The organism is Mycobacteroides chelonae, from assembly GCF_016767715.1.
In the GTDB taxonomy this organism is placed as follows: domain Bacteria; phylum Actinomycetota; class Actinomycetes; order Mycobacteriales; family Mycobacteriaceae; genus Mycobacterium; species Mycobacterium gwanakae.
The window spans coordinates 285005-515690 of record NZ_CP050145.1 but is presented as its reverse complement, the minus strand read 5'-3'; the positions used below and the strand labels follow the sequence as shown (position 1 = coordinate 515690).

Here is a 230686-nt window from a genome sequence, read left to right as displayed (position 1 = left end):
CTTTGCCGACGATCGTGACCTGCAACGGCAACTGCACGAGATGGAAGTGATCCACTCCCGGCGCTAGCCGGTTACCCGGCCGCGACTGCTGCGATGAACTCGCACACCGCCGACCGATAGCGCTCTGGCGCGTCGTCGTGAATCAGATGCCCGGCCCCCTCAACCTTCACATAGGTTGATTTCCAACCTATTTCGGCCATCTTGGTCATCTGTCCGGGTGGCGCCACGGTCGCCGACGCCTCCATCAGTAGCGACGGACAACGCACCTGCCGCCACTGATCCCAGAAGTCGCGCACTCCCCATTCCGCAGCCGTAGCTATCCATTTGTCAATGGGGCCGTGCAAGCGCCAGCCGCCGGGCACCCGGTCAAATGCCTCCAGGAAATACTGTCCCGCAACGGGTCCGAACCTTTCGGTGACGTCGGCGGCTGATGTGAAGACTTCCGGCCAGGAGTACAGCCAGGGTTCCCATGGCCCCGTGGTACCGCCGACGAAATCCGGAGCCATGTCCTCCACGACCAACCCCGACACCAGCTCCGGATACTCCGCGGCCAGGCACCACGAATGCAACCCACCCATGGAGTGCCCAACGAGCAGAACCGGACCGTCCAGCTCGCGCACCGCCTTCGCGAGTGCCTCGACATAACGCTCGGTCGAAATCGGTTGGGCATCAATGACGTCTTGCCCTCGATGCCACGGGGCGTCATAGGTGTACACCCGACCCAGCTCACGCAGCCAGGGCAACTGGCGCGACCAGGTGCTCCCCCGCCCCATCAGACCGTGCACGAGCACGATCGACGGCACCCCCGCAGCTCTCGACAGACCGCCTTGGTCGAACAGGCGGTCGTGGTCCATGTCTCTCATCATTGCCCTGTCAACATAAGCCCCGCTGCCGGGTAGCCTGAACCCATGTCCGTGGTGAAGATCAACGCAATCGAGATCCCCGAGGGTGCAGGTCCGGAGCTGGAAAAGCGGTTCGCTCACCGCGCCGGAGCAGTGGAGAACCAGCCAGGATTCCTGGGCTTTCAGCTGCTGCGCCCCGTGAAGGGCGAGGACCGCTACTTCGTGGTCACCCAGTGGGAATCCGAGGAGGCCTTCCAGGCCTGGGCCACCGGTCCGGCGGTCGAAGCACATGCCGGCCAGCAGGCCAAGCCCGTGGCTAAGGGCGCCCACCTGTTGGAGTTCGAGGTTGTGCTCGACGTGACCGGGGCCGCCGCCAAGGCGTGAACGGGGGTTTGCTGCGCGCGCGCATGACGCGCGCCGTTTCAGTGTGCACGGTGGCCGTGGTGGCCTTGTCGGTGGGCAGCACAGCGGGGTGTGGCATCAAACTGCGGCAGGTGCCGCACGGTGATGTCGATACAAGCACGCCTCCGGGCCTGCGCTCGCAACAGCTCATCGACATGCTGAATTCGAACTGGCCGATCGGCAAGCAAGGCGTGGCGACATTGGCCGCCGCCAATAAGGTCGATGACTACACCGAGATCATGACCAAGCTGTGGGTGGACCGGCCGTACAAGGTGAGCTCGGTGGATCTCGCCGCGAACAGCTCCACTGTCCACCTGATCGCTCCCTACGGCGCCAATGTGGACATCGGACTGCGCACTAATGACAAGGGAGATGTCGACAGGCTGGTCCCGTACCAGCAGCCCCCGACGATCGCCGACTGGTCCGATATCGACACCGCGCTGTCGGCATCCGGCGGCCGGTACTCCTACCGGGCCTCCAAGATCGTCAACGGACAGTGCGAGCAGATCGCCGGAACCAACACCTCCGAATCCATGCCGTTGGCTTCGGTTTTCAAGCTCTACGTACTGTTGGCCACCGGTACCGCGATCAACGCGGGCACCCTCAAGTGGGATGACCAACTCACCGTCACCGATCGCGGCAAGGCGCTCGGAAGCTCGATGGACAAGCTGCCGACGGGCTCAACCGTCTCGGTGCGCACCGCCGCTCAGAAAATGATCTCGGTGAGCGACAACATGGGCACCGACATGCTGATCAACCGCCTGGGTCGCCAGGCGATCGAAAAGGCCCTCGCAGACGGCGGGCACCATGACCCGGCATCGATGACCCCTTTCCCCACCATGCACGAGCTGTTCAACATCGGCTGGGGCATACCGGATGTCCGCCAGCAATGGAAGGACGCCACCACACCCGCACAGCGTGGTCAGATGCTCGCCGAGGCGGACACCCACGACTACAAGCTGGATCCGGAGCGGACCACCACGCCCGCATCGAAATTCGGCATCGAGTGGTACGGCAACGCCGAGGACATCTGCCGCGTGCACGCGGCACTGCAGAAGGTCGCCGTAGGTGCGGCCGCCCCGGTCCGCGACATTCTGTCCGCGGAACCCGGTATCGACCTACACAGCGAGAACTGGCGCTACATCGCTGCCAAGGGTGGCAATCTGCCCGGTGACCTGACGTTCAGCTGGTACGCCGAGGATCGCCACCATCAGCCGTATGTGGTGAGCTTCCAACTCAATTGGGACCGCGCATTCGGCCCTGGCGCGGCCGGGTGGGTGATCGGCCTGGCCAAGGGCGTCTTCAAGAAGCTGGGATGAGCGCTGGCTAGCCGGTGACGGCGGCCTCGGAGTTGACGGGCTTACGCCCGATCACCGTGGCGAATCCGATACCGATCGTCGCCCACATGATGGCCTGCGTCGTGAACGAGTACAGCCGGAACAGATACAGGTCATGCGCCGGGAACCCCGGATAGACGATCTTCCCGTCCGCATCGAGCAGCGGTTGCGGCGCCTCGACAAATCCGGGCGTGACCGCGATGACGAGCCCCACCAGCACGACGAACACCGCGGCGGCCGCGAGCGTGGCCGTCCAGGTGTCCACGCGCTGGGATAGCTTTCGGCCCACCCACAGCGCGACCGCGAGTGCGATCGCCGCGACCAGAATCATCAGCACGAAGTACCCGGTGCGCTCCTTTATGGTGCCCTCGGCGCTTGCTGCCGGCGGATTGGCCGGGAACTTCAGGAACGGCACCACATACAGCACCAGGAACAGACCACCGGCGACCGCCAGAGCCTGTGCGCGCGGACTGAGATTGCCGACCCGTCCGATCGCCACCACGTACGCCACCGCGAAGAGTGCGCCCATCGCGATTCCGAATCCGATGACACCGAGCGCCAAACCCGCATTTGCCTGCGCGAAACGGCTGAACAGTTCCGCGCCCTCATGATGGGCGTGAACGCCGGCCGCCTCATCGAGCGCGGCTTGCGCCTCACCCCGGCCCTCCTCGTAGGAGATGGCCCTGTTGATGACGGGCTCGACGAAGATCCATCCGAAGATGAAGGACAGCAAGCCACCCAATGCGCCGAAGCCCAAGCCGCGCAAAATTATTGACTTTTCCATGTATTCGGTCCGCTGCTAGTGGCAGGGGAAACCGAGCAGATGGCGGGCGTCATGCACGAACTCATGAACGTGCATATCGCTACCGAAGATCGACACCGCACCCTGGTCGATGCCGATGAAGTAATAGGCGAGCAGCCCAAAGAGGGTAGTCACGCTCAACCACAGCGCAGCCTGGGGAATCGACACCGCAACCGGATGGCTGGCGGACGTTGTGTGTGCCATATTGCTCCTTTTCGGGATACCGCGTCCCGGGTCCGATCGTCGTCTTCTGGAATCGACAGGTCGGGGTCTGACTTTTACAGTGGCGCGACCGTCCTGGGATCACACCAGGTTCCCGTCCTGTCGAAGGACGAACTGAGCTTAGTCGACGCGGCTGGTCTGCGCCTTCGAGTGATAGTTTTGGCCTCGCATTGGTTTCTCCATGAGCACCAAGAAGCGCTCCTGGAGATCGCAAGAGGGAATCCGGTGTGAGTCCGGAACTGCCCCGCAGCGGTATGTGGAAACGACAGCGGCACTAGAAGCACTGGGTCAAGTACCCGGGAAGCGGCCGCCGGTAGGTGAGGCTCGTAGATGAGCCTCGAGTCCACGAGTCCGAAGACCTGCCAACGCGGCCGCACCTCCTGGTGCGGTCATTCGCCAGTGCCGAGGGCCCGCCTGGTGGGTAGTGCCTATGCGGCGTATCCGTCATGCCCGAAGTGTCGGCGACCCGACGACGCAGGAAGATCGATGCTCGCAGCACAGCACGGACGGCCGGTGTTCCTGGCAGCGGTCGGCGGTCTGGCAGCACTACTGCTGCTGTCGGTGACGGCACTCGCCTTCGGCACCGCCGACGTGCCATGGCGCGACTGTCTGCATTTCCTCTGGGCAGGCGCGACCGGCGGCTCGGTGCCGGCCACCGACGCGGCGAATTACCGCATCGTTGTCGAGTCCCGGCTGCCGCGGGTGATTCTCGCGATCCTCGTCGGTGCGGGGCTGGCGGTGGTGGGTGTGCTCGTACAGGCCATGGTCCGCAACGCACTTGCCGATCCGTACGTTCTGGGCATCTCCTCGGGCGCCTCGGTAGGCGCCACCGCGGTCGTGGTCTACGGGGTACTTGGCACCCTCGGGGTGTACGCACTCTCCCTTTCGGCCTCATTGGGGGCGCTTGCAGCAACCGCACTTGTCTACCAAATCGCCCGTACCCCACAAGGTCTGATACCTCTGCGGCTGGTGCTGGTGGGCACTGCGGTGGGGTACGGCCTGTCCGCGGTGACAACAGTGCTGGTGTTCTTGGCGCCGAACGGCGAAGCGGCGCGCAGTGTGATGTTCTGGCTGCTCGGCAGCTTGGGGGCGTCGTCATGGGACAAGGTGCCGGTGGCGCTGGCGGCGACCGTGATCGGCTTCCTATGCGTTGCGGGGCTCGCGCGCCAGCTCAACGCCCTCGCCATGGGTGACGAGGTGAGCGCGTCGCTGGGTTTACATGCCGGCCGCTTCAGGGTGTCACTGTTCGTGTTGTCCGCCGCCATGACGGGATGTTTTGTATCCATCTGCGGAGCAATCGGATTCGTGGGGCTGGTCATTCCACACGCGGCACGGCTGCTGGTCGGGGCGGACCATCGCCGGGTCCTGATCGTGGCTCCGGTGCTGGGCGCGTGCTTCCTTGTGGCCGCCGACCTCATCGCGCGGACCGCGATTCCGCCGCAAGAACTGCCCCTGGGCGCGATCACGGCCGCAGTCGGGGTGCCCGTCTTCGTCGGGTTGATGCGTCGCCGCGCGATGTCCGCGGGAGCGGTGGGCTGATGGACGTCACCTACCGGAATGTGTCGGTCGATATCGGGGGTACTCGGATCGTTTCCGGCATTGACCTCGAGGTCGGGGCCGGTGGGTTCGTCGGCATCGTCGGCCCTAACGGCAGTGGTAAGTCGACGACCCTGCGCTGCCTCTATCGCGCACTTGCTCCAGCCACCGGTGACGTCACAGTCGGTGGCGTATCGGTGCGGGCAATCAGCATGCGGGAGAACGCTCGTCAGGTGGCGGCACTCACCCAGGACATGTCCTTGGACTTCGATTTCACGTCTGCCGAAGTCATCGCCACCGGTCGGTTACCGCACGGCACGTCCCTGCGCGGCACCTCCGAACTGGACCGACGCATCTGCACGGAGGCCACCGAGACGGCGGACGTGACCGCACTCGCCCACCGCAAGTTCAGTTCCCTCTCCGGCGGGGAACGTCAGCGAGTTCTCATAGCCCGCGCTCTCGCGCAACAGCCGCACGTCCTGGTGCTGGACGAGCCGACGAATCATCTGGATGTGCGCCATCAATACTCGATACTCAGTTCGGCTCGGACACTGGGCATTACCGTCATCGCCGCACTACACGATCTCAATCTCGCGGCACAGTACTGCGACACGATCCATGTCATGTCCGAGGGACATGTGGTGCTGTCGGGATCACCCGACCAGGTCATTACCACCGAGTCCATCGGCCGCTGGTTCGGCATCGGTTGCCACGTCATCGCCCATCCACGAAGCGGCGTCCCACAGATCATCTTCGATGCTCAGCCAGAGAGGCAGGATAAGGAATGAAGGCACTCACCGGTTTGGCGCTCGCACTGTCGCTACTATCGGCCAGCTGCGCGACCATCGAGGCGCAAAGCCCCGGAACAACACGGGTTTCTGTCGAAAATTGCGGTGCACCACTGGATGTTTCGGTGCCAGTCACCCGAGCCGTCAGTAATGACACCGGGGTTACCGAACTCCTGTTCGCACTCGGCCTGCAGGACCGGATGGCTGGCTACTTCATCGACGCCGGACAGGATCGCGACGTCGAAAGCTCGCCGTGGAAGGCACAGTTCGGATCCACCACCAACCTGGGCCAGGGATTCACCCGTGAAGCCGTGCAAGCCGCGCGCCCCGACCTCGTGTTCGCCGGGTGGAGCTACGGATTCAACGAAACCTCCGGGCTCACCCCCGATTGGGTGCGTTCCATCGGGTCGGTGCCCTATCAGTTGACCGAGGCATGCCGTCAGCCCGGAACCGTGCGGCGCGGTATCAAGCCGCCCCTCGATGCCCTCTATGAGGACCTGACCAATCTCGGAGCCATTTTCGGGGTACAGGACCGTGCGGCATCACTGATCGCCAACTACCGCAAGACGATCGACGACGTGCAGTCACGTGTTCCGCACGGCCAGCCACCCGCACGCGTCTTTCTGTATGACAGCGGTGAGGCCGAACCATTCACCTCCGGCAAGAAAGCCGCACCACAACAGATCATCGAGAAGGCCGGTGGCCAAAATGTCTTCGCAGATCTCGATGACAGCTGGACTACCTCCGCGTGGGAGACCGCCGCCCAGCGCGATCCGCAGGTGATCATCATCTGCGATTACGGGGTGGGCCCTAACAACACCGCGAACGCAAAGATCAACCTACTCAAGGCGCAGCCCCTCATGAAGCACACCCAAGCGGTCCGCGACGGAAACTTCCTCGTGCTGCCGTACGCCGCGCTGGTCGAGGGACCGCGCAACCCGGACGCCATCGTCACTCTTGCGAACTATCTGCGAGACAAGGGATTCTGAAGACTGGCGACTTCTACGGCTAGGGTGACTTCATGAGCTCGCTCACCTCCCTAGGCTTGATGGTGCCGCCATCGCTCCCACCAGAGCGACTCCCTGACATCGCGCGTGCAGCCGATGCCGCCGGGCTGGACCAGCTGTGGGTCTGCGAGGACTGCTTCGCCACCACATCAATCGCGTACGCCGCCCTGGCGCTGGCGGTCACCGATCGAATAAGTGTGGGGACCGGTTTCCTTTCGGCACCGGTGCGCAACGTTGTGACGGCGGCGATGGACTACAGCATCCTGGCCCGCAACTTCCCCGGCAGGGTGATACCGGGGATCGGGCACGGCTGGCAGCCACATATGGCACAGATTGGCGCAAAGGTCGACTCGCCCCTGACCTTGCTCGAGGAGTATGTGGTCGCATTGCGGGATCTTTTGGCAGGCAAGGAGGTCAACTCCTCCGGACGGTACGTGCGGCTGAATCAGGTCCAGCTGGACTGGCCGCCCGCGGAATCATTACCCATCATGATCGGCGCGAACGGCCCCCGCTCTCTACAGCTGGCCGGCCGTCTGGGCGATGGCACATTGTTGACCAGTATGGTTCCCACCGAGACCATCGCCGCGCACCGCGCTCTCATCAATCCCGGCCCAGAACACCGAATCTTTCTGAGCCGCACCATCAGTGTCGGCCCCGTAGCTGCCCAGCTCATCGCCAGCGACCCCGGCCACTATCCCGGGATATCCATTGACGCCGGGGCCAGTATCGGCGGCGACGCCGCCGAGGTCGCGGGACAGCTGCTCGCGTTACGCGACCTAGGGGTCACAGACTTCATCGCATCCCCGACCGGGAACGAGCCCGATCTTGTCGGATACATCCACAACCTCGGCGAGGAAGTCAGGCCGCTGCTGCTGTGAAACGCCGAACGCCCGGCCGCCGCGTTACGCGGCAACCGGGCGTTCGAACAGAACTGCCTACTCCGAGGCGGAGGCTGCCAGGTCGGCAGCGGGCTCCTCGCCGGTGACCAGTGCGGGCTTCGGACGTCCGACGAACGTGAACTTCGCGTCCTCGCCGGTGCCTTCGCCATCCCAACCCTCGACGTCGACGGTGACCAGCTCGCCCGGCCCCACCTCGTTGAAGAGAATCTTCTCCGAAAGCGCGTCCTCGATCTCTCGCTGGATGGTCCGGCGCAACGGCCGCGCACCCAACACCGGATCGAATCCGCGCTTGGCAAGAAGCGCCTTGGCCTGGTCGGTGAGTTCCATGGCCATGTCCTTGGTCTTGAGCTGCTTGCCCACCCGTCCGATCATCAGGTCGACCATCTCGATGATCTGTTCCTGCGTCAGCTGCTCGAAGACGATGATGTCGTCGATGCGGTTGAGGAACTCAGGCCGGAAGTGCTTCTTCAGCTCGTCGTGAACCTTCTGCTTCATCCGCTCGTAGTTCGAGCCGCTGCCGCCCTCGGAGAACCCGAGGCCCACAGCCTTCGAGATGTCCGAAGTGCCCAGGTTTGAGGTGAAGATCAGCACAGTGTTCTTGAAATCGACTGTGCGACCCTGGCCGTCGGTGAGACGTCCGTCCTCTAGAACCTGCAACAGGGTGTTGTAGATCTCCTGGTGCGCCTTCTCGATCTCGTCGAACAGCACAACGCTGAACGGCTTGCGACGCACCTTCTCGGTGAGCTGTCCACCCTCTTCGTATCCGACGTATCCCGGAGGAGCACCGAAAAGCCTTGAAGCGGTGAAGCGGTCGTGGAACTCGCCCATGTCGATCTGGATGAGCGCGTCGTCGTCGCCGAACAGGAAGTTGGCCAGCGCCTTGGACAGTTCGGTCTTGCCGACACCGGACGGGCCGGCGAAGATGAACGAACCCGAGGGGCGCCGCGGATCCTTCAGACCGGCACGCGTACGGCGGATCGCCTTCGAGACGGCCTTGACGGCATCTTCCTGGCCGATGATCCGCTTGTGCAGTTCCTCCTCCATGCGCAGCAGCCGAGTGGTTTCCTCCTCGGTCAGCTTGAACACGGGGATACCGGTCCAGTTACCCAGCACCTCGGCGATCTGCTCGTCATCGACCTCGGCCACAACATCCAGATCACCTGAACGCCACTGCTTTTCGCGATCTGCCCGCTGCGCGACCAATTGCTTCTCGGAGTCGCGCAGGCGAGCGGCCTTCTCGAAGTCCTGGGCGTCGATGGCCGACTCCTTCTCCCGGCGCGCATCGGCGATCTTCTCGTCGAACTCGCGCAGGTCTGGTGGAGCAGTCATCCGGCGGATGCGCATGCGGGCTCCGGCCTCGTCGATCAGGTCGATCGCCTTGTCCGGCAAGAACCGGTCGTTGATGTACCGATCGGCCAGAGTGGCCGCCGCGACCAGCGCGCCGTCGGTGATGGAGACCCGGTGGTGCGCCTCGTAACGGTCGCGCAGGCCCTTGAGGATCTCGATGGTGTGCTCAACAGTCGGCTCGCCCACCTGCACCGGCTGGAACCGGCGCTCCAGGGCGGCGTCCTTCTCGATGTACTTGCGGTACTCGTCGAGGGTGGTCGCGCCGATCGTCTGCAGCTCACCGCGAGCAAGCTTGGGCTTCAGGATCGAGGCCGCGTCGATCGCACCCTCGGCCGCGCCCGCACCGACCAGGGTGTGCAGCTCGTCGATGAACAGGATGATGTCGCCGCGGGTGTTGATCTCCTTGAGCACCTTCTTGAGGCGCTCTTCGAAGTCACCGCGGTAGCGGCTGCCGGCCACCAGGGACCCGAGGTCCAGGGTGTACAGCTGCTTGTTCTTCAGTGTCTCGGGCACCTCGCCATGCACGATGGCCTGCGCCAGGCCCTCGACGACGGCGGTCTTACCGACGCCGGGCTCACCGATCAGCACCGGGTTGTTCTTGGTGCGACGGCTCAGCACCTGCATGACCCGCTCGATTTCCTTCTCACGGCCAATGACCGGATCGAGCTTGCCCTCCATGGCGGCGGCAGTCAGGTTGCGGCCGAACTGGTCAAGAACCAGCGAGGTCGACGGAGTTCCAGCCTCGCCACCGCGGCCACCGGTACCGGATTCGGTGGTCTCCTTGCCCTGGTAACCGCTCAGCAACTGGATGACCTGCTGACGGACCCGGGTCAGCTCGGCACCCAGCTTGACGAGCACCTGAGCCGCGACGCCTTCACCTTCACGGATGAGGCCCAGCAGGATGTGCTCGGTGCCGATGTAGTTATGGCCGAGCTGCAGCGCCTCGCGCAGGCTCAGTTCCAGCACCTTCTTGGCGCGCGGCGTGAAGGGAATGTGCCCGGACGGTGCCTGCTGCCCCTGGCCGATGATTTCCTCGACCTGGCTGCGCACCCCCTCCAGGGAAATACCCAGCGACTCCAGCGACTTGGCGGCGACGCCCTCGCCCTCGTGAATCAGACCCAGCAGGATGTGCTCGGTGCCGATGTAGTTGTGATTGAGCATGCGGGCCTCTTCTTGGGCCAGCACGACCACCCGCCTTGCGCGGTCAGTGAATCTCTCGAACATCGGTCTCCCTCGCTTCCTCGTCCGGCCTTTGCGCAAGCGGTTCATCGTGCCGCTCGGGGTTCCCCCCAAACGGCTCATCCCCGCTGGCACTAGGACCTAATCGCCACTCTAGTGGTCGGCCGTAGTCGGCGCGGTGCTCGCATACCTGGAGATGGCTCCTGAGTGCTCAGCGGAGCCCATCGGAACCCGGTGGAACCGTCCCCAAAAATACGAATCACCGCACCCGGCGGTGCTTGTTAGGCAACCGAACAACGCCAGATGCGGTGAAAACGTTTCCGATTTTGATCCGACTTCGCCGTAAGCGAAATTCCCGGGGGACCCGCAAGTCGACGGGTTTTAGGAGGCGGTCTTAGTTGGCAGTCTTAGTTGGCGGCGTTGAACGCGTCGACAACTTCGGCGGGAATGCGGCCACGCGAGGACACATTGTGACCGTTCTTGCGTGCCCACTCGCGGATCGCGGCGCTCTGCTCACGATCGATGCTCGCGCGCCCGCGACCCGACCCTGAACTCCCCCGGCCACGACGGCGCCCACTGACGCGACGAGCATGCTCGACCCATGTAGTGAGCTGATTACGCAGCTTCTCCGCATTCTTAGAAGAAAGGTCGATCTCGTAAGTCACGCCGTCAATACCGAATTCAACGGTCTCGTCGGCTGGCGCCTCGCCATCGACGTCATCGACAAGCGTAACCGTGACCTTCTTAGCCATTCCCTTTGTCCTTCCAAAAGCGGAACCCCCGTTGGTCCACTTCAAACATGCCACGGATTGCCGCAAAGTTCAACATACGCGCAAGGCTGCGCGTGTTCCACTCAAGGCAAGCGATTCACTACGCGCATAGTTGACTCATAGTTGAAAAGCGAGACAAAAATTCGGACGCGTAGATCAAAGCGTAGGCCGGACGATCGGAAACAGGATCGTCTCGCGAATTCCCAGTCCGGTAAGCGCCATCAACAACCGGTCGATACCCATGCCGGTTCCCGCCGCTGGCGGCATTGCGTGTTCCATCGCACTGAGGAAATCCTCATCGAGGCTCATCGCCTCATCATCACCAGCCGCGGCCAAACGAGCCTGGTCAACGAACCTTTCACGCTGAATCACCGGATCGATCAACTCCGAGTATCCCGTTGCCAATTCGAAGCCCCGAACATACAAATCCCACTTCTCGGTCACGCCGGAGATGCTTCGGTGCTGACGAGTCAGTGGAGACGTCTCAACTGGGAAATCTCTGACAAACGTCGGCGCGTACATTTTGTCACCGACCTGGTGCTCCCACAGTTCTTCGATGAGTTTTCCGTGCCCGTAGCCGCGGTCGGTGGGAATCTCTGCGCCCACTCGCTCGGCGATCTTCCATAGCGTGGCAATCGGTGTATCAGGCGTGATCTCCTCGCCAAGAGCTTCCGACAACGACGGATACATTTCCATCGTCGTCCACTCACCGTCCAAGTCGTAGGTCGACCCGTCGGGCAACGCCACCTGCCTAGTTCCCATTGCGTCGTCCGCTACCTCCTGTATGAGCTCGCGGATCATTGTTGCAGCGGTGTCGTATGTGCCGTACGTCTCATATGTTTCCAGCATCACGAATTCGGGAGAATGCGTCGAATCTGACCCTTCATTTCGAAAAACTCTGTTGAGCTCAAAAATCTTGTCGAAACCGCCGACGAGCGCCCTTTTCAGGAAAAGTTCCGGCGCAATACGCAGATACAGGTCGATATCGAGTGCGTTGGAATGCGTAATGAACGGCCGGGCCGCAGCACCTCCGGCGAGGGTCTGCAGGATCGGTGTCTCCAACTCCAGGAATCCCCGTCGGTGCAGAGCATCACGAACGGCGCGCATCACCGCGACACGCTGCCGGGCAATCTGGCGCGCCTCGGGTCGCACGATGAGATCCACATATCGCTGGCGCACTCTGGTCTCTTCGGACATCTCCTTGTGAGCAACGGGAAGCGGGCGCAATGACTTGGAAGCCATCTGCCAGCTGTCTGCCAGGACGCTCAGTTCGCCTCGGCGTGAGCTGATGACCTCGCCCTGTACGAACACAATGTCGCCGAGGTCCACATCGGTTTTCCAGTCCGCCAGGGACTGCTCGCCGACACCGGCAAGGCTGATCATCACCTGTAATGAGGTGCCGTCGCCCTCCTGGAGCGTCGCAAAACACAGCTTGCCGGTATTCCGGGAGAAGATGACGCGACCTGACACACCCACCTGATCACCCGTGCTGGTGTCCGTCTCCAGGTCCACGTACGCATCACGAACCTGCTTGAGGCTGTGGGTTCGGGGTACCTCCACCGGATACGGTTCAATACCCTCGGCGAGCAGCTTTTCGCGCTTGGCCTGCCGGATGCGAAATTGTTCCGGCAAGCTGGTCTGCGCGTCAGGATCAGTCACGTCTCGGCAGCTTAGCGGTAGTGCTTCTCCGGGACTGTTTCGCCGATTCCGGCGTCCGAAAATTCTATTTCGCCGAGCGGGGCTTACCGCGCTGGTCGGCCCGGTTGCGCTCGTACACCAATCGCAAACCGTCGAGGGTGAGGTGCGCCTCGTAGCGGTCCACCGTGTGCGTCTCGGGAAGGATCAATGGGGCCGTGTGTCCGGTGGCCACCACCGTGGCACCGGCGCCGCCAAAGCCTTCGATATCCCGGCGCACCCGCTCGACAAGCCCGTCCACCAGCCCGGCGAATCCGAAGACCGCCCCCGCTTGCATGCACTCGACGGTGTTCTTGCCGACGACGGAACGCGGCCGCGTCAGCTCCACCCGTCGCAGGGCGGCACTGCGGGCGGCTGCGGCATCAGAGGACACCTGCACACCCGGCGCGATGGCCCCTCCCAGGAATTCACCCTTGGCCGACACCACGTCCACACAGATCGAGGATCCAAAGTCGACCACGATGCACGCCGAACCAAATCTATGGTGCGCGGCAAGGCAATTCACGATTCGGTCGGCGCCGACCTCTTTCGGGTTGTCGACGAGCAGCGGCAAGCCCGTACGCACGCCCGGCTCGATGAGGACCTGCGGAACAGCCGACCAGTACTGATCGAACATTCCCCGCATTTCGTGCAGCACCGAGGGCACGGTGGACAGTGCCGCGACACCGGTCAGTGTCTCGCTGTCATCGCCGATCAGTCCGTCGATGGTGAGGGCCAGCTCATCGGCGGTGATCTCGGGTTCCGTGCGAATCCGCCAGTGCTGAACAACCTTGGCATGCTCGCCGGTGCCCGATACCAGTCCGAGGACGGTGTGGGTGTTACGTACGTCGATGGCCAGCAGCACGGCTACACCAGACCGCGGGGCGATACCAGACCGAAGTTCTCGGGCACGTAGGCCGGATCGCCAGAGTGCTCACCCAGCTCAACCTGCTTGTTGTCCGAGTCGACGAACACCACACGCGGCGTGAAGGCGCGTGCCTCCGCATCACTCATCACACCGTAGGCGATGATGATCACCAGGTCCCCAGGATGTACCAGATGTGCTGCGGCACCGTTGATCCCGATGACACCGCTGCCACGAGTACCGGTGATCGCATACGTCTCCAGCCGAGCACCATTGTCGATGTCGACAATGGTGACCTGCTCGCCCTCCAGCAAGTCGGCGGCCTCCATGAGGTCTGGATCGATGGTGACCGAGCCGACGTAATGCAGATCGGCATGCGTCACGGTGGCGCGATGGATCTTCGATTTCATCATCGTGCGGAACATCATTGTCCTCCAGTCAGTTTCGCCAGGGCAGTGCGTGATCGGGGTCCGCGGGTCCGGAAGAGCCGATTCCGCCGCCCAATTCCAGGGGAACGTTGTCCAGTAGCCGGGTAGTACCCAGCTTGGCGGCCACCAGCATGCGGCCGGGTCCTTGTGCGGGTGCGGGGCCCAGATCGGCGCCGCGAACCTCCAGGTAGTCCACCTCGATCGCGGGCACCTCGTCGAGTACCGCGCGGGCCGCGTCCAGTGCCGATTCCGTGCCGGCCGAAGCCGAGTAAATTCCGGCAAGTAGCGCGGCCGACAGTGCACCGGCCTGCTCGCGGTGTTCCTCGCTCAGGTAGACATTCCGCGAGGACATCGCCAGCCCGTCCGCCTCACGGACAATCGGTATCGGAACGATGCGCGTCTTGAGGTTGAGATCGGCGACCATCTGCCTGATGAGCACCAGCTGCTGGTAGTCCTTCTCGCCGAAGTATGCCTGGTCGGGAGCCACGATCTGCAGCAGCTTCAGCACAACTGTCAGCATGCCGGCGAAATGCGTTGGACGCGAGGCACCCTCAAGTTCGGCACCAAGCGGTCCCGGCTGGACGGTGGTGCGTTGCCCATGGGGATACATCGCCTCCGCATTCGGAGCGAACACCAGCTCGACACCCTCGCCACGGAGCTTTTCGACATCCGATTCCAGGGTGCGCGGGTACGCATCGAGATCCTCGCCGACGCCGAACTGTAAGGGATTGACGAAGATCGACACCACGACCACCGCGCCGGGCACCTTCCGGGCATGCCGGACTAGCGTCAGATGGCCCTCATGCAGCGCACCCATGGTCGGTACCAACATGATCCGGCGTCCGGTGTGCCGCAATGCCTTCGACACGTCGTACATCGTGTCGGGATCATGGTGAACGGTCAGTTCTCCACTGAGGTAGCCCTTCGGCCCATACAAACTCGTCATCAAGCAGCCCTACCTAGTCCGGGGTTCCAGTGCGGCGAAAACCGATTGGGGTGCGTGCGCCCGCTGCGCAGTACGTCGAGCATCGGCGCGGTATGCCTCGGCCAGCGCCGGATCCGCCTCGGTCAGTGCATCCAGGTGGCGCCCGATGGCCGCGCCGTCTCCCCGCGCCACCGGACCTGTCAGAGCTGACTGCCCACGGTCCAGCGCATTGGTGACGGCGGCACGAATCAACGGCGCCAGCATCCGTTCGGGCAACCCGCCCGGTCCATCACCGATGGTCTCCTGCCCCAACAGTTCCTGACCCCATAGCGCCGATCGCAGCGCCTCAACCGCATCTAGTACCAGCGTCACCACGTGGTTGCTTCCGTGCGCCAGGGCGGCGTGATAGAGAGTGCGGGCGTCCTCGCGCACTCGTACCGGCTCGCCGCCTATCTCCAGCACCAGCGCCGTACCGATCGCGTAACCGATCTCGTCGGCCGCGGTAATTCCAAAGCAGGCATTGGGAAGTCGCTCAATATCCTCATCCCCGCCTACGAACGTCATGGCCGGATGGATGGCCAGCGGCACGCACCCGAGGGCAGTCAACGGCTCCAGGATCGTGATGCCGTTGGCGCCCGACGTGTGCACCACGATGGTTCCGGGCCGTACCGAACCGGTAGTGGCAAGCCCCGAGACCAAGGCCCCCAGCTCGTGATCCGGTACTGCAAGGATCAGTAGCTCGGCACGCGGAGCGACCTCCTGGGCGGACAGGACCTGACTTTCCGGCAGTCGTTCCTCGGCACGCCGACGCGAGGCATCAGATACCGCGCTGCATGCGACAACGAAATGGCCCGCCGCCTCCAGCGCGACGCCCATGGCAGTACCCACTCGGCCGGCCGAGATAATCCCGACAGCCAGACGCGCGGGCCGCAAGCCATCAAGTGGCCCATCGGCTTGGCTATCGACATTGAAAGCCTCAGACATGCTGAACGAGACACCTCGCAGACTAGATACGTTCCAGTCCTGCCTGGCAGGTACCGGACGGTCATCAGCAGGCTAATCCCACCGGGGCGCTACCGGCAGTGCCCTGAGCCGTTAGATTGCTCACTTTCGCGCACGGTGACGAAATCCGCAGAAAGTCAGTCCTCGCGGCGCCGGCGGCGGCCGCCACCGGACTCCGAGGACTCTGAAGGATCTCCCTGGAGACGTCCCAGCAGGTCGGCGACCGAGAAGCCACCCGTTTCCTCAACATGGCGGCGACCGCGCGACTCCTCGGATTCTTCGGGTTCCGGAGCCCGCCGACGACCACGTGGCTCTTCGGATTCCTCGGGTTCGGGGGCCCGTCGGCGTCCGCGCTTCTCCTCAGGTTCCGGCGCCCGGTGTCCCCCGGAGCTCTCCGGATAGCTCTGTTGTTCCGGGGCCGGCGGTGGCGGCGGGTAAGAAGGCTCGGGCGCCCAGTGCCCACCGCCGGCATTCTCGGGCCCGGCCGGGGCCTGGTGCCGTGACGGCGATCCGGAATGACGACCGACGACTGGCTCTGCCTGATACGGACTTGGAGCAGGTGCGGGTTCGTTGGATGCCCAGTTGCTTCCGCTGGTGCCGGGAGGCAACCACTGGCCTTCGGCGGGGGCCGGAGACCACACGCTCGGAGGCGGCGGGGGCGGAGCGTTCCACTCCGGGGCGGGCTCGTTCCACACGGGCTGGGGGACAACCTGCTCCGGAGGCGCGATGGGCTGGGGTGTCGGATCCCAGTCCTCGCCGTCGGCGGCGGCATCCCAATCCTCTTGTCTGGCAGCCCAATACGCTTGCTGCACAGGCTCCGCAGCGGGCGGTGCCGCCGGAACCGCGGGCTCCGGCTGCGGCACCGGGGACTGGGCCACATGCGGCTCCGGCTGCGGGCGCCAATGTGTACCGGATGAGACCGGCTGTTGGTACGGCTCCGGCTCGTGAGGTTGCGCGGCACCGTAGTACGGAGGCGCCGGATACGGCGGCGTGGGAGGCGCCTCCGCCTCATCGACATGATGGGGATCTTCGGCGACATCGATGATCGGGTACTCCGATGTCCGGTTGTCCTCCTCGACCGCGGTCACGTCCTGGTACTCGGCGGCCGGCGCGGGTTGGGGCTCGCGGACGGAGTGGGTGAATGCGGCAGCAGGTGCGCCCACGTTCGGTGCGGGCTCGGGCTCGGCTCCCGGCCAGGGCCCCAACGCGCGAATCGGGTCATGCTCGATCGCCGGACGCTCACTGAGCTCGGTGTTGAAGAGAATCTCCAGATTGGTGCGCAACGCGGCAAGCTCGGCACGCAGAGTCGCGATCTCATCGGCGGCCTGCGCCTCGATCTCCCCAGCCAGCTGTTGGCGCAATCTGCTCTCGACCGTCAGCTCGTACTCGCGGCGCGCCGAAATCTCCCGCTCCAACTGCAGGTCGTAAACCAGCTTCTGGTCGCGCACCTTCGCCTGGTCGGTATCGCTCTGCCGGCGGTAGGTCAGCGCGGCGAATGACGCGATGACCGCGGCCCATAACGCCAGCAACAAGCCGACGCGTAGATAGATGGCCTTATCGGTGAAAACCAGGGCGATCCCGGAACCGATCGCCAGCACCAGCAACGCGGTCAGCAACGCCCACCCGGGGCGACGGCTGCCACGCCGAGGCTTCGCCGCTCGGGTCGGAATCGTCATGGGGGTGACTGTACCCGGACAGTGCAGTGTGCTGGCCGACCTCGAATCGGCGATTCGACATGGGCGGGTGCTACCGGGCGGGGGTCGCGGGCGGGTCGGGTGGCGACTTACAGCAATGCTGTAGCCACAGCCCGGCGACCACGAGCGCCAATGCACAACCGGTGGCGATCACTACGCCGAATGTGTCCGCTGCCGCCGCGGCCAGCTGCGCGCGCCGCGGCAGGATGTAGACCAGCATCGCCAGCCACCATCCCGTCATCAGCGTGCCGAGCCATGCCGAGGCCTTCGCGACCACCACCGAACGTGCCACCACAAGCGCCGGCAAACGTCCCGTGCCAACCCCGATCTCACCGTCAGTGACCTTGTTGCGGATGTAGAACGCCCAGCCACCCTCGGCGATCGCCAGCGCCAACAGCGAAACACCCCCGAGCAGCGGGATCGGCGGCAGGGAACCGTAAGCCACTGAGACAAAGAAGAAGCCGAGGATCGCCGTGACGGCACCCCCCAGCAGCAGTTCACGGATCCGAGTGGGCCCCATTACGCCGCCGGACCAGTCAGAGTGTCATCCACACGGCGGACGTCGGCACGTTCGGCTTCGGACAGACCTGCCACCAGCTCGGCAACTGGACGGAGCCGCCCCTCGACCGTCAGTGCGGCCTCCGGATCGAGCGCCAGCCACGGCACCAATACAAAGGCGCGCTCGTGCGCGCGGGGATGCGGCAGTGTCAGCTCCACGTCCTCGGAGAGGATCTCGCTAGCCACTACGGTGTCGTCGGCATCCTGTCTGCAGCTGATCACATCAACGTCGAGAGTCCGCGGGCCCCAGCGTTCCGCGCGTACTCGCTGCGCAGACTGCTCTAGGCGATGCGCCACCTCGAGCCATTCCCGCGGTTCACGCCCCTGCGCGATGACCACGGCATTCAAGTAGTCAGACTGCGGAACCGGTCCCCACGGTGCGGTTTGATACACCGGTGAAACGCCGATCACATCCGCGCCCAGCGCGTCGACGACCAATTGCAGGTGCGCGAGCCTGTCACCGAGATTGGATCCGATAGACAGCACCGCGCGGGTCACTGCGGTGATCCCCCGGGCCGCGATCTCCGGGAACGGCGGGCCACTACCGCAACATCGCTGAACGTCAACGGAATTGGCGCGTCGGGCTTGTGTACCACCGCCTCCACTGCGTGAACCCTGGCATCGGTCATCACATCGTCGGCGATCGCACCGGCAACCGATTCGATGAGATTGCGCGGTGGACCGGACACGATCGCGGCCGCCCGCTGAGCCAGTTCCCCGTAGTCGAGGGTGTCGGTCAGCTGATCCGTGGCCGCCGCGGTATCAAGGTCCAGCCAGACGGTGACGTCTACCGAGAACTCCTGGCCGTCGCGACGCTCATGCTCGAAAACTCCGTGATAACCAAAAACTTTCAGGCCGCGCAACTCGATGCGGTCGGTCATTTCGCGCCGCCCTTGGTGCCGCGCTGGGCAACCTCACGACGCCACTTCCCCCCTGCGGTCTTACTGGGTTCGGGTCGAGCGGTCCGCACGGTCACCTCCATGGTCACCTCGTCCTGAGCGATTTCGGCGGCGGGCGTGGGTTCGGGCTCGGTCTGCTGTTCCGGGAGGTGCTCGCGCCCCTCTTCCTCGTCCTCTTCGATGGTCTCGACACCGCCAGTCTCCCAGGCCCGCACCACCTTCAGCGCGTCCATGGATGCCGTGACGTCGTGAACCCGCACACCCCATACCTCATGAAGCGCGCCGAGCGCGGTGATGACGGCCGTTGCGGTTTCACGCCCGTCGGCCGGACGCTCCACGCCCTTGAGGTCGGTAAGTAGCGAACCCAGGAATCGTTTCCGGGAGGCGCCGATGAGAATCGGGTAACCCAGCTCCTGTAGGTCCGGAATCGCTTGGAGTAAAAGCCAATTGTGACGGGCAGTCTTGGCGAAGCCAAGACCCGGGTCAAGGATCAGCTTGTCCTGAGAAACCCCGGCCTTGAGCGCGACCTCTACCGACTCCATGAGCTCGCGCGAGACATCGGCAACCACGTCACCGTAGTTCTTAGCACTCGATGTGTGTATGAAATCCTTTGAGCGCCAATGCATCAGAATCCACGGCAACCCCAGACTCGCCATCAGCGGGGCCATCTCCGGGTCTGCCCGGCCGCCCGAGACATCGTTGACCATGTTCGCACCCGCCTCCACCGCAGCGGCCGCGACCTCGGCGCGCATGGTGTCAACACTGACGTTGATCCCATGGCTGGCAAGCTCTTTGATCACCGGAATGACCCGCTGCATTTCAATCTTCTGCCTGATCGGCGTCGCGCCCGGCCGCGTCGACTGCCCGCCGACATCGATGATGTCGGCGCCCGCAGAGGCAAGCGCCAGCCCGTGCGCCACCGCATCCGATTGCTTGATAAATTGCCCACCGTCAGAGAAGGAGTCGTCGGTGACGTTGACGACTCCCAGAATATGGGTCAATGCGGGGGTATCCGTCACGCCGGCGATCATGCCCTCATCATCAGGTCGAGAACCTCGGCCCGCGAGGCGGCGTCACTCTTGAACTGGCCACGCACCGCGGAGGTGGTTGTTGTCGCTCCGGGCTTGCGCACACCGCGCATGGCCATACACAAATGCTCGGCTTCGACCACGACGATTACGCCGCGCGGCTCCAACTTGCGCACCAACGCGTCGGCGATCTGTGCCGTCAACCGCTCCTGCACTTGAGGCCGTTTTGCGTAAAGGTCAACCAGCCGAGCGATTTTCGATAGTCCGGTAACCCGGCCGTGCTTACCGGGGATGTACCCCACATGTGCCACACCGTGAAACGACACCAAGTGATGTTCACATGTCGAGTACATCGGTATCGATTTCACCAGCACCAACTCGTCGTGCTGTTCGTCAAAGGTGGTGTTCAACACCGTATCCGGGTCGGTGTAGAGACCGGCAAATATCTCCTTGTACGCGCGCGCCACGCGGGCGGGCGTGTCCACCAGCCCATGCCGGTCCGGGTCCTCACCAACCGCTAAGAGCAGTTCACGGACCGCAGCCTCGGCACGTGCCTGGTCGAAGACGTGACCAGCCGGCTGGCCGTTGCGCTCGGCCGTCTCGGGCGAGTTCATATCAGCTCTTGCTCTCGCTGCCCTCATCCGGAGCCGGCTGCTGATGCGGAGTCGGCACGGGATACGGGTAGGGCTGCGGGACATGCGGTGGGTACGGAGTATGTCCCTGCGGCGGATAACCCGGCTGCGGGTACGGAGGCTGCCCCTGGGGCGGCCAGCCGGGTGCATACCAGCCCGCAGGTGCACCATAGTTGGCGCCCGACGGCTGACCCGGATGACTTCCTGGCGGAACCGGTTGACCGCCTTGACCATTCGGCGCAGACTGCGCCCCATTCGCGGGCACCGCAGCGGCCGCCTGTTCGGCGATGGCCTTCTTGAACGCGGGCTCGGGGACCGGAGGAGGCCAGGGTTCACCGCGTTCGATGGCGAGCTCCCCCGGGGTCTTGATGGGGGGCTTATCGGACGGGATCCGGCCTCCGAAGTCGTCGAACATGGTCAATCGCGGACGACGCTGCACGTCCTTGAAGATCTCCTCGAGATCCTTGCGGACCACCGTTTCCTTCTCCAGCAGCTCGCCGGCCAACGTGTCCAGCACATCTCGGTACTCAGTGAGGATGGCCCACGCCTCGGTATGCGCGGCTTCGATGAGATTACGTACCTCCTCATCGATTTCGCGAGCGACCTCGTGGGAGTAGTCCGGCTGCGTGCCCATGGTGCGTCCCAGGAACGGGTCGCCGTGTTCGGTGCCGTAGCGCACGGCGCCGAGCTTGGCGCTCATGCCGAACTCGGTGACCATGGCGCGAGCCTTCTTGGTGGCCTGCTCGATATCGGACACCGCGCCGGTGGTCGGCTCGCGGAACACGAGCTCCTCGGCGGCACGGCCGCCCATGGCGAACACCAGCTGCGCAATCATCTCGGATCTGGTGGCCAGACCCTTGTCGTCCTCGGGTACCGCGATGGCATGCCCGCCGGTACGCCCGCGCGCCAGGATGGTGACCTTGTAGACCCGCTCGATATCTGGCATCGCCCACGCCGCCAGGGTGTGCCCGGCCTCGTGATAAGCGGTGATCTTCTTTTCGTGCTCACTGATGATGCGGCCCTTGCGGCGCGGACCGCCCACAACCCGGTCGACGGACTCCTCCAGCGCCGCGGCCGTGATGACGGTGCCGTTCTCACGTGCGGTGAGCAGGGCGGCCTCGTTGATGACATTGGCCAGGTCAGCACCAGACATACCCACGGTGCGCTTGGCCAGCCCGTCGAAATCTACGTCGGGGCCGAACGGCTTGCCCGCCGAGTGGACCTTGAGCACGGCCTTGCGGCCGGCCAGATCGGGGCTCGACACCGGGATCTGCCGGTCGAAACGACCGGGGCGCAGCAGCGCCGGATCGAGGATGTCGGGACGGTTGGTCGCGGCGATGAGGATGACGCCCTGCCGGTCGCCGAAGCCGTCCATCTCGACCAGTAGCTGGTTGAGGGTCTGCTCGCGCTCGTCGTGACCGCCGCCCAGACCCGCACCGCGCTGGCGGCCCACGGCGTCGATCTCGTCGACGAAGATGATGCAGGGGCTGTTCTGCTTGGCCTGCTCAAACAGGTCGCGAACACGCGAAGCACCAACGCCCACAAACATTTCCACGAAATCGGACCCGGAGATAGTGAAGAACGGCACTCCCGCCTCGCCAGCGACCGCACGCGCCAGCAGCGTCTTACCGGTACCCGGCGGGCCGTAGAGCAGCACACCGCGCGGGATCTTCGCCCCAAGCGCCTGATACCGCGACGGGTTCTGCAGGAAATCCTTGATCTCGTAGAGCTCTTCCACGGCCTCGTCGACCCCGGCCACGTCGGCAAAGGTGGTCTTCGGCATGTCCTTGGACAGCTGCTTGGCCCGTGACTTACCGAAACCGAAGCCCATGCCGCGACCACCGGACTGCATGCGGCTGAACGCGAAGAACAACACCACCAGCAAGATCACCGGCAGCAAGTACAGCAGCAGCGATCCCAGGATGCTGCCCTGGTTCACCGTTGTACTGACGGCCGCACCCTTGCCGTTCAGCTTCTCCAGCAGCGGCACCCCATACCCGGTCGGGTACTTGGTAATGACCTTGTCCTTGCCCTCGGTATCACCGTTGCCGGCCTTGAGGTCCAGCCGCAGCTGCTGCTCACGGTCGTCAATACGAGCGCTCTTGACGTTGTCGGTGTCGATCTGCTTGATCGCGACCGTGGTGTCCACGGGTTTGTAACCGCGGGTGTCGTCGCCGAAGTAGAAGAACGACCACCCCAGCAGCAGCACCACCACGATGACGCCCAGGGTGCGAAACACGTTTGTCCGGTTCATACAGCGTCGGCCGCGGTCAGCGGCCCGGTCCTTCCGTCGTCATGGGGCAGGCCATAGGCATACGTAATGAACTCTCAGGCTACCTCACCTGCATGTTCGCATCTGTGGTGCGCACTACGCCGAGGGAGAAAACGGAGGTAGTCCCCAGGCTCAATACGGGGCTAGGTGTTGAACAGGCTGATATGCAGGTAGACCTCATCGGGTGACCTGACATCTTGGACGATGGTGCGATAAACCCATGGCTTCTCCACATGGTCTTGGGCCTCTTTGACGTTCGTGGCGCCCGACAACGGCGGACCTGCGATCACCGTGAGGGTCGCGGGGTTCTGCACCGGGCGGAACAGCCCGGTGAACTTCGAATTCCGCAACATCATGTCCACATCCCGTGCCGTGGCCCGCAGCACCACCGCATAGAGCGTGTCCTGGAAGTGCGTTCGCCTCACTTTCAGGACCGCGACACCGTCCGGGACGTCAATCCGCCCGAACGCCTCGGCCTCGGCGAGCGGAACCTCGACCGGGTCATCACCGAATGTGAATACCGAGCAGCCAGCTAACAGGGCGCAGAACATCACCCCCACCAATACCCGCATGTTCCCCCTTTCACACCCCTCAAGTGCCTGCTCAGGCCGCCAGAGCGTGATCTTGTTCACGGTACTATCCCCCGAGCCTCACGACGCGGGCACCAGGTCTGCGTGCGGCCGAGAACGAAGAGGTCCAGTCATGCCTGGTCGCCACAGTGAACGCAATCGCAGAAGACAACAGTCTGGCCGCACGAGTCTGCCCAAGTGGATCGCACTGGCGGTAGTCGCCATCCTGCTCGGCGGGCTCGGGTTCTTCGCATACAAGAAATTCTCCGGACGATGCGCAGACGTCACCCCCTTCACGGTGGCCACCGACCCGGCCATCGCGGCGGCCGTCTCGAAGGCAATTGGCGGCGCGAGCGCCAAAGAAATCGGCTGCACAAAACTCACCGTGGAGGCGAAACCGTCCGCGGCAACAGCAGCGGCGCTCGGCAAGCCCGGAGGTGCGCCCGCATTGTGGCTCCCCGATTCGTCCATTTGGCTGGCAAGGCAGATGCGCGCCACCGGGTCCCCCTTGGATTCGGCGAGTCAGTCGGTGGCCCGAACCCCCGTTGTGGTGGCCGCCAAGCAGGGCGAAACGCCGACATTCGACTCCTGGCTGAGCGTGTTGAAGCAGCCCGCGCTGCGGATCGGTAATCCACTCGACGACACGGTGGCCGCCGGCCCGGTGGTGGGCGCACTCGCCGAGGCCGAACAGGGAAAGAGCGATCCCAACGCCATCACCGCGGCACTCGTTCCTATCGCGCAGTCGCAGCTGACCAACACCAGGCAGAGCAGCGCCGAAGAACGCCTGGCCGAGGTGGCCAAGACGGGCGGCCTGGCAGTTTCCACCGAGCAACAGCTCATCGACTTCAACGCCAAACATCCGGACACAAAGCTCACCGCCGTCGTTCCCGCGACGGGCGCTCCGGCCCTCAACTATCCGATAGCGGTGACCGAAGCCGCCAATGATCGACATGCCAAGGCCAAGCAAGCAGGGGAAGCCCTTGCGGAGCGCCTGACCAGCGGCAACGGCGCAGATGCCTTGACGGGTGCGGGATTCCGTGGACCGGACTTCGCGCCACTGGCGGGCAAGGGGGTGGGCGCGATCGAGACACTCACCGTGAATGACCTGACCGCGTTCGACACCGCGATGCGCCGATACGCGGTGCTGGCCTTGCCTTCTCGAATGCTTGCCGTTCTCGATGTCTCGGGCTCGATGAAGTTCTCCGCGGGGCAGACCACCCGTGTCGGTCTGTTGAGCCAGGCTATCGACAACGGGCTTCCGCTGTTCCCCGAGAACGCACAGATTGGCCTGTGGGCCTTCTCGATCGACAAGGGCGGGCCGGGGCAGGACTGGAAGGACCTGCTGCCCATCCGCACGCTCGGCGAGAAGGTGGGCGATAGGACTCAACGTCAGCTTCTGGCGGATGAGGGCCACGGCCTGGACGCCCTAGTCGGCGGTGGAACCGGTTTGTACGACACCACACTCGCGGCATTCCGCAAGGTGCAGTCGACATACGACCCGCACTACGTCAACAGCGTGGTGATCATCACCGACGGCGCAAATGAGGATCCGAACGGCATCTCCTTGGACCAACTGCTCGCAACATTGAAGAAAGAGCAAGACCCCGCACGGCCCGTTGTGCTCATCACCCTCGGCATCACGGAAGACGCCGATGCCGCTGTCCTCAAACAGATTTCGGACGCCACCCCGGGAGGGGGCAGCCGCGTCGCACGCAACGCCGACGAGATCCCCAATATCGTCATCGACCTGATCAGGGCCCGAACCTCGGCGCGCTAAATGAAGACCGCCTCGGGTTCCGGCGGGTTGGCAAGCAGCGTGGGCAACACGAATACCCTGACGTAGCGCCGAACCTGCTCGGGGTTGTCGGCCCCGGGGATCAGCCCGAGCAGCAGGGAAAGCGCAACAGACAGCACATACCGCGCCGCGTCTTCGGGTCGCACGCCCTGACGCACCTCGGCCATCCGAGTGCTGAAGACACCCGCATACATGGATGTCAACAGTTCAATAAGATTGGGCGAGTTGATAATCAGCGATGCAACCGTGCCACGGTCATCGCGGTCGGCGAGCACGTGAAGTAACGGATTAGCGCCGACTTCCGTCGAGACGATCACCATCGACTCCGGAATGATCTCGGACAGATCCTTGAGCACGATCAGGCGACCGATCATCTTGGCGATCTCGCTCATCGTCGCGCGGACCACCAACGCGTCCATCAGATCGTCGCGGTTCCGGAAATGCCGATACACAACCGCCCGACTGTATCCGGCTTCCCGCGCGATGGCATCCATCGTTGACGCACCGTAGCCGCGCGCGACGAACAACCGCTCTGCCGCATCAAGAAGTTGCGTTTGCGCTTGTTGTGCAGTATTTCCGCCACCGGATGGCCTGCCACGACCGCGCGGCGCATCCGCCTGCCCTTCGCCCTTACGAGCCATCGGACGTGATTTCTCTCGACATCAATATATTGACACCACCTTTTATATGTATATTATTAATCTGCGCGCACATCCCCAACACCAACTGGGAAGGGCCAAGTTTATATGTCCATTTCACCTGCTGAGCTGCCTGAATACTCAAATGCCGACGGGATCGTGCCCGACCGAGCTACTTGGACCCCCTGGCTCAGAGCATGGCGGATACTCTTTGACTCCAAGTACCACGGCGATCTCTACGAGGCGTTCCTTGGTATGGAAGTGCCCATTTTCGCGCGCGCCTACTACCAGGTTCGGTCACACCCGAATGGTCGAAAACTGTTCAAACACAAGCCGAATCTGCTCAACGTTCTGAACAACAAAGAGTACCTGGCCTCGCTGCCATTCGGCAGCCTCGGTCACGCGTATCTGTCATTCCTGGAAACCAACAAGCTCGACGCTGGAGTCTTCGGGGAAGCGGACATCATCAGACCCATCGCGGAGAAGAACAACTGGGACGAGGACTTCTATTACATGGCCGTACGGGGCACTGCCCTGCACGATATGTTTCACACCATCGGCGGATACGGTCCAGATGTCGCGGGCGAGATAGCCAACATCGGATTCCATTGCGGGCAAATGGAACCCGCAGGGCCTTTAAAGAAACTCGGAATGTTCGGCGCCCTCACCTTGCCCGGAGCAACAGTCCAGTTCAAACTCCGCTATTACCGCCAAGCGGTGGAACGTGGGCAACGGGCAGACCTACTCATGGCCGCACCCTGGGAGGAATTGCTCGAGAAACCCTATCTCGATGCGCAAGAGATCTTGGGGGTCAGCCCCGCCCAGACAGCCCACCCACAAGGTAGATGGACTACCGATTGGACTCCCCCTTCCCTCAAATCCCCGACGCCGTGGGACTACGAGCGCATTCTCGCCTCAGGGCCTGTTGCGGCATAACAACTGCCACTATCCCGTTCACGAAAACTCCTACACCTCAACAAATCCGGAACGGTTGGCTCTCGCTCGAACCACCTAGGGAAGGCCCGCTAGATGACAGTCACCATGCCCCCTGGTGCCTATACAACTCTCGCCCCCCTCGGGAGGGGCAGTCAGCTTGCCGCGTGCGATCGCCACATCGACAACACCCAAGCCCCCGATAAGGACTGCTCCTCCTCATTGCGCTTTGGCCAGGCTGCGCGATGACCATGAGCGTATTGGCAATAGTGGCTGGAATGTTCTGGTGCACTGTGTGCGGCGCGTCCATGAACTACTACCAAAATGAGACGCGACGGGCCGCCCGTGAGCAATCCCGGCGTGTACGGATATGCCGCCGCCAGCCACGAGAACAGAGCTCGACCTGACATTGCTTGTACGCCATCGCCGCAAACGTATCCGGCCATCCAGCACACTGCCAGCAACAGGTTTGTCAAATACCTGCCATTTTGGTGACTGGCGTGCACAAAATAGTCGGACGTGGTGTGCCACCCCTCGACATCTCAACTGCACACCGCGTTAACCGGGTGTACTCGTCCCCCTGAGCACACCCGGTGCAGAGCGCCACCGCCGCCACGGACGGTGGCGCTCTGTTCGTCGACTAGGCATAACGGGCGCGGCCAATCCCACCGGACGACAACCGGATCCATCGCGGTCCTGGTCGACAATGGTGCGTTGTGGTTTAGTGGCAATCACGCGCTGATGAGCCTGTCGCGCGAAGAAGCGACAACAATGCTGTTGGCCCGCAGAAGGTGAGAATGCGCCCATGACCGATGCCGCTGTGGATATCCGGGAACGTGACATCGCCACGAACGGCGTGCACCTGCGCATCGTCGAGGCGGGTGAGCAGGGCCAGCCCGTAGTCGTTCTGGCCCATGGCTTCCCTGAGTTGGCCTACTCCTGGCGCCACCAGATTCCGGCACTCGCCGCCGCCGGATATCACGTGATCGCCCCCGACCAGCGGGGTTATGGCAGGTCGAGTTCACCGGCGCACATCGACGACTACAACATCGAAGCGCTGTCCGATGACCTGCTGGGCATCCTGGACGAGGTGGGCGCCGGCAAGGCGACCTTCATCGGGCACGACTGGGGCGCCGTCGTCACCTGGCATACCGCACTCGCCGTCCCCGAACGCGTCGAAGGTGTCGCCGGGCTGTCGGTCCCCTTCACCCGGCGTAGCCAGGTGGCTCCCACCCAGGCATGGAAAAAGCTGTTCGGCGACAACTTCTTCTACATCCTGTACTTCCAGGAGCCGGGGGTCGCAGACGCCGATCTCAGCCGTGATCCCACCGCCACGATGCGCCGCATGCTGATAGGCATGGCCCACGCCGACGGCGCCACGATGATCGCACCCGGCCCGGCCGGATTCATCGAGCGCATGTCCGATCCCGGCGAGCTTCCCGGATGGCTGAGCCAGACCGAACTGGACCATTACGTCGCGGAATTCACCCGCACGGGGTTCACTGGAGGGCTGAACTGGTACCGGAATTTCGATCGCAACTGGGCGCTGACCGAGCGCCTGGCCGGAGCCAATGTCGTTGTGCCCTCTTTATTCATCGCGGGCGCAGCCGACCCTGTTCTCGGTTTCACCGACCATGCGGGGAGTCTGAAATACCGCACCGATAACCGGGGTGACATCCTGATCGATGGCGCTGGACACTGGATTCAGCAGGAGCGGCCCGACGAGGTCAATGCCGCGCTCCTGGAATTCCTGCAACAGGTTGCGCGATGAGCACCCCACTGCGATTCGGCGCCTTCATCACCCCGTTTCATCCTGTCGGCCAAAACCCCACCACCGCACTGGAGTACGACCTAGAGCGGGTGGTTGCCCTGGATCGGCTGGGTTATGACGAGGCCTGGTTTGGCGAGCATCACTCCGGCGGCTACGAGTTGATCTCCTGCCCCGAAGTCTTCATTGCCGCTGCGGCCGAGCGCACCAAACACATCAGGCTGGGCACCGGGGTGGTATCACTGCCCTACCACCATCCATTGATGGTGGTGGATCGCTGGATTCTGCTGGACCACATCACCCGGGGCCGCGTCATATTCGGTACCGGACCCGGTGCGCTGCCGACGGACGCGTACATGATGGGCATCGACCCGCTCGATCAGCGCCAGATGCAGGAGGAGTCGCTGGAGGCGATCCTGGCGCTGCTGCGCGCGGCACCGGATGAGCGCATCAGCCGCGAAACATCCTGGTTCACTTTGCGGGATGCACAGCTGCAGCTGCGCCCCTACACCCACCCCTATCCGGAAATCCTTACCGCGGCGATGTTTTCCCCTTCGGGTCCGCGGCTCGCCGGAAAGCTCGGCGCAGGCCTGCTGTCCTTGTCGGCATCGATCCCGGGTGGATTCGCGGCATTGGAGAACGCCTGGGAAGTGGTGCGTGAACAGGCGGCCGCCCACGACCATCCCGAACCAGATCGGTCCAGCTGGCGGGTGCTCGGCATCATGCATCTCGCCGAAACACGTGAACAGGCCATCGAGGACTGTACGTACGGTCTGCCGGACTACGCACACTACTTCGGTGCCGTCGGGGTGCTGCCGCTCGCGAATGAAGTAGACGGCGTGCAGGCTGACCCACGCGAGTTCGTCAAGGCCTATGTGGACGAAGGGAACTGCTGCATCGGGACTCCCGACGATGCCATCGACTACGTCCAGGGCCTGCTCGACAAGTCGGGCGGCTTCGGTACATTCCTGATGCTGGGGCACGATTGGGCTTCACCGGAGGCCACGTTCAAATCCTATGAACTGTTCGCCCGTAAGGTGATTCCGCATTTTACGGGACAGCTCACCGCCGCCAGGATCTCGCACGACTGGGCGCAGGCCAAGCGCGGCGAGCTCCTGGGCCGTGCCGGCGAGGCCGTCGCCAAGGCCATCGTCGAACATCAGAACGACCACGCGAAGAAAGGGCATGCGTGATGCGAGCATCGGTGCTGCGCAACGGCGCGATGGTCTATCGAGACGATGTGGCCGACCCGGTGCCCGGAGAAGGACAGGTACTCGTCAAGGTCACCGCATGCGGAATCTGCGGATCCGACCTTCATTTCGCAAAGCACGGTGCGCAAGCGATCGAACTGTCCAAACAGATGGCCGGCATGCCCAGTCTTACCGACGGCGTCGACCTGGAAGCCGACGTCTTCATGGGACATGAGTTCGCCGCAGAAGTGATCGAGGCCGGACCGGGGACGCAGGCCCCCGAGCCAGGGACCCCTGTGACGTCAATTCCAATCTTGCTATCTGCCAAGGGAATCGAACCTATCGTCTATAGCAACAGCACACTCGGCGGCTACGCCGAGCAGATGCTGTTGAGCGCTCCGCTACTGCTGCCCATCCCCAACGGTCTCGACCCGCGGTACGCGGCGCTCACCGAGCCGATGGCGGTCGGTCTGCATGCCGTCAACAAATCGGGTATCCAACCCGGTACTGGAGCGATCGTCATCGGGTGTGGCCCGGTCGGCATAGCGGTTATCGCGGCCCTGCATAACCTCGGCATCGAGCCGATTGTCGCCGCGGACTACTCCCCCGCGCGGCGTGATCTGGCCCAGCGCATGGGAGCGCACGAGATCGTCGACCCCGGCGTCGAGCCCACCTTCGAGGCCTGGTCCCGAGCCGGGAAGGGCGCGCCGGTGATCTTCGAGGCCGTCGGGGTGCCGGGCATCCTCAACAATGTGTTGAGGGATGCGCCGCACAGCTCGCGGGTGGTGGTTGTGGGCGTCTGCATGGAGCCCGATGCCATCACCCCCTACTTCGGGATCGCCAAGGAAGTTGCGCTTCAATTCGTGCTCGCCTACGACCCGACAGAGTTCTCCGAGACGCTGCGGCGAATCGCGCACGGCGAGATCGATGTTGCGCACCTCGTCACAGGTGAGGTAGGTCTGGAAGATGTCGGATCGGCATTTGCCGATCTCGGCGATCCGGGGCACCACTGCAAGATTTTGGTGGTGCCGTAAAGGTTGGGGAGGACAGGAAGTGACATGCGGGTACAAAGACGGACAGCGCTGACCCGGACGGCCGCGGTGGCTGCCACCGCAGCGATGGCGGTGCTCCTGGCCGGCTGCGGTGATGATTCCACCGGCAGCCCGGAGTCCACGCGGAATGTGACGGTCGTCGGCAAGGGCGAGGTCAAGGGCGCACCCGATGTCCTGCGCGCCGATGTGGGCGTATCGGTGAGCGCCAAGGATGTCTCCGGGGCACTGTCTCAGGCCAGCGAGAAGGCTCAGGCCGTCATCGACGCCGTGGTCGGCGCCGGGGTGGCCCGCGAGGACGTCCAGACCAACGAGCTGTCCATCCAGCCCGAACAGACCTACCCGCAGGGCGGTCCCGCGCGTATCACCGGGTACAACGCCACCAACTCGGTGCGTATCAACGTCCGTGATCTCAAGAAGGCATCCGAAGTCCTGGACAAGGCAGTGCAGGCCGGCGGCGACGCGGCGCGGCTGTCCGGCGTCAGCTTCGATCTCGACAACGACGCCGACCTGCTGAAGGGTGCGCGGGAGCGCGCCTTCAACGACGCCAAGGCCCGCGCCGAGCAGTACGCCGGCCTATCGGGCTCCAAACTGGGCAAGGTGCTGCGCATCGACGAATCCCACGGATCGGTGCCTCCCCCCGCGCCGATGATGGGGAAGCGGGCACCCATGCAAGCCGACGCGTCGTTCGCGCCACCGCTGGAGCCCGGACAGCAGACGGTGACATTCGAGGTAAGCGTCATCTGGGAGCTGACCTAAGCGATGGGTGACATCACGGTTGTCGGCCACGGCGAGGCCAGCGGTAGTCCCGACGTGTTCATGGCCACGGTCGGTGTGTCAGTCCGCTCACGGCGTATCGCCGGGGTGATGGCCGACGTGAAGGCCAAGGCCCGTGCGGTGATCGATGCGGTACTCGACTCGGGCGTGGCCGCTGAGGACGTGAGAACCGCATGGATGTCTGTGCACCCGCAATTCGACGGCAACAAGATCACCGGGTACTCGGCCGACAACTCGGTGCGGATCACCGTCCGCGACCTGTCGAAGGTCTCCGACGTGCTGGATAAGGCCGTCACCGCGGGAGGTGAGGCCGCACAGCTGTCCGGGGTCAGCTTTGATCTGCAGGACAGCACCGATCTCGCGACCCAGGCACGTGAACGGGCATTCGCCGATGCCAGGGCCCGGGCCGAGCAGTACGCAACCCTGTCCGGGGGGACGCTGGGCAAGGTGCTGCGCATCGACGAGACCGGGAGCCATTCGAGCCCATCCCCACGCGCAGAGTTCGCGATGCTGCGTGCAGCGAGCGGGCCACCGGTGGAGGCGGGTCAGCAGACCGTCAGCGCCGACATCACCGTGACGTGGGAGCTGACATGAGCACTCACGCGAAGACCGTCAAAGACAGTTAGTCGGTATAGACGCGCGGGTGCAGCGTTCCGATGAAAGGCAGATCGCGGTAGCGCTCGCCGTAGTCGAGCCCGTAACCGACCACGAATTCATTGGGGATCTCGAAGCCGACGAGAGCCACGTCGACGTCGACCTTCTTAGCCTCGGGCTTGCGCAGCAGCGACACCACATTCAGCGACCGTGGGCCGCGCGAGGCGAGGTTCCGCATGAGCCAGCTCAGGGTCAGCCCGGAATCGATGATGTCCTCGACGATCAGGACGTCGAGGTTCTGGATATCCCTATCCAGATCCTTGAGGATGCGCACCACACCGGAGGACGAGGTTGCCGAGCCATACGAGCTGACCGCCATGAACTCCATCTGGGTCGGGATGGGGATGGCCCTGGCCAAATCCGAGACAAACATGACGGCACCCTTGAGCACGGTCACCAGCAGCAGGTCGCCCTCGATATCGCGATACTTTTCGCCGATGGCGGCGCCAAGCTCCTGAGTCCGGGCACGAATCTGCTCCTCGGTGAGGAGCACCGATTTCACGTCGCCGCTGTATTGCTCGCCGCATGACTGTTGCTGTTCGCAGGTCACGACGGACAGCGTGCCATGGAGAACGCAAGCTCACCAAGCCGGTGACATTGGCTAGTGACTTTGTTTACGAAATAGGCCACTATGGAAACGTGAGCAATGGCGCTTACGGAGCAGGCGACGAGCTGCCGTCCCGCGATATCCGCGTGGTGGTAATCGGGGCCGGCATGTCCGGTCTGTGTATGGCCTCCACCCTCCGGCACCGGGGCATCACCAACTTCACCGTCTACGAGAAGGCCGACGAGGTCGGCGGAACCTGGCGGGACAACACCTACCCAGGTCTGCAGTGCGACGTGCCGTCGCGCTACTACTCCTACTCCTTCGCCCCGAATCCCGGTTGGAGCAAAGGCTTCTCACCAGGTCCAGAGATCCACCAGTACTTCGTGAGATTCGCCGACGAGCAGGGTCTGCGCCGGAACATCCGCTTCGGCGCAGCCGTCACCCGGGCCGAATGGGTAGATGGGCCGGGCCAGCCCCACTGGGAGTTGGAGATTTCCGACGGCAGCCGTGACACCGCTGATGTCGTGGTCAGTGCCACCGGAGTGCTGCACCTTCCCCGCCTTCCTGATATCGACGGGCTGCGAACATTCGCCGGCCCGTGCTTTCACTCGGCGCGATGGGATCACTCGGTGCAGTGCGCGGGGAAACGAGTCGGGCTTATCGGCACCGGGTCCTCGGGGGTCCAGATCATCGGTGCACTCGCCACCGAGGTGCGGAGCCTCTCGGTGTTCCAGCGCTCGGCACAGTGGGTCGCACCAGTGCCCAACTTCACCTACTCGTCCATGTCGAAATCGATGTGGTCCCGGGTACCGATACTGAACAGGTTCTCTTATCGCTTGTGGCGCTTCTACTTCGAACGGGGCGTGGGTGGATCAGTGGTCAATCCCGGTGTACGGCGCCGACTCATCCAGGGGTTCGTGCGGGCGTCGCATCGGCTGCTCATCCGCGATCGCGCGCTGCGCGAGAAGCTGCATCCCGATTACGAGCCGCTGTGCCGGCGACTGGTCATGTCGGTGCCGTTCTTCAAAGCGGTACAACGCCCCAACGTCGCGGTGCTCACCGACGGTATCGAACGCATCGTGCCACAGGGCGTCATCACAAACGACGGAGTTCTGCATGAGCTGGATATCCTGGTGTGTGCCACGGGTTTTGATGCTCATTCCTATTTGCGTCCGATGGAGGTGATCGGCCGCGCCGGGGTGAAGCTCAGCGAGGTGTGGAGTGACGGGCCGCGCGCATACCGCGCCGTGGGCCTGGCCGGATTCCCGAACTTCTTTCTCCTGATCGGGCCGAACAGTCCGATCGGAAACAATTCGCTGATCTCTATCGCCGAGACGCAGGTGAAGTTCGCGATGCATTGGATCGACGAGATACGTTATGGCCGAGTTCAATCGGTGGCACCGACCGCGCAAGCCGCAGATGCCTTCAACGCCGAGGTGCGCCGGGCCATGCCCAAAACCGTGTGGTCCTCGGGATGTGACAGCTGGTATCTGGGAGCCGACGGCGTACCGGAGCTGTGGCCCTGGCCTCCCGTCGACTACCGTCGCACGCTCACCTCGCCGAATCGCGAGGACTTCGCAATCACTTAGACGTCGTGGATCGACAGCACCAGCCGGTCACCTGATCTCGAGGCCACCAGGCGCTGGTACGGCAAATCTGCGCCCACCGCGACCCCGCCCTGCCCATGCCATTGCGCAACGAGCCCATCCACCGCGCGAATCTGGTTGTCGTTCAGATCCTGTGCGCCACCAGCCAACAGCCAAAGCCTGATCACCCTTCTCCGTACGGCGGGCGCCAAATTGCGCAGACCCGAAACCTCCAGAGAACCCGTACCGGCGAAGGCTGCCCGCGCCTGCTCGTCGAGCGCATCCCCGTCCTCGCGTAGCGAGGCCGCGGTTCGGGCAAGGGCCTCGGCCACGCCGCCTCCGAGAACCTGCTCCAGTAACGGCAGCACCTCGTGACGCAGGCGCACCCGGACGAAGCGCGGATCGACATTGTGCGGGTCCTCCCATGGAGTGAGCCCCCATTCGGTGCAGGCTGCACGCGTCTCGGTGCGGCGAACATCCAGGAACGGGCGCCCCCAGGGGGCATCCCACGGGCGCATTCCGGCGATGGAACGTGCCCCCGATCCTCGCCCGAGTCCCAGCAGCACCGTCTCAGCCTGATCGTCGAGAGTATGGGCAAGAAGCACGGGCAGCCCGTCACTGGCCTTGCGCAGCGCGGCATACCGGGCAGTCCTGGCAGCCGCTTCCAGACCACCCGGGCCGTCAACGGCCACCGAAAGAACCAATGCGTCACGACATCCCAGGGCCAGCGCCTGATTCCGCGCCTGGGCCGCGACCTCGGCTGAGCCCTGCTGCAGCCCGTGGTCGACGATCAGCGCGGTCACCGCCCAGCCCTGCCCGACGGCAGCCGCCGCGAGCGCCAGCGAGTCAGCGCCACCCGAGAGCGCCACGGTGACAGCTGCGACATTCGGGAGGTGCTGCACACCAAAGGCTTTGACAGCCCGTCGCAGCGCTAGAGAACTCGGGCGATCCATAGATCCGGGTCCTCGATTTCGGCTGGCTTGGGCAACGTCTCGGGGTCTTGCCAGATGGTGTTGAAGCGCTCCATCCCCACCGTTCCCACCACATGGTCGACAAATCTCTTGCCACGGGTGTACTGACGCATCTTGGCATCCATGCCGATGAGCGCACGGATGACCCGTTGCAGCGGTGGCTGCTTGCGTGAACGCCGCGCCTCGAAGCGCGACCTTATGGATGCCACCGAGGGGACCACGGCGGGGCCAACCGCATCCATGACATGGTCGGCATGTCCTTCGAGAAGGGTGCCCAGCACCAGCAGACGATCCAGTGCATCCCTGCCGCTGTCGGATTGCATAGCGCGCAGCAAGTCGACAATCCCGTTCTCGCCCTGCCCCTTCGGGGATCGGACAAACTCGGCCAGCCTGCCGAGCATCCCGGCCACATCTTCTTCCTGTTCATGTGCGAGTGTCGCCAACGTGCCCGACATGTAGTCCGCCAGCCATGGATTGGCCGAGAACTGCACACGGTGCGTCACCTCATGCAGACACACCCACATCCGGAAATCGCTTGGCCTCACCCGAAGCTGACGTTCCACCGCGATGATGTTCGGATACACCAGCAGTAACGCGCCCGCCCCTTCCGCCGTGAACGGGTCGTACTGTCCAAGAATGCCCGACGAGACGAAGGCCAGCACGGCGCCGGTTTGCGCCCCGGTGACGCGGCCGGACAAAAACCCCGAGGCGCCGCCGTCACCGCCGGCCATCACCCGCATGGACTCGGCTGCCGCCGTAATCCAGCTGGGGCGGTCAATGATCCGCGCCTCCGGAACCACCAGCCCATCGGCCAAGCCGGTGAGCTCACGCACCGGAGCTTCCGCACGCCGCGCCGCATCCGAGAGCTCGGCGATGGCCTGCTGGCGGGTGTACTCGGTGGTGGGCGGCGCGGGTCGTGCCAACTTGGCGCCCACGGTGGCCGCGAACTCCCAGTTGACCATGCGGCCAACCGTCAACTCGGGACGCTCGGTTCCGGCTCCGCGCTTCGCGACGCGATCCGGCGTGGTCATCAGCTACATCCGCATGACCGCAGCACCGCCGCGGTGTTATCCACCGCGTTGCGCGCGGTGGGGGCGGTGGCCTGGTTCTGCATCAACGTGAAGGTGAGCACCCGGCCGCTGATGTCGGTGACCACACCTGCCAGTGTGTTCACCCCGGTGAGCGACCCGGTTTTGGCGCGCAACCAGCCCGCCGAGGTTTGGTTTTGGAGGACGAAGCGTTCCGAGAGTGTGCCGCTGCCGCCGGCGATGGGCAGCACGTCCAGCAGCGGTCGCAGCTTCGGCTGATCGGGGCCAGCGGCCGCTCCGATGACCTCGTCGAGGGTGCGTGCCGTCACCCTGTCGTCCACCGACAACCCACTGGAATCACGCAGTGTCAGGCCCGTGAGATCGATTCCTGCGCTGCGTAACTGGCTCGTGACGGCATCGACGGTTCCGGAGAAGGTCTGCGGTCGGCCCGATGCCAGCGCCACCTCGCGCCCGATTGTCTCTGCCATGACATTGTCGGAGGCATTCATCATCTCCCGCAGCCGCTCCATCAGCGGCGCCGACTGCACGGAAGCAATGGGTTTCGCTGTCGAGGGCGCAGCATCCAATCGCACCGTATCCGGGTCAGCCCCCAGCGCGGTGGCGAGTGCACGCCCCGCGTCCAATGCGGGAGTGGTGGAACGGCGTGAGTCATAGTCGGTCGGCTGTGTGCGGCCGGCATCGAGCATCACGGCCTGGATCGGCGCGACGTCACCGCCGTCGATATCTGCCGGGTCCCACCCGGGTGCCATCGACGGTCCGCCAAATCGGCTGATATCCACGGTGATTGAGGTGACGGTGACGCCCGACTTGCGCACCTGATCGGCAAGATCGCTGATACGGGCGGCATCGCGGTACCACGTGTCGGTGCCCGCCGGCGCCGCGCTGAGGATCGGGTCTCCGCCACCGACCAGTGTCACCAATCCGCGCTGCCCCGCGGTATCAGCGACTACCGAAGTGGTGAGTTTGGCGTCGCGCTCGAGGGTGATCAGCGCCGCCGCCGCGGTCAGCACCTTGTTGGTGGACGCCGGCACCATCGGCACGGTCGAACCCTGTTGCCACAACTCGCGGCCCGTCAGCGCATCGGTGACCCGGCCGGTGAACATCGCGAGCGCCGGATCGGCCAGCGCCTTGTCCAGCGCCTGCGCCAGGCCGTCCACCGTCGGAACCGGCGCGGAATCGGAAACCGGAACAACGCCGGGCTTGGGGCTGACGAGCACCGGCTCCGGATCGGCGCCCTGCAATTGATGGGAGGTGGCGGCTCCGGTGGTCAGCGAGGCCACAAGTACCAACGCGGCAATCGCCAGTACGACGGCGACGGCGAGCAGGACATGGGTAGAGCGCCGCCAGCGACGCGGATCAAGTGCCCTGGCGGTGACCATGCTCTGCAGGGTATCGCTATCCTGGTGCCCGCTGGACGAGCGCTTGCGCGAAGACTGACAGGCAGACTTGACAGGCTAAGTACCACCGACATTCAAGGAGCGGGTGTGGAGTTCGACGTCACCATCGAGATCCCCAAGGGTCAGCGCAACAAGTACGAGGTCGATCACGTGACCGGCCGGGTGCGTCTGGACCGCTACCTCTACACGCCGATGGCCTACCCCACCGATTACGGCTTCATCGAGAACACCCTCGGTGAGGACGGCGATCCGCTGGACGCCCTCCTGCTCCTGCCCGAGCCCGTCTTCCCGGGCGTGATCGTCGAGGCACGGCCCGTCGGCATGTTCAAGATGGTCGACGACGGCGGCGGCGACGACAAGGTGCTGTGTGTGCCCGCGGGCGATCCGCGCTGGGATCACATCCAGGACATCGGTGACGTGTCGAGCTTCGAGCTGGATGCCATTAAGCACTTTTTCGTGCACTACAAGGACCTCGAGCCCGGCAAGTTCGTCGAGGCCGCCGACTGGGTAGGCCGCGCCGAGGCCGAAGCCGAGGTCACCGCGTCGTTCGAGCGCCTCAAGACCCAGGGACACTAGCCCGGCATGGGCGCCTGGCACACGACGGCGAACACGTCGGTGCTGCTTTGGGCGACGGTCACTCCGTCAACGGTGATAGAACAGCTGATGGTGCCCTCACCGACCATGGTGACATTCATGGTCAGCGGAACGTCCCGACGTCTAATCGTCACCGAGACTGCCCACGGCTGCGAAACATTCGACACACGCACATAGTCGTTGTCCGTCATATAGGCGACATTGACCCCGCCGCCCTGACCACCCACGCTGTAGGTGACGCTCTTGCCGCCGTTCCCCGACCCCCCGGGACCCTGACCCGTAGTGGGCACCGGGGTGGGCGCCTCGGTCGTGGTGGGCACCGGCGGCGCCTCAGTGGTCGTTGGCGTGGTTTCGACACCGGTGCTGGGGTTAGGCGGGGGTGGTGATGGCGGAGGTGGCTCGGTCGTCGTTATCGACGGCAAGGGGACGTCATTGGGCCCCGTCCAGGTCGTCGATGGTGTGACGGTGACCGTCGTCGGTGCGGCCACCTCAGTTCGGCGCGTGATGACCAGAATGGCGGTCAGCGCTATCGCCAGCACCGCCAGGATGCTGACGCCGGCGACTATCCACGGCCACTTCGGCGGTTTCGGATCCTCGGGATAGGGAATCGGTTCGCCGGGTGGCCATGGCTCCTGCGGGTACTCCTGCCAGGCCGGATCCGTCACTGTCCCCCACTCCTTCCCCAGTGCAACTGGGTGCAATGTTACGTCGCGTTAAACTCCTGCAAAATGCGCGGTCCCCCTCTAGCGAACAGCGGCGCCCCGTCGAATCATGGTTCTATGTTGATGCATCAGGGCATCGGCCGCGACACGTTCAACGAGATGCCCGACACCAAAGCGGTCCACGCGCTCTACGAGTGTGGTGGCAGCGTGACCTGGGCGCGGAAGATCGCCGCGGCCCGGCCGTTCGCCGATCACGATGCCCTGTTCCGGTACGCCGACAACGAGCTCTTCGCCCTGTCCGAGGAATCACTGGACGAGGTACTGATCGCCTACCCTCCGCTGGGCAGACGCCCGGGAAGCGCGCGTTCGCATGCCGAGCAGTGCGCGATCCGCGATGAAACCCCGGGAATGATGGCTGCGTTGCGGGCCGCCGCCCACCGGTACGAGCACCACTTCGGCCATCGCTTCGTCATGCACCTGTGCGGACAGGACGGCGCCTCCGTGCTGCGCGCGATCTCCGACCGCATGCACCACGACGTGGACACCGAACGCAAGGTGACCCGCAACGAACTCGCAAAGATCAACCGCACCCGTCTGGAGCGCATGCTCGGCCCCGAGGGCGGTTACGACAACTGGTGAGCTAGCTGCGTGCTACGCCGCCAGCGGTACGCGTTGCGGCAGCAATGCGAACACGCGGCGTGCTGCACAACCGATATCCGTGGTGGGCGACGCCGGGATCAGGGTCACCCCGTCGGCGACACCGGCCAGGTAGATATCGGCGATCAGACCCGCCAGCCCTTCCGGCGTGCCCGCATACGACACCGCCGAGGGAACCCGCAGGCTCGCAAAATGCTTACGCGCGGATCGGGAATCGGCCTCGATGTGCACGTATACATCCAGGATGACTGCAGGTGCGTCCTTGCGCGCGGCGCGCAGCGCATGCCTGGCCCGCTGCGCCTGTTTGAGATCGGCGGCGTTGACGCGTGCGGTAACACCCGTTCCGCTGGTCAGCTCGTGCCAGCCGGCCACGTCGTCAGTGAAGACCCGAAACGTTTGATGTTGTGCTGCCACAGACGCCACGGTACTCACGAGGTCGCGGTAGAGCCATCGTTCAATTCCGGGTGAGCCGATCAGACCCGATCACACCGACGACTGCTCGGAGACCGGCGGCGTCGGTGCGCGTTCGGTCAGGTTGTCGATGACGCGTTGCACCCTCGGCATGAGCGAGTCGATATCCAATCCGAGCCAGTAAGGGATCGGATACATGAAATGTCGATTGAGACCTGGCAGGAGCCTGCTCAAGAAGTAGCCCAACCACGCTTCGGGACGCACCGGAGCCACCGCAAAGTTGTAGCGCGCCGCGCGGACCGTGGCCCGCGCAACCTGCGGCGGACCGATCAATTGATCCAGCACCCGCATCGGGGCGGAGGACTGGAAGGCCCTCATCACGTTATTCAGACGCTCACGTACATCATCGGGAAGATCCACGCCGGCCACGGTGGCGTTTACCCCAATGTTGGTGTTGATGAAGCCGGGACATACCGCGGACACCCCGATTCCCTTGGGGCCCAGTTCCATCCGCATGCACTCGCTCAACATCTTCACCGCCGCCTTGGAGGCAGAGTAGGCGGGAAAGATCGGCGTCGGAGTGATCGCCCCCGCCGAGGCGATGTTGACGATTTGACCGCCACGACCGCGTTCGGCCATCTGCTTGCCAAAGACACGCCCGCCATATGCGACACCGAACACGTTGACCCGGAACTGCTTTTCCCAGTGCTCTTGTTCGAGGTCGAAGAAGCGACCGCCAACCATGATGCCCGCGTTGTTCACCAGCACATCAGGGACCCCGTATTCGGCCCGCACCTGATCGGCGAATCGCTCCCATGCCGATGGATCGGTGACGTCGAGCTGGAAAGCAACGGCACGCAGCCCCTTGTTGTGAATAATCTCCGCCGTTTCCTGGGCGGTGGTCAGATCGAGATCCGACGCCACCACCTCCGCACCGCCCCTGGCGAATTGGATGGCGATGGCCCGCCCGATGCCGCTGCCGGCGCCGGTCACCACAACAAGATCTGGTTTACGTGCGGGGAGCAGCCTCATCCCACGACCTCCTTGTTGCGCTTACGCCGCGATGCCACCTTCACCACGGGCGCCACCGTCTCGCTGCCGTAGCGATAGTTGTCCAACCGGAAGTATTTGTTGTGGAAGTACATCTCGCCGAAACCGCCTGGCCGGAAAGGCGAATCACCGTGATTGTCGATGTAGTAAGTGTTGGCCGTCGAACATGCCGGCGAGAGCCACAGGTGATTCTTGTTGCGCTGGTGCATCTTGCGGAAGTAGGCCTGATGCACGTCCTGCTTGACCTCGGCGGTGGTGGCACCGCGTTTCTTGGCCTCCGCGATAACCCGGGCCGCGTGCGCGGTCGTCGATTCGATCAGCATGTGATACGGCCCGAACACATAGCCGTACGGTCCGAGAACAAGGAAGAAGTTAGGGTACTCGGGAATCGAAACACCCTGGTAAGCCTGATAGCGGCTCTCCTGGAAGAATCGTTTCAAGTCCTTGCCGCCTCGCCCGGCGGTCGGGAAGGCCGGCATGTGATCCCAGATCGCGAATCCCGTGGCACAGATCAATACATCTACTTCATGCTCGACGCCGTCCGCGGTCAGCAGACCCTTCTCGGTCATCCGCTGAATCGGTTCGGTCACCAAGTCCACATTGGGCCGGTTGAACGTCTTGAGGTAGGTGTTAGAGAACGACGGACGCTTACAGCCAAATCCGTAATAGGGCAGCAGCTTCTCGCGGGTCACCGGATCGTCGACCTGTGTACGCATCCAGGAGCGAATCCTGTTGGCCATGGCCATCGATGCCGATTCGACGTATTTGGAGTCGAGGTTGAAAACAGCATCCGGAATGTACGCGGTGCTGAGGTTGATCGCGTGGCGAATCCCCTTGGCGACACCGGGGAATCCGAACAGTGCCCGCCAGAACGCGTTGTACTTCAAGTCAGGTTTGGGCCCCACATAGATGGGCGTGCGCTGAAAGACGGTGAGGTGGCCAACCTCCGGGGCGATCTCGGGAACGAGCTGCAGCGAGGTAGCCCCGGTTCCGATGACCGCCACCCTCTTCCCGGCAAGCTGAACATCCTTATCCCACAGCGCGGTATGCATCAGCACACCCTGATAGGAATCGATACCGTCTATTTCTGGGAGCTTGGGTTGCTCAAGTCCGCCGGTCGCGGCAATCACATGCCGAGCAGTGATGACGGTGTCATCGTCCAGGGTAAGAGCCCAGATATTTTGCGACTCATCAAATTCCTGACGAACGACGCGCGTATTGAACCGGATCTTGCGCCGCAGGTCGTGCTTGTCGACAAGCTCGTTGGCGTACTCCTCGAGTTCATTACCCGGGGTAAAGAACTTCGACCAGGTGGTCTTCTGGTCGTAGGAAAAACTGTAGATAAAGGTCGGGATATCAACGGCCACGCCCGGATACTTGTTCGCGTGCCAGGTGCCGCCGGCGGCCCCCCACTTCTCCAAAATCACGAAATCGTGAACTCCCCTTTTGGTGAGCTCAACACCTGCTCCGATACCGCCGAAACCGGCTCCGATAATCACGACTTCATGGTCGGGAACAACCCGTTCCCGGCCGTTGGCTTCGCTACCCCGCGCACGTGTACTAGTCATTCGACGTCCTTGTCAGTCCGACCCAGTGATGTATCGGACCGAAAGTATCACGTATTACGAGTTACGGATACTGCGATTCGGCGTCACGCCACCAGGAAGTCCGGCAGTGGCCGCGGGTCATCGGCGGGCCCCACCTGTCCGTCCCGCTCGACATAGGTCAGGGTCGGGCCATGGTGGACAAGCTGACCGATCGCATCGACGAGGCGCGCGATGTCACCCGCGGTAGTGCCCAGCCCGACGCTTGCGCGTAGCGCTCCACCCGGAGCGCCCAATCTGGCCAGCAGCGGATGCGCGCAGAACCTGCCGTCGCGCACTCCGACTCCATGTTCGGCCGACAGATACGCGGCGGCCACCGACGGCGTGTATCCGGCGACCGTGAAGGACACAATGCCCAGTACATCTCGGCCACCTTCCCAAATGCGAAGAGTGTCAACGCCTTCGATCGCCTCGAGCCCTTCCCGAAGTTGGGCGGTGAGCGCTTCTTCGAGTTGACTTATCTCTCCCAGCGCGTCCAATGCCTCACATGCTGCCGCCACGGCGGCAACGCCGACCACATTGGGAGTGCCCGCCTCATGCCGCTGCGGTCCGACGAGCCACTCGGCCTCGTCGATACTGACATTGCGCACCGCACCCCCGCCCGCCAGATACGGTCGCGCGGCGTCGAGCCAGTCACTTTGTCCGACAAGGACTCCGGCACCAAATGGGGCGTACAGTTTGTGCCCGGAGAACGCGAGGTAATCGATTCCGGTTGCCGCCAGGTCGATGCGACGATGCGGAACCAACTGCGCACCGTCAACGGCGATCCTCGCGCCGTGCCGGTGGGCAACGGCAGCGAGTTCAGCCAATGGCAGCACCTCGCCGGTGACATTCGATGCGCCGGTAACGGCCAGCAGCGCGGCGGGCTGCCGGGAGAGTTCCTCATCCAGCGCGGCGACGGTGTCCGCGACGGTAGCCCGATGTGCTGCCACTCGAGCGCCATATCGCTGCCAGGTCAGCAGGTTTGCATGATGTTCGATATCAAGCACCACCACATTTGGGTGTCGCCGGCTTTCAGAATCCGCCCCACCCGGCACCGCCGAAGCGAGCAGATTAAGCGAGTCGGTGGTGTTGCGGGTAAAGATCACGTGCTGGCCGGGGGCTGCTCCCACGAAACGTCCCACCGTTTCCCGGGCACCCTCGTACACCGCCGTGCACACGCGCGAGGCATATCCGGCGCCACGGTGCACGCTGGCGTAATACGGCAGCAACTCGTTGACGCGGTCCGCGACATCGCCGAGCGCGGGTGCGCTCGCCGCGTAGTCGAAATTGGCGTACCTGATCCAACCACCTTGAGCCAGAGGCACTTTGACGTCTGCCCCGACGACGCGCGCGGCCGGTCGCTCAGCCCCAGATTGTGCGGACACTGACATGTGACATCCCATCTCACCGGACCCGCCCGGCGAGTCCACGCTTGCCACGCCCGGTTGAGCGCGGCCAGGTCGTCACCTGGAGCACCCCACCGTGGAGGAGGGTTGCCGACCAGCTAGCCAGGGCTTGTCGCTGGTTCTCATGACCTGAGGGCAGTGTGCCCACCGGGCACTGCCATCGTCAAGCGCATTGCGCAGGGTGATTTCAAATGCGCGATGTCACGTCGTTGATCCGGTCCGATTTTCCGATCCCCGCGCCGTAGGGCACACTGACTAGCGGAGGGGAGTATTCCTTCGCTGCGGTGTCGTCATCACATCGGCCATTGTCGGACCGGTCGGTGCCGCGGGCCGGTCACGTATCGGCGGAAGAGACCTCCGGCGTTTTGGCGACCGGAGGTTATTCAATGCAGGTATCCCAGCTCGAGTGGATCATCACGCTGGCCGTCACGGTCGCGATCTTGCTGGTCGATGTCGTGGTGATCGGTAGGCGCCCTCATGAGCCCACCGTCCGCGAGACCGCTACTGCCCTGAGCATCTATATAGGGCTCGCCGTGGCCTTCGGTCTGTGGGTGTGGTTCTTCCACGGCAGCCAGTTCGGGCTGGAGTTCTTCGCAGGCTGGCTCACCGAGTACAGCCTGTCGGTCGACAACCTGTTCATCTTCCTGATCATCATGGCCAGCTTCAAAGTTCCCCGTGTCTATCAGCAGGAAGCGCTGCTGATCGGCATCATTTTGGCGCTGATCTTCCGCGGCATCTTCATCGCGCTGGGTGCGGTGGCCATCGAGCAGTTCTCCTGGATCTTTTATCTTTTCGGCGCGTTCCTGGTGTACACCGCGATCAACCTGGCCCGGGACACCGAGCACGACGACGACGCCGATAACGCCGTGGTGCAGTTCGCCCGCAAGCACCTGCGGACCACCGATAAGTGGGACGGCCTGCGACTGTGGGTCCGGGATAACAGTGCGAACGGCGCCAGACTCATCACGCCGATGTTCCTGGTGATCGTGGCGCTGGGCACCACCGACCTTCTCTTCGCCCTGGACTCGATCCCCGCGATCTACGGGCTCACCAAGGAGCCCTATCTGGTGTTCACGGCCAACGTGTTCGCCCTTATGGGTCTGCGCCAGCTCTACTTCCTACTGGGCGACATGCTCAAGCGTCTGGTGTACCTGTCTCAGGGACTGGCCTTCATCCTGTTCTTCATCGGCGTCAAACTGATCCTGCACGCGCTACACGAGAACGAGTTGCCCTTCATCAACGGCGGCGAGCCGGTGCACGTACCCGAGATCCCCACGCTGGCAAGCCTTGCGGTGATCGTCGTGACGCTGCTGATCACCACCGGCGCCAGCCTGTACAAGACTCGGCGCACTGCCAAAGAGGACTAGTGCCCAGCGCCTGCACGGTGAACGGCGCGGACCTCCGTGGCAAACTTGGCTGCGACGGGCTCACCGTGCCCGCGGGAGCGCCTCCGCGCGGCGGCGAGCCCAGCCGCAGCCGGACCGATAGGCTCGCTGCCGTACCCCTCCAGGCCCATAGATCCGACGCGGAAATTAACGAGGAGCAGCGTGACCGGCCCCGACGAGTCACCCACTAACCGCACGGGCGAAGAGGCTCCCCAGCCCGCCGTTCAGGAAGCCCCGGGCCATCCGGTGCCACCGCAGTACCTGCTCGGCAGGTCGGCCCCTCCGGCCCGGACACTGATCGACATCCTCTACTCAACGGCCGCGGAGCACCCCGATGCGCCCGCCATCGATGACGGCACCATCCAGCTCACGTATTCAGAGCTGATCGTCGACGTCGAGGCAAGCGTCGAGTGGCTCGGGGCACGCGGAATCGGGCGCGGTGATCGCGTTGGTATCCGAATGCCCTCCGGCAGCTACTCGCTCTACGTGGCGATCCTGGCCACCCTGGCCGCTGGAGCCGCGTACGTTCCGGTGGACGCCGACGATCCGGACGAACGTGCCGCGCTGGTTTTCGGCGAGGCACAAGTGGCCGCGGTGATCACCCCCGACGGTCTCGTTCGTGGACCCGGATCCTCGAGGGGCTGGCGCGCCGCCAAACCCACACCACGCGACGACGCCTGGATCATCTTCACCTCGGGTTCCACCGGCACCCCGAAGGGTGTGGCGGTGACACATCGCAACGCGGCGGCCTTCGTCGATGCGGAAGCGCAGATGTTCTTGCCGGACAATCCGATCGGTCCGGATGATCGGGTACTCGCCGGGCTCTCTGTGGCCTTCGACGCCTCCTGCGAGGAAATGTGGCTCGCCTGGCGCTACGGCGCCTGCCTGGTACCCGCGCCGCGTTCCCTGGTACGTAGCGGTATGGATCTGGGTCCGTGGCTGGTGTCCCGCGATGTCACCGTGGTGTCGACGGTGCCCACATTGGCCGCGTTGTGGCCGGCCGAAGCGCTGGAGGCGGTGCGGTTGCTGATCTTCGGCGGCGAAGCCTGCCCACCGGATCTGGCCGAACGACTGGCCACCGGCGAGGACGGTGCCGCACGCGAAGTGTGGAACACCTACGGCCCCACCGAGGCGACCGTGGTGGCCTGCGCCGCGCGGCTCGACGGAGTGAGCCCCGTCAGCATCGGGTTGCCCCTTCCGGGCTGGGATTTGGCTGTTGTGGATCCGCAAGGCAACCAAGTCGGCTACGGCGAGGTCGGTGAGCTCGTCATCGGCGGCGTCGGACTGGCCAAATACCTCGATCCCGAAAAGGACGCCGAAAAGTACGCTCCGCTGCAGACTCTGGGTTGGTCGCGGGCCTATCGCAGCGGTGATCTGGTGCGCTTGGAGCCCGACGGTCTGTACTTCCAGGGCCGTGCCGACGACCAGGTGAAGGTCGGTGGCCGCCGCATCGAACTCGGTGAGGTGGATGCGGCACTGGTCAATCTGCCCGGTGTGAGTGGTGGCGCGGCCGCGGTGCGCAAGACCGCCAGTGGCACCCCGCTGTTGGTCGGCTACATCGCCAGCGCCGATCCCAACTTCGATATCGCCGCGGCCCGCGCCAGCCTGGCCGAATCGCTTCCCGCCGCGCTGGTGCCGCGACTGGTCAAACTTGACGAGCTGCCCACGCGCACATCGGGAAAGGTCGATCGCAACGCACTGCCCTGGCCACCGCCGGGCGCGGATACCGACGACGACGCAACCGAATTGGGCGGCACCATGGGCTGGCTTGCCGGACTGTGGCGCGACATCCTGGCTGCCTCGATCGACGGACCCGAAGCCGACTTCTTCGCTCTCGGCGGCGGATCGTTGTCCGCCGCACAACTGGTCGCGGCGTTGCGGCAACGCTATCCGCAGGTGACCGTCGCGAACCTGTACGACCAGCCGCGGCTCGGATCGCTGGCCACTTATCTGGATGAGCTCGCCCCTCCCGTCGAGGTCGAACCCCGGATCGTGAAACCGGTGCCCCGGCTCACCGAGTTGGCGCAGTTGGTGGCGACCATCCCACTGACCACCCTCACCGGCCTGCAATGGGCCACATGGCTGGCCCTGGCCAACAACGTGTTCGCAGCATTCAGCAATGTGCCCTGGCTGGTCACGGTCAACTGGTGGGTGCTACTGGCAGCGTTCCTGCTCTTCATCACTCCCCTGGGTCGCATGAGTATCACCGTCATCGGGGCGCGACTGCTGCTCTCCGGGGTCAAGCCGGGGACGTACGAGCGCGGCGGAAGCGTGCACCTGCGCGTGTGGATCGCCGATCGCCTCGCCACCGCGAGCGGTGCCGAAAACCTCTCCGGCGCACCGTGGATGGTGTATTACGCCCGCGCACTAGGCGCCCGGGTAGGCAATGGGGTCGACCTGCATTCGTCACCACCGGTGACGGGCTGGCTGGAACTCGGCGACCGCAGTTCCGTTGAACCCGAGGTCGACTTGTCCGGGCATTGGGTTGACGGCGACAAGTTCCATGTCGGCCCGATCGTCATCGGCGAGGACGCCACTGTCGGGGCCCGCACCACCCTGTTGCCGGGAGCGGTCATCGGTAAGAACGCCGATGTGGCACCGGCTTCCGGTGTCGTCGGACGAGTCAAGAACGGTCAGTACTGGAAGGGCTCACCGGCCGTGAAGTCGGGCAAGGCCCGCCATCCCTGGCCTGATTACCGTCCGCCCCGCGCCGGGCAATGGGTACCGATCTATGGGGTGACGTCAATTCTGCTGGGCGGACTGCCCCTGCTTGCGCTGGCCGCCGGGCTAGGCGTGGTGGCCTTCGGCATCAGGAATACGGCAACGATCTGCCAGGCCGTGGTGCCCGCGCTCATCTGGACGCCGGGGGCGGCGCTGGTCAGCGTGGTCGTGTATGCCGCCATCACCGTTGTGCTGGTGCGGCTGCTGTCGATCGGCGTGCACGAGGGTTATCACCCCGTCCGCAGCCGGCAGGGCTGGCAACTGTGGGCCACCGAGCGCCTCATGGATGCGGCCCGGAACTACCTGTTCCCCATCTATGCCAGCCAACTGACCCCATGGTGGCTGCGCATCCTGGGGGCGAAGATCGGCAAGGACACCGAGATTTCGACGGCCCTGCTGGTGCCAAAGTTCACCGAGGTCGACGACGGTGCGTTTCTGGCCGACGACACTATGGTCGCGTCGTACGAGTTGGGCGGCGGCTGGATCCACATCGCCAAGGCCAGAATCGGCAAGCGCGCATTCCTGGGAAACTCGGGGATCACCCAACCGGGACGCAAGGTTCCCAATGACGCGCTGGTCGCCGTCCTGTCCGCCACTCCGCATAAGGCGAAGTCGGGCTCGTCGTGGATCGGTAGCCCACCAAAGCGGTTGCGAAGAAAGGCCGATGGTGCTGATTCCGCGCTTACCTTCGAGCCACCGTTCCGCCTTAAGGTGATGCGGGGAATCGTGGAGACCTGCCGCATCATCCCGATCATCGTGACGTTCGGGATCGGTGTCGGGGTGCTGCTGGCTCTGCAGACAATCGCCATCCGGTTCAACTTCTGGGTTGCCGGTGCACTGAGCGGCGTGGTGCTGCTGGTCGCCGGTGCCGTGGCTGGTGTGGTGAGCGTCGTGGCCAAGTGGGTTGTGGTCGGGCGCACCAAGGCCGTGGAAAAACCGCTCTGGTCCTCGTTCGTCTGGCTTAACGAGGTCGCCGACACCTTCGTGGAAACCGTTGCCGCCGTGTGGTTCGCACGTGCCGCGTCGGGGACGGTGATGCAGAACTGGTGGCTACGCGGCCTGGGCGCCAAGATCGGCCGTGGAGTGTGGTGCGAGACGTATTGGCTGCCCGAGGCCGATCTGGTGACCCTGGGCAAGGGAGCGACCGTGAACCGCGGCTGCGTGGTGCAGACGCACCTCTTCCACGACCGGATCATGCGGATGGACACCGTGACCCTCGGTGAGGGCGCCACCCTCGGCCCGCACTGCGTGGCACTTCCCGCCGCCGAGCTGGGTGCCGGCGCCACCGTCGGTCCGGCATCACTGGTCGTCCGCGGTGACGTCGTACCCCCGTCGACCAGGTGGCAGGGCAACCCCATTTCTCCATGGGGCAAACTGGATCCGATGGCACCGAAGAAGCCCAAGGGCGGCAAGGTTTCCCCCGGTAAGAATTCCGGGGCCGCATGACCAAACCAGGCAAGAAGGCGGCCAAGCGGCTACCCCCACGGCCTCCCGTCATCGATCCCTATCTGCCGCAAAACGGCAACTACGGATATCGGGTGTCACGCTATGAGCTGGAGCTGGAGTACAAGGTCGCCATCAACCGGCTGACCGGTACCGCGACGATCACGGCCGTCACCCTTGCCACCCTCAAGGAATTCACCCTTGACCTTGCCGATGCCCTCGGCGTCTCAAAGGTGACCGTGAACGGCAGGCGTCCAGAGCATTTCGGGCACCGCGCCGGAAAGATCACCATCAAGCTGGTGACCGCCATCCCAGCGGGAGCTGCCATGACCATCGTCATTCGGTATGGCGGATCACCTCGGGCCATCAACAGCGTGTGGGGCGACGTCGGATTCGAGGAGCTGTCCAACGGGGTGCTGGTGGCCGGGCAGCCTAACGGCGCGGCATCCTGGTTCCCCTGTGACGACCATCCCAGCTCCAAGGCAAGCTATCGATTCGTCATCAGCAGTGACAGCCCATATTGTGTTGTCTCCAACGGGGAGTTGGTATCCCGTCGAGTCCGGGCCGCGCACACAACCTGGACATACGAACAGCCCGAGCCGATGGCGCCGTATTTGGCGACACTACAGATCGGCGACTACCAGACGATCAAGCTCGCGAAGAACCCGATCTCGATGAATGCCGCGCTGCCCTCACGGCTGCGCGAACGGTTCGAGCATGACTTCGGCAGGCAGCCCCAGATGATGAAGCTATTCATCAAACAGTTCGGCCCTTACCCGTTCGCGGCCGGGTACACCGTGGTGGTCACCGACGATGATCTCGAGATTCCTCTTGAAGCGCAAGGTATTTCAGTGTTCGGGGCAAACCATTGCGACGGGGAGCGACACTCCGAGCGCCTGGTGGCACACGAGTTGGCGCATCAGTGGTTCGGCAACAGCGTCACCGCCCGCCGCTGGCGTGATATCTGGCTCCACGAAGGGTTTGCCTGTTACGCCGAATGGCTCTGGTCTGAAGAGTCCGGGGGGCCGTCCGCCGATGCCCGCGCCCGCCACTATCACCAAAAACTGAAAGATCTCCCCCAAGATTTGATTCTGGCTGATCCCGGCCCACAGCTTATGTTCGATGATCGCGTGTACAAGCGTGGAGCGCTGACGTTGCACGCGTTGCGATTACGACTCGGTGACACAAAATTCTTCGCACTGCTGCAGGACTGGACCACCCGTTACCGGCACAGCACCGTCATCACCGACGACTTCACCGGCCTAGCGGCCGCCTACTCGGACGAATCGCTCCGGCCATTGTGGACAACGTGGCTGTACGAGAAGCAGCTCCCGGCCTTGGACCGGAAGTGACCGACGCCGGCCCCAGCACCCGCTCCAGCGTCGCACGGATCGGCGTGGCCACTGCTATCAGCGCTATCTGCGGGTACACCGTGCTGTACCTTGCCGCGCGCGAACTGGGCCCCTCCTTGTTTTCGGTGTTCGGAGTCTTCTGGGGCGCATTCGGTCTGGTGACTGGCGCCGCAAACGGGCTGCTGCAGGAGACCACTCGCGAAGTGCGGCTATCGCTGGCGCAGCGCGAACGTTCTCCACTGGACACCACCCTGCCGATCAGGATCGCCTTTGCCTTCGCCATCGCGTCCGCCGTAGGGGTCGTCGGCACCGCACCATTGTGGGCATCGCATGTGTTCACCGAGTTCCGTTGGCTCAGTGTGGCATTGCTTGCCGGCGGACTAGCCGGATTCTGCATGCACGCGACAACCCTAGGCGCGCTGGCGGGATCGAGCCGCTGGACTCAGTACGGCGTTCTGATGGTGACCGATGCAGGAATTCGTCTGGTGGTAGCGGTTGTCACGTTCGCGGCCACCCTCGGTCTCGTCGGCTATCTCTGGGCGACGGTGGCCGGATCGATGTCATGGTTACTACTCACCGCGATCTCCAAGCCGACCCGCGAGGCACTCAAGGTACCCGCACTCGTCGACACCATGGAATTCCTGCGCGGGGCCCGGCATTCGATCGCCGCAGCCGCCGCCAGTGCGGTGTTGGTGATGGGTTTCCCCGTGCTATTGCAGTCGACGGCAGGCGATCTGGGCCCCACCGGCGGGGTGGTGATCCTGGCCGTCACGCTGACCCGTGCACCGCTACTGGTGCCGCTGACTGCGCTGCAGGGCAACCTCATCGCCCACTTCGTCGATGCGCGGGACCGCCGCCTCACTGCACTCATCACGCCGGCCATCATCATCATCGGCGTCGGCGCGGTGGGCATTGCACTCGCGGCGTCCGTCGGCCCGTGGCTACTACGGACGGTGTTCGATCCGGCGTATCAGGCGGGCGGCCCGCTCCTGGGCTGGCTCACCGCCGGTGCGGTGATGATCGCGCTGTTGACGTTGACCGGGGCGGCCACCGTGGCACATGCCCGACACCTCGCGTACTCAGCGGGATGGGTTGGTGCGACAGTGGTCTCGGCGCTGCTGTTGCTGTTGCCGCTCGCTTTGGAGGAACGAACGGTCATCGCGTTGATCGGCGGACCCGTCGTCGGGATCGTGGTGCATCTGGCCGCGCTCGCATTCTGGCGGGACCCAGAAACCACCGACGAGATCATCGACTGAACGACCTCTGAACGAGCGCGTCAGATCCCCGCGGCGTGCTCCAGCTCTACCAGCGCGGCCTCGAGGCCGTCGGCCATCTCGTCGATGTCCGCGGCCACCTCCGGTGTGGTGACGAATCCGAAATCCAGATGCTCCAGATAGGAGAAGCAGGTGATGTTGAGGGCCACGTCCATGACGGGCGGGCCCAGCGGAATCAAAGACTCGAGCTTGGCACCGGCCATGTACAGCGGGAACGATGGACCAGGAACGTTGGAGAGCACCAGGTTGATGGGTGCCAGATTCCGGGATAGCCCGCTGGCGGTGTAGGCCCGCGCCGCCAGCTGCAGCAACCCGGGCGGCGTGGTGTCCGTCAATCCCATGATCTGGTGGGCCGACATCGCCCGCGCCATTTCCTTGGCGCCCTGGGTCCCCTCGTAGATGGCCCTGATCCGCTCGGCCGGGTCATCGATATCGGTCGCCAGGGTCACGGTCATCGAACTGACTTGATTGCCCACCACCCCATCGGTTTCCTCGGTGCGCACCGACACCGGAATCTGCACGATCAATGGCTTATCCGGCAGCTCGTCACGCTTGAGCAGGTAGTCGCGGACCACGCCGGCAACGATCGCCAGCACCACGTCGTTGACCTTGACCCCGAACGCATCCTTGAGCGCCTTGACCCGCGCCAATTCGAGGCGCGCCCCGGAGACCCGGCGATGCGGTGACACCGGCGCATTGAATCGGGTGTGCGGCGCCTCGAAGTATCCGGGAGATTTGCGTTCCATACCGAAAACCGCCAGCTGCTGGCGGACCGTCTGCTGGACCAACCGGACCACCCGGTAGGGCGTCTTGACACCCACGTTGACCAGGGCGCTCAGCAAGATGCGCTCACGACTGGGCAGGCCCAGCCCGACCAACGATCCCACGGTGTCGTCCGGCGCCGGGCGCGGCTCCGGGGCGATGTCGAGCAGAATCTCGCCCAAACCCGCGCCCGAGACGCCATCGACGATGGCGTGATGCATCTTGGTCAGCGTGGCAACGCGCCCGCCCTCAACCCCCTCGATGACCCAGAGCTCCCACAGCGGCCGCGACCGGTCGAGCTTGTAGGACATCAGCCTGCCGACCAGTTCTTCGAGTTCCTTGCGGCCGCCGGGGGCGGGGACGCCGATGCGGCGGATGTGGAAATCAGGGTCGAGTTCCTCGTCCTCCACGAACCACGGCCGGTCCAAACCCAGCAGGACATCGGTGACCCGCCATCGCAACTGCGGCATCGACGGCAGCCGCTCCACGATGAGACCGCGCACCCGTTCAAAGCTGTAATCGGGGGCATCGCTGGGGTCGAAGATCGACAGTCCCCCAATGTGCATATGCCAACCCGACGTTTCGGCGTGCCAGAACGCCGCATCTACCCCAGACAGCCGCTGCATGGCCGAAACATTAGTGCCGCCGACCTTCCCTTCTGCCGGAATGGCCGGACTCGTCGGGGCCGGGCGGAGCCGACGTTCACCGGTGGGTTACCGGTGCTACCTTGATCCCAGTGAGCAACACCGGTAACAGCGACGTCTGGCTGGTCATCCCCGCCTACAACGAGGGACCAGTCATCGCCGACGTCATCGCCGCGGCGCTCGGCACCTTCCCCAACATCGTCTGCGTGGACGACGGCAGCGCCGACCGTACCGCCGCACTCGCGCACGGCGCGGGCGCACACGTGGTCCGCCACCCCGTCAATCTCGGCCAGGGCGCGGCGATACAGACCGGGGTCGAATACGCGCGTGCACAGCCCGGGGCTCAGATCTTTGTGACCTTCGACGCCGACGGCCAGCATCAAGTCAAGGACGTGGTGGCCATGGTGGACAGGCTGCGACTGGAACCCCTCGACATCATCGTCGGCACCCGCTTCGGTGCCGGATCGGCACCGGGCCACGTACCCCTCATCAAACGCATCGTGCTGAAAACCGTTGTGCTGCTGAGCCCGCGCACCCGCCGCCTCAACCTGACCGACGCTCACAACGGACTGCGCGTCTTCAACCGGACCGTCGCCAACGGACTCAACATCACCATGAACGGCATGGGCCACGCCAGCGAGTTCATCGCGATGATCGCCGAAAATCATTGGCGGGTGGCCGAACAGCCGGTCGATATTCTGTACACCGAGTATTCGATGGCCAAGGGCCAATCGCTGATCAACGGGGTCAACATCATGTTCGACACCGCGTTCCGCCGGAGGTTGCCGTGATCACCTGGATTCAGCCGCTGCTGATCGTCGCGGTCCTGCTGTTGCTGGTGTATCTCTTGCGTTCGCGCAGCACCGCGCAGGCCAAGGCCTGGGTGAAGCTCGGGTTCGTGGTCTTCGTGGTCGCAGGCATCTATGCCATCCTGCGGCCCAATGACACCACCACGCTGGCGCATTGGCTCGGCTTGGGCCGCGGCACCGACCTGATGCTCTACGCGCTGATCATCGCGTTCGCGTTCACGACACTCAGCACCTACCTGCGTTTCAAGGATTTGGAGCTGCGCTATTCGCGGCTCGCGCGTGCCGTCGCGTTACGCGGCGCCGAGCCCCCGACGGGCGACGTTGCTTCGGAGCTAGCTCCGGAAAAAGTCGACGGTCCTTCCGATTCCGTCCGCTAGCGCCACCTTCGGCTCCCATCCCAGCACGCTCTTGGCCAGGCGGACGTCCAGGCAAGACTGACGCAGATCGCCCAGCCGGGGCGGATGAAACTCCGGATCGTCCGGTGCCCCGGCGGCCGCGGCCACCAGCGAATGCAGCTGCCGGTCGCTGGTTTCGACTCCGGTACCGACATTGAACCGCTGTCCCCCGCCGTCCGGACCGGAGGCGCGCACGAAGGCGTCCACCACGTCGTCGACGAATACGTAGTCCCTGGTGTTTCCGCCGTCCCCGAACACCTTGGTGACGCGACCCGACAGCAGCGCCTGCGCGAAAATGGCGACGACACCCGCCTCGCCGTGCGGATCCTGGCGCGGCCCATAGACATTGGCCGGAGCGATATGTGAGCACTCCAGCCCGTACAGATGCCGGAAGGTGTTGAGGTAGATCTCTCCGGCCACCTTGCCCGCGGCATATGGCGAATGCGGATCGGTGGGGACGGATTCGCCGGTGGGGATCTGCTCGGGAGTGCCGTAGATCGAGCCGCCCGATGAGGTGTGCACGATCTTGCGCACGCCTGCCTTGCGAGCGGCGTCGGCCAGCCGCACCGTACCGACCACATTGACGGAGGAGTCGAACTGCGGATCGGCGACCGAGTGGCGCACATCGATCTGCGCGGCCAGGTGGAAGATCACCTCGGGCGAGAACTCGGCCACAACGGCATCCAGATCTGCCTCAACGATGTCGTCCTTGACGAAGGTGAAGGCGGAATGCGCCTCGGCGGCCTCCAGATTCGACACCTTGCCGGTGGCGAGGTTATCCAGGCCCGTTACCTCGTGCCCGTCCGCCAACAGCCGGTCGACCAGCGTCGATCCGATAAATCCTGCGGCTCCGGTAACCATTGCCCGCACGTGGCGACTCCCTCTTTATTCACATAGCTCGCGGCATTCGGCCCCACCCTACCGACCGTGCCTGATGTTCTTCCCGCAAGCGTTCATCGCTAGTCTCGGGCCCTGATGCCTTTCGCCAGAACCAACCGCGTTGCCGTTGCCGCAGCGGCTCTCATCGTGGTGCACCTCGTGGTGCGCAGCGTGCTGGCGTTCGGCGGAGATTTCTATTGGGATGACCTGATCCTGGTCGGCCGCGCCGGTACACAGGGCCTGTTCTCGCCCTCGTACCTGTTCGATGACCACGATGGACACGTCATGCCCGCAGCGTTCTTGCTGGCCGGCATCCTCACCAAGCTCGCCCCATTAAATTGGTTCTGGCCCGCGCTGAGCCTGGTGATCCTGCAGGCGTTGGCGTCCCTGTCGCTGCTGCGGGCGCTGCGCGTGATCCTGAGCTGGCGGCCCGTGCTACTTGTTCCGCTCACGTTCGCACTGTTCACGCCGCTGGCAATCCCAGGTTTCACCTGGTGGTCGGCCGCGCTGAATTCCCTGCCCATGCTGACCGCGATGTGCTGGTTCGTCGCCGACGCGGTGCTGCTGGATCGCACCGGAAACCGTCGGTACGCCGTGACGGCGATGTGTGCGTTCCTCGGGGGGCTTCTGTTCTTCGAGAAGTCGGTGGTCATTCCCTTCGTCGCGTTCGCGGTGGTGACGCTGCTGGCGTACCTGCGCGGCGACGGCTGGTCGGCGCTGGAGCGGACATGGCGCCGGGGTGCGGTGCTGTGGGTTCCGGCAGGAGCCCTTACCGGGGCATGGATCGCGCTTTACCTGGTGGTGGTGGACCAGAAGCGTTGGAGCACCGATCTGTCGATGACGTGGTCGCTGCTCCAACGCTCATTCACGCACGGGGTGCTTCCCGGATTGGTGGGTGGTCCGTGGCATTGGGATCGTTGGGTGCCCAGCTCCCCGTGGGCCGAGCCCTCGTCATTCGTGATCTGGCTGGGGGCATTGGCGCTCGCCGCAACCGTGGCGCTGACCTGTTTCCGCAAGCAGCGGCTTGGGCTGGTCTGGCTAACCTTGCTGGGGTATCTGGCGGCCAGTGAGGTGCCGATTTATCTCATGCGTTCGTCGGCATTCACGGCGCTGCTGCTCGCGCAGACCTTGCGGTATCTGCCGGATCTGGTGGTCGTCGCGACGCTGCTGGCGGCGGTGGGTCTCACCGCCCCGAACCGGCCGGGCAGTACGAGCCTGGACAGTTCTGCTAGACGCACCGCCGTGGTCGCGCTGACGCTGGCGTTGTTCGTGGGGAGCAGCCTGGTATCCACGGCCAACTACTTACGCAGCTGGCGCAACAATCCCGCCTCGCCGTACATCGCCACTGTGAAGGAGTCCCTGGCGGCGGTCGCGGACGGGCCGGCGGTGCTGGACCAGGAAGTTGATCCGCTGGTGCTGCAGAATGTGGTGCGACCGGAGAACCTGTTGAGTCATATGTTCGCCCTGGTGCGCCCCCGACCAGAGATCGGTTCCACCACAACGCAGTTACGGATGCTCGATCGCTATGGCCACCTACTCGACGCCCAGGTGACGTGGGTGCGGGCCCTCACCGAAGGCCCGGTTCCCGGATGCGGGTACCTGGTGCAGTCCACGCAGACCATGCCGCTGACGGGGCCGCTGCTCCCCGCAGATTGGATCGTGGAATTGAACTACCTGGCCAATACCGAGGGTGCTGTGTGGGCATCGTTCACCAACGGGCCCAGAATCAAGGTTCCCGTTCGGCCGGGACTCAATCGGGTGTTCATCAGACTCCCAGGTTCGGGTAATTCACTTACCCTGCAACCGATTACCCAGTCATTGTCACTGTGCGTCGCCGTCGGGCCGGTAGGGGCGCTCGCTCCCCGGTAGATTGGGCGCCATGCTCGGAGAACTGGCTTTGACCTGGACCGGACGACTCTCTGCACCCGTCCTGGAAAAGCTGCTCGATCTGCCCGAACCCCAGTTCACTCAGATACAGACGCGCCGCGACATCCCGGTGAGGATGCCCGACGGCATCAAGCTCGCTACCGACCACTTCCGCCCGCCGGGGCAGGACCCCTTGCCTGCTGTCATCTTCCGCACCCCGTACGACAAGCAGGGCATCATCAGCCAACTCTGGGCAACGTTATTGGCCCGTCAAGGGTTTCAGGTGGTAGTACAAGACACCCGGGGCCAATTCGGATCCGAAGGCAAATTCGACGCGTTTCGCCAGGAACGGGCGGATGGCCTTGCAACCGCCGCCTGGGTCCGTGAACAGCCGTGGTGCGACGGCACACTCGCTACCGCCGGACCGTCATACCTCGGGCATACGCAATGGGCGGTGGCGCCATACATCGAGCCACCCTTGGCCGCCATGTGCCCGGCAATCACCACCAGCAACTTCACCGAGCTCTTCTATCCGGGCGGGTCGTTCAACCTGCACAATCTGCTGACGTGGTCCGCGGCGGTCGGTTCACCGGAGATCCCGCAGGCGGTCCGCCTGCTGCGGGCGAACGCGCACGGCAAGCGGGTGCGCCGAGCGATGGATCACCTACCTCTCGCCGACGCCGACAATGTCGCGATCGGAAAGCCAGAACCCTTCTGGCGCACGGTGACCGATCACAACGACGACGACTATTGGGACGAGATCAACCACACCGCCCAGCTCGCGACGCTGGGCACACCCGTGAGCATGGTGACCGGCTGGTGGGATCTGCTTCTGGTAGGTCAACTCCGCGATTACGAGGAGCTACAGAAGGCCGACTGCCCCCGGCGTATCACCATCGGCTCGTGGGACCACGCGAAGTCGATCAAGACGGCGATAGCCGACAGCTTTTCTTGGCTGGCAGCACATCTACACGGCGACGCCTCATCAACGCATCGCGCACCGGTACGGGTCTACCTACAGAAGGCCGGTCAATGGCTGGATTTCGATCTTTGGCCGCCGAAGAGTTCGACGCCCACACCGTTGTATCTGCAGGCCGATCACGGGCTTGATTGGCAAGCACCACAAGGTGATAGCGCCGTCGACACCTTCACATACGATCCAAAGAACCCGACCCCGGTGGTGGGCGGGCCGCTGCTTGACGCCAGGGTGTCCGGGCAGCGCGACAACGCGTCCATCGAAAGTCGCTCCGATGTGCTGGTCTTCACCACCGCGCCTCTGACAAAAGACCTTGATCTGGTCGGCCCGGTTTCGGCATCGGTGTACGCGACAACCGACAGTGGTCAGGGCGATTTGTTCGTCAGGCTCTGCGACGTTGATCGGAAGGGAGTTTCCCGCAACGTGACTGACGGAATCGTCAAACTAGACGGTGCCGCGCAGTCACCGGTCCAGGTGACCATGCATCCCACCGGTTATCGTTTCGCGCGGGGACATCGGCTGCGGGTCCAGGTCAGTGGGGGTGCGTTTCCGAACCACGCCCGCAACACCGGGTCCGGTGAGCCGTTGGCGACCGCCAGCCGCATTGTTCCGATCCACTTCGAGATCCGCCATGACGAGGAACATCCCTCGGCCGTGACATTGCCGTTGCTACACGTTTCATGATCGCCAAATACCTTTCCGCTCTTTGCCTTACCGGAATCGTCCTCACCGCATGCGGCGGCGGCGAGGCCTCCGAGAGCCGTCCGACCCTGATCCACGTCGGCCCTACCGGCGGAGGGGCGGAGACCAAGGTGGTCACAGCGGAAGAAGGCAAGCCCGGGGCTCTTGGACAGCAGGTGCGCGATGGCGACCTCGCGTTTGTGGTTACCCGGGTGAGTGATGCCGGGACCGTTGGTGATGTGGCGAATCCTGCTCTGCAGGCGACCGCCACCGGCACCTTCGTCGTGGTCCACGTCGAAGTTCTGAACCTCGGACAGACCACGCACTCCTTCCTCGGCGATGAACAAAAACTCAAGGATGCCACCGGCAAGGAGTACACGCCCGATAGCATGGCAAATATCTTGGCGCGCAACGCCGAACAGCTGGATCCCGGCGCAGAACTGGGACCCGGCGCGCAGAAGCGGTCAGTACTCGTCTACGACGTACCGGCCGGCACGGTACCCAAGGAGATCGACCTGCACACCGACTACCGATCCAAGGGCGCCAAAGTTCTGCTGGGCTAGCCGGTGGGCGGGAACAGCGTGTAGGCGATCTTTGAGGCGATCGTCTTCGGATCGGCATCATGCGAATCAGCCAGTGCCCCAGTGGACCACAGTGAGACAAACCCGTGCACTAAGGACCACGCGGCGCGAGCCGCGGTGACCTTGTCGGCCGAGGTCTGCCGTGGCGTCAACGTCTCGATTCCTGCATTCAGTGCCGCCCCGGCACACTCACGCGCCGCGGTCAATTGCGCGTCGGTGGCATCCAGGAGTGCGGGTTCGAACATCACCGAGTAGTGGCCCGGATGACTCAAGGCGAAGTCCACGTAGGCCAGCGCCGCGGCATGGAAGTCCGGGTGCGCGCCGTCTAGCGCCTCGGCCAGTTTGGTGAATCCGTCGGCGGCCAACGCGGTGAACAGTCCGCGACGATCGCCGAAATGATGGGCGGGTGCGGCGTGGGAGACACCCGCTTCGCGAGCTAGTTCCCGTAGTGACAGCTCGGTGGCGCCGCGTCGGGCCACCATGTCGGCCGCGCTGGCCAGGATCGCCGCCCGCAGATCGCCATGGTGATACGACATCGCCTCAGCATAGCGCGAATCTTGACAGTGACAAGTTTGAAGGTATCGTCTATCTAGTCAATGTCAAGATTGGAGATCTGTCATGGCACCGCTCATTGCCCTCCTCGCCGGGACGCTCCTGGCTCGTTTAGTCGGTACGCAGGGGTTGGCTCTCGCCGGTTCGTGGTCGGCCGCCGTGGCGGTCGGCCTCGCCGCGATGTTCACGCTGACCGGGATCGCGCATTTCGTCCCGAAAATGCGTGCCGCGATGATCGCGATAGTTCCGCCACGGATTCCGACACCCGGGTTCCTGGTGGCGCTCACCGGAGTCCTCGAGTTACTCGGCGCGATCGGTGTCCTGATTCCCTCGACGAGGGCGGTAGCAGCCGGGTGCTTGGGAGTGCTGCTGGTGGTGATGTTTCCGGCCAATGTGTATGCCGCCAGTCAGCGGTCGAATCCGCTGTCCACTCCCCTTGGTTGGCGCACCGCCGAACAGCTGCTGTTTCTCGCGGCGACCGCGCTCGTCGTATGGGGCTAGACGAGGTGCCAGACCAAGACTGCGGCCAGCACTCCCATCCCATTGAGCGACCAATGCAACGCGATCGGCGCCAAGAGGCTGCCACTACGACGCCGCAGCCAGGTGAAGACAAATCCGGCAAGGGCGGTGGCCACCACCGCGCCGGCCACGCCAGCGATCTGTGCCCAAAGGCCCACCCCGAGCAACTTGGTCAGGCCGACATTGCCGGTGGTCAATCCCAAGGACGTGGCGATGTGCCAGAAGCCGAACAACAGCGACCCGACGGCCGCGACTCCGCGAAAGCCCCAGGCTCGAGCCATCGTGCCGTGCAGAACCCCCCGGAAAGCGAGCTCCTCGGGAATCACGGTCTGCAGCGGGATCAGGACGAAGGAGGCGAGCAACGCACCCGAGACGGTCGTGGCGTAACTGCTGTTGAGGAACATCGGCCGGGTGACCGGCAGCAAGAGACCGATGCCGATCACCGCGCCGACGATGACAACCGCGACGGCTGCGTATTTGGCGCCCGAACGCCAGTGGTCCCGGCCCAACCCCAGCTCAGCCCACGAATGGCCGCGGTAGCGGATCAGTGCCAGCAGCCCGATCGCGGCGACCGGCACCACCACGAAATTGGCCCATGGTGTGGTGAAGTGCGCGATCAGATTCGTGGCCACGAGAACGGCGACCACGACGGCGATATCGATATACGTGCGCACGTCCCGCAATCCGTGCAGGGGCGCAACAGCGGCCGAGGTCTGAGTAGGCATCCGGTTCAGAGTACCGGCGGTGACGTTGGCCCAGGTCAGAGTGTGATCCAGTCGTGACTACCGTCCCGGGATCAGCGCACGAGCGACTGTGGCAGTCCCCACAACCTGGCCATGGCCGGAACACGATCCGGCTCACGTAAGTTCTGGAATCGTGCTCACCCTGTTGCTGGCGTTCGCAGGATTCGCCTGCCTGGACGCCCTCAACGTGCTCAACATCGGTGTCGCCACCACCATCGTCTATGTGACCCGGCTGGAACGCCGATCAGCATTTCCCGGCGGCCTCAGCTTCGTCACCGGCCTATTCGTGGCGCTGTTCACCTTTGGGCTGGCGACCGTGCTCGGTGTGCGCTCGCTGACCGATGTCGCCGGCGGCTCGGACATCACCCCGTCCACCCGATACTGGGCGCAACTGATCATCGGCATTCTGTTGATCGCCGTTGCGGCGCTGACCTGGTTCACCGAACCAGTGACGCCTCCATGGATTCGCACTGTTGCGCGACGCCATCCATGGCTTCTCGCGCTTGCGGGTCTCGCATTGGGCTACGCGGAGGCACCCACATCTGTTCCGTATCTGAGCGCGCTGGCGATGCTCGCCTCACGTCACCCGCTGCCGTCGATGTGGCCGCTGCTGTTGGTCGGCTATGGCTTGGTCGCGATTCTTCCCAGTCTGCTGATTCTCGTACTGTCGACGCGACGGTCCCCTCGCGCGCGGCGAGTGCAGCGAGGTCTAGTGCGAACGGTGACGCGGTACGGCCCCACCGCGATTCGGGTCATATTCCTGGGCCTCGGGGGCGTTCTGATTGTCGGCGCGCTGCTGCATCACAGTGCTCTGGGGCTCCGCTGAGCAGCGGCAGGGCTCATACGAAAATCGGCTGACCATTCGCTGTGCTCAACCCCACGATGAGCACAGCGATTGACCAGCCGAGCACGATCGACCTTGATTAGCCGAACGAACACCCCGGACATTACTGTCAGTAAATAGTCCTTGTCAATGACTTACCCTTCCGATAAGTTTCATACCGCTCAGACACCCGCAGACCTACGATGAGCAGCGCGGCATGTGCGTGTATCGTTGGACTGCGAAGTGAAAGTATGTGAGGGGGTGCTGTGCCAGACTTTTCGCAGCGCTTGAGCCATTTGTTTGCCACTGTGCATCCGGCCGGGCGCGGACCTTATTCCCTCAACGAGGTTGTCACCGCGCTGGGCGAGCGCGGGGTCGAGGTGTCCTCGCCCTATCTGTCGCTCCTGCGCAAAGGCGAACGATCGAACCCGGCACCGGAGATCGTCGCGGCACTAGCCGAGTTCTTCCAGGTGAGCCCCGCCTACTTCTATGACGCCGACTACGCCGCGTCGGTGAATCGCGATCTGGATTGGCTTGTGCAGCTGCGTGACTCAAAGGTTCGTGAGATCGCGCAGCGCAGCTATGCACTCTCCGAGAACAGTCGGCAGGCCATCGCCGACATGGTCGATCACTTACGCAAGGTTGAGGGCATACCCGACAAGGAAGCCGGCGCCTCCAAGCCTTCCTGACGTTCCCGGTAGGCGTCGGCGATCTCGAGCACCCAAGGCCCCTCACTCATACCTTCAGGCGGACGCAACCATTCGCAACTGAAGCCTGGAGCGTCTTCACCTACAAGCCAATTCACAACATCCCGAGTCCGCTCTGAGCCACTCTTTGGCAAGGGCAAGTCGGCTACTAGCGGCACCCGTCGACTCTGCGCCAACAGCGTGAGTCCATCCTGGACATGCGTCGTCCATTCGAACACCAAGTCCGACGATCGAATTCGCGATTCCACGGGCGGGAACAGCCCCGGAAACATACCGGCGAGTGCGTCATGGAGCGGGCCTAGCCGCCGCAATTCTCGCCGTGCCTGAACACGCAGCATGATGGGCGGCCACAGAAAGCCCGCGACAATCAAACCCGCTGCGATACACCCCGGCCAGGTCTGCAGCCACCGTCCGACCGCGCCGCCGATGAAGCCCTCGCCCCGACTCAGCGGGCTCCACATCCCGCCACAGATGCTCGCAACCACCTGAAACGCCGATGCAGCCGCTAGCAAGCCCAGACCTACGCCGACGGGAGTTCGATCAGCGTTGCGAGAACCCACCCATGCGAGCTGAAGAGCCACTAACACCATGTACCCACTGCTCACCACAACTGCGACGAGCGCACCGCGATCAGTCCCGGCGTACATGGCATTTGCGGTCGCCAGCACATCATCAGCCCTCGGGACCACCTCGCTGTAACTCATAGCGATGAAGACGACGGTAAGTGCAATCGCCGCTCCTGCCATAGTGATCCATAGCCCACGGCGAACGCGCTCGGGCGACGCATCACCGCTGATACCAACGACGAAAATTTGCAAACACGCCGCGATCGTGATCGCCGGCCAACCCGCCACGCTGACGGCGCGCGCGGAGGCCGGCAATGCGTCCCACACCCAGTCGGTATACACCACGAACCAGATCCACACCGACACCCCGAAGACAGTTACCGCGACAGCGGGGACTGAGGTTGGGTAGCGCACAATCCGCCAGATCCGGTACAGCAGCCCTGGCAGAAAACAGACGAGCATGGCGACGCGCACAATCTGCATCAGGTCCCACGTGGACTGGGTGATCATCCTCTCACCCGTAGACGCTCACGTCGCGCGGTTACCGATAGCATCTGCCCCGCCTGATAAGCGTCGGCGATGGAGAGCACCCAAGCCTGATCGCTCATGCCCGTTGGCGTAAGCAGCCATTCTTGGCTAAGTCCCGAAACTGATTGACCAGAAACCCAATTCGCTACTCCCAAAGCACGATCCATATGATCCGCAGGGATCGGCACACCAGTTCGAACAGGTATCCCGCGCCTCTGCGACAGCAGAGTCAGGCCGTCTTGTACATGCGCCATCCACTCGAATATTAAGTCTGACAACCGTATTTGAGACTCTGCCGGCGGAAACAGTCCCGGAAACATACAGACGAATGCATCGTGGAGGGGCGTTAGTCTCCGCTCATCTCTTCGTGCTTGAACGCGTAAAACCACCGGAGGCCAGACAAAACCAGCGACCATCAGGATCGCAGAAAGACAGCCGGGCCAGGTCTGAAGCCACAACCCATACGCACTCCCCATAAACCCACCGCCGCGCGCCAGTGGAAGCCAGATCCCTCCACAAGTACTTGCAACAACTTGGACTACGGAGGCGGTCGCCATCAATCCAAGACCGACGCCGACCGGCGTGCGATCGGTGTGCCGAAACCCGACCCATGCCAGCTGCACAACCACGAAGATCACATACACATTGCTTATCACCGTTGCCGCGATTGCCGCAGAATCGCCCTCAGTCAAGACGATTTTGGCTGCTGCGTATACATCGTCCGTGCTACCAACCACTCGGCTGTGGCTCGCCAACACCGTGACCACGCTCAATGCAAGGACCGCCACCACCGAGGTGTTTCGCAACCCGCGGCGGATCCGTGCCGAAGAAGCATCGCGTGCAACACCCACGACGAAGACTTGCATACAAGCAGCGATCGTAATGGCTGGCCACCCAGTCATGCTGATAACGCGCACACTCGGTGGCAGTAGTGACCACACCGAGTTGTCGAACATGAGGAGCCATATCCACGCCCACACTCCGAAAGCCAGTGCTGCATAAGCCGGGAGTGATGTGGGGTACCGCGCAACTCTCCAGATTCGGTACAGCAAGATTGGCAGGAAGCAAGCCAAAACCACGAGCCTGATATCCGATAGGCTTTCCCAGGCAGTCGAATCGGTACTCATGTCTTCACCGGCAGACGCTCACGTCCGACTTCCTGAACCTCGGAAGTCTCCATACAGTTGCGGTAAGCGTCGGCGATCGCGAGCACCCACGCCTGGTCGCTCATGCCCATAGGCGGACGCAGCCATTCGCAACTGAATCCCGAAACTGATTGGCCAGAAATCCAATTCGCCACTTCCACAACACGACCTATCTGATCGGCGGGAGGCGCCCAGCCGGTTTCTACAGGTACCTCACGACGCTGCGACAAGATGGTGAGACCGTCCTGCACGTGCGCTACCCATTCAAATACTAAGTCCGACAACCTTATTTGAGATTCTGCCGGCGGGGACAACCCTGGGAACATCCCGACGAGAGCATCATGGAGCGGACGCAGCCGCCGCAGTTCTCGCCGTGCCTGGACACGCAGCATCACAGGCGGCCAGGCGAATCCCACGACCATAAGCGCCGCGCCCGCGCATCCGGGCAAAATCTGAAGTAAGGGAACATATCGACCACCGATTCCCATACCTCCCCCAGTCAGGGGTCGCCAGACTCCGGTGAGTGCGATTGCGGTCAGTTGTAATACCGCTGCCATCGCCAGTAGTCCCAATCCCACTCCAACTGGGGTGCGGTCGGCGTGGCGGAATCCGACCCACGCGAGCTGAACAAGCACCACCGCCAGGAACCCACTACTCACTACTTGGGCAACGGCAGCACCACGATCTCCCCCGTCTAGGAGAGCATTGGTAAGCGCAAGCATGTCGGCAGAAGAAACCAGCACACGGCTCTGACTCACCGCCACCGCAACCACGATGAGGACCAAACCGGTGACGATAAAGGTGGTGCGCAGCCCACGACGAATCCAGACCTGCGAAACGTCACCGTTGATCCCAATCACGAAGATCTGCAGACAGCCGGCCATCCAGACCGGCGCCCAACCGCCCATGCTCACCGCGTGCACGGAGGCAGGCATCGCCGTCCACACCGGCTCGGTGAATATCAACATCCAGAACCACACCCATACCCCGAAGACTGTGGCAGCGATGGCGGGAATCGACGTGGGGTACCGGACCAATCGCCAGATCCGATACAGCACTACCGGCAGAAACACGATCAGTACCGCGACGCGCACAGCCTGCAGGGAATCCCATACCGAGCGAGTCATTACCCCAGCGCGTCGTCGACGTATGGACTCCAGCTCGGGCGGTCTCGTCGGCCGGCCCGCAAGCGGCGCACCAACAATGCCGCAAACCGCTCAGCAGCTAGCTCATCCTGCGGCCAACGGTCATCGCTATGGGTCAATTCATCCGCGCCACAACTGCGTTGCAGCATGCGGGCAACCAGCTCAGGCGGCACCGCGCGGACGTGCTCAGCGGCGAACTCAGCAACCGGAAGCCCTCGATGACCCAACACCATGTGGCCCAATTCATGGGCGATCGTGCGGTCGCGGCCCACGACTCCTTGCCCCACCTGCACGAGTTCCCGGTCGGGGAACGAGATCCACTGGCCAAAAACGCCCGCCGCGAGTGGTGCATCCTCGATATCCACCACGCGGCCGTTCGCGTGCGCCCAGCTATGTGTGACGTCAACTACCGAGCCTTGCCGCCCGGTGGCCGTGGCCAGCACCTGGTCCACCGCAGCAACGACCAAACCGTGACGGCCTGCACCGCGTCCCGCGAACCACATGACCTTTAATCTAGCGGCCTTGCGTTGCGCCCACAGCAGAAGTACCCGGCAGCGAAGTGATTTACGTCAAGTACCGGAGAAAGGCGACGAGCGCAGCATTCGCAGATTCAGGGGCATCCAACGTAACCACGTGACCGGCATCGGGAATGACCACCTCGGCGACGCCGTCCGCGATTGCCCACTGCGGCATTGATGTCGCGATGTTTCCGGTGCGATCCTTTTCGCCACGCATCAGCAGCAGTGGCAACTGTGTGCGGTAATCGCTATCGGGCTCAGCGAACTCGGTGGTCACGCGCCATATCCTGAGAAACTCGGCCTTCGATATCGCCGCAAACGCCCGGCGCAGGTAGGCACGCGCGGGCTCGGTAACCGCCGAGGCATCCGCCATGACACCCGGCAAGGATCGTGCCGGTATGAGCCGCAGCAGCGGAGCAGCGAGCCGCAAAGATGACCTTTCGATCCAAGACAATGGACCGGTGTTCCAGGTCGAGTCGAGGACACCCAGCGCCCGATAGTCATTCGGCGCCTGCCTGACAAGACGCTGCGCGATGTTGCCGCCCAAAGAAAGTCCGATGAGCACCGGCCGGCTCAGGCCCAGGTAGGCGATCAACGCTTCCACGTCTGATACCAGCACGTCCGCTGTGATAGCGGCCGTATTAGGTCTCGAGGCTCCGTGTCCGCGCAAGTCGAAGAGCACAACGCGAAATCCGGCGGCCCGGAGGACATCGCGCTGGGATTCGAACATGGCATGGTCTGCGCCCGCTCCATGGATGAACACGACCGGAATGCCCGAACCAGCAGTATCGGAGTATCTGAGCACACAACCATCGCGACGAAGACTTCCGTCTAATTCCATAGGGGCCCGAACCACGTACTCCGCATGGAGCTGCCCGGGGGAATCGAACCCCCGACCTATTCATTACGAGTGAATTGCTCTACCGACTGAGCTAGGGCAGCACGCCGGGCGAACCCAGCGACCGAGAGTCTACGGCACCCCTGCCACGACGCCCAATCTCATTCCGAGGGACGAAGAGCCTGCCCCGCCGTCGCGACCAGGGCATCGATCGCGAACTTGGGTTTCACATTGACCGCCAGCGCCTCTCGGCACACCAGAACGGCCTCGATGCATTGCAGAAGCTGTTCGGGGGGCACCCGGTCCACCATCGGCCCGAGCCGGTCGGCCATATCGGGGTGATGCAGCGCCACCCGGCCCTCCTCGGCAGCGCCCACCGACAGCACCAGGGCGTCTCGGAAGTAGGTGGCCAAATCGATGAGCGTGCGGTCCAGCGCATCACGCGATGCCCTGGTCTGACGCGATTTTTGTTTGCGCTCCAAGTCCTTCAAGACACCCGCTGCTCCGCGCAGCGCTGTCGCCGCACCCTTGCCGGTGCCCCCGGCCCCCAACGCCGTCCTCAGCTCTTCCTCTTCGGCCTCATTGCGGGCGGCCGTCTGTTCCTTCGCCTCGGTGTCGGCGCTGGTCACCAACTCCTCGGCCGCCGCATACGCCCGCGTCGGGGTCGCAGCCTCCCGGGCCAGCCCCAATGCTCGGAGCCGCCGGGCACGGGCCTGCTCATCAGTGGCGAGCCTGCGCGCGCGGCCGACATGACCACCGCTCACCGATGCGGCCCACTGCGCCTGCTCGGGATCGATCCCGTCGCGGTCCGTCAACACCTGTGCGATAGCAGTCACCGAGGGGGTGACAAGCGCCACATGACGGCAGCGTGATCGCAAGGTGATCGAGATGTCCTCCGGGTCCACCGAGGGGGCGCACAGCAAGAACACCGTTCGCGGCGGTGGCTCCTCCACAACCTTCAACAGCACGTTGCCGGCGCCCTCGGTCAACCGGTCGGCGTCCTCGATCAGCACCACCAGCCAGCGCCCGGTACCCGGACGGCGCCAGGCCGCCTGCACGATCGCGCGCATCTCGTCCACACCGATCGACAATCCCTCGGGAACGACTCTGCGCACGTCAGCATGGGTCCCGGCCATCGTGGTGGTGCAGGCACGGCACTCCCCACAGCCCGCAGCCCCCTCCGATTCACACTGAAGGGCGGCGGCAAAACACAACGCGGCCACCGATCGGCCCGACCCCGGCGGCCCGGTGAACAACCACGCATGGGTCATCCGGCCCACGTCATCCCCACGCGCAGCCAATGCCGCAGATGAGAGCGTCGAAACCACCGCTCCCTGATCCACCAGGCGACCGAAAACCCCGCTCATCGTCACCAACCCTAGCTGCCGGATCAGACTCCCCGAACAGGCCGCATAGGCGTGTGAAACGCTGCCGTCACCGCCGACAGCTACGGTTAACGAGTGACTGGCGCGGAAGGAAGGGCAGACCAGCGCCCACTCGCACGCGCAGCCCGGTATTCACGATGGGTCATGCGCACCCCATGGCCTCTTTTCATCATGGGTATCGCACAGTCGAACCTGGTCGGGGCCCTGTTCGTCTTGGGCTTCCTGCGCTTCGGCCTGCCGCCGAGCGACAGGGTGGAACTGTCAGAGCTTGGCACCGCACGGCTCATCATCCTCGGCGTCTCGCTGTTCATCCTGTTCATTGCCGGCGCCATCGTCAGCACCTACCTGCTGTTACCGGTTCTGCGCTGGCAGTACAGCTCCCCGGACTTCGAATCCGAAGGATCGGAGTCTGTGCGCGTCCGTGCCCTGCAGATGCCCTTCTACCGCACCGTCATCAGCGTCGCGACCTGGCTCGTGGGTGGTGCGATCTTCGTCGCCGTCACCTGGTCATCCACCCATAGCTCGGTACTGGTCGCGGCATTCGCGACCGTGCTGGGCGCCACCACCACCAGCATCATCGGCTACCTGCAGTCCGAGCGCGTCCTGCGCCCGGTAGCGATTCAGGCATTGCGCCGTGGCGTGCCGGAAAATGTCACCGCCCCAGGGGTCATCGTCCGCCAGATACTCACCTGGGCATTGAGCACCGGCGTGCCGATCCTGGCGATCGTGCTCACCGTCGTGGGCCAACGCGCCGGATATCTGAAGTCCAATGCCGACAACCTCACCGGGTCCATCCTGATCCTGGCGATCATCGCGCTGGCGATCGGTTTGATGGGCACGCTGCTGGTGGCCACCTCGATCGCCGACCCGCTGCGCCAATTACGTTGGGCACTCAGCGAAGTGCAGCGCGGCAACTACAACGCCCACGTGCCCATCTATGACGCGAGCGAGCTCGGACTGCTGCAGGCCGGGTTCAACGATATGGTGCGCGATCTCGGTGAACGGCAACGCCTGCGCGACCTCTTCGGCCGCTACGTCGGTGAGGATGTCGCACGCCGGGCACTCGAGTACGGCACCGAACTCGGCGGTCAAGAGCGCAGCGTCGCTGTGCTTTTCGTCGACCTGGTGGGATCTACCCAATTGGCGTCGACACGCGGGCCGGCGGTGGTCGTCAGGGTTCTCAACGAGTTCTTCCGGGTCATCGTCGATACCGTCAACAAGCACGGCGGCTTCGTCAACAAATTCCAGGGTGATGCTGCGCTGGCCATCTTCGGCGCGCCCATCGACCACCCCGATGGCGCCGCAGCGGCGCTGGCAGCCGCCCGCGAGCTGGCCCATGAACTCACCAGCGTGCTGGGCTCCAACGACTTTGGCATCGGAGTCTCGGCGGGACGAGCCATCGCCGGCCACATCGGGGCACAGGCGCGTTTCGAGTACACCGTCATCGGCGATCCCGTGAATGAGGCTGCCCGGCTGACCGAGCTGGCCAAGAACGAACCCGGGAACGTGCTGGCATCCGCCTCCGCGGTCATGGAGGCACGCGACCAAGAGGCTCTGCGCTGGGACGTCGGTGAAACCGTCGAACTGCGCGGCCGCAACGTGTCCACTCAGGTGGCACGCCCGCGCCGCATCTAGGTCGCCTTCTTGGCGGCCTTCTTCGCCGGGGCCTTCTTGGCGGGAGCCTTCTTTGCCGCCTTCGCCGGCGCCTTCTTGACGCGCTTCACCGGACCCCGCGCCCGACGGTCGGCAAGCAGCTCCGAGGCACGCTCATCGGTGATCGACAGCACGTCATCGCCCTTACGCAGGCTGGCGTTGGTCTCACCGTCGGTGACGTACGGGCCGAAGCGGCCGTCCTTGATCACCATCGGTTTGCCGGTCGCCGAATCCGCACCGAGCTCACGCAGCGGAGCCGCCGAAGCCGCCTGACCGCCGCGACGTTTCGGCTCGGAGTAGATCTTCAGCGCCTCGTCGAGGGTGATGGTGAACATCTGATCCTCGGTGGCAAGCGATCGAGAATCGGTGCCGCGCTTGAGGTATGGGCCGTACCGCCCGTTCTGAGCGGTGATCTCCTCGCCGTTGGCGGGATCGACACCGACCACGCGCGGCAAGGACAGCAGCTTGAGCGCGTCCTCGAGCGTCACCGTCTCCAACGTCATGGACTTCAGCAGCGAGCCGGTACGCGGCTTGGGTCCCTCCGCCTTCTTGGCGCCCCGCTTAGGCTTTGCGTCCGCCTCGGCGGCGTCCAGCTGATCTGGCGGTGCGGGCAGCACCTCGGTGACGTAGGGACCGAAACGTCCATCCTTGGCGACGATTTCGTGCCCGGACTCCGGGTCAACACCCAGCGTCCGGCCCTCCTGCGGAATCGCGAACAGCTGCTCTGCCATCTCGACGGTCAGTTCGTCGGGGGTGACGCCATCCTTGACGTTGGCGCGCTGCGGGGTCGGTTCTCCGTCGTCGCCGGTGATCATTCGTTCCAGGTATGGGCCATTCTTTCCGACCCGCACATAGATGGGGCGCCCCTGGTCGTCGTCGAACAGCTTGATCGAGTTGACCTCGCGGGCGTCGATCTCCTCGAGGTTCACACCCACCAGGCGCTTGAGTCCGCCGGCGCGGGCGACCGAACCTTCGACACCGTGCTCGCCACCAAAGTAGAAGGCGTTCAACCAGTTTGTGCGCCGTTCGTTACCGGAGGCGATCTCGTCGAGGTCATCCTCCATCGCCGCGGTGAAGTCATAGTCGACCAGCCTGCCGAAGTGTTGTTCCAGCAGTCCGATCACCGCGAACGCGGTCCATGAGGGCACCAGCGCACTGCCGCGCTTGTGCACGTAGCCGCGGTCCTGGATGGTCCGGATGATCGACGAGTAGGTCGACGGACGCCCAATACCCAACTCTTCCAACGCCTTGATGAGCGAGGCCTCGGTGTAACGAGCGGGCGGATTGGTGGTGTGTCCGTCTGCGGACAGCTCGGCGACCGTGACGGTCTGGCCCTGCTTGAGCTGCGGGAGACGACGTTCCTCGTCGTCTGCCTCGCCGCCGGCCAGCTCATCCACGGTCTCGACGTACGCCGACAAGAAGCCGGGGAAGGTGATGGTGCGGCCACTGGCGGTGAACACCACCTGCTCGCCGGAGGTGGCGGTGCCGGCCAATCGCAGGCTCAGCGTGGTCCCGCGTGCATCGGCCATCTGCGAGGCAACGGTGCGTTGCCAGATCAGCTCGTACAGACGGAATTCGTCATTGTCGATCAGTGAATGCAATTGTCCCGGAGTTTTGAAAGTCTCGCCTGCGGGACGAATAGCCTCGTGCGCTTCCTGCGCATTTTTCACCTTGCGCGTGTATTGCCGCGGCGACGGGTGCACATATTCGCTTCCGTACAACTCCGCTGCTTGACTACGCGCGGCAGTCAATGCCGATTCGGACAGCGTCGTGGAATCGGTACGCATATAAGTGATGTAGCCGTTTTCATACAGCCGCTGCGCAATGCTCATGGTGCGCTCGGAGGAGAACCGCAGCTTGCGCCCGGCTTCCTGCTGCAGCGTCGATGTCATGAACGGCGGGTACGGCTTGCGGGTGTACGGCTTTTCCTCGGCGGAGGCGACCGTCAGGGTGGCCTGAGCCAGTCCGGCGACCAGGGCGTTGGCCCGCACCTCATCGAGAACCAGCACGTCGTCGGCCTTCTTGACCTGGCCCAGCGAGTCGAAGTCACGACCGGAAGCCACGCGCAGCGCGTCAACGCTCAGCAGGCGGGCGTTGAAACGCGGAGGCTTGGCCTCGCTGCCGGCGTCCAGTTCGGCACCCAGATCCCAGTACCCGGCGCTGCGGAACGCCATGCGATCGCGTTCACGCTGAACGATGATCCGGGTGGCCACCGACTGCACGCGCCCGGCGGACAGGTTCCGGCCGACCTTCTTCCACAGCACGGGGCTGACCTCGTAGCCGTAGAGCCGGTCCAGGATGCGGCGGGTCTCCTGTGCGTCGACGAGGTTGTTGTCGAGGTCACGGGGGTCCTGAGCGGCCGCAAGAATGGCTTGTTCGGTGATCTCGTGGAAGACCATGCGCCTGACGGGCACCTTGGGCTTGAGAGTCTCCAGCAGGTGCCAGGCGATGGCCTCACCCTCGCGGTCACCGTCCGTTGCGAGATAGAGCTCGTCAACGTCCTTCAGTAGGCCCTTGAGTTCGGTGACGGTGCCCTTCTTATCGGGGCTGACGATGTAAAGCGGCTCGAAGTCTTCGTCGACGTTCACCCCGAGTCGAGCCCAGGGTTCGGACTTGTACTTGGCCGGAACGTCGGCAGCGGCACGGGGCAGGTCCCGGATGTGGCCACGCGAGGACTCGACGACGTATCCGTCGCCGAGGTAGCCAGCGATCTTGCGGGCCTTCGTCGGTGATTCGACGATGACGAGCCGTCGCACTGCTTCGTCTCCTTACCTGCGCATTCAGCCGCATATGTACGGTGTAGGGGCGGTCCACCGTGGTCACAAGATGACACCCCCGCGCCAATTGCGCAAACCTAGCCTTTCATATCGGCTTCGGTATTCCCGATGTCAGGGTGGCTAAAAGTGTGTCCGTGTCGCCGTTAAACCGCTGATAAAACCCGGTTATACCCTCGGCCAAACACGAAATGCATCGGTATCGCCGGGTGGTTCCCCGATGTTTTCGAGCAGCCGCCCCAGCCGACGTCGCCCACTGATTCGTAACGCGGGATTGGCGCCACGTGTTCCGATCAAGGTTGGGGCAATGCCCACGCGCATCAGCGCGGCCGCCAGCGTCGAATGGGTATCGGGAGCGTGCGGGTCCAGTCCGAGGAGGTACCGATCGGCTTCCGGTGCGCCCGCCGCAAGCACCCAGGCCCGCAATTCACGAGCACCCGGTAACCATTGCGCTGGGACGGTTTTCACCGCGCCCCGAGTCCACTCACGCGCGATCGGGAGCACCGCGGGATCGATGGCGGTACGCACCAGCGGATGGTTCTCGTCGGTGTGACCGACCTCGGCCTGTAAACCGGTTTCGGTGATCATCTCGGCCAGTGCCAGCGCACGCCACGGCTGGTCCACGACCACCGAGATCCGTGCGCCCGCGCCACTGACCACAACCTGGCCCGGTCCGGCCAGCAGCCCCGCCAGATCGGTGACCTCGGGAGGCACCGATTCGGCGGAAAAGAAGGACAGCTGGCTCACAGTCACAGACAGTACTTTCTCCGCGCACCAGTAGGCCCTACCCGCGCGCGGAGAGATTCTTGGAACCAGAAACGCCCCCGGCCATGGCCAGGGGCGTTCCTTCGACGGATGTGGGTCAGACGGCGCGGACGCCGGTAGCCTGGGGGCCCTTGGGGCTCTGGCCTACCTCGAACTCAACCTTCTGGTTCTCTTCCAGGGTACGGAATCCGTTGCCCTGAATCTCCGTGTAGTGGACGAAGACGTCGGCGGAGCCGTCCTCGGGAGCAATGAACCCGAAGCCCTTTTCCGCGTTGAACCACTTCACAGTTCCCTGTGGCATTTCTTGATTTTCCTTCTCTTACACCGGGTGCGACGCGCCGTTCGGTACGTCGGGCCCCGTTCCGACCGCCATACCCCGTGAAGAAGACCCTCGCAGGAACCGCGACCGCAACGTCGATCCTGCGAGTGCAAAACACGAACACAGAAGCTGCGACCGCCCTAAGTAGAGCATGTTTAGAGCGTTGGCGATAGCGGTGAGCCAGATAATTGATAGGAAGTTCGGTGAACAGTGGCGAAACTTCGGCCCCCTTTTGGCCTGCCTTACCCTGGCATTATGGCCAGATGCGGTAGCGAGCTCGACACCGTTTTGGCACAAGTGTGCAGGTCACGAGGGGTTTTGCGGTGACCGTCGGCTATGGCCGTGAACTGCTGGATCTCATCGTGGCCGGTACGCCCAGCGGCGAAACTCCGGTGCGGCATATTTGCGATATTCCTGCTCGAAATGCCGAGGTCGCGGTGTGGCCACAGTGGGTGCACCGCGACGCGATCACTGCTTTTGCCGCCCAAGGAGTGACCGATCCGTGGTCGCACCAGGTCGCCGCCGCCTCGCTGGCATTCGCGGGCCGCCATGTGGTGGTAGCCACCGGCACCGCTTCCGGGAAGTCGGTGGCCTATCAATTGCCGATTCTGACCGCGCTGGCCGCAGAGCCGCGGGCCCGTGCGCTCTATCTCGCACCCACCAAGGCACTCGGCCACGACCAGTTGCGCTCGATACGCGAATTGATCACGGGGATCGACAGTTTCGATCGGGTGTTGCCCTGCGCGTATGACGGCGACAGCTCCAACGAGTTGCGGCGGTTCGCGCGCGAGAGCTCGCGGTGGATCTTCACCAATCCCGACATGATGCACGTGTCACTGCTGCACAACCACACCCGCTGGTCGGCATTCCTGCGCGGATTGCGCTATCTGGTGGTGGACGAATGTCATTACTACCGTGGAGTTTTCGGGTCAAATGTGGCTCTCGTGCTGCAGCGACTGCTGCGCTTGTGCGCGCGCTATGGTTCGCATCCAACAGTGGTGTTCGCCAGCGCCACAACCTCTAATCCGGGCGCCGCGGCGCACGCGTTGATCGGTCAGCCGGTCGAAGAAGTCATCGCAGACGGTTCTCCACACGGGATGCGCACGGTGGCGCTCTGGGAACCGCCGCTGCTTCCGATCACCGGAGAGAACGGGGCACCCGTGCGACGCCCGGTAAGCACCGAGGCATCCCGACTGCTCGCCGATTTGGTCCAGGAGGGCGCGCGGACGTTGACGTTCGTCCGATCGCGGCGCGGCGCGGAGATGACGGCGCTCGGCGCCGCCCATCGGCTCGCGGAGGTCGATCCGGCACTGGCGTCGCAAGTGGCGGCGTACCGGGCGGGCTATCTGCCGGAGGACCGCCGGGCGCTGGAACAGGCGTTGTCGACGGGCACGTTGACCGGTGCGGCGACCACGAACGCTCTTGAGCTGGGCGTCGATATCGCTGGTTTGGATGCCGTTGTGGTGGCTGGTTTTCCGGGCACCGTGGCCTCATTCTGGCAGCAGGCCGGACGCTCCGGGCGCCGGGGACAGGGATCGTTGGTGGTACTGGTCGCTCGCGACGATCCGCTGGACACCTATCTGGTTCACCATCCGGGCGCGCTGTTGGACAAGCCGATTGAGGCGGTGGTGATCGATCCGACCAATCCACATGTGCTGCGCCCCCATCTGCTGTGCGCGGCAACTGAATTACCGCTGACAGAGGACGATGTGCGATCCCTGGATGCTGGAGATGTGGTCGCCCAGCTCGTTGACGACGGGCTACTACGCAAGCGACCCGGCGGATACTTTGCGGCCCCCGGCCTCAATCCGTATGCGGCGGTGGATATCCGTGGATCTATCGGCGGACAGGTGATGATCCTGGAGGCCGATACTGGGCGAGTGTTGGGAACCGTCGATTCCGGGCGGGCCCCCGCGACAGTGCATCCGGGCGCAGTCTATTTGCATTCCGGCGAGACCTATCTGGTCGATTCGCTCGATTTCGGTGATGGAATCGCTTTGGTGCACAACGCCACTCCAGACTATTCGACGTTCGCCCGATCGACCATCGATATCGCGATCACCGGCGAGGGCGAGCGGATCGATCTGGGTGACATCCAGATAGGGCTGGTGCCGGTGGACGTTACCCACCAGGTGATCGGCTATCTACGCAAGCTGGCGACCGGCGAGATCCTGGACTTCGTCGAGCTCGATATGCCCTCATCAACGCTGAGCACCAAGGCGGTGATGTACACCATCACCCCGGAAGCGTTGGCGGGCATCGACATCGAGGCACTGGCCACGCCCGGCGCCCTGCATGCGGCCGAGCATGCCGCGATAGGCCTGCTGCCGCTGGTGGCCAGCTGTGATCGTGGTGACATCGGCGGAGTGTCCACCGCGCTGCAAGCCGAAACCGGCCTACCAACGGTGTTCGTGTACGACGGCCACCCGGGTGGTGCGGGTTTTGCCGCCCGCGGATATCAGCAGCTCGCGATCTGGCTGGGTGCCACGGCTGACGCCATCGAGGCGTGTGAATGCGAGGCCGGGTGCCCTTCCTGTGTGCAATCACCCAAGTGTGGCAACGGAAACTCCCCACTGGACAAGGCCGCGGCCGTCAAGGTGCTGCGGTTGGTGCTGTCTCGACTACCCGGCTAGAAGGCGCGGGCATACTGCTTGGGAACCACCGGGCTCAGCTCGGCGCCCAGCTCCCGAGCGGCGCGCCGTGGCCAATACGGGTCGCGCAATAGTTCGCGGCCCAGCAACACCGCGGAGGCATCACCGGCGGCGAGGATCGATTCGGCCTGGTGTGGCTCGGTGATCATGCCGACCGCGGCTGCGGGAAGCGTTGTTTCGGTCTGGATGCGACGGGCGAATCGCACCTGATATCCGGGCCCCGTGGGAATCCGGACATGTGGCACGTTGCCGCCCGTCGACACGTCGATGAGATCCACCCCACGCGCCTGCAGCAGCCTGGCCAGCTCGACGGTCTGGTCGGGCGTCCAGCTGTCTGCCTCCAGCCCGGGCTCCTCGGACACCCAGTCAGTGGCCGACACCCTGACGAAAAGCGGCAGGTGTTCGGGCCAGACCGTACGTACCGCCGCGACAGTGTCCAGGGTGAGCTTCACCCGGCCGGCGAAAGACCCGCCGTACTCGTCGGTGCGGGTATTGCTTGCCGGAGAGAGGAATTGGTGCTGAATGTAGCCGTGGGCGGCATGCACCTCAAGCACCTGGAAACCCGCCCGCAACGCGCGCTGCGCGGCAACCACGTAGTCATCGGTGATCGCGTTGAGATCAGCGGGCGTGGCCGCCACCGGCGGCTCGAAGTCACCATACGGCGCGTTGGTGGGCCCAATTGTCTCCCAGCTCAATGGATCTGAGGGGTTCAATGAGAGATGCCCGTCCCATGGTGCGACGGTAGACGCCTTACGTCCGGCATGCCCGAGCTGTACCCCGGGAATCGCACCAAACTCCTTGACGGCGCCCACGATGGAGGCCCAGGCCTGCTCTTGGGTGTCGTTCCACAGCCCGGTGTCGTACGGGGAGAGTCGCCCTCGCGCGTTGACGGCGGTTGCCTCGGTGAACACCAGCCCAGCACCACCGACCGCCCGGCTGATCAAGTGCGTGCGGTGCCAATCGTTGGGTGTACCGGTCAAGGGACCGGTGGGGTCGGCCGAGTACTGGCACATCGGCGACAGCCAGATCCTGTTGGGAATGGTGATGTCGCGCAGCCGGTACGGCTCGAACAGCAGGCTCATGGTGCGAAGGCTCCTCGCGTCGGGTCGACGGCCAGCCTGGCTGGCCCGGCACAATCCAACGCAGACAGGCGCGGGATGCTTCCCGCGCCCTATTTAGCCTGCCTGTTCGGTTGCCGGTCCCTGCTCGACCGCGGAGAGCGCCTCCCGCACGAAGTCGGCGGACAGCACGACCGCCTCAGCGGTATCGCGCGAGACCGCGATGGCCGGGAAAGCGTGCAGCTGCCACGAGTAGCTGTGCACCTTGGCAACCACGCCTGCGGTGGTGAGCTTCTCGGCGAGCTCCAGAGCATCCGGCTCCAGGAACTCATCCTGCGCGGTGATGAGCAGCGTAGGCGGAAACGCCTCGACAGGCACCGAAATCACCCGCCGCTCGCCAGTGAATTCCACTGGGCCCCTGTCGAATTTGGGTGCGAGCTTGGCGAGCTTGCCCTTGGGTAAATATGCGTCATGGCGGCTGGTGCTGGCCGGATTGGACGCCAGGTCCAGATCCAGCAGCGGCGAATACCCGACATAGGCAACGGGTTTCGGAAGTCCATGGGCGTGCGCATGCTCAATGACCTTGCCGCTCAGGTACCCGCCGGCCGAGTCACCGACGATCACCACCCGCGCGTAGTCATGCAGCAGCTCGCGATAGGCCTGCACCGCATCCGCCACCGAGGTACCCACCCCGGCCACCGGCAGCTGCCGGTAGTCGAGCACGTAGACCGGGATCTGAAGCTGGCGCGCCAGCAAGCCGGTGATCTTGCGGTGGGTGGCGGGTCCGCACGCGATGAAGGCGCCACCGTGCAGATACAGGATGGCCGTATCGGAATCACTTGCTTGCGTCCCCGCCGGCACCATCAGATCCGTAGGCCGGTCGGCCAGGGCGATCCGCGTCCGCTGAATGCCGGGCGCATCGGGTCCCCGTTGGGCGCCCTGGTCCAGCCATTTGAGCTGGCGAAGACCGGCGTCGAGGATCGGAAACAGGATCAACAGCGGCTTGACGAACAGCAGCACAAACAAAAACGGCAACCGGGCCTTGAGACCCGACTTGGGGTGCAGGGTGACGACCATCCGCTAACGCTACCGCCAGGGGATCGCACACCCGTAACCTCGGTGGGTGCCTGAGACCAAGGGTCGACGTCAAGACCGCCGGACCGCCGTAACGACTGCGGCAATCCTCGACGCGGCCGAAGCACTTTTCGTGGAGCGCGGGTTCCATGCGGTCACCATGGACGCCATCGCCGATACCGCCGATCTCGCGGTTGGTTCGATCTATCACCACTTCAAGAACAAAGAGCGTCTCTATCTCGCACTCGTCGAGCGCGCCTTGCTGGTCAACGAGGAGGCGATGGCAAAGGCCTTCGGCAAGGGGCGCACGCCGATGGAGGAGCTGCGCGCTGCCAGTGATGCCTACTGCGATTTCCATCTGCAGAACCCCGGGTACTTCCGCATGATCGCCCTGCGCACTCTCGACGTTCCCCCCGGAGATATGGCCGACGAAGTCGAACGCCGGATCGCCGACAAGGTCGAGTCGCTGGTCGGCGATATCGCTGATGTACTCCGCCGCGCCGACGCCGCAGGTGAGCTGTACTGCACAGATCCGGTCCGGACATCCATCTTTCTGTGGGGCGCATGGAATGGCGTCTTGTCGCTCAATTTACGTCCTGACAGGCTGCGCCTTGAGCCCGCCGAGATGCAACGCGTCTTGGCCTTGGGGCGCGAAATCATCGAGCGCGGCCTCGCCCGCACCAAAGTCTTGTAGGAGCGTTCAGTTTTGTAGTAGCGTTCGGTTATGGTTCTGGCGGCGGCGATCCAACTCGAAGCAGTCATCGGCGATGTCGCCGCGAACCTGGACAGGTGCTCCACGCTCGCCGATAAAGCCGGCCAATCCGGCGCGCGCATCATCGCGTTACCCGAGTTCTTCACCAGCGGGATCGCCTTCGATCCCTCCTTGAAAAAGGCCACCCTGCCCTTCTCGGGAGAGGCCACCGAACTGCTGTGCTCACTGGCCCGTCGCTACGACGCGCTCGTCGGCGGCTCGTTCCTGTGCCGGGACGGAGACGGGCACGTCCGCAACGCCTACGTCGCAGCGGATGCGACGGGAGTGGTTGGGCGCCACGACAAGGACCTGCCGACCATGTGGGAGAACTCCTTCTACATCGGCGGCCGGGACGACGGGGTGTTCCGTGCGGGCGCGTATGACGTTGGGGCTGCCGTGTGTTGGGAGCTGATGCGCACCCGCACCGCACAACGCATGCGTTCACGGGTCGACTTGGTGATGACCGGTTCTGGCTGGTGGTCCGTACCTCCATGGCATCCACGCTCGACATTCGAGGGGATGGAACGCCGCAACCACGAGACAGCCCGGGCCGCGGCGGGCACCTTCGCCAAATACGTTGGAGCACCGGTTGTTCACGCTGCACACGTCGGCGATTTGCGCTGCGCTATGCCTTGGATTCCCCTCGAGTACCGGGGGCATTTTGAGGGTTCCACCCTCATCACCGATGGTGCCGGGCATATCATCGCCGAACGTCGCCCCGAACAGGGACAGGGCATTCTCCTCGGCGAGATCGACCTCGGACGCCAGGCACCCACGACTGAGATTCCCGACCGCTTCTGGCTGCATCCCCGCGGCGCACTCCCCACCGCCGCATGGCATTACCAACGGTGGCATGGCCGGCGGTGGTATCGCAGAAACATGGTCAGCGCATGAACCTCGTCGTCCGCATCGGCCTACTCGAGCTGGCATTCGGGGCAATGATGGGGTGGGCGGTGGCCGCCAACTTCCTTGCCCCGCAACTGCTCAAGCGCATCGGTGTAACGAACGGCCGCAGGTTTCTCCAGGCCCATCTGGACTACATCATGATGGGAATACTCCTGATCGCGGTGGGGCTCGCCGTGCCGGGAATGCCCGGCTGGCTGGCCGCCGTCGTGGTCTTTGGCGCGCTGCTGAACCCAACCCTGTTTCTGCCGATGGCGTTCAAGGAGAATGTTACGTCCACCGCGGTTTTCAAGGCTGTCACGTTCGCCTCATTCGTGGCAACCAGTGGCGGTCTGGCTTTAGTTGCAGTCCAATAGGATTGGCAGCCGCAGCCCGCTTCAGGCCGTCTTTGTGGCCCTGATCGTGTACGTAAGGGGCATGACACCCGACCGCTCACTCAGCGCCCATTCACCTCCGGGCCGCGGCGCCATATGGCCGGGAAGTGCCTCCCAGGGAACACTATCGTGCTCGATCAGGAGATCGATGCGCAGACCGCTCGTGATCAGAGCCGTCACGATCTCGCCGAGAGAGTGATTCCATTCGTAGGTCGTCGAAGCCTGAATGACCTTATCCGTAGGGACGTATGTTTGACCGTCGTCCCATTCCAACGGTTCGTCATGCTCGAAGTACGGGTATCGCAGACGCAACTCATCGCCAACGGAATCATCTATCGACCACAAGATCGGATGTCCTTCGCGGATGACTAGAGCCCCACCGGGAGCAAGGAGCGCCGAGACCACCTCCGCCCACGCGTCAACGCGAGGAAGCCAGCACAACGCCCCAATTCCGGTGTAGACAAGGTCGAAGCTATTGCACGGCAGCACTTTTGCCGCATCGTGAACGTCTGCCTCTACGAAGGTCACGACATCGCCCGTCTCGGCGGCCAGTGTCCGAGCCTCCCGGATAGCGTCCTGTGAGAAATCCAGGCCCGTCGCGACGGCACCCAAGCGGGCCAACGAAATCGTGTCCGTCCCAATATGGCACTGCAGGTGCACGGTGTTCTTGCCGACGATGTCACCGAGCACCGGCAGGTCGAAACTGACGACATCCGAGAGCAACGAGCCGTTGTCGACGAACTCCTGCACCTGATACCCCGAGCCATCACGAGCCGCGTGAATTGCGGCTCGCTCGTTCCAGTTGGCCCGATTCGCACCCAACCAACCAGCTCTGTCACTCATGGCTGCCATCCTATTGGCGCGTACAACCTATTTAGCTGTACGGACAATGATCAGGTCGGCAATCTATTAAACCGTTGCGCTAGTGGGCTCGTCCGGTTGCGGGCCACGTTCGGGCTCATCTCTAAACGTGGCGCGTTTCCGGGTGGGGAGTTTCTGCGGCCACCAGAACCAGGGCCCCAGGAGCCTGGCCAACGGCATGACCAGGAACAGCCGGACGATCATCATGTCGAAGATCAGGCCGATGCAGATAGTGGACCCCGCCTGGCCGATGTTGACGACATCGCTGGAGAGCATGGCCAGCATGGTGCCGGCGAGCACGAATGCCGCGGTGACGGCGACGTTGCCTGAGCCTGCGATGGTACGAATCAGACCGGTGCGTATTCCGGCAGAGAGCTCTTCGCGGTACCGGGAGAGCAATAGCAGGTTGTAGTCGCAACCCACCCCCACCAGCACGATGAACGCAATAGGCAGGGTCAGCCAATGCAATTCGATACCGATCAAGGTCTCCCAGATGAATGCCGCCAGCCCGAGGGAGCCCAGGAAAGACAGCACCACAGTGATCAGGACGATCACCGAACCGGCCAGGGTACGGGTGATCACCATGACAATCAGGAACACCAGCCCGAACGTGGCCAACATCATCGTCAAGATGTCGTTCATGGAAAATGCCTGCACATCACGGTAATTCGCGGATGCACCGGCTACCAGCAGATCGACATTGGACAGCGATGTCCCCTTGATCGCCTCGTGGGCGGCGGACTCGGCGCGCTGAATCTGATCAATGCCCTGGGGACTCATCGCTTCGCCCTCGTGGTAGATCAGAATCCGTGCACCCTTGCCGTCAGGGGTCATCATGAACTTCAACCCGGTCTGAAAGTCCTTAGTTTTGAACGACTCCGGCGGCATGAAGAAGAAGTCGTCATTCTTGGCGTTGTCGAAGGCCTTACCCATATCGACCATCGGGTCGATCATGGGCTCCAGCTGGGCGATGGTGGCGTGGAAGAGGCTTTGCATCGTCAGGGTCAGCTGCTGCATGACAGCCATGTTCTGCACCATGGCATTGAGCTGCGTGATCATCTGCGGAGTGGCCGCATCAACCATGCTCAGCCCGTCTACCATCGGGCCCAGTTGCGAGGTCGCTTCGTCAATGTTGTCGACCGATTCATTCAACGAGCGCATGGCCCAACAGATCGGAATGTCGAAACAGTGAGGCTCCCAATACAAATAGTTACGTATCGGGCGGAAGAAGTCATCAAAGTTGGACAGGTTGTCACGGGTCTTCTCCATCGCGGCCTTCAGACCCCGGGAAGCCTCCACGGACATCTGCGTACCCGCGGACAGCTGCCCGGTGATGTTCGCCATGTTCTTGCTCAACTCCATCATGTCCCCCATCCGGGCGGCCATGGTGTCGATGTCGGTTACGCGGTCTTTCAGGAACCCCAGATTCTGACCGATCTTGGTGCCCATTGAACCCATCGCATACGGCAGCGAGGCGTGTTCCAGCGGTCGGCCATTGGGCCGGGTAATGCTTTGCACCATCGAAATACCCGGCGTACGAACAATGTTCTTCGCGATCCGGTCCAAACTGATCATGTCGGTGGTGTTGCGCATGTCGTGATCGGCCTTGATGTACAAGGTGTCGATCGAGAGCTGACTCGGCTGGAAATGCCGGTCTGCGGCGTCATAGCCGCGAGACGACTCGACACTCTTGGGAGCGTAATCGCGGTCGTTGTAGCTCACCGTGTAGTTGGCCAGGTTCGCGATACACAATGGAATCACCAGCGCTGCAACCGCAATCATCGCGACAGGCCACTTGGCGATCGCCGTGCCCAGCTTGCGCCAGACCGGGCTGGTCTTGGCCGGCTCGGAGAGCCAGGGGATCTTGCTACCCAGTGTCAATAGGGCCGGCCCCAGCGTGAGCGCCGCGATAACGGCGACGACCATTGCCACAAAACACGGTGGCCCCAACGTCCGGAAGTAGTCGAGGGTCGTCAGGCTCAGGCACAGGCACGCACCCGATATCGCAATGCCCGATCCCAGAACAACGTGGGCCACGCTGCGCACCGAGGTGTAGTAGGCGGACTCCCGGTCCTCCCCCGCGCGCCGGGCCTCCTGAAAACGGCCCAGGTAAAAGATCCCGTAATCGGTGGCGACACCGAGAACCAATGACACGGCCATGTTCATCGCGAACGACGAGATCCCGATGACGTGGTTTTCGACCAGAAGGGAGACCACGCCACGGGCCGTGGCCAGTGTGATCAACACACCGATCAGCGGGATGATCGCCCGAGTGAACGAGCGATAGGCGATGAGCAGCATCGCGATGATCACCACGATGGTGACGATCGTCAGCGTGACCATGCTCTCGTCGGCGGCATTGAGAGTGTCTGAGGCCAGGGGTGCCGGCCCACTCACGTAGACCGTGAGCCCTTCGGGCTTGTCCTTGTCCAGCTTTTCGATGATGCCGCGGATGGCCTTGATCGACCTGTTCGAGTCGGCGTCACCCAGATCTCCGGCAGGACGCACTGTCAGCGTTGCGGCCTGCGCGTCGGCGCTCTGCTGACCTGACCTGGTGACAGGGTCGCCCCACAGATTCATGAGCGATTGCACGTGCTCTTTGTCGTCGAGTAGACGGCGAACCATCTCGTCGTAGTAGCGGTGGTCCTGCTCGCCGAGTGTGCGGCCCTGGGTCTCCAGGACAACTACCGCCATGCTGGTGTAGTCGGACTCTTCGAAGTCCTGCCCCTGCGTGATGGCAGCGGCCGACGAGGGTGCGTCACGGGGAATCATCGCCTTGGCATTGGCCGCGGTCGTTTCTTCCAGGGTGGGCACGAAAATGTTGAGGGCTGCGGCCGCCAGCACCCAGAAGATGACCACCGGAATCGCCAGCACGCGGAGCAATCGCGCAGGCCCAGGGCGCTTCTCGGGTTCCTGTGCCACCGGCGGTGCGGGCGCTACCAGTACCGGACCGGTCGTCGCGTCCTCCGGCGGCTGCTGACCCGACGTCATGCTGCCGTCACCGTGCATGCGACCGCGGCACTGGCATGGTTGACAACCTGTTCCTCGCGGACCTCGCCGTTGACCCGGATGCGGCAGCCCAGCGAGTCCCCGTCCACCTGGGCGACCAGGCTCAGCGACGCGGCCGACGACATCGTGGTTTCAGAGACCGACCACGGCAATGCGGTCAGCACGACGTCGACGGGTTCGCTGTTGAGGTTGGCATAGGACACCTTCCCGCTGGTTCCCAAATTGCCGAACACCTCGTAAGTGACGTTCTTGGGATTGATCTGAACAACCGTGGCCGGAATCGGGCGGGTGGTCGCCGGATGGCTGATTGCCTGCGACTTCTCTCGAATCCGATTGACTCCGAAGCCAACGACCACGATGACGATGAGCGCCACCAAAGGCATCCACAACGTGCCGAGAAGTCGACCGGCACGGCCTCGCGACTGTTTGTGCCGACTCATAGCTGAGTACCCCTGACCTGGACGGGATGGATAGCGGACACGCGATCCTCCTTGCCGCTCGTGTCGTTGTTACCTTCGGTAACATAGCTCTTGTTACCAAAAGTAACAAGTCGGCTAGGCTGTTGAACCATGGAGGCAGCTTTGACGTCCGGCGTGGGCTCGCGTCGTCCGTGGGCAGAGCGCCACGCGCACCTGCTGGACACCGCCGAGCAGTTGTTCTTCGAGCGCGGCTTCGCCGCAGTGTCGTTGAGCGATATCGCCCAGGCCGCAGGCGTCACCAAGCCCATTGCCTACCGTCACTTCACAACCAAAGATGGCGCATATCTGGCGTGCGCGCGGCGCGCACAGGCTGATTTCGCGCAGACGCTGATACAGCGGGTAGATCCCACGCTGACCGTGCGCGACCAGTTCGCCACCGCCGCCGACGTGTTCTTCGAGCTCTTGGAGACTCATCCCGAGCGGTGGGAACTTATTTACGGCAGCGCCGCGGTGTTGCCTGCCGAGTCACGTGAAGAACTCTCCGCCTTGCGGTTGGACAACATCGAGACTACCTACGCGCTGATCACCAAGGACCATCCCGACGTACCTAAGCTTTTCGCCGAAGGACTCTCGCACGCCATGTCCGGTGCAGCCGAACGCCTCGGGCATTGGTGGCAGTCCCGCCCCGACCTGGACCGCCAACACATGATCGACATCTACGTCGAAATCTTCTATGCCGCCGTGGCCCCCAATCTCGATTCACCGCCATCAACAGACAAACGCTGATCAGTACCGCCGTCACCCGTCGCCGGTGACCGGTCCGGCACGGGCCGCCGCCCGGGCCGGACCCACACCGAACCGGCCTAACATCGCCGGAAAACTCACCCCGACAACAACATCGAGGTCCTCAACTACGCAACTGTTGACAGTGGCACCCATCCTCCGGGCAACAACGGCCACCTTGTCGCAGGCCGAAGCCGCGCCGTACAGCGCACGCTGTGCACCAGCCAGCGCAGATAGATCAGCGGCGGCCTGCGCGCGATGCCGCGCCACCACCGCCGAGCCCACCGCAGCGCCTCCTGCGGTCAGCGCCAGCAGCACGACCATCATCGCCACCGCGACGATGGTCGCCGAGCCTTCCTCAGCCCTCGGGTTCCATCGCGGAAACCGATTCGGCGGCAATCGTGATGGCGGGCAACAACCGGCTTCTCGCGGTAACCCGCGCCACCACGTAATCACCGTCGCGCCGAACCTCGACCACTGCGCCGCGAGGAGCAAGGCGGTGTGCGACCCCTCTCCCACCGCCTTCGTCACCGCGGGCGGCCAACCGTGCCGCCTCACGCGAGGCGTCCACACAACGCACCTGCATCGACACCGCTTGAATACCCGCAGAACACAACACGAGTACCGTCACCAATGCTGCGATACCGAACGCGGCTTCGACGGTAACCGCTCCGGTGTCGCCCGCTAGACGGCGGTGTTGAGCGCGCGCGTGATGATGTTGGTAAGCGCACTGACAATCGAGTCCCCGGTGACCACCGTGTAGAGGATCGCTCCGAAGGCCGCCGCCGCGATCGTCCCGATCGCATATTCGACGGTGGACATGCCGTCCTCTGACTCGACGACCACCACCATCCGCCGACGTAGCGTCGTCAAGATGTTGCGTATCAATGGATTCCCTACCTTTCAACCCCGCGGTCGGTCCGCGGGTCACAGCACGCCACTACTGAACACATCCCGCGCCAAACCCATGACGACAGGCACAATGCCCAGACAGACGAAGGCCGGCAGAAAGCACAGACCCAGCGGCGCCCCGATAAGCACACCGGCCCGTTCCGCAGTGGCCACTGCCGAATCCAGCGCATCCCTGCGACACTGAGTGGCCAACGAGGCGATGCCATCAGCCATCACCGCACCGGAGTCGGCTGATCGCCGCGCTAGCCTGGTCAGCGCCTGCCGCTGCTCATATCCCGGATCATCCGAAGCTCCCGGGTCAGCCCAGGCCGCAGACGCCGGTGCCCCCAAGGCGAGCATCTCCCCTGCGCGATTCAGGATGCGGGCCAGTTCCGACGGCGCGGACGACGACACCACTAACACGGCGGTTGCGACCGGCATCCCCGATCGAAGACACACGCTGAGCACATCAAGACTGAATGCCATTCCCAATAAACCCTTTTCAGCCACGCGGCGATCGGCAGAGACAATTGCGTCGGCACGCGACAGCCTGACCCGAGCACGCAACGCTCCCGGCGCGGTCACAATCGCCGCGGCCAGCATCAGCAGCGCTGCGGTCATCGCAATGCCTTCCCCGTAATAGCGTCGGACCACAGCAGACCTGCACACGCCAGAGCCACCCCAACAACGAGCAGCACGCCACCGAACCCACCTGAGCTCAGCACGGCGAGCGGTTTGGCTCCGATCATCTGCCCCAACCCGATTCCCACTGCCGGCAGACCGGTGAGCACTGCCGCGGTCGCGCGAGGCCCGGCGAGCCCGGCGTTAACACGTGAGGTAAATCGTTGCCGCTCTTGCAGGTCCGTCCTACATGCGTCAAGCAGATCGGCAACCGCGAGACCGTGCTGCTGGGCCAGTGCCCAGCCGCTGCCGATCCGATCCCACTGGCCCGCCAATGGCCCCAGTCTCGGCATCGCCGGATCCAGTCTCACCCCGAGACGTGCGCGTGCGGCCATGGCCGCGAACACCTCCCCGACCGTTCCGCCAAGCTCCGCCGCAGTGATTTCGAATGCGTGCACCGGATGCGCACCGACCCTCAGCTCGCCGACGAGGACATCAAGGCCGGACTCCAAAACAGCCAGTTCCTTCGACTGGACCTTCAGCCGGGAGCGGCGACTCCACCACATGCACAAGGTTCCACCCACCACCCCCACCGCGATCACCACCGACAGAGGCAACAACCACAGGGCCGCCAGCACCAGCACTCCCACCGGGGCTGCCGCCAGTTTCCAGTTCCACCGCCGCGAGGAAGACCTCTGCCATAAGCGTGAATGCCTTTGCGGTGCAACAAGTAACGCGACAGAGAGCAGCAGTAGGGCCTGCGGTGTCATGTAACACCCCGTGCGATCAATGCGTCGAACCGCTCCGCGCCGGAACGAGGCCCACCGTCTAGATTCCACGCGGGTATCACTCGCGCTATCCCGTCGTCACCCTTGCACACCACCGCGATCTCAGTCAGTTTCCGAATGTTCCCAAACCGCCTGATGTGACATACGCACTGAATGGCCGCGGCGAACTGCGAGTGGAGCGCGGCACGATCGAGCCCACCCAACGCCCCGAGCGCTTCCAGTCTTGCCGGGACCTCTGCCGGGGCGTTTGCGTGGACAGTTCCCGCACCTCCATCGTGACCGGTGTTCAGTGCGGTCAGTAGCTCAACCACCTCGGCGCCCCGCACCTCTCCCACCACGATGCGATCGGGTCGCATCCGTAACGCCTGCCGCACCAACTGGCGGAGGGTGACCTCTCCCACCCCCTCGACGTTGACGGTGCGTGCAGCCAACGTGACCACATGCGGATGACGCGGCGCGAGCTCGGCGGCGTCCTCGGCGCAGATGATGCGTTCCGATGGATGGACGGCTCCGAGCAGGGCCGATAGCAGCGTCGTCTTACCCGCGCCAGTTCCCCCCGTTACGAGGAAGGCCAACCGGGCCGCCAGCATCCCGCGAAGCAAGACTCCAGCGTCTTCAGCGACGGTGCCATCAGCGATCAGCTGATCCAAACCCTTAGCAGTCGGGCGTAATACGCGCAGCGAGACACATGTTCCGCCCACCGCGATCGGCGCCAGCACAGCATGAAGGCGTACCACTGAACGCGGTGGGCCGATCCCTGTCAGCTGACCGTCGACAAACGGTTGCGCGTCATCGAGACGTCGCCCCACCGCGAGAGCCAGCCGCTGCGCGAGTCGCCGCACGGCGGCCTCGTCGGCGAATCGCACTGCGGTGAGCCGCAATCCTTGACCGTCATCCACCCAGACCCGATCCGGCGCGGTGACCAAGACGTCTGTAACTCCGTCCGCACCTAACAGTGGCTCGAGGATGCCCGCACCGGCCAGCTCACTTTGGAGCTCCTTTATGTTATGCAGCACATCGCTATCACCCAGTACGCCACCGGATTCAGCGCGTATCACCGCCGCTACCGCCGTAGGACGCAGCGTCGCGTTCTCGGTCGCGAGCCGTTCCCGAACGCGATCGATCAGCGATCCGGTCATGCCGCCGCCCCCTTGCCCTCCCGCGAGACCAGCGCCAGCACGGCGTGCGCGGCACCCGTCAACGGTGAACGGCGCGATAATCGCAGACCGCCGTTGTCGAGGCGATTGCCGAGATTCGGTTCCGGCCGCATCGCGGCGATCATTGGGGCCCCCACGATTTCGGCCACCTCGGCCGCCCGCAACCCGCTCGGAGCCGGACCTCGCACCACAACGCCGACGTTCGGATTGATGAGCTGTATCGCGCTGGTCACAAGCGCAGCGGCCGCGCAGGCTCGCACCTCGGCAGGTGTCACCACGACCACCAGATCCGCGCGCTCCAGTGCGGCCACACTTGTCGCACCGAGACGCCGCGGAAGGTCGACGATCACCGGCACGCCAGCGTCGCGTGCACTATCGATGACCCCACCGATCGCCTCCGTGTTGCCTCCGCCACCCGTTCTGTCGCCCGACACCACGACAAGCCCGCGCCGATGCGGCAGCGCACGTCGAAGAGCATCGAAACCCACTCGACCACTGCGCATATCGATGTCCGGCCAGCGCAGGCCCTCGACGTCCTCCCATCCGAGCAGTAGGTCGATTCCGCCTCCGTACGGATCGGCATCCACGATGAGCGCACCGCCCGGCACGCAGAGACCAATCGCCGCACACAGCACCGACGCACCGGCACCACCGCGTCCTCCCACCACCGCAATCACCGGGGCGCGACCCGCCGAGGCGCTGACCGGCATCGCCGCACATGCCTCGATGAGCCTGACTTCGTCCTCGGGCAACGTGAGCACCTGCTCGGCACCCACCGCGACCGCTCTGCGCCACATCTCGCTTGTCGGCTCGTCCCCAGAGATGAGTAACACCCGAGCCCGACGAGGCAGTCTGATCACAGCTTCCAACGACGGGTCGGCTCCATCGAGCAGCACCGCACTCGCGCGGGTCCAGGCCTGTCTGCCGATCGAACCGGCATCGGTAGCGGTGATCAGTGGCCTGCCAGTCGCGGCGACGATCCGCTCGATGTCGTTGCCAAGCCGTCCATCGCCGACTGCCACGACGATCGGCTCCCCCGCATTTGCCTCCACGCGCTCCACCATCAAGGTTGCACGACGTGAACGCCAGCGGCCTCATCGAGATTGGGGATGGATACGAATCTGTGGATAGATCCGGGATGAGCCGCAAAAAATCGGTGACAAACGTCCCCAGAAAAGAGGACGACCCTCGCCAGGGGGGGAGGAGGCGAGGGTCGTCGTGCTTCAGCCCCGGGGGGTCGGGCTGAGACACACTCGGCATAGCCGAGTAACCCCACTATACACACGAACCAGGTAAGGGTGGCAAGACCAATCGGCTGAAAAAAGCCAAAGAAAGGCAACCCTTCTTCTGGCGTAGCCGCGTTACCAGACGACCCCGGCTGAACTGGGACTTTACTGATGGACCCGACGATGTAGTCCGTGAGATCTATCCTCGAGCTGTGACCGACCACGCAACGGCACCCGGATCCTCTCCGTCTGTCGAAGACCGGGATGCCGCGGCCATCAGTGAGCCCACGGACGCCGGCCAAGCCCCCAGAACGGCGGCCTTCTTCGATCTGGATAAGACCGTGATCGCAAAGTCGAGCACCCTCGCCTTTAGCAAGCCGTTCTTCGACCAGGGCCTAATAAATAGACGCGCTGTCTTGAAATCGAGTTATGCGCAGTTCTTCTTCTTGCTGTCGGGTGCCGATCACGACCAGATGGATCGCATGCGCACACACATCACCAACATGTGTACGGGGTGGGATGTCGAACAGGTGAAGGCGATCGTGGCCGAGACACTGCACGACATCGTCGATCCGTTGGTGTTCGCCGAGGCGGCCGATCTGATCGCCGATCACAAACTCTGCGGCCGTGATGTTGTGGTGGTCTCGGCGTCCGGCGAAGAGATCGTGGCCCCCATAGCGCGCGCACTCGGCGCCACCCATGCCATGGCCACGCGCATGGTGGTGGAAGAAGGTAAGTACACCGGAGATGTCGCCTTCTACTGCTACGGGGAAGGCAAGGTGGCCGCGATCCAGGAACTCGCCAAGCGCGAGGGCTACCCACTGGAGCACTGCTACGCCTACTCCGATTCGATCACCGACCTGCCCATGTTGGAGTCTGTCGGTCACCCGACAGCCGTCAACCCGGACCGGGCGCTACGCAAGGAATCCATGGCACGCGGATGGCCAGTGCTGACGTTCTCACGGCCCGTGTCGCTGGGCGACCGGATACCCGTTCCCTCCGGCGCGGCGGCCGCCACTACGGCGGCCGTGGGGCTGAGCGCGATCGCCGCTGGCGCACTTACCTATTCGCTGATTCGCAAGCTACGGCCGTAGTACTAGACACATGTCACTTTCGGCACGCACGTAACAATGCAGTGACCAAACGAATTACCCCTTGATGTGACCGTCGTCTCAGTGTAGAAAGTAGGTACGGAAGCCTGGCAAGGCCAAGGTCGACCCGGAAGAGAAGGATCGATCTCCCGACCTAGGATTCCCAGCACGGACCACGGCACCCACGCGGAGCACGCCGCGACAAGGGCAGAAGCGTTGTGGGCCTGCGTAATCGCGAACAGAGACAATTCATCAGACTTCTTGGGTGAAGTCCGAGTTGGAAGCGTCGTGAAAGCGCCGAGGCCACCCACACAACCCACATTGCACGCTTGGTAACCGGAGGATCCGTGCTAACGGGCGGCGGGCCGATTCATTCGGACCGTCGCCCGTTTTTAATGTTCAGGCCAGTCTCGGTCAGCGCTTAGCGCTATCAGCGATCGATGTCGCCTCTGCCGCACCCGCCGTTAATGCCTGACAGCAGAAGATGATCCAGGCAGCGATGGCTTCGGGTGTACCTGCGGCGAACGCGGACGAAAGCTCACGGTATCTGCCGGACTGCCGCATCCACATCACCTCGGGGACACCAAGCGCGTGCGGATCCAGCCCGCGTGAGACCGTCACCAATCGGGACGCCGCGCGGGCGACCACACCATCGGCAGAACCAAAGGGATTCAGTGCCAACAGTTCCCCGTGCGTGATCGCCGCGAGAATCGGCGCGGACACCGATGTTCCACCCGATGCCAGTTGCGCCAACAACTCCAGCCGATCGGTGTCGACGCCGGGGCGCGGGCGTCCCAGAATGTCCTCGTCCGCCATGCCGGTGGCCGCCAACACATGAAGACGCGCCAATGCCTGCAGTGGAGCACGCGACCACACCGCGGTCAACTGAGTGAGCGCGTCCCCATCGAGCGCCTGACCGACCCGCAGCGCGCCGGCCAGTATCGGGTCCTCCACCGCACCATCGGCGCTCAGCTTCATCGTGCCGCCATCCAGCGCCGACGAAGACCTGGCCGCCCGCACCGCAGCCTCGGCCGCGGTCACCGGCCATCCCCGCAGATTGGCGCGGTGACGGTGCACCTTGCTCAACGCATCACGGGCGGATTCGGCAGCGTCGGATACTCCCGGCAGGGCGGCCAGCGGCGCGAGTGGATCAGTCATGGTCCACTAACGGTACTGAATGACTCGCCGCATACGAGACTCACCGCAGGGCCTTGCGCTCCTCGCGTCGGATTCGCTGCTGCTCAGGGTCGGGTACCGGAACAGCCGCCAGCAGCCGTTTGGTGTAGTCATCGGTGGGCGCGGTCAATACCTGTTTGTCAGAACCGAATTCGGCAAGACGACCGTGGTTGAGCACCGCGATGCGGCTTGCCACCAATTCGACAACTGCCAGGTCGTGGCTGATGAACAAACACGCGAACCCGTGCTCACGTTGCAGCTCGGCAAAGAGTTCGAGCACCCGGGCCTGCACCGAGACATCCAGCGCCGAGGTTGGCTCGTCGGCGATCAGCAGGGTCGGCTCCAGCGCCAGCGCCCGCGCGATGCCCACCCGCTGCCGTTGCCCTCCGGAGAGCTGGTGGGGGAACCGGTTTCGCATGTTCGCGGGCAACTGCACCTGCTCCAACAACGTCTTGACTCTGCTTTCCCGCTGGGAGCGGTCCATATCGGTGTGCAGGGTCAACGGCTCGGCGATCGACTGGCCGATGGGCCATCGCGGATTCAGCGACGATCCCGGATCCTGGAACACCACCCCCACCTTGCTCCGGATATCACGCAGCTGCTTACGGTTGGCAGTCGAAATATCCTGCCCGGCAACACAGATAGTGCCCGAAGCCACCTTGAGTAGGCCCACCGCGGCGCGTCCGATGGTGGATTTCCCGGAACCCGACTCGCCGACGAGGCCCACCACCTCCCCTCTGCCGATCGAGAAGGACACGTCGTCGATGGCCCGGAAGTTGCCACCCTTTCCCGGATACTCGATGACGGCATGTTCCACGCTCAGCGCCAGATCGGTTACCGGTAAAGATGATTCGTCAGCGTCGCCCAATGTCGCACCCAGATGCGGCACCGATGCCAGCAGCTGCTGCGTGTATGGCTGCTGCGCCCGGTGGAAGATGCTGTCGGCATCACCCTCCTCGACAACCTCACCGTCCTTCATCACCATGATGCGATCGGCCATGTCGGCGACGACACCCATATCGTGGGTGATCAGGATGATGCCGGCCTCGATTCGATGCCGTAGATCACGCATGAGATCAAGGATTTCGGCCTGCACGGTCACATCCAGCGCAGTGGTGGGCTCATCGGCGATGAGTAGCCCCGGGTCCAGCGCCAGTGCCTGCGCGATCATCGCGCGCTGACGCTGCCCTCCGGAAAGCTGATGGGGGTAATGCTTGACCCGCCGCTGGGGCTCGGGCATGTCCACCAGCTCCAGCAACTCGATGGCGCGCTCACGCGCCTGCCTGCGCGTGATCTTCTTGTGCGCATGTACGGCCTCGGCAATCTGCCAACCGATGGTGTAGACCGGGTTCAGCGCCGTCATCGGCTCCTGGAAGATGACGGCGACATCCTTGCCGCGGACCTCACGCAGTTCGTCATTGGTGGCCCCCAGCAGCTCGGCACCGTTGAGCTTGATGCTGCCCGCCACCCGCGCGGTGGACGGCAACAATGCCGGAATGGCCATGGCAGTGGTCGATTTCCCCGAGCCGGATTCACCGACGATGGCGAGCACCTCGCCCTTGGCGACCGTCAACGAGACACCCTTGACCGCCGGCACCCATTGTTTGTCTACCTCGAAGTCGACCGAGAGGTCCTCGATCTCAACCACGGAATCTGCGGGCACCGCCTACCTCCTCCGCGGATCGAGAGCATCTCGGAGGGCGTCACCAACCATGATGAAGCCGAGCACGGCGGCCGAGAGGAACAAGGCCGGAACGATGACCAGCCTCGGCGTGGTGGCGAAACGGGATTGTCCATCGTTGATCTGAAGTCCCCACGAAATCTCTGGCAGCTCTAGCCCGATGCCCATATAGGTCAGCGTGGCCTCCGCCGCGATGAAGCTGCCCACCGCGATGGTGGCGTACACCAGCACGGGCGCCAGCGCATTGGGAAGTATGTGCCGCAGTAGGATTCGCCATGTCGGCGCTCCCAGCGCGATGGCGGCCTGAACGTAGTCGCTCTGTTTGATGGTCATCACACTGGATCGCACCAGCCGCATCGAGGTCATCCAGCCGAACACGATCAGCGCGCCCGCGACGCTCCACACCGTCCGATGACCGACGACGGACAGCAGGATCATGCCACCCAAAATCGTTGGGATACCGTAGAAGACATCGGTCAACCGGGACAGCGTGGAGTCGGCGAAACCGCCGAAGTACCCCGCCAGCGCCCCGACGAGGACACCGATGATCAGCACGCCCACCATCGCGATCAGGCCGATCGTCAGCGACACTCGCGCCCCATAGACCACGTTGGCGTAATAGTCGCATCCTTGTAGGTCGGTACCCAGCCAGTGCGCCGCGCTGATCCCCTTGCGCGCCTGATAGAGGTCGCAGGCCCGAGGGTCCTTTCCGAAGGTGAACAACTGCGGGACCAACGCCATCAGGACCAAAATCGTCAGCAGGATCGACCCGGTGATGAAGAAGCCACTGCGCCGCAGGTACTTCCAGGCATTTCCCCAAAGATCCGCCTGCTCCACCAACGACTCGGCGGCGGCATCAGGGCCCGAGACCGGGCCAGGGGCATGGATGGGGTCACTCATAGCGAATCCTCGGATCCAGCAGCGCGTACAAGATGTCGACGACGAGATTGAAGAAGATGTAGAAGAAGACGATCAGCGTCAGGATGCTCACCACGACGGCGCCCTCCTGGTTGCGCACCGCATCGAATGTCGCCCTCCCCAACCCAGGGATGTTGAACACCGACTCGGTGACGACCGCGCCCGCCAGCAGCGCACCCACGTCGGCACCGATGAATGTGACGACGGGAATCAGGCTGTTACGCAGGGTGTGCCGCAACAGAATGCGTGATTCGGAGATGCCCTTGGCACGGGCGGTCCGGACAAAGTCGGCATCCATGGTCTCCAACATCGAGGTTCGGGTGAGCCGAGCCACATAGGCCATGGACAACGAGGCCAGCACCAGCCCCGGCAGCAGGAAGCTGTACCAGCCGTCCCGGATTCCGGCGATCGGGAACCAGCCGAGCTTGAAGCCGAACAGGTACTGCGCCAGGAAGCCCAGCACGAACACGGGCATCGAGACCAGCAGCGTCGTGGTGACAAGAACAAGGTTGTCGTAGAACGATCCCCGGCGCACCGCACACAGCACTCCGGCGGTGATGCCGATGATCGTCTCGAATGCCACGGCCACCACCGTGAGCCTCAACGTCACCGGCAGGCGTTGTGAAACAGTTTGTGCGACAGGGCGTTCCTGGAAATCTGTACCGAAGTCACCATGCAGGAAGCCCACGATGTACTTGCCGTAGCGCACCAGGAACGGATCATTGAGATGAAAGCGCTCCCGTAGTTGAGCCATGACCTCGGGGGTGAACGGACGGTCGCCCGCCAACGCCCGAATGGGATCACCCGGTAGCGCGTACACCAGGGAATAGATGAGCAGCGACGTGCCTATGAGCACCGGAATGGCCAGCAACAGCCGCTTCACCACATAACGAAACAAGCCCGCGTTCCGCCAAAGCCGCCGAACGTCCAGCACATCATCGAGCCACGGAACCGGGAGTGCACGCTCCACTCCCCGCCTATCAACCCTTTCGTTGATCAGCGATCGCGGCCACTTGCGTCCGGTCATTGCACGACCTCCACATCGGCGTACTCGATGCAGTCCTGGATGCTGATCTTGACGTTGCTCACCCGCTTGGAATGCACCGCCTGATTGACCTCATAGAACAGCGGTGCGGCCGGAAGGTCCTTGAACAACAGGTCTTCTGCCTTCTGATACGCCTTGGTGGCCAGCTCCACGGTCGGCTGGTTGTTCCCCTGCCGCAGCAGTTCGTCGAACGCCGGATTGCTGTAGAACACGTAATTGGAACCCGCCGGTGGCAGCGCCACCGTGCCGTACAACGACTCCAGGAAGTTGTAGATCGACGGGTAGTCCATCACCCAGCCGGAACGGAACGGCCCCGTCATCCCCTTGCTGTCCTGCAACGGCAGGAACTGCGACCACGGCAGGCTCTTGAGGATGTAGGGCACTTTCAGGTTGGACTGCAACTGGTTTCCGATGGCCTGCACCCACGACAGCGCTCCGGTGCTCGATGAGCTGTACCACAGCTCAATGGGCTTGCTCCTGTCGAAATGAGCGTCATCGAGCAGTTTGTTGGCCTCATCGACGTGCAACTCGCACAGCTTTCCGCACGCCCCCTTGCGGTACCCATAGACCACCGCCGACGCGTAGGACGTAGCAGGAGTGCGGGTGCCGGAGAAAATTACCTGGGTGATCGCCTCACGGTCGATGGCCATCGAAATCGCCTGGCGCACACGTACATCCTTGTACCGCGGGTCGTACATCGGGAACCCCAGCGAGGTGATGTCCGGGCGGGGCCGCTCCAGGAAGGCTGACCCGAATTCGGCCCGGGCGTTCTCGTAGGCGGAGTCGGGCAGATCGAGCTGAATGTCGAGGGCACCGGCCTGCATATCGGTGTACGCGGTCAGGCCCTCGGTGTAGACCCGCCAGATCAAGCCCTTGGACTTGGCCTTCTTCGGACCGGCGTACTGGTCGTAACGGCTCAGCGTGAACCCGATGCCACGCACCCAGTCGCCGTCGGCCTTGAAGGGGCCATTGCCGATGGGGTGCACGCCGAACTTGGCCGGATCCCGATAAAAGGCCTTAGGCAGCGGCAGGAAAGCGGTGTATCCCAAGGTCATCGGGTAGATGGCGAACGGAGTGTTGAGCCGGACGGTAAATGTCACGTCATCCACGACGTGCAGTCCGCGCATCTGGGTGGCCCGCGGTGGGATCTTGTTCTTCGGATCTCCCTGGAGATCACCGAACCCGTCGACATTGGCTAGGAAACTCGAGGAGCCCTGGGCGTTGGTGCTCAAGGCGGTGTAGTTCCAGGCATCCACGTAGGACTGGGCGGTCACTGGTTCGCCGTTATGGAACGTCCATCCCGGCTTGAGCTTGATCGTCCAATTGACGTTGTCGTGGCTGGTGATCGATTCGGCCACGCCGGTGTATTCCACCTCCGCGGTGTCGTTGTTGAACTCGACTAGCGCGGTAAATAGCGAGCGCAGGATCCGACCACCCTGATTCTCGGTGGTGTTTCCCGGGACCAGGGTGTGCTCGGGTTCGGTGATGTACATGCTGAAGTACCCCGGGGGGGCCGGAGTCACCAGGTCACCGCAGCCGGTGGGCAGCAGCGCGACAATGCCGACGAGCAACGCGACGGCCAGTCGGCGAAACCGCATCCTCACCCTGCCCTTCGGTAGCTGAAATAGGTAGGACGAACCATAGGCGGGTAACACGCCGATGTCTCTTCATCGACACACCGCCACGCCCGGATCTGAACGACGGCCTCAATTACTTCGCGGTAACCGGGGCCGCCCACTAGGCTTTCGGGCGGACCCGTCTAGGGCAGAAAGGCCAGATCAGATGACTGAAATCAGCACCGAGCCGGATCGCTACCCGCCGTCGCCGGAGTTCGTGGCGACTGCGAACGCGACCGCCGACCTCTATCAGGCGGCCGAGGAAGATCGGCTCGGGTTCTGGGCACAGCAGGCTGGTCGGCTGCACTGGAGCGAGCCTTTCGGCGACGTACTCGACTGGTCCGATGCACCGTTCGCGAAGTGGTTCGTCGGCGGCAAGCTCAATGTCGCCTACAACTGCGTCGATCGGCACGTGGAGGCCGGCAATGGTGATCGGGTCGCCATCCACTGGGAGGGCGAGCCCGGCGACACCCGCACCATCACCTACGCCGAGCTGCTGGCTCAGGTCAGCCAGGCGGCCAACTATCTGACCAAGCTCGGCCTGGTTTCTGGTGACCGGGTCGCCATCTACATGCCCATGCTGCCCGAGGCGATCGTGGCGATGCTGGCGTGTGCGCGGCTGGGGCTGATGCATTCGGTGGTGTTCGCGGGATTCTCCGCCGCGGCACTGCGGGCGCGCATCGACGACGCCGAGGCCAAGCTGGTCATCACCTCCGACGGCCAATGGCGGCGCGGCGCCGCGGCCCCACTGAAGGCCGCTGTGGACGAAGCGCTGGGCGGCGAGCCGAGTTCCGTCGAACATGTTCTGGTGGTGCGCCGCACCGAGATTCCCGTCGACTGGACCCAGGAACGCGACCTGTGGTGGCACGAGACGGTCGCTCACGCCGATACCACCCACACGCCCGAATCCTTTGATTCCGAGCATCCGCTGTTCCTGCTGTACACCTCGGGAACGACCGGAAAGCCCAAGGGCATCGTGCACACCTCGGGCGGCTTCCTGACGCAGACCTCGTACACACACTTCAACATCTTCGACCTCAAGCCCGAGACCGACGTGTACTGGTGCACAGCCGATATCGGCTGGGTCACCGGCCACACCTATATCGTCTACGGCCCACTGTCCAACGGCGCCACCCAGGTGGTCTACGAGGGCACACCCACTTCGCCGAACGAGCATCGGCATTTCGAGATCATCGAAAAGTACGGTGTCACTATCTATTACATCGCTCCCACGCTGGTGCGCACGTTCATGAAGTGGGGACGCGACATCCCGTTCGCGCACGACCTGTCCAGCCTGCGACTGCTGGGCAGCGTCGGTGAGCCGATCAACCCGGAGGCATGGCGCTGGTACCGCGAGGTCATCGGCGGCAACCGCACCCCCATCGTGGACACCTGGTGGCAGACAGAGACCGGCTCGGCGATGATCTCCCCGCTGCCCGGTGTCACCGACACCAAGCCTGGTTCGGCGATGCGCGCACTACCCGGTATCTCCGCGAAAATCGTTGATGACGACGGGAATCGACTGGAGCCGGCCAGCGGCGATGAACCGGTCACCGGGTACCTGGTGCTCGATCAGCCGTGGCCGTCCATGCTGCGCGGTATCTGGGGCGACCCAGAGCGGTTCAAGGAGACCTACTGGTCCCGTTATGCCGAGAAGGGCTGGTACTTCGCCGGAGACGGTGCACGCTACGACAGCGACGGCGCCATCTGGGTGTTGGGGCGCATCGATGACGTCATGAACATCTCCGGCCACCGAATCTCGACTGCCGAAGTGGAATCCGCGCTCGTCGGACATGACGGTGTCGCCGAGGCCGCCGTCGTCGGCGCCTCCGACGAGACGACGGGGCAGGCCATCGTGGCGTTCGTGATTCTCAAGGCCAGTCACACCGTCGAGGGCGATGAGCTCGTCTCACACCTGAAAGCTCAGGTGTCCAAGGAGATCTCGCCCATCGCCAAGCCGCGCGAGATTCACGTGGTACCCGAGCTGCCCAAGACCCGCAGCGGCAAGATCATGCGGCGGCTGCTGCGCGATGTGGCCGAGGGACGCGAGCTGGGCGACACCTCGACGCTGGTCGACCCGAGCGTCTTCGAGGCGATCAGAGCCAGCAAGTAGCGCCGTGAGCTAGCCGACCGGGGTGAAACCCACTCCGGCGGTGCGGTTCTTAGCGTTGATATCGGCCAGCACGGTGTTGATCGAGTACGTGGTGGTCGGCGTGTGCAGCGGGATGTACTTGATGACGCACACCGGCAGCTTGGTAGCGGCGCCGTGGATCATCCCCACCAGCTGTCCGTTCACCGTGACCGGCGCACCCGAGTCCCCGGGTTGTCCGCAGACCTGATTGATAAAGGTGCCGGGCTCGGCTCCGGCTCCAAAGGTCACGCCGCACGAGTTACCGGTGGTGCGGCCCAGCTTGCACGCGATGTCACCGGGCTGCGGATCCGGTCCGATTCCGGTGATGGCGAACCCCTTGTAGGTGGACACCGGCTGCACCTTTTCCGGATCGAACTGGATGGTGGCGTAGTCGTACTGCTCGTTACCGTTGACGAACTTTCCGACCACACCCTTCTTGGGAAAGTCCTCGGAGGCCACCTGCGAACCGGCACCACCACAGTGAGCCGAGGTGAAGCCCACCAGATTGCCCTTGTTGTCGTGGCCGATCGTCGTCAGCGTGCAGAGGGTGTCACCGTTGATGATGAGCCCGGACCCGCCGCCCATGGGCACCTTGTCATCGGCTCCGGCGGCGGGAGCCGCGCCAGCCGGAATCGTGGCCACGACGAGGCCAAACAGTGCGATCAGGACCGGCAATCCGTACCGCATATGCCGTCCAAATGACCTCATGTCGCGCAGCCTCTCTCATTCCGGCCGCATCTCTCCCCCGTCGGCCATGCCTGACACCATTCTAAACAAGATTCACACTGGTCACTTCTGTCACAGTGCTATCGATTGGGTAACGACGCCCCAGGCCAGACGCGCCGCAGCCCTGACGCCACCGACGTGGCAACATAGGCCGCACGACATCACACCGGACCCGCAAGGGACACGGAGGGAGCACAGTGAGCAGCCCTGGAAGCCGCAACTACCGCACGGACAGCAATGGTGTTCCGATCACCGTCGCCGCCATTCCGCTGTCCGATCCGAACGCGACCGGCACCGGAGAACCCACCATCGGCAATCTCGTCCGTGATGCCACCACCCAGGTCTCCGCTCTGGTGCGTGCTGAGGTGGAATTGGCCCGCGCCGAGGTCGTCCGGGACGTCAAGAAGGGTGTCGCGGGCAGTATCTTCTTCATCGCGGCTCTCGTCGTCCTGTTCTACTCGACGTTCTTCTTCTTCTTTTTCGCCGCGGAGATCCTCAAGATCTGGCTGCCCGCCTGGGCGGCGTACCTGATCATCTTCGCCGCCATGGTGTTCGTCGCCATCCTCGCGGTACTGATCGGTTTCCTCCAGGTCAGACGAATCCGAGGACCACGCGACACCATCGCCTCCGTCAAGGAAACACGGACCGTGTTCACCTCACGCGACGATGAGGCTCCTGCACTGACCAAGTCGGCTAAGCCCGCAGACCCGTCGGGCTGGTAGCCCACTGAAGTCGGCTCGACACCGACGCATCCATGCTGTTCGACCAGACGGCACGTCACCCCGACCCATCCGTGGTCCGCATCGTCGGCCCGTGGCGCCATTTTGACGTACACGCCAACGGCATTCGGTTCCATGTGGTGGAAGCCGATGCTCCTCACACACCAACCGTGGCCGTCACCAGCAGGCCACTCGTATTGCTGCTGCATGGGTTCGGGTCCTTCTGGTGGTCGTGGCGGCATCAGCTTCGCGAGCTGACAGATGCCCGCGTGGTGGCGGTCGATCTCCGCGGCTACGGGGGCAGCGACAAACCGCCACGCGGGTACGACGGATGGACGCTGGCCGGGGATACCGCCGGGCTGATCCGTGCCCTGGGGCACACGTCGGCCACGCTGGTCGGGCATGCCGAGGGCGGACTGGTCTGCTGGGCCACCGCGAACCTGCATCCACGCCTCGTCGATGCCATCGCGGTGGTGAGCTCGCCGCACCCGATCGCCCTGCGCACCGCCACATTCCGCAGAACCGGGCAGGGAGGCGCGCTATTGCCGTCCCTGATGCGCTACCAGCTGCCCATCCTTCCCGAGCGCACCCTGACACGTCATCGAGGTGCCGAGCTGGAACGTCTGGTGCGCTTGCGGGCGGGCGAGCATTGGACCACCACCGACGATTTCGCCGAGACCATCCAGCAGCTGCGCACCGCGATCGCCATCCCCGGGGTGGCCCATTGCGCGCTGGAGTATCAGCGCTGGGCGGTGCGTAGCCAGTTGCGCAGCGAGGGTTGGCGTTTCATGAGGTCAATGAACCGTGAACTATCCGTCCCGGTACTTCACATGCGCGGCGACAGCGATCCGTATGTGCTCGCCGACCCGGTGCACCGATCACTGTCCTTCGCGCCCCACGGCCAATTCGTCGAGCTGCGCGGGGTAGGACATTACGGCCACGAGGAAGACCCCGGCACCGTCAACGAGCACCTAGGGAGCTTTATTGGGCGCCGGTGACTGCGGTCCGCTGACGGGCTGCGGTGACTTGTTGGCCTCCGGCGCGGAGATGCAACTGCCGGTGGCGACGGGCTCGGAGAGCTCGGCCTTGGCGAGCTGATCTTTGACCTGCTTGGCGGTCAGCGCGAAGCCGGTGTCGTCATCATCGATCGCCGCCCCGAAGACCACACCGAGCACACGCCCCTCCGTGTCGATCAACGGACCACCCGAATTGCCCTGTAGCACCGAGCCCCTGACGGTGTACACCTCGCGTGTGACCGTGGTGGACCGGTAGATGTCCGGGCCGTTCAGCTCGATGATCTCCCGGACCCGCGCCGGTGTCGCCTTGTAGTTCCCGCCACCCGGGTAGCCCAGCACGATGGCGTCGTCCCCGGTCTTGGCCGGTTTGGGCGCGAAGACCAGCGGCGTGGCCGGCATATCCGGAACCGCGAGGATCGAGATATCGGCATTGGGGTCGTAGGCCACCACGGTGGCATCGAACGTCTGCCCGGCCGACTCGACGGTGACGCTGTTCGTGCCGGCCACCACGTGCGCATTCGACATCACCCGGTGCGGGGCGATGACGAATCCGGTTCCCTCAAGCGACTTCTGGCAGCTGCGGGCAATGCCTTTGATCTTCACAACGCTCGGCTCGGCGCCCCGCACCACCGGACCGTCCACCAACGTTGAATCCGGGGCGTCGACGGCCGCGATGGGGGTCTTACCGAACGGCTGCAACACACCGGTCACACCCGAGGTGTCCAGCAGCTTCGACAGGTCGTTGGGTACCTTGCGGAGTTGGTCCGGGGCGTACTTGTCGACCTGGCTGAGAACCCTCGATTCACGAGCTGCCGCAGAGATATTCGGCTGATTGGAGCTCTGCATCGGAATCGACAGCAGCCATGCGGCCACCAGCACGGCGGCCACCTGCAGCACCACTCCCACCACCGAATCGCCGGCGCGCAGCGCCCGATTCTTGATGGCACCACGCATGGCCCGGCCCAGCACCACACCCGCCACCTCGCCGATGACCACCAACACCAGGATCAGCAGCAGCGAGGCGAACAACCGGGTACGTGCCCCGTCCAGGTTGCCCACCACATGCGGGGCCAGCATCACGCCGGCTACCGCGCCCAGGATCACCCCGACGAATGACATCAAGGAACCCAGTGCGCCGGAACGCCATCCGGACACCGCGGCAATGAACGCGACGGCGATGACGCCGATATCGAGCCACTGTGATGGATTCAGATTCATACCGACCCTCCCAGGTGCTCGGCCAGCAGCTCATCAAGATCACGAAGGTTACGAGTGTCCCATGGCTGTGCCCAGCCGGACACCTCCAACATCGCCGAGATGATCTGCCCGGTGAAGCCCCACACCAGCATCCCCGGCAACAAGAAGGCCGGGCCACTGTAACGAATACCAAATGTCTTCTTAGTCACCATGATTCGATTCGCCGGGTCCACCAGGTCACCGATCTTCACCCGTGACACCCCGGCGGTCTCGCCCGGATCGACGGCAAGAACCTGTCCCGGGTCGGGCGAGTAGGCAAGCACCGGAGAGACGTGGAAGCCGGATGGCGGGATGAACAGCGGCTCCATGACCGTCAGCGGCTGCACGCGAACCGGGTCCAGCCCCGTCTCCTCCTGCGCCTCACGCAATGCGGTTCCCACCGGCCCTGCGTCACCGGGATCGGTAGCACCGCCAGGGAAGGACACCTGACCGCTGTGCTGACGCAAGGTCGATGCGCGCACCGTCAGCAACAAATCCGCCTCGGTGGGGTCGGTCACCGCCTGGTCGGCGGACACCAGCACCAGCACCGCCGCCGGGCGCCCGGAAGAGGGCAGCTTGCGCGCCCGCAGTACCGCCTTGATCGCGGGGTGCACGCCACGGCCGTAGATGTCCTTGACACCCGCGGCGTTGTCCACCAGCGGTCGCATCCAGTCTGGAGCGGCACCGGGCGTCAGTGGCGCGGTCGCCAATCCTCTTCGCGTAAGCGGCTCATCGGCAGTCACGACCTAGAACCTCACTCCCAACGCTTGTTCCACCTCGGCACCGATCTCATCCGCCGAAGTGAACGAACGCGGTAGCACTCGGGCAACGCTACCGTCCGCTCGAATCAAAATGGTCGTGGGCATGACATTCGGTGACTTCAGCGCGGCGGCGATACGCCGGGCCCCGTCCTGGATCATCGGCAGCCTGACGTGTAGCTCGGCGAGCTTGGCCAGCCCGGCCGCCTCGTTCTCGTCTTGATGCACCGTGACGACGGTGAGCTTGTTGCCCGCGCGGCGCTGCAGCTCGGCCATCGCCGGCAGCTCATCGGCACAGGGACCGCACCAGTAGGCCCACAGGTTCAGCACCACCTGCCGCCCGGCGAGGACGGGACCGACCGGAACCCTGGACCCGCTGCATTCCAGCGTTATCCCGGCCAGTTCGCGCATCCCCGGCGCACTGCCGGCGTTGGGGCATGGCGGCAGTTGCGCCTGGCTGAACAGTTCCGCGAGAGCTTCCGGGGTGTCGGCGTCCCGGCGTTCGCGGGCGGCGACAGGATCCTGCCCTTGCGGCGCGTGCCGCCGCTGATCGTGTTGCTGCGACAACATGACGGCGATCAGCGCCGCGACCAGCACCATCCCCACGATCGTCCACCGCGCCCCGGTGCTGAGCCGAGACACGTCACAACCCGGCCAAGGCCAGCAGGTGCTCGGTTTCCGGCCCCTTCACCAGCGGCGCGGCCAGCTCGGGATCTGTGGGGCCCAGTCCGTACGACGGGCAGTCCTTGGCCAGTACACAGACACCGCATGCGGGCTTGCGGGCATGACATACGCGCCGACCGTGGAAGATCACCCGGTGGCTGAGCAGGGTCCATTCCTTGCGTTCAATCAGCTCTCCGACGATGTGCTCGACCTTGACCGGATCTTCTTCCTCGGTCCAGCGCCAGCGTCGCACCAGTCGCCCGAAATGCGTGTCGACGGTGATGCCCGGGATGTCAAAGGCGTTGCCCAGGACAACATTCGCCGTCTTGCGACCGATACCGGGGAGGGTGACCAGATCCTTCAGCCGCGGCGGCACCTCACCGCCGTATCGCTCCACCAGCTGGGTGCCCAGCCCGATGATCGAGTTCGCCTTGTTCCGGTAGAAGCCGGTGCTGCGGATCATCTCTTCGAGTTCGGTCCGGTTGGCTCCCGCGTAGTCCTCCGCGGTGCGGTACTTGGCGAACAACGCGGGCGTCACCATGTTGACCCGGACGTCGGTGCATTGCGCCGACAAAATGGTCGCGACCGCCAATTCCAGCGGGTTGGTGAAGTCGAGCTCGCAGTAGACGTGTGGAAATGCTTGCGCCAGAGTGCGATTCATTCGCCGCGCCCGACGGACCAATCCCGTGTGCGTCTCGGGCTTCCAGGTTCGGGCCGGAGCTGGCGTCTTTACCGTCGATTTCGCTCTGGGCTTAGAGGCCGATCCGGTCAGTGACACAAGCCCAGGGTAGCGGGAGCTGAGGACACGGGAGGGGCGAGCGTGCCCACCGATTACACCCCTGCGCAGGACAAACCGGTTGTTTTTCGTGACCTCGTCGAGATCTTGGGCGTGTTTACTTCAGCCCGTGTCGGGCCTATTCGGTTTGTTGGTACCCGGACTTCTCATGCTTGCCAGCCTTGGGCTCGGGAAGCTGGAAGCCGGGTTGATGCGGCATACCTTGCAGCCGAGCGAGGTCGCCGATTTCCTGGACCAAGCCAGTCCTTCGGATATGAATCGCCTCGCGCGCGACGGCATGCCGTCAGCAATCGAGGACTTGCACCGGCGGCAATTGCAGCGCATCGAGCCGTCCTTGGAGGCGGTGTATGAGGCCACCACAAACGGCTACAACCAGCCACGAATCAACGGTTCAACGATGAATCGCCTGCGTGAAGAGGGTGTGTCCTCGATGCGCTCGCGGCATTCGGTGGTGGATTCACTGCGTGCCGGTGGCGCAGCGGTGTAGCTTGGATCACGTTCTTTAGCGACTTGGCCTCTAGACTCATGTCGAGTAGGCCAGCGCAAGCATGACTAACGAATTTGGGTAAGGGGCAAACGTGGACGAGATCCTGGCCAGGGCCGGAATCTTCCAGGGTGTCGAACCGAGTGCCATCTCGGCGCTGACCAAGCAGCTGCAGCCGGTTGACTTTCCGCGCGGGCACACGGTGTTCGCCGAGGGCGAGCCTGGCGACCGTCTGTACATCATCATCACCGGCAAGGTGAAGATCGGACGCCGGTCACCCGACGGCCGTGAGAACCTGCTGACGATCATGGGTCCGTCGGACATGTTCGGTGAGCTGTCGATCTTCGACCCCGGACCCCGGACGTCAAGCGCCACCACCATCACCGAGGTGCGCGCTGTGTCGATGGACCGGGACGCGTTGCGCGCCTGGATCGCCGACCGTCCGGAGATCGCCGAGCAGCTACTGCGCGTGCTGGCTCGCCGCCTGCGCCGCACCAACAACAATCTGGCCGATTTGATCTTCACGGATGTGCCCGGTCGCGTGGCCAAGCAGCTGCTGCAGCTGGCCCAGCGGTTCGGTACCCAGGAGGGCGGCGCGCTGCGCGTGACGCACGACCTGACACAGGAAGAGATCGCTCAGCTGGTGGGTGCATCCCGCGAGACCGTGAACAAGGCGCTGGCCGACTTCGCGCACCGCGGCTGGATCCGGCTGGAGGGCAAGAGCGTCTTGATCTCCGACTCGGAGCGGCTGGCTCGCCGCGCGCGCTAGTTTCTGCGCGCGTCAGCGTGACGCGCTCAACGCCACCACCGCGACGCACACCAGCGTGAGCACCGCGCCGGCTTGTTGAATCCGGCTGAGCCGCTCATGAAGCACCACGCGGGCGATGAGCACCGTCACCACCGGGTACAGCGAGGACAGCACCGCCGCGATGCCGAGGCTTCCGTGCGCTGAGGCGTACGTGAACAACAGAATCGCGGAGGTGTCGAGCACACCGGCGAAGGGCACCGCCCCGAACGGCGGGCGCAGATTGGCCCGCAGGTTCTTCCAGCTGAATGCCCCGAGCACCGCGATCAGCGTTACCTCGGTCGCGCGGGAAACCACGACCGCCTCAACCGGGTGGTACCTGCCGGCCTCGGCCAGCAGGATCATGCAGACACCGAACATCACCATGCAGAAGAACGACCAGATGAGCACCTGTCTGCCCGGGCGTTGCCCGTCCAGCCCCTGTGAAGCGGAGGCCAGCATGACGCCCACAAGGGTGCCCGCCAGCCCCAGATAGGTCAATCCCGACAGCGACTGCCCGATCATGGCGCCCCAGAGGACTGGCACCACCGCACCCACCGCCGCGATGGGCGAGACGACGCCCATCGGTCCGATGGCAAGTGCGCGATACAACGCGTAAAGCGCCGTGAAAGCCGCTGGGCCGGAAAGCATTCCCAGCAGCGTGCGGCCGTCGAAATGCGATGAGGACGTGACCAGCGCAACCAGGCTCACCACGGCAAGGCCGACGGGCCGGCTCAGTGCCAGTACCGCGAGAGTGGAACGTCGCTTGCTCGCGTGCCCGCCGATGAAGTCGCTGATGCCCCAGCTGAGCGAGCCCGTGAGGGCCAATGGGATGGTGTTCACCGCTGGCTAGACGGCGCGCAGGTAGTCCAGCTGCGCCTGCACCGACCATTCCGCGGCGCCCCACAGCGACGGGTCCACATCCGTATAGACGAATTCGACGACCTGCCGAGCCGAGGCATCCTCACCGAGTGCGGCTAGCGCCCCGCGCACCTGGTCGAGGCGCTGCTCGCGGTGTGCCAGATACTCGGCCGATATCGCCGACAAGTCACCCAACTCCGGACCGTGGCCGGGCAGCACGGTGCGCTTGCCCAGGCCCTCAAGACGTTTCAGCGACTCCAGGTAGTCACCGAGGCCTCCGCCGTCCTGCGCGATGACGGTTGTACCCCGCCCGAGGATGGTGTCGGCCGTCAGCACCGCGTCGTCAAGAACGAAGGACACCGAGTCGTCGCTATGCCCGGGTGTTGCGAGCACCGAGATGGACAAGCCCGCGACGTCGATGTGCTCGCCGTCGGTCAGGGCCACCGAAGCGCCGCGCAGCCAGGCCGGGTCCGCCGCGCGCACCGGCGCACCGGTCAGTTCGACCAGCCTGTCGACGCCGCCGGTGTGATCGAAGTGCCGATGGCTCACCAGAATCAGTGCCACCTTGCCGATTTTCGCCAGCTCCTCGACGTGTACGTCGGGGTCACCGGTGGCGACACCCGGGCCAGGGTCGACGATGACGATCTCATCGCTGCTCGGGGCGCGCAGCACCCAGGTGTTGGTGCCTTCCAGCGTCATCATCCCCGGGTTGTTGGCCAGCAGCACCGAAGCGGTTTCGGTGACCGGACGCAGCTGCCCGTAGGCGGGATGGGTCATCAGGCGGATGCTTCCGCTGTGACCTCCACGATGATCTCCACCTCCACCGGGGCGTTGATCGGCAGCTCCGCGACCCCCACAGCCGAGCGCGCGTGCACACCTGCGTCTCCGAACACCTCACCCAGCAGCTCCGATGCCCCGTTCACCACGCCGGGCTGACCGGTGAAACCCGATGCCGATGCGACGAATCCGACGACCTTGACCACCTTCACGACGTTGTCGATCCCGACAAGTGCGTCCACTGCGGCGACGGCGTTGAGAGCAGAGATGCGGGCCAGGGCCTTGGCGTCCTCCGGGGACACCTCGGCGCCGACCTTTCCGGCGGTGACCAGACTGCCGTCCACGATGGGCAGCTGTCCGGAGGTGTAGACGTGGTTGCCGCTGCGCACCGCGGGCTGGTACGCCGCCAGGGGCGCGGCGACGGCGGGCAGCTCGATTCCCAGCTCGGCCAGCCGGGCGCTATGCGTGCTCACTTCGACCTCTTCAGGTAGGCGACATGCTGTTCACCAGTGGGCCCCGGCAGCACACTCACCAGCTCCCAGCCATCGCTTCCCCACTGGTCCAGGATCTGTTTGGTGGCGTGTGTCAACAGCGGGACGGTGGCGTACTCCCATACGGTGCGTTCGGTCATACACGCAACCCTAGACAAGCACAGACGTTCTGACATCGACTCGATCGTGGACAGTTAGCATGCGTGCGTGGTGAACACTTCCCCTGACGACGACGCAGGGACCTCAGCCAACGCCTGGCCCGCGCGAGTCGCGAATGCGCGACTGCACTTTGTGACCGGCAAGGGCGGGACTGGAAAGTCCACCATCGCCGCGGCCCTGGCCCTGGCGCTCGCCGCGGGCGGCCGCAAGGTGCTGCTGGTCGAGGTCGAAAACCGGCAGGGCATCGCCCAGCTTTTCGACGTACCTCCGCTGGCGCCCAAGGAACTCAAGATCGCCACCGCCGAGGGCGGCGGAGCGGTGAACGCGCTCGCTGTGGAGATCGAGACGGCGTTCATGGAGTACCTCGAGATGTTTTACAACCTCGGCCTGGCTGGGCGTGCGATGAAGCGCATCGGCGCCATCGAGTTCGCGACCACGATTGCGCCGGGTCTGCGCGATGTCATCCTCACCGGAAAGATCAAGGAATGCATCGTCCGCGTCGACAAGTCCGGACGGCATGTGTACGACGCCGTCGTGGTCGACGCCCCGCCCACCGGCCGGATCGCCCGCTTCCTCGATGTGACGTCGGCGCTGTCCGATATCGCCAAGGGCGGACCCATTCACTCGCAGTCCGAGGGGGTGCGCAAGCTGCTGCACTCGGATCAGACGGCCATCCACCTGGTGACTCTGCTTGAGGCTCTGCCCATGCAGGAGACCGCCGAGGCCATTGCCGAACTGAGCGGGATGGGCCTACCGATCGGCAGTGTCATCGTCAACCGAACCGTGGTGCCGCATCTGTCGCCGGCAGATCTGGACAAGGCCGCCGAAGGTGTCATTGACGCCGACGCGGTTCGTAAAGCGTTGGCCGATAACAACGTAACCATCTCCGACGCTGACTTCGCCGGTCTGCTCACCGAGACCATCGAGCACGCGACCCGGATGCGGGCACGGGCCGAGAGCGAGGAACTGCTCGGCGAGTTGCAGATACCGCGACTGGAATTGCCCTCCCTGGCCGACGGCGTCGACCTGGGCAGCCTCTACGAATTGGCCGAGAGCCTGGCCGAGCAGGGAGTCCGATGAGCAACACACCTGCCGTCTTGGACATGGCAGCCATCCTCGAAGACCGCAAGAACCGCGTCGTGGTCTGCTGCGGGGCCGGTGGTGTCGGCAAGACCACCACGGCCGCTTCGGTCGCGCTACGGGCCGCGGAGTACGGCCGCACCGTTGTGGTGCTGACCATCGACCCGGCCCGCCGGTTGGCGCAATCGCTGGGCATCGAAGCGCTCGGCAACACCCCGCAGCAGGTACACATCGAGGGCATCAAGGGCGAGCTGTACGCGATGATGCTGGACATGCGTCGCACCTTCGACGAGTTGGTGGTCCAGCACGCGGGATCCGATCGCGCACAATCGATTCTGGACAACAAGTTCTATCAGACCGTCGCCACCTCCATGTCGGGCACACAGGAGTACATGGCTATGGAGAAGCTCGGACAGCTTCTCCATGAAGACAAATGGGATCTGATCGTGGTGGATACCCCGCCGTCACGTAACGCACTGGACTTCCTGGACGCACCAAAGCGGTTGGGCAGCTTCATGGATGGACGTCTCTGGAAGATGCTGCTGGGCTCCAGCCGCGGCTTGGGCCGGATCGTCACGGGAGCCGTCGGACTGGCGATGAAAGCGCTGTCGACGGTCCTCGGATCGCAATTACTTTCCGACGCTTCAATGTTCGTGCAATCTCTCGACTCCACGTTCGGAGGATTCCGCGAGAAGGCTGACCGCACCTATGAGCTGCTGCGCCGACGCAGCACCCAGTTCGTCGTGGTGTCGGCCGCCGAACCCGATGCGTTGCGTGAGGCCACCTTCTTCGTCGAGCGGCTGACCCAGGAGGGCATGCCGCTGGCCGGCCTCATCCTCAACCGCACTCATCCCACGCTGTCGACCCTGACCGTCGAGCGCGCCGTCGATGTCGCGGACAACCTCGAAGAGTCGGGCGAGTACAGCCTGCCGGCGGCGGTGCTGCGGGTTCATGCCGAGCGCGCGGCCACCGCCAAGCGGGAGATCCGGCTGCTGTCGCGGTTTACGAGCGCCAATCCCACGGTTCCGATCGTCGGGGTGCCTTCACTCCCGTTCGACGTGTCCGACGTGGATGCGCTGCGCGCCATCGCCGATCAGATCACCGGCGTCGCCTCTTAACCCCAGATACACGTCGAGTGTCGACTTCTCGGGCGGAAGTTCAGGAGAACAACCCGAGAAGTCGACACTCGACGAAAGAACTAGTTAGACCGCGCTCTTGTGCTTGCGCTGCGCGGCGAAGAAGTCGGCCCAGGAATCCACCTCGGGGTGAGCCTTGAGCATCGCGCGACGCTGCCGTTCGGTCAGTCCGCCCCACACGCCGAACTCCACTCGGTTGTCCAGCGCGTCGGCGCCGCATTCCATCATGACCGGGCAGTGCCGGCAGATCACTGCTGCCTTGCGCTGCGCTGCCCCGCGGACGAACAACTCGTCAGGGTCGCCTTGTCTGCATCTGGCCTGTGAAACCCAGGCAATGCGCGCTTCTCCACCATCGATTGACACCGCCGTATGCAACGCACTCATGGCTGGCCGTGAAGCTGACACTGGCAATCCCTTCTGTAACTAGCGGCCCATAAGAGGCGTGGGCCACACTCCGCTTGGTGTGTAACTTGAATCACACCGTGAGATCAAGTTAGTGGTCAGAGATCTTCAACGCAACACCTGATCCGAATTTTTTGGGACGGTTGTGCCGACAACGTCTTTTTCATCGCCCCGCCGGGGCCCGGCGTTACCGATCAACTACCGGCAGACACCTCTGGAGAGGCCACGTACCCTGTGCCTATGCCAGAACGCCCGCCCGAGTCGGTGACCCTCGCGAAGCTCGCGGGATGCGGGCTTATCGCGGCGGTCATCCTGGCCGGATTGATGTTCCCCCTCGCGGGCGGCTTCGGGTTGGCGTCCAACCGCGCCTCCGATGTGGTGGCCAATGGGTCCACCCAGCTGCTCGAGGGTGAGGTACCCGCGGTCACCACCGTGGAAGACGCCAAGGGCAACAAGATCGCCTACCTCTACACGCAGCGGCGATTCGAGGTGCCCGCCGATCAGATCGCCGACACCATCAAGCTGGCCCTGCTGTCCATCGAGGACAAGCGGTTCACCTCGCACAACGGTGTCGACTGGAAGGGCACGCTCGGCGGCCTGGCCGGATACGCCTCCGGTGACGAGGACACCCGCGGTGGTTCCACCATCGAGCAGCAGTACGTGAAGAACTACCAGCTGCTGGTGGTGGCCAAAACCGACGCCGAACGCAAGGCCGCCATCGAGACCACCCCCGCGCGCAAGCTGCGCGAGATCCGGATGGCGCTGCGGCTAGACCGCACCTTTACCAAGCAGGAGATCCTGACCCGGTACCTGAACCTGGTGTCCTTCGGTAACAACTCGTTCGGGGTGCAGGATGCCGCACAGACCTACTTCGGCGTCGATGCCAAGGACCTGAACTGGCAGCAGGCGGCGCTGCTGGCGGGCATGGTGCAGTCCACCTCCGGACTGAATCCCTACGTCAACCCCGAACGTGCGCTGGCCCGCCGGAACCTGGTGCTCGACACCATGATCGCCAACGCCCCGGAAAAGAAGGCCGAACTGGTGGCGGCCAGGGCACAACCCCTCGGTGTGCTGCCCCAGCCCAATGAGCTGCCGCGCGGATGCATAGCCGCCGGAGACCGTGCGTTCTTCTGTGACTACGTGCTCGACTACCTGGCCAAGTCGGGTATCAGCAAGGACCAGGTGATGAAGGGTGGATATCTCATCCGCACCACCCTGGATCCCGATGTGCAGAACTCGGTGAAGCAGGCGGTCTCCCACGTCGCCGATCCGGGTCTCAACGGTGTCGCCGATGTCATGAGCGTCATCAAGCCGGGACAGACCAGCCACCCCATCATGGCCATGGCATCCAGTCGCACTTATGGACTGGATGGCGCAGCCAACGAGACGATGCAGCCGCAGCCGTTTTCCCTCGTCGGCGACGGCGCCGGATCGATCTTCAAGATCTTCACGGTCGCCGCCGCCATGGATATGGGCATGGGCATCAACACTGTGCTCGATGTGCCGCCCACCTTCTCGGCCAAGGGGCTCGGCAGCAGCGACGGCACCAAGGGCTGTCCCAAGGACACCTGGTGCGTCAAGAACGTCGGTAACTACCGTTCCCCGATGAGCGTCACCGACGCCCTGGCCACTTCGCCGAACACCGCGTTCGCCAAGTTGATTCAGTCGATCGGCGTATCAAAGGCGGTTGACATGGCCGTCAAGTTGGGCATGCGTTCCTACGCGCAGGCGGGCACCGCCAAGCCCTATGACCCCGAGGGCGACGAGAGCCTGGCCGACTACATCAAGAAGTACAACCTGGGCTCGTTCACACTGGGCCCCATCCAGGTGAACGCCCTCGAACTATCCAATGTGGCAGCCACTTTGGCCTCTGGTGGCAAGTGGTGCCCACCCAATCCGATCGACAAGGTCTTCGACCGCCACGGCAAAGAGGTCCCGACCACCACCGAGGCCTGCGAGCAGGCGGTACCCACCGGGCTCGCCAACACCCTCGCGAACGCGCTGAGTAAGGACGATCAGCCCGGCGGCACCGCCGCAGGCTCGGCAGGCTCGGTCGGCTGGAACCTGCCGTTGTCCAGTAAGACGGGAACCACTGAAGCACACCGGTCTTCGGCCTTCCTGGGATTCACCAACAACTTGGCCGCGGCGAGCTACATCTTCGACGACTCGACGTCCCCCGGCGATCTGTGTTCCTTCCCGCTGCGCAAGTGCGGCGACGGAAACCTGTACGGCGGAAATGAGCCCGCCAGGGCCTGGTTCGAAGCCATGAAACCGATCGCCGAGAACTACGGCCCTACGGCCCTGCCGCCCACCGAACCGCGGTACGTCGACGGAGGTCCGGGCTCCAAGGTGCCCAGTATCAACGGACTGCGCGAATCCGAGGCACGTGACGTTCTCAAGAAGGCCGGATTCAAGGTTGCCGACCAAGCCAGTGTGGTGAACAGCACCGCGCCGTTCAACGAGGTCGTCGGCACCAGCCCATCTGGAACGACCATCCCGGGATCGACCGTCACCATCCTGCTGAGTAACGGCATCCCGCCGGCGCCGCCGCCTATCGTCATTCCGGGCCTGGGCGGCCCACCGGGCGAGATGACAACGACGGTCGTCAACATCCCCGGCCTGCCGCCGATCACCGTGCCGGTGCTGGCGCCGCCCCCGTGAGCTAGCTGGCCGTCTTCGCGCACGCCGTTCACGACGAGAAATTCGCCACGTTTTGCGCTGGTGATCAAGGGTCACTCAGCTTTCGGAGTTACTCTCGGATGATGAACACGTCGTTCAACACGGTTATCAAGCGAGCGGCCGCTTATTCGGCAGGTTCGGCCGCGCTTGGCATCGGGTACGCGTCGATCATCGAACGCAACGCGTTCACCGTCCGCGAAGCGACGATGGATGTACTCGACCCTGGAGCCTCCCCGCTACGGGTGCTGCACATCAGTGATATCCACATGCGTCCCGGCCAGCACCTCAAGCAGGCCTGGTTGCGCGAGCTGGCGCAGTGGCAGCCGGACCTGGTGATCAATACCGGCGACAACCTGGCCCACCCCAAGGCGGTGTCTTCTGTCGTGCAGGCCCTGGGGGATTTGCTCTCGGTCCCAGGACTTTTCGTCTTCGGAAGCAACGACTACTTCGGCCCGCGGCTGAAGAACCCGGCCAAATATCTGTACAAGAGCGATGAGCGCAAGCACGGGGAACCGCTGCCGTGGCAGGATCTGCGCGCGGCGTTTACCGAGCGCGGCTGGCACGATATGACCCACACTCGGCACGAGCTGGAGGTCGGCGGGGTGCGGATCGCGGCCGCCGGAGTCGATGACCCGCATCTGCACCGGGACCGCTACGACACCATCGCCGGAATGCCGAATCCGCTGGCCACACTGCGGCTGGGGCTGACCCATTCGCCCGAGCCGCGGGTACTCGACCGCTTCGCCGAGGACGGCTACCAGTTGGTGATGGCCGGTCACACCCATGGCGGGCAGCTGTGCTTGCCGTTCTATGGAGCGATCGTCACCAACTGCGAACTGGATCGTTCCCGGGTGAAGGGTCCGTCGCGCTGGGGTTCGCACATGCAGCTGCACGTGTCGGCGGGTATTGGCACATCGCCATTCGCGCCGATGCGGTTCTTCTGCCGTCCGGAGGCGACGCTGCTGACCCTGGTGCCTGCGCGCATCGACGGCCAAGGGACCGACGCCGAATCCGGCGACCGGCTGCCCAGCGCCACCGCGCAGTGACGTGAGCCGCGCGTGGGCCGATAACGCGGTCCGGCTGATCGAGGCGGACGCCCGTCGCAGTGCCGACACCCATCTGCTGCGGTACCCGCTGCCTGCGGCCTGGGCCGATACCGTGGACGTGCAGCTGTATCTCAAGGACGAGTCCACTCACATCACCGGCAGCCTGAAACATCGTTTGGCGCGTTCACTTTTCCTGTACGCGCTGTGTAACGGGTTCATCCGGGAAGGCACCACGGTCGTGGAGGCCTCGTCCGGTTCGACCGCGGTGTCCGAGGCTTACTTTGCGCAGCTGCTGGGGCTGCCTTTCATCGCGGTGATGACGGCCTCAACTAGTCCCAGCAAGATCGCCCTGATCGAGTCTCAAGGCGGCAGTTGCCATTTCGTCGACCAGGCACAGCAGGTCTATGCCGAGGCACAGCGGCTCGCCGACGAATCCGGTGGACACTATCTGGACCAGTTCACCAACGCCGAACGTGCGACCGACTGGCGTGGCAACAACAACATCGCCGAATCGATCTTTACGCAGATGCACTACGAAAAGCACCCGCTGCCAACGTGGATCGTGGTCGGGGCCGGTACCGGCGGTACCAGCGCAACCATCGGACGGTACATCCGCTATCGCCGCTACCCCACGAAACTGTGTGTGGTGGACCCGGACAACTCGGCGTTCTACCCGTCCTACATCGCCGGACATGATGTGGTGACCGGGATTTCATCGCGTATCGAGGGCATCGGACGTCCTCGCGTCGAGCCTTCATTCCTGCCCACGGTGGTGGACCGTATGGAGCAGATACCCGATGCGGAGTCGGTGGCGCTCACGCGGCATGCCAGCGCCGTGCTGGGCCGTCGGGTGGGTGCGTCAACGGGAACCAACCTGTCCGGCGCGTTCCGGGTGATCTCGGAAATGGTGCGTGACGGTGTCCCCGGGTCGGTGGTGACACTGTTGGCCGACACCGGTGACCGGTATGCCGACACCTACTTCGATGACGCCTGGGTCAGTGAGCAGGGCTTCGACCTGTCGGCCCCCACGGAGCGTCTGGCCGAGTTCGAGAACACCGGTCGGTGGGGTTAGGCCTCGGGACAATAAGGGCACGTCACATCCGGTTCGGGTGCACGCAAGTCAACGCATTCGCGACCGAAGCCCTCGATGCGATACCCTTGCCTGGCTTCAAAGCGGGGTGTGGCGCAGCTTGGTAGCGCGCTTCGTTCGGGACGAAGAGGTCGTGGGTTCGAATCCCGCCACCCCGACTGAGCTGAGAGGTGAGCGAGCGCGCTCGTTCACCCGAGGCGAAGAAAGAGGTAGGAGGCGCATAGCGCCGAATACCCCGACGCTGGAAGTAAGGCCCTGACCAGGAATTCCCCGGTCGGGCCTTTTTTCATCAGCATGGCGGACCGGCTGGGATTCCCGCCGCCGTGACATGGTGGGTGCATGGCCGTCTCTGAACTCGCGTCGAATCCTGTCGCCCTCGCGGCCATCGCTATCGGTGTGCTTATCGTCTGGAAGCTGCGCAAGGCCGTGATGCTGATCGGCCTGCTGGCAGCGGTGGTGCTCCTGGTCGCTATGTACCGGTAACAGCTAAGCGGAAGCACACGACATTTCTTTCGGTAAGGTTTGACAAAACCCGACGAATGGGAGCTTTACATGAAGAATCGCCTTGTGGGCGCCGGTGTGATCGCGCTGGCGGCCGCCCTCAGCGGACCGGCGCTGGCCGCCGCCGCACCCGCCGATGACCAGCAGATCCGGCAGATCATCTCGGGCGAGGCTTCGGCCATCAAGTCGCTCGACAACGCCACCCTCTCGACCTTCTTCTGCGACAAGTACCGGGGCACGATCGCCTCGAAGTCTGCTGATGACCAGATCCCCCCGATCGGTCAGGTCGCTGGGTACGGGCCGAGCATGATCAGCGCCGTGGCGTCGGCAGCCGGGGTCTCCGGGCCGACCACCCAGGCGCTGACCACCGCGATCCAGAACAATGACGACAAGGCCTACCGTTCGTCGTTCCGCGCGGCAGCCAAGGAGGTGCTGTCCGGCGTCACCTACGACGTTCACGACATCAACGTCACCGGACCGACGGCGACCGCTGGGGTCACCGCGCAGGGCCACGACGTGACCGCCAATCAGCAGCGCGAGTTCGTGCTGGAGAACGGCAAGTGGAAGGACTGCACCGACCCCGAGAAGCGGGCCGAGACCTCGGGCAACCCACTGCTGACGTCGTTGATGGGCTAACGTCCTAGAACTGCACACAGATCAGGCCGCCTGTGTCCTTCGGGACGTGGGCGGCCTGATTCTTTGGGCGCACCGCAATATTCGGTGGCACCGCCTCAGCACGGTCTCTAGTCTGGATCCGTTTGTGCCATAACCGATTACCTTCAAGAAGATAGAGCCGATGCCCGACTTCTCCCCCATCATCACGGACTTCTGGCATGGTTACCTTGGCCGGGGCACCGTCCTGCACACCGACGACGATTTCCAACTCGCCGTCTACCCGGATCTCGATGAGGACAGCCGGCTGATGGTGCTCACGACGGTTGACGGCAAGACCAGCGTCGCCCTCGCGCCTGACCTCTGCGCACGTGCGGGAATCGATGGCGTCCAGACAGTTTCGGAATTCTGGGAAAGCCTCGACAAGGCCGATATCACCATGCACGGCGCGGACAACCTGTTCTACTTCAACGACGATGCGCGCGATGCACTCGTGGCCGAGGTACCCACAGGCGATGTCCGTCAGCTCACAGCCGACGACAAGGCAATCTTCTCGGCATTCGAATCGGTTGCCTCGGTGGATGACTTGGACAACGCCCAAGTGGAGCTGGGTCATTGGGCGGTGTTCGGCTCCTTCGACAACGGCCGCCTCGTCGCCGTCTCCAGCATCTATCAGTGGGAGGGCGCGGCGATCATGGACCTCGGAGTGCTGACGCTGCCGATATTCCGCGGCAGAGGCCACGCCCGGCAGCTGGTGCGTGCCGTGTTCCGGTACGCGTGCGCGCGGGGTTACGAGCCGCAGTACCGATGCCAGGTGGACAACTCCGCGTCCAGTGCGCTGGCTCGTGCTGCGGGGCTCACGCTATTTGGCACCTTGGACGTGATCGCCGACTAGCGCGCTCCTATTGCGCGGTCACCGGCATGTCGATGGTCTCGGCCTTACCGTCCCGATCGGTGATGATCAGCTTGGTGAACTGCCACCAGCCGCTGTCATCGGGAAGCGCCTTCGAGTCCTGGAAGGTCAGCGTGACGTCCCGACGGGTTGTCCCGCCCGTCGCGCAGTCGGGGACACAGTCCTTGGTCGCGCGGACTGCCTTCCCGGTGGCCTGCTGCTGCGTCCAGCCGTCCCAGGTGATGTCGACAAGCATGTCTCCGGCGTCGGCGGGGGTCAGCACGATCTGCGTGGGCTTCTCTTCCGGCTGCTGGGTCACCGGATTCCAGTAGACACCGCCCGGCGGCACTACCTTGCGCGAAGGCTCGGGGAGCGATGTCGAGGATGGCGCTGCCGACGTGGACACGGTTTTCTGCTCCGTCGATGGTGAACCACAGCCCGTAAAAGCGAACGCTGCCAAGGCAATTCCGGTCACCCACACGATCTGCGTCATGCCTGGACTCTACTCTCAGAGCCGACGGGTCAGCCGGGTACCGATGAGCGGGGCGATCTTGTCGGCCATGTAGGCGTGCCCGGCATCGTTGGGGTGCACACCGTCCGAGCCGATCAGCTCCGGGCGTCCCACGAACCAGCGTTCGGCCAGCGGATCCACCCACGACGCACCGATCGCATGGGCCTCGCCGTACAGAATGTCGCGCAGCTGCAGCACCACGTCGGGTACGTCGGCCGTCGGCCACGGTGGGCCGATCACGAGCAGCTTGGCCGCCGGCGCCGTGCGCCGTGCCGATGCCAGCGTGCGACGGGTCGCCTCTGCATACACGTCCGGATCGACATCCTGGTCGTTGCGCGAACCGAAGAACACCACCAGCTCGTCGTCGGGACGCACTACCCGGTCGGTGAGGTCGGCGAAGACGCTGCCGTGGTCACCGCGCACGCCGTATCCGGCGCGCCCTTCGGCGGCGACGTCAGCGTTGATGCGGACACCTTCGCGCCCCAAGATCCGCCATGCCAGCGATGTCCACGACTTGGCGCCCAGGCCGCCTTCCTTGGTGCCGGTGGTGTACGAATCGCTGACCACCGCGACATGGTTCAGTCCGGAACCTAAGTAGGCCAGTCGGTAGGGGCGCACCGGCGCGGGCTGCGGGGCAGCCACACCGAAGAGAAACGCGAATGCGATGACAATCGCCGCCAGACGAACCACTGCTACCTCCACTGTCCCCAGCATTTTAGGGGGCCTCAAACCCGGCTGCGGCACAGCGTTATTCGTTTGAAACTATCGACTCGTTACACCGGTCGACACCGGCTCCCGATCGGAGTCCGTCACGTCCGCGGGCACCTGGTGTTTATGGCCATTGTGCGGAACATGGTGATCGGTGATCGCTGGCTTGGTGACGCCGATCATGCGGCGCATCCAGCGCCGTCCGGGTTCCTCCACGCCGTGATACAGCGCCATGGACAGCACTACCGCGAGCGCAATCAGGCCGATCACGATCCAACCGCCGCCGGGGTCGGTCAGTGAGAGTTCGAACTGCTTGGTGGCCCATGTCCAGGAGACGTGCACGAGCTCATGCACCATGTAGAGCCCAAAGGAGATCTGACCGCCGTAGACCATGATGCGCGTGGAGAGCAGTGTGGGTAGCGGTCCGATGCCCACCGCCAGCGCCATCACCAGCGGCACGAACAGCACGTCCACCACTCCGCTGCTGTCGGTGACTCCGGAGATCGGGTGGGCATCCAGGAAGTACAGCGAGCCCACGATCGCCGCGATGATCGCGATCGCCACGTAGCCGGCAACATAGCGGGAACGGTGAGTGAGTCGCAGCCTGCTCACCGCAGCACACGCGAGGGCGCCCGCGGTGAACTGCATAACGATGCGCGGCAACCAGCTCCACGGTGTGTAGAACTGCCCCGTCAGCAGCAGGATGATGACCGGCGGCAGCGAGGCCACCACGGCCAGAACCATCAGGCTGCGGGCGCGGGTCGCGCGCGCCATCCGGAAGACGACAAGGACCAGGCCCCCGAAGAGCAGGTAAGCCAGCCATTCAGCGCTGATCGACCACGCCGGACCGTTCCAGCTGGACAGGTCGAAGTACGGACGGAACCACAGCTGCACCATGAAGAGCTGACGCACGTAGCTCATGGCGTCGTATCCGTTGACGTCCTTGGGCGGTATGTGTCCGACATGCATGGTGAAGATGACCCAGAGCGCGGCTAGATGCATGGTGACCAGGTACACGGGCCACACCCGGGCCAGACGCAGCCACAGGAAGTGCAGCGTCTCGCGGGTTGACCAGCGATCGCCCATTTTGTCGAGATAGTTCCAGGTCAGCACGAACCCACTGAGAATGAAGAAGAGGTCAACACCTTGGGCGCCGCAGTCGAGAACGGGGGTCAGCGCGGACCGAAATCCGGGGACCGCGTCCTCCAGCAGGGGCCGGAAGTGAAAGAGCACAACCCAGAGCGCGGCGATGATGCGAAGCCCTGTGAGGGCCTTGATCTCTCCGCCGCGCACTAATCTCTCCGTCAGCCTCGCTACCAGCTCTTTCGCGCTTCCTTGCGATCGACCGGTCGAGCACGCCTCCCCGCGTCCCCATTCCGGCGTTCTTCGGAGACTAACAGCGCAGCGCGCTGAAGCCTGAATCTCAGACATGCCGGGAAGGCGTGTGGAGAAATGGGACATCACCTCGGCAGGCACGGAAAACGCGTGACAACCACCTCCACTGCGCCCATCCGGCACACTGGCATGGAACGCCATGACCGCAGCCGCGCTAGGACAGATACGCAGATGACGCAACCGCAGTACCCCCACGGCCAGTACCAGCAGCCTCAACAGCAGTTCCCCGGATACCCCCAGCCCGGCCCTATGGCCAGCCTCCCAGCGGCTACGCCCCGCCCCCAAACCTCCCCGGCCGCCACTGCCCCGCAGCAGAAGGCCCTGGCCGTCGTCGGTGGCTCGCTCGGCATCTTCCTGATCGCCCTGCTGGTACTCGGACTCACCACCACCAACTCCAGCACGCAGAGCACCCGCACGTCCGCCAACGACCAGATCGTCGACTCGCCCCGCTCCTCCGGCTCCAACAAGGACGAGGACATCAAGGCGATCAAGCAGACCATCTCCGGAATGGCCGATGCCGCCAAGGCCAACGACTTCAAGAAGATGCTCACCTTCTTCTGTGCCAAGTACCGCGAGGCGTTCAAGGACATCGCCGGAAGCGGGCAAGCTCCTGATCTCAACGCCTTGACCAAGGCCGACAATGGCCCCTCGAAGATCACCGGCCTCGATATCGACGGCGACATCGCCGTCATTCACATCACCGATGCCAAGGGCAAGCACGACATCGAGTTCAAGAAGGAGACCGGCGGCTGGAAGTTCTGCCCGGGGGCCTAGCAGCTCCGCTCATCCGTGAGTGGACTCCACCGTGGCCGTTGGATATACGCCGAACCCTCGGCATCCACCGGCGCGGCTCGACTGATCCCACGTACCGGGTGTCCCCCGGCGGATCCATCACCCGAGGCACCTACACCCCGGATGGCCCTGGGGTACTGACGATCTCACGCGAATACAAGACCGTCGTCGGCCGGGCCTACGGTGACGGTGCCGAGTGGCTGCTCGATCGCCTGCCACGCCTGTTGGGCGCCGACGACGAACCCGAAGCGCTCACACCTAAACACGAGGTTGTCACCCGGCTGATCCAGGGCGCGAAGGGCGTCCGTCTGGGCGCCACCGATCGCGTGTGGGAGGCCCTCGTTCCGGCCGTGCTGGAACAGAAGGTGCCCGGCGCAGAGGCCTGGCGTGCCTGGCGGTATCTCATCAACCGTGTCGGCACCGACATGGGCGGCGCCAAGGCTCCTCCACCCCAACGAGAATGGCTCGACATACCGTCGTGGGAGTGGCACAATTCCGGTGCGGAACCGGTCCGCATGCGCACCGTCCGCATCGCTGCCAACATCGACGTGGAAACCAAGCCAGAGCACCTGACCTCGATCCACGGCATCGGACCGTGGACCGAGGCCGAGGTCCGCAGTCGCGCGCTCGGCGATCCCGACGCCGTGCCCGTCGGGGACTACCACATCGCCGGGCAGGTGGGATTCGCGCTCACCGGCAATAAGACCGACGATGCCGGCATGCTGGAACTTCTAGAACCCTATGCCGGACAACGCTATCGAGTCATTCGACTCATCGAACTCATGGCACCCAAGCCGGAGAGACGCGGATCCCGGATGCCGGTGCGCGACTACCGCAACTTCTGACATTCGACAAGCGGTTCGTCTCACTTGTGGATGGCCATCGTGGTTGTGGATAACCTCGCCCAGCTGTCGGTCGTCATCCATAGCCTTCAGCCATGAGTCCAATCGACGATCTACTGGCGACAGCCACGGCTGTCGTCGAGTCGTCGTGTGATGAGCTCAACAATCCCGAGTTGCTCTCCGCACTAAGGCAACTGGAAATCGCACAGCGCAAGATCACCGCGGCCTCACACGCACTCACGGCCCGGCTGGTGGAACGCGGGTCACCGGTCGCGTTGGGCGGTACGACATTCGCAGAAGTACTGGCACGGCACCTCTCGATAAGTACCGCAACCGCTCGGCGTCGCCTCACCGATGCCGCACATCTCGGCCCGCGGCATTCATTCACCGGCGAGCCCTTACAACCCCTTCTTCCGCGTACTGCCCATGCACTGCGGGAGGGGCGCCTCGGCGACGAGCACGTGCGGATCATCCGCAGGTTCTTCGATGTCTTGCCCGACGCGATCGACGCCGATACCCGTGAGTCTGCCGAGCAGCGATTGGCATCCATGGGAACCGAATTCGGCCCGGAACAACTCCGCGCCGGTGCCGACCGGATCGCGGCTCTGATCAATCCCGACGGCCGATTCTCTGACGTCGACCGTGCCCGCATGCGGGGCATATCGATCGGACGTCAGGGAACCGACGGAATGAGCGCCATCAGCGGCCTGCTGGATCCGGAGACGCGCGCCTACCTCGACGCAGTGCTGAGCAAGCTCGCAGCGCCCGGCATGTGCGATCCTCGTGATGAATCTCCCACGACCGAAGGCGAACCCGACGCGGCAGCCGCCGAGCGCGACACACGAACGACCGCCCAGCGAAACCACGACGGACTACGAGCGTGCCTGCGCAGCACCTTGACCTCGGGCAAGCTGGGCTCACATCATGGATTACCTGTCACCGTCGTGGTGTCCACGACGCTGAGCGAGATGCAGAGCGCAGCCGGTCAGGCGATATCGGGTAGCGGCAACCTGGTGCCCATCCCCGACCTGATCCGGATGGCCGCCCACGCCCTGCATTACCTCGCGATATTCGACGACGATGGCCGGCCGCTCTACCTGGGTCGGTCCAAAAGGATCGCCACCTCCGATCAGCGAATTGTCTTACACGCCAAAGATCGTGGCTGTTCGGCGCCGGGATGCACGGTGCCCGGTTATCTCTGCCAGGTGCATCATGTCGACGATTGGTGCGACGACGGACCGACCGACATCGACAACCTGACCTTCGCCTGCGGCCCGCATCATCGGCTGCTCCAACAGGGCTGGACCACCCGAAAACGCCGCAGTAACGGGATCACCGAATGGATTCCGCCGCCGCATCTCGATACCGGCCAGTCCCGCACCAACGACTACCACCACCCCGAGCGGTTCATCCTGGACTTCTAGCCCGCCAGGTGCGCCGAAAGTAGCCACGCCGGCACCGATGACCGGCCATCGGGCTCGACCTGGTGCCGTGCGAACCCCTGCGCCACACCCGGTTCAAATCCGTTGAAGTTCGCGTAGATCTTGGCGGGGCGGATCTCATCGATGGCCCAGTAGTTCGAAACCGCATCCCGCAGTTCGTTTTCGGTGACGGCATTGACGGGTGATTCGGCCGGGAACGCGGCGCGATCGAAGACCAATACGTAGTAGCGTGCGCCCGGCGCCGCGGCACGGACAATCGAACGCTGATAGCCATCGCGCAGCTCGACAGGCATCGAGTGGAACAACGTCGAATCGATGATGGTGTCGAACCGTCCGTCATATCCCGTGAAGGCCGAGATGTCGGCGACCGCGAAGCTGGCATTGGTCAGGCCGCGTTCGGCCGCATAGCCTTTCGCTAGTTCGATGGCCTTGGGCGCGGAGTCCAGACCTACGGTGGTGTGCCCCACCTCGGCGAGATACAGCGCGGTCGCCGCCTCGCCGCAACCGGCGTCAAGCACCTCCCCGCGCACTTTGCCCTCGGCGATCAGCGTCGCGATCTCGGGCTGTGGTTCACCAATGCTCCACGGCGGTCGGACGCCCAAACCGTGGGGACGCTCGCCGCGGTACGCGGCCTCAAACGCGAGATCGAATTCCTGTGTGGCGCTCTTCTCAGTCATACCTCCAGAATGTCAACTCGCCTGACATATGTCAAGGGTGTTGACATTAAAATGGAGAGGCAATTGCCAGGAACGCCCTCAGCCGCCAAAATGGAGCAATGAGCAACGACGAGGGGGGCGTCACTCCGTCTCCGCTACCCCCGGGACCCCCACCCGCCTACCCTCCTGCTGCGCCTGGCTATCCACCCGCCCCGGCCTACGGATATCCACCCCCGGGATTCGGATACCAGCCGCCACCTCCTGGGTATCAACCACCACCGCCCGGATACCAGCCGCCACCGCCTGGATATCAGGGGCCGCCACAGGTTCCCTACTGGGTGACACCTGCGCCACCGGCACTGAAACCCGGCATCATCCCGCTGCGCCCGCTGGATCTGTCCGCGCTGTACAACGGGGCCGTCGCCGCCATTCGCGCTAACCCCAAGGCAACGATCGGTCTCACCGCCGTGGTCGTGGTCATCAGCCAGCTGCTCACCTTCGCATTGCAAGCCGGACCCATCCTGGGACTGCTCAGCGGTGTCGGGGGCTTCGACGCGAACAGTGACGACGCGTTCGCCGCCGCATTCGGGATCGGATACTTCGGCGGCGCGGCCATCGGCTACGTGATCACCATGCTGGTCACCATCGTCCTGAGCGGCATGCTGACAGTCACCGTCGGACGCTCCGTATTCGGTGAACACACCACGCCCTCGGCGGCCTGGCAGCGTGCCAAACCCCGCATCTGGGCGCTCATCGGATTGGCGTTCCTCTCCGCTCTACTGCTGACCCTGCCTCTGGCGATCGGTATCGCCGGAGTGGTCGGGCTTGCCCTCACCGTCGGCCCGTGGGGCGCGGTACCGGCGGGCTTCGCGCTCGGGTTCGGCTTCCTGGCGCTGTACTTCTATCTCATTCCCGTCTTCGCCCTGGCGTCCCCAGTTTTGATCCTGGAGCGCCAGACTGTCTTCGGCGCAATCGGCCGATCAATATCTTTGGTACGCAAGGGCTATTGGCGCCTCCTTGGCATCCTGCTGCTCACATCCATCATCGTCGGCATCGTGGCCGGCATCCTGGGAATGCCCTTCAGCCTCGGCGGACAGATCGGCATGGGCCTGGGCTCATCGAATACCAGCAGCACGACAATGCTCCTGGGTCTGGCGCTCACCAGTGTCGGTGTCATCGTCGCCCAGATCATCACGCTGCCGTTCAACGCCGCGGTGAACGTGCTGCTCTACACCGACCAGCGAATGCGCACCGAGGCATTCGATCTCGTGTTGCAAACCGAAACCAGAACGCGCGAGCGCCTCGGACAACCCGGCATCGACCCTGATGCGTTGTGGCTGCCCGCGTATCCCCCGGTTCAGGTGTAATGCCGACCGTCGACATCGACCGCGAATCAGCGGCCGAGGCGGCCCAACACGAACTCGCCAAACCGATCTACGAGCACCCCTCACCACTGGACCGTCTGGTCAACTGGATCATCGAACACCTGAACTACCTGGAGTTCCGGGCCAGCGAGGTTCCCGGCGGCTGGTTCACCATCGTCGTCACCGCGCTCATCCTCATCGCCGTCGTGGTGCTGTTGGTGCGCATTGCACGCCGCGCCGTCCGGACCAAGGGCGGCGCGGATTTCGGGCTCTTCGAATCAGCCGAGCTCACCGCGGCGGAGCATCGAGCGGCCGCGGAACTTGCCGCATCCCAGGGTGACTGGGCCTCGGCAATCCGGCACCGGCTGCGCGCCGTGGCACGCCAACTCGAAGAACGCACGATCCTCACCCCGGTGCCGGGGCGTACCGCCAACGAGCTGGCTGCCGACGCATCACGCGAATTACCCTCACTGGCACCAGAATTCCGATCGAGTGCGGAAATCTTCAATGACGTGAGCTACGGCGAACGCCCCGGTACCGAACAGTCCTATCGCAAGATCGCCGACTTGGACGACCATATCCGCGATGCCGCGGTTCTGTTGACATCCACAGAACCGGGCGCGATGACAGGCTGGGAGGCGGTGCGGTGACCACCAGCACCAGCACCGCCACCTCTCCCCGCCTCCGGGACCGTTGGCGCACCTGGGCATGGATCCTGACCGCACTGGCCGCCATCGTCGTCACGGGTCTACTGGTCACCAAATCGCCTCGGCCCGAGGGCTATCTCGACCCCGAAGCCGTGACCCAGCGGGGCGGGCACGCTCTCGCGCAACTGCTGCGCGACCGCGGTGTCACTGTCACACGCGCCACCACCATCGCCGAGGTCCGTGCCGCGATGCGACCCGACAGCCAGCTCATGGTGCTGGACAATGGGAATCTCACCGACGAGATACTGGACTCTCTGATTGAGATTCCCGGGGATCGCCTCCTGCTGGCGCCGTACTCCGCGACCCGTGAGCGGCTGGCCTCGCAGGCACGCATCACCTCATACCAAAGCGATGAGATCGTCGAACCCAACTGCGATCTCCGGGAAGCTCAGCGGGCCGGCACCATTCAGACATACATTGGCCCCACCTACACATTCACCAATCCAGGTCCTGGCCAAATTAGCTGCTACGGCGGCACTCTGCTGCGTTATCCCGAGGGCGCCCGCACCATCACCGTGCTGGGCGATGACACCCTGCTATCCAACCTGCAACTGGCCAAGCAGGGCAATGCGGCATTGGCCATGAATCTGGCCGGCCGCTCCTCGCACCTGGTTTGGTACGTCCCCGAACGGCCGAAGGTGGGCACCAGCGCCCAACCGAAATCGATGGGCGATCTGATCCCTGACCAAGTGAGCATGGCTATTTGGCAGCTCTGCATCGTCGTACTGCTGCTCGCTCTCTGGCGGGGCCGCCGCCTGGGGCCCGTAGTCGCCGAAAAGCTTCCGGTGATCGTGCGCGCTTCGGAAACCACCGAGGGGCGCGGGCGCCTCTACCGGTCGCGCCGTGCCCGCGATCTCGCCGCCGCATCGTTGCGTGAGGCTGCCACCTACCGGATCGTGCGTCGGCTCGGCCTCCCGGTCGACGAGACGCCGCAGGTCGTCACCACCACCGCCGCTTCGCGAATAGGCCGTAACCCCATCGAGATTCACCATGTGCTGTTCGGCCCCGTCCCGTCGGACGACCAACAGCTCACCAATCTGACTCGACAACTGGATCTTCTGGAAAGGCAGGTACGCGAATCGTGACACAGGCAACCACCACCGGGAACTCTGAGGACGCCGCGCGCAATGCCCTGGCCGCGTTACGCGAACAAATCGCCACCGTGGTCGTGGGGCAGGATTCCGTGGTCAGCGGACTGGTCGTCGCGCTCCTGTGCCGCGGGCACGTCCTGTTGGAAGGCGTCCCCGGAGTCGCGAAAACCCTTCTGGTGCGTACGCTCTCGGCGGCGCTGTCCCTGGAGTTCAAGCGGGTGCAGTTCACTCACGACCTGATGCCGGGTGACGTCACCGGGTCCCTGGTCTACGACGCACGCACCGCGGCATTCGAGTTCCGGGCCGGTCCGGTGTTCACCAATCTGCTACTGGCCGACGAGATCAACCGCACCCCGCCCAAGACGCAGGCGGCACTGCTGGAGGCCATGGAGGAGCGTCAGGTGACGGTCGATGGCACTCCACGGCCGCTCCCCGATCCCTTCATCGTCGCCGCGACCCAGAATCCCATCGAATACGAGGGCACCTATCAACTGCCCGAGGCCCAGTTGGACCGCTTCCTGATGAAGCTCAACGTGTCTCTGCCGGAACGTGATCAGGAGATCGCCATCCTGGAGCGGCATGCGCACGGATTCGACCCCCGCAACCTGTCCCATGTCACTCCGGTCGCCTCTGCCGCCGACCTGGAGGCCGGACGCGCGGCGGTGGGCCGCGTGCTGGTGGCCCCGGAGGTGCTCGCCTACGTGGTCGACGTCATCCGCGCCACCCGCCAGTCGCCCTCGCTGCAGCTGGGCGCCTCCCCGCGCGCGGCGACGGCCCTGCTGGCGACATCCCGTGCGTGGGCGTGGCTGTCCGGCCGCAACTATGTCACTCCGGACGACGTCAAGGCGATGGCGCGCCCGACGCTGCGCCACCGCATCGGCCTGCGCCCCGAGGCGGAGTTGGAGGGCGCCACCTCGGACCGAGTGCTCGACGGCATCCTCGTCACGGTTCCGGTGCCGCGCTAGTGATTCTCACCGGACGCGCGGGATTGGCGGCGCTGCTCGGCGCGCTGCTGATCCTGGTGTCGCCGTGGCCGGTTCGGCTGTTCTGGCTGCTACTCCTGGCACTCACGGTATTGATCGTCATCGATATCGCCGCCGCCGCCAGCCCGCGCCGTCTCACCTTTGTCCGGTCGGGGCCGGATTCCATCCGGCTTGGTGAATCCGCAGACATCACCCTACAGATCCAGAATCCGGGCCGCCGGGTACGCGGATGGGTCCGGGACAGTTGGGCACCGAGCATGCGTGCGACACCACGGGCACACCGGTTGAATCTGCGCAATGGCGAACGCACACAGATCGTTACCTCCTTGTACCCCTTACGTCGTGGCGATCACCGGCCGGCCACCGTGACCGTGCGTACGGTGGGACCGCTGGGGCTGGCCGGGCGGCAGGGACGTCACGACGTGCCCTGGCAGCTGCGCGTGCTGCCACCGTTCCTGAGCCGCAAGCATCTGCCGTCCCGCCTCGCCAAACTGCGCGAACTCGAAGGTGCCATCCCTGTGCTCATCCGCGGCCAGGGCACCGAATTCGATTCGCTGCGTGAGTATGTCGTGGGCGATGACGTCCGGTCCATCGACTGGCGTGCCTCCGCCCGGCGCAATGACGTGGTGGTACGCACCTGGCGCCCGGAACGAGACCGCCGCATCCTCGTGGTGCTGGACACCGGTCGCACCTCGGCGGGACGCATCGGCGTCGACCCGACATCGGGCGATCCCTCCGGGTGGCCGCGGTTGGACTGGGCGATGGACGCCGCATTGCTGTTGGTGGCATTGGCATCTCGCGCCGGAGATCGCGTGGACTTCCTGGCGCACGACCGCGCGGTGCGCTCGCAGGTGTCCGGTGCATCGCGCAACGAACTACTTCCGCTGGTGGTCAACGCGATGGCGCCGCTGGAATCCTCGCTTGTCGAATCCGACGCCCGCGATCTCGTGGCCACCATTCGTCGTAAATCCCGTCATCGCTCGCTCATCGTGCTGCTCACCGACCTGAATCCCGAGGCGCTGGAGGAGGGCCTGCTACCGCTGCTTCCCCAGCTGACAAGCCATCACCATCTGTTGGTGGCCGCGGTCAGCGATCCACGTGTCGAGGACATGGTGATGCCCGAGAACTCCACGGGGCCAGGAAATATCAGGTCACTGGACGTCGAGCAGGTCTATGACGCGGCCGCTGCCGAACGTACCCGTGGCGGACGCCGGCGCATCGTCACCTTGTTGCGCCGGCAGGGTGTCGAGGTTGTCGACGCCCCGCCGGATGAGATCGCCCCCGCTCTTGCCGACCGGTATCTATCGTTGAAGGCGTCCGGACGCCTGTAGCGCTCAGGAAGCCGGAGCGTAATCGGGAGCGTCTTCCATATCGCCGGATTCGTTTGCGGCCACCCCGCGCCGACCGAGAATCACCACATAGGCCAGGAACAGCGCCTCCGCGATCACCCCGATTGCCACACGTGCGAATGTCGGCAATGGCGACGGGGTGACCAGCGCCTCGATGAGGCCGCTCACCAGCAGTACCCCGACAAGTCCGCCCGCCACCGACATGACGGCGCGGCCCTGCTCGGCCAGCACCTGTCCACGGGGCCGATCGCCGGGGTCAATAACCTTCCATCCCAGGCGCATTCCCGCGCCCGCGGCCAAGAACACCGCCGTGAGCTCCAAGAGACCGTGCGGGAGGATCAGGCCGAAGAACACATCGCCGCGGCCCGCCGCGATCATCAAACCACCGGCCACGCCCACATTCGCCGCATTCATGAACAAGACGAACGGGATGGGAATGCCCAGCAGCACGGCGAAGATGATGCATTGCGCCGCCACCCACGAGTTGTTGATCCACACGTGCAGCGCGAAGGCCGCGGCGGGATGCTCGCTGTAATAGTTTTCGAAGTCCTCGTTTACCAGGTGCGCGATCTCATCGGGTGTTCCGATCACCGATTGCAGCTCGGCGGAGTGCATCACCCAGATGCCGACGGCGACTGCCACCACCATCGAGGCGACCGTCGCGCCCAGCCACCACCGCCAGCTCCGGTAAGCGACCACGGGAAACGACACCGTCCAGAATCGGATGAAGTGACGCCACAGCGGGGCATGCTCTCCCGTGACGGCCGAACGTGCCCGGGCAACCAGGTTGGACAACCGCCCGACCAATGCCGGATCCCCGGAGGACGACCGCACGGTCGACAGGTGCGTCGACACCCGCTGGTACAGCTCGACCAGCTCATCGATCTCTGGACCGCTCAGGCTGCGCCTGCGCTTGAGCAGCAGCTCCAGCCGGTCCCATGTCCCCCGGTGAGTGGCGACAAATGCGTCCACGTCCATCTGGCAAATACTAGTAGTCTCGAGTGATGTCCGAGTTGGTGACGGGTGACGCGGTTGTCTTGGACGTCAAGGTGGCCCAGCTTCCGGTGCGGGTGGTGTCCACGTTCATCGACATCTTCGTGCAGGTGATCCTGCTGTATGCCGGAATCTTCGTCGTTGCGTTCTCGCTCTCGCAGTTCGACGAGGCGCTGGCCGGCGCCCTCAGCATCGCCTACTCCGTGCTGGCGCTCGTCGGCTATCCCGTCATCTGGGAGATGTCCACCCGGGGACGCTCGCTGGGCAAGATGGCCATGGGGTTGCGGGTGGTATCCGACGACGGCGGCCCGGAACGCCTGCGGCAAGCCGTCATCCGCGCCCTTGCGGCCGTGGTCGAGATCTTCATGTTCATGGGCGCACCCGCCGTGATCAGCAGCTTGGTGTCGGCCAAGGGTAAACGTCTGGGCGACATCTTCGCTGGCACCATGGTGATCAGCGAGCGTGGTCCCAAACTCCCTCCGCCACCGGTGATGCCACCGCCGCTGGCCGAATGGGCGCAGACGCTACAACTGTCGGGACTCACCACCGAACAGGCGAATCTTGCCCGCCAATTCCTCAACCGCGCAGGGCAATTGGCGCCACAAACGCGCGACCAGATGCTCTATCAGATCTCCACCGATGTGCTTGCCAGCATCGCACCGCCACCGCCGCCCGGCACACCCCCACAGTTCATGCTGGCCGCGGTGCTCGCCGAACGCCACCTCCGCGCCCTGGAACACATGCAGCCCGCCTACCCTGCGGCGCCGTTGCCTGTCCCGCCGGTGGGCTGGGCCGGACCACCCGCAGCATCGGCAGCGTCAGAACCGTCCGAGCCCCCGCGAGGGCCTTCAGGTTTCGCCACCCCTGGCTGATTCCGGATAGACGTCTTCGCGTAGAGCGAGCCGCCCAGCGTTGCCGCGACGATCGTGACCAGCGCCCCCAAGATGAGTGCCGCGGCCTCACCGTGCAGTAATGATTGTTGCTGTTCGCCGATCGCGGCCGCCGCGATGGGCACGCCGAGCTGAGCCGCCGCCAACGCACCCAGCGATACCGGCTGTCCGAAGATCCGTCCGACCATATGTGCCAACACGGCCGCACCACCCAAGCCCAGCCCCAGCAGCATGAGCTTGGGGTTCTCACCGAGCTCGCGCACGTGCAGGGAGGCCCCCAGCCAGACGAAGAACAGTGGCGAGAAGAAGCCTTCGGTGAAGCCGAACAGCTGCTTGGCAAGTCGGCGCGGCTCCCCGATGCCCGCGACGACCAAGCCCAGAGCGAACCCGGCCAACATGATCGACACGTGAGTCTTCACGGCCAGCGCCGCCAGCCCGAAGACGATGGCCAGGCTGATCCGCAGCTCCATGGCCACCCGGCGCTGCTTGGAATAATCGTGGAACCGATCGAGCTTTCCGGCCCGATCGAGCGCCCGCAGGATCAGGAAAACAATGCCCGCGCACGCCGCCACGGCCACCGCACCGACGGCCGCCCTGGGCGCATGCTTGAGGTCGATAACCAAGGGCAACAGAACAATCGATGCGGTATCGGCGATGGCCACCTGCGCGGTGGTGCTCAATACCTTGGGCCCTTCCAGGCTCAGGGAGTCGATGATCGGCAGCACCAGCGCCGCCGAGGAGGACGCGATGAGCACCGCGTACAGCGGTGCATGCCCCGTGTGGAACGCGTTGGCCAGCAGCACTCCCAACACTGCGCCGACTGCACCCACCACGACGGCGCGCAGCGCCGCCTTGGGTAGCGCGGCCACCATTGTCCTATCGCGTATGGGCACATGCGTGCCGGCGACGAACATGACCAGTGCGAATCCGACGTCGGCGAACATCTTGAACGTGGGATCGAACGCATCGATCCAGCCAAACCCGGTGCGTCCGATGATGATTCCGGCGAGCAATTCGCCGATGACAACGGGGATCCGCAGCCGCGTATTGAGCGCGAGCAGCGGCCCCACCATTCCGACGACGACGACGATCGCCAGGGTCGGAAATCCAAATCCGCCCATGGAGCTACTGCCAGGAAGCCAAATGGCAGGGGATATCGGTATTTTCGTCGGATATGTAGCTAGCGCAGACCCGATGGTAGCCGTCGGCGATCTCTAGCCGCGCCCCGGAGCGTGCGTCCCCGCGCACCAACAGGATGGGGGACAACGCCTTGTCCTTGGCGATCTTCGCTAGGTCGCGGGCGACATGAGCGTTGGTCTTGGGAAGCATCTCCAGGTGAGCCGCCCGCAGGATGTCCTTGGCCTTGCGGTACTCCAGCGTCGCGTTGCGCAGCGCCTTCACGGTCCGCTTCACCACATCAGCCTCACCGACGAGCGTCAGGTAATCCACGGCCGCCGCATAGTCGTGGTCCTCGGGTTGTTCCAGCCACTTCACCGTCATGGCGGTCACCCTACGGCGCGTAGCTGGCAGCAGCCCTCGAAATCGTCTCCGAAAGTTTTCGTTGCATCACGATCGATTCCGATATATCGTTATGTATCGAGAGGTGAGAACGCCTCCCCCTAAGCACAAGGAGATACACATGACTTCCCATGAGGAAAGGGCCGATCAGTTCCGGCCCGACACACCCTTTGGTTTCGGATTCGGTTTCGACCCCACACGTCGCGGACCAGGTCGGCGCCACGGCGGTCGTCAGCACGACTGCGATCCGCGCGGCGAGTTCCAGGAGCAAGCCTGGGCTGGGCGACGCGGACCCGGCGCGTTCATGGAACGTGGGTTCGGACCCGGGTTCGGACGTGGATTCGGTCCCGGCTTTGGTCCTTTCGGATTCGGTTTCGGTGACCCGCAGCGTGGACGCGGACGGGGACGTGGCCGGCGCGGCGACGTCCGGGCCGCCATCCTGGCGCTGCTCGCCGAACGCCCGATGCACGGCTACGAGATGATCCGCGAGATCGCCGAACGCAGTAACAACATCTGGCGGCCGAGCCCCGGTTCGGTGTATCCGACACTGCAACTGCTCGTCGACGAGGGCCTCATCGTTGAGGCCGAGGGCAGCGGCAGCCGCAAGCAGTTCGAGCTCACCGAAGAAGGCAAAGCGGGCGCGGCCAAACTCGATACCCCGCCCTGGGACAAGATCAATGAGGACGCCGACCCATCGGTCCTCGATCTTCGTTCCGCACTCGGCCAGCTGATGGGTGCGGTCGCGCAGTCGGCCCACGCCGCCTCAGCCGAGCAGCAGCAGCGGATTATCGAGATCGTCAACTCTGCCCGCAAGCAGATCTACGGCATCTTGGGTGAGACCGACTGAATGAGCCTAGGCCCCCCGTTATGACAGGCGGGGGGCCTAGCTCACGTCGACCCAGTCCAACGTGCGCTGCACGGCCTTCTTCCAGCCGGCGAATCCGTCGGCCCGCTGCTGTTCACTGATCGACGGGCTCCAGCGCTCGTCCTCCTGCCAGTTCCGCCGAAGGTCGTCGGGGTCCTTCCAGAAGCCGACGGCCAATCCCGCCGCATATGCCGCGCCGAGTGCGGTCGTCTCGGCGACAACGGGTTTGACGACATCGACGCCCAACGTATCGGCCTGGATCTGCATGCAGAGCTTGTTGGCTGTGATGCCTCCATCCACCTTGAGTACCTCTAGGTGCACACCTGAGTCCGCCTCCATGGCCTCAACCACTTCGCGGCTCTGATAACAGATCGCCTCGAGTGTTGCGCGCGCCAAATGCGCGTTGGTGTTGAACCGGGAAAGACCCACAATCGCGCCACGGGCGTCCGAACGCCAATACGGCGCGAACAGACCCGAAAAGGCCGGTACGAAGTAGACACCGCCGTTGTCCTCGACCTGACGAGCCAAGTCCTCGCTTTGTGAGGCACCGCTGATGATGCCGAGCTGGTCACGCAGCCACTGCACCGCCGAACCGGTCACCGCGATGGAACCTTCCAGCGCGTACACCGGCTTGTTGTTCCCGAACTGGTAACACACGGTGGTCAAGAGCCCGTTGCGCGAATGGACCAATTCTTCACCGGTGTTGAGTAGCAAGAAGTTCCCGGTGCCATAGGTGTTCTTGGCCTCGCCGGGGCTCAGGCACACCTGCCCCACCATCGCCGCCTGCTGATCCCCCAGGTCGCCGGCAATGGGCACCTCACCGCCGAGCGGCCCCATATGGGTCGTGAGGCCAAACGGCTCGACCGGCGACGACGCCTTGATCGGCGGAAGCATCTGGCGTGGAATGGAAAAGAACGACAGCAGCTCGTCGTCCCAATCCAGGGTCTCCAGGTTCATCAGCATCGTGCGGCTGGCATTGGTCACGTCGGTGACGTGTACCCCACCGCGAATGCCTCCGGTGAGGTTCCAGATCACCCAGCTGTCGGGGGTGCCGAAGAGCGCATCACCGTTCTCCGCATCGCGGCGCACACCATCGATATTCTCCAGAATCCACTGCAGCTTCCCGCCGGAAAAGTATGTGGCAGGCGGCAATCCGGCCTTTTCGCGAATGACATCACCGCGCCCGTCCCGATCCAGTGCTGTCGCGATCTTGTCGGTGCGAGTGTCCTGCCACACGATGGCATTGCAATACGGCCTGCCGGTGTGACGGTTCCACACCAGGGTGGTCTCGCGCTGATTGGTCACCCCCACAGCCGCGAGGTCCCCGGCCGACAATCCGGTCACGTTGAGCGATGTGGCCAGCACCGACCAGGTGCGTTCCCAGATCTCCACCGGATTGTGCTCCACCCAACCTGCCCGCGGCAGCAGCTGCTGATGCTCCAATTGGTGGCGACCGACCTCCTCGCCGCGGTGGTTGAAGATCATGGCACGCGTGCTGGTGGTGCCCTGGTCGATCGATGCCACGAAATCAGCCATTGGCGAACTCCTCGGTGTGCGACGGTGATTGGGTTTCGGAATCGTCTGCGTACAGGAATGCTTCCACGAGATAGCGGTACAGGGCGGCCCCCAGCAGGCCCCCGACGAGTGGTCCGACTATCGGCACCCACCAGTACTGGGCGCCGTGCTGGTCCAGGAAGGCCGTATCGAAACCGGTGAGATAAGACGCCAGCCGGGGCCCGAAATCGCGGGCCGGATTGATCGCATACCCCGCGATGGACCCCCATGCCATGCCCAGACCGACGACCACCGCCCCGATCGCGAACGGTAAAAGACTCTCGGGCATACGGATATTGCGCCGGTCTGAAATGGCGAAGATCAGGAACAACAGGATCGCGGTGCCGATGATCTGGTCGCGCAGGCCGCCCCACAGGCTGACGTCAAGGGCGCCGTTACCCGGGAGCGTCGAGAAAACCCCCTGCGTCGCAATGGTGTGCCCGGGATCCACAGCCGACAACACACTTCCGTAGTTCCACCGAACCAGCAGCGCCGCCACGAACGCACCCGCCGTCTGGGCCAGGATGAACGGAATCACCTGTTTCCATGGGAATCCACGAAACACCGCCAATGCCAGCGTCACCGCCGGGTTGAGGTGCGCGCCGGATATCCGCCCGGCGGCGAAAATGCCGAAGGCGACTCCCATGCCCCAGGCCCAGGCGATGGAGTTGTGGTTGCCGTAGTCCTCGTTACCGGCCGTCACCACCTGTGCGACCACACCCAAGCCGAACAGAATCAAGATCAGCGTGCCGACGAACTCCGCGGCGAGTTGACCGGTGTGCCTCATAACTCCGAATCTAGGGGCGCGCCGCCGTGCACACACCTGAAAACGCCGAACGGTCCCCCGATTTCGGGGGACCGTTCGCGTTAAGAAATTCCTACTTCCAGGGCTCGACGCTCTCGCGCACCAGGTCAATGCTCCACGGTCCGTCGGTCTCGGCGGTGTCGGTCACCGACCATCCCTTGAGCCGCTGAATGGATCCACCGGTCACCTTGAACACCTGACCGGTCCACGGGTTCTTCTCCGTGCTCAGGTAGGCCACCAACGGTGAGATGTTGGCCGGGCTGAACATGTCGAACTGCCCCTCCTCCACCGGCGCCGCGAAGATCGCACCCATACCCGGCGTGGCCAGCGTCAGGCGCGTGCGCGCCACCGGCGCGATCGCGTTGACCTTGACCCCGTACCGTTCCAGCTCGGCGGCTGCGACGCAGGACAGCGCCGCGATACCGGCCTTGGCCGCACCATAGTTACCCTGACCCGGATTCGGCAGTGTCACACCGGAATCCGATGCGGTGTTCACCACGGTGGCCTTGACATCGGCGCCGGCCTTGGACTGTGCCTTCCAGTACTCGGCTGCGTGGCGCAGCACCGCGAAATGCCCCTTGAGGTGCACCTGGATGACCGAATCCCACTGGTCCTCCTCAAGGCCCGCGACGAAGCCGTCCCGCAGGATGCCCGCGTTGTTCACGACGGCGTCCAGCTGTCCGAAGGTTTCGACGGCCTGATTCACCAGGCTCGAGGCTCCGGCCCAGGTCGAGATGTTGTCGGTGTTCGCAACGGCTTTGCCTCCGGCGGCCACGATCTCGTCGACCACTTCCTGCGCGGGCCCGGCATCCGATCCGGAGCCGTCGTTGGCGCCGCCGAGGTCGTTGACGACCACCGACGCGCCTTCCCTGGCGAAGAGCAGCGCGTGCTCACGGCCGATGCCACGTCCGGCACCGGTGATGACCGCCACCCGTCCGTCAAGTTGTCCCATAGTGATTCCCTCTCCTTCTGCGATGACTTAGGCGATAACGGCGTGGCCGTTTTTGATGACGAGATCGTCGCCGACGCTCGTTTCGTACGAATAGGTGCCGGCGGCACCGTTCTTCCAGAAGCTGGTGGTGATGTCCTGCCCGGGCAGCACCGGCTTGGCGAACCGCACCGCCAGCTCCTTGAGACGCTCGGTGCGTGAGTCGGCCAGCTCGGTCAGGGCGGCCCACGATGTAAATGCCATGGTGCACAACCCATGCGCGATGATGCCGGGCAATCCGGCCGCCACCGCGGCATCGTTGTCCAGGTGGATCGGCATCGGATCACCCGAGGCCGGGCTGTACCGGAACGTCTGGTCATCATCGACATGCTGAACCAGGGAGGCGGCTGGCGCGTTGGCCTTGATCGCCTCATCCAGCACAACGTTCGGGCCAAGCACACCGCGTGTCTCACCCACGTCGTACTTGCGGAAGAAGAACGTCACGTACTGTTCGTTGACCAGATCGCCCGAGGCGTCGCGCGTTTCGGCATACACCGTGCCGCGAGTGCCGTTCTCCATACCCTCGTAGCCGGTCATCTTCGACTTGGCCACCAGCGTGTCGCCGGGCTTGATGGGCCGGTGAAACCGGAAGAACTGCTCGCCGTGCACCACACGCGGAATCAACTGGTAGGGAACGACACTCATCGTGGTTCCAACGAGTGACTGGAAGATGGGCACCACCGCGAAAACCGGTGGTGCCACCTCCCCCTTGCGATGCTCTTCGATCGGGTCGTTGGTGGCCTCGGCATAGGCGATCAGGCGATCCTTGTCGACCTCGATGGTCTCCTCGGCGCCCCACTGGTCCAGGCCATCGTTGTTGAACGGGTATTTGGTGTCAGCCATTGTTTTCCAACCCCTTTCAGCGGTTGGCCGGCTTGTAGGCGGTGACCACGCACGCCCCACCGAGGCCGAGGTTGTGCTGCAACGCCACCTTTGCGTCGGCCACCTGGCGCTTGTCGGCCTCACCGCGCAGCTGCCAGGTGAGCTCGGCGCACTGCGCCAGACCGGTCGCACCAAGCGGGTGCCCCTTCGAGATCAGGCCACCCGACGGGTTGACCACCCAACGGCCGCCGTAGGTGGTGTCACCGTTGTCGATCAGCTTGCCGCCCTCGCCCTCGGCGCACAGTCCCAACGCCTCGTAGGTGATCAGTTCGTTGGCCGAGAAGCAGTCGTGCAACTCGATGACGTCCACGTCGTCGGCCGAAATCTGAGCCTGCTCATACACTTTCTGCGCGGCGAGCTTGGCCATGTCGAATCCGATGAGCGTGATCGCCGACTTGGATTCCAGCGTTCCCGGGGTGTCTGTGGTCATCGCCTGCCCGACGATTTCCACGGCACGGTCACCGAGCCCGTTGGCCTCGACGAACCGCTCCGAGGCCAAGATGGCCGCGCCCGATCCGTCGGAGGTCGGCGAGCACTGCAGTTTGGTCAGTGGTGCGTAGATCTCTTTGGCGTCCAAGATGTCCTGAAGGGTGTACTCCTCCTGGAACTGCGCGTAAGGGTTGTTCACCGAATGCTTGTGGTTCTTGTAACCGATCTTGGCGAAGTGCTCGGCGGTGGTGCCGTACTTCTGCATGTGCTCACGACCGGCGGCGCCGAACATCCAGGGCGCAGGTGGGAAGGCGAAATCGAACAACCCGGCGAGGGCTTCGATGTGCCGCTGCATGGGCTGCTCGCGATCGGTAAAGGTCGCGCCCAACGATCCGGGCTGCATCTTCTCGAATCCCAGCGCCAGCGTGACATCGGCGAGTCCACCGCGAATGGCCTGCGCCGCATTGAACAGCGCGGTCGAGCCGGTTGAACAGTTGTTGTTGACGTTGGTGACCGGGATGCCGGTCATGCCGAGTTCATAGACGGCACGCTGACCGGAGGTGGACTCCCCCGCGCAGTACCCGACATAGGCGGCTTCCACCTTGTCGTAGTCAATGCCGGCGTCGGTCAGGGCATTGGTGCCCGATTCCTTGGCCATGGCCGGGTAGTCCCAGCCCTCACGTCGTCCGGGTTTCTCGAACTTCGTCATCCCGACGCCGATGACGAAAACCTTTTCGGGGGCCTTTGGGGGCATCGTTCCAAGCTCCTTTTGCGCGCACTTCGATGGGGGCTTCGTCAACGTAACATACGTTCTATCCTGAATGTAAGGGTGCGGTACAGATGTATCGTCAACCCGAAGAAGGCCATGGTCCATGGAACGATGAACTTGGTGAACGTGCGCCAAACTTGCCCGGAATCACCCCGGACATTTACCTACAGGACAGTTTGTTTTTGCGTATCGAGCTGCGGCGCCCGAAGCCGCAGCTCCAGCATCTGCTTGGCCCTGGCCCAGCGACGGTCGCGGGTTTCCTGAGACGCGGTCAAGCTGCTGACCAGGATGCCGCGGATGATGTCCATGGCCAGCAGACCGAGGTCACGCCGATCTCTGGGTGACGTCGGATCCTCGTCGTCGAGTACACGCAACGCCGACAGATTGTGCAGCACCATCTTTTCGAACTGGTCCAGGTGCACACGCAGGTCAGGCTCGGTCCGCGCCGCGATAAGCAGCTCCACCACCGCGGTAAACAACGGACCCTGATGAATCCGCCACAGCACGTCGAGATACCGCTCAACAGAGTCGGCGGATTGATCCATGGCCATCAGCTCTTCGAGCACCGCCTGGGTGCGCTTGAACGCGAGATGGCGCACCGACTCAGCCATCAGTTCCGACTTCGACTGGAAGTGATGGATCAGCGCACCGCGCGTGACACCGGCGCGACTCGCGATACGCGAGGTGGTGGTGCCGGAATACCCGAACTCGACGAGACAGTCGATGGTCGCCTCAAGCAAGCGAGAACGCATCGCCGCCGAACGTTCCTCCTGGGTGCGTCGCGGCGTGGCCATGCCCACATTGCACCACAGTCAGCCGACGGGCAACGCGACTATCGGCCGGTGACCTGGTGGAAGATCTGCGCGGCCTGCGCCTCGTACTTCGCATACGCGTCAGGGAAAGCGGAGCGCTGAACCGACTGCGCGGCTTGGGCAACGCTCATGTCCTGCCAGCCGGACACCTTCACCAACTGGTCGTAGAACTTGCCTGCCGACCTCGTCGGATCCATCAAATCGGCTGTGGCACCCCAGCTTTGACGCTGCTGGAACGGCCCCACCGAGTCGTGGTCATGTCCCACACCGTCATTGGCCAGCATCATCGAGTCGGGAACCGAGGAGTTCGCGAGGCTGCGCAAGCCGGACTCGGTGAGTGCGGTGGCCAACGCGATCTGAATCGCCTCGGGCGAAAGCCCCCGACGAAGACCTTCTTCGATGATCTTGCGCGCGACGTCCATCTGTCCGGCGTCCAGATTCATGAACACCGACGGACCCGACGGACGCAACGACGGAGCACCGGTGTTGGAGTAGCTCCCGTCGGGCACGCTATGACCCCCGCCGCCACCGTGGCCGCCCCCGCTGCCGCCGCCATGGCCCCCACCGAAACCGCCGCCACCGCTGCCGCTGCCGCCACCGAATCCACTGCTGCCGGCCCGCATCGAGCCGCTTGCCGCACCGCCACTGCTGGCCGGTACGAACGCCGCGGGCTGCGTGCTGGCCGCCTTGTGCTCCGCGTCGACCGTCTCCGATGCCTTGCGCAGGTCATTCGACGAGGCGCGATCGGCCTCCTCAAGCGACTTCAGGGCCTGACGAATCGCGTCGGTCAGCCGGCGGGCCTCGGCCTGCAGATCCCTGTTGCCCTGCGGAGCCGTGACCGTGCCGTCGTCGGCAACCTGCAGGCCCTTCGCGTTGGCCTCGTCCACCAGCGCCATCACCTTGTCACGCGCCGCAGTCAGTGCCGAGTGCCCGCCACGGACCGCCTCGGCCACATTGCCGATCGCGAACGAGAGCCGGTTGGTCGAGGACTGCTCGCTCGACGCCTGGTCATACGCCGCCGCGAAGGACTTGCCCTTCCAGAACGACTCTGCCGAGTCCAAATCGCGGACCACTCCGTCGATGGACAAGTCCAGGTTCTTGCTGGCATCTTCGATGGCCTTCGCGGCAGCGTCCAGGTTGGCGACATCCCACCCACGTAGCTGCGAAATCGTCGGTCTCACAGCCTGACCTCTCCGGCCCTGGTGACCTGCCTGCCGTTAGCGGCGTCCTGGCCCGTCAACGAGCCCGAACTGGTCTGAACAAAGTGTGAAATGCCCTCGATGCGTTCGGACGCACCGCCCCCGGCGCGTTTGAGTGCCGCACTGACGGCCCGCAGCACCTCAGCGAACTCGGTACCGGCAACCGCGTTGGCCGCCGCCTCGAAATCAACATCGGGAAACGCATCCTTCGCACGTCCTGCGACGCGACTCGCCAGCCGAGCCATCTCGGCACCGTTGGCCTTCATGATGTCGCTCATAGATACCTCCCCAAGGAACCGGTCCCACACGCACACGATGGCGCGGTTCGTCGCCAGATTGTGCCTCTGATCAGATACGACGGCGCTGCTGCTGATTTGGTTCCATGTTTTTCAACCTTTTTTCGCCGAATCGTCCGGGGCCGCGTACGGGCGAATCACCAGGTCCTAGCCCCCCGGTGGGGAAGAATACGACCCATGGGCGACGAAGTCGCACGCACCCAGTTCACCGGTGAGCACCGCCGGGCCTATCGCACCAAGGTGCAGAACTGTCTGGACGTGTTCGAGACCATGCTGTCGGAGTCCAGATTCGACTTCGAACGACCGCTGACCGGCATGGAGATCGAGTTCAACCTCGTCGACAGCAATTACCAGCCGGCGATGACCAATACCGAAGTCCTCGCGTCGATCGCCGATCCGGCCTTTCAGACGGAACTGGGCGCCTACAACATCGAACTCAATGTGCCGCCCCGCGCACTCCCCGGCTCGGCGGCCCTGGAACTCGAAGACGACGTGCGCACGAGCCTGAACGCGGCGGAGCAGCGGGCCGGCGAGAGAGGCGCCCACATCGTGATGATCGGCATCCTGCCAACGGTCATGCCCGAACATCTGGACGGCGCGTGGATGAGCCCGTCCTCCCGATACCGGGCATTGAACGACGCGGTGTTCAACGCCCGTGCTGAGGACATGCAGATCGACATCACCGGTGCAGAACGGCTCAGCGTCAGGTCGCCGTCCATCGCCCCGGAGTCGGCGTGCACCAGCATGCAGCTGCATCTGCAGGTGGCCCCCGACGACTTCGCCGCCAACTGGAACGCCGCCCAGCTGCTGGCGGGCCCTCAGTTGGCGCTGGCCGCCAACTCACCGTTCTTCTTCGGCAAGTCCCTGTGGGCGGAGACGCGCATCGAGCTCTTCACGCAGTCCACCGACACCCGGCCCCAGGAACTCAAGGTGCAGGGGGTGCGCCCACGGGTGTGGTTCGGCGAGCGCTGGATCACCTCGATCTTCGACCTGTTCGAAGAGAACGTCCTCTACTTCCCATCGCTGCTGCCAGAGATCTCGGATGAGGACCCGGTGGCCGAGCTCGCGGCGGGGAGGGCGCCTCGACTTCAGGAACTGCGGTTGCACAACGGAACGGTCTATCGCTGGAACCGCCCGATCTACGACGTCGTCGACGGCACACCGCATCTACGCGTGGAAAATCGCGTGCTGCCAGCCGGGCCGTCGGTGATCGATGTGATGGCCAATGCCGCGTTCTACTACGGCGCGCTTCGAGCCCTGTCCGAGGATGATCGTCCGGTCTGGACGAAGATGACTTTCGCTGCGGCACATGACAATTTCCTAGAGGGTGCCCGGCGTGGCGCAGAAGCCAGAATGTACTGGCCCGGCGTCGGCGAGATCACGGCCGATGAACTGACGCTGCGACACCTGCTGCCCATGGCACACGAAGGATTGCAACGCTGGGGGGTGGCCACTGAGGTGCGGGATCGTTACCTCGGGGTCATTGAGGCGCGAGCGAAATCGGGCATCAACGGCGCAGCCTGGCAGACCCACACCGTCGGCGCGCTCGAAGAGCGTGGGTTGACTCGCAAGGCGGCGCTCAGCGAGATGCTCCGGATGTATTGCGAACACATGCATTCCAACGAACCGGTGCACACTTGGAAGCTGATCTAAACATGGCGTGCCGCATCACATCACGGTGCATATCGGCGCCGGTGTCTCCGCAATTCGATCCAGCACTCGCAGATTGGCCACCACATCGCGGCTCTCCCGTGCAGCGATCGCGTTGACAAACACGGACATTGGGGCGGGCGGACTGTAGACCAGCGCCCCCTGCTGTGCGATTTGCAGATCGCGCGCCAGGATCACGCCCGGATCAAGAACGTCCGGCACGGCGGCCAGCACCGCGGCGAACCGCCAAGCGCTATCGCGAAATGCTTTGACCGATTCGTTGATCACCGCGATCTGACGTTCCTGGAGCACCGCGTACAAGTCGGCCAACACCGGAGACAACTCGTTGATGTCTCCCACCACGCCGTTCACCTGACTGGCCAGCACCGCATTGAGCCGGTTGAAGTCCTCGCGCAGCGACTGCAGCTGGGCACCACCGGCGACATTCTGGGCAACAATTCCAAGGTCGAGACCGATGTGTGCATTGACCCCGGCGAGCATGTGCTGCACCAGGATTGGCTGCTCCAGGTGAGCCGAATCGAATGTCACCTGCCACGAGTGCGCGGGTTTGCCGTACCGATCCGGGTGGAAGTAACCATTCAACGTAGCGAAATAGCGCTCGGCGAATTCCACATCGAACCGTTCCATCCGTGCGCCATCCTGGAACACATGCTGCTCAATCGCGACGCCGACCGCGAGGGTGATCCTCTTATACAGCGCCGCGAAGTATCCGAGCCTGCTTGATACCCCGATTGACCACATGATGATCGAGTCGATCGCCGCAACGACTTCATCGATCGTCCTGCAGGTTGGCAGGGGATCCAAGGGAGGTATATTCTCTGGCACGCCTTTGCCTTTCAGGAAGAGCTATCCGGTTCCACCGCGCGGGCAAAGCTACGGTGGCATCGAACTGCCCGCCTAGGCACGAGTAGCCGACTACCTACATTTCGCCGCGCCTATACCCGAACTCGCATCAGATAGGTCATCTGCGCCGGAAAAGTGCTGGAGAAGCCCCAGATCTACGCCGTGAGGACTAGGCCAACGCTTCGGCCAACTGTTCCAGCTCTTCATCGGTGCCATCGACATGCGGGCTGATCCGCAGCACCGGCTTGGTCATCTCGAACGGTGCTCGCACGATCTCAGCAGCGGTCGCCACGATCGCATGCTCCTCGATGAGGTGCGCTCGCACCGCGACGACGTCGATGTCCCCGATGGGCTCCAGTGTGGTGATGGCACTGGGCTCGTCCACCGACTCCACCACTCGCCAATCGTTGAGTTCTCCCAGGATCTTTCGGGCTGCCCGTCCACGCTCAGCCAACGCGCCCTGAACCTCCGAGGGACCGGCCGCCAGATGCTGCCCCACCGCGACCGACAGCCCCACCCAGCCCGCGACATGTGCCTCGACATGGCCGGCCCATTGCGGAATCAGATGTGCAAGAGCTGGATTGACGGCAAGCACGCCCACACCACGCGGACCGGCCAACCACTTACGTGATGGTGCGTACATGGCGTCGGCACCGAACGTGCAATCGATATGTCCCAGTGCCTGCGCGGCATCGACAACGACCGGCACCCCGGCCGCACGCGCCAACGCGACCACGTCGGCGGCGGGCTGCACGGTGCCGCGGTGGCTGCCGACAACGGTGAAATGCACCAGGTCTACCTTCTCGCGGCGCAGAAACGCCTCGATCCCGTCAATATCGGCGCGGCCGTCTCCGTCGACAGGCAACCACACCGGAGTGAATCCGAAGTGGTTCATGATCATCAGGTTCGGGCCGAATTCACCGGGCAGACAGGCGACAACCCGTCCGGCATCGACCGGCCACGACTGCAGCAGCGTACGCAGGGCATCGGCGGCGCCGGTGGTGAATTGCACCTGTGCCTCGGGCATGCTCGTCAGGTGACGTACTGCCGCACGTCCAGCCTCGAGTACCGGGGCCGCGGCTTCCTGCGCCACGTATCCGCCGATCTGCGCCTCGTGTTCGGCGTGCTGAGCCACCGCCCGAATGGTGTCAACGCTCTGCCGTGAGCAGGCGGCCGAATCCAGGTGCACACCGAGAACCGGTGGCCGGACCTGCCGCCACACCTCACCCAAGCTCACTGTTTCACCGCCAGCGACAGTCCGAAGTCATGGGAACAATCTGTCCACCAATGGGTCTGGCGCAGGCCCGCAGCGGCCAACTCCCGCGCCACACCCTCCCGCCGGAACTTGCACGACACCTCGGTCAACATCATCTCCCCCGTCCCGAAATCTACGACGAGATTCAGAGCTTCGATGGTTACCCGCTGGTCGCGCACGGAGCGCAGCCACATCTCCATGCGTTCCTCGTCACCGTTCCACAATGCGACGTGCTCGAAAGCCTCCAGGTCGAAATCAGCATCGAGTTCACGATTGATCACCGCCAGCACATTGCGATTGAACGCGGCCGTCACACCGGCGCTGTCATCGTAGGCACGCACCAGACGGCCGGTGTCCTTCACCAAATCAGTTCCGAGTAAAAGCATTTCACCGGGTTGCAGGGTGTCCGCGACATCGGCCAGGAATCGTGCCCGCGGCTGCGTGGTCAGATTTCCGATCGTGGAGCCCAAGAAGGCGACGAGACGCCGGCCCTCCCGGGGAATCCGCCCGAGGTCCTGCTCGAAGTCGCCACACACGGCCCGCACCCGCATCCCCGGATACTCGGCGACCAGAGCATCCCCCGCCGCGCGCAGCACACCGGAATCCACGTCGAAGGGGATGAACGTCTTGGGAGCCAACGCGTCGAGCAGCATTCGCGTCTTTTCCGAGGTGCCGCTACCCAGCTCCACCAGGGTGTCGGCACCCGAAGCCGACGCGATATCGGCCGCATGAGTACGAAGTAGGCCAGCCTCTGTCCGCGTTGGGTAGTACTCCGGCAGCCGAGTGATCTCGTCGAACAGATCGCTACCCACCTCGTCGTAAAACCATTTAGGAGGAAGCGATTTCGCATCTGCGGTCAGACCCTGCCGGACATCACGGCGCAGCGCCTCGGCCGCCGCACCAGAGGCTAGGTGATTCTCCAGAGTCATGGTCATAGTGGCGCCACCTCTACCTTCCCATCGCGTACCCGCACCAATCGCCGGTCCGGGATGTCGACCCAGGACGGGTCGTCGTCGTACGGTTCGCTCGCCACCACCACACCGTCGGCGGCCTCCAGAATCGACAGGGTGTCACCCCAGGTCGTGGCGATCAACTCATTTCCGTTGGCCGCCAGAATATTCAGCCGCGCTGATGGATCCGCGGCGCCGACCTGCCGAACCGTCTCTCCCAGGTTCTCCGGGCCCGACGCGAAGATCCGGGCCGCCAGCACCGCGCTATCGACCACCGACTCCGCACCCGATACCTGGCCCACCGCGCCGCGATCGACAATCCCGTTGTGCGACAACAGCCAGGTTCCATCCGTGAACGGGGCGGCCGCGGACTCGTCGATGGGCATTCCGGCACTCGCGGACCGAACCGCAGCCACCACGCATCCGCTGCGTAACACCGGAGCCACTGAAGCGAAGGACACATCACCCCACAGCGGACGTGCACTGCGCCATCTACGGGGTGCCCCGTCGATGAAGAACCCGGCACCCCACCCGTCGGCGTTTACCAGACCATGCTTTTGGCGTCGGGGTGAATACGACTGCACCTCAAGGCCATGCGGCGGCTCCAGCATCAACGACGCCAGGCTCCGTGGCTCACCCAACCAGCCCAGATGACGACACATGCTAGACGTCCCAGGCCAGACGAACGCCGCTGAAGATCTGCCGGCGGATCGGGTGATCCCAGTTGCGGAAGCTGGGCCGCATGATCGATGGGGACACCGCCCATGAGCCCCCGCGCAGCACGCGGTAGTCACCGGCTCCGGAACCTTCGAAGAACGGCTCGCTGTACTGCTGGTAGATCATCGGGGTGAAGCCGGGCCAAGGCCGCAGTGGTGAGGTGGTCCACTCCCACACGTCACCGAGCATCTGTTCGGCACCATAAGGCGACGCCGATGCCGGATAGGCGCCGACCGGGGCCGGTCCCAGGGCACCTCCGCCGAGGTTGGCCCGGTCACGGCCCGGGGGGTCCTCGCCCCACGGGAAGCGCCGTCGCACAGAGACTTCCGGATCCCAGACACAGGCCTTTTCCCATTCGGCTTCGGTCGGCAATCGCGCGCCCGCCCAGGCGGCGTAGGCCTGCGCCTCGTGAAACGTGACGTGCTGCACCGGCTCATCGGGCGCTCTCTGCAACTCACGCCCGAACCGCGTCAGCGTTCCGCCGCGGTTCCAGAACTTGGGCGCCGTCAGGTCTTCCATGCATCGATGTGTCCATCCGGCCTCGGTCCAGAACTCCTCGCGCCGATATCCGCCGTCGGCGATGAATGCCGACCACTCGGCGTTGGTCACCGGAACCGTGCCGATCCGGAAACTCGGGAGATCCACCACATGTGCGGGGCGCTCATTGTCCAGCGCGAACGGTTCGTCGATCGCGTCGACGCCGAGTACGAATGGACCCGCCGGCACCAGCACCGAGGTTCCCGCCACTCCTGGGCGCCCCGGCGGCAACGGGTCCACGCGCTCCAGCAGGGCCGCCCCGCGACGAATCGATAAGGCCTGCAACATGGTTTCGTCATGCTGATGTTCATGGCTGAGCACCATGGCGTAGGTGAATTCGTCCGAACGTGCCGATCCGTCGGAGGGCAGTGCCTCCAGCCGGTCTAGAACCCGGCCTCGCACCTCGTGACAGAAGGAACGCGCCTGTGCCGGGGAGAGCAGCGGCAGCTGCACCCGGCTGGCCCGGGTGTGACGGAACGCGTCATACAGGGACTCGATATCGCCGGGCAGCATTCCCGGTTTCTGCGGATCACCGTCGCGCAGTAGCCAGAGTTCTTCCTGCTGTCCGATATGCGCCAAGTCCCACACCAGTGGACTCATCAGGGGGTCGTACTGACGATGGAGCTCGGCATCGTCATGATCGGTGATGGTCAGCGTGCGCAGACGCGCGGCTTCGAGGTCGCGCGCCAACTCTTCCCGGATCATTGGGTTGCTCCCGAAAATGCCTGATCCACACCGTATTCCGTAACATTGTCCATGAAATCGTCGGCGGGACATCGGCCTTCTTCGACACGCTCCAATAGGAAGGCCATATCCGCGGCCAGCTCGGACGGCGCCACCGCGCACGCCGCCGCCACCAGCCGACGCCCGGCCGCATGGAGGGCGGGATCCGCCAGGCCGGCTCGCGATGCCGTCTCCCACGCGTCACCAACGGGTTCAACCGTCTCCGCCGCGATATCGGCGACCTGCGGATGGTCGAGCGCGGCGACCACGGTGAATGCCAGCGCGGGCCACCACCAATCCGGTGCGGCATCCAGGTACCGCAGCTCCAACCAGCGGCGCGGTCGCACCGGAGGAAACAGCGTGGTCAGGTGATAGTCGAGGTCGTCGGTGGTGGGAGCGCGCCCTGCAAGCCGCACGGTCCCGTCAGCCCAGGATTGGAACGGCACATGGGTGACAACCGCATCGGCGCCGTCCTTGTTTCGCACCAGCATGACGGGTGCTCGCAACGCATATCTGACCCACGATTCGGTCGGGTCGGTGCCGATCTCGACCGGGGCGCAGCGTCGCGGGTCCAGGTTGTCCCAGATCCACTGTCGGGTGTTTCGCCGCCCCGTGCGGCGACCGGCCAGCATCGGCGAGGACGCCGAGAGCGCCGCCATCGTCGGACCCATCCGCTGCGCCAGCACAAATCTGTCCCGCCACTGCCGCGGTGTCCCGGACTGCAGATTGACCTGCAATGACGCGGTGCAGGTCATCATCTGCAGCGCGGTCTCACCGAAACCAGCAGCACCGAAATGGCCTGCCATGGCGCCGTACCGTGCTGCGGGATTGACGCGTTCGGGGGTGCGCAGTGGGTCGGTGCCCAAGCTGGCCAGCGCAATCCCGGCGCCACGGTATGTCGAGGTCAGGATCGAGTGATCGGCCCGCATCGACGAGATCGCCGACCAGATATCTGCGTGCGGGGGTCCGGAGAGTTCGACAGCCCCACCCGGCTCAAAGGTGATCGCGCTGCGACCGGGCAGATCGTGAACGGTCTCCGCGATGTCATGCAGCCGATTCCAGCTGACCCTGCGGTGCGGAGCCGTCAGCTCAACGGTATGAGATTCCAGCTCCAGCCCGACCGTGCCGACATGTGCGTCGGCGAAAGACTGCCGAGCGATGTGCTCGGCAGCCTCGTCCGCGTTCGACAGTGTCTCCACTGTCGAAGTGGTGGCCATCTCTCCAATGTTCCATAGGCCACCGACAAGTAGCGCTACTTCGGCTGGAGGCGGGCTCCGCCGTCGATGCGAATCGTCTCGGCATTCATGTAGCTGTTGGTGACAAGCTCCAGGGCCAGCGAGGCGAATTCCTCGGGGTTACCCAGGCGCTGCGGGTAGAGCACGTTCGGTGCCAGGCGGTCCTTGAACTGTTGCGCGGAGTCGCCCTCACCGTAGATCGGGGTGTCGATGAGACCCGGCGCGATGGTGTTGACACGGATGCCCACGACCGACAGATCACGCGCGATCGGCAGCGTCATGCCCACGATTCCGCCCTTGGATGCCGAGTAGGCGGCCTGGCCGATCTGGCCGTCGAACGCCGCGACGGAGGCGGTGTTGACGATGGCGCCGCGCTCACCGAACTCGTCGACCGGCTCTTCCTGGCTGATCGCGGTGGCCGCGAGACGGATCAGGTTGAACGAGCCGATCAGGTTGATACCGATGACCTTGGAGAAGATGTCCAGCGAGTGTGCCGAGGCGTACTGCCCGTCCTTGCCGATGGTGCGGCCGGGCCAACCGACGCCCGCGCAGTTGATGAGGACGCGCACCGGGCCCAGCTCCTTGGCGGCGTCGACGGCGGCGATACCGTCGGCCTCGCTGGTGACGTCGGTGTGCACGAACGCGCCACCGAGTTCCTTGGCCAGAGCCTCACCCTTTTCGTCCTGGACGTCGGCGATGACGACCTTGGCGCCCTGCTCAGCGAGCAGGCGAGCAGTTGCGGCACCCAAACCCGAGGCGCCACCCGTGACGATTGCAGACACACCATTGATATCCATGAGCCGCACCCTAACCGATCAGTTGGTTGGGAGATCGAGGCCCCATAGTCTTTGTATCCGTGACCGATGACCGACTCGCCATCCAGGATCTCGTCGCCCGGTATGCCAGCGCCGCGGACCGTCGCGACCTCGACGCGCTCGTCGCGCTGTTCGCGGCCGAGGCCGAGTTCGTGCGCCCGCCGGCCCTGCTACGCAAGGGCGATACCGCGCTCCTCACGGGCCGTCAGGCCATCGCAGATTCGATTGTCACCGCGCTCAAGCCGCTGCACGCGACGTATCACCTCATCGGGCAACAGACCGCGGACATCAACGGCGACACCGCGACGGGCGAGGTCTACTGCATGGCGCATCACATCTACCTACGCGGCGAGGAGTACCGCGATAACGCGATGGCGGCGCGCTACCTCGACACCTACGAGCGCGGACCTGCCGGTTGGCTCTTCACCCGCCGCGAGCCGGTCGTGGTGTTCAGCGAGGACCGACCAGTCCGAGTCGGGTAGCGCAGTTAGCCATCTCGTCGAGCACGGCCTCGAATGTCGAGGCGCGCCGCGACGCCGACAGCAGCATCCGTCCCGCACCGCTCTGATGCGCCTGCTCCAGCGCCGCCTGGTCCACGCGATGCAGACCATGCCCCAGCACGAGGTCGATACTCGCGGGATCTCGACCCGCATCGGTAGCCGCGGCTCGCATGACATTGAGCGCGGCCGACAGCTCCTCACCGACTAGCCCCAGCGGTTGAAAGCCATCGCCCAGCCGCCCCGCGCGCCGTGCCGCGGGCTTGCTGTGCCCACCGATGTACAGCGGAACACCTTGTGGCCGAATAGGCTTGGGGTAGGAATAGGCGTTGTGGAACCGGTAGAAATGCCCGTCGTATGCAGCAGGCCCATCGGTTGACCACAGTGTGCGCATCACCGCGACGGCTTCATCGGTAGCGGCGCCGCGATGGTCGAAGTCGCCCCCGCACGCCTCGATCTCCTCACGCATCCATCCGACTCCCAGACAGACCCGCAGCCGTCCCCGGCTCAATCGGTCCAGGGTCGCCAAACGTTTGGCCAGCACCACGGGGTGGTGGTCGGGTAACACCAACACCCCGGTGGAAAGCCCCAGTGTCGTGGTGGCACCCGCGACAAACGACAGCAGCTCCAGCGGGTCGGGGATGTCGACATCATCGGGCAGGTGCGACTGACCGGTCGGCGAGTACGGGTAGGTGCTCTGCGTGTCTCCGATGACGACGGCGTGCTCCACCACGGAGATCTCGCTGAATCCCAGCCGCTCTGCGACGCGCGCGAATTCGAGGATCTTGTCGGGTTCCGCAGTCATCCCGAGCTCTACCGGAGCAACAACACCGATCTTCACCGCCACCTCCAATAACCCGTGCCCGCCGCATCCTCAGTGTCTAATACGTGGGATGAGCCTGATCACCGACCTCCGCTCGACATCGCGTCTGGGTCTGATGGTGGCCGTGACGGCCGCAGCGGTGGGGGTCATCTACGGATACGACTCCTCCAACATCGCCGGTGCGCTGCTGTTCCTCACCGACGATCTACATCTGTCCACCAATGACCAGCAGGTGGCCGCCACCGCGGTGGTGATCGGCGAGATCGTGGGCGCGCTCATCGGTGGCCCACTGTCCAACAAGATCGGCCGGAAACGGTCAATGGTCCTGGTGGCGGCGACGTTTGGAATCTTCTCGCTGCTCTCCGCACTGGCCGTCGACCTGAACACCCTGGTCGCTGCGCGATTCTTGCTCGGCCTCACGGTGGGTGTGTCGGTGGTGGTGGTTCCCGTATTCGTCGCCGAGTCCTCCCCCACCAAGATCCGGGGCTCGATGCTGGTGCTCTACCAACTGGCCTGCGTAACAGGGATCATCGCCGGGTACCTCATCGCCTGGGCGTTGTCGTCAACGGGCAGCTGGCGACTGATGCTGGGTCTGGCAGCCATCCCCGCCGTGCTGGTATTGATCGCCCTGCGCAAGCTCCCCGATACGGCGCGCTGGTACATGATGCGTGGCGACCGCGCACGGGCACGCGAGATCCTCACCACGGTGGATCCCGATATCGACGTCGACCACGAGCTCGATGAGATTGCCGACGCCCTGCGGTCCGAAGCCGGCGGTTCGGTGCTGGCACGACTCAAGGAGATGGTGACTCCGCCCTACAACAGAGCAACTTTTTTCGTTGTCGGCCTTGGGTTCTTCATTCAGATCACCGGCATCAACGCTGTCGTCTACTACGGGCCTCGCATCTTCGAGGCAATGGGCATGTCCGGATATTTCGCCAAGCTCGGACTGCCCGCGCTTGTTCAGGTGGCAGCGCTGCTGGCGGTATTCGTGTCCATGTCGACCATCGACCGGATGGGCCGCCGTCCCATCCTCATGATCGGCATTACCATCATGATCATCGCCGACGCCCTGCTGGTCACCGTATTCGCAATCGGTGGATCATCATTCGGTGGCGTGCTGACAGTTCTCGGCTTCCTGGGAATCGTGCTCATTGCGGTGGGCTTCACCTTCGGGTTCGGCTCGCTGGTGTGGGTGTACGCGGGCGAGAGCTTCCCGGCACGGCTGCGCTCCTATGGGGCCAGCGCCATGCTGACTTCGGACCTGGTGGCCAATGCCGTTGTCTCCATGTATTTCTTGACGTTGTTGACCGCACTCGGCGGCACCGTGGCGTTCGGGGTCTTCGGCGCTCTGGCGTTGGCCGCCCTCGTGTTCGTCTATCTGTTGGCACCGGAAACCAAGGGCCGCAACCTTGAGGAGATCCGGCATTTCTGGGAAAGCGGAGGCAAGTGGCCCGAGGCGTAGTAGTTGGGATAGACATCGGCGGGTCCAAGACCCGCGCACTGGCCGTCGCGGACGGCAAGGTGATCGGCGAGGCGCTGGCAGGTAGCGCCAATTTGCAGTCGGTGAGCGAGGAGCAGGCGAAAACCGTTTTCGCCGACATCTTTTCCGAGTTGAACCGGGACGATGTCTCCCGCGTAAGCGCCGGGTCGGCCGGGGTGGATACCCCCGAGGGCGTGCAGGCCCTGATTCGACTGCTGCAACCGTATGCACCTCACGCCGACATCACCGCGGTGCACGATACGCAGCTCATCCTGGCGGCGGGTGGCCTCACGGCCGGCATCGCGGTGATATCCGGTACCGGATCAGTGGCCTGGGGGAAACGCGGCGACGGCGCGACCGCGCGAGTCGGCGGTTGGGGCTACCTGCTCGGGGACGATGGCAGCGGCTACGGCGTGTCTAGATCTGCTGTGCGGCACGCTCTCTCTTTGTCCGATCGGGGCGATCCTCCCGACGCGCTCTCGCAACGGTTCACCACCGAGTGCGGTGTCACCGAGCCCGCACAGCTACTGGATCATTTCTATGCCCACCCCGAACGCCGGTACTGGGCCAAGATGGCAGGGCTTGTCTTCGACCTCGCCTCGGCAGGTGATGACGCCGCACAGGTGATCACCAGGCAAACAGCCATCGACTTGGCCGCCTTGATCGAGGGTGTCTGCCTACGATTGGGCCCTGGACTGCCTGTGGTACTCGGCGGGGGCCTACTGGTCAACCAACCGGGCCTCGTCGCCGATATCATCGAACGTACACGCAGCACCGGTGTTTCGGATATCGCTGTGCTGCAACGTGAACCGGTGTTTGGAGCATTGGCCCTGGCCGGGGTCGATGTCGACGGATTGGAGAAGGCATGACCGCGGGGACGCATATGGCTGACGAGATCCGCCAACAGCCTGCCGTATGGGGGCGGCTGCTTTCGGAGGGCCGATCAGGCATCGCGGAGGTAGCAGCCAAGATCGTCGAGTACCGGCCGCGCTTCGTGCTCTTCGTCGCGCGCGGCACCAGCGACCACGCCGCGCTGTACGGCAAGTACCTCACCGAGATCATCCTGCAGGTCCCGGCCGGTCTGGCCTCCCCTTCGACCATGACGACTTACGGTGCGCGGCCCGATCTTTCGGGTGTGCTGGTAATCGGAGTCAGTCAATCGGGGGGCTCCCCCGACCTGGTGCAGACGCTGTCGGTGGCACGCGAGCAGGGAGCGCTGACCGTTGCCGTGACCAACGCCCCGAAATCTGCGCTGGCCACCGCTGCCGAACACCACGTGGACGTGTTGGCCGGCCCTGAACTGGCGGTTGCAGCCACCAAGTCGTACACGGCGCAATTGCTGGCGCTGTATCTGCTGCTCACCGATGTGGCGGGCCGCGATAACACCGCGGCCGCCCTGCTCCCGGAACGCGGTGAGGAAATCCTGCACAGCGCCGTGGTGCAGCAGCTGGCCACCCGGTACCGCTTCGCCTCACGCCTGGTCACCACTGGTCGCGGCTACTCATACCCCACCGCACGCGAAGCCGCCCTCAAGCTGATGGAAACGAGTTATCTTTCTGCCCAGGCATTCTCCGGGGCAGATCTGTTGCATGGCCCGTTGGCCATGATCGATCCGCAGGTACCGGTGATCGCGATCGTGCCCGATGGGGTTGGCGGCCGGGCCATGAACGACGTGCTGCACCGGTTGGCCGGACGCGGAGCCGATGTGTGCTGCGTAGGATCGGCGGACGCGGTGGCAGCTACCGGGCTGGGCGTCACCCTAGAGCCGACGCTCGAGGAGCTTTCGCCCATGTTGGCCATCATTCCGCTGCAGCTACTTGCCCTGCAATTGGCGATCGGCCGCGGAGAAGACCCCGATGTACCACGAGGTCTATCCAAGGTGACCGAAACGCTCTGAGGACACGACGTGGGTTCTGCCGGGTTTTTTGACATGCACGTGCACGGCGGTGGCGGCGCATCATTTGGAGACGATCCGGACGCCAATCACACTGCCGCAGAATGGCATCGGTCCCACGGCACCGACGGCATGCTGGCCAGCCTGGTGACTCTGGCGCCCGATGACCTGCTCAACGCCGTGCGCGTGCTTGCCGGCACGGCGGGCACCGGGGGTATCGCCGGTATACACCTGGAAGGCCCCTGGCTGTCGCCGCGATATGCCGGAGCTCACGATCCGCGGCTGCTGCGCGAACCGGATCTTGCCGAGCTCGAGCGGCTACTGGACGCGGGCGCCGGGCATATTCGGATGGTCACCATCGCGCCCGAGCTCCCGGGCGCCATCCCGGCGATCGAGCTGCTTGTCGCGCGCGGCGTAGTGGCGGCAGTGGGGCATACCGATGCCACGTATGAGCAGACCTTGCAGGCCATTTCGTCCGGTGCCACCGTCGCCACTCATCTGTTCAACGCCATGCGCCCGATCCACCATCGCGAGCCCGGCCCCATCCCGGCACTACTGGAGAGCCCGGCGGTGACCATCGAGTTGATCGCCGATGGCGTACACATCCACCCCGCGATCTACCGAACGGTGCTGGCCGCAGTGGGACCCGACCGAATCGCTCTTGTCACCGACGCGATGTGCGCCGCCGGAATGCCCGATGGTGCTTATCAATTGGGCCAGCTGCCGGTCACCGTCGCAGCTGGCGAGGCGCGACTGCCCGACGGCACCATTGCCGGCAGCACCGCGAGCATGGCGGACCTGTATCGGTTCGCGGTGGCGCAGGCAGGTCCCGAGGTGGCCGCCCTGCAGACGTCCATCAATCCCCTTCGCGCGGTGCGTGTTCAGGCCGCTTCGTAGCGGGGCCCGATGATCCTGGTGATGCGCAAAACACGTTCGTAACGCTCGGGACCGTCCGAGCATGTCCGCATGTCAGTCACGGTGTTACGGACTCTGACCAGTAGATGCGTGCATGCCTTACGCACTCCGTTATCGGCGATCATCACGTACGGTCCCACGATCGCGTCATCATCACGGCGCAGCGCACTGATCATGTATCGCCACTGGAAGCCGTCGTGCACTGTTTGGTTCGCGCACCGCTGCCACAAATCCATTTCACTGGAAGCGAAGTCGCGGGCCTCGTCGTCAGAGGGGAAGACCGCAACGCTTTGCGAGACCTGGACGGTCCACGGAGCCGCATCTTCGAGCTGCTGGTCATGCGCGGCCATGTACGGCGCTCGGTCGTAGGTGGCGATGGACGCGCGAACCACGCTGCCACAATCGGGTCTGTCCGTCGACAGATCTGGCAGCGCATTGAGCCGATTGACCGTCGGGAAGCCAACTCCCAGCACCGACGACGCCTCTTGCGGCGTCACCATCAGGTCATCGATCGCGGCGGGCGGCACGATCGAACCCGGATCCGCGTGCGCGGGTGACGCCAAAAGCATCCCCGCCATCGTCGTCACGACCGCCCATGCCGGAACTCTCATGACTTATGCCTCCCACACTCGTGGACCGACGATCTTCATCAATTCGAATGCCCGCTCACCGTCACTCTTGGAAACCGTTGAGCACGTTCGGATATCAATGGTGACGTTGCGCTCGCTGAGAAGCACATGCTGACATGACGCATACGCCGAATCGTTCCGTGAATAGCCGACCGCGAGCAGGTTGTCGACCTGCGTGACATCCCGAATATCCACCGTCGCCACCAGAGTGGTGCCGTCGATGGCCAGCTCGGAGACGTTGATGGTCTGATGCTCACACGCCCGCCAGCGATCGGCCTCGCTGTGCGCGAAGTCGCGGGCCTCCGCATCGGTGCCGAAGACGGCCACGCTCTGATCGACCAGGGTGAACCAGCCGGCGTGATCCCAGAGTGCCTGGGAATGCGCGGCCACGTAAGGGGACCTGTCATAGCTCGACACCGAAGCCAACACCACACTTCCGCAGTCCGGGCGATCGGTGTCCAATGCGAAGGTGGCACTTTGCCGCTGGACATTGGGCAGAGCCACGCCCATCACCCGTTCGGCCTCTCGCTGGGTGAGCATCAGGCGGTCGATCGCCGAAGGCGGCACATGGGGCGATGGTTCGGCGGCCGCGACAGCCGGGTGCAGGACGCCGAGTACCGCCACCAGTGCCCCCACCACTGATCGCATGCTCACCCCCTGGCCTCGGCCCCCGATTCTTGTGTATTGAACTCTAGGACCCGATGCGGCGCAGCTCGTTGGCCAGCTCAGCCGAATCCGGCGGCTGTGCTCCGGAACGGGTGCAGGTGATCGCCGCCGCCACCGCCGCACGGTGCAGCGCCTCGGACAGCTCAAGCCGCCGCTGATAGAACCCGTCAAGGAAGGCGCCGGTGTACGTGTCCCCGGCACCGACGGTGTCCACAACGCTGACCTGGTGGGCGGGGATGCGCAGCGGCGAGGATTCGCCCCGCCGGAAGGCCAGCGAGCCCGCCGCACCGCAGGTGATCAACGCGATCCGGATGCGGGGGTAATCATCGAACCAGCGGCCCACCACACCCGCGATCGATACGCCCGGGTACAGGAACTGGAGGTCTTCGGTGCTGGCCCGCGCCACCTCCGCGAGAGCCAGCCACGAAGTGATGCGCTCGATATACGTCTGGCGGTCGCCCAGGAGCGTTGGGCGCACATTCACATCGAAAATGAGTGGAGCGTCCGAATAGTGCTCGACTATCCAGGCCCGCAGCGCCTCGCGCCCTGGCCAGAGGACGCTGGCGATTGAGCCCGCCCATACCGCCACCGGCGCGAGCGCCGCAACAGGAAGCGATGGTGGAGCAACATCATTGGTGGTTCCCTGCCAATAGAACCGGTACTGGGCGACACCCAGCTCGTCGATTTCCGCGATGGCCAATGTCGTAGGGACGTCATGGCGTATCACCAACGACTCGTCGACACCCGCCGCGGTCAGGTTGTCGATGCACCGGCGCCCGAAGACGTCGTGAGACACCTGCGTGAGAAGAGCGGTTCGCGTGCCAAGCCGGGCGGCGGCGATCGCGGTGTTGTACGGACCACCGCCCGGTACCGAGCGCCACAATCCGTCGGCCGCGGGCACCACGTCGACCAGCGTCTCGCCGCAGACGATGAGGCCATCTCTGTCGGGCACGCATCGAGGCTACCCGAGAGAGGTTTTGTCACAGCATCTTTGAGCGTTCCTACGCCTGAGCCACCCGCGGCAGCAGGGCCTGGATGAGGTCCAGTGCACGGTTCCCGTCGCGCTGACCACAAACCCGCACGTCGATAGCCACGTTCCGTAGTGGCGCGAGCGCGTGCTGGCAGTACATGGCTCCGCCGTAATCCGTCGGCCACGCGTACCCGACCACCAGAACCTCCTGCACCTGGACGATCTTGCGAAGCTGCACCCATTCACGACGCGTGCTTCCGTCAGGTTGCGGCAGGAGCGAAGTGACCCGCTGGTTTTCGCAGGCCCGCCAGCGATCCGCCTCACCGAGCGCGAAGTTCGCCGCATCCGACCACTCGGGAAAGATCACCATGCTCTGGTCCACCAAGCGCGTCCAGCTCGGCCCGTCCGTCAATGACCGGTACCGCCCAGACAAGTAATTGGAGGATTCGTAACTGGCTGCCGACGCCAAAACCACACTGCCGCATTCGGGTCTGTCGGTCCGATCTGACACCAGCCCGGCCCAATCTCCGGAAACAGACATGCCGGACCCCACGACGGGACTCACGTCCCCGGGCTCAAGCATCAGACCGGGGAGCGCGTCCACCAGCACCGGTAACTCGTCAGGATTCGCCGAGGCGGTGCCCGACGACGCCGCCATCGCCAGCACACAAAGAACCGACGCCACCCCCAGAACAGACCTCATAACCGCAGGAGCCTAGACGAGCAGCGGGAATGACCCCCTGGGTTATTGACACTCCTCTCGAAATATTGTTACATGCGAATGTCTGCATTAATGGAGGGAAGTTCATGGCCGTGGCAGCGCTCGTCGTCTATCTGGTCTTCATCGCCGCCGGGCTGGGCTGGAAGAGCTACCGACAGTGGCGAGCCACCGGCTCCACCGGCGTCCGCGGATTCCACGGACGCCCCGGGTCACGCGAATGGTTCGCGGGGGTGGGATTCATCGCCGCGATAATCGCCGCCCTGTTCGCACCCATCCTGCAGCTGGCGGGACTCATCGCGCCCCTTCCCGCACTGGATCATCAATCCCTTCAAGTCGCGGGAATCGCACTGGCGGCAACGGGAATCGTCGCTACGGTCGGGGCTCAGCAGACCATGGGCGAATCGTGGCGGGTCGGCGTCGACACCCGCGAGACCACCACGTTGGTGAGCAGCGGCGTTTTCGGCTGGGTGCGCAACCCGATCTTCACCGCAATGCTGACCTTCGCGGCCGGGTCGGTCCTCATGACCCCGAACCTGTTGGCCCTCAGCGGTTTCGTGTTGCTCGCCGCCTCGATCGAACTGCAGGTGCGGGTGGTCGAAGAGCCGTATCTACTCGCGGCACACGGCAAGACCTACCGCGACTACGGATCCCGGGTCGGACGGTTTCTACCCGGGATCGGCAGATTCAGAGCCCCGGGTTGATGAGCCCACCACCGCGGGTGGTGGCCAGCTCGTAGGCCGACTCCGCATGCTCGGCGTCGTCGAGACCATCGGACTCGTGCTGCGGATGCGACCGAATGCCCATGGAATGGCGAAGGCCCAGCCCAATGACCCCGGTGACCGCAACCGAGTAGGCGAGCACCGCCGCCACGCCCACCAGCTGCAGCCAGAACTGATGCAACCCGCCGCCGTACAGCAGCCCATTGACACCGGCGGGGGCCGCGGCACTGCCGACAACACCGATCATCAACGTACCGACCACGCCACCCACCAGGTGCACACCCACCACGTCGAGCGAATCGTCATATCCCAGACGGTATTTCAGTTCGATGGCGAGAGAGCTCACCGCACCGGCCACCGCACCGATCACCAGCGCGCCGATGGGCGTGACCGCGGCGCACGAAGGCGTGATGGCCACCAAACCCGCGACGACGCCCGAGGCCGCACCGAATGAGGTGGGCTTGCCGTGCCGGACCTTTTCGACCAGCAGCCAGGCTGCCATCGACATGGCGCCCGCACCCAGGGTGTTGGCGATGACGATCGCGGCGGTGCCATCGGCGGCCAACGCCGAACCGGCGTTGAATCCGAACCAGCCGAACCACAGCAGCCCGGCACCGAGCATGACGGCAGGCAGGTTGTGGGGGCGCATGGCCTCGCGCGGCCATCCGCGCCGCTTGCCAAGAACGATGGCCAGCGCCAATCCGGCAGCACCCGAATTGATCTCCACGGCCGTACCACCCGCGAAGTCGAGGACGCCCAGGTTCGCGAGCCATCCGCTCTTGTCGGCAGTGGTGCCCTCAACCGCGAATACCCAGTGCGCCACCGGGAAGTACACCAGAGTTGCCCACAGTGCCGTGAACGCGATCCACGGCAGGAAGCGCATCCGGTCGGCGACCGCACCCGCGATGAGCGCCACCGTCACCATGGCGAACCCCGCCTGGAACATGACGAACACCAATGCCGGAATGTTGGTCTGGCCCCACAGCGGCACCGAGGGGGCCTTGTAGTCGCCCTCGAACAGATGCTGCAATCCGGCGAACTGGAACGGATCGCCGAGTAGTCCGCCACCGATGTCGGTACCGAACGCCATCGAGTACCCAAAGGCCACCCAGAGCACCCACACCACGGCGACGGCCGAGAAGCACATCATCATCATGTTGAGGACGCTCTTGGCGCGCACCATGCCGCCATAGAAGAAGGCCAGCGCCGGGGTCATCAGGAGCACCAGCGCGGCACTCGTCAGAACCCAGGCGGTATTGGCCGCGTCCGGCACTCCCATATGCGGAAACATGCGCTGGCTACTCCCGGCTCGTGCGATTAGGTCAGCGTGAGTGTAGGGAAGCCGCCGGACGGGCGTGCAGGACCTGTTCTAAACTAGAACACGTTCCAGTTTTTAGACCCTCCTACTAGTCCGCTGCCGGGACCCCATCCCGCCCTCCGCCTGCCCCTCTTCCCATCACCCAAGGAGAAGTCATGCACACCCCGATCTGCGACGAACTCGGTATCGAGTTCCCGATTTTCGCCTTCACCCACTGCCGGGACGTCGTCGTCGCGGTGAGCAAGGCCGGTGGCTTCGGCGTGCTGGGCGCCGTCGGATTCACCCCCGAACAGCTCGAAATCGAGCTGAACTGGATCGACGAGCACATCGGTGACCATCCCTATGGCGTCGACATCGTCATCCCCAACAAGTACGAGGGCATGGACGCGAACATGTCGGCCGAAGACCTCACCAAGATGCTCCAGTCGATGGTTCCGCAGGAGCATCTGGATTTCGGTCGCAAGCTGCTGGCCGACCACGGAGTACCCGTCGAAGAGGGCAATGACAACGCCCTGCAACTGCTGGGCTGGACCGAAGCCACCGCGACCCCCCAGGTGGAGATCGCGCTGCGCCATCCCAAGATGACGCTCATCGCCAACGCGCTCGGCACCCCGCCGCCCGACATGATCAAGCACATCCACGACGCCGGCCGCAAGGTCGCGGCGTTGTGCGGTTCGCCCAAGCAGGCCCGCAAGCATGCCGACGCCGGGGTGGACATCGTCATCGCCCAGGGCGGCGAGGGTGGCGGCCACTGCGGTGAGGTCGGCTCGATCGTGCTGTGGCCCCAGGTGGTCAAGGAGATCGCACCGGTGCCCGTGCTGGCCGCCGGGGGTATCGGCAGCGGCTACCAGATCGCCGCAGCGCTGGCCATGGGTGCGCAGGGCGCATGGAGCGGCTCGCAGTGGCTCATGGTCGAGGAGGCCGAGAACACCGCGGTGCAACAGGACACCTACGTCAAGGCCACCAGCCGCGACACCGTGCGGAGCCGGTCCTTCACGGGCAAGCCGTGCCGGATGCTCAAGAACGATTGGACCGAGGCCTGGCAGACCGAGGGCAATCCCGAACCGCTGGGAATGCCCTTGCAGTACATGGTTTCCGGGATGGCGGTGGCAGCCACTCACAAGTTCCCGGATCAGACCATCGACGTCGCCTTCAACCCGATCGGCCAGGTCGTCGGCCAGTTCACCAAGGTGGAGAAGTCGGCCGCGGTCATCGAGCGTTGGGTCCAGGAGTACCTGGAGGCCACCAACACGCTCAACGAACTCAATGAGGCCGCCGCGTCGGTGTAAGGACCAATCGAGTGTGTGGATCGTGTCGTTTTCCGGCCGGATGTCGACACGATCCGCACACTCAACTATCCAGCGCGCTTGTGATCGACGCAGAGCTGGCCGGCGGCATCAGATCTCGATACTTCCGGTCGGCCTGCACCATCTTGTACCCAACCACCACCAGCACGACCAGACCCACAACACCGCCGATCCGCGTCATCGCGTAGGCAGCCTCGCTGGGCTCGTTGGCTTCGGGGTTCCGGTATTTCCAGGAAGACAGCACCTGCCACTGGCTCTTCGGATCAAATATCGACCACAACAAAAACGGGACGACGATAAGCCCCAGAAAAAGAAGCAATCCCCCACACCTACCCCTACTGGCCCAGGCCGTTTTGCATCGTGTTGGCCAGCACGTTCACCGCAAGGCTGCCGTTCCCCGGCTGGCAGACCTTGGCCTGAAGCAACACATTCTCGCGCCTGCGGGTCTGGTTGAAGCAGCGACGGTCGAGACCGGCCTCCTCCTTCATCCACGCGGCGTCGGCGGCACCGGCCGCGGGTCCGGTGAATGTCCACACCTCGCGTCGGCCGTCATTCAGGAGCAAGGTGGCCGTCTGACCGGAGCATCCTTGAGTGCGGTCCACCACTCGATGGAATGCGCGGTCAGCGGCATCGTCGTTGGCGAACACCCCGATCGACTGCTTGACCAAATGCGTTGCATCCGTGGCCGAGTCTTGCGTCGTCGCACCCCGGAACGAGGCCAGATCCGGATCGGCGTACACCTCATCGAGCCCAATATCCGACCAGTTGTTGCATTCGGGGATATCCACCGAGAACGCCTGGAACGGCTGGGTGAACTCACTATGCGACCCGAGCTGCGCCCCCAGGACATTGCTCACCGATCCGCGCGCGAGCACCGCATAGTTCACGACGCCCGGATCGGATGGACGAGCTCCCGCAACGGGGGCCAGCGCAAGCGCGACCACCGTCGCAGCAGTCACGGCCGAGGCGATCTTGATGGTCATGCCCGTCCCTCCATGGCATCGGCGAGGGCCGCGGCGATGTTCTCGCCATTCTTCGGTACACACGCCTTCACCTGCAATAACACCTCGCGCTTCGCACGCATCTGCACGTAGCAAGTAGTCCCGGTGGCGCTGGCCATCGACCAGCTGGCCGTGGTGTCTCCCGACTTGCCCTTGGTGATGGTCCACGTTTCCCGCGCACCCTGGCCATCGGTCACATCCAGAGGTACGCCGTAGCAGTTGTCCACGAACAACAGCGCGACAACCGGATCCACCGCGGCGATCGGGCGCTGAAAAACCCCCACCGCCTGCTTCACGGAATACGTTGTGTCCGAATCCGATCTCTGTGACGTCTGCCCGCGATACTCGGCTAATTCGCCGTTACCGTTGAACACCTCGTCCAGCCCCACATCGACGAAGCTCAGACAACTCGGTTCGCTCACCTGGTAGCCGGCCGTCGGAGATTCGACAGTCCGGGTGACGGGAAGTTCGGTGCCGACGATCGAATTCACCACCTTGGGCTTGAGCACGACGGCATCCGGACCAACCGCCTGGGCCGCCGGCGCGAACACCAAGGCCAGCGCCGATACCCCCGCGACGACGAACCCGCGCATCAGACCCGCGCCTTGACCGTCACCTCGATGTTGCCGCGGGTCGCGTTGGAGTACGGGCATACCTCATGCGCCTGCTCCAACAGGTCATCGGCGACCTCCTGGGACAGCCCGGGCAGGTACCCATCCAGCTCGGCCGACAGATCGAATCCGCCCTCCGGGGTCTTGGAGATTCCCACCTTCGCGGTGATCGATGTCGCGGGGTCGAGCTGCACCTTCGCGATACGCGCCACCAGATTGAGTGCGCTCAAGAAACACGCCGAGTACCCGGCCGCGAACAACTGCTCAGGATTGGTGCCTTCGCCGTTGCCGCCCATTGCTTTTGGAATTCGGGTGTCTAGATCTATCCGGCCATCCGACGAGCGCACATGCCCGTCACGGCCTCCCCCGGTCGACGTGGCTTCTGCGGTGTAGACGGCCTCATTGGACATACGACGAGCATACGGATGGCGCCGGCCCCCTTGAAGAGAACCGGCGCCATCCAAGAACTCCCCTACTGCGCGTCGAGACCGGCGCGAACGCCCTCTTCGACGGCCTTGCCCAGCTCCGGATCTACGTTCTTCCAGTATTCGAACACTCGGGACAGCACGGGTTCACTGACGCCGCCCAGCACATGGCCCACGATGTTGCTCGCCAGCCGCGCGCGCTGTTCATCGTCCAGCACCTCACGGACCAAGGTTCCGGCTTGGACGAAGTCGTCGTCCTCGGCGTGCTGGACATACCCGGCACGCACGGCGGTGCCGTCGAAATCCCACGCCCCCAGGTCGCCCGCTGCCTGCGGATCGGCATGCGGACCCCCGAAAGAGTTGGGGGCGTACACCGGAACCTCGGGATCATTGAAGTGATACCGCATCGCGCCCTCCTTGGAGTAGGAATTCACGGTCGCGGCCCGCGCCTCGTTGGGCGGCAACTGCGCATAGTTGGTGCCGATCCGGTACCGATGTGCGTCGGCGTAGGCAAACACCCGGCCGAGCAGCATCTTGTCGGGTGAGAAGCCTATTCCCGGAACGATATTCGATGGTTCGAAGGCAGCCTGCTCGATGTCGACGAAGTAGTTCCCCGGGTTGCGATTGAGCGTCCACTTGCCGACCTCGATCAAGGGGTAGTCCTTCTTGGACCAAACCTTGGTCAGATCGAACGGATTGAACCGGTATCCCTGTGCCTCGGCCACCGGCATGATCTGCACATGGAGGGTCCAGCTCGGAAAATTGCCTTGCTCGATCGCATCCCACAGATCGCGACGATGCGCGTCGGCGTCGGACCCGGCGAGTGCATCCGCTTCCTGCTGGGTCAGGAAATCCTGGCCCTGATCGGTCCGGAAGTGGTACTTCACCCAGAAACGCTCCCCCTCTGCGTTGACCCACTGATAGGTGTGCGAGCCGTATCCGTTCATGTGGCGGTAGTTCTTCGGGATCCCGCGATCACCCATCAACCAGGTGACCTGGTGTGCCGTCTCGGGACGCAGCGTCCAAAAATCCCACTGCATGTTGTGGTCCCGCAATCCTGATCCCGGCAACCGCTTCTGCGAGCGGATGAAGTCCGGGAACTTGATGGCATCGCGAATGAAGAAGACGGGGGTGTTGTTACCGACCAGGTCGTAATTGCCGTCCTCGGTATAGAACTTGATGGCGAAACCACGCGGGTCACGCCAGGTATCGGGACTTCCCTGTTCGCCTGCCACCGTCGAAAAGCGCACCAGTGACGCTGTTTTCGCACCCGGCTGAAACAGCTTGGCCTTGGTGTACTTCGAGACGTCCGCGGTGACGACGAGCTCTCCGTACGCGCCGGCACCCTTGGCGTGCACGATGCGCTCGGGAACGCGTTCCCGGTTGAACTGCGCAAGCTTTTCGATCAGATAGTGGTCATGCAACAGAACCGGGCCCTGGATGCCCGCGGTCAACGACTCGTCGTCGCTCTCCACTGCGATACCGGTGTTCGTGGTTGTACGGATGGACATGAAAACCTCCTCGAAACCTGATTAATTGGGCTGACATTCGGGGCACAGGCCCCAGAACACGATTTCGGCCTCGTCGACCACGAACCCCGCGGTATGTGACGGCTCCAGGCACGGCGCATGCCCGACGGTGCAGTCCACATCGGTGACGGCACCGCAACGGCGACAGACCAGATGGTGATGGTTGTCGCCGATACGCGTCTCAAAGAGCGCCGCGGAACCAGCCGGTTCGATACGTCGCACCAGCCCGGCACTCACACAGGCCTTGAGCACGTCATAGACGGCCTGTGTGGACACCTTCCCAAGATCGGCACGCACCACCATCGCGATGACATCTGCGGTTGAATGTGGATGCGCCGCAATCGCGTTCAGAACCGCGACGCGCGGAGCCGTGACACGCAGTCCCGCCCTGCGCAATGCAGCGGCTGGGGCGGGGGGCTGTACTGCGGTCACCTCACCAGTATGCGCCTTTTCTGGAATGAGTCAAGAAATGGTGTCTCTATCCGAACGGGCCGTTGAATACGAAGTAGGCCCCGGCGGCGATCAATACGAACCCCACCAGGTGATTCAGGGTGAGCTTCTCCCCCAGGTACCACACCGCGAAACCGAGAAACACCGTTAGCGTGATGACCTCTTGCATCGCCTTGAGCTCGGCGCCCGAATACACCTCACTGCCAAGACGATTCGCGGGAACTGCCAGGCAGTACTCGAAGAATGCGATGAACCAGCTGACGAGGACCACCACCCACAACGGGTGATCCTTGAATTTCAGATGCCCGTACCAGGCAAAGGTCATGAAGATGTTTGAGCAGATGAGCAGCACTGGCGGCAGGAACCGGGCAGCAATCATGTCCACATTCTGCAGATCTTCCCTGTCAACCGCCCACAACCGCTAGCCTGCTGCGCATGAGCGGTGCCGCATTGCAGGACCGGTACGTCCAGAGCTGCCTCGGCGGCCTGCATGTGCGGGTCGGCGGTAACGGGCCCGCCATCCTCTTCTGGCCCAGCCTGCTGATGACCGGGTCCATGTGGGCCGAACAGGCCCGATACTTCGCCGACCGCTACACCGTGATCCTCGTCGACCCGCCCGGCCATGGTGACAGCCAGGCCTTGCACCGAATGTTCCGATTCGAAGACTGCGCACACAGCATCGAACAAATCCTCGACACCCTCGGCATCGAGCGCGCACACCTCGTGGGCAATTCCTGGGGCGGAATGATCGGGGGAACCTTCGCGGCACTGCATCCCGGCCGTGCCGGAGCGTCCGTCTTGATGAACGCCACCGCCTCGCGCGCGAACATGCGTCAGACCGTCGAGTTTCGGCTGCTCACCGAGATAGTCCGGCTGCTGGGAAAATTCCGCGAACCACTCACCACCCGCGCGGTGAAGGCCTTTGTCGGCCCCACCATCATGCGCGAGCGCCCCCAGGTAGAACAGGCGATCCGCGCCGAACTGCGCGATCTCAACGTCGACTCGGTCTATTGGGCGGTCAACAGCGTCGTTCCGGCACGGCCCGACCAACGCGAGCTGTTCGGGCGCATCGGTACACCGATCCTGGTTGTCGCCGGGCGCGAGGATCCCACCTTTCCCGTCGCCGAGACCGAGCTGATGGCCGAAGCGATCCCCGGCGCCGAGTTCGTGATCATGGAGAACACCGGACATCTGGCCGCATTGGAACGCCCCGACGAGGTCAACGCCCTCATCGACGAGTTCCTCAAGCGGCACCCGCTGGAGGGCTAGAGCGCCCGCGCCCTGCGCATGTCCTCGATGGCCCCCGCCCGGTCGCCCAGCTCATTGCGGATCACCGCGCGCAGTGCGAGCGCATCGGCGAATCCGGACTCGATATCGAGGGCCTCATCGACCGCCGCGAGGGCTTCATTTGGTTTGCTGGCACCCTTGAGCGCCCACGCGTGGGCGTAGTGGTTGATGGCGTCATGGCCGCCGTATCGCACGGCAGAGAGTGCGCAATCAATCGCATCGAAGTGCCGCCCCATGCTGCCGAGGCAGTACGCCAGAATGCGCCAGGCCCGGGAATTCTTGTGCTCCAGCTCCAGCGCATCATTGGCGAGACGCAACGCCTCGCTGTCGTCTCCAGACGCCAGGGCCTCGCTTGCGCGGGTTGCCAGCTCCTCAGCGTCCACAGATTCGAAGGTACGCGAACCCTGCCCGCCGGTTATCCACTCATCGGCGGCGATGTCGATCAAGGTTCCGCTAGCAATCATCGGCAACTATCCTAACCAGCCGCCATAGACGCGTCGATAACTCTGGTAACAAGCGGATGTTAGTTAGCCCACACCGGCCCGCAACGGGTTCACCGCGAATTCGATCACCCGATAGGGGGCATGGTCGCGCGAATCGGTGTTCCACTGGCTGACGTAAATGCTGAGCCGATCAAGCGTGGAGTCCGGCCCGATATATCCGCCATACGGCTGAGCCAAGGTGTTGTCCCACGACTCGGGCAGCTCGTCGGCGACCTCGGGCCAAGCCCCGGCGTTCACCACCGTGGTCGCCGGTACCGCGCCGAGCCGCGTGGGGTTGTCGGCAACCCGCACCTCGACGTTGCCCGTGGTCTGGTTGAAGTAAGACAGCACCGCCTGTCCGTCGACCATCTTCATGCTCAGCTCGCCCAGGTGGTCATCCCACAACGGCGTCACGGCGGCACCCCAGGTCCATCTGCCGTGAGCATCGGCGCCCCACCCCTGCCACGTCGCGCGGTCGGTGAACGTGTCCGGCTTGGCCCGGTACAGAACCACGGGTCGCGAACGATCGAATCCGTCGCTGACGATGTACACCCACCCCTTCGGCGACTCAGGGGTCCATAGCGGGTCGTAATAGCCGCTGATCTGAGTCTGCTGGCCATTCGCGTAATCACCGGGTCGTACCGATCCGGGCACGGTCGGCCATCCGGCACGGAAGGGGTCAGGCTTCACCAACCGTGTCGACTGCGGAACCAAGTTCTTGGTGACGGCGATGAACAGCCAGTTAGTGCCGTTGATGTCGATGACGCCCGAGGGAAGTTGCGAGAATCCCGGCGGCGTCGGGTCTTCCAAAAGTGGGCGGTCGGTGCCCAGCACACCGGAGTGACGCACACCGGATGCGTTCGGCACTGTTTCCGTGTCGACGCGTAGCGCCACCGGCGAGTACCAGCCGCCGTATCCCACGCCCTGCCCTGCGAAGCTGTCACCACAGATCTGCAGCATCCCGCCGGTGAAAACCATGAACTCGCACAGATCGGTCGCGCCCAGGTTGTAGTCGGAGGTCGCGGTGCCCGTTCCCGCGACCGGCCCAACACGCACCACCTCACCGGGGTTCAGCGCAGGCAGCGACGCGGGCTGCAGCGGGTCAGCGAATGCGGCTGGGAAGCAGGGCAATTGCAGGCTTGTGAACGTCAGGAGCGCGGTCAGCAGGACCGTGCTGCCCCTGATGCGCCGCACGCCTCATCTCCCATCCGGCGCCAAGGCGCCACTAACCATCCCAGGACAGGGTAGCCAGTGGCGCCGGGCAGTCGGATCGCGATGGACCCGGGTCAGGGGCGCGGCGCGGAGGGTGCGGGTGGCGTGGAGGGCGCGGGCGGCGGCGGCTGGTCGCGCCGGTCCTGACGCTCGGGCGGCTGCGGCGGGATGAACGCAGGACCGCGCTCGATGATGACCGGCCCACCGGGGGGAAGCATCGGAGGCTGACCGTCCCGCTGGAACATCATGTGCCGGCCGTGCTCACCGGGGCCACCAGGACCGCCGTGCCCACCATGCCCGCACTGCGAGCCGGCCAGCACGCCGAGACCGAAGGTGACGCCGAGGATCACGAATGCACCCGCGACGATGCCGACAACGGCGGCGATCTTCACCAGCAAGGTGTTACTCGCCGAACGCGGCGCGGGCGCGGGTGCCTGCGGAACAGACACCGGATTCGTTGGTGTATCGGGATTGTCTGGAGTTGTCATGCCCCGAGCATGGCCGAACGGACTGACCATTGCCCAGGGAAAACCCGTGAAGTTCCTGTGAGTCAGCTCGCGACGAGCAGTTCGGCGATCTGAATCGTATTCAGCGCGGCACCCTTCCGGAGGTTGTCTCCAGAAATGAACAGCGCCAGACCGCGATTACCCGGAACGCCCGGATCCTGACGGATCCGGCCCACCAGGGATTCGTCGGCACCCGCCGCGGCCAGCGGCGTGGGTACGTCGGCCAGGGTGACGCCCGCCGCCGCGCCAAGCAGCTCAGCGGCACGCGCGGCCGTCAGCTCACGCTCGAACTCGGCATTGATCGAGAGCGAGTGTCCGGTGAAGACCGGAACCCGCACACACGTACCGCTCACCAAAAGCTCTGGTATGCCAAGGATCTTGCGACTCTCATGACGCAGCTTCTGGTCTTCATCGGTCTCACCGGAGCCGTCGTCGACCAGCGAGCCGGCCAGCGGGATCACGTTGAAGGCAATGGGTGCAACATATTTCACCGGTTCCGGGAAGCTGACGGCAGAGCCGTCGTGCACCAGTTGCTCACCATCGGCGATACCGGCGCGTACCTGAGTGGCCAACTCTTCCACGCCGGCCAGGCCACTGCCCGACACCGCCTGGTAGGTCGACACGATCAGCCGGGCGAGGCCCGCCTCGTCGTGCAACACCTTGAGCACCGGCATCGCAGCCATGGTGGTGCAGTTCGGGTTGGCGATAATGCCTTTCGGCAGCTTCACGCCACGCACGTCGCGATCGAAGTTCACCTCCGAAACCACCAACGGAACGTCCGGGTCCTTGCGCCAGGCCGACGAGTTGTCGATGACGGTGACGCCTGCCTCGGCGAACCGTGGTGCCTGCACCCGGGACATGGTGGCCCCGGCGGAGAACAGCGCGATATCCAATCCAGAAGGATCCGCGGTCTCGGTGTTCTCGACCTCGATCTCCTGGCCACGGAACGTCAGCTTCTTGCCCTCGGAGCGGGCGGACGCGAAGAACCGCACCGATGACGCCGGAAAGTCACGCTCTTCCAACAGCTTTCGCATGACGGCCCCGACCTGGCCGGTCGCGCCGACAACACCAATGGAGGTCATCGCCCGGTACCTCCGTACACGGTGGCTTCCTCTTCGCCACCGAGTTCGAAGGCGTCGTGGATGGCCTTGACCGCGGTATCGAGCTCATCGTCCTTGACCAGCACCGAGATCCGGATCTCCGACGTCGAGATGAGTTCGATGTTGACCCCGGCCTTGGCCAGCGCCTCACAGAAGCCGGCAGTGACACCCGGGTGGCTGCGCATACCCGCACCCACCAGCGACACCTTGCCGATGTGATCGTCGTAGAGCACCTGCGAGAACCCGATCTCGTTCTTCAGCGAGTCCAGCTTCTCGACCGCGGTGGGCCCATTCTCCTTGGGGCACGTGAAGGTGATGTCGGTCTTGCCGTCCTCCACCTTGGAGATGTTCTGCAGCACCATGTCGATGTTGATCTCGGCATCGGCCACGGCACGAAAGACCTTGGCGGCGTATCCGGGTACGTCGGGAATCCCGACGACGGTGACCTTGGCCTCGCCACGATCGTGTGCGACACCGGTGAGAATCGCTTCTTCCACAGGAATGTCCTCCATTGATCCGCTGACGATCGTGCCTGGCTTGTCGGTATACGACGAGCGCACGTGAACCGGAACGTTGTATCGCCGGGCGTATTCCACGCAGCGCAGCATGAGCACCTTTGCTCCGGCTGCCGCCATCTCCAGCATTTCCTCGAAACTGACCTTGTCCAGCCGGGCCGCATTCGGAACGATCCGCGGATCGGCGGTGAAGACCCCATCGACGTCGGTGTAGATCTCGCAGACGTCGGCCTTCAGCGCGGCGGCCAGCGCGACGGCGGTAGTATCAGAGCCACCGCGTCCCAACGTGGTGACGTCCTTGCTGTCCTGACTCACACCCTGGAATCCGGCGACCAGCACCACCTGGCCCTCGTCCAGGGCGGAGCGCAACCGGCCGGGAGTGACGTCGATGATCTTGGCGCTGCCGTGCCTGCCGGTGGTGATGACACCGGCCTGCGATCCCGTGAACGAGCGCGCCGAGGCCCCCAGCGAGTGAATGGCCATCGCGACCAGGGCGTTGGACATCCGCTCACCGGCCGTCAGGAGCATGTCCAGCTCACGGGGCGGCGGTGCCGGGCAGACCTGTTGAGCCAGGTCAAGCAGCTCGTCGGTGGTGTCACCCATGGCCGAGACCACAACGACGACGTCGTTGCCGTTCTTCTTCGTCTCGACGATGCGTTCGGCCACCCTGCGGATGCGTTCGGCCGTTGCGACCGACGATCCGCCGTACTTTTGGACGACGAGCGCCACGGCATACCTTCCTGCTGTTCGGCCAGGGTCGGGAGAGATCCAGTCATCAGGATAAGGGGTTACGACAACTCGATAACCTGGCCCGTATGGGCAACCCGACCGAACGTACCGCCATCACCTCGGTTCCGATCCAGCCGCTGATCGCCTCGCGCTGGAGTCCGCGGCATTTCGATCCCGGTGCAAACCTGGCTCCCGAGACCCTGACAGCCCTGCTCGAAGCGGGTCGGTGGGCCGCCAGTTGGGGTAAGCGCTTCCCCGTCCGATACATCGTGGGCCTGCGCGGTGACGCCACCTACGAGGCACTGGTCGAGCTGCTCAATCGGGGAAACTCTTACGCAAAAGTTGCGGCAGCGCTCGTGCTGGTGAGCACCGACCTAGGTGATGATGACAACACCGCCGTCTACGCGGCGGTCGATGCCGGACTGGCGATTGCCCAGCTGGGTGTCGAGGCGCGCTCGCACGGTCTGCACACCCATCCGATGGCCGGATTCCGGGCGGACGACGCACCCAGCGTCTTCGGTATCCCCGAGAACGTGCGGCCCATCGCCGTCGTCGCGATCGGATCTGTTCTCGAGGATTACGCCGGTGCCGACGAATCGACCGTCGAGCGCGATCACGCCCCCCGGCAACGCCCCGCGCTGAGCGACATCGCCTTCACCGAGCGCTGGGGCGAGAGTTTCGGCGGTTAGCGCGCCTCACCCGGCGGCCCCGGATCGGAGCAACGGGCATCACGCAGCGGTCACCGCCGCGAGGGCAATGAGCATTTCACTGAGCGATTCGAGGTCTTCGGCGGAACGAGCCGGGTCCGGACTGACGACATGCTGCAGGATCAGGCCGTCGATTCCGGCCACAAGCACCCGAGCCAACCGTTCGAAAGACACCGCACAACGCTCTCCGGCCCGTCGCGCCGCCTCCTGGCACCAGTGGGCGACGACCTGGGTGTAACGCTCGTACTGCCAGGCCGGGAGATCCTCCAGGCCTGGTGTCCGAAGTGCATGGGTGACGAGTTCGTACTGGACCAGCTGCAGATCCCGATGCTCGTCGACCAGCTGTGACCAGAAATTCCGCACGCCGTGCCGGATCGCGTTCTCCAGGCCGGTTTCGGTTTCCGAGACACCGCGCAGAACTCCCGCGATCTCCTCCACGACATCCTCGATCACCGCCTTGAGCAGGCCCTGCTTGCTCGGAAAGACGTACTGGAGCGTCCCCAATGGGATGCCCGCCTCCCCGGCGACAGCGCGCATGGTGGTGCGGCCCACCCCTTCATGCATCAGCACCACACGCGCGGCCGCGACCGCTTCCCTGGTCCGCTGCGCCGATTCGACGTAGGGCATCACAGAACTCCTGTCAGTAGCAGAGCCGATACCTGCCCCTCGATGACCGCGGCGCTGTCCATGACGTCATTGTGTCCCGGTGCACGCCTCAGTCGAACGAACCCCGGAAGATCCCTACCGCCTTGTCGATCATCGCGCGGGTAGATCCACAGTCCCCGGCCTTCAGTGAGAAGCTCAGCACCTCGATGAAAATCCGCTCCGGGGTGCTGTTCTCCTGCATGGCACCACCCGGGACGTCGCGGGCGTACAACGGCTTACCCAGACGCACCATGCTGGTGCACATGCTGCCGTCTTGACCGTGGAAGTACTCGACACCGTCCCGAATTTCCTCGTGCAGCCTCGACGGCGGATCGACGCCCGTCCTGATGGTGAATTCGAATTGAGTATCGCTGTCTTTCAACGAGAATCGACATGAGAACGGGTCGCCAAATAGGGACGGTCTCAGATCATCTACCCGGCCCGGATACTCATCGAGAATCTCGCACGGATCCCGCTCCGCGATCTTGATCGGATACGCGCTCAATGCCTCACGCACGGGCATATCGGCCGGGTTCAGCGTGGCCAGCACACCGATAACTGGCTGTGCCATCTTGCAATTCGGTGCGGGCACGCCCCTGGCACCGTCGACGACCACAACGCGCAGCGCCGGCACCCGCGTCCCCTTCAACACGGGCGCATTCGGAAGCTTGTTCAACGCGATCGGAAATTCGTACAAACATGTGCCCACGGTGTGAAACACCGGTGCGCCACCGATCGTGAATTCGGGCCGCTCCCGCGAATAGTCACCCAGTACCAGCGACAGACCCACACTCGACGGGGACGCCGTGCCGGTCACCTTGATGGAACCGAAACAGCCACCCACATCTCCCGAAATGTAGGTCGGAGCGCCAATGTCCTTGAGCATCAACAAAAGACCACATGGATCGATCCGTCGCAACGCCCGCAGATAAGCCAACAGGGTCATCTGCGTTTCCGTGAAGGTTTGACCGTATGTGGCCACCTCGCCGACGAACAGACTCGCGCCCGTGAGCGCGGGCGATCCCCCCTTGGCCGAACCGGATACCACGTTCGCACACCCCGCGATCGCCAGTGCGGCGACGAGGCCCAGCGCTATCGAGCGGAGTTTGCGAATAGTCGCACCGCCTTGTCCAAAATCTCCCGCATCTGCCCGCAATCGGTTCGCCCTTCTTCCGTGAAGGCGCTCGCGACCACGGCCGGAAAATAGGCGTCAGCATCGGTATTCGCCGCACCGCCGCCGACATCCTTGGGGTACAACGGATCTCCCACCAACGCCAGCGCGTGACACCCCGTCAGCTGATTCGGATCCTCGTTATGGAAATACGTCACGCCACCGCGGGTCGATTTCGTGTACTCCTCCGGGAAGTCATCGACGCTGCTCGTCAGCTGCACGGTGTACTCGATATCGGTTTCCGATAGCGAGAAATCACACCCGAAGGGATCGCCCAGCAGGTCCACGGAGACCTTCTGCGCCTTTCCCGGATACTCCCCGAGGATCTCGCACGGATCGCGTTCGGCAAGTTTGATCGGATATGCGCTGAGCGCAGAACGCGCCGGCAATCCCGACGGCAGCTCCTTGGCGATCGCGGTCATCACCTGCTTGGCAAGCCGGCAGTCCGGGTCCGAGTATTCATCCGACCCGTACAGGTACGCACTGACCGACAGCATGGCCTGCATCGTGGGGTTCGAGGGCGCCCCCGGCAGCCGCTCCAGGCCCAGCGGTACCTCGTACTCGCAATCTGCTCCGGTCTCGTAGACCGGGACAGACCCCACCACGAAGGCCGCGGGGATGTCCCGCTTGTCCTGCATCGAGTACGCGTAGGAGACCTCGGTGAGGCCGGGATCACCTGTGACCTTCACGCTGGCATAACACATCGGAAAGTCGCCAACGACCTGTCCCGGGTCTCCGAAGTCCTTGAGACTGGCGGCGAATCCGCAGGGATCCACCCGCCGTAGCGCACGCGCATAGGCCAGCGTCACCTTCTCGGTGGCATTGAGCTTCTGTCCATAGTCGGGCTGGTCGCCGTGAAAGAAGGAGTCGGCGCCGGGCGCGGGTTCTCCTCCCCGCGGCTGTCCGCTGACAGTGCGCGCACAACCGGTGACCACCAGCAGAACCAGCAGCATCACCATCCCCCGCCGTACCCACATGCTCTGCGAGCTTGCCAGATGATCGGGCTTCTTGCGGCTGGTAGAGTCCCGTCTATGCAGCGGGCGCTCCTCCTCCGACGCCGCGACAGGGTCTAATCCAGACCGGCTTCCTGTCGCGGGTTGTTGGCTTGCCGGTCGAGATACCCCTCAAACTCCCGGAGCCTTCCCATGACTAGCTTCTCTTCAGACGAGTTCAACTACACCCCCCGCAGCATCGTCACCCCGAATGGACCCATTCCGGCCGACCAACCGGCGTGGAACACCCAGAAGAACAGCTCGATGCCGGTGCATAGGTACCGCTCGTTCGCCGATGAGGTCGAAAAAATCGAGCTGCCCGACCGCACCTGGCCCGACAAGGTGATCACCCGCGCACCGCAGTGGGCGGCGGTCGACCTGCGTGACGGCAACCAGGCCCTGATCGACCCGATGAGTCCCGCGCGTAAGCGCCGGATGTTCGATATGCAGATCCGGATGGGCTTCAAGGAAATCGAGGTCGGGTTTCCCTCGGCCAGCCAGACCGATTTCGATTTCATCCGCGAGCTGATCAGCGAGAACGCCATCCCCGATGACGTGACCGTCCAGGTGCTGACCCAGTGCCGACCGGAGCTGATCGAACGCACGTTCCTGGCCTGCGAGGGCGCCGCCAAGGTGATCGTGCACTTCTACAACTCGACGTCGATCCTGCAGCGGCGCGTGGTTTTTCGGGGCGAGAAGGACGCGATCCAGAAGATCGCCACCGATGGTGCCCGCAAGTGTGTTGAGGAAGCGGCCAAATACCCCGATACGCACTGGCGTTTCCAGTACTCCCCGGAGTCGTACACCGGCACCGAGCTGCAGTACGCGCTGGAGGTGTGCAACGCCGTCGGCGACATCATCGAGCCCACACCGGACAACCCGATCATCTTCAATCTGCCGTCGACGGTTGAGATGACAACCCCGAATGTGTACGCCGACTCCATCGAGTGGATGAGCCGCAACCTGGCTCGTCGCGACTCGGTGATCCTGAGCCTGCACCCACATAACGATCGTGGAACCGCCGTCGCCGCAGCAGAATTGGGTTACCAGGCAGGCGCCGACCGTATCGAGGGATGTCTGTTCGGCAACGGCGAGCGCACCGGAAACGTGTGCCTGGTGACGCTGGGGCTTAACCTGTTCAGCCGCGGGGTGGACCCACAGATCGATTTCTCCAACATCGACGAGATCCGGCACACGGTCGAGTACTGCAACCAGCTGAAGGTTCCCGAGCGGCACCCGTACGGTGGCGATCTGGTCTACACCGCCTTCTCCGGCAGCCACCAGGACGCCATCAACAAGGGCCTGGATCAAATGAAACGCGATGCGGACGAGGCAGATTCCGACGTCGACGACATCCTGTGGCAGGTGCCATACCTGCCCATCGACCCCAAGGACGTCGGCCGCAACTACGAGGCCGTGATCCGGGTGAACTCGCAATCCGGCAAGGGCGGCGTCGCCTACATCATGAAGTCCGATCACGGATTGGTGCTGCCGCGCCGTCTGCAGATCGAATTCGCGCAGTCGATCCAGCGGATCACCGACGGCGAGGGTGGTGAGGTGAACCCGAAGGAGATCTGGGACGTCTTCGCCGAGGAGTACCTGGCGCCGATCACGCCGCTGGAGCGGATTCGCCAGAAGGTGACCGCATCCGAGGAGGATGGCGGCACGGATTCCATTGCCGCCGTGGTGAAGATCGACGGTAAGGAAACTGAAGTCCACGGTACGGGCAACGGGCCGTTGGCTGCCTTCGTCGATGCGCTGTCGAGCGTGGGCTACACCGTCAACGTCTTGGACTACTCCGAGCACGCCATGAGCGCCGGTGACGATGCGCAGGCCGCGGCCTACGTCGAAGCCATGGTTGTCGGCCCCCACGGCGGCGAGGCACAGACCGTGTGGGGTGTCGGTATCGCACCGTCGATCACCACCGCCTCACTGCGCGCGGTGGTATCGGCCGTCAACCGTGCGGCGCGCGCCTAGCCCTCACATCGAGAGCGAGCCTGGCGGGGATTCTTAGCCAATTTCCCGCGCCAGGCTCGCTCTCGATTCGATTAACGAGTCCCGTAGCGCCTGCGGAACTTCTCGACCTGGCCGGCGGTATCCATGATCCGGCGATCGCCCGTCCAGAACGGGTGCGAGTCCGCCGTCACTTCAACGGTGATGAGCGGGTACTCCTGGCCCTCGAACTCAACGGTGCGGGTGCTCGTCGCTGTCGAGCGGGTCAAGAACATTTTTCCGGTGGTGGTGTCCTGGAAGACGACCGGATGATAATCGGGGTGGATACCGGGCTTCATCAGTGGTTCCCTTCTGTGTTGTTCTCGCCGTAGGACAGGAAGGCCTCAAGCTCGGACACGTGTTCGCACGGATCCTCATGCCAATCGCCGAACGGGTCGTCGAATTCATGCCACCTTGCGGGGCTTGCCATTTCGGCATCGGTGAGCAGCGCCCCACGCAATGCGTCCAGCACCTCGGCGCTGTCGGCCCCGCATACCAGCACCGTCATCGCGGTGTGACGATCGCCGAAACGGTAGTCCCACATGAGATCGGCGAATGCCCGACGTTCCGGATCGGATCGCAGCACCTCATCGGAATCCATTGCAGCCAGCCATTTCCCGGCCGCCGAAACTCTGAGGCCACCACCCGCCGACTCCAGCCACATCGCCTGTTCATCCTGCGTGGCCAACCACAACCGGCCCCGGGTACGGATCACTCCGTCGAGCAACAGATCAATCGCGGCATGCAATCGTTCCGGATGGAAGGGCCTGCGCGCGTTGAACTCCACCAGTGCGATGCGACCGTCAACGGCCAGCGAGGGCTGCCCGCCGAGTAGAGCGCCATGCGGATTGTCGGACCGGCCGCACCGTGCGTCCTCTTCCAGATGATCAAGGGCCTGCTCGACGCGACCGATGCGGGCAGTGATGCGGGCCCGTGGTGACAAGCGCCGCAATACCGATAGCACTTCGGGCTCTGGATTGCGAACCACAAGGACGTCGGCGAACTCGGCCTGTCCGATCACCACCTGTGCGACAGTTCGGCCATCTTCGAGTTCGTCGTCACCGAGCGCTTGCTGCAACCAGTTCACGCTGTCCACACAACTGACCACCCCGGCGATCTCGACGTCACGGGCAGCCGGTCCGTCGACGAACCCCGGTCCGACACGAACGGGCACGGTGTTGATCGCCCAGCAGATCGGATCAGCTTCCAGCCATGGCTCCAGGTGCAGGACGATCCGCCCGACGTCGTCGCGGCGATGGAGCTTGCGCAGCAGAACGAGCAGGTCATCACGGACCGTGCAGGACACGCAGCCGTGAGCCAGTTCCAGAACGGACTCCGCAGTTCCCCGGATCCCCGCGACGGTCCGTTTGACGATATGCCCGTCGAATCGGTGCGTGACGATGACAGTTCCCGGGTCGCGCGCCAACACGTCCACGACCGCGTCGGTATCGGTCTGTCCGGACACGAGTAGCACCGGCGTGCGCATGACTCTCCCTTTTCCAGCCCTTTTGCACCTAAATGCAAACGATTTTCATTACTAACAGCTTCACGGTACAGTCCCAGGCAACACTTGTCGAAAACGATTCCCATTATCAAATGGGCATGAATGGAGGTCCGTTGTCCGCGCATTGCGAGGTGACCGGACGGTCGCCGGGCTTCGGTAACGCGGTGTCGCATTCACACCGCCGCACCCGTCGCCGCTGGTCACCCAACATCCAGCTCAAGACGTACTACCTGCCCTCGGAGGACCGGCGCATCAAGCTCCGGGTGAGCACCAAGGGCATGAAGGTGATCGACCGAGACGGTATCGAGGCCGTGGTGGCACGGCTGCGCGCGCAGGGACGGAAGTTCTGATGGCGCGCAACGAGATCCGCCCCATTGTGAAGCTGCGGTCGACCGCGGGCACCGGGTACACGTATGTCACCCGCAAGAACCGGCGCAACGATCCGGACCGGATGGTGCTGCGCAAGTACGACCCCGTAGTGCGTAAGCACGTGGAATTCAGAGAGGAGCGCTGAGATGGCCAAGAAATCCAAGATCGCCAAGAACGAGCAGCGCCGCGCCATCGTCGAGCGCTATGCCGAGCGGCGCGCAGAGCTCAAGGAGATCATCCGGCAGCCATTGAGCACCAAGGAGCAGCGCATAGCGGCACAGGCCGAGCTGGCACGCCAGCCGCGCGATGCCAGCGCGGTGCGGCTGCGCAACCGCGATGCGGTGGACGGCCGGCCCCGTGGTTATCTGCGCAAGTTCGGACTGTCCCGCGTGCGAGTCCGTGAACTCGTGCACGACGGGTCGCTGCCCGGCGTCCGGAAAGCGAGCTGGTGATGGCCGCCAAGACATCCCGCAATCGTCGCGCCAAGGTCGCCGATACCAAACCCAAGCCCAATCTCTTTGCCAAATTGGGTCTTTCAGAGGTCGACTACAAAGACACCAACACCCTGCGCCTGTTCATATCCGAGCGCGGCAAGATCCGTGCCCGCCGGGTGACAGGCCTGACCGTGCAACAGCAGCGCCAGGTCGCCACCGCGATCAAGAACGCCCGCGAGATGGCGCTACTGCCCTACGCCTGACACCCGATCAGCGCGGCTGGGGAATCGCGTTCTCCAACAGGAAGACGTGATCCGGACTGATCACCTTGGTGATAGCGGTACCGAACAAGGTGCTGGGCTGCGCGGGTTGCTTGGCCACGTCGGTATTGAGTAGCGCCACCACGGTGGTCTGTTCGGCGGGCGAGTAGATGGCGAGCGTCTGGTAACCGGGGATGCTGCCGTTGTGGCCGATCCATCCATGCGCATCGAAAATCCCCAGGCCGTAACGGATATCTTCGGGAACCGGCGGCATCGCCACGGTCTGCAACCGCTGCTGCTGGGTGGCCGGGGTCAGAAGCTTGCCCGTTGCCAGCGCGGGCACCCAGATCCGCAGGTCCTCGAGCGTCGAGATCATCGCGCCCGCCCAGGACGCCCACGACGGACTCCAATCCGTGCTGTCGATGAGCGGCCCGGTCGGCGTCAGCTGCGTGTATCCCTGCGCGTGCGGATCGGGGATGGTGCTGGTGTCGGGGAAACTGCTGTGTTTCAAGCCGAGTGGCTCGGTGATGTGCTCGCGCACGAATGCCGGCAGGCTCTGCCCACTGACCTTCTCGACCACCTGTCCCAACAGCACGGCGTTGGTGTTGCTGTACTCGTAGCCCTGGCCCGCAGGGAAATTGGGCGGTTGCGCGAATGCGTAATCGAGTAGCTGTTGGGTGCTGTAGCGGCGCCGTGGATCGGCCTCCAGGTCACGGTTGAAGACCAAGGACATCGAATAGTTGAACAGTCCGCTCTGCATCCGGGCGAGCTGACGCAGGGTGATCTTGTCGCCGCCCGGAACCTTGTCGACATACTTGGCAATCGGATCATCGAGTCCCACCTTGCCCTCATCGACAAGCTGCAGCACCGCGGTAACCGTGAAGGTCTTTGTCACACTGCCGATTCGGTGATAGAAATCGGTACGCATCGGTGCGCGGGTCGTCGTGTTCGCGAGCCCGAATGCCCGTACATACTGCCCCTTGGGTCCCCACACCCCGACGATCGCGCCGGGAACCGCCGCGCTCGAGAGCACCTCATTGATGGCGGTGTCGAGCTTGGCCGACGTCTGCGCGTCCAGGTCTGCGACGGCAATGCCCGAGTGTGTCCCACACCCGCTGACGAGCAGCGCAAGCGCAAGTACCGCACAGAGGATTCGGCGCATCAGAACAGTGAGTACTGCGCTCCGGCGCGGCTGGGAACCGTGAACTGCTCGACATCGGTACCGCCGACAACGCGCCGCACCTCGGTCATGAACGTCTCGTCATCCAGCAGCGGCACGCCGAGCGACCGGGCATGAAATCCCTTACCCTGCTTGGGATTTGGCTGGTTACAGATCACCACCGAGGTGTCTTCGTCGACCGTGTCGGCATAGGCGAGGCCGGCCTGCATGATCTGCTCGACCAGCTCCTCATGCGTGCGAGCGACCTCGGAGCTCAAGGCCACCCGCATGCCCTGCACCAGCGGCTGACCGGCGACGAACGGGCCGGGATTGAGCCAGTGACACGGCTGACGAGACGCCACGGTCTTGAGGGAGCGCAGCTCCTCGTGTGTCACACGGCCGTTGGGCCAGCGCTTGCGGGTGGTCTCGCGGATAGGGAGCCACGTTCCCCGTTCCCGCGCGCGGTCAAGCACCTTCGGCAATACCTCGGCCAGTACCCGAGCGTCGTCATACGCGTCATGGGCCTTGAGCTGCTCGACGCCCCAATGCGCGGCGAGGGTTTCCAGCCGCAGATTGGGCGTATCCAGGTCGAGACGCCGGGTCAGCTCAACCGTGCACATCACCGCCTCGGTGGGCAGCTCGGCACCGGCCAGTTCGGCCTCCGCCGCCAGGAACGAGTAGTCGAACCCGACGTTGTGGGCGACCAGTGTCCGGCCTCGCAGCAGCGCGATGAGGTCAGGGACGATATCGGCGAACTCGGGCTGTCCCTCCAGCATCTCCGGAGTGAGGCCGTGCACATGCGTGGGGCCCGGATCAACACCCGGATTCAGCAGACTCACCACACTGTCGGTGATGCTTCCGTCGGCATCCAGTGCCAACGCCGCGACACTGATGACACGCGCCCGACCTGGCTGAAAGCCGGAAGTCTCCAGGTCAACCACTACCCACTTGGGGCTGTGGTCGGGCGTCTGCCCCCAGATCGGCATGACTCAGGATGGCATGTGGGACCGACAAGCCGCTCTAGGCGCGCGGGGTACGCAACACCTGACGGCCGATGGCGTACTTGTGCACCTCGGTGGGGCCGTCGTACAGACGGAAGGCACGCATATCGCGGAAGATCATCTCCACCGGCGTCTCGTCACTGATGCCGATACCGCCGAGCACCTGCACACACCGGTCGGTGACCTTGAACAGCTCCTCGGACACGAACGACTTGGCCATCGAGCTCTCGTGACGCCCCTTGGCGCCGTTGTCCATCATCCAGCAGGCGTGCCAGATGGTGAGACGACATTGATGCAGCGCGATCTCATTGTCGGCGAGCATGAAGGAGACTCCCTGATGCTCGCCGATGGTCTTACCGAACGAGGTCCGGGTGCGCGCGTAGTTCACGGCGATGTCCTGAGCGCGGGCGGCGGCCCCGAGCCAACGCATACAGTGCGTCAACCGCGCCGGTGCGAGCCGCAGCTGCGCGTACCGGAAGGCCTGGCCGGTCTCCCCGAGCAGCGCCTCCCGCGGCAGAGTCAGATTGTCGAACCGCACCACCGCGTGCCCCTCGGCGTAGTTGCGGTCCATCGTGTTCATGATCCGTTCGATCACAATGCCTTCGGTCTCACCGTCACACAAGAACAGCGTGGGCCCCTCGGGCAGATGATCGTTGGCCTCCAGGTTGGCCATGATGATCCACGTCTTGGCGCCGCGCGCGCCGGTGATGAGCCACTTACGCCCGTTGATGACGAAGTTCTGGCCATCGAAGGTGGCAGAGGTCTTGAGCTGTGACGGGTCCGATCCGGCGCCATCGGGTTCGGTCATCGCGAACGCCGAGCGCTGATACCCCTCGATGACGGGGCGCAGGAATTTCTCCGACTGCTCCTCGTTGGTGATCTTGCCGAGCAGGAACATGTTGCCTTCATCGGGCGCGGCGCAGTTCATCGCGATGGGGCCCAAAGTGGACCAGCCCGCCGCCTCGAAGATCACGGCTTGACCGATATGCGAAAGGCCCCAACCCCCATAGGATTCCGGCGCCTGCACGGTCAGCAGCCCGGCATCTCGGGCCTTGCCGACAAGCTCGGCGCGCAGTTCATCGGTGGGTCCGTGCGCAGTCAGCCGAGGATCGCGCTCGTAGGGAATCACAATGTCGGTGACGAACTCACGCACCCGCTGTGCCTTCGCGGCCAACTCTTCCGGAACGCTGAAATCGATCATATTTCTCCCTCGGTGAATTGTGTTGCCGCCCAACTAAGGACAGCCATGGCGATGTCTTCGAAATCCGCGTATCCGGCACCGACGAGGTCACCGCACTGCCACTTGCGGTACAGCTGCATCCACGCGACACCCAAACGGAGCCGCGCACACGCCACCTGCCAGTGCAACGGTCGCGGCCGCATTCCAGCCACCGTGAAGTAGGAATCGATGACATCCCGACGACTCGCGAACCCTGTTGTCGTGGTCGGCATCTGGTTGACGGCACGCACCGCGGTCGGGTCCCCCGGCTCCATCCAGTACGACGCCAGAATTGCCAGGTCGAAGAGCGGGCAGCCCCGGGTGGCCATATCCCAATCGATCACGGCGTTGGGCGACAACGTTTCCCGGTCGACGAGCATGTTGTCGAGTTTGAGGTCCATATGCAGTAGCGAGACCCGCGACTGCTCGGGGATCTGCTGTTCCAGCCGCGAGGTCAGGTTCGTGACGACGGCAGGCAACCCCTCGGGCCACACCGCATGTGCCCGGCGGGTCCAGCCGGCGAGCTGACGTTCAAGGAAGCCCTCGGGCTTGCCGAGATCGCCCAAACCCACCGATTCCGGCTTCACCGCGTGCAGCGAGGTCATCGCCTCGATCAAGGTGGCAGTGATGCGCTCCGGAGCCTCGCCCGGAAGACCTGCCGGCAGTTCTCCACCGATTACCAACCCCTCGCGATACTCCAGAAACTGGAAGGGGGCGCCGAGCACGTCAAGATCATCGCAATACAACAAGCCTCGCGGAGCCAGGGCGAATCCCGCATTGAGCCTCGAGAGCACCCGCCATTCGCGCGCCATATCGTTGGCGCCCTCGGCGATCGGGCCAGCGGGTGGGCGGCGAAACACAGCCGGCCGTCCGTCGAGGGCCACCAGATAGTTCAGATTGGCCTTACCGCCCGCGAACTGTCGCGCCGCCGAGGCATCGAGGACGTGTCCCTGCCGCGCTACCCAGGACGACAGCGCCGACCAGTCTTGCGTCGTCGTCTCGGCTGTGGCGCGGAACACACGCGTTACCCTAGCCGCGTACCTCAACCGGCTGGTTGGTTGGGTGGATGGTCACGCGTTTTCGCCGGTAGCGTCGATCAGTCGCCCCAGTATCCGTCTGAGTTCGCCCTGATCCTCGGCGCTCAAGCGGCCGAACATCTCGTCCTCGGCGGCCCGGATTGCCGACTCCACGCGTTTGAGTAACGCCTTGCCCTTGGCGGTGACCCGGGCCGGTAATGCTCGCCCCGAGGCCGGCACCGTCGGCCGGGACACCAGCGCCACGTTCTGCAATCCGTTGAGAACCTGATTCATCGCCTGTGCCGAGACGTTGTGTTCGCGCGCCAGCTCAGCGCTGGTACGCCCGGGGCTTTCGTTGAGCATCCGCAGGCACATGAACTCCGGCATCCCGAGCCCGAGCGGCCGCAACGCAGCAAGGACCTGCGGACGCATCACGGCACCAGCCCGGAACATCAGGTACCCCAGTGGCTCGACCTCATCGGATTCAGTCATCGCAAGCATCCTGGCATGAACCTTCCAGGACGCACGCAGACTCGCACCCTTTGGCTGGGCACGCTCGGAGGGTAAGCCCAGGCAACTCGGCCCTTCTACCGAGGATGACCAGGCCGCGACATGGACAGCGCGAACAAACTGTTGCCGTGCAATGGATTACCGCTCACTACGAAATTCTCAGCCAACTCATATCAAGAACCTTGACATGTTGGATTCAGCGCAGGTATCAAGGAAGTTGATACAGGTTCAGCGGGCAACACGTCAGCTGCCTGATCTTCAGAGAAGGAGAATTAGATGTCTGATTCATTCGCAGGCTTCGAAGGTCACGGTCCCGCCTTCGGCGGACCCGGCTTTGGCGGACCCGGATTTGGCGGCCCGGGGTTCGGCCCCGGCGGTCCCGGCGGTTTCGGATTCCGCATCAAGCGCGCCGTCACCGCCTCACTGCTGCTCGACGGGCCCGCCAGCGCCGCGCAGATCGTGCAGCGTGTCTCGGATGCAACCGAGGGTGAGATCACCCTTCCCGAGCCCGTGGTCGAGCGTGTCCTCGAACGGCTGGCTCATCGCGGCGTGGTGAAGACCGACGACGGCGTGGCCACCCTGACCGACTTCGGCCGGAAGGTGCTCGCGAAGCGGGGCATCACCAGCCAGACCGCGCAAGCACTCCGGACCAAGTTGTTCCCCAAACTCGTCAATGTCCTCAAGCTCCGCTCGGGGCTGGCCGAGATTGCCGGGCTGGCGCGCGTCATCGCCCTGACCGGTACTGCCGAGCAGAAGGAGCAGCTGGCAGAGGCCAGCGCCACGCTTCTGGCCACGGTCAACGACGTCAAGCAGTCGCTACAGCGCGCCGTCGCCTAGAGGCTGGATCTGCACTGCCCGTGCGGTCATCACCTCCGGTCGCACGGGCAGTGCACACCCGCTCCCCGACGGCGACATCATCGCCTCGCAGGGGCCTCCAATAAACTGCGCGGATGCCCATCGAGCACCTATCGCTGCGCGGCCGAATCGCGCTCGCCGCGGGCTCCGCCGCGCGCTGGGCCTCGCGCGTCAGTGGCCGCGGCGCGGGGTCAATGATCGGCGGGCTGGTTGCCCTCAAACTCGACGGCGGCATCCTGGCCGAACTGGGGGTCGGCCGCCGCACGGCCATAGTCACCGGCACCAACGGCAAGTCCACCACCACCCGCATGCTGACCGCGGCGCTCGCGACCACCGGGCCAGTGGCCACCAACACCGAGGGCTCGAACATGGACGCGGGTCTGGTGGCGGCACTGGCCGGAACCCGCGAGGCCGAGCTGGCGGTGCTCGAGGTCGACGAGATGCATGTGCCACATGTCGCCGACGCGATCCGCCCCGCAGTCATCGTGCTGCTCAATCTCAGCCGCGATCAGCTTGACCGCGTCGGCGAGATCAACAACATCGAGCGCACTCTGCGCAAGGGGCTGTCCCGGCACCGTGACGCGGTGATCGTCGCGAACTGCGATGACGTCCTCATGACATCGGCGGCCTACGACAACCCGAATGTCGTCTGGGTGGCCGCCGGCGGCGGCTGGGCCGGTGATTCGGTGAGCTGTCCACGCAGCGGCGAGCTCATCGTCCGCGACGGAAACCATTGGCACAGCACCGGAACCGACTTCTCCCGACCGGACCCGGACTGGTGGTTCGACGACGACCGCATCTATGGGCCCAGCGGAATCAGCCTGCCGATGTCGCTGACGCTGCCCGGTACCGCCAACCGCGGAAACGCAACGCTCGCGGTGGCCGGGGCAGTTGAGCTCGGTGCCCGCCCCGGCCCTGCCGTCGATGCCGTATCCGCGGTCGATCAGGTGGCCGGCCGCTACCGGAGCATTGATCTCGGAGATCACACGGTCCGACTGCTGCTGGCCAAGAATCCGGCCGGCTGGCAGGAAGCGCTGTCGATGGTGGACACCGACGCCGACGGACTCGTCATCGCCGTCAACGGGCAGGTGCCCGACGGCGAAGACCTGTCCTGGCTATGGGATGTCAACTTTGAACATTTCGCGTGCGATAACCCGCAGACCACCGTGCCGCCCGTCGTCGCGTCGGGCGAACGCGGCACCGATCTCGCGGTGCGGCTGACTTATGCCAGCGTCACGCACACCTTGCATCACGACCCTGTTCAGGCCATCAGAGCCTGTCCGTCCGGCAAGGTCGACGTGATCGCCAACTACACGGCGTTCCTCAACCTCAATCGCGCGCTGGCCAAAGGTGGTGCGGTATGAGCGAATCCACCGTTCGAATCGGCCTGGTACTCCCCGACGTCATGGGCACCTACGGCGATTCGGGTAATGCCGTGGTGCTGCGGCAGCGCCTGCGGATGCGCGGAATCGACGCCGAGATCGTGGAGATCACCCTCGCAGATCCCGTTCCCGACTCCCTGGACGTGTACACGCTGGGCGGGGCCGAAGACTACGCACAACGGCTCGCCACCCGTCACCTCATCGCGCACCCGGGCCTGCAACGCGCCGCCGAGCGCGGTGCACCGGTGCTGGCGATCTGCGCGGCCATTCAGGTGCTCGGCCATTGGTACGAAACGTCATCCGGTGAGCGCGTCGAAGGCGTCGGCCTGCTCGACGTCACCACCAGCCCGCAGGACAAGCGCACCATCGGCGAATTGGCCGGCGTACCCATCATGGACGAGCTCGAAGACACCCTGACAGGATTCGAGAATCACCGCGGCGGAACAGTTTTGGGACCCGCAGCGGCCCCGCTGTCGAAGGTCGGCCGAGGCGCCGGGAATCGCGCCGGCGACGGTGCCGACGGTGTGGTGCAGGGCAGCGTGATCGCCACCTACATGCACGGTCCGTGTCTGGCCCGCAATCCCGAGCTGGCGGACCTGTTACTTGCGCGCGCCATGAATGTGCCGCAACTGACCCCGCTGGACCTGGACGAGGTAGCGCGGCTGCGCCGAGAGCGCTTGTCCGCCCGCTAGTCTTCCTCCACCCTCTCATGGGCAGCGCACCAGGTACCGAATTCGAGTAGTCGATTACTCACGCAGACCCGGCCGTACGCGCAATACGTTCCGTGGGCATTCACGTTCCATACCGAACGCCCAAAGGAGCGATTGTGACCAGTGATTCCGTAGCACGGTTCTTAAAGGCCGAGCGGCGCAGTCTATCTGTGCCAGAAGAGAAGTCGGTGATCGTCGATCCCAGCGATCGCGAATGGGCGGAGGTGACGCATCGCCTGGACATCGCCGGATTCGACGATCTTCAGACCCTGCGCCTGGTCCCCGAACGCCTGGAGGAAAGCGTTGCACGCCAGGCCATAGCGGAGGATGATCTCGCGGTACGTGAGATCGCCCGTCGCATGGCTGAGAGTGTCGCCGAACACCCCGACGTCCAGGACTCGTGCTGCACACCGTGTGCGAGCAAGAGCGAGGGGCGAGTGAGCTACCCGGCGCGACTCAGCCAGCTCTACCGCGAGATCCGCCCGGCCCTGCACACGAATTTGTCACGCGCAGTGAGTGATGCACTTGGAGTGCCAGTGGAGGCCGACAGCCTCGAGGTGAAGATCACCCATTCGTTCACCCAGCGGTACGCCGCACATGTCACCCGAATACCGCTGGTTCTCGTGCTGTTCAAAGATATCGAGATCGGCAGGAACGCGACGCTGACCTTGGGGTCGAAAGCGAAGAGCCTGTGGGCCAACGACATCCGCATTCATACCGGCGGAAGGCTCGTTATCACCTCCAGTTACATCAAGATTCGCGCGACATCCGTCCGCGGCAACCTGGCATAAGCAGCGATCTGACATCACAAGGAGTAACCACCATGGCGAACATCATCAGCAATGGCCCGAACGGCGACGCCGGAGCGACGGGTGCGCAGGGCACCCAGGGTCCTACCGGCGCGGCGGGGACCATGGCGAACTGCAATTGGATTGACGACGACTGCGCCACTCGAGGCGGGACCGGAGGAACCGGAGGCAACGGTGGGGCCGGCGGTCCGGGCGGCCCGGGCGGGCACGGCGGCGTCATCGACTTCGAAGTAGAGACCTTCATGGACGGTGTGTCACTTCAAGCCAAGGGTGGCCGCGGCGGCAATGGCGGGCAGGGTGGAGTCGGCGGGACCGGTGGCACCGGAGGCAAAGGCGGCGACGGAGATGACTGCGAGTTCGGCAGAACGGGCGGCAATGGCGGCACCGGGGGTCGCGGCGGGGACGGAAACTTCGCCGGCCCCGGCGGCAACGGCGGCGTCATCCTCGTCAAATGCCAACACGACCTGTCCTTGGGCACGCATCCGATGGATGTGTCGGCGGGCACTGGCGGCAACGGCGGGATCGGCGGCGGTAACGGTCCTGGCGGATCGGTCGGCGCTAACGGCGCAACCACCGGCGTGTTTTCGTCCTCATCGGACTGCAGTGGACCGGGACCTCAACCGAACCCGGGCGCACCCGGTGATCCAGGGACATCGGTGACGGTGTCGGGAGCACAAGGCAACCCCGGTCAGGCACAGTTCCTCATCGTCCCCTGAAGGTAGGCAAGGGAATTCAGAGGGGGCGGCGGCCGGAGAGGGCGCGCCCGAGGGTCAACTCGTCCGCGAACTCCAGGTCGCCGCCCATCGGCAGACCGGACGCCAACCGGGTGACGGTCAGTCCGGGGAAATCGCGCAGCATCCGTACCAGGTAGGTCGCCGTCGCCTCACCCTCGGTGTTCGGGTCCGTGGCGATGATGACCTCGGAAATGGAGACCCCGTCTTCGTCGGTTCCGATGCGCGTCAACAGCTCCCGAATCCGCAACTGGTCGGGACCGACACCCGAGAGCGGGTCCAGCGCGCCACCGAGCACGTGATAACGACCGCGGAATTCCCGGGTGCGCTCGACCGCCTGCACATCCTTGGGTTCCTCGACAACGCAGACCAATGCGAGATCGCGCCGTGGGTCCGAGCAGATCCGGCAGCGCTCCTTATCGGAGACGTTCCCGCAGACCTCGCAGAACTGAACGCCATCGCGAACCCGCGTCAAGGCTGCGGTCAGCCGATCGATATCGGGAGCCTCGACACCCAGAAGATGGAAGGCGATGCGCTGCGCGCTCTTGGGTCCAACCCCGGGCAGTTTGCCCAGCTCGTCAATGAGGTCCTGGACCGGGCCCTCAAACACCGGGCAATCCCAGCCCTCCGCCAAGATCGCCGAGGCCACCCGCGAGCGGGCCCAGCCGCTGGCTCGCCAGTTCCTGTGTCTTCGAGGTCAGATCGGCCAACGCACCGATGATCAGGTCCTGGAGTGTCTCGACATCTTCGGGATCGACGATCTTCGGGTCGATCTGCACGTTGATCACTTCGCCACTGCCCTTGCCGGTGATCCGCACCAGGCCGCCACCGGACTCCCCGGTGACCTCGGCCGCCGCGATCTGCGCCTGAGCGGCCATCAGCTGCTGCTGCATCTGCTGTGCCTGCGCGAGCAGGGCTGACATATCCGGGGCGCCTCCGGGTTGCATGAAATCTCCTTCTCGCCTCAAACGACCGGGTATCAACTTGGTCACGCTCGCCGGGCCTCGGCGGGTCGTCAACAAGGGTAGCCGCCGTCCGGGCTACCGTGGCCAGGTGCGAGTGAGTTTCGGACACCAGATGTCGCGTGCCGTGCCGCTCCGTCGTGCCATGGGCCTGGCGGGAACGGCGCTGTTGACGGCGGCATCGGTCACGGTGCTGCCGATCGTGACGCCGGCGGCGCCCATCGCCGCGGCCGCACCCGGCATCGCCGGACGCATCGTCGTGCTGGACCCCGGGCATAACGGGGCCAATGACGGGTCGATCAACAACCAGGTGCCCGACGGTCGGGGCGGCACGAAGAGTTGTCAGACCAGCGGCACCGTTACCGATGGCGGGTACCCGGAGCACACCTTCGCGTGGAACACCGTGCTGCTCATCCGTCAGCAGCTGACCCAACTCGGCGTGCGCACCGCGATGACCCGTGGCGACGACGACAAGCTCGGTCCGTGCATCGACAAACGCGCGGAGATCGAGAACAGCTTCAACCCCGATGCCGTCGTGAGTATCCACGCCGACGGCGGCCCGGCTGGTGGTCATGGCTTCCATGTCAACTACTCGAATCCGCCGGTAAACGCGGTGCAGGGCGAGCCGACGCTGCGCTTCGCCAAGACCATGCGTGACAGCCTGCAAGCCGCCGGCCTGACACCGGCGACCTACATCGGCACCGGCGGGCTCTATGGCCGCTCTGACCTGGCGGGCCTCAACCTTGCCCAGCACCCGAAGGTTCTCGTCGAGCTCGGCAACATGAAGAACGCCCAGGACTCGGCGATGATGACGAGCCCCGAGGGCCGCGCCAAATACGCGCAGGCCGTGGTTCAGGGCATCGTGGCATACCTCAGCGGTACCGCACCGGCGCCGGGTGTAGACCCGGCGGCGGCGCCTGCACCCGGCGGTTAGGTCGCCGAACCTTCGACCGTCTTCTTCAGGTTTTCCAGCACTTCGGCCTGAATTTTCTTGAGCCCCAACGGCGCAAAGGTCTTCTCGAAGAATCCCTTGATGCCACCGCCGCCCGTCCACGCCGTCTTGGTGGTGACCGTCGAGCCGGTTCCGGCAGGTGCGACGGTCCAGCTGGTCACCAGTGTGGAGTTGGCATCCTTCTCGATGACGGTGTGCCCGGCGACGCTGACGCTGGACTTGATGTCCCGCACGCGCGACTCGGTGGCCTGAAGCTTCCAGGACGCGACGGTGCCCTCACCCTGACCGCCCTCAAGCACCTGGTAGTCGCGGTAGTGGCTGGACAGGATCTGCGGGCGCACATTCTGGTAGTCGGCAACAGCGGCGAGCACTGTCTCTGGCGTCGCGTTGATCAACACCGAACTGGACGCACTGACCTGACCCATGAGTTCTCCCTCGCTACGACTTGGTTCTACTACTGGTTGTAGTCGCAGTCTAAGGGTCGGCCACGAGATCGCTGAGGCGACGTTCACCGTCCACCGTCTGACCGCCCCGTTGCAGAAAGCGCGCGATTCTCTGGGTGCTGTGCTCATCCTTGAATGCGGCGACGATGGCTGCCCGCTCCGCGGCCAACCCCGGCTCCAGGTCGGTGACCAGCGCATCGACCGTGCTCTTGGCTCCCGCGATCAGTGCGAGCGGATTGACGGCGATCCGCCGGGCAAGCCGATTCACGAACGGCCACCCCTCATCGGCGTCCAGAGCACGGTTCACCCAGCCGTATCGTTCCGCGAGATCGGCATCGAAATCCTCATGACCCAAAATCACCTCAAGCGCGCGCGCCCGACCCAGCCCCTGGAGAAGGTGCTGCGGACCAGATCCCGCCGGGACGATCCCCAGCCCCGTCTCCACCTGATTGAAGATGGCCTGGCCACGGACCGCGAAACGCATGTCCAGGTTGAGGAGGAACTCACTTCCCCCGCCCGCGACCCTGCCCTCAACCAGTGCGATGGTGGCCTGGCGCAGCCCGCGGAACCTGCCGACCAACCGCTGGAAGGATTCGACCGAGTCGGCAGTACGGGCCGAATCCGATTGCAGAATCTCGACATTCAGGTGTGCGATGAAGAAATCGGGATTGGCGCTGCCGAACAGCACCACCGTCACGTCGTCGCGATCAGTGAGCCAACGAGCCAGCCGTGACAGGCTCGACATGAGTGGCCCGTCCAGCAGATTGAGCGGACCGTTGTCGATCAGGACAGTCAGGACACGATCGTCGCGCGCACACCGCAACCCGTTGAGCTCGGGCACCTGCGTATTCACGAGCCAGTGCTCATCAGAACGCGACAGATCCCGGCGGCAGTCCCAATTCCACCCGGCCGAACAGCTCGTAGGCCGAATCCGTGTCGTAGACAACGTGTGTGGACAAGGTGTTCACATCACGCAAGTGGCGCTGTAACGGCGAGTCCTCGTATTGCGCGGAGGCACCGCATGCCTCGACCGCCTCGGCGATGGCCTGTTTGCAGACTTCGACGACGTAGGCACAGTTGCGGCGCACAGCCACCCGATCCTCGGTGGCCAGCCCCTCGCCGGAGCGCAGCTTGTCCTCCACATCTCGCACCGTCTGCAACAGCAGGGTGCGTGCCGACTCAGCCTGCGCCGCAACATGTCCCATGCGCCGGTGCGCGGTGGCCAGCTTGGACTGCTCCTGCATCGAGTACCGCATCACCCGGGTCTTGATCTTCTCGGTGAACAGCTCCACCGTCCCCAGCGCCATCCCCACCGCCGGCGCGGCCGCGACATTGGAGAGGGCGCAGAACAGGGGTATCCGATAGATGGCAGACCCGTGCAGTTCCGCCGAGGGTGACTGCCCGCGCGCCAGCGGACCGAACTCCTGCACCCGATACTCGGGGACGAAGACGTCGCTGACGGCGATGTCCATGCTCCCGGTACCCCGCAGACCGGAGGTGTACCAGGTGTCGATGACCTCGAGATCGTTCCTGGGGATCATGAAGGTGCGCAGATCTGGATACTTCGGCGGCTCGTCATGCTGCACCACCGCGGCAACCGATGCCCACGACGAATGCCAGACACCACTGCCGAATTGCCAACGCCCGCTTATCTTGTAGCCGCCCTCGACGGGAGTGGCGATACCCGATGGCGACCAGCTGCCCGGAAACAGCAACGGAGACCCCGGCGGAACCGAGCCGAACATCTCGTCCTGCAGTTCCTCGGGGAACAACCCGGCGAGCCAGTTGTGGATTCCGTAGATACAGAAGGTCCAGGCGGTCGATCCGCAGACCTTGCCCACCTCGATGACCGCGCTCACCAAGGTCTCCAGACTGGCCTCGTCGCCCCCGTAGCGGCGCGGCGCCATCAGGCTGAACAGACCCGACTGGGACAGTTCGGCAATGGTCTCGTCGGGCATCCGGCGCAAGCGCTCGGCCTCGAGCGCCCGTGCCGCGATAGCGGGTGCGAGGTCACGCGCTCGCTGAACTGCATCGGTCTGCACTGCTGTCGAACTCGTCATCAAAACCTCGCAACCTGCGCAATCATTAGGGAATGACACGCGATCGGACTGAAACTGAATCTCGATTCAGGTTTAATGTAGCCTTGGCGGGGTGGTGATGTCTAGCGATTCAGCGATCCGGCCCGTGGCCGCCGAGCAGCCCTCGACACAACGTGGCCGCAGCACGCGCCGCGCCCTGATGGATGCGGCGCGTGAGGTCATCTCCCGGGTCGGGTACTCCGAGGCACGGGTCATCGACATCACCACCGAGGCCGGGAAATCCGTCGGGGTTTTCTACAATTACTTCACCGACAAGGCCGAGCTTCTCCGTACCATGGTTGATGAGTTCCGCGATGAGGCGTACACCCGCGGCGACACCGTCGAGACGGGCGATCGCGCACCATATGACGTGATCCGGGACATCGTCACCGTGTACTGGACCACCTATCGCGACCATGCCCCTGTGCTCTCCGGGGTATTCCAGGCCGCGCAGATAGACCCGACATTCGTCGAGTACTGGCGAGACCTGCGCGCCCCGGCACGCACGATGATCGCCAACAACATTCGGCGACTGCAGAAACACGAGTACTCCCCGGGGATGGATCCCGATATCACCGCATCGGCGATCGGGGCGATGATGGACTACTTCTGTTACGTCTGGCTGGTAGAGGGTGGGGAGACCGGACGCAGCTCGGTCACCGACGAGGAGGCCATCGACACGCTCGCCCGCATCTGGTTCAACGCGCTGTGGTGGAAATCCGAAGGTGCGCATGGCACCACCTGACTGGGTGGTCGAGCTTCTCTCGCACGCCGTACTTGTGTCTGCGGAGGCACAACCATTGACCGGAGGGGTGTCCTCCGACGTGTGGCGTGTTCGGCTGAGTTCGGGCGAATCGGTGGTGGTCAAGCGGGCCATCGAGCGGCTTCGGGTACAGGCTCACTGGGTAGCACCGTTGCAGCGCAACATCTTTGAGGCGCGCTATCTCCGGCGCGCGGCGACGATCGTTCCGTCTTTCACGCCCCGGGTTGTCCTGGCCGTCGAAGATCTGCATGCGTTCGCGATGACAGATCTGGGGCCCATCGCCTCCTGGCGCGAAGATCTTGCGAACGGGCGTATCGATCCAGAAGTGGGCAGGGAACTCGGCGTACGCCTCGTTGCCGTGCATGCGCACACGGCCGGGGACGCCACGGTGCCAAGCGAATTCGCATCCGATGACCTGTTCGAGGCGTTACGAATCGAGCCGTATCTACGCTATCCGGCAGAGCACCTGCCGGACCACGCCGATGCCCTTTCCCAACTTGCCGATGACCTCGCCGGTACGCACATCGCACTGGTGCATGGAGATGTGAGCCCAAAGAACGTCATCGTCACCGCGGATGGACCGGTGCTGACCGATGCCGAATGTGCCTGGTACGGAGATCCCGCCTTCGATCTCGCGTTCTGCCTTAATCATCTGCTGCTCAAGCGGATATGGAAACCAGAGTACCGCGAGCGGTTGTGGGAGACGAGCCGCCGACTCTGCACCGCGTACCTGGCGGGCGTCTCCTGGGAATCGCCGGATACGGTGGCCGCCCGGACCGCGCGCCTCCTACCCGCGTTGGCTCTCGCTCGCATCGACGGACGATCGCCCGTGGACTACTTGTCCGCCTCTCAACGCGATTCACTGCGCACCCGCGCAGGGCAGGCCTTGCATGAATCGGCCACCGATCCGCTGGCCGTCACACAACAGTTAGAGGGACCATGACCGGAACACACATCAGTGGTGTGCACGCTCGACGCGTATGGGATTCACGCGGGCGGCCGACCGTCGAGGCGGAGCTGCTGCTGGGCGATGGCAGCATCGGGCGGGCGATCGCTCCCGCGGGTGCGTCCCGGGGCAGCGGCGAGGCCGCCGATCTACGGGACGGCGGCAGCCCTTTCGCCGGTTACGACGTGACCGCTGCGGTGGCAGCCGCCCGCGCTCTGACCGAGCATCTGGTCGGCATCGACGCCACCGACCAGAAGGCCGTCGACACGGCGCTCACCGCGGCTGACGGGTCGGACGCGTTCGCGCTCATCGGCGGTAACACGTCGGTGGCCATGTCGATGGCGGCCGCACACGCCGCAGCCGCATCGCACGGTATTCCGTTGTGGCGTTATCTCATCGGTGATCGAACGGCCGCCATGCCGCTGCCGGAGATTCAGGTGATCGGCGGGGGCGCCCATGCCGCGCGTCGCACCGATGTTCAAGATTTCATGGTGGTGCCCGCGGCAGCCGACAGCATCGAACAGGGCCTCAACTGGGTCGCCGAAATCCATCGCGCATGCGGGGCTTTGCTTTCCGAGCGAGGCCGGCTCGCCGGGGTGGCAGATGAGGGTGGATGGTGGCCGGTGGTGGACTCCAACGAGGACGCACTGGAACTGCTGGTCGCCTCCATCGAGCGGGCCGGGTTGCAGCCGGGAGCCCAGGTCACGATCGCGTTGGACATCGCGTCGAGCGAATTCGGCAGCGGCGGCCGCTACCGCCTCGGGCTCGATGGCACCGAGCTCGACTCCGATGCGTGGGCAGAGGTTCTGATCGGGTGGATAGATAAGTATCCGATCGCTTCCATCGAGGATCCAATCGCCGAGGACGATCCCGCTGCCCTGGCGGAGTTCACCCAGACAGTGGGACACCGCGTCCTGGTAGTCGGTGACGATTTCACCGTCACCAATGCCGAGCGGGTGCGCCGAGCAACCGAGGCCGGAGCGTGTAACGGATTACTGGTGAAGCCCAACCAGGCCGGCACACTCAGCGCCGCCAAGTCGGCGCACGACACCGCTCACGACTGCGGATGGGACACCATCGTGTCTGCGCGATCGGGTGAGAGCGAGGATGTCACCATTGCGCACCTGGCGGTCGGGTGGGGTGCCGAGCAACTCAAGGTCGGCTCCATCACCAGATCCGAACGCACCGCGAAATGGAACGAGCTGCTCCGCATCGACGAACAGCTTGGCGGAGCACCGATTCGGCTAGGACGATTGACCCTGGATTAGTTTCCGACAGTCGCGCTTGGCATCCGAATCACGTTCTCGGGTGCGCCACGCGCAGAACCGGGCTAGCGTAGGAATTGTGCCTATCTCGTCAGGATCGGCGCACGCCGAGGGAGTGAACCGGCTACTACGGAGTTACCGGGCCATTCCCACGACGGCGACCGTGCGTTTGGCTAAGCCCACCTCAAATCTGTTCCGCGCAAGGGCAAAGTCGACTACACCGGGCCTGGATACCTCGGGCCTCACCGGTGTCATCAGTGTGGACACCGTCAATCGCACGGCCGACGTGGCCGGCATGTGTACCTATGAGGACCTGGTCGCGGCCACCCTTTCCCACGGACTCGCACCGCTGGTGGTGCCCCAGCTCAAGACCATCACACTGGGTGGCGCGGTCACCGGGCTCGGGATCGAATCGGCGTCCTTCCGCAACGGGCTTCCGCACGAGTCGGTTCTCGACATGGACATCCTCACCGGCGCGGGCGAAATCGTCACCGCATCGGCGCACGAACACACAGATCTCTATCGAGGCTTCCCCAACTCGTACGGCACGCTGGGCTACTCGGTGCGGCTACGCATCGAGCTCGAACCCGTCGGACGGTTTGTTGCCCTGCGGCACATCCGATTCCATGGCCTCGATGAACTCGTGGCAGCGATGGAGTCGATCGTGGATTCGGCGACCTTCCAGGGCGAACGAGTAGACTATCTGGACGGTGTGGTGTTCACCGACGAGGAGTCCTACCTGTGTCTGGGCACCCAGACGGATGCGCCCGGCCCGGTGAGCGATTACACGGGACAACAGATCTACTATCGCTCGATCCAGCATGCGGACGGCACCGGTCACGATCGGCTGAGCATCCACGACTACCTATGGCGTTGGGACACCGACTGGTTCTGGTGTTCCCGCGCGTTCGGCGCGCAAAATCCACGCATCCGCAGGCTGTGGCCGCGAAAGTATCGGCGCAGCAGCGTCTACTGGAAGATGATCGGCCTTGATCAGCGTTACAACATCGCCGACCGCATCGAGAAGTTCAACGGGCGCCCAGCCCGGGAACGCGTCGTCCAGGACGTCGAGGTACCGATCGGTCACACCGCGGAGTTTCTGCGATGGTTCCTCGACGAAGTACCCATTGAACCGGTATGGCTGTGTCCGTTGCGTTTACGCGACAACGCGGGATGGCCGCTGTATCCGATACGCTCGGGCCAGACGTACGTCAACATCGGCTTCTGGTCCTCGGTGCCCGCAGGCGCCGTCGATGGAGCCACCAACCGGCGGATCGAGCACAAGGTCAGCGAACTGGGTGGACACAAATCGCTGTACTCCGAATCCTTCTATCCGCGTGAAGAGTTCGAGGCTCTGTATGGCGGCGAGCACTATCGGACGTTGAAGAAGATGTACGACCCCGATAACCGATTGCTGGATCTCTACGCGAAGGCGGTACGGCGACAATGACGACGACTCAGGCCAAGAACGACCGGGGCGAGAACGGCAAGCTCTCGCTGGCCGAGATTCTCGAAATCATGGCGGCCGGAGACCTGCCGCTGCGCTTCAGCGCCTACGACGGCAGCAAGGCCGGACCGGAGAATGCCGAACTGGGGCTCGATCTACTGACGCCGCGCGGCACAACGTATTTGGCGACGGCGCCGGGTGACCTGGGGCTGGCGCGGGCGTATGTTTCCGGCGATATCGAAATGCAGGGCGTGCACCCGGGCGACCCTTATGAACTGTTGAAGGCCATGGCCGACAGACTGGATTTCAAGCGACCGCCCGCGCGCGTACTGGCCAACATCGTCAGGTCGATCGGTTTCGAACATCTGCGGCCCATCGCACCGCCGCCGCAGGAGGCACTGCCCCGTTGGCGGCGGGTCGTCGAGGGATTCCGGCACAGCAAGACCCGCGATTCCGAGGCCATCCATCATCACTACGACGTCTCGAACGCGTTCTACGAGTGGGTACTCGGCCCGTCCATGACCTACACGTGTGCCTGCTATCCGAACGCTGAGGCCACGCTGGAAGAGGCACAAGAGAACAAGTACCGGCTGGTTTTCGAGAAGCTGGCGCTCAAACCCGGAGACCGGTTGCTCGACGTGGGTTGCGGCTGGGGATCGATGGTCCGGTACGCCGCACGGCGCGGCGTACGCGCCACCGGTGTCACCTTATCGGCCGAGCAGGCCGCCTGGGCACAGAAAGCCCTTGCCGACGAAGGCCTTTCGGATCTGGCGGAGGTCCGCCATGCGGACTATCGCGATACCACAGAAAGAGAGTTCGACGCGGTCTCGTCGATCGGGCTGACCGAGCACATCGGCATCGCGAACTATCCCGCCTACTTCCGGTTTCTGCAGTCGCGACTGAAGACCGGCGGCCTGCTGCTCAACCATTGCATTACCCGGCCGGACAATCGAACCTCGGCCGTCGCAGGATATTTCATCGACCGCTACGTCTTCCCCGACGGGGAGTTGACTGGGTCGGGGAAAATCATCACCGAGATCCAGAACGTTGGCCTGGAGGTGCTGCACGAGGAGAATCTGCGTCACCATTACGCACTGACCCTCAAGGAGTGGTGCGCCAACCTCGTCGAACACTGGGATGAGGCAGTCGACGAGGTAGGCGAGGCCACCGCGAAGGTGTGGGGCCTGTACATGGCCGGTTCACGACTGGGCTTCGAGCGCAATGTCGTTCAGCTACACCAGGTGCTGGCCACTAAACTTGATGCGCGCGGCGGGTCCTCGCTGCCGCTGCGCCCGTGGTGGCAGCCCTAGCTGGGGTCAATCTTGCGAGCGCCCAGCTCGTTCTGAAGTAGTTCCAGCGCAACCTCTTCGGGATCGCGTCGCGGACCCGCCTCGCCCTGCCCGGCCTCGGCGAGCATCTGCTCCTCCTCGTCCTCCGGGGACGTGGGTTCCGGTTCAGGTTCGGGTGCCGGCTCGGGCTCGGGCGTCGGGCGGCTGGGCCGGGTCACGACCCGCGGTGGGGCCTTGTTGACTTTCGGCGCCTGGGCGGGGGTGCCGGCGTCCGCACTGCCCGCCTCGCAACGGATCTCCCAGTCCACCCCGAGCGCATCCTTCAACGCTTCCCGGATGACCTCGGCATTGCGCGACTCGGTGATGCGCTTGGCCAATGGTGGCGAATCATGGGACAGCACCAGGGTCTTGCCCTCGATGGCACGCACGGTGGCACCGGAGAGCATGACCTCGGTGGTCCGGCTGCGGTCCCTGACCTTGGATCGGATCTCGGCCCAGGCGTTGCGCACGGCAGTGGTGTCAAGGGCCCCGGGCTGACGCGGCTCGGGGGCAGGTTCCGGTTCTGGCGCTGGAACTGGCTCTGGTTCCGGTTCCGGCTCTGGTTCCGGAACGGGCGGTGAGGGCGGCTCCGGGGCCGGCTCGGGCTCGGGCGCCGGAGCAGGTGCCGGGGTTGGCTCAGGCTCTGGCGCTGGAACTGGGTCCGGCTGCGGGGTGGGTTCCGGAGCCGGAGCGGGTGTAGGAGGCGGAGTCGGCGCGGGAGGCTCGGGCGCCGGGGCCGGCGGTACGGTTGTTTCGGCGGCCGGGGCGTTGGGGGCCTGGGACTTGCGGACAAAGCGCGGCGACGCGCCTGCCCCACCGGCCTCGGGCACCGACATGTCCAGACGCTTCTCGATGCGCTCGACGCGTTGCAGCACAGCAGATTCCGCGTCTGTGGCCGAGGGCAGCAGCAGTCGGGCGCACACCACTTCCAGCAGCAGCCGAGGTGCCGTCGCGCCCCGCATCTCCCCGAGCCCGGCGTGCAGCACCTCGGCGTATCGGGTCAAGGTCGCGGGCCCGATGCGCTCGGCCTGCTCGCGCATCCGCTCCAGCACGTCCTGCGGAGCATCGACCACACCGCGCTCCACCGCATCCGGAACCGCTTGCAGAACAATAAGATCGCGGAAACGCTCGAGCAGGTCGGTGCCGAATCGGCGCGGATCGTGTCCGGCATCCATCACGCCTTCGATGGCTCCGAACACCGCCGCGCCGTCACCGGCCGCGAGCGCATCCACCGCATCGTCGATCAGTGCGATATCGGTGACGCCCAGCAGTGCGAGAGCCCGCTGGTAGGTCACGCGTTCCTCGTCCGCACCGGCGAGCAACTGGTCCAGTACCGACAGGGTGTCTCGAGGGGATCCGGCACCGGCGCGGATCACCAGCGGGTACACCGGATCGTCGACGGCGACGTTCTCCTGCGCACAGATGGCCTCGACGAGCGTCCGCATCGTCTTGGGCGCCAGCAGGCGGAACGGATAGTGATGGGTGCGCGACCGGATGGTCGGCAGCACCTTCTCCGGCTCGGTGGTGGCGAAAACGAAGATCAGATGCTCGGGTGGCTCCTCGACAATCTTGAGCAGCGCGTTGAAACCCGCAGTGGTGACCATGTGCGCTTCATCGATGATGAAGATGCGGTAGCGCGACTGCGCGGGTGCGTAAAAGGCCCGATCACGCAGCTCACGGGTGTCGTCCACACCACCGTGGCTGGCGGCGTCCAGTTCGATGACATCGACGTTGCCCGATCCGTTGGGCGCCAGCGCCACGCACGAATCACAGACCCCGCACGGCGTCGAGGTGGGCCCCTGCACGCAGTTCAGCGAGCGGGCCAGGATGCGGGCCGAGGACGTCTTACCGCAGCCACGGGGCCCCGAGAACAGATAGGCGTGGTTGATGCGGCCCGCGTCCAGCGCGGTGGTCAACGGTCCGGTGACGTGCTCCTGGCCGATGACTTCGGCGAAGGTCGCCGGGCGATACTTGCGGTACAGGGCCACGGAGAGCAAGGGTACCGGCGACCGCAGACGACCTTGGCGGGCCACCTGACGAACAAACGGCCACATTGGGTGATCTTGTTCGCTAAAGTCCGCGCATGAGGACACGTCGCGTTGATATGAACACTGTGTTGGCGGTTGGCGCGAGTGTCATCGCACTCGCATTCACCTCCGCTTGTTCCAAGGAATCGCCGAGTGAGTCACCGGCGCCGTCGTCGAGTACCCAGAAGGCCGACGAGCCGACCGTAAAGTTGCCCGAGGGCCCGGCGACCGCACTTTTGCTGACCCGGGAGGACTTCCCCGCCGGCAATGGGACGTTCACCATCGAAGACAAGCTCAAACTCGACAAGGACAAGGCGGACAAGTCCAAGCCGGAGAAGGTCAACCCGCCCGGGTGCTACGAGTTCATCTCCGAGGGAGACGGCGACTACGACAGGGCGCGCGCCAAGTACGACTCGGACACCGTGATGGCGGAGAGCAGTGTCGGGCTCGGTATCAAGCAGTCCTTCGACGACCTCTTGAAGCGCGCCCAGGAATGCGCATCCGTCCAGATGGAGGGTGACGGGGTGGCGATGAAGGCGCATGTCTCCATCTCCGATTTGCCCGGTGCCTCCGCGGAGACCAAGTTGGTCAAGGTCGGCGGTCTTCTCGGACCTGAGGGCGACCAGATCGGCGTCGAGTCGCACATCGCGATCGCGCATCCCCGGGGCACGACCGTCCGCATTGAGGTCGACCGATTCATCGAGCCGTGGACTCCCGAGCAGGACGCACTGGTGTTGGATCTACTCAACAAGCAGATCGCCAAGGTGCAAAAGGCGCCCTAGGCGAATCCGCACATGACGGATGGGGGAAGTCCCGTGGCTCGCACGCTGTCCATCAGCGCGATATCCGCCGCACTGATCCTCGTATCGGCGTGCACCAGCGTCGTCTCGGGTGAACCGAAGTCGGACGGTTCACCCGGGCTGCCCAAGGGTGATCCCGCCAAACTCCTGCTGCCCCGCCAGGACTTCCCCGAGGGCTCGGGCACCTATGAGGTGCTTGAGCGCCCGGGTGATGACGGCCCAACGGTCAGCCCATCCGAGTGCAACATGTTCGTCAACCACGACACGGTCACCTTCGATCAGGCCGCCGCACAGTACGAGGACGGGTCTCTTCGTGTGGACGTCGTGGTTGGCAAAGGGATCGCCGATTCGTTCCAGACCATCCAGGAGAAGGCGGGGCGGTGTGGGTCCGTCACGCTTGACCTCGACGGGATCGGCGGGACCGGCAGCGTCAAGACGGAGAAGGTCTCGGGAGCGAGCGTGGACGCGATCGCAGCCGTCTTCACCGGCGGCCTGGGCATGGACGGTGAACAGACCGTCGAGATCACCGTCAAGACGCTCACCGCACATCCACGCGGCACCACGGTGACCGTCAAGGTCCTTCACGCCATGGAGCCCTGGACCAGTGACAACGACAAGCTGGCGCTGACGCTGCTCAACAAACAGATCGACAAGGTGCAGCAGGCGCCCTAGTTGGCACGCTCCAGCAGCTTCTCGGTTGCCGCCAGCAGCGCGCACGTCGCCAGACCATCGACGGCGGCGCCGACGGTCTCCAGCGGCGGGAACGACGGTGCCAGACGAATGTTCCTGTCATTCGGGTCATTTCGGTACGGGAACGTGGCGCCCGCCTCGGTGAGCGCGATCCCGGCCTCCTTGGCCAGGGCCACCGTGCGTTTGGCGGTGCCGTCCAGCACGTCGAGGCTGATGAAGTATCCGCCCTTGGGCTCACTCCACGATGCGATCTTGCTCTCGCTCAATCGGTCGTCCAGGATCTCAAGCGCCAGCTCGAATTTGGGCGCGAGGATCTGCTGATGTTTCTGCATGTGCAGCTTGACGCCCTCGGCATCGCCGAAGAAGCGCAGGTGCCGCAGCTGATTCACCTTGTCGGGCCCGATGCTGCGCTTACCGGCGTGCTGCAGGTACCACGCGATGTTGGCCAGTGATCCGCCCATGAAACTGACGCCGGCTCCGGCGAAGGTGATCTTCGAGGTGGACGCAAAGATCAACGGGCGGTTGGGATGTCCGGCGGTCTCGGCGAGCCCCAGCAAGTCCACATTCCGGACGAAATCATGCGTCAGGGTGTGTACCGCGTAGGCGTTATCCCAGAACAGCCGGAAATCCGGTGCCGCCGTGTTCATCTGGGCCAGCCGGCGAACGACCTCCCACGAGTAGACGGTTCCGGTGGGGTTCGAGAAGACGGGAACGCTCCACATGCCCTTGATGGTCGGGTCGGAGGCGACGAGCTCCTCGATGAGGTCCACGTCGGGGCCGTCCTCGCGCAGCGGTACCGGAATCATCTCGATGCCGAAGGATTCGGTGATTGCGAAATGACGGTCGTATCCGGGCGCCGGGCACAGGAACTTTAGTGACGGCTCCTCAACCCACGGCCGGGGTGAGTCGACGGTTCCGTGCAGCAGCGCGTACACGATCACGTCGTGCATGAGGGAAAGGCTGGCGTTGTTGGCCGCGATCAGGTTGGGCGCGGGAACACTGAGTAGCTCACCGAAGATTGCACGCAGCTCCGGAAGGCCGTTACCGCCGCCGTAGTTGCGCGTATCGGTGCCATTGCCGTCGAGGTAGTCGCCGTCACCGGGCAGCGCCAGCAGGCCGTTCGACAGATCCAGCTGCTCGGGCGCCGGCTTGCCACGAGTGAGGTCCAGCGAGAGCCCCTTGGCCTTGAGCTGGCTGTAGTTCTCCTGCTGCAACCGATGCTGAGCTGCGAGTTCGTCGGGTCCGAGCGACAAGAATGACACGGCTTTCCCCTATTCGCCCTGCGGGGCATCTGGAGGTCGCAATCTTCGGAAAGGGGACCCCGCGCACCCGACAGAGCCCGTTGACCCTTGCTGCCTTCCAGCCCTGGGGGAGTTCACAGGATAGACGCCGCGCGGGGTCCAGCGATCAGTCTAGTGGGTGGGCCATACCGCCCCCAACCGTGGTGGGTGTTACCTTCCGATATCGTGAAATCGGATTGAGGCAATACCGTCTGTGCCCTCGAATTCGCTTAGGAAAGGACCAGCGGGAATGGCTGAAATTCCAACTCTTGCAGAGTTTCCGCTGCATTCACACGACAAGCTGCGTTATGCCGATACGGACCGGCAAGGACACATCAACAATTCCGTTTTCTCCACCTTGCTGGAAACCGGGCGAGTCGAGTTTCTACACGACAGCACAAGACGAATCCTGGAGCCAAACAGGGCGTTTGTTATCGCACGTTTGGAGATCGATTTCCTGGGCGAGATGCTATGGCCAGGCCAAGTAACTATCGGCACAGCGGTGGATTCCGTCGGGCGCAGTTCACTCAAACTCCGCCAAGCCATCTTTCAGGAAAACCGGTGTGTCGCGAGAGCCCTCTCTGTCATTGTTTTGATGGATGAAAGCTCGCGCCTCTCGACACCATTCTCCGAGGATGTTCGGTCACGCCTTTCCGAGTCGGCATCGAATAGCGCACCGCAACCGCACTCCGATACAAACGCCTAATCGCCGACCAGCCCCAGCAGCTCAGCTCCATTGCGATCCAGGATCAGCGACGCGTCTTCGGCCGACAGACCCTCCTGGATGTAGGTCGCGGAACTGACGTACCGGGGGCCTCCCTGGTACGGGAAGTCCGATCCGAATACCAACCGGTCGGCGCCGAGCGATGCGACAGCGGCCCGCAGCGCGGGAGTGTGGTCATGCCCCACCGTGTCGAACCACAGCCGCCGGGCGGCATCCTTGGGTGCTTCCGGACAATGTGTCGCTTCCCATTCGGTCACCTGACGGTTCGCGCGCTCCAGCACCATCGGTAAGGCCCCGCCCAGATGACACGTCACGATCTTCATATCCGGATAACGCGACGGGATGCCCGCGACGATAAGGTGCATGATGGCGATCGTGTCCTCGATCGGCGCCCCGATCGACCAGGTGAGCGAGTGATCGGTGATCAAAGACGAGTCCGCACCGCACCCTGCTGGATGCACGAAAAGTATTGCGCCCCTGCTATTCAGTTCCTCGTACAGCGGATCGAATAGCGGATCGGCTATCGACCGGCCAAGTACCGAGGTCGTGATCGACGCGCCGTACATGCCCAGATCGTCGATCGCACGGCTCAGCTCCTCCAACGCCGCCGGGATGTGGGGTAGCGGCAGTGACGCCAGCGCGCGGAACCGTCCCGGATACTCACTGGCGAGCTTCGCGTACTCGTCGTTGACGAACCGGGCACTCTCGACGGCGGCCGTCTCGTCCTCGAAATGAGGCGATGCCGGTGTAGCCGAGAGGATCTGCAGGTCGACACCCGCCTCATCCATCAGCGCGAAACGTCCATCCAAATCGGTACGCGTCGCCCCGGCACCCAGGCCCCGATGGACATCGGTACCGGCCCTCCCATACTCGTCGAGCAACGACAGATAGTCGTCAGACCACAGGTGAGCGTGAATGTCTATGCGCACACTCGTCATGCTAGTACCGGAACACCCGTCGCCAGCGGCGTGAGCAACTCACCGAAGATCCCCACGCCATCGCGAGTGAGGATGGACTCGGCGTGGAACTGGATGGATGCAAACCGCTTGGCGCGCAACGCATGAACCTCGCCTGTCGCGGCATCGGCACTGATCTGCACCCGTCCTGCGGGCGTATCGACCCACTCGCCGCTCGTCACCGCGGCGAAGGTGTTGTAGAACCCCACATGTCGCTCGGTTCCGAACAAATCGATCTGCCGCTGCACACCCTGATTGGGCTGCTCCCGACGACGAACGGGCAGGCCCAACTGCCGGCAGAGCACCTGATGACTCAGGCAGATCGATAGGAACGGAATGCGCTGAGTCAGTGCGGTCTTCGTCAAGGCGGTCAGTGTCGCGATCTTCGGAACATCGATTTCCGTCGGATCGCCCGGGCCGGGGCCGAGCACCAGGATGTCATGTGCGCCGGGTTGGATATCCTCGTCAAATCGGCGGATATCCACACGTAAACCCAAGGCCCGCAACTGCAATCCGATCATCGAGGTGAACGTGTCCTCGGCGTCGACCACCAGCGCGGTGCGGCCCACCAGACTCGCGGCGTTCTCTCCCGATCCGTGTCCAAGCCAGAAGGTCCCGATGCCGGTGTTGCGGCTGGCCAGCGCCTCCGTAACACGGGGATGGCTGCGAAGTTCCCGGCGTGTCGTCAGAGCGGAGAGCAATCCGGCCGCCTTGCTGCGGGTTTCAGCGGCCTCGCTCGCGGGATTGGAATGCCGAACGATGGTGGCGCCGGTGCCGGCGGTAAGCGCACCATCCGGTGCGATCTCCGCGGTGCGGATCAAGATGGCCGAATCCACTTGCCGCACACCGGCGGTATCTGTGCTGACCAATGCGGCAACGCCGCTGTAGTACCGGCGCCCCTTGGGTTCATACCGTTGAATGACACGGCACGCGTTCTCCAGTGGGCTTCCCGTCACCGTCGGCGCGAACATCGTCTCGGCCAGAATCTCACGCGGATCTCGATCAGTAACACCGGAAATCAGATACTCGGTGTGCGCGAGCCGCGCCATTTCCTTCAGGTACGGTCCCTGCACCTGCCCACCGTCCGGGCAGATTCGGGCCATCATCTTCAGCTCTTCATCGACCACCATGTAGAGCTCGTCGGATTCCTTGGTGTCGGCGAGGAACTCCATGACCGCATCCAGGTTCGGGCCGTTGGCACCGTATCGATACGTTCCGCTGATCGGATTCATCACGGCCAACGAATCCTGCACACTGATATGGCGTTCGGGGGTCGCGCCGATGAATACCTGCTCGCCGGTACTCACCAGGAACGTCCAGTACGCGCCCTTCTCCCGCTCCAGCAGTCTCCGAAAGAGCGTCAGCGCGGTGTTGATCGAATAGTCGTGCAGCTGGACCAACAGGTTCCGCTTGAGCACGAAGTTGGCGCCCGCCCCCTGGCCGATCTCCTCGGCGATGATTCCCGAGGCCAGACGCGCGTACTCCTCGTCGTCGATGTCGAAATCGCTGTGGCCCACCACTACCGGATACTCGGGAATTCGGTCCAATACCTCCGACAACGGCGCCGACTCCTGCTGCTCGACGGCAAGCGCCAGTAGTGGAGCACCGTCATCGGGCGCTACAAATCCGCGCTCGGCAATCTGCCGGTACGGCACCAAGGCCAGCAGGTCATGCCCACTGTGCCCGTCGCGCAACGGAAGGTCGGCGATCCGTTCGACGGACGTCACCGTGCCGGTGACGACGTCGACGGCATCGGGTGCGCCGGATTCCGGGCGGTACAGCAAGGCGAATGGCCCGGTTGCTCCCGCCAATACACGTCCCAGTAGATCGCTCATGTCAGCACCTCGTCCGTGACGGTCAGCACGGCGCACCGTCGTGCCGCGTATTCCAAAGCCATCCAGTGCGATTCGTCATCGAAATCGGCGATCGCGTCGGCAACCAGGAAGGTCTCGATATCGTTGGTGAACGCGTCCACCGCCGTCATCAACACACCCACATGTGCGTAGACGCCGCAGATCACCAACTGGTCACGTCCCGCTGCGTGCATCCGTTCCAACAGCGCCGAACGGTGGAAGGCGCTGTAGCGCCACTTGGTGAAGACCCAGTCACCCGCGTCGGGTGCGATCGGATCGACGATCTGACGGTGCTCCTCGTCTACACGCATACCGGGGCCCCAGAAGTCCTTGAGCAAGCCACGCTGCTCCTGGGTCATGCTGCCAGGCTGAGCGGTGTAGGCGATCGGGATGCCCGCGGCCACCGACCTGTCGCGGATGGCCACCACATTGCTCACCAGTTGATCACGCAACGACACAGGCAGCGGCGCCAGGAAATAGCGCTGCATGTCGTGAATGAGCAACACGGCGCGTGCAGGGTCGATCTGCCATGTCGCCGTGTTCGCAGGCAGTAGATCCACGGTCGGCAAGTCGTACTCGGCGATGATCGGGATGCCGCGGGTGGCAGTGGTCATTGGTCAAACCCCTAACGTCGCGCCGCCATCGACCACCAGCGTGTGCATGGTGATGTGGGCGGCTTGGTCGGAAGAAAGAAAGGCCACAGCGTCGGCGATGTGTTGTGGTTGTGCGATGCGCCCCAGGGGAATCCCAGGCTTGAAGTCGTCCAGGCTGCCGGCAACCAATCCGGAGTCCGAGGAATCGCCCAGCATGGCGCGCAGCATGGGAGTGTCCGTCGAGCCGGGTGCCACTACGTTGCATCGGATTCCATGCTCGGCGAGCTCCAGCCCCAGGCTCTTGGTGAACGCGTTGGCCGCAGCCTTGGAAGCGGCGTATGCCGTCATCCCCTTGCGAGCCACCAGGGCGGCATTGGAGGCGATCGTCACGATCGACCCTGCGCGGCGCGGGATCATATATCGAGCCACCTCACGGCTCAGAACAAAGGGAGCGCGCACGTTGACGTCGAAGGTCCGTGCCCAGTCGGCATCGGAGAACTCCACCGCTGCACCTGTTCTCAGCACTCCAGCACCATTCACCAATGAGGTGATCGGTCCGATCCGAGACTCGATGTCCGATACCCCGACGGCCACCGCGGTGTCGTCGGTGATGTCGAGCACCTGTCCGATGATGTCCAACCCCTCGTCGGCGGCATACCCGACGAGCTGTTTGATGGCGACTTCATCGACATCCACCGCGACAACCCGCTCGTCCCGACGAGCCAAGGTGGTCACCACCCGAGATCCGACTCCCCCGCCTGCGCCGGTGACCACCGCTACCATGCCGACACCACTTCGGTGGCCTGCGCGGTATTGAGGCGCGGATCGCACAGCGTCGAATACCGCTGACCTACCTCGTGATTCTGCGAGCCGTCGAGGACGCACTCGACCACGTCGTCAGGTGTGGCTTCCAGGTGCAACCCACCCGCGTGCACACCCGCCTCGGCAAGCACCTCGCGGAAGCCGCGGACCTCATCGATGGCCGTCTGGACATGCCTCGTCTTGTACCCGGACTCGGTGGACACGGTATTGGCGTGCAGCGGATCGCACAGCCAGATAACGGGGTGTCCGGATTCACGGACCGCGGCAACCAATTCCGGCAGTTTGTCGCGCACAGCCGACGCACCCAACCGGGCGATCAGCGTCAACCGCCCACTCTCGTGCTCCGGATCCAGCTTGTCGCACAGCGCGAGGAGATCCTCGGTCGTCATCGACGGCCCCACCTTGCATGCCACAGGATTGGCGATGCGCGAGAACAATTCGACATGCGGACCGTCCAGATGCCGGGTCCGGTCACCGATCCAGGGCCAGTGCGTGGACGTGAGCACCATGCGGTTCTCGCCGTCGCGGCGCAGCTGCGGAGCCTCGTAATCCAGCAGCAGCGCCTCGTGGGACGTCCACACCGGCGGCTCGATGACCGAGAGCGAGGACGGCACCCGCCAACCCAGATGACCCATCACCCGGTTCGCGGCCCAATAGCCGGCGAGCATCCGATCCGGATTGGCGCGCCGATGCACCGGATGAGGTTGCGGACCATTGACGAGATGTCCACGGAAAGAGGGCAGTTCGACACCGTCAATCGTCTCGGTGGGCTTGGACCTCGGCTTGGCGTATTGGCCGCCGATGCGTCCGACCCGCAGCACCGGCCGGTGAGTCTTCATCCGCATCGTGCCGGCGAGTACGTTGAGCAGTGCCACCTTGCGGGCCACGTGCGCATTGGTCGACTCCTGCGGATCCTCCGCGCAATCGCCCGCCTGAATGATGGTGGCGCGGCCCTGAGCGACGGTGCTCAGCAGCGTGCGCAGGGTCCTGATCTCGTCGGCCCCGATCAATGCGGGCAGCTCGCTGAGTTCGGCACGCACACGTTCCAGGTGTGCATGGTTCTCCCAGACCGGCTGTTGTACCGCACGTCCCGTGTCGAGCAGCAGTGATGGCGCAGTCATTCCCGTGATCTCCATTCGATTGATTTCTGATTCACTTGCCCCACTGGACTGCGTCAAGAACGCCCAGCTGTGTGGTCTTGGTAGGGGTGGCGATTGTTCCGGCACCGTCCCGCAGCACGAGCTGCCGCAAGTCCTGGCCAACCGGATCCCATTGCGGAAGGCGCGGACTGGCCGGTGCGCGGCCATGTACGAACTCCGCGACCAGATCCATGAAAGCGGCAGAGGTTTCCCGCTCCTTCGGCCCGTCGCCGAACTTGGCCACATTGGAAGGGTGCGCATAGGTGCCGAAGAGGAAAGGTGACGTCGATTCGTGCGGTACGCCGAAGTATGGGGGCTTCACCGGGTGTGCGTACTCCATCAGATACAGCGGCGCACGCCGCTCGATCGTCGCGCGGCGGGTGAAGGCAAGGATGCCGTGCCGGATCAGCGCATCGCCCCACAGTTCGGTCCACAACGACAGCGGATCGGTTGGCCGACCATCTTGTCGTGCCGAATCTGCATAGACGGCAACAGCATCGGCAACGGTCGCATCGGATAACGGCGATACGCCCTGCTCGAGGATGTCGCGGAAGGCAGCGTGCAGTGACGCCGCATCCGTCGGCTGCGGTTGCGGGTCGGGCGCGTGGGGGCCGGTGAAGAATGACCCCTCTGTGCTGGTGTAGATGGAGATGGTGGGGATGTCCGGTATCGGTTGATTGACGTCGAAGGCGGGAAGCAACACCGGATCCAGAACCGGGCCGCGATACTGCCGACCGCTCTTGACCACGCGCTGCGACCTCGGCAAGGCGAACTGCCCCACCCACCAGTCGCGGATTCTGTCGGCCGGGACCTCTTTGAGGTTCTTGACCGAAACCCCCTGCGCCGCGGCCAGGGCGTCGAATACCGCCGTCGCATCGTCGGGCGTCAAGCTCAGATACGGGCTCCAGACATGAGCCTGGCTGACGCTGATGATTCGGCGTAGCAGCGGCCTGGTCTGCGGGTGCAGGGCCAATTGCCAGGTGCTGGCACCGCCTGCCGAGGTGCCGACGAGCGTAATGTTGGCCGGGTCGCCGCCAAAAGCCTTGGCATTCTCACCAACCCACCGCAGCAGTGCGATCTGGTCTTGCAGACCCCAGTTGGTGTGCAGTCCGGTGTCAGGATCTTCGAGCGCGGGATGACCGCAGAAGCCGAAGGCACCCAGCCGGTAGTTGAAGTTGACGACGACAGCTCCGGCGCGTTCGGCGAGTGCCGCCCCGTCGTAGACCGGGAGACTGCCCGCTCCCCGGGACCAGCCGCCACCGTGGATATAGACGATCACCGGCAGCTTGGCCCCCGCGTCCACTGTGGGCGTCCAGACATTGGTATACAGCGCGTCTTCCTGGCGCACCGGGTCACCGCCGGCCGGCTGGATGAAGTCAGAGCCGAACCGTGTGGTGTTCAAAGTATTTCGCCACGGAACCGCCGGGCGCGGGGAACGAAATCGATTCTCCCCGGTCGGCGGCTGCGCATAGGGAATGCCGCGAAAGACGTGAACCTTTCCGGCCGTCCCCCCGCGGATCGCACCACCGGTGACCGAAACTTGCGGATCCGCCGCACTGGCCTGCGAGCCGCAGCCCGCAAGTGCCGCCGCCCCAGCCAACGCAAATGTCGTGCCTAGCAACGCCCGCCGGGTAATCACCTCTCTATCTTCGAGATGGGGCGTCGCGCACCAAACAATCGCGAATTCAATTCGTCAGTTCGGAGACAATCCGTCAAGTTGACCCCCCAAGCACCCCATTGCGCCACCTAGTGACTCAGGATGCGGCTAATCATTCGCTGGTCACGGGGTTGTTCACATATCTGTCATCACCTATTCGTCCACCGCGTTGGGTGTAGCGGGCCACACGCATAGTCCGTCACTTTGTGTGGTGCCAATACCTGTTCCCAGGGCCGCATCTCGCCCATTCTGAGGTCGACATCGATCACCCGCTAATTCATTGAGGTGCTCCAGACATGACATCTGCGACCAAGGTGCAGGCCGCACCCGAACTGTTCGACACACGTCCTCGTGTTTCTCCGGTCGACGCCATGGCGTCGGTGGCAGCGCACGTGTGCCCCGACGTGCTGCGATCACTGCCACGGTGCGACCAGCGGGCCAAGGGTGAGGACTATGTGACCGGTCTGCTGAAGGTCCGTGGCCGCAAGTCCGCGCGGAACATGGCCGCCACCATGGGCCAGTCCATGGGGCGCGAGGTGAGTGAGCAGAACCTGCATCACTTCGTCAACAGCTCCACGTGGGACTGGTGGTCGGTCCGTCGAGATCTGACGAGCTACCTCACCAGCGCCTATCACCCCGCCGCCTGGGTGGTCACGCCGATGCTGATTCCCAAGGCCGGAGTGCACTCGGTGGGAGTGGACCGCCGCTACTGCCCCCGCGCCGGGCGCGCGGTCAACGGTCAGCTGGCACTCAGCGTGTGGCTGGCGGCCGACGGCTTCGCGGTGCCCGTCAGCTGGCGTCTGCATCTCTCGCAGCCCTGGCTGGAATCGGCCACCAAGAAATCCAAGACCTCGATCCCCGAGGACTACCCGCTGGAATCGGTCAGCGGATGCGCACTCACGGCTTTCCAGGAGTTCCTCAAGGTGGCCCGGCCGTCGAATGCCCCGGTGGTCTTCGACCTGCTGGGCGCCAACAGCGCAGATCTGACCCAGCTGTTCGGCAGCTTGACCCACCAGGTCGCGACCTCACGTGTATCGGGTGACCTGCAACTGCAGATTGTCGACCCGGCGTTCGTCGGCTATCAGGGCCGGGTACTTCCGGCAGCACAAATCGTGCAGGCCACCAAGGGCTCGCGACGCACCGAACAGTACGTCTACCAGGGGCGCCGCCACCTGATCAGCATCGCGAAGGTTCAGCTGGCCGACCCGTCCGCGGCCCGTTCACGGACACCGTTGACTCTCGTCGGCATGACGCCGCTGGATCATTCGCGGGCTCGCACCGAACTCTGGCTGACCAACGACCCCGAGTTCTCCACCTCGTCTCAGGCGCACCAGGTGGCGCTGGCCGATCACGTGCAGCAGGGATACCTGCACCTGGCGAACCGCATGGGCATGCAGGACTTCGCGGGGCGCTCGTTCACCGGATGGCACCGTCACGCCACCCTCGTGTCGATCGCCGCGACGGTGGGATGCCTGGTGTCACCCGGTCTGGCGAGTGAGCAGCGAACCACGAACTTTCCACAGCTTGATGGCGAGCTGCGTGTCCAGGAGGCGCTCGGCATCCTGCCAACCGTCACCCAGTAGTTCATTCACCCGGTCCAGCCGGCGCACCACCGTGTTGGGATGTGTGTGCAGGATCTTGGCGGCGCGGGTGGGGCTGGCACCGACCGTGAAATACACATCGAGCGTCTGGAGTAGGTCGGTGTCACGCTCGTCGTCATAGTCGATGACGGGACCGACCATCGATCTCACGAATCCCTCCACGTCTTGGTGGCGCGACAACAGCACCCCCAGGAATCCGAGTTCGTTTGCGGCAGCCGCTGTTCCGAGTGCACCCAGCGCACTCATGGCGTCCATACAGCGCAGCGCGTCCTGATAGGTCTCCTCGATAGACTCGACACGGTCCGAGGGCCCCGCCGAGGACACCGTGACCGGCATGCGCAGATGCGTAGTGGTCTCGTCCCATACCGCCTGTGCGGTCCGGCCCGGGTCAGATCCGGGTACGAGCAGCACCACCACCTCGTCCTGGGTGGCACGTAGCCCACCCACCCGAGAGGCGAATGACGCCGACCACAGTGCTGCGCGGTCCAGTCCACCACGTTCGGGTCGAACGATCACCACGATATGCGGCTGGTTGAGATCCAAAGACAAACGGCGGGCGTAGGTTTGAACCAATCGATTGTCGCGCTGACGCGAATCCAGTACATCGTGGAGCAGGTCGTCACGCAACTGGGAGACCGACAACGACATCCGATTATCGCCGGACATCACCACCGCGGCCGTGGTGGCCAGATCCTGGAGCTTCAGCGGATACACCGAGACCGGTGTGTCGTCCAGACTGGCCACCGACAGTTCGCCGTGGTAGTCGTCGCCCACTGTGAGCGCGGTCGTCACATAGTCTTCGGGGTCGGATTCCCATTTGTACGAGGCGATCTCGGCGCCGTCATGTCCGGTCACCCGCATCGCGACTCCCAAACGTTCCGCCGCCGCAAGGACAAAGCTGTCCATGCCACCGGGGCCGGCCCCGGCATCCAGAAGCTTGGTCCGCAGCTCGATGCGCTGCTCCAACTCACAGATTTGCGCGGTATTGCTGGAGAATTCGTCGGCGCGAGCCAGCGCGATACCCGCGAACGAGCAGAGACTCACGAAGAGGGACCGCTCGGCGGCGGTAAAGCTGCGCACCGTCCGTGAGCCGACATAGAGGTTCCCGAAGTGCTGACCCTCATGCTCCATCGGCATGATCATCAGGCTGTGCACACCTTCCGAGCGCATGGCGGCGTCGCCGTCGCTGGCCCGGCTGAACCGGGTGTCGGACGAGTAATCCGCGGTCCACACCGGACCGTGGCCGGGCCGGTACTGACTCACCAGTCCGATGTCGTCGCCGATCGGGAAGTACAGGCTTCGATTGATCGCCGTGGTAGACCCATCGACGTAGCGGACATGATGTCGCACCTCGGGTCCGGAGTCATCGCGCACCGAGATGAACGCGAAGTCGGCGTCGAGCATGATCCGCGCCCGCTTCACCAGAGTGGTCGAGGCCTCGTCGATATCGTGGCATCCGAGCAACTCGATGGCCACGCCGACCAGGTTGGACAGCCGGGCCTCACGTTGATTCTGTGTCTCGATGAGCCCGTAGATGCGTTCGGCGTATCCACGGGCACGGTGTAAATCCGCAGCACTCCACGGTGGCGAGGATTCCCGGGCGATCTCCCTGAGCCGTGCTTCGAAGACATCGGGCGCGGTTCCCGATGCCAACAACCGCAGCACAGCTAACGCGGTGGGACCTCCTTCGCGTGCCCCACTCACCTGTATGTCAGTCAATACCAACTACCCGTCTGCCGTGTGTGCGTGGCAACGGTAAGGGCGGGGTATGGCACCGTCAAGACTCTTGCGCGCGAACAGTTCGCAAAGAATCGACGTGAGGGAAAATTCCCGCAGGTGGCTCCCTCGGAATTAGCGCTCGATGACCCCCTCAACCAACTGACCTGCAGCTCCGACATAGGTGACCGGGTCCAATAGTTCATCGATCTCGGTCTCGCTCAACCACGCGGTGATCTCGGGCTGGGCAACAGCCACCTCGCGCAAACTCACGCCGCGCCCCACCGCCGCGTCGACGACGGCGGAGACGGCGGCCTTCGCAGCACCCTTCCCCAGTCGCGGGGACAGTGCCGCCGAAAGCCGCTCGGCCGAGGGCTGCCCACCGAGCAACGCAAGGTTGTCTGACATGCGCTGCGCACGCACCTGCAGTCCGCGGCTCAGGTCGACGGCCGTCTGTGCCGCGCCTCCGGTGAGACGCAGACATTCGCGCAAAGCCAACCATTCCGCATGCCATCCTCCCGCGGACCGTTCGTCCTCACTGAGTAACGAGTTCGTGAGAATGGTGCTCAGCGCCGGAACCTGTAGTGCGGCCGATCTGATCATCGTGGCCAACACCGGGTTTCGCTTATGCGGCATGGCCGAGGAAACACCGCGCCCTGGTGGTGCGGGCTCGGCGATTTCGGCGATCTCGGTGCGGCTCAGCGTCAGAACGTCGATGGCGAACTTGCCGAGGGCACCCGCCACAAACGCCGTGGTGCTACCGATATCGGCTATCGGGGTACGCAACGCGTGCCAGGGCAACCCGGACGGGGCCAGTCCGGTCCGGGTTGCGAAGGCGGCGTTCAGTTTCTCGACGAACGCCCCGGGTTCGGCGCCCTGCGGTCCGGCGTACTCGAGGTACCCCGCCAGGGTGCCCGCCGCGCCCCCGAGCGATACCGGAAGCGCGGCTGCCACCGCGAGCACACGTATACGTGCCTCGAGAATGAGCTCCCGCCAACCAGACGCCTTGAGCCCGAACGTCGTCGGCACCGCCTGCACCGCCAGTGTGCGAGCGGCCATGACGGTATTCCTGTGCTCGATCGCCAGGACGGCGAGTGCCTCGGCCACATAACCCAGGTCCGTGGCGACAAGTGCCAGTACGCGCTTGGTCAGGATCATGGCGCCGGTATCGAGGATGTCCTGACTGGTCGACCCGCGGTGCACGTAATCGGCCGCGCTCGGATCGATCTCACCCACCACTCGGGTCAGTTCTTTGATCAGACCCACAACGGGATTAGCGGTCTCCCGCGCGGACAGTGCCACGGCGCGGACGTCGATATCGTGGGTGGCCACGGCCTTGGCGATGACATCCGCGGCCCCCCTGGGCAGGACTCCGATATCGGCCTGCGCGGCAGCCAGCGCGGCCTCCGCGTCGAGCATCGCCTGCAGCCACGCGGCATCGGTCAGCTCAGCCTCGGCGACAGTGCCGGCGCTGACAGGTGAGAGCAATCCGGTCTCCAGGAAACCGCTCACACCAACACCCCGTGATCACCCACATCCGCGACCGGGCTGGGTGCGCTGGCCAAGGCGGCGCGCGCAATGGCATCGGCGTCGCCCAGGGTCACCGAATCCACACCCGGCCTGATACCCGCCGCGGTGACCCAGTGCACCGACTCGGTGGGAACTCCGTAGGCGAACCGGCGCGGATGAACTCTGCCGTCGGCACCGATCAAGCGGTACGGACGCTCGGTCACCGCCAATCCCTTGGTTTGGTAGGCCTTGTGATCATCGGTGGGAATCTCGTAAGGGCGGCATTGACCGGTCTCCTGCAGGAAGATCAGCAGCGGATCACTGCTCCGGCGCAGATCCGGCTCATGCAATCGCGCCTCGATGAGACTGCGGGTCCTGACGGCCGAGCCCGGCACCAGGGGTGACTCGATGACCACGGCCGGATCGTGAGTGTCGAAGCGCACCTGCATCTGTGGTCCCACCAGATGCATGACCCCGGCCTCCACCAGCGCGATGATCTCTTCGATCCGCTGGGCCGGAGGACCGATGGACAGAAAGGCATTCAACGGGGTGTACCAGCTCTCCAACTCATCCCGGTACGACTTACCGTCGAGCCCACCGTGGTCCACCGCGAGCCGGATCTCGTTGCGCAGGTCCCGCAATACATCCAGTGCGGCCTTCACCGGACCGTCGACATTGCCCTCGCGCGCCATCACCACATCGGCACGCAGGTGCTCGAGAATCCACGCGGTGAATTCGTCCGGGCCGCTGAATGTGCGCTTACCCCAAGGTCGGTCGAGGTCGTCCCATTCCCAGGCGATCTCGAGCAGGTCATGCTCGGACAAGATCGCGTGCAGTTCGCTCTCGTCAGCGTGCAGGTACCGCTCGGAGAAGGCTTGCACCGACAGCCCACGCTGCGTCAGATGCCCTTCGTAGTAGACACATTCCACCTCTCGCGCGATGAGCGGCCACAGGTCGCGGCGGAACTGCAGAAGACCGCCGAGGTTCTCGCGGAGCTGGGCGATGCGTTCCACCGTGAGCAACCGCGGAAAGTAACGACCTGAAGATCCCTTCTGATTCTCACCCCGTGCGTGATACGGGATCCCGCGGCGCGAGCTGGCATACAGAATGGGTTCCTGCCCCGACGGGCGGTATACGAGCCGGCCTCCGTCATCGCCGTTGTCCCGGAAAAACTTTCCGCCCCGACCCACCGTCAGCAGTGCCATGTAGTCGAAGAAGTTCAGCCCCAAACCCCGAACCGCCACGGGCTCACCGGCTTTGATGGTGGACAGATCGATATCGGCCGGGTTCGCCGGTGTGACGTACGTCAGCCCATGAATACGGGCGAGGGAAGCAGCTCGAGCCTCGCCAGGACGCAGACCGGCGGGCACGTGACCGACAGCGAGAATAACGGCACTGAGGTCATGCAACCTGGTGCCATTCTCCAGCCGAACCCCCTGCGGCCCATCGATATCACCGTGGGTGTCGGCCAACGCCACCGCACGGGATCGATGGACTCGCACCGTCATGTGCTCGGGCGCCCACCCGACGACACGCGCGAAACTGTCACTGAGGTAATGACCGTAGAGGGCACGCGTGGGATAGGAGTTGGATCGCAGCGTGCGTGCCTCCGCGATGGCCTTCTCACCGCTACGCGACGGATCACCCAGCAGGGCAAGGCTTTGTGCCCACTCATAAAGCGTCGGCCCCGGTTCGATGGGCCCTTCGATGGCGACGCTGTCGTCGGTGAACACGGTGATCTGCGATGCCACGGTGTTCATCAACAGATGCCAGGATTGATCGGTACGCCAGACAGATCCGGCGCCCGGCGAATAGGGATCGACAACGTGCACGACGATTTGGTCCGCGCTGGGCGCTTGACGCTCGTTGGCGCACAGACGCTCCAGCACCGCCAGACCGCGCGGCCCCGCACCGATGATGCATATCTGTTGGTCCGACATTTATCGCGCCCCTACCGCCGAGGTGACTGCCACCAGCCCAAAATCGGTGTCACCATGCATCCAGGCCAACTCGTCATGCAGATCGGAATCACGCATGGCACCCAATTTCTCGTTACGTTCGATAGCGGCGTCGCCCGCCGCATGCCAAATGCCGATACTGTCCCGTGCCGCGAGTGTCACATCGGCGGTGCGGTCACGCCGCGCCTCGACGTACCTGGTGAATCTGCCGGGCAGCCTGTCCGGGTCAGCGCCGATGAGCGCGCCGAGAACCACCGCGTCCTCGAGCGCCTGACTGGCACCCTGCGCCGCGTAGTGCAGCATCGGATGCGCCGCATCGCCCAGCAACACGACGCGGCCATCGGACCACTGCCGCACCGGGTCGCGGTCCACGAGCGACCAGGATCTCCACTCCCGTCCCAGTTCGAGCAGACTGCGGACCGTTCCACGCAACGGCGCCAGCTCCCGCAATACTCGCGCCTCACTGACCTCGACGCCTGAAAACGCTTGTGTGACGCCATCGGTACGGCTTGCCGCCAGATTCAGCAGTGAGCCGCCCGCGATGGGATAGGTCACCAGGTGGCATCCGGGCCCGGTCCACCAGGTGACCGAGTTGGATTGCAGGCTCTCGTCCACCTGATCGATGGGCACCGTGGTGCGGTACACCGTGATACCGGCGACTCGTGGTTCACCGTCGTCGAGCAGTGCCCGCCGGATCGACGAATTGATGCCGTCGGCGCCGATGAGACCGTCGCCGTCCACGCTGCTGCCGTCGGCGAGCAGCGCGCGCACTCCGCCGGAATCCTGTTGGTATCCGAATACCTCACTACGGCTACGTAGTTCGATACGCGGGTCCGAGGCACACGCGTCCACCAGGATGCGGTGCAGCTCCGCGCGGTGCACCACCAGGTAGGGGCTGTCGAACCGATGCTGATAATCCGCGCCCAGGCTCATGGCGTTGATCAACCGGTCGACGGTGGCGTCGAAGAGTCTCAACGAATCAACCTGAACGCCGATCCGCTCAATTTTCTCACCCACACCGAGCAGGCCGAGAGCATGTAATCCATTGGGTGCAAGCTGGATACCAGCGCCGATCTCGGCGAACTCGCGTGCCCGCTCCAACACGACCACGTCGTTACCGGAGGCTGCGGCACTCAACGCGATGGCAAGGCCACCGATACCGCCGCCGACCACAATGAGCCGCGACATCAGATGGCCCCCGCACCGATCCGCGCCGACAATTCCAGTCTCTTGATCTTGGTAGTCGCTGTCTGTGGCAGCTCATCCAGACGCAGATGCAACGGCGGAGCCATCGGCGGCAATTGTGCTGCCGCCGCATTCCACGCGTTCAGATTCAGCGGCACATCATTTTTCGTGCACACGACCGGTTGTGCGAGCCCGCCCGGGCCGGCCACGATGATCACCTCGCTGAGCTCATCCACCGCCAGGAACAGGCGATCCTCGGCGGCCAGGGTGCTGCCGAATCCGTCGATGAGGTCTACCTCGCGGTCCAGTAGATGGATGCAGCCCCAACGGGTGCGGTAGCCGACATCGCCCATCCGCCACCAACCGTCGTCGAGCTGCTTGTCGTAACGATCTTGCTCGCCGAGGTACGTACGGATTCGCCCGTCGGTGCGCACCTCGATGTAGCCCGGATTCTCCGCCGACGGCGGCTGCCCATTGCGCGACACGATCCGCACATCGGTCATGCCCGGGAACGGATAGCCAACGCACCGTCCATCGGAATCGGCAGAGCGTAGGCGGCTGAAGCCACGTGCGACGATCGGCCCCACCTCGCTTTGACCGTAGAGCTGCCCGAAGAGCGGGCGCCGGCGCTGCGTGGCCGCCAGCAGGGTACGCACGGTGCGCGGGTGAATGGCATCGAAGGTGCTGCTGAAGTACTTGACCGAGGCCAGCGGGCGCCGCGGATCGTCCGCCAGCACTTCCCAGTTGATGAATGTGTTCGGATGGGCTTCAAGAATTCCCGGCTTCACCCGCAGGAAGATCTCGGCGGCGTGCTCGGGTTCGTCGTCGACGAGCACCACCACGGGGAAACCACGCAGAATCGCGATGGCCAGCGCGGTCACCAGGCGCGAATGTACGAAGGAAACGTGGATGACCAGGGGTTCGCGGCGGCGCACCAGTGCGGCTACGGCGGCTTGCGGCCGATACCGCGCCTCGAAGGTGAAGTTGGTGTGCACGGCAAGCTTAGGCACCCCGGTGGTCCCGGAGGTGTGGGTGATGAGTGCTGGATCATGCGGGCTGGGTACGACGGCGGGCGCGGCCGCGGCGGGTGTAATTCCCGAGAGCGTCACAGCCTGAGGATGCTCGCCTTCGGAGAGCAGCACGCGCGAGGTGAGCTCGGCGATGGGCTGCCCCGCCAAGTCGCCATCCAGTTTGGCGGCATCGGTCAGCAGGGTGGGATTGCCGACGCGGCCAATGAGGGTCGCTACCGTCGGGCCATCGAGTTTGGGGGACAACAGAACCGGCACCGCACCGATACGTGCCGCGGCACAGGCTGCCAGCGTGATGTCGAAACCGTCGGACTTATGGATAACCAGCTTGTCTCCCGGCGCGACACCGGCGGCACGCAGCCGCCGGCCGATGTCATCAACGGCCGCCGCCACCTGAGTGATGGTCGACGTGCCTTCCAGTTGCGGGGCCAGCGAAGGTCGATGGTCCAGGGTCAGCGTGTTGGAGGGATGCTTACGTGCCGCGCGCTCGAAGAGCGTACCGAGCTTGATACCGCGGTTTCCGATGCGCTGCAGAATCATTGGGATACTCCGGCTTTCTGGGTAACACTGGCTTCCTCGGTGATACGCGAGATGGCGTCCACGGTGGCCTGCATATCGGTACGGAGCTTGTCGCCCCATTCGCGGACAAAGCGTTCCTTGCCCTCCTCGTCGAGGTGCGACATGATTTCGGTGATGCCCTCGGTGGGGCTGCCCATGCGGTAGTGGTGCCGCAGGATCGATCCGCCCTCGGCAGCGTCGACGAAGTAGCTCCAGACGCTCTCCTGCAGTTCACCGGAACGGTTCAGGATCGACCAGCTGAATTGCTTCGGCGCTTCGGCCGCCACAATCTCGCTTTCGGTCTGCCAACCGCCGCGCACCACGGGCGCCCAGGCGACGACGTCGGTCGCACGGTTGTTGTTTCCACGGAAGCGGGCGCCAACCTGGCCCGGCTCGCCTGATATCCATTGTCCACCAATGCATTCAGGGCTCCAGCGACCGCTCTCGGGGAGGTCGCTGACCAATGCATACAGCTCGTTGGGGGAAGCGGTGCAGAAGGCGCTGGTTTCGATTTCGAAGAGGCTCACGCATCAAAGGCTGGCACCGGCGGTAGGGGGCAGCGACGTATCCGCGAAAGGTCCGTCAAGTTGGTTTTCGGGTCCGTCAAGTCCACCAGCCGGATCGACGCAAACGCCTGGTCGTGGCCGGGAATCAGCCGGGAAGCAGAACGAGACGGGTGCCGCCCATGACTTCGGTCTCGATACGCCGATGGGCCCTCGCGGCTTCCGAAAACTGCATCAAATCAACGACATTCGGAACAAGCTCGCCTTCGGCGAGTAGGACCGCCATGCGCTGGGCCGCGGCGGCGAGTTGGCGGGTCGAGGCCCTGGACATGACAAACCCGCGAATGGACCCGCTCTTGCGGTACAGCGGCCCAAGTGGGACAGGCCGCTGTGTCTCCGGAGTTCCGTCACCCGATATCAGGACGATTCGGCCGTGCGGTGCAAGCAGATCCACCGCCGCGACGACATCGTTGACACCCGAGGTGTCGAGGTAGATGTCGATGGCACCATGATGTGTCTTGCTGACCAGCGGTACCCAATCGGCGGCGTAGTCGTGCACCTCGTGAGCGCCGAGTTGCAGACATCTGTCCCGGCTCCGCGCCGATGACACCGCGATCACCGTCGCGCCGGATCGCGCCGCTAGGGCAACGGCAGCCGACCCCACGTTCCCGCCGGCGCCGACGATCAGCACCGTCTCGCCTGCCTTGATCTCGCCGTACTCGACGGTCGCGAGGTAGGCGGTAGAGGCGGGGTGTGCCACCGCGACGGCCGTCACCGGATCTACCTCGGCGGGCAACTCGTACAACCTGTCCACCGGGACTGCGGCGAATTCCGCTGTGGCCCCTTGCCGTCCGTCGTACCCGAGACTTGTGCACCACACCCGGTCGCCGGCCCGAAAGCCCCCAGACGGCTGCGCGACCGTGCCCACCAAGTCGCGTCCCACCACAAACGGCAGTGGAATCACGGTGGGGTACGAGCCTGAACGCACAAAGGTATCTACCGGGTTGACCGCCACCGCGTCGACCTTGACGAGCACTTCATCGGGCGAGATGTCGGGTTCGGGAAGCGTGCCGTACCGGATGTTCTCGGCGGGTCCCCGCTGCTCGATGTAGGCGGCGCGCATGCACACATCTTGCGGTATGTCTGGCGCACCCACAATGTGACGGATTACGTTGCCAATGCTTGCCATTCACGCATTGGGCACGGGCAACGGGGCACGTGGTACCCCGGGAGTTCCTAGCCTACCGGCGATCCATGGAAACGCCTGGGCAAATGCCTCCTGCGCATATGCCCAATCGTGGTTGCCGGTGCGCCTCACCACCGCGCAGTCGATCCCCACGGGCACCGCCGCGTCGCACAGCCGGGCAGCCGCGATCGGGCCGGTGAGCTGCTCCTGCCCCGCCCTGATCTTCGCGGTTGTCGAGACGTCCAGCCACCCCGCCACGTCCTGGTATCGACGGTGACTGTGTAGGGCCGTGAGCGTGTCGAACAGTGCCCATTGCCTTTCGTCGCCGCCGTAGAGCCGCTTCACGGTCTGCTCCTTGGTCCCCGCATTCGGAGTGAGGTCACCGGCCATATCGATGAAGGAGTGAAACAGCTCCGGGTGGGTGATGACCAGATCGGCCGCGCACGTGCCGCCCATCGACCACCCGGCGACGCCCCAGTTCTCGGGATTTGGACTCGTCTCGAATTCGGAATTCACATATGGGATAACTTCTTTGGTGACGTGAGCGGCCACGTTTCCACGAGGACCGTCCACGCATTCGGTGTCGTTGTTGAAGGTTCCACCGGTATCGACGAAGACCAGTACCGGGCTGACTCCGTCATGAGACTGCGCGAAACGGTCCATGGCTCCTGCGGCGTTTCCCTGACGGACCCAGTCGGCCGGTGTCGACCACGCTCCGGAAATCATGACCACCGCGGGAAGCTTCGGCGGCGCGGGACTCGCGAACCAGGCTGGCGGCAGATAGACGTACTCGGTTCGGTGTTGGAAGCCCGCAACATCCGCCGGGATGTCGACCGGAACCACCTGCCCGGTTGCCGTGGGCCCCTTGCCTTTCAGATCCTGCACCGCAGCCATATCGGTCTCACCGGGCAGCGGACCTGCGGTCACCGCGGCCCACGCCAGACGCAGCGTGTCGTAGTAGTCGATCCACTGATTCAGCACGGTCAACGCGGCCAGCAGGCACAGTGGGGCGGCCAGCACCATCACGCCTCGGCGCAGCCACCGCGCGCCCACCCAACCGACAATCGCGATAACCAAAGCCACTGCGGCAAAACCGATCCAGATCCACAACATGAGCGGCGGCGGGTTGTCCGCCATCCCCTGAGAGGTGATGTACCAATACGCCAGTGCGCCTGCGCCCGCACCACATACCGCGGCGCCCGGCCCCCACACCCGCAGCCAGCTGCGCGGTCGGCGATAGAGCCCAACCACCAGGGCCAGCGCCGCCACGACCTGAATCGCCACCGGGAGCCAGCCGTGGATCAGGGAGGGGCCCGCGTACAGCGGATTGTTGCGCGCGTAATCAGGCAACGCGGCCAGTACCCATGTCCCCGACGGCGGCACGCCATGATTGTCGGTGCCCTTCCTGTAAGAAGATTCCGCGCATTCTGGAGAATTGCTGGGAATCGCCGAATCTTGGAGGTGACGGACATTGCCCATGGTGGTTGCCGGTGAACCCCCGCCCGACAAATAGTGCAGAAATGACGCGGGTTGTCCTGATCGTGCTGTGCGCGCTACAGGTCACCATGCAGCTCTACGTGTGGATTCCGATCCACGATGCCGTATCGGAGTCCTACGGCGGACACAACATGACGCCCACCCTCTCCTCTGCACTCTTCGGATACGCGGCCGGATTCTTGCTGTTCGGTCCCGTCACCGATCGATTCGGACGCCGACGTGTGCTGATCGCCGGGGTATCGGTGATGGCCTTGCTTACCCTTCTGGTGCCGTGGGCTCCCACACCGGCGTTGCTCGGATTGATCCGTGTGCTGCAGGGTTTCGCCGGTGGTGCGTTCTCTCCGTCCGCCTTGAGCTATCTCGGAGAGGCGCTGCCCCGCCGGACGGCAACCACCGCGATCGGTGCGGTATCCACCGCGTATCTGATGGCCGGCGTGCTCGGGCAGGTGATGGCCTCCCTCATCACCCACGCGAGGGGCTGGCAATGGGTGTTCTGGGTCAGTGCGGCCGGACTCGCGCTGAATGTCCTACCGCTGGCATTCGTCATGCGGGAGCAGCGCGGCGGCGATCCCTCGGCACGGGTGGTGTCCGGTTTCGCCGCGCAAGCCCGTCTACTCACCCGCCGAGACATCGCAGTTCCGCTGGCCGCGGTGTTCGTGCTGATGTTGTCGTTCGTGGCGATGTACACGAGCCTGGCGACCCAGTTGGTGGATGCGTTGCACTTGCCTGAGTCCACGGGCACCACCATTCGGCTGGCAGGCATTCCCGGGATGCTGGTCGCCCCGTTCGTCGGCTCCTGGGTGGGCAAGGTCGGTACCGAAACCGGTGCGTTGGTCGGGTACTCGCTGGCCGCTGTCGGGCTTGCGGTGGAGGCCCTGGGCGCGGGCTCCGTTCCCGTCATCATCGTGGGCAGCAATATCTTCGTCGCCGGTATTGCCATCGCATCGACGGCGATGGTCACCATGTTCGGCGATCGGGCGGCGCCCCGGCGCGGTGCCGGTACCGCCCTGTACGGCTTCACCGTTTTTCTCGGTGCAAGCGCCGCGCCCTACCTCGCCCATGCCCTCGGATTCCGGCCCCTGCTCGGGGTGCTGGTGGCGGCGCTGATCGGCGGAGCAGTGCTCGTCGCGAGCTCACGACGGAATGCATCTGGGCCGGTCAAGACGACGGTGGACATAGGCATCCAGCGCAGTCCGCTACCATGACCGACGGAGGATTCGCCTAGTGGCCTATGGCGCTCGCCTGGAACGCGGGTTGGGTTAATAGCCCTCAGGGGTTCAAATCCCCTATCCTCCGCCACTGCAGGACCGCATCAAGGAGGGCAATGGCTGCCGGACGCCGGACGGCGACCATCGTTCTGACCAGCAGCCATGCCGCTCTCTCCTTGATCGCGGGACTGCTTTTTTTCTTTTTCGTGCTGCCCCGCTGGCCCGAACTGAACGGGACCACCAGCCACGCCTTAGGTACCGCGCTGCGCATCGTCTCCGGGGTACTGCTGGCGGCCGCCGGTGTCCCCGCCCTGATCCGGTGGCGACAGACCCGCCGGCCTGAGTTCGCGACACCGCAGCTCGCGCTCACGCTGCGGGCGGCGGCCTTCATCGGCCATTTCCTGGCCGGTGCGCTGATCATCGGTACGGCGACCGCCGAGATCTGGTTGAGCCTGGATCGGTTCGGCATCTGGGAGTTCGGGGCGTACGGCGCGGCCGGGGCGATCGGAATCCTGGCCTTCGCGGCCTATCACCTGGCATTCGTGGCCGAAAGCCCGGAAAAGGAACGCAAGCCCCGTCCGGCCAAGAAGAAGCCCACCGAGGTCACCGAGCCCACACTGGACACGGACGAGACCGCGAAGGCCGACGAACCCCCTGCCGACGAGTCTGCGGTTGACGCGGCAGTCGAGGCTGCCGCTCAGGACACCGAGACCACCGAGGACACCGAAGCCACCCCGGACATCGAGGACGAGGAAGCGCTCGAACCGGCACGCGGCCTACGGAACCGTCGCACCCGCAGGTCCTAGATCGCGTCCTTCCCCTGGGCGGACAAGACGAGCACCGAACCGTCCTTAGGCGCGAACGCTTTGACCTCCCATCCGCCCTTCGCGGTGTTGGTGGACAACATTCGATCAAGCTCGTCGCTGCGTTCGAACTGCGCGGAGGACGGCACACCCGCATCGAGTGTCTTCCACAGACGTGGCCTGGTGGCCAGGACCATGCTGGAGCGGAAGGGTGCCACGTACGCGGCCAACTGCTGGGGTGGCATTTCGATGATGGCGTCCACCCAATACGTGGTGTTCGGACCGGGCAGGGGCTCGTCGCCGAAGAAGCCCTGGACCCACTCACCGGTCACCGGCTGCGGCAATTTCGGGAAACGCTGCTCCAAGGGTTCGGAGTCGTAGCGGATCGGCGACGCTCCGGTCTTTTGTGGCGTATAGGAGGTTTGGGTGGATTTGGGCTCATCCCAGGCCGAGCAGCCGCTCACCGCGAAAAGCGCCACGGCACAGGCCACCGCCCAACGTTTCATTACTGCACGGTACCGGCAGGACGAGATCGCGTTGCCAGTATCCAAATGGCCACCGCAAGGAACAGCAACGGAAAGAAGGCCGAGTCGAAAACTCTTTCACCACGCGACATCTGTGCGATCACGGCGTCCCACGCGGTGATATACGACTCGAAATCGGGGTTTATCCGCATCGCGCGGACGTACAGCACCAGATACCACCACATGGACACGATCGCCGCGATCACAACCGTCACCGCCGTCCACCGCCACCGCTGGGCACCATGAGCGATCAGGATCTGGTTGACCAACAACACCATCAACGGCACCGTCCACACCCAGTGATGACCCCATGCCAATGGAGAGACCACGCACCCGACCATGCCGACCACCGTGACGGCCAGCAGCTCCCGCCCGTCTCCGTGCGCTCTGCGGGCGGCGGCCATTCCCAGCAGCGCGGCTCCGCCCGCGAGCAGCACCCACAACCACGTCGGCATCGATTGCGGTGCATAGATATTCGATAGTGCACCACCTATCGATGCATTGGCAGGATGATCCAGGGAACCGATGTGGCCGGTGGTACGCACCGCACCCAGCCAGTAGTCGGAC

Annotated in this window: 230 protein-coding genes, 3 tRNA genes, 1 other RNA gene, 3 pseudogenes and 2 riboswitches (2 of these 239 cut by a window edge); of the genes and pseudogenes, 94 read left to right on the top strand and 143 right to left on the bottom strand. The window is 64.2% G+C overall.

Annotated features, from left to right (window positions below; translation table 11 throughout):
- Positions 1-67: the 3' portion of a hypothetical protein gene (locus HBA99_RS02570; RefSeq protein ID WP_030095800.1), read on the top strand. Its footprint begins 137 nt before the window's first position; 67 of the gene's 204 nt are visible here — the last part of the coding sequence; its start codon lies beyond the left edge, outside the window; it ends in the stop codon at positions 65-67.
- A 4-nt stretch (positions 68-71) separates the two neighbouring features.
- On the opposite strand, the gene HBA99_RS02565 is transcribed toward HBA99_RS02570, so the two are convergent.
- Positions 72-854, bottom strand: coding sequence for an alpha/beta fold hydrolase (locus HBA99_RS02565; RefSeq protein ID WP_070950252.1), 783 nt, complete (start codon positions 852-854; stop codon positions 72-74).
- Between the two features lie 54 nt (positions 855-908).
- On the opposite strand from HBA99_RS02565, the gene mhuD reads away from it, so the two are divergent.
- Complete coding sequence (mhuD, locus tag HBA99_RS02560; protein ID WP_046252406.1) at positions 909-1226, top strand: mycobilin-forming heme oxygenase MhuD; 318 nt, start codon at positions 909-911, stop codon at positions 1224-1226.
- 23 nt (positions 1227-1249) lie between these two features.
- Complete coding sequence (locus HBA99_RS02555; RefSeq protein WP_070932370.1) at positions 1250-2563, top strand: serine hydrolase; 1314 nt, start codon at positions 1250-1252, stop codon at positions 2561-2563.
- Between the two features lie 7 nt (positions 2564-2570).
- Here the strand turns inward: HBA99_RS02555 and HBA99_RS02550 are convergent, their stop codons facing one another.
- Positions 2571-3365 (bottom strand): CbtA family protein, encoded by a 795-nt coding sequence (locus HBA99_RS02550; protein WP_070928431.1) that lies wholly within the window; start codon positions 3363-3365, stop codon positions 2571-2573.
- A 15-nt stretch (positions 3366-3380) separates the two neighbouring features.
- On the bottom strand, positions 3381-3587 hold the full coding sequence (locus tag HBA99_RS02545) for a CbtB domain-containing protein (RefSeq protein WP_030095805.1): 207 nt from the start codon (positions 3585-3587) through the stop codon (positions 3381-3383).
- 172 nt (positions 3588-3759) lie between these two features.
- Positions 3760-3986, top strand: a riboswitch (cobalamin riboswitch).
- A gap of 105 nt (positions 3987-4091) precedes the next feature.
- On the opposite strand from HBA99_RS02545, the gene HBA99_RS02540 reads away from it, so the two are divergent.
- From HBA99_RS02540 to HBA99_RS02525, 4 genes are read left to right on the top strand one after another with little or no spacing between them, the layout of a single operon-like run.
- Entirely contained in the window at positions 4092-5144 is a 1053-nt protein-coding gene (locus HBA99_RS02540; protein ID WP_046252404.1) for a FecCD family ABC transporter permease, read from the top strand.
- Entirely contained in the window at positions 5144-5929 is a 786-nt protein-coding gene (locus HBA99_RS02535; protein ID WP_070931622.1) for an ABC transporter ATP-binding protein, read from the top strand. The genes HBA99_RS02540 and HBA99_RS02535 overlap by 1 nt, the downstream gene beginning before the upstream one ends.
- Positions 5926-6918 carry an ABC transporter substrate-binding protein gene (locus HBA99_RS02530; protein ID WP_070931624.1) on the top strand — a complete coding sequence of 331 codons (993 nt, stop codon included), beginning with the start codon at positions 5926-5928 and terminating at the stop codon, positions 6916-6918. Before HBA99_RS02535 ends, HBA99_RS02530 begins: the two co-directional genes overlap by 4 nt.
- A 32-nt stretch (positions 6919-6950) precedes the next feature.
- Positions 6951-7814: an LLM class flavin-dependent oxidoreductase gene (locus HBA99_RS02525; protein WP_070931626.1), complete on the top strand. Its 864-nt coding sequence runs from the start codon at positions 6951-6953 to the stop codon at positions 7812-7814.
- Positions 7815-7871: 57 nt separating this feature from the next.
- Here HBA99_RS02525 and clpC1 read toward each other — a convergent pair whose 3' ends face one another.
- From clpC1 to HBA99_RS02450, 15 genes are all read right to left on the bottom strand, one after another.
- Complete coding sequence (gene clpC1, locus HBA99_RS02520; RefSeq protein ID WP_030095812.1) at positions 7872-10406, bottom strand: ATP-dependent protease ATP-binding subunit ClpC; 2535 nt, start codon at positions 10404-10406, stop codon at positions 7872-7874.
- 362 nt (positions 10407-10768) lie between these two features.
- Positions 10769-11113, bottom strand: a complete 345-nt coding sequence (lsr2, locus tag HBA99_RS02515) for a histone-like nucleoid-structuring protein Lsr2 (RefSeq protein WP_030095813.1) — start codon at positions 11111-11113, stop codon at positions 10769-10771.
- A gap of 174 nt (positions 11114-11287) precedes the next feature.
- Positions 11288-12790, bottom strand: a complete 1503-nt coding sequence (lysS, locus tag HBA99_RS02510) for a lysine--tRNA ligase (protein ID WP_070953614.1) — start codon at positions 12788-12790, stop codon at positions 11288-11290.
- Positions 12791-12854: 64 nt separating this feature from the next.
- Positions 12855-13670, bottom strand: a complete 816-nt coding sequence (locus HBA99_RS02505; protein ID WP_030095815.1) for a type III pantothenate kinase — start codon at positions 13668-13670, stop codon at positions 12855-12857.
- A gap of 2 nt (positions 13671-13672) precedes the next feature.
- The gene (panD, locus tag HBA99_RS02500; protein ID WP_030095816.1) at positions 13673-14095 is read right to left on the bottom strand and encodes an aspartate 1-decarboxylase; all 423 of its coding nucleotides are present in this window, start codon (positions 14093-14095) and stop codon (positions 13673-13675) included.
- A gap of 13 nt (positions 14096-14108) precedes the next feature.
- A complete protein-coding gene (gene panC, locus HBA99_RS02495) occupies positions 14109-15044 on the bottom strand; it encodes a pantoate--beta-alanine ligase (protein WP_075908263.1) in 936 nt (311 codons plus the stop codon).
- Positions 15045-15053: 9 nt separating this feature from the next.
- Entirely contained in the window at positions 15054-16007 is a 954-nt protein-coding gene (locus HBA99_RS02490) for a Rossmann-like and DUF2520 domain-containing protein (RefSeq protein ID WP_030095818.1), read from the bottom strand.
- A gap of 155 nt (positions 16008-16162) precedes the next feature.
- On the bottom strand, positions 16163-17701 hold the full coding sequence (locus tag HBA99_RS02485) for a DUF6779 domain-containing protein (RefSeq protein ID WP_070918917.1): 1539 nt from the start codon (positions 17699-17701) through the stop codon (positions 16163-16165).
- A 70-nt stretch (positions 17702-17771) separates the two neighbouring features.
- Positions 17772-18239 carry a DUF3180 domain-containing protein gene (locus HBA99_RS02480; protein ID WP_030095820.1) on the bottom strand — a complete coding sequence of 156 codons (468 nt, stop codon included), beginning with the start codon at positions 18237-18239 and terminating at the stop codon, positions 17772-17774.
- Complete coding sequence (gene folK, locus HBA99_RS02475; RefSeq protein WP_070918916.1) at positions 18239-18775, bottom strand: 2-amino-4-hydroxy-6-hydroxymethyldihydropteridine diphosphokinase; 537 nt, start codon at positions 18773-18775, stop codon at positions 18239-18241. Before folK ends, HBA99_RS02480 begins: the two co-directional genes overlap by 1 nt.
- Complete coding sequence (gene folB, locus HBA99_RS02470; protein WP_057963926.1) at positions 18772-19158, bottom strand: dihydroneopterin aldolase; 387 nt, start codon at positions 19156-19158, stop codon at positions 18772-18774. Before folB ends, folK begins: the two co-directional genes overlap by 4 nt.
- On the bottom strand, positions 19155-20207 hold the full coding sequence (gene folP / locus HBA99_RS02465) for a dihydropteroate synthase (RefSeq protein WP_070918915.1): 1053 nt from the start codon (positions 20205-20207) through the stop codon (positions 19155-19157). Before folP ends, folB begins: the two co-directional genes overlap by 4 nt.
- Positions 20204-20818 (bottom strand): GTP cyclohydrolase I FolE, encoded by a 615-nt coding sequence (gene folE, locus HBA99_RS02460; protein WP_030095824.1) that lies wholly within the window; start codon positions 20816-20818, stop codon positions 20204-20206. Before folE ends, folP begins: the two co-directional genes overlap by 4 nt.
- Before the next feature lies 1 nt (position 20819).
- Positions 20820-23090 carry an ATP-dependent zinc metalloprotease FtsH gene (gene ftsH / locus HBA99_RS02455; protein ID WP_030095825.1) on the bottom strand — a complete coding sequence of 757 codons (2271 nt, stop codon included), beginning with the start codon at positions 23088-23090 and terminating at the stop codon, positions 20820-20822.
- A 161-nt stretch (positions 23091-23251) separates the two neighbouring features.
- Positions 23252-23680: a hypothetical protein gene (locus HBA99_RS02450; protein ID WP_030095826.1), complete on the bottom strand. Its 429-nt coding sequence runs from the start codon at positions 23678-23680 to the stop codon at positions 23252-23254.
- Positions 23681-23885: 205 nt separating this feature from the next.
- Here HBA99_RS02450 and HBA99_RS02445 point away from each other — a divergent pair, with 205 nt between their 5' ends.
- Positions 23886-25454 (top strand): substrate-binding domain-containing protein, encoded by a 1569-nt coding sequence (locus HBA99_RS02445; RefSeq protein ID WP_109550011.1) that lies wholly within the window; start codon positions 23886-23888, stop codon positions 25452-25454.
- On the opposite strand, the gene HBA99_RS02440 is transcribed toward HBA99_RS02445, so the two are convergent.
- Positions 25451-26113 (bottom strand): TetR/AcrR family transcriptional regulator, encoded by a 663-nt coding sequence (locus tag HBA99_RS02440; RefSeq protein ID WP_075908265.1) that lies wholly within the window; start codon positions 26111-26113, stop codon positions 25451-25453. The genes HBA99_RS02445 and HBA99_RS02440 overlap by 4 nt on opposite strands.
- 105 nt (positions 26114-26218) lie before the next feature.
- Between HBA99_RS02440 and HBA99_RS02435 the strand changes: the two genes are divergently transcribed.
- The 6 genes from HBA99_RS02435 to HBA99_RS02410 all read left to right on the top strand — a co-directional run bounded on the left by HBA99_RS02435 (position 26219) and on the right by HBA99_RS02410 (position 32421).
- A complete protein-coding gene (locus tag HBA99_RS02435; protein ID WP_075908266.1) occupies positions 26219-27046 on the top strand; it encodes a Coq4 family protein in 828 nt (275 codons plus the stop codon).
- A gap of 802 nt (positions 27047-27848) precedes the next feature.
- Complete coding sequence (locus tag HBA99_RS02430; protein ID WP_075908267.1) at positions 27849-28814, top strand: alpha/beta fold hydrolase; 966 nt, start codon at positions 27849-27851, stop codon at positions 28812-28814.
- On the top strand, positions 28811-30004 hold the full coding sequence (locus HBA99_RS02425) for an LLM class flavin-dependent oxidoreductase (protein ID WP_070918914.1): 1194 nt from the start codon (positions 28811-28813) through the stop codon (positions 30002-30004). Before HBA99_RS02430 ends, HBA99_RS02425 begins: the two co-directional genes overlap by 4 nt.
- A complete protein-coding gene (locus HBA99_RS02420) occupies positions 30004-31035 on the top strand; it encodes a zinc-binding dehydrogenase (RefSeq protein ID WP_030095832.1) in 1032 nt (343 codons plus the stop codon). The genes HBA99_RS02425 and HBA99_RS02420 overlap by 1 nt, the downstream gene beginning before the upstream one ends.
- Before the next feature lie 24 nt (positions 31036-31059).
- Complete coding sequence (locus HBA99_RS02415) at positions 31060-31809, top strand: SIMPL domain-containing protein (protein ID WP_057965728.1); 750 nt, start codon at positions 31060-31062, stop codon at positions 31807-31809.
- A gap of 3 nt (positions 31810-31812) precedes the next feature.
- Positions 31813-32421: an SIMPL domain-containing protein gene (locus HBA99_RS02410; protein WP_030095834.1), complete on the top strand. Its 609-nt coding sequence runs from the start codon at positions 31813-31815 to the stop codon at positions 32419-32421.
- 28 nt (positions 32422-32449) lie between these two features.
- Here the strand turns inward: HBA99_RS02410 and hpt are convergent, their stop codons facing one another.
- Positions 32450-33031, bottom strand: a complete 582-nt coding sequence (hpt, locus tag HBA99_RS02405; RefSeq protein WP_030095835.1) for a hypoxanthine phosphoribosyltransferase — start codon at positions 33029-33031, stop codon at positions 32450-32452.
- A gap of 89 nt (positions 33032-33120) precedes the next feature.
- Here hpt and HBA99_RS02400 point away from each other — a divergent pair, with 89 nt between their 5' ends.
- Entirely contained in the window at positions 33121-34617 is a 1497-nt protein-coding gene (locus HBA99_RS02400) for a flavin-containing monooxygenase (RefSeq protein WP_030095836.1), read from the top strand.
- On the opposite strand, the gene tilS is transcribed toward HBA99_RS02400, so the two are convergent.
- The 3 genes from tilS to dacB all read right to left on the bottom strand — a co-directional run bounded on the left by tilS (position 34614) and on the right by dacB (position 38013).
- The gene (gene tilS / locus HBA99_RS02395) at positions 34614-35567 is read right to left on the bottom strand and encodes a tRNA lysidine(34) synthetase TilS (RefSeq protein WP_044104846.1); all 954 of its coding nucleotides are present in this window, start codon (positions 35565-35567) and stop codon (positions 34614-34616) included. The genes HBA99_RS02400 and tilS overlap by 4 nt on opposite strands.
- The gene (locus tag HBA99_RS02390) at positions 35546-36547 is read right to left on the bottom strand and encodes a zinc-dependent metalloprotease (protein WP_232784665.1); all 1002 of its coding nucleotides are present in this window, start codon (positions 36545-36547) and stop codon (positions 35546-35548) included. Before HBA99_RS02390 ends, tilS begins: the two co-directional genes overlap by 22 nt.
- Positions 36548-36615: 68 nt before the next feature.
- Positions 36616-38013, bottom strand: coding sequence for a D-alanyl-D-alanine carboxypeptidase/D-alanyl-D-alanine endopeptidase (gene dacB, locus HBA99_RS02385; protein ID WP_030095839.1), 1398 nt, complete (start codon positions 38011-38013; stop codon positions 36616-36618).
- Between the two features lie 105 nt (positions 38014-38118).
- On the opposite strand from dacB, the gene HBA99_RS02380 reads away from it, so the two are divergent.
- Positions 38119-38607: an inorganic diphosphatase gene (locus tag HBA99_RS02380; RefSeq protein WP_030095840.1), complete on the top strand. Its 489-nt coding sequence runs from the start codon at positions 38119-38121 to the stop codon at positions 38605-38607.
- Here the strand turns inward: HBA99_RS02380 and HBA99_RS02375 are convergent.
- Positions 38604-39290 carry an MmpS family transport accessory protein gene (locus HBA99_RS02375; RefSeq protein WP_070930207.1) on the bottom strand — a complete coding sequence of 229 codons (687 nt, stop codon included), beginning with the start codon at positions 39288-39290 and terminating at the stop codon, positions 38604-38606. The genes HBA99_RS02380 and HBA99_RS02375 overlap by 4 nt on opposite strands.
- 114 nt (positions 39291-39404) lie before the next feature.
- Here HBA99_RS02375 and HBA99_RS02370 point away from each other — a divergent pair, with 114 nt between their 5' ends.
- Complete coding sequence (locus HBA99_RS02370) at positions 39405-39926, top strand: 2-oxo-4-hydroxy-4-carboxy-5-ureidoimidazoline decarboxylase (protein ID WP_030095842.1); 522 nt, start codon at positions 39405-39407, stop codon at positions 39924-39926.
- Between the two features lie 12 nt (positions 39927-39938).
- Here HBA99_RS02370 and HBA99_RS02365 read toward each other — a convergent pair whose 3' ends face one another.
- The 4 genes from HBA99_RS02365 to HBA99_RS02350 form a co-directional block, all read right to left on the bottom strand.
- Complete coding sequence (locus HBA99_RS02365) at positions 39939-40376, bottom strand: hypothetical protein (protein ID WP_196328542.1); 438 nt, start codon at positions 40374-40376, stop codon at positions 39939-39941.
- Positions 40377-40427: 51 nt separating this feature from the next.
- Positions 40428-41387 (bottom strand): SDR family NAD(P)-dependent oxidoreductase, encoded by a 960-nt coding sequence (locus HBA99_RS02360; protein WP_030095844.1) that lies wholly within the window; start codon positions 41385-41387, stop codon positions 40428-40430.
- A complete protein-coding gene (locus HBA99_RS02355; protein ID WP_075908268.1) occupies positions 41384-42973 on the bottom strand; it encodes a flavin-containing monooxygenase in 1590 nt (529 codons plus the stop codon). Before HBA99_RS02355 ends, HBA99_RS02360 begins: the two co-directional genes overlap by 4 nt.
- Positions 42974-43056: 83 nt before the next feature.
- A complete protein-coding gene (locus HBA99_RS02350; RefSeq protein WP_070918976.1) occupies positions 43057-44382 on the bottom strand; it encodes an aminotransferase class V-fold PLP-dependent enzyme in 1326 nt (441 codons plus the stop codon).
- A 32-nt stretch (positions 44383-44414) separates the two neighbouring features.
- Positions 44415-44527, bottom strand: a riboswitch (SAM riboswitch).
- 256 nt (positions 44528-44783) lie between these two features.
- Between HBA99_RS02350 and HBA99_RS02345 the strand changes: the two genes are divergently transcribed.
- From HBA99_RS02345 to HBA99_RS02330, 4 genes are all read left to right on the top strand, one after another.
- On the top strand, positions 44784-45764 hold the full coding sequence (locus HBA99_RS02345) for a TerC family protein (protein WP_030095847.1): 981 nt from the start codon (positions 44784-44786) through the stop codon (positions 45762-45764).
- Between the two features lie 180 nt (positions 45765-45944).
- Positions 45945-49949 carry a Pls/PosA family non-ribosomal peptide synthetase gene (locus tag HBA99_RS02340; protein WP_057965722.1) on the top strand — a complete coding sequence of 1335 codons (4005 nt, stop codon included), beginning with the start codon at positions 45945-45947 and terminating at the stop codon, positions 49947-49949.
- On the top strand, positions 49946-51298 hold the full coding sequence (locus tag HBA99_RS02335; RefSeq protein ID WP_030095849.1) for a M1 family metallopeptidase: 1353 nt from the start codon (positions 49946-49948) through the stop codon (positions 51296-51298). The genes HBA99_RS02340 and HBA99_RS02335 overlap by 4 nt, the downstream gene beginning before the upstream one ends.
- On the top strand, positions 51295-52554 hold the full coding sequence (locus HBA99_RS02330) for a polysaccharide biosynthesis protein (RefSeq protein ID WP_057965721.1): 1260 nt from the start codon (positions 51295-51297) through the stop codon (positions 52552-52554). Before HBA99_RS02335 ends, HBA99_RS02330 begins: the two co-directional genes overlap by 4 nt.
- Positions 52555-52574: 20 nt before the next feature.
- On the opposite strand, the gene HBA99_RS02325 is transcribed toward HBA99_RS02330, so the two are convergent.
- The gene (locus HBA99_RS02325; RefSeq protein ID WP_070918911.1) at positions 52575-53960 is read right to left on the bottom strand and encodes a WS/DGAT/MGAT family O-acyltransferase; all 1386 of its coding nucleotides are present in this window, start codon (positions 53958-53960) and stop codon (positions 52575-52577) included.
- 110 nt (positions 53961-54070) lie between these two features.
- On the opposite strand from HBA99_RS02325, the gene HBA99_RS02320 reads away from it, so the two are divergent.
- Positions 54071-54769, top strand: a complete 699-nt coding sequence (locus HBA99_RS02320) for a glycosyltransferase family 2 protein (protein WP_030095852.1) — start codon at positions 54071-54073, stop codon at positions 54767-54769.
- Positions 54769-55164: a DUF2304 domain-containing protein gene (locus HBA99_RS02315; RefSeq protein WP_057965739.1), complete on the top strand. Its 396-nt coding sequence runs from the start codon at positions 54769-54771 to the stop codon at positions 55162-55164. The genes HBA99_RS02320 and HBA99_RS02315 overlap by 1 nt, the downstream gene beginning before the upstream one ends.
- Here the strand turns inward: HBA99_RS02315 and HBA99_RS02310 are convergent.
- On the bottom strand, positions 55120-56052 hold the full coding sequence (locus tag HBA99_RS02310; protein ID WP_030095854.1) for an NAD-dependent epimerase/dehydratase family protein: 933 nt from the start codon (positions 56050-56052) through the stop codon (positions 55120-55122). The two genes, HBA99_RS02315 and HBA99_RS02310, sit on opposite strands and share 45 nt — an antisense overlap.
- Positions 56053-56157: 105 nt before the next feature.
- Between HBA99_RS02310 and HBA99_RS02305 the strand changes: the two genes are divergently transcribed.
- The 3 genes from HBA99_RS02305 to HBA99_RS02295 are packed head-to-tail and all read left to right on the top strand — an operon-like array spanning position 56158 to position 60147.
- Complete coding sequence (locus tag HBA99_RS02305; RefSeq protein ID WP_070930209.1) at positions 56158-57930, top strand: hypothetical protein; 1773 nt, start codon at positions 56158-56160, stop codon at positions 57928-57930.
- A 10-nt stretch (positions 57931-57940) separates the two neighbouring features.
- Entirely contained in the window at positions 57941-59587 is a 1647-nt protein-coding gene (locus HBA99_RS02300; RefSeq protein ID WP_199252998.1) for a CocE/NonD family hydrolase, read from the top strand.
- Entirely contained in the window at positions 59584-60147 is a 564-nt protein-coding gene (locus tag HBA99_RS02295; RefSeq protein WP_070951618.1) for a DUF4352 domain-containing protein, read from the top strand. The genes HBA99_RS02300 and HBA99_RS02295 overlap by 4 nt, the downstream gene beginning before the upstream one ends.
- Here HBA99_RS02295 and HBA99_RS02290 read toward each other — a convergent pair.
- Positions 60144-60701: a TetR/AcrR family transcriptional regulator gene (locus HBA99_RS02290; RefSeq protein WP_070951619.1), complete on the bottom strand. Its 558-nt coding sequence runs from the start codon at positions 60699-60701 to the stop codon at positions 60144-60146. The two genes, HBA99_RS02295 and HBA99_RS02290, sit on opposite strands and share 4 nt — an antisense overlap.
- Before the next feature lie 82 nt (positions 60702-60783).
- Here HBA99_RS02290 and HBA99_RS02285 point away from each other — a divergent pair, with 82 nt between their 5' ends.
- A complete protein-coding gene (locus tag HBA99_RS02285; RefSeq protein ID WP_070951620.1) occupies positions 60784-61218 on the top strand; it encodes a DoxX family protein in 435 nt (144 codons plus the stop codon).
- On the opposite strand, the gene HBA99_RS02280 is transcribed toward HBA99_RS02285, so the two are convergent.
- A complete protein-coding gene (locus tag HBA99_RS02280) occupies positions 61215-61910 on the bottom strand; it encodes a CPBP family intramembrane glutamic endopeptidase (protein WP_030095860.1) in 696 nt (231 codons plus the stop codon). The genes HBA99_RS02285 and HBA99_RS02280 overlap by 4 nt on opposite strands.
- 202 nt (positions 61911-62112) lie before the next feature.
- On the opposite strand from HBA99_RS02280, the gene HBA99_RS02275 reads away from it, so the two are divergent.
- On the top strand, positions 62113-62805 hold the full coding sequence (locus HBA99_RS02275; protein ID WP_070951621.1) for a GAP family protein: 693 nt from the start codon (positions 62113-62115) through the stop codon (positions 62803-62805).
- 263 nt (positions 62806-63068) lie between these two features.
- Complete coding sequence (locus HBA99_RS02270; protein WP_070951622.1) at positions 63069-63491, top strand: helix-turn-helix transcriptional regulator; 423 nt, start codon at positions 63069-63071, stop codon at positions 63489-63491.
- Here HBA99_RS02270 and HBA99_RS02265 read toward each other — a convergent pair.
- The 5 genes from HBA99_RS02265 to HBA99_RS02245 all read right to left on the bottom strand — a co-directional run bounded on the left by HBA99_RS02265 (position 63431) and on the right by HBA99_RS02245 (position 68141).
- Entirely contained in the window at positions 63431-64585 is a 1155-nt protein-coding gene (locus HBA99_RS02265) for a hypothetical protein (RefSeq protein ID WP_070951623.1), read from the bottom strand. The two genes, HBA99_RS02270 and HBA99_RS02265, sit on opposite strands and share 61 nt — an antisense overlap.
- Positions 64582-65469, bottom strand: a complete 888-nt coding sequence (locus HBA99_RS02260) for a hypothetical protein (protein WP_131822811.1) — start codon at positions 65467-65469, stop codon at positions 64582-64584. Before HBA99_RS02260 ends, HBA99_RS02265 begins: the two co-directional genes overlap by 4 nt.
- A gap of 257 nt (positions 65470-65726) precedes the next feature.
- Entirely contained in the window at positions 65727-66875 is a 1149-nt protein-coding gene (locus HBA99_RS02255) for a hypothetical protein (protein ID WP_199252997.1), read from the bottom strand.
- Positions 66875-67396 carry a hypothetical protein gene (locus HBA99_RS02250; protein ID WP_057970095.1) on the bottom strand — a complete coding sequence of 174 codons (522 nt, stop codon included), beginning with the start codon at positions 67394-67396 and terminating at the stop codon, positions 66875-66877. The genes HBA99_RS02255 and HBA99_RS02250 overlap by 1 nt, the downstream gene beginning before the upstream one ends.
- Before the next feature lie 61 nt (positions 67397-67457).
- Complete coding sequence (locus HBA99_RS02245; RefSeq protein WP_234798098.1) at positions 67458-68141, bottom strand: alpha/beta fold hydrolase; 684 nt, start codon at positions 68139-68141, stop codon at positions 67458-67460.
- Here HBA99_RS02245 and HBA99_RS24755 point away from each other — a divergent pair.
- Positions 68070-68246 carry a hypothetical protein gene (locus HBA99_RS24755; protein ID WP_200997023.1) on the top strand — a complete coding sequence of 59 codons (177 nt, stop codon included), beginning with the start codon at positions 68070-68072 and terminating at the stop codon, positions 68244-68246. The two genes, HBA99_RS02245 and HBA99_RS24755, sit on opposite strands and share 72 nt — an antisense overlap.
- 31 nt (positions 68247-68277) lie before the next feature.
- On the opposite strand, the gene HBA99_RS02240 is transcribed toward HBA99_RS24755, so the two are convergent.
- Both HBA99_RS02240 and HBA99_RS02235 read right to left on the bottom strand, forming a co-directional pair.
- Positions 68278-68353, bottom strand: a tRNA-Thr gene (locus tag HBA99_RS02240).
- 57 nt (positions 68354-68410) lie between these two features.
- Positions 68411-69616, bottom strand: coding sequence for a DNA polymerase III subunit delta' (locus HBA99_RS02235; RefSeq protein WP_070951626.1), 1206 nt, complete (start codon positions 69614-69616; stop codon positions 68411-68413).
- Positions 69617-69778: 162 nt separating this feature from the next.
- On the opposite strand from HBA99_RS02235, the gene HBA99_RS02230 reads away from it, so the two are divergent.
- Positions 69779-71269, top strand: coding sequence for an adenylate/guanylate cyclase domain-containing protein (locus HBA99_RS02230; RefSeq protein ID WP_044104857.1), 1491 nt, complete (start codon positions 69779-69781; stop codon positions 71267-71269).
- Here the strand turns inward: HBA99_RS02230 and topA are convergent.
- The 3 genes from topA to HBA99_RS02215 all read right to left on the bottom strand — a co-directional run bounded on the left by topA (position 71266) and on the right by HBA99_RS02215 (position 75127).
- The gene (gene topA, locus HBA99_RS02225) at positions 71266-74043 is read right to left on the bottom strand and encodes a type I DNA topoisomerase (protein WP_070951627.1); all 2778 of its coding nucleotides are present in this window, start codon (positions 74041-74043) and stop codon (positions 71266-71268) included. The two genes, HBA99_RS02230 and topA, sit on opposite strands and share 4 nt — an antisense overlap.
- Positions 74044-74229: 186 nt before the next feature.
- Positions 74230-74808 (bottom strand): hypothetical protein, encoded by a 579-nt coding sequence (locus tag HBA99_RS02220; protein ID WP_030095869.1) that lies wholly within the window; start codon positions 74806-74808, stop codon positions 74230-74232.
- A 115-nt stretch (positions 74809-74923) separates the two neighbouring features.
- Positions 74924-75127 carry a cold-shock protein gene (locus HBA99_RS02215; RefSeq protein ID WP_005064941.1) on the bottom strand — a complete coding sequence of 68 codons (204 nt, stop codon included), beginning with the start codon at positions 75125-75127 and terminating at the stop codon, positions 74924-74926.
- A 341-nt stretch (positions 75128-75468) separates the two neighbouring features.
- Here HBA99_RS02215 and HBA99_RS02210 point away from each other — a divergent pair, with 341 nt between their 5' ends.
- Positions 75469-77778 (top strand): DEAD/DEAH box helicase, encoded by a 2310-nt coding sequence (locus HBA99_RS02210; protein ID WP_030095870.1) that lies wholly within the window; start codon positions 75469-75471, stop codon positions 77776-77778.
- Here the strand turns inward: HBA99_RS02210 and HBA99_RS02205 are convergent.
- Together HBA99_RS02205 and HBA99_RS02200 are read right to left on the bottom strand one after the other, a co-directional pair.
- Positions 77775-78878, bottom strand: coding sequence for an NADH:flavin oxidoreductase/NADH oxidase (locus tag HBA99_RS02205; RefSeq protein ID WP_070951628.1), 1104 nt, complete (start codon positions 78876-78878; stop codon positions 77775-77777). The two genes, HBA99_RS02210 and HBA99_RS02205, sit on opposite strands and share 4 nt — an antisense overlap.
- A 93-nt stretch (positions 78879-78971) precedes the next feature.
- Entirely contained in the window at positions 78972-79931 is a 960-nt protein-coding gene (locus tag HBA99_RS02200; protein ID WP_070951629.1) for an alpha/beta hydrolase, read from the bottom strand.
- Positions 79932-79977: 46 nt separating this feature from the next.
- Here HBA99_RS02200 and HBA99_RS02195 point away from each other — a divergent pair, with 46 nt between their 5' ends.
- The 3 genes from HBA99_RS02195 to HBA99_RS02185 are packed head-to-tail and all read left to right on the top strand — an operon-like array spanning position 79978 to position 81938.
- The gene (locus HBA99_RS02195; protein ID WP_070918858.1) at positions 79978-80622 is read left to right on the top strand and encodes a TetR/AcrR family transcriptional regulator; all 645 of its coding nucleotides are present in this window, start codon (positions 79978-79980) and stop codon (positions 80620-80622) included.
- Between the two features lie 30 nt (positions 80623-80652).
- Complete coding sequence (locus HBA99_RS02190; protein WP_070951630.1) at positions 80653-81573, top strand: carbon-nitrogen hydrolase family protein; 921 nt, start codon at positions 80653-80655, stop codon at positions 81571-81573.
- The gene (locus tag HBA99_RS02185) at positions 81570-81938 is read left to right on the top strand and encodes a hypothetical protein (protein WP_030095876.1); all 369 of its coding nucleotides are present in this window, start codon (positions 81570-81572) and stop codon (positions 81936-81938) included. The genes HBA99_RS02190 and HBA99_RS02185 overlap by 4 nt, the downstream gene beginning before the upstream one ends.
- A 21-nt stretch (positions 81939-81959) precedes the next feature.
- Here the strand turns inward: HBA99_RS02185 and HBA99_RS02180 are convergent, their stop codons facing one another.
- The 3 genes from HBA99_RS02180 to HBA99_RS02170 form a co-directional block, all read right to left on the bottom strand.
- The gene (locus tag HBA99_RS02180) at positions 81960-82799 is read right to left on the bottom strand and encodes a class I SAM-dependent methyltransferase (protein WP_070952354.1); all 840 of its coding nucleotides are present in this window, start codon (positions 82797-82799) and stop codon (positions 81960-81962) included.
- Positions 82800-82865: 66 nt separating this feature from the next.
- The gene (locus tag HBA99_RS02175; RefSeq protein ID WP_070952355.1) at positions 82866-85808 is read right to left on the bottom strand and encodes an MMPL/RND family transporter; all 2943 of its coding nucleotides are present in this window, start codon (positions 85806-85808) and stop codon (positions 82866-82868) included.
- A complete protein-coding gene (locus HBA99_RS02170) occupies positions 85805-86266 on the bottom strand; it encodes an MmpS family transport accessory protein (RefSeq protein WP_057967167.1) in 462 nt (153 codons plus the stop codon). The genes HBA99_RS02175 and HBA99_RS02170 overlap by 4 nt, the downstream gene beginning before the upstream one ends.
- A 129-nt stretch (positions 86267-86395) precedes the next feature.
- Between HBA99_RS02170 and HBA99_RS02165 the strand changes: the two genes are divergently transcribed.
- Positions 86396-87031: a TetR/AcrR family transcriptional regulator gene (locus HBA99_RS02165; RefSeq protein WP_070951631.1), complete on the top strand. Its 636-nt coding sequence runs from the start codon at positions 86396-86398 to the stop codon at positions 87029-87031.
- A gap of 12 nt (positions 87032-87043) precedes the next feature.
- Here the strand turns inward: HBA99_RS02165 and HBA99_RS24750 are convergent, their stop codons facing one another.
- Genes HBA99_RS24750 through ssd form a run of 7 tightly spaced genes read right to left on the bottom strand, consistent with a single transcriptional unit; the run spans position 87044 to position 91537 of the window.
- The gene (locus tag HBA99_RS24750; RefSeq protein ID WP_268793566.1) at positions 87044-87427 is read right to left on the bottom strand and encodes an Rv3654c family TadE-like protein; all 384 of its coding nucleotides are present in this window, start codon (positions 87425-87427) and stop codon (positions 87044-87046) included.
- A complete protein-coding gene (locus HBA99_RS24745; protein WP_272936705.1) occupies positions 87387-87671 on the bottom strand; it encodes a TadE family type IV pilus minor pilin in 285 nt (94 codons plus the stop codon). The genes HBA99_RS24750 and HBA99_RS24745 overlap by 41 nt, the downstream gene beginning before the upstream one ends.
- A gap of 41 nt (positions 87672-87712) precedes the next feature.
- Positions 87713-87904 (bottom strand): DUF4244 domain-containing protein, encoded by a 192-nt coding sequence (locus tag HBA99_RS02155; RefSeq protein WP_030095883.1) that lies wholly within the window; start codon positions 87902-87904, stop codon positions 87713-87715.
- Positions 87905-87955: 51 nt separating this feature from the next.
- Entirely contained in the window at positions 87956-88540 is a 585-nt protein-coding gene (locus tag HBA99_RS02150) for a type II secretion system F family protein (RefSeq protein WP_057967169.1), read from the bottom strand.
- Positions 88537-89310, bottom strand: coding sequence for a type II secretion system F family protein (locus tag HBA99_RS02145; RefSeq protein ID WP_070951632.1), 774 nt, complete (start codon positions 89308-89310; stop codon positions 88537-88539). Before HBA99_RS02145 ends, HBA99_RS02150 begins: the two co-directional genes overlap by 4 nt.
- The gene (locus HBA99_RS02140; RefSeq protein ID WP_057967171.1) at positions 89307-90467 is read right to left on the bottom strand and encodes a TadA family conjugal transfer-associated ATPase; all 1161 of its coding nucleotides are present in this window, start codon (positions 90465-90467) and stop codon (positions 89307-89309) included. The genes HBA99_RS02145 and HBA99_RS02140 overlap by 4 nt, the downstream gene beginning before the upstream one ends.
- Complete coding sequence (gene ssd / locus HBA99_RS02135) at positions 90464-91537, bottom strand: septum site-determining protein Ssd (RefSeq protein WP_057967186.1); 1074 nt, start codon at positions 91535-91537, stop codon at positions 90464-90466. Before ssd ends, HBA99_RS02140 begins: the two co-directional genes overlap by 4 nt.
- Before the next feature lie 386 nt (positions 91538-91923).
- Here ssd and HBA99_RS02130 point away from each other — a divergent pair, with 386 nt between their 5' ends.
- Positions 91924-92805, top strand: a complete 882-nt coding sequence (locus HBA99_RS02130; protein ID WP_030095888.1) for an HAD-IB family hydrolase — start codon at positions 91924-91926, stop codon at positions 92803-92805.
- A gap of 411 nt (positions 92806-93216) precedes the next feature.
- Here HBA99_RS02130 and HBA99_RS02125 read toward each other — a convergent pair whose 3' ends face one another.
- The 5 genes from HBA99_RS02125 to HBA99_RS02105 are packed head-to-tail and all read right to left on the bottom strand — an operon-like array spanning position 93217 to position 99220.
- Positions 93217-93960 (bottom strand): Fic family protein, encoded by a 744-nt coding sequence (locus HBA99_RS02125; protein ID WP_030095889.1) that lies wholly within the window; start codon positions 93958-93960, stop codon positions 93217-93219.
- A 40-nt stretch (positions 93961-94000) separates the two neighbouring features.
- Positions 94001-95626, bottom strand: coding sequence for an ABC transporter ATP-binding protein (locus HBA99_RS02120; protein ID WP_070923402.1), 1626 nt, complete (start codon positions 95624-95626; stop codon positions 94001-94003).
- 18 nt (positions 95627-95644) lie between these two features.
- Positions 95645-96559, bottom strand: a complete 915-nt coding sequence (locus HBA99_RS02115; RefSeq protein ID WP_046252334.1) for an ABC transporter permease — start codon at positions 96557-96559, stop codon at positions 95645-95647.
- Positions 96552-97604 (bottom strand): ABC transporter permease, encoded by a 1053-nt coding sequence (locus tag HBA99_RS02110; RefSeq protein WP_412457863.1) that lies wholly within the window; start codon positions 97602-97604, stop codon positions 96552-96554. The genes HBA99_RS02115 and HBA99_RS02110 overlap by 8 nt, the downstream gene beginning before the upstream one ends.
- The gene (locus tag HBA99_RS02105) at positions 97601-99220 is read right to left on the bottom strand and encodes a peptide ABC transporter substrate-binding protein (protein ID WP_070923344.1); all 1620 of its coding nucleotides are present in this window, start codon (positions 99218-99220) and stop codon (positions 97601-97603) included. The genes HBA99_RS02110 and HBA99_RS02105 overlap by 4 nt, the downstream gene beginning before the upstream one ends.
- A 184-nt stretch (positions 99221-99404) precedes the next feature.
- Between HBA99_RS02105 and acs the strand changes: the two genes are divergently transcribed.
- Positions 99405-101351, top strand: a complete 1947-nt coding sequence (acs, locus tag HBA99_RS02100) for an acetate--CoA ligase (protein WP_070951633.1) — start codon at positions 99405-99407, stop codon at positions 101349-101351.
- 9 nt (positions 101352-101360) lie between these two features.
- On the opposite strand, the gene HBA99_RS02095 is transcribed toward acs, so the two are convergent.
- Positions 101361-102056: a chymotrypsin family serine protease gene (locus HBA99_RS02095; protein ID WP_057967173.1), complete on the bottom strand. Its 696-nt coding sequence runs from the start codon at positions 102054-102056 to the stop codon at positions 101361-101363.
- 236 nt (positions 102057-102292) lie between these two features.
- Between HBA99_RS02095 and HBA99_RS02090 the strand changes: the two genes are divergently transcribed.
- Together HBA99_RS02090 and HBA99_RS02085 are read left to right on the top strand one after the other, a co-directional pair.
- A complete protein-coding gene (locus HBA99_RS02090; RefSeq protein WP_070951634.1) occupies positions 102293-102817 on the top strand; it encodes a phage holin family protein in 525 nt (174 codons plus the stop codon).
- A gap of 32 nt (positions 102818-102849) precedes the next feature.
- Complete coding sequence (locus HBA99_RS02085; RefSeq protein WP_070951635.1) at positions 102850-103812, top strand: alpha/beta fold hydrolase; 963 nt, start codon at positions 102850-102852, stop codon at positions 103810-103812.
- Here HBA99_RS02085 and marP read toward each other — a convergent pair.
- From marP to nth, 4 genes are read right to left on the bottom strand one after another with little or no spacing between them, the layout of a single operon-like run.
- A complete protein-coding gene (gene marP / locus HBA99_RS02080) occupies positions 103786-105048 on the bottom strand; it encodes an acid resistance serine protease MarP (protein WP_030095898.1) in 1263 nt (420 codons plus the stop codon). The two genes, HBA99_RS02085 and marP, sit on opposite strands and share 27 nt — an antisense overlap.
- A complete protein-coding gene (locus HBA99_RS02075) occupies positions 105045-105809 on the bottom strand; it encodes an NUDIX hydrolase (protein WP_030095899.1) in 765 nt (254 codons plus the stop codon). Before HBA99_RS02075 ends, marP begins: the two co-directional genes overlap by 4 nt.
- Before the next feature lie 3 nt (positions 105810-105812).
- Complete coding sequence (locus HBA99_RS02070) at positions 105813-106466, bottom strand: TlpA family protein disulfide reductase (protein ID WP_030095900.1); 654 nt, start codon at positions 106464-106466, stop codon at positions 105813-105815.
- A gap of 1 nt (position 106467) precedes the next feature.
- Complete coding sequence (gene nth / locus HBA99_RS02065) at positions 106468-107259, bottom strand: endonuclease III (protein WP_199340053.1); 792 nt, start codon at positions 107257-107259, stop codon at positions 106468-106470.
- A 172-nt stretch (positions 107260-107431) separates the two neighbouring features.
- On the opposite strand from nth, the gene HBA99_RS02060 reads away from it, so the two are divergent.
- Complete coding sequence (locus HBA99_RS02060) at positions 107432-107770, top strand: hypothetical protein (RefSeq protein WP_030095902.1); 339 nt, start codon at positions 107432-107434, stop codon at positions 107768-107770.
- Positions 107771-107861: 91 nt separating this feature from the next.
- Positions 107862-108536 carry a cAMP-activated global transcriptional regulator CRP gene (crp, locus tag HBA99_RS02055; protein WP_030095903.1) on the top strand — a complete coding sequence of 225 codons (675 nt, stop codon included), beginning with the start codon at positions 107862-107864 and terminating at the stop codon, positions 108534-108536.
- Between the two features lie 12 nt (positions 108537-108548).
- On the opposite strand, the gene HBA99_RS02050 is transcribed toward crp, so the two are convergent.
- Genes HBA99_RS02050 through HBA99_RS02035 form a run of 4 tightly spaced genes read right to left on the bottom strand, consistent with a single transcriptional unit; the run spans position 108549 to position 110820 of the window.
- On the bottom strand, positions 108549-109394 hold the full coding sequence (locus HBA99_RS02050; protein ID WP_030095904.1) for a DMT family transporter: 846 nt from the start codon (positions 109392-109394) through the stop codon (positions 108549-108551).
- 6 nt (positions 109395-109400) lie between these two features.
- The gene (locus tag HBA99_RS02045; RefSeq protein ID WP_070923343.1) at positions 109401-110189 is read right to left on the bottom strand and encodes an MBL fold metallo-hydrolase; all 789 of its coding nucleotides are present in this window, start codon (positions 110187-110189) and stop codon (positions 109401-109403) included.
- Positions 110189-110662 (bottom strand): RidA family protein, encoded by a 474-nt coding sequence (locus HBA99_RS02040; RefSeq protein WP_030095906.1) that lies wholly within the window; start codon positions 110660-110662, stop codon positions 110189-110191. The genes HBA99_RS02045 and HBA99_RS02040 overlap by 1 nt, the downstream gene beginning before the upstream one ends.
- A complete protein-coding gene (locus HBA99_RS02035; RefSeq protein ID WP_044104864.1) occupies positions 110659-110820 on the bottom strand; it encodes a Sp36 family protein in 162 nt (53 codons plus the stop codon). The genes HBA99_RS02040 and HBA99_RS02035 overlap by 4 nt, the downstream gene beginning before the upstream one ends.
- Positions 110821-110890: 70 nt before the next feature.
- Here HBA99_RS02035 and bagA point away from each other — a divergent pair, with 70 nt between their 5' ends.
- Both bagA and bagB read left to right on the top strand, forming a co-directional pair.
- Positions 110891-111919 (top strand): ATPase BagA, encoded by a 1029-nt coding sequence (gene bagA, locus HBA99_RS02030; protein ID WP_044104955.1) that lies wholly within the window; start codon positions 110891-110893, stop codon positions 111917-111919.
- Entirely contained in the window at positions 111916-113037 is a 1122-nt protein-coding gene (gene bagB / locus HBA99_RS02025; RefSeq protein ID WP_030095908.1) for an ATPase BagB, read from the top strand. The genes bagA and bagB overlap by 4 nt, the downstream gene beginning before the upstream one ends.
- A gap of 84 nt (positions 113038-113121) precedes the next feature.
- Here the strand turns inward: bagB and HBA99_RS02020 are convergent, their stop codons facing one another.
- A complete protein-coding gene (locus HBA99_RS02020; RefSeq protein ID WP_030095909.1) occupies positions 113122-113439 on the bottom strand; it encodes a WhiB family transcriptional regulator in 318 nt (105 codons plus the stop codon).
- Between the two features lie 258 nt (positions 113440-113697).
- Here HBA99_RS02020 and ponA2 point away from each other — a divergent pair, with 258 nt between their 5' ends.
- From ponA2 to HBA99_RS01985, 7 genes are all read left to right on the top strand, one after another.
- Entirely contained in the window at positions 113698-116118 is a 2421-nt protein-coding gene (ponA2, locus tag HBA99_RS02015; protein ID WP_030095910.1) for a transglycosylase/D,D-transpeptidase PonA2, read from the top strand.
- Between the two features lie 101 nt (positions 116119-116219).
- A complete protein-coding gene (locus tag HBA99_RS02010) occupies positions 116220-117182 on the top strand; it encodes a metallophosphoesterase (RefSeq protein WP_030095911.1) in 963 nt (320 codons plus the stop codon).
- Between the two features lies 1 nt (position 117183).
- A complete protein-coding gene (gene cds1, locus HBA99_RS02005) occupies positions 117184-118254 on the top strand; it encodes an L-cysteine desulfhydrase Cds1 (protein WP_070923342.1) in 1071 nt (356 codons plus the stop codon).
- A gap of 102 nt (positions 118255-118356) precedes the next feature.
- Positions 118357-118430, top strand: a tRNA-Pro gene (locus tag HBA99_RS02000).
- Between the two features lie 181 nt (positions 118431-118611).
- Positions 118612-118755 carry a hypothetical protein gene (locus tag HBA99_RS01995; RefSeq protein WP_030095913.1) on the top strand — a complete coding sequence of 48 codons (144 nt, stop codon included), beginning with the start codon at positions 118612-118614 and terminating at the stop codon, positions 118753-118755.
- A 69-nt stretch (positions 118756-118824) separates the two neighbouring features.
- Complete coding sequence (locus HBA99_RS01990; RefSeq protein ID WP_030095914.1) at positions 118825-119409, top strand: hypothetical protein; 585 nt, start codon at positions 118825-118827, stop codon at positions 119407-119409.
- Positions 119410-119569: 160 nt separating this feature from the next.
- Positions 119570-120280 (top strand): GNAT family N-acetyltransferase, encoded by a 711-nt coding sequence (locus tag HBA99_RS01985; protein ID WP_070923341.1) that lies wholly within the window; start codon positions 119570-119572, stop codon positions 120278-120280.
- Positions 120281-120287: 7 nt separating this feature from the next.
- Here HBA99_RS01985 and HBA99_RS01980 read toward each other — a convergent pair whose 3' ends face one another.
- The 3 genes from HBA99_RS01980 to HBA99_RS01970 all read right to left on the bottom strand — a co-directional run bounded on the left by HBA99_RS01980 (position 120288) and on the right by HBA99_RS01970 (position 122789).
- Entirely contained in the window at positions 120288-120770 is a 483-nt protein-coding gene (locus HBA99_RS01980; protein ID WP_070951636.1) for a hypothetical protein, read from the bottom strand.
- A gap of 15 nt (positions 120771-120785) precedes the next feature.
- Positions 120786-121478 (bottom strand): Rv0518 family GDSL lipase, encoded by a 693-nt coding sequence (locus HBA99_RS01975; RefSeq protein ID WP_057967190.1) that lies wholly within the window; start codon positions 121476-121478, stop codon positions 120786-120788.
- A gap of 72 nt (positions 121479-121550) precedes the next feature.
- Positions 121551-122789: an acyltransferase family protein gene (locus tag HBA99_RS01970; protein ID WP_030095918.1), complete on the bottom strand. Its 1239-nt coding sequence runs from the start codon at positions 122787-122789 to the stop codon at positions 121551-121553.
- 273 nt (positions 122790-123062) lie between these two features.
- Between HBA99_RS01970 and HBA99_RS01965 the strand changes: the two are divergent.
- The 3 genes and pseudogenes from HBA99_RS01965 (at position 123063) to HBA99_RS01955 (ending at position 125949) form a co-directional block, all read left to right on the top strand.
- Positions 123063-123665: pseudogene (locus HBA99_RS01965) on the top strand (hypothetical protein).
- Positions 123666-123703: 38 nt separating this feature from the next.
- The gene (locus HBA99_RS01960; RefSeq protein ID WP_070951638.1) at positions 123704-124528 is read left to right on the top strand and encodes a DNA-3-methyladenine glycosylase family protein; all 825 of its coding nucleotides are present in this window, start codon (positions 123704-123706) and stop codon (positions 124526-124528) included.
- Positions 124529-124620: 92 nt separating this feature from the next.
- Positions 124621-125949: an HNH endonuclease signature motif containing protein gene (locus tag HBA99_RS01955; RefSeq protein ID WP_070951639.1), complete on the top strand. Its 1329-nt coding sequence runs from the start codon at positions 124621-124623 to the stop codon at positions 125947-125949.
- Here HBA99_RS01955 and HBA99_RS01950 read toward each other — a convergent pair.
- A complete protein-coding gene (locus HBA99_RS01950; protein ID WP_070951640.1) occupies positions 125946-126644 on the bottom strand; it encodes a class I SAM-dependent methyltransferase in 699 nt (232 codons plus the stop codon). The genes HBA99_RS01955 and HBA99_RS01950 overlap by 4 nt on opposite strands.
- 317 nt (positions 126645-126961) lie before the next feature.
- On the opposite strand from HBA99_RS01950, the gene HBA99_RS01945 reads away from it, so the two are divergent.
- The 5 genes from HBA99_RS01945 to HBA99_RS01925 are packed head-to-tail and all read left to right on the top strand — an operon-like array spanning position 126962 to position 132099.
- Positions 126962-127990 carry a glycerophosphoryl diester phosphodiesterase membrane domain-containing protein gene (locus HBA99_RS01945; RefSeq protein WP_070916827.1) on the top strand — a complete coding sequence of 343 codons (1029 nt, stop codon included), beginning with the start codon at positions 126962-126964 and terminating at the stop codon, positions 127988-127990.
- Positions 127990-128637 (top strand): DUF4129 domain-containing protein, encoded by a 648-nt coding sequence (locus tag HBA99_RS01940; protein WP_070928368.1) that lies wholly within the window; start codon positions 127990-127992, stop codon positions 128635-128637. The genes HBA99_RS01945 and HBA99_RS01940 overlap by 1 nt, the downstream gene beginning before the upstream one ends.
- Entirely contained in the window at positions 128619-129779 is a 1161-nt protein-coding gene (locus HBA99_RS01935) for a DUF4350 domain-containing protein (protein WP_070951642.1), read from the top strand. Before HBA99_RS01940 ends, HBA99_RS01935 begins: the two co-directional genes overlap by 19 nt.
- The gene (locus HBA99_RS01930) at positions 129776-130750 is read left to right on the top strand and encodes an AAA family ATPase (protein WP_070951643.1); all 975 of its coding nucleotides are present in this window, start codon (positions 129776-129778) and stop codon (positions 130748-130750) included. The genes HBA99_RS01935 and HBA99_RS01930 overlap by 4 nt, the downstream gene beginning before the upstream one ends.
- A complete protein-coding gene (locus HBA99_RS01925; protein ID WP_057968979.1) occupies positions 130750-132099 on the top strand; it encodes a DUF58 domain-containing protein in 1350 nt (449 codons plus the stop codon). Before HBA99_RS01930 ends, HBA99_RS01925 begins: the two co-directional genes overlap by 1 nt.
- Positions 132100-132102: 3 nt before the next feature.
- Here the strand turns inward: HBA99_RS01925 and HBA99_RS01920 are convergent, their stop codons facing one another.
- A complete protein-coding gene (locus tag HBA99_RS01920; protein WP_057965852.1) occupies positions 132103-133095 on the bottom strand; it encodes a stage II sporulation protein M in 993 nt (330 codons plus the stop codon).
- Between the two features lie 86 nt (positions 133096-133181).
- Between HBA99_RS01920 and HBA99_RS24740 the strand changes: the two are divergent.
- Positions 133182-133493: pseudogene (locus HBA99_RS24740) on the top strand (RDD family protein); the annotation flags it as partial.
- 368 nt (positions 133494-133861) lie between these two features.
- On the opposite strand, the gene HBA99_RS01910 reads toward HBA99_RS24740, so the two are convergent.
- Positions 133862-135121, bottom strand: coding sequence for a cation:proton antiporter (locus HBA99_RS01910; protein ID WP_070923332.1), 1260 nt, complete (start codon positions 135119-135121; stop codon positions 133862-133864).
- A gap of 4 nt (positions 135122-135125) precedes the next feature.
- Positions 135126-135500 carry a hypothetical protein gene (locus tag HBA99_RS01905; protein ID WP_030095939.1) on the bottom strand — a complete coding sequence of 125 codons (375 nt, stop codon included), beginning with the start codon at positions 135498-135500 and terminating at the stop codon, positions 135126-135128.
- Positions 135501-135639: 139 nt separating this feature from the next.
- Here HBA99_RS01905 and HBA99_RS01900 point away from each other — a divergent pair, with 139 nt between their 5' ends.
- Positions 135640-136365 (top strand): PadR family transcriptional regulator, encoded by a 726-nt coding sequence (locus tag HBA99_RS01900; RefSeq protein ID WP_070923331.1) that lies wholly within the window; start codon positions 135640-135642, stop codon positions 136363-136365.
- 36 nt (positions 136366-136401) lie between these two features.
- On the opposite strand, the gene glpK is transcribed toward HBA99_RS01900, so the two are convergent.
- From glpK to HBA99_RS01860, 8 genes are all read right to left on the bottom strand, one after another.
- A complete protein-coding gene (gene glpK, locus HBA99_RS01895) occupies positions 136402-137919 on the bottom strand; it encodes a glycerol kinase GlpK (RefSeq protein ID WP_070923330.1) in 1518 nt (505 codons plus the stop codon).
- Positions 137912-138724 carry an MIP/aquaporin family protein gene (locus HBA99_RS01890; RefSeq protein ID WP_030095942.1) on the bottom strand — a complete coding sequence of 271 codons (813 nt, stop codon included), beginning with the start codon at positions 138722-138724 and terminating at the stop codon, positions 137912-137914. The genes glpK and HBA99_RS01890 overlap by 8 nt, the downstream gene beginning before the upstream one ends.
- Positions 138725-138815: 91 nt before the next feature.
- Entirely contained in the window at positions 138816-139694 is an 879-nt protein-coding gene (locus HBA99_RS01885) for an SDR family oxidoreductase (protein ID WP_070951645.1), read from the bottom strand.
- Between the two features lie 27 nt (positions 139695-139721).
- Positions 139722-140573 carry a MaoC/PaaZ C-terminal domain-containing protein gene (locus tag HBA99_RS01880; protein ID WP_057968984.1) on the bottom strand — a complete coding sequence of 284 codons (852 nt, stop codon included), beginning with the start codon at positions 140571-140573 and terminating at the stop codon, positions 139722-139724.
- A 16-nt stretch (positions 140574-140589) separates the two neighbouring features.
- Positions 140590-141795: a lipid-transfer protein gene (locus tag HBA99_RS01875; RefSeq protein WP_030095945.1), complete on the bottom strand. Its 1206-nt coding sequence runs from the start codon at positions 141793-141795 to the stop codon at positions 140590-140592.
- 179 nt (positions 141796-141974) lie between these two features.
- Positions 141975-142604, bottom strand: a complete 630-nt coding sequence (locus tag HBA99_RS01870) for a TetR/AcrR family transcriptional regulator (protein ID WP_081347635.1) — start codon at positions 142602-142604, stop codon at positions 141975-141977.
- 38 nt (positions 142605-142642) lie between these two features.
- On the bottom strand, positions 142643-143803 hold the full coding sequence (locus HBA99_RS01865; RefSeq protein WP_057968985.1) for a hypothetical protein: 1161 nt from the start codon (positions 143801-143803) through the stop codon (positions 142643-142645).
- Positions 143800-144099, bottom strand: coding sequence for a hypothetical protein (locus HBA99_RS01860; protein ID WP_030095948.1), 300 nt, complete (start codon positions 144097-144099; stop codon positions 143800-143802). Before HBA99_RS01860 ends, HBA99_RS01865 begins: the two co-directional genes overlap by 4 nt.
- A 195-nt stretch (positions 144100-144294) precedes the next feature.
- On the opposite strand from HBA99_RS01860, the gene HBA99_RS01855 reads away from it, so the two are divergent.
- Positions 144295-145770: a glutamate-cysteine ligase family protein gene (locus HBA99_RS01855; RefSeq protein ID WP_070951646.1), complete on the top strand. Its 1476-nt coding sequence runs from the start codon at positions 144295-144297 to the stop codon at positions 145768-145770.
- A 15-nt stretch (positions 145771-145785) separates the two neighbouring features.
- Here the strand turns inward: HBA99_RS01855 and HBA99_RS01850 are convergent, their stop codons facing one another.
- The 7 genes from HBA99_RS01850 to HBA99_RS01820 all read right to left on the bottom strand — a co-directional run bounded on the left by HBA99_RS01850 (position 145786) and on the right by HBA99_RS01820 (position 152845).
- Entirely contained in the window at positions 145786-146592 is an 807-nt protein-coding gene (locus HBA99_RS01850; protein ID WP_234798058.1) for a DUF5995 family protein, read from the bottom strand.
- Between the two features lie 208 nt (positions 146593-146800).
- Entirely contained in the window at positions 146801-147868 is a 1068-nt protein-coding gene (gene egtE, locus HBA99_RS01845) for an ergothioneine biosynthesis PLP-dependent enzyme EgtE (RefSeq protein ID WP_057968988.1), read from the bottom strand.
- Positions 147865-148815, bottom strand: a complete 951-nt coding sequence (gene egtD, locus HBA99_RS01840; RefSeq protein WP_199253024.1) for an L-histidine N(alpha)-methyltransferase — start codon at positions 148813-148815, stop codon at positions 147865-147867. The genes egtE and egtD overlap by 4 nt, the downstream gene beginning before the upstream one ends.
- A 2-nt stretch (positions 148816-148817) precedes the next feature.
- Positions 148818-149498: an ergothioneine biosynthesis protein EgtC gene (egtC, locus tag HBA99_RS01835; RefSeq protein WP_057968990.1), complete on the bottom strand. Its 681-nt coding sequence runs from the start codon at positions 149496-149498 to the stop codon at positions 148818-148820.
- A 1-nt stretch (position 149499) separates the two neighbouring features.
- Positions 149500-150795 carry an ergothioneine biosynthesis protein EgtB gene (gene egtB / locus HBA99_RS01830; protein WP_064407636.1) on the bottom strand — a complete coding sequence of 432 codons (1296 nt, stop codon included), beginning with the start codon at positions 150793-150795 and terminating at the stop codon, positions 149500-149502.
- Entirely contained in the window at positions 150792-152030 is a 1239-nt protein-coding gene (gene egtA / locus HBA99_RS01825) for an ergothioneine biosynthesis glutamate--cysteine ligase EgtA (RefSeq protein WP_070950284.1), read from the bottom strand. Before egtA ends, egtB begins: the two co-directional genes overlap by 4 nt.
- Before the next feature lie 35 nt (positions 152031-152065).
- A complete protein-coding gene (locus HBA99_RS01820; RefSeq protein WP_030095957.1) occupies positions 152066-152845 on the bottom strand; it encodes an SDR family NAD(P)-dependent oxidoreductase in 780 nt (259 codons plus the stop codon).
- 59 nt (positions 152846-152904) lie between these two features.
- Between HBA99_RS01820 and HBA99_RS01815 the strand changes: the two genes are divergently transcribed.
- A complete protein-coding gene (locus tag HBA99_RS01815; RefSeq protein WP_070951648.1) occupies positions 152905-153345 on the top strand; it encodes a nuclear transport factor 2 family protein in 441 nt (146 codons plus the stop codon).
- On the opposite strand, the gene HBA99_RS01810 is transcribed toward HBA99_RS01815, so the two are convergent.
- A complete protein-coding gene (locus HBA99_RS01810) occupies positions 153314-154201 on the bottom strand; it encodes an LLM class F420-dependent oxidoreductase (protein ID WP_070923401.1) in 888 nt (295 codons plus the stop codon). The two genes, HBA99_RS01815 and HBA99_RS01810, sit on opposite strands and share 32 nt — an antisense overlap.
- Before the next feature lie 52 nt (positions 154202-154253).
- Between HBA99_RS01810 and HBA99_RS01805 the strand changes: the two genes are divergently transcribed.
- The 4 genes from HBA99_RS01805 to HBA99_RS01790 are packed head-to-tail and all read left to right on the top strand — an operon-like array spanning position 154254 to position 158457.
- On the top strand, positions 154254-155648 hold the full coding sequence (locus HBA99_RS01805) for a sugar porter family MFS transporter (RefSeq protein WP_070950285.1): 1395 nt from the start codon (positions 154254-154256) through the stop codon (positions 155646-155648).
- On the top strand, positions 155633-156535 hold the full coding sequence (locus HBA99_RS01800) for an N-acetylglucosamine kinase (RefSeq protein ID WP_109494186.1): 903 nt from the start codon (positions 155633-155635) through the stop codon (positions 156533-156535). The genes HBA99_RS01805 and HBA99_RS01800 overlap by 16 nt, the downstream gene beginning before the upstream one ends.
- A 14-nt stretch (positions 156536-156549) precedes the next feature.
- The gene (locus HBA99_RS01795) at positions 156550-157563 is read left to right on the top strand and encodes an SIS domain-containing protein (RefSeq protein ID WP_046252274.1); all 1014 of its coding nucleotides are present in this window, start codon (positions 156550-156552) and stop codon (positions 157561-157563) included.
- 9 nt (positions 157564-157572) lie between these two features.
- Positions 157573-158457 carry an N-acetylglucosamine-6-phosphate deacetylase gene (locus HBA99_RS01790; RefSeq protein WP_234796010.1) on the top strand — a complete coding sequence of 295 codons (885 nt, stop codon included), beginning with the start codon at positions 157573-157575 and terminating at the stop codon, positions 158455-158457.
- Here HBA99_RS01790 and HBA99_RS01785 read toward each other — a convergent pair.
- From HBA99_RS01785 to HBA99_RS01770, 4 genes are read right to left on the bottom strand one after another with little or no spacing between them, the layout of a single operon-like run.
- Positions 158442-159086, bottom strand: a complete 645-nt coding sequence (locus HBA99_RS01785) for a sensor domain-containing protein (RefSeq protein WP_070923322.1) — start codon at positions 159084-159086, stop codon at positions 158442-158444. The genes HBA99_RS01790 and HBA99_RS01785 overlap by 16 nt on opposite strands.
- A gap of 3 nt (positions 159087-159089) precedes the next feature.
- On the bottom strand, positions 159090-159752 hold the full coding sequence (locus tag HBA99_RS01780) for a sensor domain-containing protein (RefSeq protein ID WP_057963585.1): 663 nt from the start codon (positions 159750-159752) through the stop codon (positions 159090-159092).
- 43 nt (positions 159753-159795) lie between these two features.
- Positions 159796-160722, bottom strand: coding sequence for a PfkB family carbohydrate kinase (locus tag HBA99_RS01775; protein WP_070923321.1), 927 nt, complete (start codon positions 160720-160722; stop codon positions 159796-159798).
- A 49-nt stretch (positions 160723-160771) separates the two neighbouring features.
- Complete coding sequence (locus tag HBA99_RS01770; protein WP_081347636.1) at positions 160772-161425, bottom strand: sensor domain-containing protein; 654 nt, start codon at positions 161423-161425, stop codon at positions 160772-160774.
- 122 nt (positions 161426-161547) lie between these two features.
- Here HBA99_RS01770 and HBA99_RS01765 point away from each other — a divergent pair, with 122 nt between their 5' ends.
- Positions 161548-162162: a methyltransferase family protein gene (locus HBA99_RS01765; protein ID WP_070951651.1), complete on the top strand. Its 615-nt coding sequence runs from the start codon at positions 161548-161550 to the stop codon at positions 162160-162162.
- On the opposite strand, the gene HBA99_RS01760 is transcribed toward HBA99_RS01765, so the two are convergent.
- Positions 162146-163471 (bottom strand): ammonium transporter, encoded by a 1326-nt coding sequence (locus tag HBA99_RS01760; protein ID WP_070923316.1) that lies wholly within the window; start codon positions 163469-163471, stop codon positions 162146-162148. The genes HBA99_RS01765 and HBA99_RS01760 overlap by 17 nt on opposite strands.
- Positions 163472-163653: 182 nt before the next feature.
- Between HBA99_RS01760 and HBA99_RS01755 the strand changes: the two genes are divergently transcribed.
- Entirely contained in the window at positions 163654-164787 is a 1134-nt protein-coding gene (locus HBA99_RS01755; protein ID WP_070923314.1) for a nitronate monooxygenase, read from the top strand.
- Here the strand turns inward: HBA99_RS01755 and HBA99_RS01750 are convergent.
- From HBA99_RS01750 to HBA99_RS01720, 7 genes and pseudogenes are all read right to left on the bottom strand, one after another.
- A pseudogene (locus HBA99_RS01750) lies at positions 164762-165124 on the bottom strand (DUF6199 family natural product biosynthesis protein). The gene HBA99_RS01755 and the pseudogene HBA99_RS01750 overlap by 26 nt on opposite strands.
- A 16-nt stretch (positions 165125-165140) precedes the next feature.
- Positions 165141-165788: a sensor domain-containing protein gene (locus HBA99_RS01745; protein ID WP_057968999.1), complete on the bottom strand. Its 648-nt coding sequence runs from the start codon at positions 165786-165788 to the stop codon at positions 165141-165143.
- Positions 165785-166399, bottom strand: a complete 615-nt coding sequence (locus tag HBA99_RS01740; protein ID WP_070951652.1) for a sensor domain-containing protein — start codon at positions 166397-166399, stop codon at positions 165785-165787. Before HBA99_RS01740 ends, HBA99_RS01745 begins: the two co-directional genes overlap by 4 nt.
- A complete protein-coding gene (locus HBA99_RS01735; protein ID WP_030095973.1) occupies positions 166399-166827 on the bottom strand; it encodes an organic hydroperoxide resistance protein in 429 nt (142 codons plus the stop codon). Before HBA99_RS01735 ends, HBA99_RS01740 begins: the two co-directional genes overlap by 1 nt.
- A gap of 62 nt (positions 166828-166889) precedes the next feature.
- Complete coding sequence (locus HBA99_RS01730; protein WP_070923310.1) at positions 166890-168353, bottom strand: catalase; 1464 nt, start codon at positions 168351-168353, stop codon at positions 166890-166892.
- A 21-nt stretch (positions 168354-168374) separates the two neighbouring features.
- On the bottom strand, positions 168375-168803 hold the full coding sequence (locus HBA99_RS01725; protein WP_030095975.1) for a Fur family transcriptional regulator: 429 nt from the start codon (positions 168801-168803) through the stop codon (positions 168375-168377).
- Positions 168804-168849: 46 nt separating this feature from the next.
- On the bottom strand, positions 168850-169200 hold the full coding sequence (locus HBA99_RS01720; RefSeq protein ID WP_030095976.1) for a DMT family protein: 351 nt from the start codon (positions 169198-169200) through the stop codon (positions 168850-168852).
- A 56-nt stretch (positions 169201-169256) separates the two neighbouring features.
- Here HBA99_RS01720 and HBA99_RS01715 point away from each other — a divergent pair, with 56 nt between their 5' ends.
- Complete coding sequence (locus HBA99_RS01715; protein ID WP_057969002.1) at positions 169257-170090, top strand: alpha/beta fold hydrolase; 834 nt, start codon at positions 169257-169259, stop codon at positions 170088-170090.
- On the opposite strand, the gene HBA99_RS01710 is transcribed toward HBA99_RS01715, so the two are convergent.
- The 5 genes from HBA99_RS01710 to HBA99_RS01690 all read right to left on the bottom strand — a co-directional run bounded on the left by HBA99_RS01710 (position 170087) and on the right by HBA99_RS01690 (position 174652).
- Positions 170087-170572: a tetratricopeptide repeat protein gene (locus tag HBA99_RS01710; RefSeq protein ID WP_057969003.1), complete on the bottom strand. Its 486-nt coding sequence runs from the start codon at positions 170570-170572 to the stop codon at positions 170087-170089. The genes HBA99_RS01715 and HBA99_RS01710 overlap by 4 nt on opposite strands.
- A 63-nt stretch (positions 170573-170635) precedes the next feature.
- Positions 170636-171784: a DUF4185 domain-containing protein gene (locus tag HBA99_RS01705; RefSeq protein WP_420063456.1), complete on the bottom strand. Its 1149-nt coding sequence runs from the start codon at positions 171782-171784 to the stop codon at positions 170636-170638.
- Between the two features lie 92 nt (positions 171785-171876).
- Positions 171877-172290 (bottom strand): hypothetical protein, encoded by a 414-nt coding sequence (locus HBA99_RS01700; RefSeq protein WP_131727312.1) that lies wholly within the window; start codon positions 172288-172290, stop codon positions 171877-171879.
- Positions 172291-172352: 62 nt separating this feature from the next.
- Positions 172353-173390, bottom strand: a complete 1038-nt coding sequence (locus HBA99_RS01695) for an aspartate-semialdehyde dehydrogenase (RefSeq protein WP_057969006.1) — start codon at positions 173388-173390, stop codon at positions 172353-172355.
- A complete protein-coding gene (locus tag HBA99_RS01690) occupies positions 173387-174652 on the bottom strand; it encodes an aspartate kinase (protein ID WP_030095982.1) in 1266 nt (421 codons plus the stop codon). The genes HBA99_RS01695 and HBA99_RS01690 overlap by 4 nt, the downstream gene beginning before the upstream one ends.
- Positions 174653-174738: 86 nt before the next feature.
- Between HBA99_RS01690 and HBA99_RS01685 the strand changes: the two genes are divergently transcribed.
- A complete protein-coding gene (locus tag HBA99_RS01685) occupies positions 174739-175341 on the top strand; it encodes a nitroreductase family protein (RefSeq protein ID WP_070951653.1) in 603 nt (200 codons plus the stop codon).
- Between the two features lie 39 nt (positions 175342-175380).
- Here HBA99_RS01685 and HBA99_RS01680 read toward each other — a convergent pair whose 3' ends face one another.
- The 3 genes from HBA99_RS01680 to HBA99_RS01670 all read right to left on the bottom strand — a co-directional run bounded on the left by HBA99_RS01680 (position 175381) and on the right by HBA99_RS01670 (position 178134).
- Positions 175381-175986 carry a TetR/AcrR family transcriptional regulator gene (locus HBA99_RS01680; RefSeq protein ID WP_070951654.1) on the bottom strand — a complete coding sequence of 202 codons (606 nt, stop codon included), beginning with the start codon at positions 175984-175986 and terminating at the stop codon, positions 175381-175383.
- An 88-nt stretch (positions 175987-176074) separates the two neighbouring features.
- Positions 176075-176950 (bottom strand): hypothetical protein, encoded by an 876-nt coding sequence (locus tag HBA99_RS01675; protein WP_057969017.1) that lies wholly within the window; start codon positions 176948-176950, stop codon positions 176075-176077.
- Between the two features lie 146 nt (positions 176951-177096).
- Positions 177097-178134: a hypothetical protein gene (locus tag HBA99_RS01670; RefSeq protein ID WP_070951655.1), complete on the bottom strand. Its 1038-nt coding sequence runs from the start codon at positions 178132-178134 to the stop codon at positions 177097-177099.
- Positions 178135-178320: 186 nt separating this feature from the next.
- Between HBA99_RS01670 and leuA the strand changes: the two genes are divergently transcribed.
- Positions 178321-180144 carry a 2-isopropylmalate synthase gene (gene leuA, locus HBA99_RS01665; RefSeq protein ID WP_057963558.1) on the top strand — a complete coding sequence of 608 codons (1824 nt, stop codon included), beginning with the start codon at positions 178321-178323 and terminating at the stop codon, positions 180142-180144.
- A 71-nt stretch (positions 180145-180215) separates the two neighbouring features.
- On the opposite strand, the gene HBA99_RS01660 is transcribed toward leuA, so the two are convergent.
- Both HBA99_RS01660 and mrf read right to left on the bottom strand, forming a co-directional pair.
- Positions 180216-180458: a type B 50S ribosomal protein L31 gene (locus HBA99_RS01660; RefSeq protein WP_030095989.1), complete on the bottom strand. Its 243-nt coding sequence runs from the start codon at positions 180456-180458 to the stop codon at positions 180216-180218.
- Positions 180458-181645: a ribosome hibernation factor-recruiting GTPase MRF gene (gene mrf, locus HBA99_RS01655; protein ID WP_070923302.1), complete on the bottom strand. Its 1188-nt coding sequence runs from the start codon at positions 181643-181645 to the stop codon at positions 180458-180460. Before mrf ends, HBA99_RS01660 begins: the two co-directional genes overlap by 1 nt.
- A 131-nt stretch (positions 181646-181776) precedes the next feature.
- Between mrf and rpmB the strand changes: the two genes are divergently transcribed.
- Genes rpmB through rpsR form a run of 4 tightly spaced genes read left to right on the top strand, consistent with a single transcriptional unit; the run spans position 181777 to position 182729 of the window.
- Positions 181777-182013, top strand: coding sequence for a 50S ribosomal protein L28 (gene rpmB / locus HBA99_RS01650; RefSeq protein WP_030095991.1), 237 nt, complete (start codon positions 181777-181779; stop codon positions 182011-182013).
- The gene (rpmG, locus tag HBA99_RS01645) at positions 182013-182177 is read left to right on the top strand and encodes a 50S ribosomal protein L33 (RefSeq protein ID WP_030095992.1); all 165 of its coding nucleotides are present in this window, start codon (positions 182013-182015) and stop codon (positions 182175-182177) included. The genes rpmB and rpmG overlap by 1 nt, the downstream gene beginning before the upstream one ends.
- A gap of 1 nt (position 182178) precedes the next feature.
- A complete protein-coding gene (rpsN, locus tag HBA99_RS01640; protein WP_070951656.1) occupies positions 182179-182484 on the top strand; it encodes a 30S ribosomal protein S14 in 306 nt (101 codons plus the stop codon).
- On the top strand, positions 182484-182729 hold the full coding sequence (rpsR, locus tag HBA99_RS01635) for a 30S ribosomal protein S18 (protein ID WP_057963556.1): 246 nt from the start codon (positions 182484-182486) through the stop codon (positions 182727-182729). Before rpsN ends, rpsR begins: the two co-directional genes overlap by 1 nt.
- Positions 182730-182736: 7 nt before the next feature.
- Here the strand turns inward: rpsR and HBA99_RS01630 are convergent, their stop codons facing one another.
- From HBA99_RS01630 to HBA99_RS01610, 5 genes are read right to left on the bottom strand one after another with little or no spacing between them, the layout of a single operon-like run.
- A complete protein-coding gene (locus tag HBA99_RS01630) occupies positions 182737-183888 on the bottom strand; it encodes a serine hydrolase domain-containing protein (protein WP_070951657.1) in 1152 nt (383 codons plus the stop codon).
- Positions 183888-184871 (bottom strand): DEDDh family exonuclease, encoded by a 984-nt coding sequence (locus HBA99_RS01625; RefSeq protein WP_070951658.1) that lies wholly within the window; start codon positions 184869-184871, stop codon positions 183888-183890. The genes HBA99_RS01630 and HBA99_RS01625 overlap by 1 nt, the downstream gene beginning before the upstream one ends.
- A gap of 34 nt (positions 184872-184905) precedes the next feature.
- Positions 184906-186087, bottom strand: a complete 1182-nt coding sequence (locus HBA99_RS01620; RefSeq protein ID WP_030095997.1) for an acyl-CoA dehydrogenase family protein — start codon at positions 186085-186087, stop codon at positions 184906-184908.
- Positions 186084-187151, bottom strand: coding sequence for a phosphotransferase family protein (locus tag HBA99_RS01615; protein ID WP_070950288.1), 1068 nt, complete (start codon positions 187149-187151; stop codon positions 186084-186086). The genes HBA99_RS01620 and HBA99_RS01615 overlap by 4 nt, the downstream gene beginning before the upstream one ends.
- 24 nt (positions 187152-187175) lie before the next feature.
- Positions 187176-187622: a MarR family winged helix-turn-helix transcriptional regulator gene (locus HBA99_RS01610; protein WP_078284953.1), complete on the bottom strand. Its 447-nt coding sequence runs from the start codon at positions 187620-187622 to the stop codon at positions 187176-187178.
- A 285-nt stretch (positions 187623-187907) separates the two neighbouring features.
- Here HBA99_RS01610 and HBA99_RS01605 point away from each other — a divergent pair, with 285 nt between their 5' ends.
- The 5 genes from HBA99_RS01605 to HBA99_RS01585 all read left to right on the top strand — a co-directional run bounded on the left by HBA99_RS01605 (position 187908) and on the right by HBA99_RS01585 (position 192103).
- A complete protein-coding gene (locus tag HBA99_RS01605) occupies positions 187908-188468 on the top strand; it encodes a hypothetical protein (RefSeq protein WP_046252244.1) in 561 nt (186 codons plus the stop codon).
- A gap of 113 nt (positions 188469-188581) precedes the next feature.
- Positions 188582-189850, top strand: coding sequence for a Mur ligase family protein (locus HBA99_RS01600; protein ID WP_109365377.1), 1269 nt, complete (start codon positions 188582-188584; stop codon positions 189848-189850).
- Positions 189847-190560: a type 1 glutamine amidotransferase gene (locus HBA99_RS01595; RefSeq protein WP_030096002.1), complete on the top strand. Its 714-nt coding sequence runs from the start codon at positions 189847-189849 to the stop codon at positions 190558-190560. Before HBA99_RS01600 ends, HBA99_RS01595 begins: the two co-directional genes overlap by 4 nt.
- A 134-nt stretch (positions 190561-190694) precedes the next feature.
- A complete protein-coding gene (locus HBA99_RS24735; protein WP_234795655.1) occupies positions 190695-191369 on the top strand; it encodes a hypothetical protein in 675 nt (224 codons plus the stop codon).
- A 32-nt stretch (positions 191370-191401) separates the two neighbouring features.
- Positions 191402-192103 (top strand): hypothetical protein, encoded by a 702-nt coding sequence (locus HBA99_RS01585; RefSeq protein WP_064407611.1) that lies wholly within the window; start codon positions 191402-191404, stop codon positions 192101-192103.
- 16 nt (positions 192104-192119) lie between these two features.
- Here HBA99_RS01585 and recR read toward each other — a convergent pair whose 3' ends face one another.
- Both recR and HBA99_RS01575 read right to left on the bottom strand, forming a co-directional pair.
- Entirely contained in the window at positions 192120-192728 is a 609-nt protein-coding gene (gene recR / locus HBA99_RS01580; protein ID WP_030096005.1) for a recombination mediator RecR, read from the bottom strand.
- Entirely contained in the window at positions 192721-193065 is a 345-nt protein-coding gene (locus HBA99_RS01575; protein ID WP_030096006.1) for a YbaB/EbfC family nucleoid-associated protein, read from the bottom strand. Before HBA99_RS01575 ends, recR begins: the two co-directional genes overlap by 8 nt.
- 205 nt (positions 193066-193270) lie before the next feature.
- Between HBA99_RS01575 and HBA99_RS01570 the strand changes: the two genes are divergently transcribed.
- Positions 193271-194014 (top strand): Rv3717 family N-acetylmuramoyl-L-alanine amidase, encoded by a 744-nt coding sequence (locus HBA99_RS01570; RefSeq protein ID WP_030096007.1) that lies wholly within the window; start codon positions 193271-193273, stop codon positions 194012-194014.
- Here the strand turns inward: HBA99_RS01570 and HBA99_RS01565 are convergent.
- The 3 genes from HBA99_RS01565 to HBA99_RS01555 are packed head-to-tail and all read right to left on the bottom strand — an operon-like array spanning position 194011 to position 196535.
- Complete coding sequence (locus HBA99_RS01565; protein ID WP_030096008.1) at positions 194011-194457, bottom strand: SRPBCC family protein; 447 nt, start codon at positions 194455-194457, stop codon at positions 194011-194013. The two genes, HBA99_RS01570 and HBA99_RS01565, sit on opposite strands and share 4 nt — an antisense overlap.
- Before the next feature lie 49 nt (positions 194458-194506).
- A complete protein-coding gene (locus HBA99_RS01560; RefSeq protein WP_030096009.1) occupies positions 194507-195328 on the bottom strand; it encodes an enoyl-CoA hydratase/isomerase family protein in 822 nt (273 codons plus the stop codon).
- 13 nt (positions 195329-195341) lie between these two features.
- A complete protein-coding gene (locus tag HBA99_RS01555) occupies positions 195342-196535 on the bottom strand; it encodes an acyl-CoA dehydrogenase family protein (protein WP_030096010.1) in 1194 nt (397 codons plus the stop codon).
- 91 nt (positions 196536-196626) lie between these two features.
- On the opposite strand from HBA99_RS01555, the gene HBA99_RS01550 reads away from it, so the two are divergent.
- The 5 genes from HBA99_RS01550 to HBA99_RS01530 all read left to right on the top strand — a co-directional run bounded on the left by HBA99_RS01550 (position 196627) and on the right by HBA99_RS01530 (position 202284).
- Positions 196627-197298, top strand: coding sequence for a TetR/AcrR family transcriptional regulator (locus HBA99_RS01550; protein WP_193601851.1), 672 nt, complete (start codon positions 196627-196629; stop codon positions 197296-197298).
- A complete protein-coding gene (locus tag HBA99_RS01545) occupies positions 197285-198259 on the top strand; it encodes an aminoglycoside phosphotransferase family protein (protein WP_070951659.1) in 975 nt (324 codons plus the stop codon). The genes HBA99_RS01550 and HBA99_RS01545 overlap by 14 nt, the downstream gene beginning before the upstream one ends.
- Complete coding sequence (gene eno, locus HBA99_RS01540; protein ID WP_070951660.1) at positions 198256-199530, top strand: phosphopyruvate hydratase; 1275 nt, start codon at positions 198256-198258, stop codon at positions 199528-199530. Before HBA99_RS01545 ends, eno begins: the two co-directional genes overlap by 4 nt.
- A gap of 76 nt (positions 199531-199606) precedes the next feature.
- Entirely contained in the window at positions 199607-200977 is a 1371-nt protein-coding gene (locus HBA99_RS01535; protein WP_070923291.1) for an FAD-binding oxidoreductase, read from the top strand.
- Positions 200974-202284 carry a class I SAM-dependent methyltransferase gene (locus HBA99_RS01530; RefSeq protein ID WP_030096015.1) on the top strand — a complete coding sequence of 437 codons (1311 nt, stop codon included), beginning with the start codon at positions 200974-200976 and terminating at the stop codon, positions 202282-202284. The genes HBA99_RS01535 and HBA99_RS01530 overlap by 4 nt, the downstream gene beginning before the upstream one ends.
- On the opposite strand, the gene HBA99_RS01525 is transcribed toward HBA99_RS01530, so the two are convergent.
- On the bottom strand, positions 202281-204290 hold the full coding sequence (locus HBA99_RS01525) for a DNA polymerase III subunits gamma/tau (RefSeq protein ID WP_070950912.1): 2010 nt from the start codon (positions 204288-204290) through the stop codon (positions 202281-202283). The two genes, HBA99_RS01530 and HBA99_RS01525, sit on opposite strands and share 4 nt — an antisense overlap.
- A gap of 95 nt (positions 204291-204385) precedes the next feature.
- On the opposite strand from HBA99_RS01525, the gene HBA99_RS01520 reads away from it, so the two are divergent.
- Together HBA99_RS01520 and HBA99_RS01515 are read left to right on the top strand one after the other, a co-directional pair.
- Positions 204386-205111, top strand: a complete 726-nt coding sequence (locus tag HBA99_RS01520; RefSeq protein WP_081347637.1) for a hypothetical protein — start codon at positions 204386-204388, stop codon at positions 205109-205111.
- A 33-nt stretch (positions 205112-205144) separates the two neighbouring features.
- Positions 205145-205801 carry a hypothetical protein gene (locus tag HBA99_RS01515; protein ID WP_057967032.1) on the top strand — a complete coding sequence of 219 codons (657 nt, stop codon included), beginning with the start codon at positions 205145-205147 and terminating at the stop codon, positions 205799-205801.
- Here HBA99_RS01515 and HBA99_RS01510 read toward each other — a convergent pair.
- Positions 205798-207081, bottom strand: a complete 1284-nt coding sequence (locus tag HBA99_RS01510) for an aspartate aminotransferase type Ic (protein WP_030096019.1) — start codon at positions 207079-207081, stop codon at positions 205798-205800. The two genes, HBA99_RS01515 and HBA99_RS01510, sit on opposite strands and share 4 nt — an antisense overlap.
- 47 nt (positions 207082-207128) lie before the next feature.
- An RNA gene (gene ffs / locus HBA99_RS01505) (signal recognition particle sRNA small type) lies at positions 207129-207225 on the bottom strand.
- 124 nt (positions 207226-207349) lie between these two features.
- Between ffs and HBA99_RS01500 the strand changes: the two genes are divergently transcribed.
- Positions 207350-207805, top strand: a complete 456-nt coding sequence (locus HBA99_RS01500) for an acyl-CoA thioesterase (protein WP_030096020.1) — start codon at positions 207350-207352, stop codon at positions 207803-207805.
- On the opposite strand, the gene HBA99_RS01495 is transcribed toward HBA99_RS01500, so the two are convergent.
- The 6 genes from HBA99_RS01495 to HBA99_RS01470 are packed head-to-tail and all read right to left on the bottom strand — an operon-like array spanning position 207802 to position 214825.
- The gene (locus tag HBA99_RS01495; RefSeq protein ID WP_030096021.1) at positions 207802-208752 is read right to left on the bottom strand and encodes an amidohydrolase family protein; all 951 of its coding nucleotides are present in this window, start codon (positions 208750-208752) and stop codon (positions 207802-207804) included. The genes HBA99_RS01500 and HBA99_RS01495 overlap by 4 nt on opposite strands.
- A gap of 5 nt (positions 208753-208757) precedes the next feature.
- Positions 208758-210614 carry an anthranilate synthase family protein gene (locus HBA99_RS01490; protein ID WP_070951661.1) on the bottom strand — a complete coding sequence of 619 codons (1857 nt, stop codon included), beginning with the start codon at positions 210612-210614 and terminating at the stop codon, positions 208758-208760.
- Positions 210611-211246 (bottom strand): isochorismatase family protein, encoded by a 636-nt coding sequence (locus tag HBA99_RS01485; protein WP_070951662.1) that lies wholly within the window; start codon positions 211244-211246, stop codon positions 210611-210613. The genes HBA99_RS01490 and HBA99_RS01485 overlap by 4 nt, the downstream gene beginning before the upstream one ends.
- A gap of 3 nt (positions 211247-211249) precedes the next feature.
- Positions 211250-212008: an SDR family NAD(P)-dependent oxidoreductase gene (locus HBA99_RS01480; protein ID WP_070951663.1), complete on the bottom strand. Its 759-nt coding sequence runs from the start codon at positions 212006-212008 to the stop codon at positions 211250-211252.
- The gene (locus HBA99_RS01475; protein WP_057963538.1) at positions 212002-213183 is read right to left on the bottom strand and encodes a 3-deoxy-7-phosphoheptulonate synthase; all 1182 of its coding nucleotides are present in this window, start codon (positions 213181-213183) and stop codon (positions 212002-212004) included. Before HBA99_RS01475 ends, HBA99_RS01480 begins: the two co-directional genes overlap by 7 nt.
- 16 nt (positions 213184-213199) lie before the next feature.
- Positions 213200-214825, bottom strand: a complete 1626-nt coding sequence (locus HBA99_RS01470) for a carboxylesterase family protein (RefSeq protein WP_070951664.1) — start codon at positions 214823-214825, stop codon at positions 213200-213202.
- Between the two features lie 314 nt (positions 214826-215139).
- On the opposite strand from HBA99_RS01470, the gene HBA99_RS01465 reads away from it, so the two are divergent.
- Positions 215140-216426 (top strand): IS701 family transposase, encoded by a 1287-nt coding sequence (locus HBA99_RS01465; protein ID WP_030096027.1) that lies wholly within the window; start codon positions 215140-215142, stop codon positions 216424-216426.
- On the opposite strand, the gene HBA99_RS01460 is transcribed toward HBA99_RS01465, so the two are convergent.
- From HBA99_RS01460 to HBA99_RS01425, 8 genes are all read right to left on the bottom strand, one after another.
- On the bottom strand, positions 216322-218109 hold the full coding sequence (locus HBA99_RS01460) for a helix-turn-helix domain-containing protein (RefSeq protein ID WP_044104891.1): 1788 nt from the start codon (positions 218107-218109) through the stop codon (positions 216322-216324). The two genes, HBA99_RS01465 and HBA99_RS01460, sit on opposite strands and share 105 nt — an antisense overlap.
- A gap of 186 nt (positions 218110-218295) precedes the next feature.
- Entirely contained in the window at positions 218296-219672 is a 1377-nt protein-coding gene (locus HBA99_RS01455) for a nitrosuccinate lyase (protein WP_070951665.1), read from the bottom strand.
- Complete coding sequence (locus tag HBA99_RS01450) at positions 219669-221609, bottom strand: FAD/NAD(P)-binding protein (RefSeq protein ID WP_070951666.1); 1941 nt, start codon at positions 221607-221609, stop codon at positions 219669-219671. The genes HBA99_RS01455 and HBA99_RS01450 overlap by 4 nt, the downstream gene beginning before the upstream one ends.
- Positions 221610-222815: an FAD-dependent monooxygenase gene (locus tag HBA99_RS01445; RefSeq protein ID WP_070951667.1), complete on the bottom strand. Its 1206-nt coding sequence runs from the start codon at positions 222813-222815 to the stop codon at positions 221610-221612.
- Positions 222815-224380 (bottom strand): AMP-binding protein, encoded by a 1566-nt coding sequence (locus tag HBA99_RS01440; protein ID WP_030096032.1) that lies wholly within the window; start codon positions 224378-224380, stop codon positions 222815-222817. Before HBA99_RS01440 ends, HBA99_RS01445 begins: the two co-directional genes overlap by 1 nt.
- Positions 224377-224925, bottom strand: coding sequence for an SRPBCC family protein (locus HBA99_RS01435; RefSeq protein WP_070923283.1), 549 nt, complete (start codon positions 224923-224925; stop codon positions 224377-224379). The genes HBA99_RS01440 and HBA99_RS01435 overlap by 4 nt, the downstream gene beginning before the upstream one ends.
- A 124-nt stretch (positions 224926-225049) precedes the next feature.
- A complete protein-coding gene (locus tag HBA99_RS01430; protein ID WP_030096034.1) occupies positions 225050-226024 on the bottom strand; it encodes an NADPH:quinone reductase in 975 nt (324 codons plus the stop codon).
- A 66-nt stretch (positions 226025-226090) separates the two neighbouring features.
- On the bottom strand, positions 226091-227470 hold the full coding sequence (locus HBA99_RS01425) for an alpha/beta hydrolase (RefSeq protein ID WP_234798059.1): 1380 nt from the start codon (positions 227468-227470) through the stop codon (positions 226091-226093).
- A 137-nt stretch (positions 227471-227607) separates the two neighbouring features.
- Here HBA99_RS01425 and HBA99_RS01420 point away from each other — a divergent pair, with 137 nt between their 5' ends.
- The 3 genes from HBA99_RS01420 to lucA all read left to right on the top strand — a co-directional run bounded on the left by HBA99_RS01420 (position 227608) and on the right by lucA (position 229598).
- Positions 227608-228789 carry an MFS transporter gene (locus tag HBA99_RS01420; RefSeq protein ID WP_070950296.1) on the top strand — a complete coding sequence of 394 codons (1182 nt, stop codon included), beginning with the start codon at positions 227608-227610 and terminating at the stop codon, positions 228787-228789.
- Positions 228790-228794: 5 nt separating this feature from the next.
- Positions 228795-228883: transfer RNA gene (locus tag HBA99_RS01415), tRNA-Ser, on the top strand.
- A gap of 25 nt (positions 228884-228908) precedes the next feature.
- The gene (gene lucA, locus HBA99_RS01410) at positions 228909-229598 is read left to right on the top strand and encodes a lipid uptake coordinator LucA (RefSeq protein ID WP_030096037.1); all 690 of its coding nucleotides are present in this window, start codon (positions 228909-228911) and stop codon (positions 229596-229598) included.
- Here the strand turns inward: lucA and HBA99_RS01405 are convergent.
- Positions 229595-230101 carry a hypothetical protein gene (locus HBA99_RS01405; RefSeq protein WP_030096038.1) on the bottom strand — a complete coding sequence of 169 codons (507 nt, stop codon included), beginning with the start codon at positions 230099-230101 and terminating at the stop codon, positions 229595-229597. The genes lucA and HBA99_RS01405 overlap by 4 nt on opposite strands.
- On the bottom strand, positions 230101-230686 hold the 3' portion of the coding sequence (locus HBA99_RS01400) for a glycosyltransferase 87 family protein (protein ID WP_070951668.1). Its footprint extends 671 nt past the window's final position; only the last 586 of its 1257 coding nucleotides appear in the window; the start codon falls outside the window, past its right edge; its stop codon occupies positions 230101-230103. The genes HBA99_RS01405 and HBA99_RS01400 overlap by 1 nt, the downstream gene beginning before the upstream one ends.

Coding starts and splice junctions, on each gene's coding strand:
- HBA99_RS01765 (WP_070951651.1), top strand. CDS start 161,548: ATGGCCGTGGCAGCGCTCGTCGTCTATCTGGTCTTCATCGCCGCCGGG.
- HBA99_RS02450 (WP_030095826.1), bottom strand. CDS start 23,680: ATGCGGGTATTGGTGGGGGTGATGTTCTGCGCCCTGTTAGCTGGCTGC.
- HBA99_RS02290 (WP_070951619.1), bottom strand. CDS start 60,701: ATGTCGTATCACCATGGCGATCTGCGGGCGGCGATCCTGGCCAGCGCG.
- clpC1 (WP_030095812.1), bottom strand. CDS start 10,406: ATGTTCGAGAGATTCACTGACCGCGCAAGGCGGGTGGTCGTGCTGGCC.
- HBA99_RS02370 (WP_030095842.1), top strand. CDS start 39,405: ATGTTGATGCATCAGGGCATCGGCCGCGACACGTTCAACGAGATGCCC.
- HBA99_RS01685 (WP_070951653.1), top strand. CDS start 174,739: ATGGGCAACCCGACCGAACGTACCGCCATCACCTCGGTTCCGATCCAG.
- HBA99_RS01530 (WP_030096015.1), top strand. CDS start 200,974: ATGACGACGACTCAGGCCAAGAACGACCGGGGCGAGAACGGCAAGCTC.
- HBA99_RS01480 (WP_070951663.1), bottom strand. CDS start 212,008: ATGGTAGCGGTGGTCACCGGCGCAGGCGGGGGAGTCGGATCTCGGGTG.
- HBA99_RS02105 (WP_070923344.1), bottom strand. CDS start 99,220: ATGCGGTTTCGCCGACTGGCCGTCGCGTTGCTCGTCGGCATTGTCGCG.
- HBA99_RS01735 (WP_030095973.1), bottom strand. CDS start 166,827: ATGTCCAATGAGGCCGTCTACACCGCAGAAGCCACGTCGACCGGGGGA.
- lucA (WP_030096037.1), top strand. CDS start 228,909: ATGGCTGCCGGACGCCGGACGGCGACCATCGTTCTGACCAGCAGCCAT.
- panD (WP_030095816.1), bottom strand. CDS start 14,095: ATGTTCCGCACGATGATGAAATCGAAGATCCATCGCGCCACCGTGACG.
- HBA99_RS01565 (WP_030096008.1), bottom strand. CDS start 194,457: ATGGGTCAGGTCAGTGCGTCCAGTTCGGTGTTGATCAACGCGACGCCA.
- HBA99_RS01545 (WP_070951659.1), top strand. CDS start 197,285: ATGGCACCACCTGACTGGGTGGTCGAGCTTCTCTCGCACGCCGTACTT.
- HBA99_RS02060 (WP_030095902.1), top strand. CDS start 107,432: ATGCTTGCCAGCCTTGGGCTCGGGAAGCTGGAAGCCGGGTTGATGCGG.
- HBA99_RS01625 (WP_070951658.1), bottom strand. CDS start 184,871: ATGCCGATCTGGGGGCAGACGCCCGACCACAGCCCCAAGTGGGTAGTG.
- HBA99_RS01805 (WP_070950285.1), top strand. CDS start 154,254: ATGAGCCTGATCACCGACCTCCGCTCGACATCGCGTCTGGGTCTGATG.
- HBA99_RS01610 (WP_078284953.1), bottom strand. CDS start 187,622: ATGCTTGCGATGACTGAATCCGATGAGGTCGAGCCACTGGGGTACCTG.
- HBA99_RS01890 (WP_030095942.1), bottom strand. CDS start 138,724: ATGAGGCACACCGGTCAACTCGCCGCGGAGTTCGTCGGCACGCTGATC.
- HBA99_RS02200 (WP_070951629.1), bottom strand. CDS start 79,931: ATGGTCGTCACCCTGCACCCCAAGTCGGGTCTCAAGGCCCGGTTGCCG.
- HBA99_RS02345 (WP_030095847.1), top strand. CDS start 44,784: ATGCAGGTATCCCAGCTCGAGTGGATCATCACGCTGGCCGTCACGGTC.
- egtC (WP_057968990.1), bottom strand. CDS start 149,498: ATGTGTCGTCATCTGGGCTGGTTGGGTGAGCCACGGAGCCTGGCGTCG.
- HBA99_RS01760 (WP_070923316.1), bottom strand. CDS start 163,471: ATGTTTCCGCATATGGGAGTGCCGGACGCGGCCAATACCGCCTGGGTT.
- HBA99_RS02355 (WP_075908268.1), bottom strand. CDS start 42,973: ATGACTAGTACACGTGCGCGGGGTAGCGAAGCCAACGGCCGGGAACGG.
- HBA99_RS01475 (WP_057963538.1), bottom strand. CDS start 213,183: ATGGAGATCACGGGAATGACTGCGCCATCACTGCTGCTCGACACGGGA.
- eno (WP_070951660.1), top strand. CDS start 198,256: ATGACCGGAACACACATCAGTGGTGTGCACGCTCGACGCGTATGGGAT.
- HBA99_RS02305 (WP_070930209.1), top strand. CDS start 56,158: ATGCCTTTCGCCAGAACCAACCGCGTTGCCGTTGCCGCAGCGGCTCTC.
- HBA99_RS02480 (WP_030095820.1), bottom strand. CDS start 18,239: ATGGGGCCCACTCGGATCCGTGAACTGCTGCTGGGGGGTGCCGTCACG.
- HBA99_RS02350 (WP_070918976.1), bottom strand. CDS start 44,382: ATGTCAGTGTCCGCACAATCTGGGGCTGAGCGACCGGCCGCGCGCGTC.
- HBA99_RS01555 (WP_030096010.1), bottom strand. CDS start 196,535: ATGACGAGTTCGACAGCAGTGCAGACCGATGCAGTTCAGCGAGCGCGT.
- HBA99_RS02245 (WP_234798098.1), bottom strand. CDS start 68,141: ATGTTCGAATCCCAGCGCGATGTCCTCCGGGCCGCCGGATTTCGCGTT.
- HBA99_RS02265 (WP_070951623.1), bottom strand. CDS start 64,585: ATGATCACCCAGTCCACGTGGGACCTGATGCAGATTGTGCGCGTCGCC.
- HBA99_RS02190 (WP_070951630.1), top strand. CDS start 80,653: ATGGTTCTGGCGGCGGCGATCCAACTCGAAGCAGTCATCGGCGATGTC.
- HBA99_RS02020 (WP_030095909.1), bottom strand. CDS start 113,439: ATGAGTGCGTTGCATACGGCGGTGTCAATCGATGGTGGAGAAGCGCGC.
- HBA99_RS01575 (WP_030096006.1), bottom strand. CDS start 193,065: ATGCAACCCGGAGGCGCCCCGGATATGTCAGCCCTGCTCGCGCAGGCA.
- mhuD (WP_046252406.1), top strand. CDS start 909: ATGTCCGTGGTGAAGATCAACGCAATCGAGATCCCCGAGGGTGCAGGT.
- HBA99_RS02260 (WP_131822811.1), bottom strand. CDS start 65,469: ATGCAAGTCTTCGTCGTGGGTGTTGCACGCGATGCTTCTTCGGCACGG.
- tilS (WP_044104846.1), bottom strand. CDS start 35,567: ATGGATCGCCCGAGTTCTCTAGCGCTGCGACGGGCTGTCAAAGCCTTT.
- HBA99_RS02165 (WP_070951631.1), top strand. CDS start 86,396: ATGGAGGCAGCTTTGACGTCCGGCGTGGGCTCGCGTCGTCCGTGGGCA.
- HBA99_RS01785 (WP_070923322.1), bottom strand. CDS start 159,086: ATGAGAGTTCCGGCATGGGCGGTCGTGACGACGATGGCGGGGATGCTT.
- ponA2 (WP_030095910.1), top strand. CDS start 113,698: ATGCCAGAACGCCCGCCCGAGTCGGTGACCCTCGCGAAGCTCGCGGGA.
- HBA99_RS02490 (WP_030095818.1), bottom strand. CDS start 16,007: ATGTCTGAGGCTTTCAATGTCGATAGCCAAGCCGATGGGCCACTTGAT.
- HBA99_RS02215 (WP_005064941.1), bottom strand. CDS start 75,127: ATGCCACAGGGAACTGTGAAGTGGTTCAACGCGGAAAAGGGCTTCGGG.
- folE (WP_030095824.1), bottom strand. CDS start 20,818: ATGAACTCGCCCGAGACGGCCGAGCGCAACGGCCAGCCGGCTGGTCAC.
- HBA99_RS02410 (WP_030095834.1), top strand. CDS start 31,813: ATGGGTGACATCACGGTTGTCGGCCACGGCGAGGCCAGCGGTAGTCCC.
- bagB (WP_030095908.1), top strand. CDS start 111,916: ATGAGCAACACACCTGCCGTCTTGGACATGGCAGCCATCCTCGAAGAC.
- egtB (WP_064407636.1), bottom strand. CDS start 150,795: ATGATCCGGGAAGAGTTGGCGCGCGACCTCGAAGCCGCGCGTCTGCGC.
- HBA99_RS01985 (WP_070923341.1), top strand. CDS start 119,570: ATGCCCGACTTCTCCCCCATCATCACGGACTTCTGGCATGGTTACCTT.
- egtA (WP_070950284.1), bottom strand. CDS start 152,030: ATGGCCACCACTTCGACAGTGGAGACACTGTCGAACGCGGACGAGGCT.
- HBA99_RS02390 (WP_232784665.1), bottom strand. CDS start 36,547: ATGGTCAACTGGGAGTTCGCGGCCACCGTGGGCGCCAAGTTGGCACGA.
- acs (WP_070951633.1), top strand. CDS start 99,405: ATGACTGAAATCAGCACCGAGCCGGATCGCTACCCGCCGTCGCCGGAG.
- HBA99_RS01905 (WP_030095939.1), bottom strand. CDS start 135,500: ATGACGGTGAAGTGGCTGGAACAACCCGAGGACCACGACTATGCGGCG.
- rpsR (WP_057963556.1), top strand. CDS start 182,484: ATGGCCGCCAAGACATCCCGCAATCGTCGCGCCAAGGTCGCCGATACC.
- egtD (WP_199253024.1), bottom strand. CDS start 148,815: ATGACTCTGGAGAATCACCTAGCCTCTGGTGCGGCGGCCGAGGCGCTG.
- HBA99_RS01940 (WP_070928368.1), top strand. CDS start 127,990: ATGCCGACCGTCGACATCGACCGCGAATCAGCGGCCGAGGCGGCCCAA.
- HBA99_RS02525 (WP_070931626.1), top strand. CDS start 6,951: ATGAGCTCGCTCACCTCCCTAGGCTTGATGGTGCCGCCATCGCTCCCA.
- HBA99_RS02535 (WP_070931622.1), top strand. CDS start 5,144: ATGGACGTCACCTACCGGAATGTGTCGGTCGATATCGGGGGTACTCGG.
- HBA99_RS01720 (WP_030095976.1), bottom strand. CDS start 169,200: ATGATTGCTGCCCGGTTCCTGCCGCCAGTGCTGCTCATCTGCTCAAAC.
- HBA99_RS02205 (WP_070951628.1), bottom strand. CDS start 78,878: ATGAGCCTGCTGTTCGAGCCGTACCGGCTGCGCGACATCACCATTCCC.
- dacB (WP_030095839.1), bottom strand. CDS start 38,013: ATGGTCACCGCCAGGGCACTTGATCCGCGTCGCTGGCGGCGCTCTACC.
- HBA99_RS02085 (WP_070951635.1), top strand. CDS start 102,850: ATGCTGTTCGACCAGACGGCACGTCACCCCGACCCATCCGTGGTCCGC.
- HBA99_RS01620 (WP_030095997.1), bottom strand. CDS start 186,087: ATGATCGATTTCAGCGTTCCGGAAGAGTTGGCCGCGAAGGCACAGCGG.
- HBA99_RS01680 (WP_070951654.1), bottom strand. CDS start 175,986: ATGCCCTACGTCGAATCGGCGCAGCGGACCAGGGAAGCGGTCGCGGCC.
- HBA99_RS02035 (WP_044104864.1), bottom strand. CDS start 110,820: ATGACCGAACGCACCGTATGGGAGTACGCCACCGTCCCGCTGTTGACA.
- HBA99_RS02235 (WP_070951626.1), bottom strand. CDS start 69,616: ATGAGCGGGGTTTTCGGTCGCCTGGTGGATCAGGGAGCGGTGGTTTCG.
- HBA99_RS01675 (WP_057969017.1), bottom strand. CDS start 176,950: ATGACCCTGTTGGCTTATCTGCGGGCGTTGCGACGGATCGATCCATGT.
- HBA99_RS01405 (WP_030096038.1), bottom strand. CDS start 230,101: ATGAAACGTTGGGCGGTGGCCTGTGCCGTGGCGCTTTTCGCGGTGAGC.
- HBA99_RS02180 (WP_070952354.1), bottom strand. CDS start 82,799: ATGAGTGACAGAGCTGGTTGGTTGGGTGCGAATCGGGCCAACTGGAAC.
- HBA99_RS01880 (WP_057968984.1), bottom strand. CDS start 140,573: ATGGCTGACACCAAATACCCGTTCAACAACGATGGCCTGGACCAGTGG.
- HBA99_RS01885 (WP_070951645.1), bottom strand. CDS start 139,694: ATGGGACAACTTGACGGACGGGTGGCGGTCATCACCGGTGCCGGACGT.
- HBA99_RS01950 (WP_070951640.1), bottom strand. CDS start 126,644: ATGACTGAGAAGAGCGCCACACAGGAATTCGATCTCGCGTTTGAGGCC.
- HBA99_RS02145 (WP_070951632.1), bottom strand. CDS start 89,310: ATGACACCGCAGGCCCTACTGCTGCTCTCTGTCGCGTTACTTGTTGCA.
- HBA99_RS01465 (WP_030096027.1), top strand. CDS start 215,140: ATGACATCTGCGACCAAGGTGCAGGCCGCACCCGAACTGTTCGACACA.
- HBA99_RS02325 (WP_070918911.1), bottom strand. CDS start 53,960: ATGCAGCGGCTGTCTGGGGTAGATGCGGCGTTCTGGCACGCCGAAACG.
- HBA99_RS01730 (WP_070923310.1), bottom strand. CDS start 168,353: ATGTCCATCCGTACAACCACGAACACCGGTATCGCAGTGGAGAGCGAC.
- HBA99_RS02175 (WP_070952355.1), bottom strand. CDS start 85,808: ATGACGTCGGGTCAGCAGCCGCCGGAGGACGCGACGACCGGTCCGGTA.
- HBA99_RS02095 (WP_057967173.1), bottom strand. CDS start 102,056: ATGCGGTACGGATTGCCGGTCCTGATCGCACTGTTTGGCCTCGTCGTG.
- HBA99_RS01490 (WP_070951661.1), bottom strand. CDS start 210,614: ATGAGCGATCTACTGGGACGTGTATTGGCGGGAGCAACCGGGCCATTC.
- HBA99_RS01605 (WP_046252244.1), top strand. CDS start 187,908: ATGTCTGATTCATTCGCAGGCTTCGAAGGTCACGGTCCCGCCTTCGGC.
- HBA99_RS02550 (WP_070928431.1), bottom strand. CDS start 3,365: ATGGAAAAGTCAATAATTTTGCGCGGCTTGGGCTTCGGCGCATTGGGT.
- HBA99_RS02300 (WP_199252998.1), top strand. CDS start 57,941: ATGCTCGGAGAACTGGCTTTGACCTGGACCGGACGACTCTCTGCACCC.
- HBA99_RS01585 (WP_064407611.1), top strand. CDS start 191,402: ATGGCGAACATCATCAGCAATGGCCCGAACGGCGACGCCGGAGCGACG.
- HBA99_RS01780 (WP_057963585.1), bottom strand. CDS start 159,752: ATGCGATCAGTGGTGGGGGCACTGGTGGCGGTACTCGGCGTCCTGCAC.
- HBA99_RS02295 (WP_070951618.1), top strand. CDS start 59,584: ATGATCGCCAAATACCTTTCCGCTCTTTGCCTTACCGGAATCGTCCTC.
- HBA99_RS01995 (WP_030095913.1), top strand. CDS start 118,612: ATGGCCGTCTCTGAACTCGCGTCGAATCCTGTCGCCCTCGCGGCCATC.
- HBA99_RS01450 (WP_070951666.1), bottom strand. CDS start 221,609: ATGTCGGACCAACAGATATGCATCATCGGTGCGGGGCCGCGCGGTCTG.
- HBA99_RS02010 (WP_030095911.1), top strand. CDS start 116,220: ATGAACACGTCGTTCAACACGGTTATCAAGCGAGCGGCCGCTTATTCG.
- HBA99_RS01755 (WP_070923314.1), top strand. CDS start 163,654: ATGCACACCCCGATCTGCGACGAACTCGGTATCGAGTTCCCGATTTTC.
- HBA99_RS01855 (WP_070951646.1), top strand. CDS start 144,295: ATGGGCGACGAAGTCGCACGCACCCAGTTCACCGGTGAGCACCGCCGG.
- HBA99_RS01500 (WP_030096020.1), top strand. CDS start 207,350: ATGGCTGAAATTCCAACTCTTGCAGAGTTTCCGCTGCATTCACACGAC.
- HBA99_RS01710 (WP_057969003.1), bottom strand. CDS start 170,572: ATGATTGCTAGCGGAACCTTGATCGACATCGCCGCCGATGAGTGGATA.
- HBA99_RS01900 (WP_070923331.1), top strand. CDS start 135,640: ATGACTTCCCATGAGGAAAGGGCCGATCAGTTCCGGCCCGACACACCC.
- HBA99_RS01595 (WP_030096002.1), top strand. CDS start 189,847: ATGAGCGAATCCACCGTTCGAATCGGCCTGGTACTCCCCGACGTCATG.
- HBA99_RS02285 (WP_070951620.1), top strand. CDS start 60,784: ATGGCACCGCTCATTGCCCTCCTCGCCGGGACGCTCCTGGCTCGTTTA.
- HBA99_RS02540 (WP_046252404.1), top strand. CDS start 4,092: ATGCTCGCAGCACAGCACGGACGGCCGGTGTTCCTGGCAGCGGTCGGC.
- HBA99_RS02425 (WP_070918914.1), top strand. CDS start 28,811: ATGAGCACCCCACTGCGATTCGGCGCCTTCATCACCCCGTTTCATCCT.
- HBA99_RS01870 (WP_081347635.1), bottom strand. CDS start 142,604: ATGGCCACGCCGCGACGCACCCAGGAGGAACGTTCGGCGGCGATGCGT.
- HBA99_RS02230 (WP_044104857.1), top strand. CDS start 69,779: ATGCGCACCCCATGGCCTCTTTTCATCATGGGTATCGCACAGTCGAAC.
- folP (WP_070918915.1), bottom strand. CDS start 20,207: ATGATCGCCGGCGTGACGGATACCCCCGCATTGACCCATATTCTGGGA.
- HBA99_RS02250 (WP_057970095.1), bottom strand. CDS start 67,396: ATGTGGTTCGCGGGACGCGGTGCAGGCCGTCACGGTTTGGTCGTTGCT.
- HBA99_RS01990 (WP_030095914.1), top strand. CDS start 118,825: ATGAAGAATCGCCTTGTGGGCGCCGGTGTGATCGCGCTGGCGGCCGCC.
- HBA99_RS01440 (WP_030096032.1), bottom strand. CDS start 224,380: ATGATTCTGCAGCGCATCGGAAACCGCGGTATCAAGCTCGGTACGCTC.
- HBA99_RS02430 (WP_075908267.1), top strand. CDS start 27,849: ATGACCGATGCCGCTGTGGATATCCGGGAACGTGACATCGCCACGAAC.
- HBA99_RS02555 (WP_070932370.1), top strand. CDS start 1,250: ATGACGCGCGCCGTTTCAGTGTGCACGGTGGCCGTGGTGGCCTTGTCG.
- HBA99_RS02115 (WP_046252334.1), bottom strand. CDS start 96,559: ATGAGTGACCCCATCCATGCCCCTGGCCCGGTCTCGGGCCCTGATGCC.
- HBA99_RS02125 (WP_030095889.1), bottom strand. CDS start 93,960: ATGACTGATCCACTCGCGCCGCTGGCCGCCCTGCCGGGAGTATCCGAC.
- marP (WP_030095898.1), bottom strand. CDS start 105,048: ATGAATCTGAATCCATCACAGTGGCTCGATATCGGCGTCATCGCCGTC.
- HBA99_RS02435 (WP_075908266.1), top strand. CDS start 26,219: ATGTCCATTTCACCTGCTGAGCTGCCTGAATACTCAAATGCCGACGGG.
- mrf (WP_070923302.1), bottom strand. CDS start 181,645: ATGCGCACGCCGGTGCTACTCGTGTCCGGACAGACCGATACCGACGCG.
- HBA99_RS01600 (WP_109365377.1), top strand. CDS start 188,582: ATGCCCATCGAGCACCTATCGCTGCGCGGCCGAATCGCGCTCGCCGCG.
- HBA99_RS01695 (WP_057969006.1), bottom strand. CDS start 173,390: ATGACCTCCATTGGTGTTGTCGGCGCGACCGGCCAGGTCGGGGCCGTC.
- HBA99_RS02150 (WP_057967169.1), bottom strand. CDS start 88,540: ATGACCGCAGCGCTGCTGATGCTGGCCGCGGCGATTGTGACCGCGCCG.
- HBA99_RS02335 (WP_030095849.1), top strand. CDS start 49,946: ATGACCAAACCAGGCAAGAAGGCGGCCAAGCGGCTACCCCCACGGCCT.
- HBA99_RS02140 (WP_057967171.1), bottom strand. CDS start 90,467: ATGACCGGATCGCTGATCGATCGCGTTCGGGAACGGCTCGCGACCGAG.
- HBA99_RS02255 (WP_199252997.1), bottom strand. CDS start 66,875: ATGACTCGCTCGGTATGGGATTCCCTGCAGGCTGTGCGCGTCGCGGTA.
- HBA99_RS01430 (WP_030096034.1), bottom strand. CDS start 226,024: ATGCGCGCCGCCTACATCGAGCAGCGGGGACCCGCCGAGAACATCCGG.
- HBA99_RS02420 (WP_030095832.1), top strand. CDS start 30,004: ATGCGAGCATCGGTGCTGCGCAACGGCGCGATGGTCTATCGAGACGAT.
- ftsH (WP_030095825.1), bottom strand. CDS start 23,090: ATGAACCGGACAAACGTGTTTCGCACCCTGGGCGTCATCGTGGTGGTG.
- HBA99_RS02530 (WP_070931624.1), top strand. CDS start 5,926: ATGAAGGCACTCACCGGTTTGGCGCTCGCACTGTCGCTACTATCGGCC.
- HBA99_RS02545 (WP_030095805.1), bottom strand. CDS start 3,587: ATGGCACACACAACGTCCGCCAGCCATCCGGTTGCGGTGTCGATTCCC.
- HBA99_RS01875 (WP_030095945.1), bottom strand. CDS start 141,795: ATGCCCCCAAAGGCCCCCGAAAAGGTTTTCGTCATCGGCGTCGGGATG.
- HBA99_RS02110 (WP_412457863.1), bottom strand. CDS start 97,604: ATGACCGGACGCAAGTGGCCGCGATCGCTGATCAACGAAAGGGTTGAT.
- HBA99_RS01715 (WP_057969002.1), top strand. CDS start 169,257: ATGAGCGGTGCCGCATTGCAGGACCGGTACGTCCAGAGCTGCCTCGGC.
- HBA99_RS02565 (WP_070950252.1), bottom strand. CDS start 854: ATGGACCACGACCGCCTGTTCGACCAAGGCGGTCTGTCGAGAGCTGCG.
- HBA99_RS01740 (WP_070951652.1), bottom strand. CDS start 166,399: ATGCGCGGGTTCGTCGTCGCGGGGGTATCGGCGCTGGCCTTGGTGTTC.
- glpK (WP_070923330.1), bottom strand. CDS start 137,919: ATGGCTGATTTCGTGGCATCGATCGACCAGGGCACCACCAGCACGCGT.
- HBA99_RS01795 (WP_046252274.1), top strand. CDS start 156,550: ATGGCTGACGAGATCCGCCAACAGCCTGCCGTATGGGGGCGGCTGCTT.
- folB (WP_057963926.1), bottom strand. CDS start 19,158: ATGACCGACCGCATCGAGTTGCGCGGCCTGAAAGTTTTTGGTTATCAC.
- HBA99_RS01920 (WP_057965852.1), bottom strand. CDS start 133,095: ATGGACGTGGACGCATTTGTCGCCACTCACCGGGGGACATGGGACCGG.
- HBA99_RS01670 (WP_070951655.1), bottom strand. CDS start 178,134: ATGGTGATGCTGCTGGTTCTGCTGGTGGTCACCGGTTGTGCGCGCACT.
- HBA99_RS01860 (WP_030095948.1), bottom strand. CDS start 144,099: ATGAGCGACATCATGAAGGCCAACGGTGCCGAGATGGCTCGGCTGGCG.
- HBA99_RS01445 (WP_070951667.1), bottom strand. CDS start 222,815: ATGTCGCGGCTCATTGTGGTCGGCGGCGGTATCGGTGGCCTTGCCATC.
- HBA99_RS01745 (WP_057968999.1), bottom strand. CDS start 165,788: ATGACCATCAAGATCGCCTCGGCCGTGACTGCTGCGACGGTGGTCGCG.
- HBA99_RS02440 (WP_075908265.1), bottom strand. CDS start 26,113: ATGGCTCGTAAGGGCGAAGGGCAGGCGGATGCGCCGCGCGGTCGTGGC.
- HBA99_RS02485 (WP_070918917.1), bottom strand. CDS start 17,701: ATGACGATTCCGACCCGAGCGGCGAAGCCTCGGCGTGGCAGCCGTCGC.
- HBA99_RS01660 (WP_030095989.1), bottom strand. CDS start 180,458: ATGAAGCCCGGTATCCACCCCGATTATCATCCGGTCGTCTTCCAGGAC.
- HBA99_RS01630 (WP_070951657.1), bottom strand. CDS start 183,888: ATGCGCCGAATCCTCTGTGCGGTACTTGCGCTTGCGCTGCTCGTCAGC.
- HBA99_RS01955 (WP_070951639.1), top strand. CDS start 124,621: ATGAGTCCAATCGACGATCTACTGGCGACAGCCACGGCTGTCGTCGAG.
- HBA99_RS02045 (WP_070923343.1), bottom strand. CDS start 110,189: ATGACCCATCCCGCCTACGGGCAGCTGCGTCCGGTCACCGAAACCGCT.
- HBA99_RS01910 (WP_070923332.1), bottom strand. CDS start 135,121: ATGGGCGGATTTGGATTTCCGACCCTGGCGATCGTCGTCGTCGTCGGA.
- rpmG (WP_030095992.1), top strand. CDS start 182,013: ATGGCGCGCAACGAGATCCGCCCCATTGTGAAGCTGCGGTCGACCGCG.
- HBA99_RS01520 (WP_081347637.1), top strand. CDS start 204,386: ATGAGGACACGTCGCGTTGATATGAACACTGTGTTGGCGGTTGGCGCG.
- panC (WP_075908263.1), bottom strand. CDS start 15,044: ATGACGAGTTTGTATGGGCCGAAGGGCTACCTCAGTGGAGAACTGACC.
- HBA99_RS02415 (WP_057965728.1), top strand. CDS start 31,060: ATGCGGGTACAAAGACGGACAGCGCTGACCCGGACGGCCGCGGTGGCT.
- HBA99_RS01420 (WP_070950296.1), top strand. CDS start 227,608: ATGACGCGGGTTGTCCTGATCGTGCTGTGCGCGCTACAGGTCACCATG.
- HBA99_RS02185 (WP_030095876.1), top strand. CDS start 81,570: ATGAACCTCGTCGTCCGCATCGGCCTACTCGAGCTGGCATTCGGGGCA.
- HBA99_RS02360 (WP_030095844.1), bottom strand. CDS start 41,387: ATGAGGCTGCTCCCCGCACGTAAACCAGATCTTGTTGTGGTGACCGGC.
- HBA99_RS01700 (WP_131727312.1), bottom strand. CDS start 172,290: ATGACAACTCCAGACAATCCCGATACACCAACGAATCCGGTGTCTGTT.
- HBA99_RS02170 (WP_057967167.1), bottom strand. CDS start 86,266: ATGAGTCGGCACAAACAGTCGCGAGGCCGTGCCGGTCGACTTCTCGGC.
- leuA (WP_057963558.1), top strand. CDS start 178,321: ATGACTAGCTTCTCTTCAGACGAGTTCAACTACACCCCCCGCAGCATC.
- HBA99_RS01980 (WP_070951636.1), bottom strand. CDS start 120,770: ATGACGCAGATCGTGTGGGTGACCGGAATTGCCTTGGCAGCGTTCGCT.
- HBA99_RS01820 (WP_030095957.1), bottom strand. CDS start 152,845: ATGGATATCAATGGTGTGTCTGCAATCGTCACGGGTGGCGCCTCGGGT.
- rpsN (WP_070951656.1), top strand. CDS start 182,179: ATGGCCAAGAAATCCAAGATCGCCAAGAACGAGCAGCGCCGCGCCATC.
- lsr2 (WP_030095813.1), bottom strand. CDS start 11,113: ATGGCTAAGAAGGTCACGGTTACGCTTGTCGATGACGTCGATGGCGAG.
- HBA99_RS01485 (WP_070951662.1), bottom strand. CDS start 211,246: ATGACCACTGCCACCCGCGGCATCCCGATCATCGCCGAGTACGACTTG.